Origin of the sequence: Psychrobacter sp. JCM 18903, from assembly GCF_000586475.1 — a bacterium.
GTDB lineage: Bacteria > Pseudomonadota > Gammaproteobacteria > Pseudomonadales > Moraxellaceae > Psychrobacter.
Window position 1 is genome coordinate 1 of sequence record NZ_BAWJ01000003.1, and the last position, 212,132, is coordinate 212,132.

Genomic DNA, 212,132 nt, shown 5'->3' on the forward strand with positions numbered 1-212,132 from the left:
CATGCTACTTATTAATCATGCTACTTATTAATCATGCTACTTATTAATCATGCTACTTATTAATCATGATTTAAAAGTTTGAAAGTAAGTCAACTCATAAAATTTAGACAAAAAATACCGCTGAAATTTAGCGGTATTTTTATGATAAAAACAAATAACTAAGACTGAATAACTAAAATATTGATAGGCAATAATGAGCAGGTTAGCATTTTCATTATTATTATCAGTTAAACCACCCAAGCGTCTATATCAGCTATCAGCGAAAAGAAGCCATTTAGAAACCAGCTGTATTTATATAAATGCTTTTATAACCATTTTAGTGTATAAGAAATTAGTTTTTGCCACGATAAGTAATACGACCTTTTGATAGGTCATAAGGTGTCATTTCGACCTTAACTTTATCACCTGTCAAGATACGGATATAATGCTTACGCATCTTACCTGAGATGTGAGCAATGATTTCGTGTCCGTTTTCTAAACGAACTCTAAACAGGGTATTCGGAAGGGTGTCAATGACTTCGCCTTCAAATTCAATAATATCGTCTTTTGCCATAGTTGGTATCAATCAATTAAAAATAAGCCCATATTATACGTAAGTTAGCGGATTAAAGCAATACAGCACTAGGTTTTTACTTGACAGCCTGTAACCGTTATGTATGCCAACTCCTATTTATTTAATCAGGTAAATTTAGCCAAATAGGGGTTAAAGGAGTATTTGGCAGTCGTTGTTGAAAATGCTCAGGATAGTAAGCACTGATAAAATATAAACCATCACCAGAGGCAGTAGGCGGTGCGATAGTACGATCTTTTTTGGCTAAAATATCTAAAAAGGCTTCTGGCTGCAACTCGTGTCGACCGATGGCATACAAAGTGCCCATTAAGTTACGAACCATATGATGCAAAAATCCATCTGCTTGAATGTCAAAAACGATAAACTGACCATGGGCAAAGAGTCTTGCGTGACTGACTGAGCGTACTGGTTGATTAGACTGGCAAGCAGCGGCGCGGTAGCTACTAAAATCGTGAGTACCGACGATCTCAGCCGCCGCCAGTTGCATCGCTGCTAAATCGAGCGGTTCATAGATGTGAGTGACTTGGTGATTCAAAATAGCAGGGCGCTGTGCTTGATTCAGCGTGATGTAGCGATAGCGACGGGCAATGGCACCAAAACGCGCATGAAAGTCGTCAGGCATTGGTTGAATCCAGCGCAGGGCGATATCATCAGGCAATAGACTGTTTACTCCGCGCAGCCAGTTATGAGTAGGACGATAGGCACGTGTCGTAAAGTGGGCAATCATATTGCTGGCATGAACGCTTGCATCGGTACGACCAGCCGCGACGACCTCTACCGTCTCATTTGCGACTTTACCGATAGCGGTTTCTAATGCTTCCTGTACGCCTAATACTTCTCGTTGCCGCTGCCAGCCATGATAGCGCGTGCCCAAAAACTCAATTGCAATGGCTAATGTATAGGTTGGGGGCGTTTCAGCGTTGATGCTGTTAATCTCGGACATGTTAATCTCGGACATGGTTGGTATTGGATATTTTCGTATTGGCGCCTATAAATATAAACATATTTAACGATAGTCTAACGTTTTTTGATAGTGGTGCCCGCCTGATTGACATTGTTCAACCAACGTTGTCTGCGCCGAGCGGGATTGTCATAACGCAGCGATAGCCATAGCAGCCGTGCATATATAGCGGGAATCGTTAAGCGTCCGCCAGCAATCACATGATACTCATATTGCCAACTACCAGCCGCATAGCTGTCACTGACACCGCCAAATGGAGATTGGCTAGCGCATATCACCATGTGGCCGTTTTTATAAGCAAGCTCTAGTGCCTCTGCTAGCGCTTGCGAATAAGGAACATTACCTGCGCCAAATCCTAACAGGATAATGCCACATGGCGGCTGTGATAATAACGCCTGTAGCTGACTAGTCATTACCTCAGTGTCGTTTGGCAAGCAATATAAAGCATGAATGCGTGCTTGCTCAGCCCGAGATTCGATATGGTCAATCATTGCTTGCTGATCATCGAGCCAATGCTGGCGGCGGGTATCCGGTAAGTTTTTGATATAACTATTGGCAGGATAGGCAGCTCTGGAGTGACCCGTAAATGCCATCAAATCATGGCTATGAATTTTTTGTACCGTTTGCGCAGGCCAAGACTCACCGCCAAAAGCAATCTTCACACCCGACTCACCAGCAGCAGCCAGTTTTAATGAATCGCTGAGGTTATCCCATGCGTCGCTATGGTCATCGATATCATAGGAATGTATCACCTCGCTGTCTAACAGTGGGCGCATACTACCAGTGACGACTATACAAATATCACTGCCAGCAAACGCTTCTGCTAAAAACGCACCCAAATAACTCAAAGTATCTGTACCAGTGATAAGCACAAAACGCCTGTCGCTTTGTGCATAGGCTGCTAGCAAAAGCTGATAAAAATGTACAAAGTCGTTAGGGGTAAGTTGGCTACTGTCTTTAATTAAGGCGTTATCCAGCCATGAGATTTGAGGCAAGTGGTTAGCGTTATCTTGGTCAGTCAATAGCTTTTGTAAAGTTGGTAAGAATATTTCTGCTGATAACGGTGCTAAGGGTCGTCCATAGCTACCAAAAGTACCGCCAGCATAAATAAGTTGGACAGGATTGGATAATGTATTTGTCATAGCAGAAAATGGCATAGTATGAGCCGTAATAAAGAAGTATGTGATAAAAAAGAGAGTTTAAGGTTGGATGCTAATAGCGCTCAGTAATAATAAATAGTATAAAGGTTAAATGCAAAAAAAATCAGCAAGTATTCTTAGTGTTATAGAATACTTGCTGACAAAAGAACGATGTGGCTTTTACGCAGTACGAGCTAGTAATACTTTTGCTTGGTTCTGTTGCTCACTAGTGCCCTGAATTAATACCTCATTCAATAAGCGTTTGGCACTGTCGTATTCACCCAATTGTAAATATTGGCCTGCCAAATCTAGCGTAACTTGAGTGCTATCTAATGATTTCACAAAGTCAAAGTCGGCCGCAAAGCGCGAGGAAAAGTCTTCTGCTGTTTCAGCGGCATCTTCGGCGGTAAGGGTAGACTCGTCCTCAATTGGAGCAACTGGGCTGAGTGCTGTTGAAGAGTGAGTATCGAATTCATTGTCTAATAAAGAGTTATCATCGAACAGCAACGGGGCTGTCGGTGTGATACTAGATTCTTCAGCAAGAGCATATTCTGAATCATTATTATCAAGCGATTGTGCTTCGAGATTAATATTTTCAAAGCTCTCAGTTTCAAAGCTCTCAGTTTCAAAACGATCTTCTTCAATAATGAAGTTATCAGTATCACTATTTTCTTCAAGTACAGGTGCTTCGCTTTCTGTTAATGTTTCTATATCGTTTGGCGCATCGAGACTGTCTAAAGACAAAGTGAAATCATTTTCTTCGTCATTTTGGACAGTGTTGATAGACAATGCTTCAGCAGTTTCGTCAACACCTTTATCGACATCAGTTGCTAGATCATCAAAGTCTAAAATGAACGCGTCATCTTCTAGTGTCATTTCATCGTTAATACTATCAGGGCGTTCTGGAATGACAGAATCCGTTGCCTGCGCATCAGTTTCTTCAGATGAATCAAAGCTAAAGTCAAAATCACTAAGATCATTGAGATCATTATCTTCTGCGGACACCGCGACATCATTATCAGTTATGTCGATATTGGCAGTGTTCAGGCTTTCATCATCTGTCATCTCTAATGATGACGTGACTGGCGTCGTATCAGTCGCCTCAGATGGGCTAATATTACTCTCTAAATCACTCAGCGTAAGATCAAAGTTATCTTCTACATCGTCGCTAGTAAGACTGGTCTCATAAGATGTGTTTATTACTGCCGAATTAGACAGGCTGTCGTCTAGCATCGTACTACGGTTATCTTCAGAGGTTGCTGGCTGATCAGATAGCGCGTTCTTACTACCGATTTGATTAATCGGTAAGTCAAAATCTATGCTTTCAAAATGGCTATTATCTTCTACGGGTGCCTCTTTTGCTGCGACTTGATTCTGCTCTTCCGAAAATAAAGCTTTTAACTCATCAGCTAGCGCAAGACTTTTTGAGTCGCTTTGCGCCTTGATGGCATCATAAACTTTATTAAAGTTCTCTGGCTGATTAATAGTCGCGTATATACTGAGTAATTTAACAGACAATTGGCCATCATTCGGTTTTTCGCTTAGGCCGCGACTGAGGGTTTCAATGGCTTTGTCATAACGCTGCTGATCCATGAAGCGCTGGGCAATCGTAATATGATCGAACTTATTGTCATCATCTTTGTGGCTTTGGGCAGGAGTTTTGTGATCCGTTTTTGGCATCGGAGCTGGCGTGGCGGTACTCATTCCCAGCTGCGCTGAGGGCTTTTGCGCTTTCTTTTTGTACAATAGTAAACCGGCTACTATTAGAATAAGTACCAATCCGGCGATGATATATAGCATATTGTCCATAGTTACTCCCACGCCTATGATCACAGCACACTGCGTTGATCAGTTAGGCAATTATTGATTGCGTAGTTTTTTGAGACGAGCTTGGAGCTCAGCCAGTTTTTGGTTTTGTAATTGAATTTTTCTTGTATAGCTATCAAGTGCACTGCTGGTTTTTGACAGCTGCTGAGCTTGAGCTGCCGTACTTTGTCTTGAGGCCTTGAGCGTGGCTAATATATCTGTGCTGAGACCATTACCTGTTGCCGCTGCTGATGTTGCTTGGGTGCCATCTGCGTTGCCATTACGACCAGGTGCGAGCACTGAAAATTGTGCTTTTGGCAGCGTTTGTGTTTTAGTAATCATGGGTTTTTTGCGCTGTTTAGCGACTTGATTTGTTTCAGACGGTTTTTTAGAGGGTGCTTTTGCGGCCTTTTTTACCACAGGTGTGTTTGCTCTGCGGCTATATTGTCTTTGCGCCTCAATCGCCGCTTCTAGTTTTTGTTGTGATGGTACAACATCGTAACTGGGCAAGCTAAGCTTGGCATCCGCTTTGAGTTGACCCGCGTCTTTATTAATAAAGGCGTCAGGGTTTTGCTTCTGAATCTGCTTCATTACTGTTTGAATGTCTAAGTTATTTTCTTGCGCAATTTGCTGTGCAATAATCCATAGACTGTCGTTGCGCTGTACTTGATATTGGGACGCAGTAGTAGTGCTGGCTGCCGTACTGATAGAGGCGTTGTTGGTGACACTAGATGGGACAGTGGCGATAGCTGTATTGCTGGTATCAAGACTGGCTTTTGGTGTACTCGCTTTGTTGTCACTCGGCGGTGGCATAATAGGAGAAGCGGCCATCATGCCAGCTTCTGATTTGCTACTCGGCTGTATCTGGCGAGTGACTTGGATATTCAGAATATCGAGCTGTTTATCAGTGACAGCTGTAGCTGATAGACTATTGTCTATTGGCATGGTGTTGTTATTGACTAGGGCTGTATCATTCGCTACATTCTTAGCAGAATTGAGGTCGATATTGCTGTTACCCATTGCACTCAAGCGACCATTGTCTAATCGACTGGTTGGATTACGATTATTGTCGTTAGCGTTAAGAGTGTTGTTAACGTTGTTTAAACGACCGTTATCTAGCCGGCTAGGCGCATAAGCAAGATTGTTGCCTTGCGAGGTAGGAGTCGTTGTAGGTGCTTGGATATTAGGTGCTGGCAATTTAGACGCCACCAACTCGCTCGTTGACGAGTGAGTAGTCGCTAGTATGGGCGATAATGTTAATGGCGGCGGTGCACCTTCTCTAACGGTCAACGGTTTAGCCGCATTAGAGGACACACTGTAGATTGGGTTTCTTTGCGCCAGTAACGATATTTTTAGGCGTGTCAATGGGCAGACGGCTATTGAGCGGCATCAACAATGTCTTGGGAATGACGTTGCGTTGACCCTTATCATTTATGTTTAAAACCACATCAGCAAAAGGTGTGGATACAGGTTTTGAGGTAGTAATAAATACTTGACCGCTGGTCGCTGAGGTAGGTTTAAAACGTACGGTCATCGAATCAGTTTGGGCTAAGCCCATTTGCTGATAAATAGTAGAGTTTGCCAAACTTGCTGAAAAGTCAGCGGCTCGAATATCACTGACCACAATGCTCGCAGCTAACGGCTCATGCTGGGCAGAGGTCACAACAGTCTTGCCAATCGTTGCAGCTTGTGCACTCGATACGAGAGCCGCATAGCCTACGGAACAAAGTAGTGCCATCGAGACCGCGCGATGTACCGTAGTCAACCGATGAGATAAATGACAAGACATGTGCAGACCTTTAAGATATAAGTTATCTGTGCTGTTATAACAAAATACCATTTAGTTACCAGTTTATTTCACAACTGTTGTGGACAATACAAAAAATGTTTGAGTATTGTCTAATCTCGCTTTCTATCCAGCAGCATTGCATCGCCATAACTAAAGAAGCGATAGTGTTCTTTAATCGCATGTTGATAAGCATGCTCAATGGCATCTTTACCCGAAAATGCCGACACCAGCATTAACAACGTTGATTTGGGTAAATGGAAATTGGTCAACAGTCGATCTATCACACCAAACTTAAACCCTGGGTAAATGAATATATCGGTATCACCTGACCAGCTGGAGAGAGGCTGCCCATTAACGGCTGTTTTTTGATAAGCCGTTTCGAGCACGCGAGTGACCGTGGTGCCAATAGCGATGACTTGTTTACCATTCGCATGGGTTTGGTTGATGAGTTCGGCTGTTGCTTGTGGTAAATGTGCATATTCACTATGCATGGTGTGATTGAGCAAGTTGTCCGTTTTTACTGGCGCAAATGTACCAGCGCCAACGTGTAAAGTTACAAAAGCCGTACGAATACCTTTTGCCGCAAGTTTGCTCAGTACCGATTCATCAAAGTGTAAGCTTGCAGTCGGTGCAGCCACACTCGCAAGCTTGGTTGGATCATGAAAAACCGTTTGATAACGAGTATTGTCTGTCTCATCCGCATGGCGTTCAAAGTAGGGGGGAATAGGTAGTTCGCCATAAAGCTCTAAATGCGGCAAGATCGGCGCATCAAACGCTAAAATGAATAAGTTGTCTTGACGACCAATCATCACCGCCTTCATATGACCGTCAGCAAGCTGCAAGTGTTGTCCAAGTTTGAGCGCTTTACTGGCTTTAACATGGCAAAGTGCAATATGTTCTTGATTCACGGCTTTGTCATTTGCAGCTTCTACAGATTTTTCAGCCTCTACATATAAAGTCGCTGTCTCTAAATCTGAGATATCAACCAAACGTTCAATCAATACTTCAAGCTTACCGCCAGTATCCTTTTGTCCAAAAAGACGCGCTTTCATCACCTTTGTATCATTAAATACAATCAAATCACCCTCATTTAATAACTCAGGTAACTCAGTGAATAAGCGATCTTCTACAAGCGTAGAGTCTTTTTGATTATTGGCAGGCAAATACAAAAGTTTTGAGGCAGAACGCTGTGAGAGAGGATAGCGTGCAATCAGGCTATCTGGCAGCTCATAATCATAGTCATCAACGCTCAAATAGTTCAAACCATTGTTGTTTTTTTCGGCATCAATTGAGGCGGCAGTAGTAGAGTCTATAGTGTGAAAATCGGTCATAATCAATCTTTAAATGAATGTAAATTTTGGCGTAATTGTAGCAGAAACGAGGTCATGAAAGGACAGTTTAGTAACGACTCATGCGCACAAAATGGTTTGTATATTGAATCGCCTAAGCATTAATTATTAGAATGAATAATCAACAGAAGCAATGAGCATCAGTATGTTAGTCAAACAAATTTAACTGCGGCAACAATTGGGCGGCAGGTGCTAATGAAGAGAAAGTAACACCGACTAAGCGGATAGGTAGCTCACGAGGAATGTCTAAAAACAGTTTGTCTAACCAATAATGGGCAGAATCAGCACTGTTAAAGGCAGTTGATAGCGTGTGTGAGCGGGTGATTTGAGTGAAGTCTGCGTATTTAACTTTTAGAGTAATGGTATAGGCGACCAGCTGTTTTTGTTGCAGTTGATGAAAGGCATCGGCATTTTGTTCATAAATTTGTATACGTAACTCATGGTTATTACTTAGATTGTCTTTGAATGTGGTCTCAGAACCCACAGATTTATGCGCGCGCTCAGATTTGACAGCACGCTCATCACGCCCATGGGCAATATCGTGATAAAACTGTCCACGCTTGCCGAACTCCTGCACCAATACAGCCGCTTGCATTCGCTTGAGATCCGCGCCAGTACTTACACCCATCGCATGTAAGCGCTTGGCAGTGGCTTTACCAATACCATGAAAGCGCTCGATAGGTAGCGTACTGATAAAGGCATCAGCGTCCGCTGGCGTGATAATGGCCGTACCATTGGGCTTATTGATATCAGAGGCAATTTTAGCCAACATCTTGTTAAACGACACACCTGCTGAGGCCGTTAATCCAGTATGCGCTAGTATTTGTGCCCTTAGCCAGTTCGCCATCAAGGTCGCTGAGCCTTTATGGACATGTAGCCCTGTAACATCGAGATACGCCTCATCTAGAGACAATGGTTCAACATGTGGCGTTAAGCGGTACATAATCTGGCGAATATCGCTACTAACTGCGCGATAAACCTCAAAACGTGGCCTAACAAAAATGACTTCTGGCAACGTTTACGCGCCTCATAACAAGACATGGCAGAGTGTACACCAAATTTACGTACTTCATAGCTGGCTGCTGCGACCACACCGCGACCACTTGGATCGCCACCAACCACCAGTGGCTTACCGCGCAGTTCAGGAAAGTCACGCTGCTCCACACTGGCATAAAAAGCATCCATGTCTATATGAATGATTTTACGGGGGCTAGCATTTATAGAAGTTGTCATACTCACTATTTTACCTGATTCAAGCGCTTTGATTGAGTGTCAAAATTTGGATTTATCGATAGACTCCTTTGTTAGGTTAGTAGAACGCTAGCAATGATATATGAATAATTTTATATGTCATAAATCTTATATATCATAGAGTTAGTTAATGATAAACAGTAGTATTAATTCAAAAATATCGTATTTAGCAAACATATTTTTGCTATTAAATTGTTTAGGTCTACTGTAAATCAAACTCATTTGTACTCTTGCACCACCTGTCGTATCAAGCTCACCGTTTGTCATAAATCTCACATTTAGATGTTACAGTTTTGATTCTGGTGTTTTACAATATAGTATCCGCGCTAATGGATGACTGTAAAACAATAAGTAATGCCTTGTGTGCCTCTATGACCATTTAAAAAAGACATTGCTTATCGCTTATGCCAAGATCGAAAATGGAGTTTTGGTAAAATTAACTCTTTAAGAGCTTGATGTTAGAGAGTTTAGAATGACTAAGGAGCTGATGATGAATAATGAACTAAAAGGGAGCGATTTAACAAGAGCGATGCTAGCACGCGGCGATAAAAAAGTATGGTGTGCGGTTTGTGATGATAGTGATGAACAAGCAATGATGGATCATTGTGGTAATGATTTTACGGCTTATATCGTGTCATTTCGTGACGGACATTTTTATTGCAATGCTGGCATGCCATGGGAATTTGCCGTGCCCATTAAGATAATTGCGGTGCTGCAATCTGAAATAGAGAAGTAAGTGAAGCAATAATATTACCGGCACAAAAAAACTCCTAATGAGGAGGCTGATTTGTTACTAATATTGGTACCAGTGGTCGGACTCGAACCGACACGCTTATTAGGCAACGGATTTTGAATCCGTCATGTCTACCAATTCCATCACACTGGCATGTTAGAAGATAAGGTCTATTAGATAGAGATTATCGAATTGGGCTACAGGGTTAACTCTGTATAGGCTGCGTATTATAGCAGCCTATTTTTATCCGTCAAGAATTATTTTATATAATTTTCAATTAAATCAAAAAAATGGTTTAACCTACAAAAGCACGTTCAACGGCATAATCTGCTTGGACACCCATGCGTGGTGAAACGGTCAAACCAAAATCGTCCAAAATCGCTGAAACTTCAGCATTAAATGGCATGCTACCGCAGATCATGACACGGTCGTCTTCTTTATTCATCGGTGGTAAGCCAATATCTTCAAAGAGCTTTCCTGAGGTCATTAAGTCAGTCACGCGACCTTGATTTTTGAAATCCTCACGAGTCACGGTTGGGTAGTAGATGAATTTTTCACGGTACCATTCACCAAAGATCTCGTCGTTAGGTAACTCATTTTCAAACATATCACGATACGCCAAATCATCGACATGGCGCACACCATGTACCAAGATGATTTTTTCAAAGCGTTCATAGACTTCAGGATCACGTGCCAACGATAAAAATGGTGCCAGTCCAGTGCCTGTAGAGAGCATATAAAGGTTTTTGCCAGGCAGTAAATCATCTAGTACCAAAGTGCCCGTTGGTTTTTTGCTGACCAACAGCTCGTCACCGACTTTAATATGCTGCAAGCGCGAGGTTAACGGACCATCTTGAACCTTGATAGAAAAGAATTCCAAGTGATCTTCGTAGTTCGGGCTAGCAATCGAATAAGCGCGCAATAGCGGTCTGCCATCGACAACGATTCCGATCATCGCAAATTCGCCATTACGAAAGCGCAGGCCATCGTCGCGAGTTGTCTTGATGCTAAATAGAGCGTCATTCCAGTGATGAACCTCTGTGACCGTTTCGGTGCGAAGTTTTGACATAAAGTCCTCGTTAATAAGTTGCTATCGGTTTTATTAAGTTTAAATGAGTGTTAAATTAAAATTTTCAATGAAAAAGTGTATAAAAGGGTAGTAAATTTTTAATCGCTATTGGAACAGCTAATCGTTTAAAACCTCTGTCATGCAAAGTAAGTAGCATAGCCGATGTTTTAACCAATGTTATGGGGCGATATTCTAACACCTTATTAAGCATTTAAAATCAGGAGATGGACTGATAAGGTCTAAGGATAGATACGACTGAATCTGTCACCTGTCAAACCACGACAATGGCTGTTGCTGTAGATGGCTTATAAGGGTTGAAAAATAAAGGCTCTCATCGAATTTATGGCTCATAATACCAAAATTTAAAATAAAAATCCGTCTAGCAGCGGCGATGCGGCATGATAAAATGGAATATCGTTAGTGAGTAATTTTGTATCACTGGATAATATGCGCTAAACGTTCTCATAAAAGCAGATGCTTACTATTGAACGGTTTTTTGGAGAAACATGATGTCCGATGATAATATCTCTTTGGCGGGTTACCACCATGCGCCAATGATTGGCTACCATCGTGCGCCGCTATCACAGAAATTTGGTGCGCCACGCCAGCCGAATTTGGTTGCGCTCACCAGTATCATTGAGATGATAGCGCCTTATGACTCGCCAGCAGCATTTGCCGGTTTAGACGCGTTCAGCCATATCTGGATCAGTTGGCAGTTTCATCATAACTATACCAATAAAGACACTCATATTGGCAAAGGCGGCACTGGCTTTCGTGCGCAAGTTCGACCACCAAGGCTCGGTGGCAATCAAAAAATAGGGGTGTTCGCCAGTCGCAGTATGTATCGACCCTCAGCACTTGGGTTATCTGTCGTTAAGCTTGAAAGTATCGAGGTTTGTGATGGGCGCGTGTTACTTATTATTAGCGGTGCAGATATGATAGATGGTACGCCGATTATCGATATTAAGCCTATGTCGCTTATAGCGATGCGCTCAGCGATGCAAAAAGCGGGTTTGCGCCAACTGCGCCAGACTTATTAGAGGTAATTATTACGGAGTCTGCTTACGAGCAATTTATGACGTTGGTTGACGCTGGACGATGCGATAAAAATGACAATGAGACTGAAAATAAAAATAATAAGAAAGCTATTCATGCAAAAAATAATAGTGTAGCGACGCTTATTCGACAAATGCAAGAGCAATTGCTTATTGCTGATATCGAGACTATTAAAGCATTAATTGCGCAAGACCCGCGTCCAGCTTATCGTCGCGCGGAGATCAATACGCCGTTTGTCATGCGTTATAAGTCTGTCGATGTGAGCTTCCAGTTGATAGAATCAGGGCAATTGCAGATAATGGCTGTTGTCAAAGTGAGCTTATAATGTCCAATGACGCCATTACTGCCGCATGAATTATCCATCAATTACTCCTCAATAAATAACGCATCAATAATAAAAGAAGAACAATATGTCTGCTCAGAAATATTCAATCGTGATTGATTTACGTTGGTGCTTAGATGAACTATTGGCAGATAAAGTGATTGATCAGCGTGGCTACAATTTAGTGATGACGAGCCGCCGTGATAAAGCGCAGCATCCACTCCTGACCATCAGTGAATTTGGTCTGCCAAACGGTCATGCACTGGATAAAAATGTTGAGCACAAATTGACTTTGGTATGGTTGAATCAATGGTTAGCTGCCAAAGCAGGCATGGCACTTGTCCGTATTGACCCGTTAAAAGTCGATGTCCCAGCCGTCACTCAGTTGATGTCCTTTGAATATGCCCGCTCACAGCATATTTTGCCCATTGAAGTGACGAATGATGAAGTCGTCATCGGTACAGACCAGCCGTTCTGTACTGAGTGGCAGACAAGTATCGAAAAATTAATCAAGTCTAAAAGTTATCGTACGGTTTATATCAATCCTGAGCAAATCAATCGCTACCGTCAAGAGTTTTACCAAGTCACCCAAGCGATTGCAGGAGCAAATAGTGTCCACAAACGGGCGGCGGCTGATGTCACCAATGTCGAGGCATTATTGCAACTTGGCGACAATACCAACCCTGATGCCAACGATCAACATATTGTCAGAGTCGTTGACTGGCTGTTGCAATATGCTTTTGAGCAGCGAGCCAGTGATATCCATTTAGAGCCTCGCCGTGAGACGGGTAAAGTCCGTTTTCGTATCGATGGCGTGTTGCATACCGTCTATGAGATGCCTTTGGCAATCATTGTCGCGGTCACGGCACGGATTAAAATATTAGGACGACTGAATGTGGCAGAAAAACGCAAACCACAAGATGGCAGGTTGAAAACCCGTACGCCAAAGGGTCTGGAAACTGAGCTGCGCTTATCGACGATGCCGACAGCCTTTGGCGAAAAGCTGGTGATGCGGGTATTTGATCCTGAAGTGCTGGTGCGCTCGTTTGCTCAGCTTGGTTTGTCAGGTAAGCAGCTCGATACTTGGCATGAGCTGACCGCGCATCCAAATGGCATTATCTTGGTTACGGGTCCGACTGGTTCAGGTAAGACTACGACGTTGTACAGTACGCTTAAGCAGCTCGCCACCGAGCAAGTTAACGTCTGTACGATTGAAGATCCTATCGAGATGATTGAGCCTGCTTTTAACCAAATGCAGGTCAATCCAGGCGTTGATTTACACTTCGCAGATGGTATTCGCTCTTTGATGCGTCAAGACCCAGATATCATTATGGTCGGTGAGATTCGCGATGCCGAAACCGCCAATATGGCCGTGCAAGCATCACTCACTGGACATTTGGTACTCTCGACGTTGCATACCAATGATGCACCAAGCTCGCTTACTCGCTTGCATGATTTGGGCATTCAGCCGTTTTTGACCTCAGCGACGATATTAGGCGTCATGGCGCAGCGTTTGCTACGCACGTTATGTCCGCATTGCAAAAAAGCCCTAGACGTGATCCCAGACAGTGAAATTGCTGTTCAGTGGCAGGAACTGGTTCAGCCTTGGCGTGCGCCCGCTCCAGCGCAAATTTATACGGCGCAAGGCTGCGAGCATTGTCGCCATACGGGCTATCAAGGTCGCGTTGGTCTGTACGAGATCATGCCGTTGTCAAATGAGCTAAAAAAACTGGTCGCCGCCGATGCCAATTTAGATGTGCTTAAGCAGCAAGCGTACCGCGAAGGTGTGCAGCCGCTGCGATTATCGGGCGCAAAGCGTATTAGTGAAGGGGTGACGACCATAGAAGAAGTAATGCGAGTGGTGCCGCTTCATTAATTTTAGGCATTTATGACCCAGCCTTCAAGATGGTCACATTTGCGCTACTTGAAAACAGCTGCCTTTGGAGCAATCAATACTCTAAGGTTTTAAACCTAATATTTTTTATTCATTCATTTATGTTTATTAACGAGATTACTTATGTTTACTGATAGCCATTGTCATCTTAATCGCTTAGATTTAACCAAGTATGATGGTAAGTTGTCTGGCGCGATTGCCGCGATGAAAGAAGCCAATGTCACCCGTGCCATGGCGATTATGTGTGATTTTGCTGAATATGATGAGATTGCCAATATCGTCAAAACGTATAGCGATGACACTTTAAATCTTGGCATGAGCGTCGGTATTCATCCTTGTGAAGATATTAGTGTCTTGCAATCAGCGACAGTTGAGCGTTTGATCGAAACGGCTGATGCCGACCATGTATGGGCGATTGGGGAGACAGGATTAGATTATTACTGGTCAACGGAAAACAAAAAAGAGCAGCAAGCCAGTCTTGCTCGTCATATTCATGCCAGTCAAAGCCTGAAGAAACCACTCGTCATTCATATGCGTGATGCCAAAAAAGATACGATTGACATCCTAAAATCAGAAGGCGCTGAACATGGCATTATTCATTGCTTTACCGAAGATTGGGAGACGGCCAAGTGTGCACTTGACTTAGGGTTTTATATCTCATTTTCGGGCATTGTTAGCTTTAAAAGTGCTCAAATGATTCAAGATGCAGCAAAAAACATGCCTAGAGATAGACTGCTTATCGAAACTGACAGTCCTTATCTAGCACCAGTGCCCAAGCGTGGTAGACCGAATGAGCCTGCCTACGTACCGTATGTCGCCAGTTGTCTGGCAGAGATGTATGGCTGTAGTAGCGATGACGTTGGGGCATTAACTGCAAAAAACTTTGAGAATTTACTGGCACAGTATCACTAAAATGGTTATGCTATGACCACTCAGTCATTTATGATACAGTCCTGTTGCTTTACGTTATTTGTACTTATGATGTGGAGCATAAGCCTATGATTATCAATGACTATTTAGCAAACATAAGTATATATCCTTTGGTGGTTTTCGAGCAGACTTTGTATGACGTTATACGCTTGTCGCCGATGCATTCATCCACAGGATGGTCATATGCTTAATCTTGTCAGGTTTTAGGAGAGATTATGAGTCGTCAGCATCAGTTCAAGGCACGAGAAGAGAATATCTTAGCGATGGCAGAGCAATTGCTACTTGAGTCGGGCGATGGTGATATTACTTTAGACAGTTTGGCAGACCAGCTGGATCTGGCTAAAGGTACACTGTATAAGCATTTCTCCAGTAAAGATGAACTCTATTTGCGTATTATTATCCGCTACGAAGAACAGCTGTTTGAGATTAATCGTATTGATGATTGTCCATCAGCAGGCGTTGCTCGTATGATCTTTCAGCAGTTATTTAACCCACAAAAAGCTATGTTGCTCAATCAAATCGAAGAGCGTTTGGCGGCATCAGTGACGGGTCTTAATCGATTGTTTGGTGAGCTATATGATATTCGCCGTCAGCGTATGAAACGCTTGATTGACATTATCAGTGCGTATTTACAAGAGCAGCATAGTAGTTTGAGCACGCGCGACTATTTGTCCTCGATTTGGGCGATGGGTCAGGGCGGTGCTGGACTATTAAATTCAAGCTTTTACCAGCGGTATTTGGGTCGCCGTGATACCCTACGTTATGCTTTCGTTCAGCAAATGCTTGAGTTGCCGAGCCATTATCCTGCGGCCGACGATGAGGTGATGGATGAAGATATGCAGGAGTTGGTCGAGCAAATCGATACTGAGTCAGAAGAGCACCGTAATACCAGTTATTAATATCTTTATTCAACTTATGGTCTTTTAACCCAATTTTTTAAATTCGTGTTGCTATATTCGTTATCGCAGCACGGTGCATCCATGCTAAAAATGGATATATGGTTATCAGCTTTAGCGCCCAATTATAGTTTTATTCTTTATACCACAACCTACTTATAGGTTTATAGGTGCAATATGCCGGTCACTGCCAAGACTCCGTCCAGCTCAGCGGTCACTTGCTATTCACACTTAAGTCATCAATATTTGCAATATAAAAACACGGATAAATATCCATTACCTCTGGTTTATCAGCATAAATCCTTTTCAGTAAAAAATGCTCACATTTCCCCTTATAAATCCTCAAGCCTTGCTCAGGCACAGCAGGCTTTACCCTTGTCGAAATTGTAGTGGTGGTCGTTATTCTGTCTATCTTTGCTGGCATGATGAGCTTGTCGGTGGGTAGTAGTGAATCGCGTAAAAACCGTGCTTTTTATGAGCATCTAACGGATTCACTGAGCTATGTACGGTTGTTGTCTGCTGAGCGTATGCAGCCGATGGGTTTGAGCTTGCAAGCGGATAAACAAGGTCAAGTAGCTCCTGTGATTGTTACTTTATCCAATCCTTATATTGCCTATCAGACCGATGATATCCCGTCAAATAGCATGGACAGTACGCCTAAAAATTCGATGGAATTGTCTGCTGATCTGACAAGTATGTCGGGGGCGATAGGAAAGCAACAGCCAGTGCCTAGCTGGGAGATTGAGCCAGAAGTCAGTTTGCCTGAGTTACCTGCTGGGGTCAGTTTAAGGGTGCAAAGCTTGGAGGCTGGCAACCTATCAATGCCTGAACAGGGGCAAACATTGCAGCCTTGGTTTGCTAATCAAGCAGTCCCACAAATATTATGGTTTGGTACAGGGCAAGCAACGCCTGTCACCATTGAGGTGCTGCACAATTCGCGTCTGGTGGGCGAGGTCATTACCATTATGCCTGATGGTAGTATGACGATCGGACAAGGGATGTAGCTGATGATAGATAAGGATGACATTATATCTGCTGACATAAACAAAAAGCCAATGCTATCAAAGCATGAAAGCGGCTTTACTCTGATTGAGGTAATGGTAGCGTTAGCGATTTTAGCGGTTGTTGCTGTGGCTGCTAGCCGTGCCAGTAGTGCTTATCTCAGCTCAGTGGATGTCTTACGCACACGTACACTGGCACATTTTGTTGCACAGAATGCAGCCGCTGATTTGCGTATTCAAGAGACATGGCTGACGGCCAATCGTACGCAAACGATCAATGCTCAAGGGCGTGATTGGCAAGTCGTGTTGACGGTCAATGATGCCATTACACCTGCTTTAAAAGAGGTGAATATCGCTGTCGCACCTATTATAGATGGACAGACGCGCAGCGCCGTGACTGATATCAATGTAATATTGAGCAATGCGGAGCAAGACATTGGTAGTTTGGACTTAAGCAGTTTGGGCGCTGATATTGCAGGGCAGTCTGGAGGCAATCCGTGAAGTCGCAGCGTGGATTTACGCTACTTGAATTGATGGTCGCCATGGCAATATTTGCGATGCTGGCGGTGGCTGGCTGGCAAGTGTTTGATAGCGTCAACCGCGCCCGAGAACGTGCACAATTTCATGCTGATAACTTAGCTGTTTTGCAATATGCTTATTTGCAGCTACAGCAAGACATGGGTCAAATTATCCCTTATCAAATACCAAATACTCAAAATATCAGTGTGACAAATAACAGTACAAATGCCAGTGATAGCACAAACAATAGCGCCCAAGCCAATGAAACAGTGCCTGAGCCTTTTATGAGCTTGGATGGTGAGCATGTCAGCTTTGTTCGTTTTGCCGACCCCGATCCACGTTATCAAAGTAGCATGAGTGTCCAGCATATCGAATACATTTTTGCAGATGAGCGTTTAATTCGCCGCCAATATACCAGCATCGATGGTGGGCGCGATAGCATCAGCCTAGACAGTGTATTGCTAGAAGGCGTCACCGCAGGGCGTTGGCAAGCATATTTACCTGAACTGAGCACCACATTCCCAGATGCAGACAGCAGTAATAACGGCAATAGCAGTACAAAGACAACCTCTGGGCAGACGGCCAATGCCATAAACGTCAAGCCGGCAGTGGTTTTATTGCCCAAAGGTATTGCTGTCAATTTTACTTATCAGGATATGCCTATCACTTGGCAGTGGGCGCTTGCTCCCCAACCAATACCAATTAACAATACCAACAAAAGCAATAACAATGCTGCTAATAATGGCAATGGTAGCAATAACGATAGTAGTGATAACACTAATAATGACAATCCAAATAGCAATGTAAATAACAATTTAAATAACAATGCAGGAAGTAATATTTAAAATGTACCATTGGGTCAATTATAAAGGCGGCTTAAGTCAATGACAGCGCACTCTCAGCGCGGAGTAGCGCTGCTAACTATCTTACTATTGGTGGTCAGTATCACCGTAGTGGCAGGGGCGATGCTTGCCAGCCAAAAGATTGCTATTAGGCGTAGCGGTTTATTGTTTGATCAAAATCAGCTGTCACAAGATATCAATGCTGGTCAGCAATTGGCCATCACGATGATTCGTGCTGACGATAAGCTGAATGACACAGATAGCGAGCAAGATATTTGGGCGCAGCCATTACCGCCTTATCTTTTAGCCAATCATAGCATCAGTATCGAATTGCGTGATGAAGCCAGTCGTTTTAATATTAACAATTTATATCAGAATGGCGCGGTTGATAGTGCCGCTGTAGCCATATTTCAAAGACTGTTGACACAATTAAATCTGGAACCTGATATTGCCATTGCTGTTCTTGATTATCAAGATACGGATAGCGACGTTTACCAAGACGGTGGTGATGAGAGTGTGGTTTATTCTCAGCAATCAAGTGGCTCAGCGAGTAAGACTTTGCCCAATCAAGCATTGGTGAGTGTCGATCAATTGCAAGAGATTCGAGGGGTAAATGCTGAAGTACTAGCGGCACTACGTCCTTATATTACGGCGGTTCCTTATTATGTGCCTATTAATGTCAATACTGCCAGTCCAGTTTTGCTGGCTGCGCTGATAGATGGCGCAACCAGCCAACAGATGCAGGGATTGGTCGATATGCGGGCAAAGCAGGCGTTAGCCTCTATCGATGATGTGTGGCAATTACCGATGTTGAGCAGCTTAAATGATGATCAGCGAAAGGCGTTAAAACCACTGCTTGCAGTCGATAGCCAAGCCTTTATGGCGCTTATTACCGCAACAGATAGTGCAAGTCTTGGTCAACAAAGACAACGGTTTGCAACCGTATTGATTAGCAAAATTGCGACTGATACTGGCGCGGCAGTAGGGAGTAATGCGAATAACAGCACGCCTAACAATAATAATGGAAATAATGAGAATGGCAATAATAAAAAAGCCAAAGAAATTAAAGTGGTGACACAGCGTTTATGGGCATTTAGACCCAGTTTCTAACGTTGAGCCACCTAAAAAGAGTCTCAATCAGTGCCGAGGTAGAATAGCTGACGTCACCTAATCTCCTAAGTGCGTCTCTTCCGTAGATTTCCAGTTATAAGCACCATAAAACAGCATCTGTGCTTGGCGAGTACAATTATGGAGCATCAGCTGTTTATTTTCTTCAATCTCGTTCAGATCGATTTCATCATCATGGTCTTCAGTATAAGTCAGCTCCAACCAATCGATAATCCAAGAAAAGAACATATTTACCCCAGCTTCAGCCAGTAGGCGACGGTCATAGGCATTGATATGAGTAAAAGCAGGCTGTAGCGCTAAATCATCAGCCAAGCTTTGAGCATGTTTTTTGACAAGTTCATTAATGGCTTTGCGTACAGCTTCTGAGCCACCGTAGCGCTCACTGACTAAAAATTGCCAGTAATAAGGCTGATCACTGACCATATACAAGAACAGCTGAATGCTCTTAGCAATTTGGCGATCAAAGCTACGTTTACGCCCAATTTGCAAGCTATCGCTTAGGATCGCCAGCGTACCGCCTAGCTCTTCTACGACCAATGCTCGACCAAGCGATTCCATGTCGTCGAAATGCCGATAAAATGCGGTCGGCACCACGCCAACCTCACGCGTTACTTGCCGGAGGCTGATTGAGCTAAAAGACTGCCCTGTCATACATAAATCAAGCACGGCATTAAAAAAGGCGTGCCGAGTTTGAAGTTTCTTCTGTTCGCGACTGCTCATAATATTTCAAAATTGTCCAATAAGGGTTTATCATACTCATTTCAGCGTAAAAATACGACTGAAATACGCAACTTGTGTTAATTTACTAGACCTGCACGGGTCTTTTAAACCATCGTACCCCAATGGCCTTGTAACTCTTGTGCCAATCGATACGCCTCATGATCATTCATCCCAGTGATAAAGTCCAATATATTTAAGATATTGTGATAGACATTATCTGATAATACCCGCCGATGCTCATCGAGATGTGGCTGTAACAACATTAGTAGGCGCTGCTGCTCAAAGGACATGGATTGAGGATTAGATGTTGCTCTACTACCTGTCCAAGCCAATGGCATAAAAGCATCTAATAAACGATGCAAGCATTGATTGGCCATCAATTCCATACGTACTTTGCTTGGGTGATTGAATATTTTTTCGCGTGCCAATTGCTTGGCTTGATTAATGCCATTTTGTACATTTGCATCACAATGGGTAAATAAACTGCCTTGTAGTTTTCCGGCCAGCAGGGCATCACTATTGGCAACAAAGGCATCGGTCACCGTGTTTACCAAACGCATCATGGCACGGGCTCGCAATGAGGCTAAGCTCTGCCTCACAGACATGTGTACGGGCAGATTGATACTGCTAGGGCGCTCACCAATCAGCTCATAAAATATGGCGGCAACCTCACTATAGGTCAGCATATTGAGATTGATACCATCTTCTAAATCGATCAAGGCATAGCAAATATCGTCTGCTGCTTCTAGTAAATAAGCCAGCGGATGACGCGCAAAACCGTCGTGCTGTGTTGAACGTGGTAAATGCAAACAGGCTGCCAACTCTTCTAATTGTGCTGACTCACTATAAAAGCAGCCAAATTTTTGTACATTTTGATGGTGGTGTTTATCATTGACATCGTTGCTGTGAGAGGCAAGCCACGGATACTTCATAAAAGCGCCTAGCGTTGCACAAGTGAGACGCATACCACCTTTATCAGGATGGTGCTCATTACGCGCCAACAGTCGAAACCCTTGTGCATTACCTTCGTAGGCCAGCAAGTCCAAGCGCTCGTTGCTACTTAAATTTTGTAATATCGCTTGAGGGTCAGGTTGCCTAAACCAATCTCGAATGGCATACTCTCCCGCATGACCAAAAGGCGGGTTGCCAATATCGTGAGCGAGGCACGCTGCTTGTACAATGACACCGACATCGGCTGGCGATACGCCTGCTGGTAGACCGCTGGCCAATTTATCATGGAGCTTTTCTGCTGCCATCATTGCTAAAGAGCGTCCAATAGAGGAGACCTCAAGCGAATGAGTCAGACGCGTATGGATACCGAGCTGATTGGTTAATGGATGGACTTGGGTTTTTTGATTCAACTGCCGAAAGGAGTGCGAAAATACCAGTCTGTCGTAGTCTTTGTGAAACTGAGAGCGAGTACTTGTATTGGCGTTAAACTTTTTGGCAGCACCAAGACGTTGTGAGTTGAGGAGATGAGACCATTGTGTGGTAGGGGACGGCAAAGAGGTTGGTGTACTTAGCATATTGAAACATCCGAAACCAAGGGAGCCTCTAGCATAGCAAAATAGCGCCCTTGGTACAGATATATAGTCAACCCTCTATAAATTGGATACGGTGTCAGTCTTGCTTAGCTTACTACTTGTATTGCTTTCACTCGCCTTCCTTGTATCTAAATTATAGTGAATCGAGCTTAAGATTTCTGGCAGTTAAAAAGCACTTCTTCCTCTTCGATAGCTACATTGCTGCCCAATGTTTTATTTCTCAACGTTGCCTTGTCACCATTTACCTGCCATATAATGCCATGGGTGTTATCTAATCCGATATCACTGGTATAGATGGTTTTTTCAGTACTGGCGTCGCTATCAGAGGTAGCGGTCAAATCGTATTCGATACCATCGATGAGTAGGTGCACTGTCTGCAATGGAGCATCATCATGGTAAGACACGCCTATAGTAGCCGTAGGCTCACAAGAGAATGGTGTGCTGTTGCTGGCATGTTCTGCATGATCGTGTCCTGCATGCGCGCTTTCTTCGTGGCTATGACTTTCATGATTGTGTCCTTCATGACCTTGTTCCATAGCATCGTGCCCTTCGTGCCCTTCGTGCCCTTCATGAGCATGTTCAGCGTGATCATCTACGGGTGTTATTTCTTCGGATACTACCGTATCACTTTCTGCATTCGGCTGACAGCCCAATAGAGAGCCTGTCATGATACTTCCTACAAGCGCAACACTGGCAAATCTAGAAAAAGAGAAATAGTCAGTCATAGTATAAGTCCTCAAATAGCAAAATAAAGATATGTTATAATATAACAACAAACAGACAAAATAAAGCCGATGAGGGAGAATTTCCAACATCGGCTTATTAACTATCAGTCAGGATGTACCGCTTAACGTTACACGTTAAATCTAAAGTGCATGATATCGCCATCTTGTACGATATAGGTTTTGCCTTCTAAGCGTGATTTGCCAGCGGCAGCTGCGCCTTTTTCACCGCCATACTCGATAAAATCATCATACGCAATGACTTCGGCACGAATGAAGCCGCGCTCAAAATCAGTATGAATCACGCCAGCGGCTTGCGGAGCCGTTGCGCCAACTGCAACCGTCCAAGCGCGCACTTCTTTAACACCAGCAGTAAAGTAAGTCTGCATATCTAGCAAATCATAACCACCGCGAATGACTTGATCAAGACCGGCCTCGAGCATATCCATCTCAGCTAGGAAGTCTTTTTTGTCGTCTTCATCAAGCTGAGCGATTTCAGATTCGATTTGGTTGCATAGAGCGATAACGATAGAATCTTCGCCAGTCGCATAGTTGCGTACCGCATCAAGGTATGGATTGTTTTCAAAGCCATCTTCACTGACGTTAGCGATATACATGGTTGGTTTTAGGGTGATTAAACCATAACTTCTGATGAGCTTTTTCTCATCAGCATCTAGGTTCGCTGCGCGTGCCGCTTTACCTTCTGCTAATAAAGGCTCAACTTTTTTAAAGATATCAAGCAATGCTTGCGCGTCTTTGTCGCCACCTTTAGCCTTCTTGGTTTGGTTGTGAATGGCACGCTCAACGGCCTCTAAATCTGCCAATGCCAATTCAGTGTTAATGGTTTCGATATCATCAATAGGGCTGACGCGACCATCAACGTGGACGACGTTGTCATCATCAAAACAGCGTACGACGTGCGCAATCGCATCAGTCTCACGGATATTGGCTAGGAACTGGTTGCCCATGCCTTCGCCTTTTGAAGCACCAGCGACTAGACCTGCGATATCCACAAACTCCATCGTCGTTGGTAATACGCGTTCAGGCTTAACGATATCAGCCAGTTTCTTTAGGCGTGGGTCAGGTACTGGTACGATACCTGTGTTGGGATCTTTGGTACAAAATGGAAAGTTTTCAGCGGCAATTCCCGCTTTGGTCAACGCATTAAACAAGGTGGATTTACCCACGTTTGGTAGGCCGACGATGCCGCAATTAAAACCCATAACATTCTCTCAATATATTAATAAAATCAGTTGGTATAAAGATTGGTTAAATGATAAATCAAAATTGGGCATATTGTAGCAAATTTACCTGAATAGGGGTGAGGTTGTTGTATTGTATACTGAGATTTTGCGTTTGGTCATGACTGGCAATTTTGCTGTTTTATCGATTATGGTAAGCTGTGCTATAAAACGATAGTTTGGCTTGTAGGCGTATGACAGGTAAGCGCCTACGACTCGCTAAACTTGACGAGTAATCTTCATTATGAACACCAAGCGCTCTCAGTCAAATCTGCAAACCACTATGTATAAATGCGCCGTATCGATAAAGGCCGCTAAAATAAAACGAAAGGCAAATTCCTATAATGACACCCACGATTTTTGACACGCGCCACTACAATTATCCGCAAAACTTCATCGAGATTAAGCCCAAGCTGGCACGACTTGAGCAGGCAATTAAAATGCTAGAGGCAAATTTAATCGATGCTAATGATGATGCAAATATTGAGCTACTGAATCAAAGGCTTAATAGTGAATTAGGATTGAAAGTAAACTATGCCCGTGAGTTAAATCCTGACCAACTATTAGCAGCCACCACTATCGAAGGCAAAGTGTTGGTCATTGCAGGTGCAGGCTCTGGCAAGACCAAAACGCTCACGTACCGTACCAGTTATTTGTTAGAGAATGGGGTCACGCCCAAAAGCATCTTGCTACTGACCTTTACCCGTAAAGCCGCCAATGAAATAAAAAGCCGTGCCAAAACCTTACTTGCGAATACCTTATTTAATAAACAGTCTGATGAAGACTTGGTAAAGGATAAGCTGCCAACTGATAAGCGGCTCAACGATATCACCAGTGGTACTTTTCACTCATTCTGCAATATGCTGCTGCGTCAATATTCAGGGCTGCTCGGTATTAATCCGCGATTTACGATTTTAGACACGGGCGATAGCGAAGATGCCATCGACTTAATTCACAAAGAAAAAAAGTATACCGCGCAAAATAAGAGCCAAGCATTCCCGCGCAAAAAGACACTGCAAAATATCATTTCTAGCTCTCGGAATAGACGTATTCATATCCGTGATTTAATCGAAAGTAGTTATCCTGATATCGCCGTACATATTCCTATTATCGAGCAATTGGCAGTCGATTTTCATGAGTATAAACGTGCCAATCATCTCTACGACTTTGACGATATTATCAGTCAGGTCGTGCGTCATTTGAAGACTAATGATACCTTTCGCCAAATGCTACAAAACCAATATCGCTACATCATGGTTGATGAATATCAAGACACCAATATTCCGCAAAAGCAGCTGATAGATTTGATTTGTGCATCTGAGTCGGTATCGCTGATGGTGGTCGGTGATGACAATCAAAGTATTTATGCTTTTCGCGGTGCCAATTACGAAAATATTCTGTTATTCGGTGAGACCTATCCCGATGCCAAGCTGATTAAGCTCGAGCAAAACTATCGCAGTACGCCTGCTGTTTTGGATTATATCAATGCTTTGTCCGTGCAAATCACGCTAGGCTATCAAAAACAATTGTACTCTGGCGCATCGATAAGTGGGGATAAGCCAGTGTTTAGCCGCCTAAGCAATGAGACAAAAGAAGCCAAGTATATCGCCGATAAAATCATCGAGCTAAAGTCAGATCATGATTATGATGATTTTGCGGTACTGTGTCGCACATCCTTTCAATCTAACTATGTCCAATTAGAGTTTATGGAGCGTCATATTCCATTCATTGTGGTGGGCGGGATCAAGTTCATTGAAAGGCGACATATCAAAGACGTTTTGGCCTTTGTCAAAGTCCTCTATAACCCGAATGATACGATTGCTTGGCATCGTATTTTGACCTTATTCCAAGGCGTGGGAATAGTCACCGCGACGCGTTTGACCCAAGCGATTAATGCCGATAACAACTCCTTTGAGCCATTACTTACGGCGAAGTTTGCTAAAAAAAGTATACAGCTTGAACCTTTATACAATACGCTCACTAAAGCAAATCAAGCTGAATCCGTCGAGACGGTCATTGAGCTGATTTTAGAGTTCTATATTCCTGTCCTAAAAACGATTGAGGAAAATTGGCGAGAGCGCAAGGAGGACTTTCGTGTGCTCAAAAATTTGGCAATAGAACACAGTAGCTTGATAACTTCTTAGAAAATTTGGCACTCGATCCGCCTAATGATTCGGTCGCAGCCATGGAGAAACCAGAAGATAATGACACAGATAAAGTGACGATTTCGACCATTCACAGTGCGAAGGGGCTGGAGTGGCCAGTGGTGTTTGTTAACTCATTGGTCGATGGTATCACGCCGCACTATCGCTCTTTGGATGACTTTGAAGAGCTAGAAGAAGAACGAAAATTATTCTATGTTGCTTGTAGTCGAGCCAAGACCAGACTGTATCTAACGGCACCTGATTACTTCGCCAGTTATTCAGGGTATTTTGACAAGCCGTCGCGGTTTATCGCTGAGCTGTCTGCGAATGAGGTCACTGTCGAAGCTTCTAAACAGGTGAGAGAGGAGAGTGATGATCCAGTGTGGTGGTGATATTGTGAGTATATTACCACCGCACTGGCATTGACTGACTCTTATATATTTAAGCGTCAGTCTCCGTTTCGCTATCTATGTTGGTATCAATGTCAGTTTCAATATCGAGTATGGGTTCTTCAACAGTATTGACGATTCTAGATTCAACATACGAGCTGCTATGTGCCGTGTCGGTAGTGATTGGATAAATCTCTAAGCGTTCCAATTCCGCCAATAAATCTTGGATGACTTCTTTTTTACGAGTGACAAAAGTAGAGGCAAAGCAGCGCCAAAATTTCCAGCCCGCACGCTCTAAAATACGCTGACGTTGCATATCGCTGTCCCATTTGTCAGGCCCATGATATCTATCGCCATCACATTCAATGGCTAGACTGTTATCGTTTTCACCTTCGACAACCATATCGATTCGGTAGGCACCAGCCTTAACCTGCGGAACCACTCGATAGCCTCTCTCAACCAGAAGGTTAAAAACTTCTGTTTCAAAGGGAGACTCACATTTATCACGCAAGTCAGCTACTTGCTCTTCATTTTGCATAAATGGCGCTTGAAAATGTTTGATGAGTTCAGCGCGATAATGGTCAGCTTGGCTAAGCTCGTCTAGCTCAATACTGCGTACCAAATACATTCTATCGCGCGCTCTTGAGGCCGCAACATTCATACGCTGAGCGAAAGTGTCTCTCGTTTGTGCATGGGCGCTCCGGGTACCACTACCAATGACAAAAACATGATATCGCGCTCTTTGCCTTGAAAGGTTCTGGCATCACCGCAAGCAATGTCAAAAGCAGTCATTACCGTTTCATCTAGTTCTTTGTTGAGTATCTCCATAATATTATGCGCTTGCTTATTGCCTAGCAACGAGACAACACCGATGGTTTTACCTTTGTAAGCTGGATCAGCAACGATGAACTTGATTTCATCGACGATAAATCTGACTTCTGAAGGATTAATATCAGAGCCTTTAAGACGATAGCCGTCAGTGACATAAACATCAATCAATGGTGGGTCTAAGCGTTCTGAGGGCTTGGCTTTACGTAAAGGTATCAGCTCATGATTGTAAAACTCACGTTTTGAGAACTCAATAATAGGTGCAATACTGCGAAAATGTTCTTTTAGCATCACACTGCTATCTGCAAAAACGACTTTGAATAAATCATAGATTGAACGATCAGGCGACATTTGTGAGCGATAGACAGGGACTTGATTGCTCAGATACTGTGCCATCAGATTGCGAATTTTTTCGATATCGAGACCGACGCTTCTGGCGATACTTGCTTGTCATCACCAACGATTAACACTTTCTTAGCTCTCATAATGGCTGGGAGTGCAGTTAAGTCAGACTGAGAGGCTTCATCAATGATAACCAAGTCAAAACTGCCGAACTCTGCGGGCAAGGACTCAGAAATACGATAATGCGGCATAATCCAACACGGAATAGCAGCACTTGCTCCCGCAGAAGCTTCGCGCGCTTCACGGCGATAATAATGCGCGCCTTTGCCTGTTCCCTTACCGATACGCATAATGGCAGAGCGGTATTTTTCTAGAGACGCTCTCACGTTTGGTGTCGCATTTTCTGCAACTTTTAGCCATGCTCTTTTGGTGATGGCTTCTTGATAGAGTCTGGCTAAGCTTACTTCTAAATTGCCACGAGTTTTGGCCAGTTGAACCAATTCCTTGCGACCATCGATGCTGTCTATAAAGCTGGTCAATCTAGCAATTCGCCAAATCTGCTGCCAGTTATCTGATGCCAAGGTGTCTTGAGAATTATTATGAGGTTCATAACGCAATTTCTTCGCCCAAAGTGGTGCGCCGTTATCTTCAATGAGTTGAGTAACATCAGCGACTGTCTGTAAGTCTGTTGCAAGATTATTTACTCGTTTCAGCTCATTAAGCAGTTCTTGATAGTCTGCTTGTAATTCATCATCAGATAAACTCGGGTCACCAATATTTTGAGTGACAAAGGCCGTCATTTTTTCACTAATATTGCCTTTATAGTCAGCAAGCTTATTAAGCAACGTCTCTTTTAACGTGAGACTTTCAGCCAGATTATGTCTCTTTAAGTGTTGTTTAAGAACATTTTCAATCTCAGCCAAGATATCCGTGTCATAAGGTGCTGCAGAAATAATATCCCAATCTATGAATATAGTACTTAACGCTTGCCTGATACTGTGCTGCAAGTGGTTACTAGCAATGATTTCATCATATAGATGAACGGCTGAATGTAACGCAGATAAATTATCAGGCGCTACCTCAAATATTGGTAAGGACAGCTCATTTGATAAGGCGTTCCAGCGAAGGATAAGCGCTTGAGATTTTTTTCTAAACGTTATAAAGCTGGATATATACTGCCAGTCTGCCTCACTTGATGGTGCTGATGAGACTATTGTTATAGACTCAAGGCTTTTTTTCTCAGCAGATTTACCAAAAATCCCAGCGAGACCAAATGGCTTTTTGCCTTCAGATAAATTTTTCACCGCGTCAACGAGCTCTAGATTCTTATCAAAATCATCTGTCATCGTAATAGGTTTGGTTAAATAAATGGTTCTCTCATCAAAAGCGCTTTGATTTCATCATTCAGTATAGTGAGATGAGCGATGATGTCTTGCTTAGTCTCATTAGCTAAATCCTGCTGAATGTCAGTCGTCCAGCTCTGCCCAGCTGCTATAATTTTCTGTAGCAGATCAGTTAAACGAGAAGTATTAGAAGTGACTTCGTGAGCAATATTTATTGTGCTAGCACTGTCATTTATTAAGCTTGGTAGTTCTCCTTGCTGCTCAGCTACATGTGACTCGTTGAGATAACTCAAATCTTTATGAAGTTGTTTTATAGCATTGCTAGGTGGCATTTCTGCAACTGCAGGAATTTTTTTATTAACATAAGCCAAATCACTGCCGAGGTTTACTCTTGCATTTTTTAGCGCCGTGATATCAGCATGAGTAAATCGAGGCTTAAATGTCTCTTCTATACCAATTTATCGGGAAAGCTGTCTATCAACTGTCTGTTTTGAGCAACCTCAGTCGCCGCATCTATAGGCTTGATAGTCTCTTTATCGATAGTGATATCATCAAGATTCAACCGTGCCCAAGCCGTGATTTTATTGTCAGTGTTGGCTAACTGTGCATGAATAGTATCAATTTGATTGTCAAACATGAGGATGTCTTTTTTGTAGGCATCACGATTGATACTAGACACTTCACTCGATATTTTTTTGATGGCATGTTCAAACTGCTTTAAACCCTCGTTCTCGCTGGTCAGTAGACTAACGGCGAGGGGGCGAATAGATTCAGGTAGTTGTCCTTGCAGCACCTTTAATGCAGGGTCTTTCATTGACGTGACCAGTACCCGCTTGCCAAGTGCTAAGTAGTGACAAATGACATTGGCAATAGTATGGGTTTTTCCTGTACCGGGTGGGCCTTGAACGACCACCCCATCGTAGACATTCAGTTGCTGTATGATTTGTACTTGCTCATCATTGAATGCTTTGGGGAAATATAGTTCGGCTGGCGCGCGATATAGCTATCACTGCCGCTCACCGTTGATAAACCACGATAAGCAGGAAGTATGGCTTCTTTGTTTTCTGTGGCGGGTTCTGTCAATATTGCTTTAAGTGCGCTCGGTAAATTGATGTCAGTGACCGTTTCTAGCTGCATTGATAGGTTGTTCAAATCTTGTAAAAATATGTTATTGCTTCTGGGACGCGCCATAATGACCCATGTGTCAGTAACCATTAAGCTATTCTGCACTTTAGGTATTTTTCGATCATCTGCATTAGTATGATCTGGCTGATAAATGCCAGAGGAGTCAAGCAAAGTAACGGCTGACTTCAAGATAGCTCATAGCTACTTGGCAAAAAAGGATTTAATGAAACATCTTCTGAACCATAAAACTCTTTACTGTTTTTTAATAACTTAGCCAAACCTTGATTTTCTTCTATAGAAAAAGGTTCGGTTTCAAGCGTAGGAGTGGATAGGGTAGGCTTGATGAGTAACGCCATCGTTTTTTGATCTAAGGTGATTTCAACAGATTGCGTCAATAGGGGATACTTTATCTGCTTGCTACTTTGCTCATTGTCATTGCTTTTTCTTAGAGCAATACCCATACCCCATACTAACTCTAGCTGTGCATCAGCTAGATTGCCTTGAAGCTGTTGATTAAGCATGAATAGGCTAGAATATAAATCAACACTTTGGCGGACGAGTTTCTCTTGTGCTAGCCAAGGTTTCCAAATTTCTTTGAGATAATCGTTAAATTCCTTTTGTACAAGCCCTCTTTCCGAGAAATCTTTTAAATAAACCTCTTTTTCTGATGATGCTTCTATGTCTAATAATTCATTGTGATAGGTGTCATCAACTTCAAATGGTGTAAATGCTTCTTCATAAGCGATAACACCATCATCTATTAGATTTTTTATATTGATTTTTTCTTGCAATAAAGGTTGATCGCTGAATTTTGCTGGAAACTTTAACCAGTTTGCTAATAGTGAGCTGTTGGGTTTAGGTGCTGAATTTTCACGTAATCGCTCTACACGAAGCCAAACGTCCTCGGAGGCATCATCAGTGATGTTCAGGCTGATACCTGGCAAGTCTATTACTTGTTCCTCAGTACAAGTGAAATCACTATGTTTAGTAAAATCTTGAGTAGGCGTTTTTTTCATCAAAGCACACTGCTTAATGAACTCAATCTGAGAGGCCAGTCTTCGTGCGTAAATACTCATTTGTTAAACCTTCTAAATCATCAAAATTTAAGCCCTGACCTCTCTGTCATATTACACATACTGTTTATCAGTCTTTATAATAAAACTGCTCAGGCGGTTGATAAGTTTTAAATCAGAAAATACTAAACTATAGCACAGAAATTCATAGGGCTAAGTCGTATCTAATATTTTAAAAAATGATGACCAATCATTACTATTTCATCAAACAAACTTCAACTATTCCTATCAAAAATACCTTCTCAAAAACCCCATAACCAAAAGTATGTGACGTGAAAATATTTCTCAGATAAGGGTTTCAAATTTATCCTAATGCGTTACTATTACCACCTAATTCTGTTAGACCCTTATATTTGATACTCTGTATTAACACCCTAAGAAAAGGATAGGTTATGCGCTACGAAGTTATCGTTATCGGTGCAGGTATGGTTGGCACGTCAATCGCGTGGCATCTACAAAAAAATAACTCAAATGTATTATTGTTAGACAAAAAATTGCCAGGGTCAGAGACCTCATACGGCAATGCAGGATTGATTCAGCGCGAAGCCATTCATACACATCCTTTTCCTCGTCAGCTGACAGAAATGATCAGAGTATTGCCAAACCAAGGGACCGATATTCGCTATCGTATCCCGGCCATTTTGCGTTATCACCAAGCGCTGCTTCAGTATTGGAAATACTCTACGCCGGCTTCAGTCAAAAAAATTGAATCAGAGTGGCAGACGCTGATTGAGCATTGTACTAGTGAGCACCAAACCATGATTAGCGCTTCTGGTGCTGACGAGCTCATTACTCGTGATGGTTGGTTGCAATTGCATCGCTCAGAAGAGACGTTCAAAGAAGCGCAAGTATCAGCTATCGACGCACGTAACCAAGGTGTTGAGCATAACGTACTAAACCTTGAAGCGCTAAAAGCAATGGAGCCTAGCGCCAATTTTGAAGGTTTTGTTGGCGCGATTCATTGGAAAAATTCTTGGCAAGTATCGAACCCAAGCTCACTCGTGAAAGCTTATGCAAAAAACTTCCAAGATATGCAGGGTACGATCAAAGAAAGCGATGTGAAAGAAATCGTTCAAGATGGCGAAGGCTGGAAAATTATCACTGATAACGATACCTACTATAGTGATAAATTGGTTATCGCAGCAGGCCCATGGTCTAATGATTTGATCAGACCACTTGGCTATAATCTGCCGTTGTTCCCAATGCGCGGTTATCATCAGCATTTCAAAGTGACAGAAAAGAACACCATTAATCACAGTATGTTTGATATGGACAAAGGCTTTGTGATGGGGCCAATGCAGCAGGGTATCCGTATCACCACTGGTGCTGAGATGACCACGATGAATGCGCCAAAGAACTTTGGTCAGTTAAAAACGGTATTGAAACTGGCTAAAAAGATCTTGCCATTAGAAGATGCAGTTGAGAGTGAAGCATGGGCAGGCTCACGTCCTTGTATGCCTGATATGAAGCCAGTAATCGGTCCTGCTGACAAGCATGACAAACTATGGTTCGCATTTGGTCACAGTCATCAAGGCTTCACTTTAGGCCAATGACAGGGCGTCTGGTTGAAGAAATGATTCACGATAAGCCTGCACTGGTCGATCTTGCACCATTTAGTGCCCAGCGTTTTTCTAACTAAGCGCGTATCTGATATATAGTTGATCCAATTTAAGAGCGGTACAAGGCAACCGAGTGCAGATGTATATGTCATACTTCAAGCGAGGTTAACGCTGTAACGCTTGTATAGTGGATTGACTATAGTTAGCACAGAATTAAATTAATAAATAAAAGGTATAGACATGATTAAGAAGCTACATAGCAATCAACGTATGAGCAAAACCGTAATCCATAACCAGACGATCTATTTGTGTGGTCAGGTCGGTAATGCAGAAGACGATATCAAAGCGCAAACATTGACTTGCTTGGAAAAAATCCAAACGTTATTAGAAGAAGTGGGTAGTGATAAATCAAAACTACTATCAGTAACGGTTTGGATCAAAGATATGGCAGACTTTGCTGCTATGAATGAAGTCTATGACAATTTTTTTGAAGGCATTCAGCCACCAGCACGTGCTTGTGGCGAGTCAGCCCTAGCACGCCCTGAGCTATTGGTTGAGATGATAGCTATCGCTGCTGAGTAATAGATTGCCCGTAGTATCCGTATTAAATAAAAAAGGCCATGATAGCGATATCATGGCCTTTTTTATCGTCTTATGATTTGGTTGTGAATCTATTTTTATAAATTACCAAAGCGAACTAGACTATATTTATTCAACTTATGTCTTATAAAATTATGAATTTTTTGTGTTACCTGTTATTATACGCCAGCAATAATTCTGAGATAATTCACATATATTGAGAAGTTGTAGAGTGCTTTAGCACTGATAGCAGCAATATTATGACTCTCTTTTTTAGCTAATTATAAGTTTGCCTTTTATTAAACATTTTGAGGAAATTCACGTGGAATTTATAGGTGTTATTTTACTTGTCATCGCAAGTATCATGTGCATTATTTATAGCATTAAATTAATTATTATAGCCTTCCAAGAGTCGGTACTCTGGGGGCTGTTATATCTATTTCTTCCATTTGCCAATTTATACTTTATTATCACTCGCTGGGCAGAGTGCAGTTCACCATTTTTGAGATCACTCATAGCCGTTGCATTTATGATTGTGGGCGCTTTGATGGCTTCATAATAATAGCAACGTCATCTTTCTTTAGTCAGAGTATTTTCGTCAAACAGTTAGCATCCTTTCCATACCGCTTGGCGCTTTTCAACAAAGGCGTCAATACCTTCACTCACATCGCCTGCCATCATATTACAAGTCATCACTTCACTGGCATAGCCATAAGCATCTTCGACGCTCATATTCAATTGCTTATAAAACATATCTTTGCCAGTTCTTACCGCTACCGGAGATTTGGCGGTGATAGCTGTGATTAAAGACTGCAAGACTTGTTCTAATTGCTCTGCTGGGGCTACTCGATTGATCAATCCATATTGCAAGGCAGTATGTGCATCGATAAACTCACCAGTAATCAGCATCTCAAACGCTTGCTTACGAGGTAGATTACGACTGACAGCAACGGCAGGCGTGGAGCAAAAAAGCCCAACGTTTATCCCTGAAGTGGCAAATTTGGCTTCATCAGCGGCAACGGCCAAATCACAAGCTGCGACTAGCTGGCATCCTGCTGCTGTCGCAATGCCTTGCACCTTTGCAATGACGACTTGCGGCATACGATTAATAGTGAGCATCATGTGACTGCATTGTTGGAATAGGGCGCGCTGAAAGGCTTCATCTGAATGTGCGCGCATCTCTTTTAGATTGTGACCGGCACAAAACGCTTTACCATTTGCTGCAATGACGACTACACGGATATTGGCATCTTGAGCGATACTGTCCAGTTCCGCTTGTAGCGCAGAGAGTAGCTCAACGGATAAGGCATTGAATTGCTTTGGTCGGTTTAAGGTGAGAGTGACCACGCCACTTTTTCTATCGTCTTTTCTAATAACGAGAAAGTCGTCCATGGCTAAGGCAACGTCAGAGTTTGTCATTTATCATCCTTGATAATGGGTTGTTTCGTTTGGCAGATGCTATGTATAGCTACCTAAATAGTAGCATGGCTTACCTCTTATATAATAGGTTGCTCATGTAGAAAGCAGACAAATAAAAATAGCGATCTCATATTCTGAGGTCGCTATTTGTTTATCAGTCAGATACAAGTTAAGGCTGTATTAAGCTGTATGTACACTGAGTTTAGTATGCGCCTTCGCTATAAATAAGCTCGTAGCTGTGGCTGTATATCTCGACGATATTGCCAAACGGGTCTTCCATGTAGATCATGCGGTAAGGTTTTTCACCAGGGTAATAATAGCGTGGTTTTTCCATACGCTTTTTACCGCCTGCTGCAACGATGCGCTCAGCCAACTCTTCAACATTTGGATCTTGAACGCAGAAGTGAAAGATACCTGTTTTCCAGTATTCAAAGTTGTTTTCAGGGTTTTCTTGATTTTGAATTCAAAAATCTCAACACCGATACGGTCACCAGTAGATAAGTGAGCGATGCGGAAGCTGCCCCAACCAGAACCAAATACTTCAGTACACATCTCACCAATCGGGCTGTCATCTTCAACAATCTCAGTCGGTTCCATGATGGTGTACCAACCCATCACTTCAGTATAAAATTTTACGGCGGCATCTAAGTCAGGGACTGACAGACCGATGTGCGAAAAGCTTCTTGGATAAACGTTGTTCATAGTTTGTGCTCCTGTTTGCTGTATTCTTGTTTAACGTGAGGCCAGTATACAAACGCATATTCATTATGTAAAATTATCAAATATTATATAAATAAGTATGAAACGTAATGATAAATATCACATGGCTACGCACCTTTTGTACGCTTGCAGAAGTGGGGCACTTTACTCGTACCGCTGAACGTCTATATATGACGCAGTCTGGTGTGAGCCAACACATAAGTAAGTTAGAGGAGCAACTAGATACGGACTTGTTGATTCGACAAGGAAAGCGGTTTTCATTGACCAATGCAGGTGAGCAGCTTTATAAAGAAGCAGGTGAGATATTGCAGCGCTTATCAAATTTAGAACAGCACATCGGTGAAGATCCGCCTTATGAAGGATTGGTACGGTTGATGTCACCGGGTAGTGTGGGACTTAAGCTGTATCCGCAGCTTTTGTCTTTACAGCAGCAGCATCCAAAACTAGTGATTGATTACCGTTTTGCTCCAAATTCTGATATTGAGCGGGCGCTGGCAAATCACGAGATTGATATCGGCTTTATGACAGATATCTCAGATGATGAAACGGTTAGCTGCAAGCCTATGGCGCAAGAAGCATTGATACTAGTAACCCCTGCGGCTACAGCAGAGCCTAGCTGGGAGCAGCTTATGGCACTTGGATTTATTGATCATCCGGATGGCGCCCATCATGCAGGCATGCTACTGACTGCCAATTATGAGCAATTTCAGCATATCAATGACTTTGAGAAAAAGGGCTTTTCGAATCAGATTGGCCTGATACTAGAGCCCGTCAGCAGGGGAATAGGTTTTACTGTCTTGCCAGCACATGCAGTGGCTGCCTATCCAAAGCCTGAACTGATTAGCAGTCATCATTTACCAGTTGCCGTTAGTGAGACGCTATATCTGGCAGTCAGACGACAGCAGGTACTCTCTAATAGAATACATACGGTCATTGATGAAGTAAAAAAATGGCTATAGACATGTTGAGAGTGATACATGCACAGCTAGCAAAGGGTTAATCGAAAGTTCAATAGCTGTGCATTTAGTGGAGGAGGTTCACTGATAGATTGCGACTATAAAAGATTGCGTCTATTTTAAAGTCTGCCCAAGTTTGATACTTGCAGCGATATTAGCAGCAGTAGTCTCAATATTGTTATAAGCAGAACCCAACACGTTATCAATCGTGTCTATTTTTTGGATACTCGGCATAACCACATCGAACTGACTGGTCTGGGCAGGTTTTAGTCCATCGACGCTGCCGCAGATAGCGATAACAGGTGTACGGCTAGCGTTAGCGATTTGGCTGATACCGCCTGCCACTTTACCCATAGCTGTTTGCGCATCGAGCTTGCCTTCGCCAGTGATGACTAGATCAGCCTCTGCGATATGCTGTGATAGGTGAGCCACTTCGGCAACTGTATCAAAGCCTGACTTTAGCTGAGCTTGAAAGAATGTCATCATCGCATAGCCAAGACCGCCAGCAGCGCCAGCGCCTTCGACGTATTGACAGTCTTCATAGCCGTGCTCTCCACATATAGTCGCAAAGTGACTGAGTGCCTTGTCCAAGGTATTGACTTGCTCTGGACAAGCGCCTTTTTGTGGGCCAAACACTGCGCTTGCACCCAGCAGACCGCATAACGGATTGGTCACATCACAAGCAACTTCAAATACCGTGTCTGATATCTTTGCATGAAGGCTAGTATTATCGAGCTTATGTAGGCTGGCAAGTGCGCCACCACCATGAGTGAGCAGGCTATCATTCATGTCATGAAATGTTATGCCTAGCGCCATTAGCATGCCAAGACCTGCATCATTGGTTGCGCTACCACCTAGACCAATGACGATACGCTTAGCACCTTCTTCTAACGCATCTTCGATCAGCTCCCCAACACCATAACTACTCGCAATAACGGGATTACGCTCATCAGCTGTCAGTAGGTGCAGTCCGCAGGCTTGAGCCACTTCGATAACAGCAGTCGCATCAGGCAATAACAGATACTTTGCCGTAATCGGCCTCATCAACGGGTCATGTACTCTGACTTCTTTCCAGCGCCCGCCCAATACATAAGACAATACCGCTGAGGTACCTTCACCGCCATCGGCCATTGGCAACAGCTTATAGTCAGCATCTGGAAACACTTGGCTAAAGCCAGATTGAATGGCATGGCAAACGTCCAGTGCTTCTAAACTTTCTTTAAACGAGTCAGGGGCGATCAAAATTTTCATACGGCTCTCTTTGAATATCTTAATGACACGATCATTGCGATAGTGTCATGTTTTAAAACGTTTACTTAGCAATCATCAAATAAACGTATGTATAAATACCCAATTTTATGAACTAGATAAACACTAGGGTCAATAACCAGATAAATACGATGCTAGTCACACCTTGGATACCAGTGGCCATTGAATGAGCTTTGTACGCTTGTGCCACGCTCATGCGACTAAACTGGCTAACAATCCAAAAGAAGCTGTCATTGGCATGCGAGATGGTCATGGCACCAGCACCAATTGCCATCACGCAGAATACACGGCCAAGCTCACTGTCCAAGCCAATTTGGTTCAACAGTGGGGCAACCATTGCAGAGGTTGTGACCAATGCGACCGTGGTTGAGCCTTGTGCTGTTTTTAGCGCAGCAGAGACGATAAATGGCATAAGAATACCTAAACCTAAGGCCGATAACGTTGAACCTAGATAATCGCCAATTGGTGTGACTTTTAGCATGGCACCAAATGCGCCACCAGCACCAGTGATCAGTAGGATAGGGGCTGCTACTACCAAACCTTGCGAGATACTATCGCTGATTTGCTGCGTTTTTTGCTCTGAATCAATCAATAAAAACGATAAAAACAAACCGATAAGTAGTGCAGTAAGCGGATTACCAATGAATATCAAAATCTCCGCTACCATGCTACTGCCAAATGGTGCGCTTGGGAAATTAGCCACCGACGACAGGCAGATTAATATGATAGGCACAATAATCGGTAAAAACGCCATTGTTGCTGAAGGCAAATGGCTGTAATCATCACGAGTTTTCATTCCTTCAGGCATTGCTGCTGGAGCGTCTGCCGCATTGATATTGTCAGGAGTGGCGTTAAGGAAGCGATTAGACCACCACCAGCCAGCCAGTACCGCAACGGCTGTCACGACCACACCGACCATGATGACCAAACCCAAGTTTGACTCTAGACCTAAGTTACCTGCCGCTGCGATTGGGCCTGGCGTGGGCGGTACAAAGGTATGGGTAGCGTATAGTCCAGTTGCCAAGGCAATGCTCATTGCGACACTTGATACATGTAGACGCTCAGCCAAAGACTCTTTTAGAGAGTTCAAGATAATATAGCCAGAGTCACAAAATACAGGTATAGAAACGACTGCACCGACGATAGACATGGTCAAAGTAGGGAAGCGTGGCCCCAATACTTTGATGACTGACTCTGCCATTACGATAGCAGCCCCCGTTTTTTCAAGAATTAAGCCAATAATCGTACCAAATACAATCACAAGACCGATATAGCCTAAGATACCACCGAAACCATCAGAGATCGTTTTTGCGACCGTGTTAAGTGGTACTTGATAAAATAGCGCGACCAAGAAAGCAGAGAGAATCAATACTAAAAAGGGATGCCACTTTAATTTTGCGGTAGCGAAAATAATAAAAAGAATGGTCAGCACAAGCCAAAATACAATCATCACTGTCTCTACATGTAGGTTGATGGCGATAATTGTGGATGCTGCTACTGAGCTATTATTTCATTAATAGCAGCATCAATAGGTATATGGATTTTTAAAGGGGCATATTCTATAGTAAATCCAAGCTGCTAGGGAATCTATTCGGCTCATATTTGATTTTATTCATGGTAAAGCTTAGATACTCTGCTAGTATGTGCTTTTTGCTTCACACGTACCATTATCAGGATGCCTACCTTGACCATATTTACCGCGCCTACTATAGCCAATATAGAAAATGATGAATTACGTCTGCAGCTACAGCAGATTATAGACCTAAAAACAAGCCGCTGGGCGCGCTTGGGCGAATAGAGGCACTCGCTGTGCAGTTGGGCATGATTCAAGGAACGATCACACCGCATATTGAGCAAGCGCAAATACGAGTGTTTGCGGCAGACCATGGTTTAACTAAGCATGGTACATCAGCGTTTCCTAGTGCTGTCACTGCGCAAATGGTTCATAACTTTTTGCAAGGCGGTGCCGCCATCAACGTACTGGCACGCCAGCATAATATTGAGTTAAAGGTTGTTGACGCTGGGGTGGATGCCGACTTTGCTCCTCATCCAAAATTGCTAGATTACAAGGTTCGTCATGGTAGTCGTGATGCGTTAACAGAGCCTGCAATGACAGAAACAGAGTGTTTAGTAGCGCTAGAAAACGGCATGAAAGTCGTCAAGAATCTAGCGGGTAATCTGTTGATTGTTGGGGAGATGGGTATTGGTAATACTTCGGCGGCGAGTCTCTTGCTGGCGAGATTGGGTGATGTACCACTTGCTGATTGTATTGGACGTGGTACCGGTCTTGACGATGCAGGATTAGAGCATAAGACGGATATTTTGACGCAAGTATTAGAGCGTCATCAACAGGCACAAGCACCGTTTGATGTACTCGCTGCATTGGGCGGGCTTGAAATTGCATGATGGCGGGTGCGCTGATTCAGGCTGCTAGTGAACGGCGTATTCTCCTGATTGACGGTTTTATTGCCAGTAGCGCATTATTGGTGCTGAACGCCTAGCGCCCGGTGTTGCTCAATACGCGGTCTTTGCTCATCATTCTGTTGAGCCGGGGCACGCGCATTTATTGAAATCACTAAATGCTGAGCCTTTACTTAATATGGGCATGCGCTTAGGCGAGGGTAGCGGGGCTGCGCTCGCGTATCCATTGTTGCAATCCGCTTGCGCCATTATCAATGAGATGGCAAGCTTTAGTGACGCCGGTATCAGTGAGCAAACCAACTGATGTTGCAGCCATCAGATAAGCCAAAGCCACCAAAAAACGCTGAGTCTAGATTAACTTTCATACAGTCGATAAAGTGTGAATGGCGTCTAATACTGGTCGCTGTTCAATTTTTAACCCGTCTGCCAGTACCGCCGTTTAAAAACTACAATCCGCAATGGTTGCACGAAAGTAGCCGACATTTCCCCGCAGTCGGTTTACTGGTTGGCTTACTCTGTGCTGGCGTGTTTTGGCTGGGCAGTCTGTTATTTACGCCCCTAGTTGCTGCAGTGCTGAGCACAGCTTTTGGAATTAAGCTCACTGGCGCTTTTCATGAAGATGGTCTTGCGGATAGCTGTGACGGTCTCGGCGGTGGTCTGACTCGCGAGCGCACACTGACTATTATGAAAGACTCGCGCCTAGGTACTTATGGTGTATTAGGTTTGGTGTCGGCGCTATTACTCAAAATTAGCTTACTTGCCTCGATGCCCATACCGATAGCTGTCATCGCGCTTATCATAGGACATACCGCGTCGCGTCTACTTTGCATTAGCCTGCTGTCTTTACTACCTTATGGTGGAGAGATAGAACACGCAAAAGCCAAACCGATGGCGCAGCAATTGACGCCAATACAAGGGCTATATAGCAGTGGCTGGCTAATATTGGCTATTATTTTAGTCGCCCTTATATTCCCCAATACGATGCAGCAGATTGGAATTGGTCGATGGTTATTAGCCATCATACTGGCGCTGATAGCCACTGACTACATGCGACGTTTATTGCGCAGGCGCTTGGATGGTTACACGGGCGATGGGCTCGGCGCGACGCAGCAGCTTAGTGAAATTGCTATTTATATCGGACTGGCTGCTTCTATACCCTTTATTTAAATCAAATCGTCAACAAGGACCATACTCATTCATGATTCTCTATATTTGGCGTCATCCCAAACCGATGAATACTGAAGGAATTTGTATTGGACAAACTGATATCGGCGTCGATAAACGTAAGTTGAAACGTCTTGCCAATAAAATCGAGCGCTTTGTGCGTTTGCATCATTCACCAAAAACAATTTGGGTCAGCCCCTTACAACGTTCACTAAAAGTCGGGCAAATATTAGCGCAACGTAGTTTGAGTGTCGAGTCGCACCTGAATTGGCTGAGATTCATTTCGGTGAGTGGATGGTAAGAATTGGCAGCAAATCACCAAGCAAGAGATTGATGAGTGGTGTAATAATTTTACCCATTTTGCACCCAGTCATGGAGAGAGCTTACAGCAGCTATTCGAGCGTGTTGAAGGTTGGTTGGTTAAGGTTTCAGCTGAACAAAAAGATAGCCCAGTATTAGTCATCGGTCATGCAGGCTGGATAAATGCAGCCAAGATAATAGCTGCTGACCAAGAAATGCCGAAAACAGCCGCTGAGTGGCCGCGCTCTGTCGCATATCTGTCCTGTAATCGTATTGATATTTAATTAAAAAAACGGCCATTATGTTGACCGTTCTTAAATTTTGAATGCTTTTGGGTACTTTTGAATAGTTCAGGAGGCTGCTAGCTTTCAGCTTGTAGCTCATCGATCTTTTCAAAGTAAGCTCTCTCGTTTTCTGCTAAGCCTAGGTTCGAATCAAGCTCACATAAATGCCTCTATCATCCAGTGTTGCATACCAGTGGTCTGCATCATTATCGGTTAGGATTTGAAAGTATTTATTATTAACGATTCTACCCACCTTATAAATTTCACCTTCGCTATAAAAGTGATTGCCTTGGGTGCAGCGTAATTTGTCGTCAGTATTTATCATGTCATTGCAGCCTATCGTTATCTAAATAAAATCTATCAATTAAATACAATGAGCATATCAACTCAGGTGACAATAATAAAGATGACTTTATAGGTAGTATCTTATTGTTAAGTATAGGCTTTCCAAGCTATTTATTACAAATAGTTGCTAGAATATATCACTGCACAAGATACCTGATAAAATCATCAATTGAGCGCGATAGCAAAACGCAAAAAAGCCAGCAACATGACGTTACTGGCTTTTTCAGACTAGATCTAGATATTCAAAAAATTACTCTTCTGAATAATCTTCGTTCTCGTCTTCAACTTCTGTTGCTGACTCTTCGCTGTCGCCATCTTCAGAAAGAATGGTAACTAGAATAGTAGCGGTAACGTCATGATGTAGTTGAATATCAACATTGTATTCGCCAACTTGACGTAAAGTGCCTTCAGGAAGCTTGATTTCAGCACGGTCTACTTCTAGACCTGAGTTAGTCAATGCTTCAGCAATATCGCGAGTACCGATAGAGCCGAATAGCTTGCCTTCGTCGCCTGATTTAGCACGCATGATGACATTAACGTCAGTTAGCGCATCAGCACGTTCTTGAGCAACAGCTACTTCTTTCGCTTCTTCAGCTTCAAGCTCGGCACGACGTGCTTCGAACTTTTCAATGTTAGCTGCAGTAGCAGGTAGTGCTTTACCCAAAGGGATAAGAAAGTTACGTCCGTAACCTGGTTTCACATCGACAGTTTCACCGAGTTTACCAAGGTTGACGATACGCTGTAACAAAATAATTTGCATGAGTCATTCCTAGTTAAAATTAACGGTTAACCCTGATGGTTATCAGTGTATGGAAGTAGCGATAAATAACGAGCTTGCTTGATAGCAGTAGCTAGTTGACGCTGATATTTAGTAGATGTACCGGTAATGCGGCTTGGTACGATTTTACCATTATCACTGATGTACTGTTTTAGCAATTCAACATCTTTATAATCGATGTGAGTGATGCCTTCAGCAGTGAAACGGCAGAATTTGCGACGGCGATAGAAACGTGCCATGAGTATTCTCCTTTAATTAGTCTTCACTGTTGTCGTTGTCGTCATTATCGTTTTCACGACTGTCTGGACGACGAGTAGTTGCTTTGCGTGCGCGTTTTTCATCGGCATTCTTGGCTAACTGCGACTCTTCAGTGACAGCGTCGTCACGGCGCATAACTAGACTACGAATGATCGCGTCGTTATAACGGAATAATTCTTCAAGTTCAGCTAAAGTTTCACCGTCAGTTTCAATGTTGAAAAGAACGTAGTGAGCTTTGTGAATCTTGTTGATTGGATATGCCAATTGACGGCGGCCCCAATCTTCTAAACGATGGATAACACCGTTGTTATCTTGAACTAACTTGATGTAGCGCTCAACCATGCCGACCACTTGGTCGCTTTGGTCTGGGTGTACAAGTAACACCAGTTCGTAATGTCGCATTATGACTCCTTACGGATTAGTAGCTATTAACCCTATGTTAATAGCAAGGAGATTTATAAGGTAAGCCCGATTTCTAGCTATTATTATGAAAAATAATAAGAAATAAGCTTAGTTTATAAAGCGCCGTATTATAACAGTAGTTAGCAACTAACACAAAGGTTAATCACTGAGCCACCGTTAATAAATTATAACAATAATTAGAAATGCTCGGTTCATAAAAAAGCAGCGATATCACGCTGCTTTTTTATCAAAATAATAAGATGGATTGTTAATAAACAAGCTATTTTATCTTTGGTTCTTTCACTAACTGACTGCTATCTGCTTTTACCACTAAGGTTTTGGCCAATTTGTCATGCCAGCCGATATTTTCAGGCTTTTCGATGCCATGTAATAGTGAATAGCAATAATCACGAACCCTAAGAAGCTAGTAAACGAAAACAATAAGTTATAAATAATAAATAATAACAAAGTACGCACACCAATAAGCTTGGTAAAAGAGGGCAACCGATGGGTGGTTTGATCCACCACGCGAATACCCGTAATCAGCTTACCGAGTGACTGACCACGCAGTGTGATAAATACCAATTGCAGCGCAAATAAGCCAAATACCATCACTTGCGACATCATCAATGTGCTACTAGGAAGACTCTCCATCAGTGTCATTGAATACTGATAAGCCGCATCCATGTCTTGGATATTTTGGAATTTGGTATAATCCACATCCATTTTGGTCAATGCCATCACTAGCGGAAAAATAGCCAGTAGATAGAGTAGTCCATTGATGGCTGTTGCTAATACTCGCGACATAATCGGTGCAAGTACCACATTGCCGACGACTTTGTCTTTGCTAGACGCAGCCTTATTGCTATTAGACTTGTTTAGTGACACATTATTGTGCGGTGTTTGCTGACGATTGGTGGTCATGTCAGCTTTCATATTTTTATCCGTGTCTTTTGGACGTTCAGGCTTGCCATACAATCTATCTAATGAAACTGATTTGCTATCCGAGCTATTGCTAGCGTTGTCTTCAGGAAAAACAGTTACATTATTGATAATAGAGTCATTAACTTGAGGCTTGCCAAGGTTGGTAGGTCGATAAACCGTTTGATTATTGGTCAAGTTACCGACACGCTGCCATTGGTCTAAGCCTTCATGCCACATCAAATCATCCAGCAGTACTTCACCAGATGCCAACATGATATTTAGCTGCTCCAAATTGTAGGGACCAGCTTGTACGTTATTTCGAGCAAGGAAAATCTGCATAATTGCCTGCATAGTTAGTCATATCTTAAGTCACTATATATGATACATAGTATTAGGGCCTATTTAACATTTTTCAAATAGACCCTAATAATTGTTTCTTTAATGACTGTGTGAATTACTGCTGTGACTGAACGTTACGGCTTACTTCGCTTCTTCACCAGCTAAGAAGAACCAAGTATCTAGTACAGAATCAGGGTTCAATGACACTGAGCTGATACCTTGCTCCATGAGCCAGAACGCGAGATCTGGATGGTCTGATGGACCCTGACCACAGATGCCGACATATTTGTTTGCTTTACGGCACGCATCAATCGCCATGGTCAATAGTTTCTTAACCGCAGGATCACGCTCATCAAATAGATGTGAGACGATACCTGAGTCACGGTCAAGACCAAGTGTCAACTGAGTCAAGTCGTTAGAGCCGATTGAGAAACCATCGAAATGCTCTAGGAATTCATCTGCCAATAGGGCGTTGGTTGGTAGCTCACACATCATGATAACGCGTAAACCGTTTTCGCCACGTTTTAGACCGTTTTTCTCAAGTAATTCGATGACTTCTTTGGCTTCACCAACGGTACGAACGAATGGAATCATAATCTCGACATTGGTCAAGCCCATCTCATCACGTACGCGTTTTAATGCTTTACACTCAAGCTCAAAGCAGTCACGGAAATTATCAGACACATAACGACTGGCACCGCGGAAACCAAGCATTGGGTTTTCTTCTGATGGCTCGTATAATTTACCACCAAGCAAGTTAGCATATTCGTTCGATTTAAAATCTGACATACGAACAATAACTGGCTGATCCATAAAGGCAACGGCTAGCGTTGAGATACCTTCGACCAACTTATCTACATAGAAGTCAACCGGTGAGGCATAACCAGCGATACGTTCTTGGATGGCTTGTGCAATTTCGCGTGGCAAGCTGTTCATGTTCAGTAGTGCTTTTGGATGCACACCAATCATACGGTTGATGATGAACTCTAAACGCGCAAGACCAATACCTTCGTTTGGCATTTGCGTGAATGAGAAGGCGCGATCAGGATTACCAACGTTCATCATTACTTTGAAGGCAAGCTCTGGCATAGACTCAACAGAGTTGGTCTGTACTTCAAAATCAATTTGGCTTTCATAAATGAAGCCAGTATCACCTTCGGCACAAGAAGCAGTGACGTCTTGACCATCAACCAATAGCTCAGTGGCATTACCACAACCAACGATGGCTGGAACACCTAGCTCACGAGCGATAATCGCTGCGTGACAAGTACGACCACCACGGTTAGTAATGATAGCAGAAGCACGCTTCATGACAGGTTCCCAATCCGGATCCGTCATGTCTGATACTAGTACATCACCTTCTTGTACTTTATCCATCTCATTTAAGTTGCTAACGATACGGACTTTACCTGAACCGATACGCTGACCGATTGAACGACCTTCACACAATACTTTAGCGTTAGTCGTGTCGATGATATAACGTTCCATAACATTGCTGTCTTGGCGGCTCTTAACCGTTTCAGGGCGCGCTTGAACGATGAAGATTTCGTTAGTGTCGCCGTCTTTTGCCCATTCGATATCCATCGCTTGACCATAATGCTTTTCGATCGTCACGGCTTGTTTAGCAAGAGAGGTTAGCTCTTCAGTTGATAATGAGAACTGCATACGATCTTGTTTTTCAACATCGACAGTTTTCACTGATTTAGTGGTGCTACCTTCATCACCGTAAATCATTTTCTTATGCTTGCTGCCTAGGTTACGGCGAATCACCGATGGTTTGCCATTGGCTAGCAATTGCTTAGAAATATAGAATTCATCTGGGTTAACCGCGCCCTGTACAACCATTTCACCTAGACCATAGCTTGACGTGATGAATACCACTTGATCAAAACCGCTTTCGGTATCTAGCGTGAACATCACACCCGCCGCGCCAGTTTCTGAGCGAACCATACGCTGTACAGCAGCAGATAAGGCAACGCCTTCATGCTCAAAACCTTTATGGACACGATAAGAGATGGCACGGTCATTATATAGTGATGCAAATACTTCTTTAATTGCAATTAGGACGTTATCAATGCCGCGAATGTTCAAGAAAGTCTCTTGCTGACCCGCAAATGATGCATCTGGCAAATCTTCGGCAGTCGCAGAAGAACGTACAGCAACCGCGATGTCTTCGCCGCCGCTCATCGTTTCAAACGATTGACGTACTTCTTGCTCAAGATCACTTGGCAGCTCTTGCTCAATAATCCAAGTACGAATCTTTTTACCCGTTTCTGCAAGTTTTTTGACATCATCAACATCTAGCGTTTTTAGTTCGCTGTTGATTTTGTCAAGCAGGCCAGTTTCATTCAAAAAGCGGTTAAATGCATTTGATGTGGTGGCAAAGCCGCCTGGTACACTAACACCCAAATCAGACAAATGGCTGATCATTTCACCTAATGAGGCGTTCTTGCCGCCGACCATTTCAATGTCGTCTTTTCCTAGCTGATCAAGATTGATTACAAGTGCTGTAGATTGCGCTGCCATGATAACTCCAGAAAATAAGGTTATTTAGTAAAGATTATAACGGTGAATTATACCGCTATATTTGGAGAATTTCGAGGGGTTGAACCAATATTTTTGTCAAAAAGATACAAATTGTGGGGTTTGCTACATAATTAATAGAAGGTTATTCATTTTTTTATTTTTGAGATGACGTAAAAATGCGAGTAAAGACCACTCTAATTATCAAGATATGTTTATAAATCGGCTGATAAATAGAGGGTTTAAAATAAATAACAGAAGAGCTTTAGGATATTCTTATAATATTTGCCTTTATATATAGCAGATAATGCTGCGCTAGTATGAGTAACCAGTCAGCACAATAATGGTTATTAATCGGCATGATAAGATTAAAGGCACTGTGGCTTTCTAAGTGTACGCCTGTAACATTGATTTCTATTAGGTCGCTATTATGCGTATAATGTAGAGCATAAATAGTAGCGGTTTATCCTGATATAAATGTGCAATATTAGCGCTTATACAAAACGAAAATTACGTCTGAAAATCAAGTCTAAAGCCGATCAAAAATAAAAGCCAAATGAAGATTACCATTGTGTTTTCAATCGAGGTGCCAACGTTATGTACTCAAGTAATCCAGCTGAACAACTGAATCCCACTATTCAAAATCGCAACGCGTTAAACTTAGACAGCTCTCAAGCCGTTCGAACCGCTTTTTTTATCTCAGATGGCACAGCGATTACGGCGGAGACGCTTGGCCGCGCTATCTTGAGTCAGTTTGCTTCAGTACCTTTTGAAACACGAGTGTTGCCATATGTCGATAGCTTAGAGCGTGCAGAAGACGCTGTTGAGCAAATCAACATGGCGTATCAACGAGATGGTTTGTTGCCATTAGTCTTTGATACGATTGTTAACCCTGATATTCGTGAAAAGATCAATTCTGCCCAAAGCTGTAACTTGGATATGTATGAGGGTTTGATAGGTCGCGTCGCTGAAGAAACGGGTGTGGAGCCTGACGGACATTCGGGTCATGCACACGACGATGTGGATTCTGAGACTTATAAAGAACGTATCGACGCGGTGCATTTCGCTTTAGACAATGATGATGGTGCGCGTACGCGTCATTACGATGCGGCCGATATTATTTTGGTGGGCGTATCACGTTCAGGTAAAACACCGACTTCTTTATACTTAGCCTTACAGTTCGGTATTCGAGCAGCAAATTATCCTTTGACCGAAGATGACTTGTACGATAATCAATTGCCAAAAGCATTGCGCGAGCACAAAGACAAGCTGTTTGGTCTATTGATCGATACCGATCGCTTGGTGAAAATCCGTCAAGAGCGCCGTGCGGGCAGTCGTTATTCGAGCTATCAGCAATGTCAGCAGGAGCAGCGGGCGATACAGGGGATTTATATCACGCATGGTATTCCAAGCCTTGATGTCTCTGAGATGTCCGTTGAAGAAATCGCTACGCGCATCTTGCAGATGACGGGTCTCAAACGCCGTATCGGCTAATAAAATATAAGCTATCAATGAATGGCTTGAATCAATTAATTGTTTAGTAATAACGATTTAGCAATAACGATTGCTCAAAAAAGAACCATTATTTAAAGCATCACTATTAATAACTATCATTTAATACCATCTCATTATCACATAGAGAATATTATGAGTTCATCTTATAAATCTAGCAAGACCCCTTTATTATTGGCCAGCTTGCTGAGTGCGGTCAGTTTACTGAGTGCTTGCCAAACGTCACCTTTTTCACGTGAGCCAGTGCCTGAGCCACGTTATATCCCAACCATTGTATTGGGTGAAGCGCAAACGCTAACAATCATGCCCAATCGTGTGGCCTGCGCCTCGGCATTACCGATGCAGTGTTTACTGGCCAAATCAAGCAAAGATGGCAGCGTGTTTCAGGTACCTTATGATTGGATTGATGACTTTAAACCAAGCCTTGGCACAGAATATGTGATTAGTGCGCGTCCGCAGATTGACGAGGGACAAAAAAGCGCGACTGGGCATTGGACACTGCAAAATATTGTGTCACAACGTATGGTGGGCACGCCTTAGTCGTGTGGTTTTGACTCAAGCAATTATTGATTCATACACAGTCTAAAAATCAAATAAATAAGTAAATGTAAAGAGGACACGATGGGAACTAAAAAACCAAGCGACGCGACCAATGATATTGGTAAGGACATTCATACCGAAGTATCGAATAAAGAAAGCGGTCGCGTGCCGAATCCTGAGCATACTGAAGGCAAAAATAAAAAACAAAATATTGAACAAACCCATGAGCAGGTCACTGATGATGTCATGCACCATCCTGATCTTATTAATCCGCTCGATGATACGCGAATCGATATCAAGTCTGGTTATACGAAAGATTCACGTCGCTTAAAAGGCGATAACCACGAGTATGAGTATGATGCGGTCGTTTTAGGAGCAGGTCCTGCTGGCGAAGCGGCAGCTATGAAACTGACTAAATCTGGCAAAAAAGTGGTGGTTATTGATCCACGTGATCAGGTAGGTGGTAACTCTACCCATGTGGGTACGATTCCAAGTAAAGCACTGCGCCAATCGGTATTTAACCTCATTAACTTTCGCCGTGATCCTATGTTTACCAAGGCGATGGAGTACAAGCAAGTTCCTCTAAATAGAGTGCTTGCCAATGCTCGAAAAGTCATTCGCAATCAGGTTAGTACGCACACAAGATTCTATGAACGCAATCGCATTGAAGTGATTCAAGGTTGGGCAAGTTTCATTGATGCTCATACTTTGCGTGTTGAAACCGATGACAATGTCTTTGAAACCATTACCTTTAATAAAGCCATCGTAACGGTTGGTAGTCGTCCTTATCGCCCTGAAATTTTAGACTTTAACCATCCGCGCGTTTTTGATTCTGATAAAATTTTGCAAATGGATTATGTGGTCAAAAAAATTATCATCTATGGCGCGGGCGTGATTGGTTGTGAGTATGCCTCTATCTTTACGGGTCTTGGTTATAAGGTTGATTTGATTAATAACCAAAATCAATTGCTCAGTTATCTCGATAGCGAGATTAGCGATGCTATCGCGCATGACTTTAGACAATTCGGCGTATTGATTCGTAGTAACGAAGAGATTGATCATCTTGAAACGCATGACGATTATGTCGTCTTGCATCTAAAGAGTGGTAAGCGCATCAAATCTGATGCCATTCTTTGGTCAAATGGTCGCTCAGGTAATACGGAAGGTTTAAACTTAGAAGCGATTGGTCTAAAAGCAAACAGTCGTGGTCAATTAAAAGTTGATGATACCTATTGTACTGAAATCGAAAATATCTATGCCGCAGGCGATGTGATTGGTTGGCCATCTTTGGCTTCTGCCGCTTATGACCAAGGACGCTGTGCGGCGGCCTTTATGGTTGGTGATAGCGATGCGGAACCAGTGTCAAGCGTGCCAACTGGTATCTATACGATTCCTGAGATTTCTTGTATCGGTAAAACTGAGCAAGAGCTAACCGACGAAAAAGTCCCATACGAAGTGGGTCAAGCATTCTTCAAGCATTTGGCACGAGCACAAATCATTGGTGAACGCTCAGGTGTTCTAAAGATTTTGTTCCATCGTGATACGTTGGAGATTTTAGGAATCCATTGCTACGGTAACCATGCATCAGAGATTATTCATATTGGACAAGCCGTGATGAAGTGTAAGAGTAATAATACACTTGAGTACTTTGTGAATACTACTTTTAATTATCCAACGATGGCAGAAGCCTATCGCGTGGCGGCACTAAATGGTCTTAATCGTGTTTTTTAAGTGATAGAATCTTAAAACGTTATAAATAAAAAAGCGTCTGCTATGTTAGCAGGCGCTTTTTTGATTCAGGATTATTGATTTGGCTTTTATTGATGGCAGGTGCTAATGACATGCAATAGTCTTTTGCTTTAGGACACTGTTTTAAGTGCTTTATTTGCATCATGCCAGCGCATCCACATAAGTAGCGCAAAGTAAAACACCCATAAGGCGGCTAGTGCATAAAATCCAGTAGAAACTTGGGAAATACTAGCCCCCATTTGATTAAGCTGAACGGAGGTGTTGATACCCGGTGTCGTGGGTACGAACCAACGTATGATTTGTAAAACTGTGGGCAGCTGATCTGCTGGCCACGGATAACCACTGACAAAAAACATCGGTAGTGAGCTAAAAATTAGGATTTGCATACTACGTTCGCGCTGGCGAAACCAGAGTCCAAACACACAGCCAAGTGTCGCCACGGTTGGGCAAAATAACAGAAGGAACAGTAAACTGCCAAGCATGTTTTGCCCACGCGGATAGTGGTGTAGCTCAAATGTCCAGCCATAATAAAAGCAGCCAATAATGAAGCTAAACATACTGAGCGCAGCAATTCGCCCAAGCCAACCACGGATACTCGTCGCATGTCGCCGCTGCTCATACCACGTACCAATCAGCATCGCTGTGGCGATTAATAAGGTTTGTTGCAAAATTAGAATAGAGACCGCTGGCACTACGTAAGCGCCATAACCTTCTGTTTGATTGTATAGAGGGACAATCACTAATGGTACTGCTTGAGTATTAGCAGCCGCTGTTGCTGAATAAGCACCTTGTGCCACATTTTTTTTGACTTCAATCCCTGCTGATACCGTACTGACTGCTTTTAAAAACCCCATCTGCACGTTTTTATTTAACAGAAAGTAGCCGCCATTACCCAATACGCTGACGCTCGCAGCTTTTCCCGATAGTACTTGCTGCTCAAGCCCACTTGGAATGACCATGTATCCAGCGATTTCATCTGACCACATAGCCTCTTTAGCCTGCTGCTCGTTGAGAAAAAGCTGTGTGTCTAACTGCGGACTGGCACTCGCATAGCGAACGATGGTTCGTGATAGATTACTATTGTCGTTATCAATGATACCAACAGGTACATGGTTGACCACCTCTGTCGAATAAGGCCAAGGATAAAAGAAGCCATAAATAATGGGGGCAATCAGTAAGAGTAATAGCACACCTTTATCAGAAAAGATGTCCTTAATGGTCTGTAAAAAACTACCTAAGAAACTTGGTGTTGAAGACTGCTTGGTTGAATCTGACGTTGTCGAAGATAAATCGTCTTTTGGTGGTAATGACATTAGCGCGCCCCCCAACGTTCAGGATGCGCCAGCGCGCGTTTGGTTAATAAAGTAGTCAGGGTCATCGCAATCGTCGTGGCAATAGCCAGACCATAGACGATCGGCAATGACACAGCAACAGGGGCTTGCATCTGTAATTGTGCAATGTGCAGTTTTAGATAGTGAGTGAGTGGCAGTGCATCTGACCAATGCCGAGCACTGTCACTGATAGCAATATAAGGGAAGGTCACACCAGCAAAGGCATAAGAAGGTGCTGAAATAAAACCAGTAGCAGACAAGCCCATGCGTAATGAAAATGAGCCTAAGGTAAAGATAGCACCCAGCCAAAACGATAGCATTATTAATAATATCAAACCAGCATAAGTTGCAAGCACTGAGCTCATGGCAACGGATTCTTGCGGCGTGGCAAGCCATAGAGCCAACATCGCCCAAATGCTAAAGGCCAATGTCGGCCAAAAGTATTTGCCCAACAGACCAAACAATAAGACTAAAACGTTTGCACTTTCCGTCATATCTTCATTCGCATGACTAGAGACAGAGATTTGATCATTTTTGCTCATGTTATGGTTGTTTTCTACGGCATTTAATATTTGCTGATGTTGACTCGTTTTTTGTGATTCGTGTCAAATTAGGATGACCTGTACTGATAAAGCGATACCAGTGCCGAGTCGTTTATCCCGCAGCTCATGACCAATCGTCGTTGCACCGATCACCATCGCTAAAATATGCAGCAGCGCGGGTATGACCGTTGAAGCCAAAAACTGCTGATAATCGGTGGCTGCATTAAACAGGCTGATACGCTGTATGCCAATCGGTGAGTAAGCAATCGCAGCTTGCGACGGTGCCATGCCTTGTTTGACCAAGCGTTGTATCTCAACGCCTGCCGATAACGTCCCAGCGACCGCTTGAACGCTGGTTTGGATAATGCCGAATGTGTACCGTACTGAGCATTTACTTGTAAAATTAATGGAGCAGGCTCAGCAGATAAAATATGCCGAGAAAAATCTTCAGGGATAATGACAATAGCGTAAATATCACGCTGCAAAATAGCCGCTTTTGCCTCAGCCTCTGAGTAATAAAGTTGTCTAACCGTTAGAGTAGGGCTGGCTTCCAAATAGCGTACCGCGGTATTGGCAATCGGGCTATTGTCTTGGTCTATCACCCCAATGGGCAAATCCGTAATCTGTGTTTGTGAAAATATCCACCAAATCAGTAGGACGGTTGCCAGTGGTATCCAGACCACCATACTAAAGTCCCACGGATTTTTGGTCAAAAACCGTCGCTCATAGGCAGCACTACGTAAAAAAGCCTTACTTAACTTCATCGGGTGCATGGCTTACTCTTGGCTTGCATTAGTAAGTGCTGGATTGACGCGTACAATAACGCTCATACCTGAGCGAATACGTGCATCGGGAGTCGTCGGACGTGCTTTTACTTCAAAGGTACGTACATCGAATCCATCATCATTATTGGTCGGCCGCCAAGTGGCAAAGTCAGACAATGTTGACGTAGCATAAACGGTAAACTGTTTGGTATAAGGCTTATTTGCTGATGACAGCGCAGGAATCGTACCAGTAAATTGCTGACCAATCGCAAACTGGTTTAAGTAGGATTCGGTGACATTAAGTACGACCCACTGCTCATCGGTATTGACCAACGTCAAGATAGGCACGCCTTGTCCGATGACTTCACCCGCGCTGACAATGACATTGTCCACAATGCCTGCAATAGGGCTTTTTAAATTGGCTTCTTCTTTTGCCACCAGTGCTTCTTCTAGTTGCGCATCGACTTGCGCTACTTGCGCTGTCGCCGCTGATTTATCTTCACTGCGTGCGCCTTCTTTTGCCAAATCGTATTGCAAGCGCGCCGCTTCAGTTTGATCTTGAGTGGCCAGATATTGCGCATACGCCTCATCGCGTTTTTGCCGTGCCATAAGGCCTTCTTCATAAAGGCGGTTGACACGCTGGTAAGTGTTCTCTGCCAAATCAGAAGCAGCTTTGTTGCTTGCCAAGCCGCTTTTGCTTGAGCGATCTCTTGTGGACGGGCGCCATTTTCGGCTTTATCTAACTGACTTTGTGCCATTTGCTTGCCAGCCAGCGCCTGATTGATCTTTGCGTTAATCTCAGGCGAGTCCATTTCAATCAGCTGTTGCCCGACCGTCACCGCATCACCTTCTGTGACCAGAATTTTGGCAATACGTCCCGGTACTTTTGCAGCGATGGAGGTTTGCTGCATCTGCATCTGCCCTTGCAAAGTCACGACTTCAGGTTCGCTATGCTGATTGCTTTTATATAGACCATAGGCAATAACGCCTAATACAATCAGAACCAATAGCGCCAGAAGTGCCTTTTTTATCATGGCAGATTTATCCGCTTTTTCTGCATGGCGCTTATAAGTAGGCACTGCTTGCTCATTTTCAGCATCAGTTGCTTGATCGTTATGGTTATTGACTGAGTCGGTAGATTGCTCTGAGTCGTTTAACTTGCGCGAGTCGTCTGATTCGTTGGTAGATTCAGTCATGACAGTGAGATTCCTAAAGCAGCAAAATTGAGGATAAAGGGTATGTTATTAGTACATTCGTACAGCATAAGGTTTGGCGCTTTCTAAGGCTTCAGAATTAAAAATCGCACCAAAGGCGACGATAAATGCTGAATAATAAAGCCAAAGCATAATGACCACGGCAGCTGAAAGCGCGCCAAACTCAGCGCTATAGTTATTAAAGTTTTGCACATAAATCGAAAATAGCACAGACAATACAATCCAAAGAATGGTCGACAGAGCTGCTCCTGGCACCAGTTTTTTTAGCGCGACGGTGTCACGGTTTGGGGCTAGGCGATAGAGGCTTAAAAAGCTCAAAAATATGATACCAGCCAATATAGGCCACCTGCTCCAAAGCGCAATCGTTTTAGCTATTTGCGGGAAGGGGAAATAGGCTGCCCCTACAGGAATAATAGCAATAGAAGAGACCGCTATAATCAAGATTACTACCGCGCCAAAGGTTAAGCTGACTGCTAAAATGTTACTTTGTATGAAGTTACGCTCTTGAGTGATATGAAAGGCGAGATTGATCAGAATAATTAAAGATTTAACACCTTTAGAGCCAGCATAAAGGGCGAGTAAGGTCGATAAGACAAGACTGAACGTGAGCGCGGATGTGGTATTAGAGACCAATGCGCTTAGGCGTGAATTGAGGACTTCATACACCGTATCAGGTATAAACGGACGCAAAATCGAGATTTGCTCTTGCATCTCAGCTGGTGAAAACGCGAGACCATAAAGCAGTACAAACACCGCCATTACTGGAAAAATTGATAAAAAACCAAAAAATCCCACGCTCGCGCAGTGCGCCCAAACATTAGAGTTGTTCGCAATACGCCACGTCTTTAATGAAGGCTGCAGCCAGTTACTTATTAATTTAGAAGTCGGGTTTTTCATAAAACAGTATTCACAATAGAGTTAGCAATAGTATGGTTATTGATAGCTTTATGATAATTAGTATGGTCAGGCTACTGTAATAGTATTGCGGCGCTAACCTCGCTTGAGGTATCAAATATACCTCTTCGCTCAGCTGCCTTGTCATACTTTAAAATCGAATCAACTATATAAACGCTTATCCACACTATCTATCATTTTCAAATTAAATCATTACTCAGTATACAAAGTCGGTAATCGAATATCAGCAGCATTAAGATAGGCATTAAAGGCAAGAGGCGTACCACAGCTTTGCATGAGTGCGGCCAGCGATTGTACATAGCTGTTCGCCGCTTGCGCTTGTTCAGTACGTGCTTTAAGCGACTGCGTTTGTGCTTGGACTACCTCAATCGGTGTATTTACACCTTCTTGTAGCCCCAACTGGCGCAAACGTAAGACTTCTGCGGCCAGATCTACGTTACTTTGTAATGCCTGATAACGAGATTGGGCATTATTAACATCGTGCCAGTTTTTTTCGACCAGTAATAATAAATTGTCACTGACTTCGATTTCAGACAGATCCGCTTGGCGTATTTTGGCATTGCTCGATGCGAGTGATGCATTTTTATCAAGACCACCCCACAGCTTCCAGCTGGCTGATATACCGGCTACCCAACTGGGGTCTTTTTCAATTTGTCCGTAGCCATAGAGCATGACGGTAGGCTTGTGACCAGTATCTGATAGCGCATGTAGCTGCTCAGCTTGCGCGCGTTTGGCGGCGACTTTTTGTAGACCTGGGTGATTGGTGAGTGATAAATTCTGAAAATAGTTTACATCGGGTAAAGGACGGCTAGAGACGAATAACGGTGTCGTAGGTTTGATGCGATAGTCGGTACGCAATAACCGCTGTAAAGCCATCATCGCAAGACGAGCATCGTTATTGGCATTGACGGACTCACTTTTTGCATCGGCAAGCGCAGATTGTGCTTCTAGGCGATCAACACGTGAGATAAAACCTTCTTCAAAAAGCCGCTGCGCCATATGATCAGTCTGCTGCAAGGTATCATAAGCATCTTCGCGTAAATAAGCGGCAATGATGGCCAGCTGTGCCTTAAAATAACGCTCAATCAGGGTATTATAAAGCTCGTTTTTATCCAATAGGCTGTCTGCGACGGCTTCTTGGGTACGGGCATTGGAAGCACCTGTCAAAGCGTTGGTACGTCCAGCAGTATAGATGGGCCAAACCACGCCCAGACCTGCACCAGCCGTTGAGCCTGAGCGCTTTAACTCATAAGAATCTGGGATACGCTCACCGACCAATTCACCAAAATTCGGCAAATCTGGTAATGGTGGAATAGGCGGAATCACATTATCGACACCATTGTTAACGTCATTAACAATACCGTTTTTCAATGATGATAAGTCAAGATCCGCGTCTAAGTTGTAAGCATTGGCTGATAATTGGGCAAACACCAATGGATTGTCTAAGGTTTTGAGCGCATCCGTTTGGTATTCACTAGCAGCAATCGCCGCTTGATTGGCGGCCAGTTTCGGTGACACTTGCAATAAAATATTTTGAGCTTGCTCAAGGCTTAACAGGCTAGATACTTCTAATGGATAACTATTATCAATACTTTTATGGGTAATGGGATCGATAAGCGTTGTTAAGCCAGTTTTTTGCTCGGCTTGACCCATGTCTGTATCTGTCGTTGACCTTCTATTTTGAATCTCGTTTTTTTGAGTACTGTTTTGAGCGCTGTCTTGAATACTGCTTTGAGTACTGTATTGAGTGTCAGCGTCGATAATTTGCGTCACTGCAACGGCTGTGACCTCATTCGGTGACTCGATATTATGATCCGTAGCGCTTGCAAAAACAGGCGCCGCTAAACCCATGAACGTAATCGTCATCACCGCAGTAGACAGAGTCGATAAAGCAAATTTCATAAGTCACATAAGCCATTAATTAGAATGCAAAGTATTTTAGAGTCAGGCAAAAAAGTATCAAAAATATCAACTGTTACGGTCAAACCCTGTCCAAACAGTTCAATATGGGCAACCATTAACAGAAGCCAATATTTTGTTATGGATAACAAGCGCTACACTGTAGTGGCACAATAGTGACGGGTCAATGCTCAGTATTTGCTTACTGTGCGTTGAATAAGCCATGATTTTATGTTAGAGGTCGGGTGTTAAGACAAATAATAACATCATTTGTTAATTAATAATAAAAGGTTTATCAAGTCATTAGCACTTAAATCGATTTTAGATCACTTTTAAAAGTTTTCAGCGAAAATGATGGTTAGTTATGATTGTTGTACTACAAAGCAGCTTATAAACTATACATAACAGTGGTGTGTGCTATATTTCAGCACCTTATAGCATTGAGCAAGATTAAAATGAATGGCATTTATTTTAACTGTCAGCAATTGCTCATTGGCGCAGTGCTAATGTAAATAAAACTGGCTATTGTGATAAGCGTTACTCACAAAAAGTATGTGCTATCAATCAAAACTCGGCTATAAAATATAATTGTAAAAAATGAATGCGACAAAATAGGATGTGAGTAATGGCAGGGTATATTTTGGCTTTGGATCAAGGGACGACATCGAGTCGAGCGATATTGTACGATGATCGTGCGCGTCCGATAAAAATGGCACAGCAGCCTACCACTTTACAAACCCCAAAAGCGGGCTTTGTCGAACAAGATGCACAACAAATTTGGCAAACGCAGATTAGCTGTGCCCATGATGTGATTAATCAAGCAGGGCTGCTTGCTACCGACGTCACCAGTATCGCGATCACCAATCAGCGTGAATCTATTGTCATGTGGGATAAGCAAACGGGTAAACCTTTAGCCCCTGCCATCATTTGGCAAGATCGCCGTACGGCGAACTACTGTAAAACACTCGCAGCTGAGAGTGCCAGTAGCATGATGAATGGCAGCCATGATGATGTGACAAGCGAAGTGCAACGCATTACAGGCCTACGTTTAGATCCTTATTTCAGCGCCAGCAAAATCGCTTGGTTACTAGAGCACAATCCGAAATTGAGCGTACGAGCCAGTAGAGGAGAAATAGCGGTTGGTACTATAGACAGTTGGCTCATATATAAGCTCACCGGTGGCGAGCATGTCATTGATGTGACCAATGCTTCCCGTACTTTATTATATGATATCCACAAGCTTGAGTGGTCAGAAGAGCTGTGCGCCCGTTTTGCGATACCCATGAATATTTTGCCTAAAGTCCTACCATCTGATGGTGACTTTGGTAAAACCAAAAAAGGGCTGTTTGCCAAACAAATTCCTATTCAAGCGGTATTGGGCGATCAGCAAGCGGCACTTTTTGGACAAGGGTGCCTCGATGCTGGCATGGCTAAAAACACTTATGGTACTGGGTGTTTTATGCTGATGAATATTGGTCAAAATCCCAAACTTAGCGAGCATAAATTACTAACGACAATCGCTTGGCAACGAAAATCCACACCGACTCGTCCAGACAATTTATCGTTCGATCAAATTGTACAGTCAGGCAAACGCATGTTGCAGCCACCCAGAAAAGAAGTCACTTATGCCTTGGAGGGTAGTGTGTTTATGGCAGGTGCTATTGTCCAATGGTTACGGGATAATCTGGGTATGATTCAACAAAGCAGTGAAGTCGAAGATTTAGCCCGCCAAGTTGATAGTAGTGAAGAGGTGGTGTTACTGCCTGCATTCACAGGACTAGGAGCACCCTATTGGCGCTCCGATATCAGCGCGAGTATTACTGGTATGAGCCGCGGCACGACTAAAGCCCATATTGCTCGTGCTGCGTTAGAGGCGGTTGCTTATCAAACTTATGATGTGCTCATTGCTATGCAAAAAGACAGTCCTCATCCATTAACTGAGCTAAGAGTAGATGGTGGCGCGGCTAACAATGACTTATTGATGCAGTTTCAAGCTGATTTACTCGATGTGCCTGTCCTGCGTCCGAGAGATACAGAAATTACTGCCAAAGGTGCAGCATTGCTCGCGGGGTTAAAAACAGGGTTATATGATGAAGGGACGATGCAATCATCATGGCAAGTCGATCGTATTTTTGAACCCCAGATGTCCAGTGATATCCGTGAACAACATCTTAATAAGTGGCAACGAGCCATCGATAGAGCATTGACATCCTTATAAGTATTCAACAGACACATTAAAATATTGTAACAACTCAATGAAAAATTACTTAAAACGCTTCACTGTCCTACAAAATCATTATAAAGATACAGGCTGTAACGCAAGGCAATCGCAATCTGGACACAATTTACACAACCTATCTATCTGTTGTTATCCATAAATTTCTATACTTTAGGCGACTCAAGTAACACATGATTCGAGTAAGACCGCTAATTTTTAGCACTTAATAAATCTAAAATATAACAAATTAATTTAAGGATAAAATTATGAGTAACTATGACGGTATTGATCGCAGTGAAGTAAAGCATATGTCAAAAGAAGCTAAGCAGGATCTGAATGCTGATATCATCACAGGTGAGCCAGGTTCGCATCCAGTAGGCACAGCTATTGGTGGTCTTGGCGGCGCAGCAGCGGGTGCAGCAATCGGTACAATGGCAGGACCACTTGGTACACTCATTGGTGGTGCGATTGGTGCTATCGTTGGTGGCGGTGCAGGACATGCAGCAGCAGAAGCGATTGATCCAACACGTGAAGAAGCTTACTGGCGTGCAGAATATGCAAATGTTGATTATTACAAAGAAGGTTATGACTTCGACCGTGATCTACATCCAGCTTATGCAGTAGGGTACGCCAACCGTGCTCGTTATCCTGCGGATGCACGTTTTGAAGACCATGAAGCTGAATTAGAGCGCTCATGGCATGAAGTAAAAGGTGAATCACGCATGGAGTGGGAAGAAGCACGCAAAGCATCGTATGACGCATGGAATCGTGTATCGTAATAAGCGAAACTAACAGCACATTTGATTTAAGTAAGTAGACAGTATATAAGCTTACTACCTTATCACTGGGCTTAGTCTGATTGTAGACTTGGGTCTGCTGATAGACTAAATACTTTCAATTTATGTTATTTTAAAGTCTTCAAAGATTTCTTTGGAGGCTTTTTTGCTGTATATTACTAAGTATGAATATATTAAACAGCCAATCATCTTTGGAAGCAATATTCTAGAATAAAAATAATAGGTAATCTATGAACAATAATGCGGAAGCTAGAAGCGCCAGACAGTTTTATATCGCCACTGCTAACTTGCTCAATTTTGCCAACCCTAACCGAATTTATTATGACAATGCGCCAGCTTACAGTAACTATGAATACGAGCACAAGCTAAGCGGCATCACCGATTTATTAGCAAAAGCTCATGCTGATATTATTGCGGTGCAAGAAGTCTGGGATAGTAATGCGCTTGAAGCGTTGGCGGTGTCGTTGGGATTTAACCCCGAGCATGTTGTTGTTCCGTTGGCAAGCAACGACCGTTCAAGCCTTATACCCATGGCAAAGGGGCACAAAACACTCCTGCTGTTGGTATTATTAGCCGTTTTGAGCAATTAGAAAGCCGCTTGCTTGAAGACATTGCACCAAAAGCGGTGATTGATATCCCTGATATTGGTCTTTACCAGCGCTTTAATCGTCCACCATTGGTAGTACGGGTCGATGCCTTTGGGCAACCGATAACGATTATTACGGCGCATCTAAAAAGTAAACGGGCATTTTTCTTGCGTGATGAAAGTGGCAATTTGTTAGAAGACATGGACGATCCAAATATTCGAGTTCGTGCCAAGCTCCGTAGCTTATGTATGCGTGCCGCAGAAGCAGCTTCTATTCGGATGTCTATTATAGAGCGCTTACGTCATACTCGTGAGCCATTGATTTTGTTAGGTGATATGAACGATGTCACTGGTAGCGTCACCACCCAATTGATGGCTGAGACTGGTGAAGTTAATTACGATAAAGGCATGCGCGATGTTGCATTATTCGATGCTGCGCGTATCCAAGCACGCTATGGTTGGATGAAAGATGTGGCATATACCCATATATATCAAGGTATGCCAGAAGTGATTGATCAATTATTTGTTTCAGAAGAGTTTCTTCCTGATAGCAAGTTTTCACTGGGTCAGGTTGAAAGAGTAGACTATTTCAATGACCATTTAAAGTGGGACTATGCAGATAGAGTCATCGATCATGGTATTATAAGAGCGAAAATTAAACTCAATGATTAAATTTTTTACATTACGTGGTTAACGCTATTAAATGGTTGACCTATACATTATTTTTTAACCCATTTATCTCCCTTGCTTGATAGTGTACAAGCGTTTATGATGCCTCTCCATTAGACATAGTAGCGCTAATATCAGTGCTACATTATTAGCTAATAGGATGTAATTCTTCAATTTAGGGCGAATACTATCTACTGAAGATTATATTTATAAAATAGGGTGTAACATTAAGAGACTTATGATGAGCGAAAATAAAGACGAAAAGATTGAAGATGTGTTGGTAGATTCGGAACTGGCAAAAAAACTGGTACCGAATAAGTTTAAGTTTACCAGCCAACAAGGCCGTGCGCGCCGTCAAAAACTTTTGGCTGGTGCCAAGAAGTTAAGTGAAACCCAACCTATCAATGACATTACTTTGGCGGCTGTATGTGAAGAAGCAGGCATTCCAAGAGCTTCTGCTTATCACTTTTTTCCTAACATCGAAGCGATATTTTTAGCATTGCGTTTTTTGAATGCTATCGAAATATTAGAAATAGTAGAAACAGTAGATATTGGTAATTATGACAGATGGCAGGGCTATTTGACGGCGCTTATTGATAATTGTGTGACGATATTCCATAACGACGAAACCAAAGCCAAGCTCATTTATGACACGAACACGCCTGATTTTGAAGGTGATAGTTTGGTGAAGATATCGATCATCAAATCGTCGATTTGGTTTATAAGCGTTTATCAGAGCGCTACGAGATGCCGAGTTTCCACGATATTCAAGACACGCTATTGATTGCTTATAGCATTATTAATGCGATATTCACATTGTCTTATCGTCGTCATCAAAGCATTACCAATGAATATATCCAAGAAGCAAACACTGCGTTTATCGCTTATTTGCGTTGCTATCTACCAGAAAAGCTACCGCGTAAGAATCGCTAGTTTTTTCGCTATTCAGATGATGTATAGACATTAGGGCATGGTTAACATGCTCTAATATCTGTTAAGTCAATACAAAAAAGCCGACATTATATGTCGCTTTTTGTATTTACTGCCTTGATGAGCAGTGGTAATAATGGAATTAACGGATAGGCGTTAATACTTGCCCACGGCAACTATCAGCACTCGTATCTAATGTCTCATATTGCTTATAATAGCTGACGATCAGCTCTTCTAAAGCGACGTTGGTCTGTGAATCATGGGTATTGACGTATGCTTCGCGGGCTTGTTCAAGCCAACGATCTGCCATGCGGAAATGGATGCCTGACTCCCGCCAGCCGCGCTCGCATTGGTTCGTAGCGGCCCAAATTAAAGCGACCTCGCTGAAGGCTATCTCTCGTGGTGCTGACTCGATACCACCACTATCTTTTAGCGCGCTTAAGGTTGCCCATAGATCGGGGCGCATGAGAGCAGAGTTTGATGGTATGTCTTGAATAAGGTTGAGATCTTGTTCCTTGCCATTTCTTAATGTGGTCAAAATCGTCTCTGCTGCCTGTGCGGCTTGCTGCCCAGCAGGTGAACGACTATTCATGCTGTCTTGATGGAGGGCATAGTTAAGCCAAGCCTGAGCTTTATAGGCAAAGTATTGTTGACGCGCGCTCATGTTTTTTTGTTGATACGCTTGTAACTCTGTCAACATACAATTCATAGCACGTTGGCGCGTACTTTGGTATTTTGGGTGGTGAGACTGAGTTTGAACCTCATTGGCACAGTGAGTAGCGTCACGGGTTACTGCCACTTCAGGAGTATGATGACTCGCCGATGCAACCGAGGTCATTGTCAGGAAAAAAACGGTTGATAATAAAGCCTTTATGGGTTGTTTATAATGGGCTGCTTTGTTGGCAGGATTAGGCATGATGCAAAACCTCATATTAAGCGGATCAGTATCAATATTGGTATTGGTACTTGCGGTTTTCGGCGCTGATCTCATCGCTTATTAAAATATATCTGTCATATAATATGATGAACAGCGCGTTAACGCCCGCATTGTCGTCAGATGATAACACGACAATGGGGATAAATTACAATGTAGAGTGAGTCGTCAAACGCTGGTTCTTACGTGGATCATCACGTTTGAATAGGTCTTCGTCAAACTTGAAACGTAATCTAAAGTAAGCGCCTTCCATAGTGCTATCGTCATAAGCGATGTCTTCATCCTCAAAGCCCATGAAGTTATAACCTAGTGACAACCAAAGATTGGTCATCGGGCTATAGCCTACTTCCGCACCCAGCATATAAGACATATCATCTGCTTGTTTGTTCCAATAAGTGCCTGCTTGCAAGCCCACATCCCAGCGCTCACTGATGTCATATAGACCACGAGCATAAAGCGCATGGGCTGTATTGTCGCTACTGATATTATCAGCATCAAACTGAGTATATTTACCCGCGTAACGACCTGACAACGTCAACGGACGCGTTGATGATAGTTACCACTCAATGACCAGATAACGGCATCTTTTTGATAGGCGTCATCGCCAGTACTGTTATCATCTAAGCGATACTCAAGCTTGGCTAACATGTCTAACTGATTGCTATCATAATCACGATAGGCAGCTCCTAGCTGGAAGCGATTAATCGTGCGATTGCCATCGTCATAATCGACGCGCGAGTAGATGTCTTTGGCCAACAGAGTCACATCATCAGTATAGCGATAAGCAATACCAGCGCTACCTAGCAATGTGTCACTGGTCTCACCCCAACGCTTCTCAAAACGCGCTGAGGCTTTGTAATCTTCTTTCGCAAGATACTCTACACCAATGCCAGCTGCCGTTGCGGTGTTTTCGGTATCGCCCTCTAATGATTCAACACGCTCAAATAAAGTATTGATGGTTAAACCCTGCTGGACATACCATTTGTTCTTAAGACCAATGGCCGCTTCCGCTTCGCGAGCACTGATAGCATCGCGCATGCGGTATTCGCTATAGACTTTGCCGTCTTTCATATAAGCGGCATCAAAACCGAAAACTGTACGCTGACGTTCATCAGTATCATCAAGGCCATAGCTACCAGATAGACTGTTGATCAAGTCATGACGGGCGTATAGGCGGCCTAAACCACCTAGCGGCGTCTCGCCTCCGATGGAGGTGGCATTACGATTACTGTTATCAATATCTTGCTCATATTCTGCAAATACTAAAGAGTCATTGAGCTTGGGTAACCGTGCCGTGATACGAGCGCGGGCGGTAGTACCTTCAATATCTTTTTCAGAATCACTGACATTATTCAGCGCCGATTGATTGATAATATCGTCATTAAAGATGGTGTTGTCAGTCACATCTACGACGTCTGTTACCGCTTGGATATTGCGTGAAGCCGCTGTCGCATCTTGCTTATAATAACGTAAGCCAATCTCGCCAACGATGTTGGTGCTCAAACGCTGTTCAATACTGGCTAAGACACCTTGGCGGTTAGCATCAGTGGTATGATCTTTAGTGCGCACGCCTTCTAGTTTTAGCGCGGTCTTCTTGTCATTAATTAAATGAGTGACTTCGACGCCCGATTCAGCGCGCCCAGCAGTCTGCGGCGAAGCACCAGTCACGAAACCTTCGTCAGTATCGTTATAATAAGCTTTGGCACGAGTGTTTTTCTTGTTATCAAAGTCAAGCTCGATACGCAAGGCATTACCTTCTGCGTCCTGACCGTCTAATTCTGTCGCATTGATTTGATTGCTTGGCTGAAAATTTGGATTCTCAGCTTTATTCATCGCGTATTCAGCGACCAGTTTTAGCTTATCGTTAAACTTGATAACGCTGTTGACGCTAGCCAGCTCTTCTTTGTTAAGAGGGTCATCACTGTTGACATAGCTACCACCGATGGCGACTTTATCAGTCAACTGCTGCTTGGCAGCAATGCCACCGACCAAGTATTTTTCGCCGCCTTCGTCTACTTCTACAGTGACTCGTAGATAAATAGGGTTGCCATCGATGTCTTGGCTAGCGATAGGGGCTTTTAAAAATAAGCTGCGGCTGATAGGGTCAATTTCATAATCGGCAAAGCGGGTAAGGGTCTCACGGCTAATGATCAAGCTGGATTGTTGGCGTCACGAGTGATCACTTCGACAGTTTCTGAGTTTTCTAATACGGCATCAAAGTTTTCAGCCAATGGATAAGGGCCTGAGATACCAAGACCACGAGTCTCATTGACGCGCTGGCTGGTACTCGTCTCCGCGACAAAGGCGGTAATGCGAGTATTGCTATCTTCATACTGGCTTTTAGGCCAGTCAACGTACGGTTATATTGACCTAATTTAATACCTTCATCGTTATCGATTTGAGTTTTTAAGTCGCCATACATAGCAAATGAGCGGCCCTTGTCCAAGCGCACATAGAGTTTGCTGGTAGATTGCGCATCAAAGCCCTTGGCTGATGAATCACCATAGACAGGATAGTATTCGCCAGGCTCGATATCACGGAACAGACGCTCGCCTTTTTTATCGCTATCATAAGCCAAAGTGAGCAAATAATCGCCACGTACTTTGCCTTTAAGGAACATCGCGGCGCGACCAGAAGCGGTATAGTCATCGTTACCAGCGAAATCATTGAGCTCTTGCTCAAAAGCGCCTTGGGCGTCAGTAATGCTGCTGCCATCAAAGTCTTTAAGTGAGATCGCGCCTTCGACGATGCCGACGGCAATGAGAGGACGTAATTGCGCGGTAAACTGTAACGGGATAATCTGTTTACTGCTACCAGTGTCGATGACCAACTCACCTTTACCCGGTACACTTGGTGCAGTCACGGGTATGAGTAGCTCGCCACCTGAGACAATAACTTGCGTACCAGCTTGATCTTTACTGCTGTCATTAAGATTGATACGGCCGATATTGGTATCGATAGTGATAGGTGTTGAGGCAATATAAGGACGGCCATCACGGTCTTTTAGACTAATAACGACTTGATAATCGCTAACGCCATCTGCTGGTACTAGCTGCGCTTGAGTGCGATAGTCAATGGCTTGTAAATTGTCTGGCGTTGATACTTTAATGGTTTGCTCAGAGATAATTTTGCCATTCACGTCAGTAGCGACACCGCGCAAGATATTGTTGCCGCGTTTTAAGTCGACGGCATAGTAATCAAAGGCAGTCACATTCTGTTTTTCCTGCTCAGCAGTTTTGCCGATTTGTTGTTCTGATACTGCTTTTCCATTGGCATATAGTGTAAATATTGAACCCAGTGGCGCTTGTACCTGTACCATTTGTTTATAAGTGCTGAGCTGTTGACCTTCGTTTAAATTGATAAAAGCCACGTCATTGTTAGCCACTTCTTTGAGATATTCTTCCAGCTCTTTTTCTACTGGCGGTGCTACCGTAGTTACGGTCATATCAACACGATTGGCGGCTGGATTGATCATCTCATTGACGATAGCAGAGTCACAGTTGCTGCCCAGATCTAAGTCACCATTGATGTTGCAGCCACTGGCGTCTACATTATCATCGTAGTCACGATTGTAATCAGGGTCTAGGGTTAGCTCGGTTTTTACTGCTTGCTCAAGGCTATCATTCTTAGCGCTCACTGATTTGCTACGAGCGACAAGCTCCGTATTCAAACGCTCAGTGCTATCGCCCATACCGACCACGATACCGAAATCGGCACGATGTAATTCGCCATATTTCAAGTCAACGAAACGGCTGCCAGCATCGCCCGCATTGCGATTACTTTGGGTGACCATCTCGGTTGAGTGAGGGATGGTGGTGCGGTCAACTTTTAAGACGTGAGTTTTGGCACTGACACCATAAAAGTTATATTTACCTTCAGGATCAGTCACGACAAAGTTACCGTTTTCCATGTAGATACGCACGCCTGCAACGCCAAGTTCGCCATCTTCTTTTTGTTGAATGCCGTCACGGTTTATATCGTGGTAGACCTTACCGATGATGATGCCATCAGTATTCATGACGCCGCGCTCTACTTCAATCTTCCACTGTGCTTCTCTTGAAACTAAGCTTTTACCTTGTTCATTGCTAGCAACGGCAGTCGCGCGGTTGATGCCGTCACCGCCTAATGATGAGGCACCGATTAAGACACGGTAAGTAATTTTTTTACTTTCGCCATTTGCCATATTACCTAAACTTAGCACCTGATATTTACCATCAGCTTTAAACTCAGTGGTTTGCGCTTGGTCGATACTGATATCAGCAGTTTGGTTGATACGTACACTACCATCTACATAAGCAAAACCACGGGGTAGGGCATCTTTTAGTTGCACATCATAAGCGGTAGAGTTGCCACTATTGGTGATATTGATGGTGTAGCTAACATAATCACCAAATTCAGCGCTTTTAACATCGCCTTCTTTGGTGACGACTAAGCTTGGGCTATCATCGACGATATTGATTTGTGTATCTAAGTCATCGATACGTACGGTGAAGTCACCTTCGCTTGGTAGCTGCTCAGCGCCAGTGCCGACAGAAGGCGCGATACAGGCGTCTAGACTTGCAGTCAACGTATCATTTGCTAGAGTCTGAATAAATTTGTCATTGACAGCGTTGGCATTGTTTTGTGTTGGTGCTGATAGCTGATATTTACCAGTACTATTGCCCGTCTCAATCGCTTTCAATGCGTATTTGTCACCCGTCAACAAAGAGGTAATCGTGACCCATACTTGATCTGGCTTATCTAGCTGAACGTTACACTGCGCATAGCTGGCATCGATATAGACGTTTTCCTCGATTTGCGAGGTGGTTTTGTTTGCGTCAAACTTAGGCGTTGTAAATTTGATTTCAGGCTCAACGATGATCAGTCTATCAGTCACGTTGACACTCGATACTGATGGGTCTTCTAAAACGACAGCGCCAATTTTAATATCTGCAGTATCGCCACTTTTGCCGTTAGCATCTGATAAAGCTTGCACGATAAACTGGATACTTTCACTGTGTCCAAGTTTGATTTGTGCGCTTAAATTATCGAAAACAACTTCAGTATCACCACTATCAACGACGCCGTTTTTATTTAAATCTTGATAGACTTTTAAGTTTGTGAGCGTTGGCGATACAGCCAATGTTAGCTCAACAGTCTGGTTGCTATAGCTGGTATTGCTTAGGACGTTTACCCAGTTGACCAAGGCGTTAGGCATAACGGTGAGTAACGGCTGTTGAGTGAGTTTAATACCGTATTCAGGAAGGTCTGAGGCTTTGACTTGTACTTGGTTTGAGGTGCTAGATATTGTGACGTCAGTCTGGTTATTGACGTTATAATTAGCATTTGCAGTATTGTTAATGATTTGCAGATTAGGGTTTGCTGCATCAGCTGCAATCGCGATATTTGATTGCATAAGCAACATTGCCAATGACAGCGCAGAGATCTTTGCTGAACACAATGCAGTACGATTAGACGGTGTCATGGTAGATAGAGTCATATGTCGCTTATCCAATAAAATATCAGTGAGGGTAAGGGTAGAGATTCTCTAGCTTGAATAATGAAAAGTAATTAATTCAAGCTAGAGGGCATCTATAAGTATTTGACTCTTATAGAAATTGACACGAGATATATCATGTAAATATTGAGGTTATTTAGCCGCACCAGTTTCAAGAACTTTAGTTGAGAAATAAACTGTTCCTGTTTCTGAAGGCTTTAGACTACTAAATGTACCAGTGAGCGTTGGTGATGCATAATTGCCATTAGCAACAGCTGAGCCATTATCTGTTACAGACGAAAAGCTAGTGGTGTTGTACGCGACTTTTTTGGTGTCAAAGATATCGGTCACAACAACAGTATTTAGCGTTTTGTTGGTCTCAGTAAAAGTATTTTTAGCAGTGATTTTGTAGTAGATACATTGTCCAGGCTTACCACTAAGCTCAGTGCTTACATAGGTAAGTGAATTTGCCGTAACGCCTGTACAAGCAGCAATAACTTGAGACTTAAGTAGGTTTAGGCCTCTTAATGTCGTAGTAGAGGTAGTGTTTTTATTAGAAGGGGCTGCTGTTCCGTCTACAATGGTTTGTGGTAATACAGTGATAGTCATCACTTCAGAAGTATCAATGTTAGTAGTCGCGCCATTAACATTACTACTTACACCGTTACTGCTAACTTCTACACTAATGATAACTTCTGCATTAGGTGCTAGCCCAACAATCACTGCCTTGTTCAGATCATATTGATTTCCGTTAGATACTGTAGGATCTAATAAAATATCATCGTCTACGTTGTATACGCCGTCTTTGGTGCCGCTCTTGCCACCATCTACGAATACTCGAACGATATCGACGGCAGCAATAGGGGTGGTTGGGTTAACTGAAAATAGTACTTCACCAAGGCATCTGCTTCTATAACATCAGTACCTTCGTTTTTGATGGTGTATTGATATATATTGCCAGTACTAACTAATGCTACTTCTTTTTTAAGATCATCAGAAATGGTGATATTACGTACTTGGTTACGGGTAGAAACAGTAGCGTCAGTGTTATCATCCTTACCATCTTTATCTACAGGTAACTTTGTATCTTCGTAATTATTTTCAGTACCTTTGTCATCTGATCTATCTACTAAGTCAGCATTAGTTATCCCAGTATCGTTAAGAGTGTCGTCATTTACTTGAGCGTAATTGACTAAATCTGCACCACTAGCTGTTGTAACACTAGAATCTTTGATAGCACGGAAAGTAATTGTGATCGTCTCACCTTGCTTCAAGTTTTGACCGATAACATTAACTATCTTGTTGTTATTGCTGCCGGTGAAAGTAGGCGTAACAGCAGTAGAGGCAGTACCAGAAGTAGAGCCAGTGACAACGGAAGTAGGTGCAGTTGTAGTAAGGACTATCAATCCAGTAGGTAACGCGTCTACGATATTAAAGGCTTTGGCATCAGCATTACCTTCGTTTTTGACAATAATGGTATAGTCGATATAAGCGCTTGTATTGGCAGTATCGAAGATATTATTGTCGAGATTAGTATTTGCAGACTTAGTAATGGCGTAGATAGGTGTCTTGGTAATGGCGTTGTCAGTATTTATAGCCGTATAAGTCGCTTCAGTACCAGTACCTGGATTCTTAGTTTTCAAATAAGCACTAGATGCAGTAACTGTTAGGATGCCATCATCACCAACTTTACGTTTGCTGTTAGAAGTTGCAACTATGTTGATAGTAGCAATTTCATTAGGCGCTAAAGTGATTTTACCGCCATTAGCAATTGTCTTAGAGGTAGCGTTTAAATTTGTAGTATAGGTTATAACGTAACCGCTATAATCAAAATCGTCTTGTCCTGTACCAGCCCCGTTAGTCACGTTAGCGATATCAATGGTGTATTCATCAGTGACATTACCTTTGTTCTGTAGCGTATGATTGAACTTTACATTTTGGTTAGCTTGTGGATTGATAATCTTATCTGTGTTATCAGTTAATAGTTCAAATGAACTTAGCTCATTTACTTTAACAGTAACGGTATTCGATGTGGCACTCTGTTTATCAGCCGTATTAGTACCAACAAAATAAGTAGCTGTTGCTTGGTTGGTAACATCAACTGTAATATCACTGCCAGTACCAGTCGGTGTAGCAGCGTTAGTAGCAGTAGTCACGCCCATAGCAGCTATAATTCCAACGGTTAATACTGAGTAATTAAATAAATTTGGTTTCATACGGTCATTCTCCTAAAAGGGTGATTATTCTACGATTGTATTAAGTGCCACGGCGGCAGACTTCTGTGCTGGTAATAACTTGATATTCCAGCGCAGGGTACGGTATTCAGAAAACGGAATTTTGACCATTTTGCCATCGACTTTACGCATCAGTGGCATATCAGCATAGTTCTTGCCATCGATACTGGCTTGAGCACTGGTAGGATTAGCTTCACCAGTGAAAGCCATATTGGCAGGGATAGGCAATACGACCGCCAGATCTTGGATATCTTTGTTAATAATATTGCTGTATGTTGCCTTGTACTGAATGACCGTACCCGCTGGAGCATTACGAACTGGTAGATAAGAGATCTTACCTTCAGCGTTTTTGGTGACTTGATTGGCTGTTAGATCCATTTTTAAGGCATCATTGGCGTGAGCAGCACTTAGTGCTATTACCGACGCTAAGCTTGCCAATATGGCACTGCGTAAAAAATTAAAACCTTTCATATTCGTATTCCTTGCTTAAACCATTATTATCAAGTCAATCTTGACTTCGTCCCATGCAATCTAAAAACTGCAATCAACTATGAATAAGAGATGCTGATAAAGTTAGAATTGTTCCTTAATATGATTGTCACGCAAACAATACAAATATTCACTACAAAAACGACAAATGGTATTTTGGAGTACACAAACGGTAAAAGCCCTATCTATAGAGATAGGGCTTTTGTCAGTAAAAAATATTCTTTAGAGTTGATAATATAGCAAGGGGGAATAGTTACTAAGGATTCACAGTAGTGCTGTATTTGGTGTTGAAGCGAATAGCTCGACGACGATCGGAGCTAGTAATTCCTAGCGGGAAGCCATTAGTTAGCACTTGACCATTATTACCAATCGATACTGAGCTATTAGAAAAAGAAGGCACACCGCTGTTTTCTCCAATAGGTGTAGGCGTGGCTAAAGTAGACGTTACAAGAGCACCATTTTCTCCTTTTTTCTGTAAGGGGTCTCTAATAATGATATCTGTCAAAGGCATATTACCACGGTTAACAGCTTCAATCCTATAAGCGATACACTGGCCTGGTATGATGTTAGATATTGGGTTTGTACTATAAAAAGTACTGGCGCTACCCGTATAATTAACACTAATGGTCGTCAGGTCAGTCAAGCTGCAATCATGGACATATTGGCTCTTGAACAGTACTAGAGCTGCATTATCTTGAATAACATCACCGAAGTTGTTATCAGGATAATTAAATGTATTATTTTTAATGTTTATTTGTCGCACATTGCTCGTAGTGTCCACAGAGTATGTGTAATTATTAGGTTCATTCTGAGTAGCACAGAGCCTCGTATTGCTTCCAAGCTGTGCAGGTGTCAGAGTGAAACTATAGGTTCCATCAGGATTGATGTTCATAGTTTGAGATGTAAACGTGCCCGTATCACCTGCGCATTTATTTAGGGTGATAGTATGACCTGTAGTAAAAGGAATGCCAGATTCAGTTGGTGAATCGTATTTACCGTTGAAGTAAAGATTGTTATTTAGATATTTATCGGATACATCGTCTTTAGTGGGGTTTGTGATTTTACCATTGTCGTTAAACACAATGCCTGAGAATACGTAATTAGGCCTGCCGTTCGTGATTGTGCAAGTCCAGTTATCTCCGTAAGTCATTTTTATGTTCTTTGGGTCTAAAATGGTTACGACTTCATTATTACCTGAATTTTTACATACATATGAAGCAGCATAGTCTGCTAAGTTAGTCGTTCCGGCTATCGCTTCTGTTAATGTGTAGGTTTTAGTAGGGTTAACTTTAAAAGTCCCTGTAGTGCCAGTACCAGTAGTGACAGTATTGCCTGAACCCTGTGTAGTGGTCGAAGTAATGCCATTAGTGACGACTGAGCTGTCTGCATTATCTTTTATTTGGACAGTGAACTGATCCGTATTTGCTTTACGAGGCCCTGAAAGTTCTTTTTTATAAGTCAATCGTGGCTGTGGTTTATAGCAGTAGCCATCAAATCTAATATCAATTAGTTGATCGCCAGGGTCATTGAGTTGTATACCATCCCCATTATCATCGCTTTGATCATAATAATTTAAGTTTACATTGTTGCCATATGTGATATCTACTTTGACAATAGGCTGATTAAATGCAACTGAAACTTTGCAGTTGTCATCTAAACCGCCACAACTAACACTATTGGTCGTGTTAGTTTGGCGATAAGGCGCTGAGCTAGATATGCCTGAACCTTTAGACTGAATGATAGGAGTAATAGGTGTTGTTGGATTAGCACTGGTAAAGCCTGTTATTATAACTTGATCAAAAAACTCGAAGTAATCAGTACGTGAGGTACCTGAAGAAGTATATCCAGCATAATTAGTGTCTATATCAAATACACTTAAGCCCAATTTATTGAGAGCTTGAGGCTGATTTGTAAATTTATTTTTGAAGGTATATGAAACGGTTCTAGTTGTTGTTTTATTAGCAAAATCTTGATAGAAACGGAATACCTGAGCTGCTTCAGTAGTGACTGGAATATTCGTTGATTGGTATATGTTTACTCCTCCAGCACTTAGGATTCCGTTAGTGGTAAGGACATTGGATGCAATCAGGTAGCTCTCATTGCTGATACCAGCTATATTTTGATCGATTTTAGGGTTGGGTGGTGAAGTGACTGGTGAAGTGACTGGTGCCAAACTAGTATAATCTGCAATGTCAAAATTATCAGATATGAACCCTGCATCACAAGTTACTGCAGCTAAGGCCGAATTATTGATTAGAAGCATAGCAATCGTGGCTATCAATGCCAGCACCCGATATATATGCTCACTGAATAGTTGTGAAATTATTGAATTTAGAACGTATGGCATTTTATGCATATGGTTATTCCTATAAGAAGCTAAAACTTGCTATAAGCGTTTAACTAGTTCTCAATTATTTCACTAACTAAACTAATGTATATATTACGTAACTTAACATATTAAGCAATAATTTCGTAAAAGTCCTACGAAGTGGATGAATGGCAGATATTTCATGACCAGCTACAGTATCTAGCTATAGATGTTGGCTCGTTAGCAAACAATCCTTATATTTCTTTGAAACATTTCTAAAAAAACTAATGATTATTTATTTCAAAAATACTTGTCATATCACCATTTCTTTACAGCTATAAACAACTGCAGCATAAGAGCCTATAATAAAGAGTTATTATCATTTGATAATTGACTATAAAAGTTGGGTTAGCATTTTATTATCTAACCACTTTTAAATACTCAGTTCATATGCGATAGATAGTAGCGCTGTTTTTATTTTGGCTATGTGAGGCTGCTCCAGATTATGAGTCGGTCAAATACTGCTGCATAACCGCACCCTACTATAAATCTCACTTCTTAAAATTAACAAGGAAGTCATTGAGAAAATTATTCCCGCACGACAATATTGAAGTAACACTTTGATTTAATAATATCCTGTCTTCGGGCAGGACTGACTGATAAAAAAGGAAAATAGTGATGAATTATTATAAGGATGCTGATAGCACCGAAACCCAAGAGTGGCTGGAAGCGTTTGAATCTGTTATCAAACATGCAGACAAAGATCGTGCTCAGTTTCTGCTAAAAGCTTTATACAATATGGCAGTTCAAGAAGATCTGCCGTTCAATCGTCTTGATACCGCTTATATCAATACCATCGCCGTTGAAGATGAACCGATGTACCCTGGCGACCTAACCATTGAGCGCAAAATTCGTGCTTTGATTCGCTATAACGCATTGGCCATGGTCATGCGCGCGAATAAAAATGATGACGATTTGGGTGGTCACTTAGCGACGTTCGCTTCTAGTGCCACGCTATACGAGACAGGTTTTAACCATTTTTTCCGTGCTGCCAGCGATCATTTCGGTGGTGACATGATTTATTATCAAGGTCACTCCGCACCCGGTATTTATGCGCGTTCTTATTTAGAAGGTCGATTGACCGAAGATCAGCTGGATAATTTCCGTCGTGAAGTCGGCGGCAAAGGCTTATCAAGCTATCCGCATCCGTACCTCATGCCAGATTATTGGCAGTTCCCAACCGTATCGATGGGACTTGGTCCGATCATGTCGATTTATCATGCCCATGTACATCGCTATATGGAAAACCGCGGTCTGCTAGAGAAAGAAGGTCGTAAGATTTGGACGTTCTTGGGTGATGGTGAAACGGATGAGCCAGAAAGCTTAGGGGCTATTTCTCTCGCTGGTCGTGAAAAGCTAGATAACCTAATCTGGGTCGTCAACTGTAATTTACAGCGTCTTGATGGTCCAGTCCGTGGTAACGGTAAAATTATCCAAGAGCTAGAGTCTGTGTTCCGCGGGGCTGGCTGGCGAGTGATTAAAGTTATCTGGGGTGGTAAATGGGACAGCTTACTTGCCAATGATAAAACGGGCGTGCTCAAACATCGTATGGAAGAAGTGGTCGATGGTGAGTATCAGCTATACGAAGCCCGTACAGCTGAGTTCACTCGTAAAGAGTTCTTTGGTAAATATCCTGAGTTAGAAGAGATGGCTGATGCGCTATCTGATGAGGATATCTCGCGATTGAATCGTGGTGGTCATGATCCAATGAAAGTTTATGCTGCATTCAGTGAAGCGATGAAAACCAAAGGTCAGCCAACCGTTATTTTAGTCAAAACCGTTAAAGGCTATGGTTTATCAGCTCAAACACAAGCGGTTAATAAATCACATCAGATTAAGAAACTCGATCAAGAAGCGTTGATGTATTTCCGTGATCGCTTTGATTTACCATTTACTGACGAGCAGCTAGAGACGCTACCATTCTATCGCCCTGAAGAAGGGTCGGCAGAGATGAAGTATCTTAAAGGTCGCCGCGAAGCGCTAGGTGGTCATTTGCCAAATCGCCGCAGTGGGCATATCCCATTGAATATTCCTGAACTGTCAATGTTTGATCGGGTATTAAAAGGCAGCAATGGTAAAGAGCAATCAACGACCATGGTATTTGTGCGCTTATTGTCAGCCATGCTAAAAAACAAAGACATCCAAGACCGTGTCGTGCCAATCGTACCTGATGAAGCACGTACTTTCGGTCTAGAAGGTATGTTCCGTCAGTTGGGTATCTACTCTGCGGTTGGTCAAAAATATACACCAGAAGACAGTGAAGCATTGATGGGCTATAAAGAAGCCATCGACGGTCACATGCTAGAAGAAGGTATCAACGAAGCGGGCGCAATGAGTACGTGGATTGCGTTGGCAACCAGTTATTCTGTGAACGCGCTACCGATGATTCCGATGTATATCTATTACTCGATGTTTGGTTTCCAACGTGTGGGTGATTTGGCTTGGGCGGCAGGCGATTGTCAAGCACAAGGTTTCTTACTGGGTGCAACAGCTGGTCGTACCACCTTGAACGGCGAAGGCTTGCAGCATCAAGATGGTCATTCACAGATTCTATTTAACGTTGTGCCTAACTGTGTGACTTATGATCCTTGCTTCGGTTACGAGCTAGCGGTTGTGATGCATGATGGTCTACGCCGTATGTATGGCGAAGGCGAGCGCGTTTATTATTACTTAACGCTAATGAACGAAAATTACGAGCAACCTGAGATGCCAGAAGGCGCGGAAGAGGGTATCAAGCGTGGTATGTACTTGCTCGAAGACAATGGTTCAACACAAGTTCAGCTATTGGGTTCTGGCGTTATTTTACGTGAAGTACAAAAAGCGGCGCAGATTCTAAAAGATGAGTTCAATATCACCTCCAACGTTTGGAGCGTGACCAGCTTTAACGAGTTGACTCGTGACGGTATGGTCTGTGATGACTACAATCGCTTGCATCCAATGGATGAAGAGCGGGTGCCATGGGTCACTGAGCAGTTAGCGCCGCATGAAGGTATCGTCGTCGCTGCGACGGATTATATGCGCAATTATTCGGAGCAAATCCGTGCTTGGTTGCCAGACAATCGTCCTTATACGACTTTAGGCACAGATGGCTACGGTCGTTCTGATACCCGTGAAAATTTGCGTAGTTTCTTCAACGTTGATGCCGCACATATCGTGGTTGCGACGCTCAAACGCCTAGCGGATGAGGGTGAAGTCGAGATGCGTTTGGTGAAAGATGCTATTTCAAGCTTAGGCATCGATGTGGATCAGCACCTGCATGGCAACAACAGCCTTATTATGATCATTCTCCTGATGCACCAGCACCTGGTAATGTCAATCCCAATCCTGTCCCTGAATTTGTCGCTGAAGATGATGATGAAATCAGCAATGAGGGTCGAGCTGAAGATCAAGCGGATGCGACTTTACTTAATAACGGTGATGTCAAAGAATAATAATCATAAGACTAGGAGATAAATCATGGATATTAAAGCCCCCGATTTGGGTGTTGATAGCGCCGAAGTCAGCGAAATTATGGTAGAAGTGGGTGATGTCATCGCAAAAGATGACAACATCATTCTATTAGAATCTGACAAAGCCTCGGTTGAAGTACCAAGTTCCGCTGCTGGGAAAGTCACCAAAATCAGCGTTGCTGTTGGTGATCAAGTCAGCGAAGGTATGGTACTGATTGAGCTTGAGAGTGCAGAAGACAGTGCGGAAAGTGATGACGATAGCGCTGCTGATGACAAGCAACAAGCAAGTGATACAGAAGCAGATGCTAAGCCAGAAACAAAGGCTGAGCCTGCTGCAACTGAGTCAAAGTCTAGTGTAAAACCTGCGTCTAACGCTGGTAAGGCAACGACCTATGCACTGCCTGATCTAGGTGTTGATGAAGCGCAAGTTTCTGAGATTATGGTCAGTGTTGGTGACATCGTGACTGCGGATCAATCAATCCTATTGATTGAATCTGATAAAGCATCGGTAGAAGTGCCCGCACCAGTTGCGGGCAAGATTGAAAAAATCTTAGTTCAGACTGGTGATATGGTTGCCAATGGTCAAGACTTTATCGTTATCATAAGTAGTGGTGCAGATGCTGCTGCTGCTGAAAGTGAGTCTACATCAGATAGCGCTGAGCCAAAGCATTCAGCACCAGCCAAAGCAGAAGAGAAAGCTGCTGCTAAAACAACGGGTGAGCCAAAACAGGCAGAAAAATCGTCAGCGCCTAATGCGGTCGCTAGTAAGCAAGCTGATAAATTGACTGAAGCACAGGTCAATGAAAAGTTGGTTGACGTATATGCAGGTCCAGCCGTACGTAAGCTGCGCGTCAGTTAGGTGTCGATATCACCCAAGTGAATGGTTCGGCGCTAAATGATCGTATTCTAAAAGAAGACTTGTTTGCGCATGTTAAAGAAAGCTTAAGCACTCAAAAAGCGGCACCTGCCAGTGGCAATGTAGCCAGCGCTAGCCTGCCAAGCTTACCTGACATGAGCAACGTTGAGATTTGGGGTGAAACAGCAACCCAAGACCTTAGCCGTCTACAAAAAGTCTCGATACCGCAGCTCAACTACAATACCTTGTTGCCACAAGTGACCCAGTTTGATTTGTCTGATATCACTGAGACAGAAAAACTGCGCGGCGAGTTAAAAGTTAGCATGAAAGCAGAAGGTATCGGCTTCACGATTTTAGCGTTCGTGGTCAAAGCGACGGCCTATGCCTTAACACAGCATCCACGTTTTAACAGTCATTTAAGCGACGATAATACGCAAGTTATCTTGCGTAAAAGTGTCAATATGGGCATCGCGGTGGCAACGGATGATGGTCTCATCGTACCTGTTATCAAGAATGTGCAGGATAAAGGCTTGAAGCAAATCGCCATTGAAATTGGTGAGCTTGCGGTAAAAGCGCGTGACAAAAAACTCACTACTAAAGATTTGCAAGGCGCAAGCTTTACCATATCAAGCCAAGGTAACTTGGGTGGCACTGCCTTTACGCCATTAGTAAATTGGCCTCAAGTGGGTATTTTAGGTGTGTCTGAGGCAAGCATGCAGCCACGTTGGGATGCTAAGAAGCAAAGCTTTGAGCCGCGTCTCATGTTGCCATTGTCACTGTCTTACGATCACCGTGTGATTAATGGCGCAGATGCTGCCGTATTTACCCGCTATATCGCAACATTGCTGGCTGATCCGCGCCGTATTTTGCTGTAAGAATCGTTTGTACTAAAAGGATCTGAAAAAAGAAGACTGTCTTAGGATGGTCTTTTTTTATGATTAAAATTTGACACTAATGGTCGCCAGATTTTTAGCAGTTAATGACTTTAGCACAATCGTTTTTATCTATAATCTTTTTATCTATAATCTTTTTATCTATAATCATTGCCGCTTAAACTTCAAGCACAAAAAAGCCGGCGATTAAGCCAGCTTTTTTTATTCACATTGCTTTATGTTATATTAGAACGTCTTAACAAAAGCAATGCCATATACCAAGGGCTGATGTCAACTTCACCAAGTTCAATGGTCTCACCATTAGCTTTTACGCTGGCGTCTGTTTTGATGTCCATATAGCGAGCATCAATACGGAAGTATTCAGTTGGGGCAAAAGGTATGTCAAGACCGATGTGACCAGCAACGCCGACGCTATCATCAAGTTCTAATTTTTCGAAAGCATCGCTATAGATTTTTTCTTTAAAGAAAGTTGTATAGTTCACACCAACACCAACAAATGGTTTCACATTCATAGGCATGTTGTAGCCATCGAAGTGATACTGTACCGATAGAGTCGGTGGTAAATGCTGAGTTTTAGCATCGATAGTAGCATCGCCAGCAGTTAAGGTAATGTCATGATGGAATGGTGTAGCCGCTAGTAATTCAATACCAATGTTATTGGCAACGAAATATTCGCCGCTAATGGTTGGTTGGACATCACTGTCTACGTCTACAGAATAAGCACCATCTGCCAGAGTACCGTTATCGCTCTTTGGGTCAACCATGTGAGCACCAGCAGCGACAGACCAAGTACCAGCTGGTACAGCAAATGCTGTGGTCATAGTAAGTGCAGCAGCAGTGGCTAAAACTAGGGATTGTAGTTTCATCATTTGATTCCTTAACGTGATAGAAGATTATCGGTGGCTATCTAACGAGGGATGACATTAGGTACCGATACACAATGTTATGATTGTTGACTAACCTGTAACATTACAACGCCATTATAATACAAAACCATATTTACTGTAAGGTTTTAAACGCATATTAATGGCTTTTATGGCATAAATTTACCGTAAAAGGTATATTTGTCGAGGTAATTAAAAATTACTTAGGACAGTTAGCATTTTTGAAGCAAGACTTAGATTCCTTCATGCTGATGTTATACAGAGGTATGGCGTTAGAATTTGGTCGATAGTCAATGATGCTAAACTCTCCTTGATATTTTTAGAATATTAAAATGTCAAAAGCTTAGAGTCGGTAATGATAGTCTCATTACTTTTCGAATGAATAACGAGAGTGGGAAAAGAGGGGTAATATATTATGCTTGGCTATTGTAGTAATTCTCCTCTACGCTGCACAAACGCACGTTCTGTAACGATATTGGATCGGATGGACTCTTGCTGTCCTGAATGCAACTTATTTTTGCTGCCTGCGCAAGATATCAGTCAGCAATTACGCGCTGATGAACGATTCTTACGCTTCGCTATCATCGCCATTGTGCTGGTACTAATTTTGTTTGCCTACATGTATTATTAAAATTTAGTATGAATCATCGATCATGATTCATACTAAATAAGCCAGTCCTATCACTAGTAATGCTTTAAGAGCACTACATCGCTAAGTAGTGATGAGTATGAAATACTGATGGTGACCGAGCATTAATGTCATATTCTGTGATGATTGCTTTATTATACTAATATAAGACCGGTGTTTCACCGCATAGGGACGGCATGCTATTCCAATCTATACGGCGCTTGCGTCTTTTCGTTTACGATATTTTGCAAAATGATGAGCACGATACGCTGTTTAGCCGTTGCGTTGACTACTTTTTAATATTTTTAATCATGACCAATGTAGCAGCGGTCATTGCTGAGTCGGTTGACAGTTGGTATTACCCTTATCAGGAGTATTTTACTTGGTTTGAAAATTTCTCTATCGTAGTGTTTTCTATTGAGTATTTGCTGCGTTTGTGGAGTGTGGCCGAGGAAAAACCAGATGACACCACTTGGCGTCAGCGTTGGGAGTGGTTGAAAAGTCCTTCTGCGTTGATTGATTTAGTCGCCATTGCGCCAGCTTTCTTGAATTTCTTTGTTACGATTGATTTACGCTTCTTACGTATTTTACGTTTATTCCGAATTCTCAAACTGACACGCTATTTTGCTTCGTTACGCATCTTATTGGTGGTCATTAGCAAAGAAAAAGGCTCGTTCCAAGCGGTTATTTTTATTTTAATAATTATGATTGTGACGGCATCTAGCGGCATTTACTTGGTTGAAAACCACGCCCAGCCAGAAGAATTTGAGTCGATACCTAAAGCGATGTGGTGGGCGGTGGTGACGCTAACGACGGTGGGCTATGGCGATGTCACGCCGATTACCAATGCGGGTAAAATATTGGGTGCGGTTATTACCATATTAGGTGTGGGTCTGGCGGCATTACCTGCAGGTATTTTAGCGACTGGTTTGGCAAATGAGCTGGCTCAGCGCGTGAAGAGCTTGAACAAGACTTTCGAGCGCAGCTGATTGATAGCGATTTTGATTTGGTGAAAAATCAGATGATGATCGATAAAATTCGCCGTGAGCTGGGACTGGATAAAGAGCAGGCGCAAAATATCGTATTGCAGGTATTACGCGAACAAGAGCTTGAGCGCCGCGAAAGAGAAGTGGAAGAACGACAAAAGAACTTTTGCCCACATTGCGGTGAGCCACTGTAAGTCTTTTATAGTAATTATTTTAGGTTTCAAAAAATGGGTGTTTAACAAAAGGGTGCAACGTTATCAGAACGTTGCACCCTTTTTATTAGCAATAAACGGATATTTTATGGTATTTAGATAGCTTGTGGAATGGGTAGCGCACGTGCCAATTCATGGGCGACTTGCTGCGCCGCCGTTGCTAAATCTTCGGCAGGAAGGGGTAAGTTTTGCAGTGTGAGATGCCAATCATCCACTTCTCGGCGTAAATGTGCCACCCACAGCGTCGTGCAATCACGTGGCAGTTGCTTTAGATTGACTTCAAAACAACGATTGCCCTCATCATCGCTTAGATGAATCTCGCCTTTTTTGACTCTTGAAAACGGATGACCGTGGTAAGAGTTGGCTATCATAGCAATGTGGGTGATATGTGCTGGAATTTTATCTAAGTAAAGCCTGATTTGCTCTTGGTCAAGAGGTGCCAAATACATCGCTTGTTCGCCGCGATCTTTGCCATTGAGACTGTCGCCTTGATGTTTCACTGATTCCGCTTTATCGCGCAATTGTTTGAACCAAACGATATCACTGATGGTGCAATTGTCGTCATATAGTACGCAAGCCAAATCAATATCAATAGCACTCTGGTTTTTTTTAAAGCGCTTAAACATGCCTTTTGGCTCAATCTTGGTAAATTCATAGTTTAGCGCAAAAAATAAGGTTCCCGCGTCTAAGCCCAGTCCTCTTAAACTGTCTGACAGTAATGGCAATGAGGCAGTGGTCGGCATAACATTCCTTATCTATTTTCGTTCTTTATTTTTAAATAGTGGTAATCGTCTGAATACGGTTAAATTTGAGCGTCATTACCCGCAGTTATTATTTATGATCAAAAAACTTATCCAATACGGCTTGATGTAACAATTCTGGTTTGGCATTCAATAAACCATTGCCAAAACCACGTAACCACCAAACCAGTTGTGAAGTTAGGTTGACAGTGGCTTGAATGGTCAGCGTGTCATCATCCAACGTAACAGTTTGATCGTCACTGAGCTTGCTTTCAGTCAGGCTTTTGCCCGCTTGTTTGGTGAATTGTAGCTCAATAGCAGTGTTTTTGCCATGATTAGGCAGATCACCGAATAAGGGGTGGCTAAAGCCCATACCACCCGCATCCAAATAAGTATCGAGTTGGAAACTCTCAGGTGTTTGTGCGGCGCTTTCGAGAATGTCAACGCTAGCAAATCGATGTAGGGCAAAGGTACGAATGGTAAAGTTTGGATCATCAGTACGAGTTGCCAGCAGATAAATAATCACACCGCGCTGGATAATAGCGATGGGATTCAAAAGATATTCACTGGCCTGTGATTTATCGCTGCGGGTATAGCAGGCTTTGATTTGTAATTGATAAAACAGCGCATGGTAAATATTGTCTTTGCTATCCAAGTCAATATGCGGCGCGATTAGTGGCTGAGTGGCAGGCTCAATACGCACTCTGTCGATCCATGAATGGGTGACTTTACTGTTTTTTAGCTGCCGCCTTGCCAAGTCAAACCATGGAAATAATTCATCTAAATAACAGGTGGTAGTAGCTGAGTTAGATTGGCTTCAACCATATTAAAGGCGACTGCTTGCGATAGATTCATGTGCGGTAAGCTTTGGAGTGGTGCATCATCACGCCAGCGCCAGCCTTGTGGGTTGGCGTTATTTTTTTCTATCGGAAAGCGTTTTGCCAGCGCATTTAAGTCGCGTTGAACAGTGCGCAAGCTGATGTCAAAGCCTGCCATCATCAGCTGCTCGTAGATATGGGTTGTGCCCACCCAGCGGTTGCGCTGTAGTTGCGATAGCACTTGCCACTGGCGCGCCGTCGTCGCCGCGCCATGGCGATTATCGTTATTATCTCCTGAGACGTGGCTATCTCCTGAGACATGACTGTCCGCTGCCGCTACAGTATTATCTTGCTCAACAGAGTTCGTTTGAGCATGAGAGTGGTCGGCGTCAGTAGAATGTACAGTCATTAAGCGATAACCTTTATGAAATTACGAGTTGGCTTTTGTATAGCTTAGCGGAGTATTAACCATTCATCATCGCAGAAAAGCATCATAGCGTCTAGGGCATGTCTTCAATTAGCACACTGATTTATTGATTGGTTTTGACACGGCTAAATTTCACTATAAATCAGCTTATATGGCGTCAATGGGTGTTTTAGTGTCATTGTTATCGATACCTTGATTGATGCTTTTGTCGATGCCTTGATCCTCATTGATAATGACTTCTTTGTGCTCCGCCTTGTCTTTACATTTTTCTTTTTTTCTCTTGTCCCGTTTTTTTTGACGTTTTGCTTTTTGCTTTTTTTTATCTTTCTTTTTGGACTTTTTATCATCAATACCATCGTCATTGTTATCTTGATTTTCATCCCATAACATCAGACGACTTAAAACTTTGCCAAACAACGTGTCTTTACGATAGCGACCTTTCTTGTTCATGGTATCGATAGGCAAACCAGTCATCAGCGTCAATGCTTCGCTCAGTGTATAGACACCATAAATATGAAATTCGTTCGCTTTGACGGCAGCAATGATGTCGTCACGCAGCATGAGCTGTTTGACATTGGCCATTGGAATGACCACGCCTTGCTGCCCAGTCAATTCTTGCTCGCGGCATGCATCAAAGAATCCGGCGATTTTAGAGTTGATACCGCCAACCGCTTGCACTTCGCCCAATTGGTTCATAGACCAGTAATGGCAAATGATTGATCAATCGGGACGTTTGCTAAGGCAGATAGCAGCGCACAGCCTTCGCTGACGGTAGCACTATCGCCATCGATATGGGCGTAGCTTTGTTCAAAAGCGAGCGAGGCGCTAAAGTTGAGCGCATGATGTTGGCTGAATAATGCGCGCAAATAGCTGGTCATAATCAGCATGCCTTTGGCGTGTAAACTACCGCCCAAATCCACGTCACGCTCGATATCGAGAATTTCACCCGTACCAATATTTGGTTGAATGACGGCAGTCAGGCGGGCGGGCATACCAAACTCGCTATCGGCATAACTGACCACTGTCAGCGCATTGACTTGTCCGACAGCGCTGCCTTGAGTTTGAATAAGCTGCTGACCGTTTTTTAGCTCATCCCAATAGAGGTCACGCAGGTATCCTGAACGCTCGTCCATATCATCGATGGCTTGTGTGACATGATAGGCATTGACAATGTTTTTTCCGCTTAAATGCGCGTGGCGGTTAGACTCATGCAATAGCTTGATTAATAAATCACTGTGCAAGCTTAAGCGGTCTTGGTCTTCTGCTTGTAAGCTTAAATGCTCAAGTAGGGCAGCTTGCGCGCTACGATCAAACGGATAGAGATTGGCATAGTCAATGATATCAGCCATTTTTGCGACTAACGCCAATTCGTGCTCACTGCTGCGAGGCACATCATCGTGAAAATCCGCACGTACTTTAAAGACCGCATCAAACTCAGGCTCAAGCTCTAACAGCTCATAATATAAGTCTGCTTCACCAAGCAAAATCACTTTAACATCAAGGTCAATGGGGGCAGGTGCTAACGATAAGCTGCCTGTTAAGGTCAGCATTTGTTCAAGGCTTGAGAGTTTGATTTTGCGTGATTGTAACGCCCGCTTGAGACCCTGCCAAGCATAGGGATGCTCAAGTAAGTGACTCGCTTCTAATAGTAAATACCCACCATTGGCACGGTGTAGAGCACCTGCTCGAATCATACTGACATCAGTGGTGACCGTGCCCAATTGAGTGATTTGCTCGACATGACCCAACAAGTTCAAGTGCGTCGGTAAGTCCTCAAAGATGACAGGTGCACCGTCGTCCGGCGTGTGACTGACAATGACGTTGACCGCATAGCGACTTGGGGTTGTGGCCAAAACTGCTGTCACAAATTCTTCGTCATCGCCATTGACGATGCGCTCGACATGCGTAACCATGTCGGCAAATACGGTCTTGAGATAATCAATGACAAGCGGGTGACTGGCAAATTGCTCATAAACAGGGGCAAATAAAGGTTGTAGTGCACGACGTGCAATATTGCGATGCAGGGCTTCTATCGCATCATTGGCTTCGTCTTCTAACTGCTCTAACGCGATGGTCAACTGACTTAAGCGTTTTTGCATATGGTTTTTTTGGACAAAGTTATTTAGCTCAGCTTCGTATTCACTATTGCCGTATTCAGTATTGTTTTCATTCTGCTCTGCATTCGTAGGATCGTTATACTCGGTGTTAGAAATGCTCGCTTTGCTACTATTATCGCTCACGGATTTATTTTTATGGCTAGCAGATAATTTATCCTCACCACCACTAGTTTCTGTCGCGAGTTGACTGGGATGTACAAACACCGCTTTATTATCAAAGGAGCGAAACGTCAACGCCAAATCATATTGTTTGCCTTCCGCATTGAGCACATCATAAGCCTGACTTTCTTTTTGATGTGTGTCATTTTTGATGGCTTCGATTTTGCTTTGATATTGGTCACTACGAAAGCGTTGGCTCAATCGTTTTTTGGCTTGTTGCCATAATTGATTGACTTGCTGCTGCAATAAGGAGGCTTGCCCCGCAGGTAGTCGCAGCGCTAAAGGGGTACGTGGATCGGTGAAATTATGCACATATACCCAGTCGTCAGGTGTGGGGGCATCGGCGGCAATGCGCGTTAGCAAGCGGCTGATGACGGTGCGTTTGCCCAAGCCATTTTCACCAGCAGCAAACACATGATAGCCACTGGCTTTGATATCCAAAGCTGTTTGTAAGGCTTTTAGGGCACGCTGCTGACCAAAGCCAACATCTAGATCTGGTGCCGTACGGGTATCCGAGGGCAATTCATCAGGGTCGCTATAGCGTTTTAGTTGCTCAGCGGTGACAAGGCAGCGCTGCTTGATATCAATAAAGCATGGATGCGGTGTATTCGGTGTTGCTGATTTGGTACTTTTTAATTCAATGATGGGTGTTGCCATATTATTAGCGTCTTTTTTATTAGCGTCTCTTGATAATTGAGAGGTAGGGATGTGTGGCTGTTTGGTCATAGGTATAAATTATATCGTTTGTAGAAAGTGGCGTAGGTATTAAGTGCTATTAAGTGTTATTAAGTTTACTAATGAGTGCTAATACTTGGTTTTTTCTAGTTAATTTGCATCGTTCATAAAAACATCTTACAAGATAAAACGGTATTTTAAATAAATCATTAAAAGCAGTTTTGTATCATTAGCAGGCTCTGTTAAAAACGCTATATAAGCAATCATTCATCATCCATTTAACGCGATTAAAGAACAATAACGCCTCAATATAGGCTCAGATAGTATAAGATGTCTCACATTGGCGCAATCTGCAACTATTCAATGGGCAGACTGCATGATAAAATAGACGGTTCACATGTCAAAACTGGATAACTCGTTGTATGTCAGACTTTACTAAAACATCTTCATCCTCTGCTAACACGGGCAATATCCGTATTGATCCGACTGGCTTTGTAAAGCTTGGCGCACAGCTGCCAGCGCTGGCGAATACCTTGGCACAAGCGGTCAATGAGCTCAAGTTATCCTTGAGTGAGACACAGCAGCGCACATTATTATTGTACTTAGACCAGCTTTTGTTGTGGAATAAAGCGTATAATCTGACCGCCATCACTGATCCAGAAGAGGCATTGATCAAACATATAATCGATTGTTTGGCTATTATAACGCATTTACCGTCAGGGTCACTGTTAGATATTGGCACAGGAGCAGGGATGCCAGCGGTTATCATTGCGATTTGTCAGCCAGAGCGTCAATGCACCGCACTTGATAGTAATCAGAAAAAAATTCGTTTTATTAAGCAAATCAGCAGTGAGCTTGGCTTGAATAATATGCAGCCAATTGCTTCTCGTATCGAGCGCATGAAGCCAGCTATGACGTTGTGACTTCTAGAGCCTTTGCCAGTTTGATCGATTTTGTCGAAGTGGCTCAGCCGCGCTTAGCAGATAACGGTTACCTATGCGCGATGAAAGGCAAAGCGCCAAGCGATAAAGAACTACAAGTACTAGACAATGACTGGCATATTAAGACGATTAAGCTTAAAGTGCCTCGTTTACATGATAGTCGTCATTTAATTGAATTGTCCTATAAAAATGTCTAAGCTATGAACACCTTTTAAGTGATACGTGTCAGTGACACATGATTTTGTTGATATCTGAATGGCAAGATATTCAAAATATGGTGATACAGATAGTGCTAATTGTATAGAGATACTCGTACTGTTTACACTTATGAGTATGATGCTATGCAAAGTTTAGCGAAAAATTGATTGTGTAAGCCAAAAGTAAAATAACAGTAATAGACCCTAATTAAATTGAGTGAGTGTATGGAAATCATAGCAATTGCGAATCAAAAAGGCGGCGTGGGCAAAACCACGACGGCAGTAAATTTGACCGCCAGCTTGGCTGCGAAGCGCAAGCATGTACTGCTGATTGACTTAGACCCACAGGGTAATGCGACCAGTGGTACGGGTGTCGATAAGAATGAATTAGCACTGACGATAGCGGACGTATTATTGGATGGCGTGTCGCTGTCTGATGCTATTGTTACCAGTCCAGCAGGGTTTGATGTGATCGGTGCCAATCGTGATTTGGCTGGCATGGATATCACCCTAATGAATAAGACCAATAGTCATGAGCTGTTTAAAACAGCAATGGTGGCTTTGGTTAATGATCAGATAGCTGCTAAAAAACCGGCTTATGACTATGTGGTTATAGACTGCGCACCCAGTTTGAATTTGCTGACGATTAATGCGTTAGTTGCTACAGATAGCGTCATTATTCCGATGCAGTGTGAATACTATGCATTAGAAGGATTGGCTGATTTGTCGCAGACAATAGAGCGTTTAACGGAGCTGAATCCAAAGCTATATATCCGCGGTGTGGTGAGAACATTATTTGATGCACGCAATACACTGGCTCGCGACGTGTCTGCCGAGCTGGAAGCGCACTTTGGCGATATTATGTATAAGACCCATATTCCAAGAAATATTCGCTTGGCAGAAGCGCCAGCGCACGGTTTGCCAGTTATCGCTTATGAGAGATGGTCAAAAGGTGCGCGCGCTTATCAAAAATTGGCGGCTGAAGTCATGAAACAAAGTGACTAATATGCATGTATGCATGTTTTTTAGCACCAATGATAGATTGTAAGCACAAGCGTGCAAACAGATATCGAGCATTGAATATTGTATTTATAAGTAATGAGTAAGCTGTATTAATAATTATTTGGCTTTTATTTTAGCGTTAGAGGATAGGTAATCATGGCGAAGAAAAGAGGGTTGGCTGCCAATCGAGCTTAGATGCCTTATTGGGGTCAATCAAAAAAGAAAAGCAAATCACCGCCTCTGCCTTGCAAGACGATATGGTAGCGCGTGAGAATACTTTGCCAGCTGAAACGCTAAACGCTGATAGATTAAATATTAGCACGCCTGCTCAATCTGATAGTAATGAGACCAGTGAAAAACTAACGACCAAACCTATTGCCTCTGACACCACTACCAGCAGTCGAACTACACGGTCGCCGCGCACGATAAACAAAGGTACGGCTAATAAGAATCGTGTTAATGGAACAGATACTAGTGCCTCTGAAGACCAGATAAGCTTGGTGCAAATAGATGTCACGCGTTTGCAAGCGGGTAAGTATCAGCCACGCCGTGATATGAGTGAAACGGCGCTTGCAGAGCTGGCGTCTTCGATTGAGCAGCATGGCGTTATGCAACCGATCGTTATCCGTCCGTTATTGGCCAATGAAGACAAGAGTGAAGCATTCGTTACCCATGAGATCATTGCTGGTGAGCGTCGCTGGCGTGCAGCAAAAATGGCAGGTAAAGCCGTTATTCCAGCGATTGAACGTGCTTTATCTGATGAGCTTGCCATCGCACTGGCCTTGATTGAAAATATCCAGCGTGAGGACTTGTCCGTGATTGAACAGGCCGCTGCATTACAACGTTTTCATACTGAATTTGGTATGAGTCATGCGATGATTGCCGAAGTCGTTGGCAAGGCACGCACCACCGTATCAAACCTGCTGCGTCTCAATCAACTGCATGATACAGTCAAAGATCATTTAGCAAATAGTGCCCTAGATATGGGCCATGCGCGCACGCTCTTGGCATTATCCTCTGAGCAGCAGCCGATTATCGCGCAAAAAATTATCGACGGCGGTATGACGGTACGCGACGCTGAAAAGTTGGTTAAATCGATCTTGCAGCCTGCACCGAAAGCCAATCGTGCTGAGCAAACGCAATCTCGTGAGGTTGAGCGCTTGACGCAAAGACTGACAGATATGTTAGGGGCTGAAGTCAAACTCAAACACAAAAAAGATGGTCAAGGTAGTGTTGAGATATTTTTCCATAACCAAGATCAGTTAGCAGCTTTGATTAAGCACATAGAAGCACAGGCTTGATATCGCTAACGAGTTTGTCATGATGCTGTAAATTTAAGATATTTTGATAGCCGCTATTTTTATAAAAATATAAAAGAGAGTCAATATGTGGGAGTTGGTAAAAGCGGGTGGTTGGTTGATGACACCTATCGTGGTGTGCTCAATATTGGCATTGGTTATCATCATCGAGCGTAGTCATACTTTACAGTTTAATAAAGTTGCTCCGAGTAGATTGCGCGAGCAGCTAATCACGCGCTTACGTGAGAATGGGGATATTGGTCGTACACAGTTGATGAATGTCAAAGAAAAAACACCTTTGGGAGATATTTTAGCGACAGGGCTGCTGTATCGTCAATATGGCTTAGACTCGATGACGATGCATATGCAAAACCGCGCTAGCGTACAAGTGCATCAGTTAGAAAAAAACATCAATATGCTTGGGACCATAGGGGCGATTGCGCACTACTGGGGTTGTTAGGCACGGTGTTAGGCATTATTTCGTCGTTTTTGGCGATTACCGATGGCGCGATGCAAGACCCAACGATGCTTGCTGCTGGTGTGTCACAAGCGTTGATTACGACTGCTGCTGGTATGATCGTGGCTATTCCAGCACTGGTTGCCTATCGTTATTTTCAGCGCCGTATTATCGATATTAATGCCCAGTTTGAGACGCAAGCGGGACTCATGATTCAAGAGTTGTATGATTATCATTTGCTGGAAAATACGTCTACTGCTGGTTTGAATGTGCCTGCACATCGTGCGCCATCGGCTGACGTTGTAGATCACGAGTATGCAGTGGATGGATTAAGCTCAAATAATGGTGTTGCCGTCACTTCTTAGTATTTATTTCTTAGTATTTGTGACTGTTCAGCACGCCCTAATAATCCATCAAGCACATGAGTATTCAGTAAATTAAAGAGAGTGATATGCGCTTTAGAAAACCGACTGTTGAGCCGCTCGAAATTAACTTGACCCCGATGATTGACTGCTTGTTGTTTTTGATTGTGTTTTTACTGTTAGCAACGTCGTTTAATCATTTTAGTCGTTTAAATATTATTCTTCCTGAAGCTGAAGGTGTTGCGCTGACAGAAGAGAAAAACAGTATCGAAGTGGCAGTACAAGAAGATGGCAGTTATCTGGTGAACGGTATTACGCTTGCCAGTAGCAATGAGGCAGAGTTGACCAGTATGCTACAACAAGAAGCTGGTAGTAATCGTGACATGCTATTTGTTATTGCTGCGGATGCCAATGCCACCCATCAATCGGTTGTGCGAGTGATGGACATTGCAGGTAAACTGGGATTTTTGAATCTTAATATCAGTACGGTCGTGCCACTTGGTCAGCCGTTACCGCAGTAGCCTATAGTTACTTTAATGCCATTGATAGATGCTCTTATAAAACTGTGATTTTAACGCAGTCCATTCATGTTATGACCCCCAAATTGAGGCTTTTATGAGCCAAGCATATCAACCTGACTCTGCAAAAACTGCTGCTAAAAAACTATCAGCAGAGCCGTCAAACATACCTAAGCATAAAACCTTGCTGCGTTTGCTGAGTTATCTAAAACCATACTGGTGGGCATTAATGCTTACTGTGTTGGGCTTTGCGATTAATGCGGCGACAGAGATTTGGATTGCCAAATTACTTCAATATATCACCGATGCCATTAATCAGAACGATCAAAGCAAACAGGATTTATTTCCATTATTAATCATTGGTCTGTTTTTTGTTCGCGGTGTTGGTAGCTTTTTGGGTAATTATTATTCTGCTCTGGTCTCACGTAATTTGGTATATGAGCTGCGAGTGGAAGTCTTTAATAAATTGCTTCGTCTGCCAAGCTCTTTTTACTTAGCCAATCCTGCTGGTACCATTTCATCCAAGCTGATATTTGATGTTGAGCAAGTCACCGCCGCTAGTACAGACTCTATGAAGACGCTACTGCGTGATGGTCTGACAGTCGTCGCCTTGATAGGTTTCTTGCTTTATAGCAATTGGCGTTTGACGTTGATTTTATTCGTTGTGCTACCGCCAATATTGTGGCTTATTCGCATCGCCTCAAAGCGTTATCTAAAGTTGTCTAAGGGTATTCAAGAGACGATGGGTGATGTCAGCCATATTACCAATGAAGTGATTGGTGGCTATCAGGTTGTCAAAAACTATGGCGGTCAAGCATACGAAGCCGCACGATTCGATAAAACATCAAAAAAGAACTTACGCCAAGGCATGAAGGTCGTGGTGACCAACAGTATCAATACGCCAGCAGTACAGCTGCTAATGGCTATAGCCATGTCAGTTGTGGTGTGGCTCGCACTACGCCCATCGGTGATAGACAATATCTCAGCGGGTGAGTTTATCTCATATATCGCCGCTGCAGGTTTGCTCAGCAAGCCGGTACGCTCATTGACTGATATCAATCAAAAACTGCAAAAAGGTATCGCGGCAGGTGAGTCTATTTTTGCCTTGTTAGATGAGCCAGAAGAAACAGACACTGGTGTGCTTAGCCCTGCTTTGACGGGCGAAATCAAGCTGGATAATGTCAGTCTGATTTATCCTGACTCAACGGTCGCTTTGCGTGACTTTACGTTAGATGTAAGAGCGGGTGAGACGGTTGCATTGGTAGGGCGAAGTGGTGCTGGTAAGTCATCTTTAGTAAACTTACTGACGCGCACCTTATCGACCTCTTCTGGGCAAATTACCTTGGATGGTATACCGATTGAAGACATTAAGCTTGAGAGCTTACGGGCGCAGATTGCGATGGTCAATCAACAAGTAGTTCTGTTCAATACCACGGTATTTAACAATATTGCTTATGGTGCTTAGCCAATAAAACCCAGGCTGAGGTTGAGCGCGCCGCAAAAGATGCCTTTGCTCATGATTTTATTATGAAAATGCCAAACGGCTATCAAAGTGAAATTGGTGCTGAAGGTTTGCAGCTGTCTGGCGGGCAGCGTCAGCGCTTATCGATTGCTCGTGCGCTATTAAAAGATGCGCCGATTTTAATTTTAGATGAAGCAACCAGTGCGTTAGACAATGAATCAGAGTATTACATTCAGCAAGCGCTTGATAATGTGATGAAAGATCGTACCACGTTAGTCATTGCACATCGACTGACCACTATTGAATCAGCCGATCGTATCGCCGTGTTAGACAGCGGTCAAATCGTCGAGTTAGGCACGCACGATGAGCTTATGCAATTGCAAGGTCATTATGCGCAAATGTATGAACGCGACTTTGAATAAAATTATTGGACTATTCTTTGAGCAGCTTTGACGTTCAAATCGTGCTAAGTTAAAGTTTAACTGAATAGGTAAGTGGTCAATTATCATGAGTATTGAAACGACAGTGACGCGTGCCTGGCAACGTCAAGCCGCTTGGCTATGGCTATTGCTACCTATTAGTTGGTTGTACGGACTTATCACCACGCTGCGTCGTCAAGCTTATAAAGCTGGGCTGTTAGCAAGTTATCGTGCGCCTGTTCCCGTTATGGTGATCGGCAATATTAGCGTGGGCGGTAGTGGCAAAACACCATTGATTATTGCCTTGGTTGATTATCTACAAGAACGCGGAGTAAAGGTAGGGGTTGTTAGCCGTGGTTACGGTGGCGACACCAGTCAAATGCCCGCTTTGGTCGATGCCGCCAGTTTGCCCAACGTGGTAGGGGATGAGCCTTGTTTGATTGTCAATATGACAAATGCACCCATGGCAGTATGTCCTGATCGTAAGCAAGCGATTATAACCTTGTTAGCTGCCCATCCTGACTTGCAATTCATTATTGCCGACGATGGCTTGCAGCATTATGCACTGCAACGTGACATTGAATGGATTGTGGTCGATTCAGCACGGGGCTTTGGTAATCAACAGCTCTTGCCAACAGGGTTTTTACGTGAACCCATGTCGCGGTTGCAGGGTGCAACTGTCATCTACCATGAACCACTAACAACAGATTCAGTGGACAAGAATAAAAATAATAGCAATCTGTACCGAGCCCATCGTTTGACAATGCACTTAGAAGCGGATGCTCTGCAACTCTTATGGCAACCTACTTTATCTTATTCTCAAATTGATGCGCCTACAAAGGGTTGTAGAGTGCATGCGGTGAGCGGTATTGGTTATCCGCAGCGGTTTTTTGATACTTTAAGTTCGCTAGGCTTCGATGTCGTTGGACATGCTTATCCTGATCATTATGATTTTGAGTTGGCGGAATTGTTGCAGTATACCGAATATCCAATCGTAGTCACCAGTAAAGATGCGGTAAAAATAAGAGCGTTGCTATCGAAAGCCACTACTGATAAAGCGTTAAATGATGAGTATCAAGAGCTGATAAACAGACTATGGGTACTGCCAGTAACCGCCGAACTCTCTGACAGCTGTTATGATAATCTGCAGCAGCAGCTAAAAAAGCTAGGTATTGATATCGCAAACGATAACAGTACCAATAATAATACTAAAGCAAATAATAGATGATGCTTTAAACCGTATAAAAATTGCTATAGGAAACCCCATGTCGTCAGTGATTATGCCCGCCAAAACTCATATTGTTATCCCTGCTCGTTTTAAGAGCACAAGGCTGCCTGGCAAGCCATTACTAGAGATACATGGTAAGCCGATGATTCTTTGGGTTGCTGAAAAGGCGCAAACAGCGCACTTCGCTGATGATATGTGTATTGCCACGGATGATGACGATATTGCCAAGATATGCATGGATGCAGGGTTTGATGTGGTGATGACCAGTAGCGAGCATGCTTCAGGCACTGACCGTTTGGCAGAAGTTGCCGCCATCAAAGGGTGGGCTGACCATGATATCGTGGTCAACATGCAAGGCGATGAACCGTTAGTGCCACCGTTATTATTGGAGCAGGTAAAGGCGCTTTTGGTCGCAGACAGTGATAGCGTGATGGCGACTTTGTGCGAGCCTATCGACGACTATGAGACCTTTATGCGCCCATCAGTGGTCAAGGTTGTCAGTCAACACGCTAATGACTTGCAACGTGCGATTTATTTTAGCCGAGCACCCATTCCTTGCGACCGTGATGTCGTATTGTCCGATGATGGTCATAGAAATCCACCAAAAAATGCTTATCGTCATTTAGGGTTATATGCTTATCGCGTCCGTTTATTACAGAAGTTTGTGCATTGGCCGCAAACGCCACTTGAGACACTTGAAAGCCTAGAGCAGTTACGCGTTTTAGAAAATGGAGCGCAGATTGCTATTGCAGTTGCCGCTTGTCATCTACCTGCAGGGGTCGATACCCAAGAAGATTTAGACCGCTTAAATGCCATGAGTTTGACTGAGTTTCAGAACCCCATTGGATAAATAGCCTAAGCAAAAATATTTCATCTAAAGCGTCATGAACACGCTATATCCTGAATAATCAAGCGAAGTTATAGGACGTTAGCTATGAGTGATAAGACGCAAAATACAGGCACAATGGATACTACAGACCACATTTATTTCGCCGCGTTATTGCCATGGCAGCAAAATCTGTGGTCGCAATTGACCAAGCGAGTTTTGACATCACAGCAATCTTTGCCACATGCGCTATTAGCTGCTGGTATGCAAGGTATGGGCAAGCGAGCTTTTGTATGGCGTTTGGTCGCTTGGCTATTATGCCGTGAGCGTGATAGTCATCCCACAGAGGCTTGCGGCGCGTGCGAAAGTTGCCAATGGCTAAGGTCTGGCACGCATCCAAGCTTACAGGTATTGCCACTGATCAGTATGCCAATCAGTGCAGACAATGCTGATAATAAAGAGAAATTAAGTAACGCTGCAAAGGATAAAAAATCATCCAAAACAGCCAATAACAGTGCTCTTAAGATTAAAGTGGATGATATCCGCAACTTGCAGCCTTTTATCTACCAAGGTGGTCAAGGGATGCGTATCTGTGTGTTAGACCATGCAGAGCAAATGACAATTGCCGCGGCCAATGCGCTACTCAAAACCTTAGAAGAACCACAAGCTAAAGTCCATTTATTTTTGATCAGCGATACTCCCGCACAATTACTGCCCACCATTAAAAGTCGGGTGCAGCAGTTGCCATTACAGACCATTCAGCCTGTGATCGCCATTGACTATGTGACACAGGCACTTGGCTCTACGGTCAATCGTGAAGCGGTCGGAACGGCTGCGATTGAGCAGCTTATTCAATTGGCAAATGGCGCACCTTTGGCAGCGATAGCCATGGCACAAGCGCCATGGTATAGCAAACGTGCGCTATGGTTGACGACGTGGCAGGCATTGCGTAGTGGTAAACGTAGTAGTGTGGCAGCCAGTGACTATTGGCAAAACCAACTGAGTATCACGGAATTTATTCAGCTGTCTGAGCTAATGCTACTTGATATGCGCCGTATTTGCTTAGGGCTTAATGAGCTTCAAAAAGACGTCAATCTATCCGCTGCCTTAGAAAAATATCCACCTGATAATAATGGTCTAGCACTTTTTTCTAATAGCTTACAGCAGACAAAAATCGCTCTGCAACAAAATGTGCAAGAAAAATTTGCCTATGATAAGCTAATGCAAGAATTGGCTTGTTTATAAGAAAATCTGCCTCAATAGCAAATAAAAATACCAAACTTAATGAAGGAAGCTGACTATGGCCATGCCAGGACGCGGCGGGATATTAACCTGCCACATTGAAAATATCGAAATGTTATATGCCAGCTATTTGTCCTTTGTCAGTAATGGCGCATTATTTGTGCCATCCAATGACGCTCAGCAGCTAGGTAACGAGGTATTTATCGCCATCACTTTACCCAATTCTAGCGAGCGTTTACCTATGAATGGCAAAGTGGTTTGGATTAACGCCAAAACGCAAGGTGGCCGACCGGCAGGTTTTGCGGTACAGATTGGAACTGATATTGCAGGTCAAAGAATTAAAAACGAAGTTGAGCGATTATTGGCGGGTAAAATAGATGGTTTGCAGTCCACGTATACTATGTAATTATTCATTGTACTTGTAATGGTTTTGATAAGTATTAGACGACTATTATTAAATAAACAGTATAAAAAAGCCACCTTATATATCGATAAGGCGGCTTTTTATGAGCATAAGACTAGGGCGTGTCTTCATTTTAAAAATGGTAATAAAAATTGCCGTCAAACAATAAAGGCAATGCAAATAATATCGAGATATCAATAAGCTGTTTGACGATGTTTGGCAAAATGCAGCCATTTTTAGCCAATTTAGAGGACAATCGATTGAACTGAGGACACAGCCTAATTAAAGCCACCATATCTTTTAATAGCGCGGTGGCACATACATATCATCTGGAATAGGCTCACGGTAGTATTCGTCATCACGTTTACGATCGGGTAATTCTACCTCATCACGTGGCACTTCCTTATAAGGAATTTGTTCGAGTAGATGAGCAATACAGTTTAGCCTTGCGCGTTTTTTATTGTTACCTTCAACCACCCACCAAGGTGCCTCAGGAATATGCGTTCGCTCAAACATGGTTTCTTTAGCCTTGGTATAGTCTTCCCAACGGCGGCGTGACTGTAAGTCCATGGCTGAGAGCTTCCATTGCTTGAGCGGGTCATGAATACGGCTCATAAAGCGTGAATGCTGCTCATCATCAGTGATCGAAAACCAATACTTCACCAAGCGAATACCTGAGCGTACTAGCATACGTTCAAACTCAGGCACCGACTGAAAAAATTCTTCATACTGTGCATCGGTACAAAAACCCATCACACGCTCAACCCCCACACGGTTATACCAACTGCGGTCAAACAGAACAATTTCACCAGCAGCAGGCAAGTGGGCGACATAACGCTGAAAATACCATTGTGATTGCTCACGTTCTGTCGGTGCAGGTAGGGCAGCCACTCGACACACACGAGGGTTTAAGCGCTGCGTGATACGCTTGATAGCGCCACCTTTACCCGCTGAGTCACGACCCTCAAATATGACGACGATACGCTCACCGCGATCAACGACCCAGTCTTGCAACTTAATAAGCTCGCGCTGTAGCCTTACCAACTCTTGAAAGTACATACGCCGATCAAGTCTTTCTTGCTCACTCATTTCGCGCCCATCAAAACGAAAATCACGCACATAATCATCTATCTCGTTTTCTAGCTCTTCATCATAAGTATCGATGAGGTCTTCGTGCATTTTACGCCGCAACTGATCATTAAAAACCTCCTTATCCATACGCTCGATAAAACTGTGTTGCTCAGGTGAGCTAAGTTCCTGACGCTCTTGTGGCGTGAGGGATTTGGGATTGATGGACGAAGGTATCTTACCCATAAAAAACTCCTAATCAGTGTTGTTATGATTTTTATTGGTTATCCTCTTACTTTAGCATAACTACCGATAGAGCTATGCGTTGGCTACGTTTCATTATTGTGTTGTTAGCAAGACCTTGACTATCATCCAGTTTTGAGTAGTGAATGGGCATAAAAAAGCACCCTCTAATCCATCGATTAAAGAGTGCTTTAAAGTATTCATGCTAACTATTGACTGATAATACCAATCAAATAATAGCAGTCAAAGAGTTATTTCTCTAAGATACAAGTCACGCCCTGACCACCAGCTGCACAGATAGAGATTAGTGCACGACCTGAGCCTTTTTGATCCAATAGCTTCGCTGCAGTGGCTAGGATACGACCACCCGTTGCGGCAAATGGATGACCCGCAGCTAACGACGAGCCATTAACGTTTAGCTTGCTACGATCGATAGAGCCTAGTGGTGCATCTAGTCCTAGACGCTCTTCACAGAATTTTTCATCTTCCCAAGCAGCTAGTGTTGATAACACTTGTGATGCAAAGGCTTCATGGATTTCATAAAAATCGAAATCTTGTAGTGTTAGACCTGCACGCTCAAGCATACGCGGTACGGCATAAGCAGGTGCCATTAATAGGCCTTCTGTGGTGCCAGATTTACCAATGAAATCAACGGCGGCCGTTTCTTGATGAACGATATAAGCCAATGGCTTAAGACCACGCTCTTTTGCCCACTCATCGGTTCCCAATAGGACACAAGAGGCACCATCCGTTAATGGGGTAGAGTTGGCTGCTGTCATCGTTGGGTTGGCGTTCTTCTTACCAAACACAGGCTTTAATTTAGCCAGTTTTTCCAAAGTAGTATCAGGGCGCAAGTTGTTATCGCGCGTCAGACCTTTGTATGGAGTGATTAGGTCATCAAAGAATCCTTCATCATAAGCGCGCGCTAGGTTTTGATGACTGTTAAAAGCAAGCTCATCTTGTGCTTCGCGGCTGATGTTCCACTCAAGTGTGGTGATGGCTTGATGGTCGCCCATTGATAGACCAGTGCGTGGTTCACCGTTTTGTGGCGAATCGATTAAGTCTTTTGGATTTAGACCCATTAGTGCTTTTAGACGTTGTTTGTTGTCTTTAGCCACGCCCAGTTTGATCAGTACTTTACGTAGACCATCACCAATCGCGATCGGTGCATCAGAGGTCGTATCTACGCCGCCAGTAATCGCTGAATCGATAAGACCCAGTGCGATTTTATTGGCAGAAGCAAAAGTCGCTTGCAAGCCAGTACCGCAAGCTTGTGAGATATCGTAAGTTGGCGTATGTGGGTTGAGCGCTGTGTTAAGCGTGGCCTCGCGAGTTAGGTTGATGTCACGGCTTAGTTTCATGACGGCACCAGACACCACTTCACCCAACACTTCGTCTTGTAGATTATAGCGTTCAATCAAGCCATCTAATGCAGCTGTCAACATGTCGGTGTTGCTAACGTCAGCGTATGAACGTTCGAGCGTGCAAACGGAATACGGTTGCCACCTAGGATAGCCACTCGATTTTGACCAGCAACGGCTTTGGTTTTGCTGGTTTTTTTGGCAGCAGATGCTGGCTTTTTCGTAGTAGAAGCTGGTGATTTATCATTCGCTTCTGTGGTGCTAGAAGACTCTTTATTACTAGAAGACTCTTTATTACTAGAAGACTCTTTATTAGACGTGTCTGTAGCTGTCGTGCTTTTAGCTTTTTTAACAGCCGTTTCTGTTTTGGCGCTGTCTGATTTATTATCAGTAGATTTTGACGCACTGGCTTTTACCACTGTGCTTTCAACAACAGGGCTATCAGGGTGATTGTTTTTATTACTCATAATATTATCCTTAAAAAATATGGGCAGAAGAAAAGAGGGTAACAATAGTAAAACTAATGATAATAAAAATGATTACATTAAAAAATTCAATAATCGAAAATAAACAAGAAGCAAATATTATCACTTATTACGCAGCATAACTGTTTATGATAAGACGTTTTTACGACCTTACTGTATATCTTTGGCAAACTATGTGACGCTTATCTAAGGTCGGTATCAGCTTTGAAAGACATCAATATGACTTTCGTAGACTGGCTAGTATCGATTATTGGCATTGCATAACGATAGATTTGATAATATATTGTTATCGATAATTGCATTTGCTATAACTTATAGGTCTGATTTTAGCACAATGTGGTGATTTTTAAATCCAGAAAAAGTGACCGTCTTGTATACTGAGTTGTTTACAGATTGTTGTAGACATTATCGGTTTTTGGACTTGTTTAAGATGGCAGTGTATAGTTAGGCCAGCTTTAGACTCATTTACTAAATATCAATAATTATGAGGTTATTGAGTCTATATAATAGGCACATTACATTTATTACTATTATTCTAACCGTTCGTTATAGGGATTATATTATGTCAGACCGTTATGGTGATTTTGTTCAGTCTTCTATTGGCAAAAAAGTGGCCAAAAATTTGGGTTTACCGTTACCTGTTACTCTTGATCGCTTCGAAAGCGGTGAGCCTTTAGTACGTGGTAGCGTATTGGTTGGTCGTGCTAATGGCGATGATAAAAGCGTCAGTGAGTCTGTTGCGCGAATTTTGTCAGACGTACATGCTGATGTTTATGTAAACAGCAGTGATGATATCAAAGATGCCCTTGCTGATGCAGGCGTTGAAGCAAAAGCCAATACGGGCGGCGATGATAAATTTAAAGTTTTATTGTTTGATGCCAGCAATATTAGCAATGCCGATCAATTAAAAGAAGTGTATGAGTTCTTCCATACTGTGGCTCGTCGTGTAGAAAAGTCTGGTCGCGTCATTATTATTGGTCGCCCACCAGAGAATATCACTGACATTGATACAGCTTTGGCTCAGCGTGCGCTTGAAGGCTTTGTAAAGTCTGTCGGTAAAGAGTTCAAACGCGGTATTACTGCACAGCTTATTTATGTGGAAGACGGCGCAGAGCAAAATCTAGATTCGACTTTACGCTTTTTCACCTCAGCTCGTTCAGCTTATGTCTCAGGACAAGTCGTACGCGTTAGTAAGGGTAGCAATGTTGATGTCGATTGGACACAGCCTCTTGGCGGTAAAACCATGCTGGTAACTGGCGCAAGCCGCGGTATTGGTGAAGCAATTGCTCGCGTTTTGGCTCGTGAAGGCGCTCACGTTATCTGCTCGATGTACCGCAGCAGCAAGCAGACCTACAAAAAGTCGCTAGCGAAATTAGTGGCTCAGTATTGACCGTCGATATCACCAGTGATGACGCTGGCAAACAAATCACCGAAGCCGCACAAAAGCGTGGCGGATTAGATTCAATCATCCATAATGCTGGCGTCACTCGTGATAAGACTTTGGCAAACATGGACGAGAAAAAGTGGGACATGGTTATCGATATTAACCTAGGTAGTATTGCTAGGCTGAACCGCTATTTGCTAGACAACGATGTATTAAAAGATAATGCACGTATCGTTTGTGTGTCATCGATTTCAGGTATCGCTGGCAACTTGGGTCAAACCAACTATGCCACCTCTAAAGCAGGGGTGATTGGTTTGGTTAATGCCACTGCCAAGCAGTTAGAAGACAACGCCAAAGGCATGACGATCAACGCTGTTGCTCCAGGTTTATTGAAACGCAAATGACCGAAGCCATTCCATTTGCTATTCGTGAAGCGGGTCGCCGTATGAACTCTATGAGCCAAGGCGGCTTGCCAGTAGACGTGGCTGAGACCATCGCATGGTTTGCATCACCTGCTTCTGGTGGCTTAAATGGCAACATCGTTCGCGTTTGTGGTCAAAGCTTATTGGGTGCTTAATATCACTTTATAAGTAAGTGTCAATTATAAGTAAGTATAAATGATGATTTATATAATGGTAAATACCTGATATTAATCATTATTTTTAATTTTCCTCACATATGCTTACGAAAAAATTGCTCATAAATCGTAATAAAGCTGCCCAAGGGTGGCTTTTTTATGATAAAAACACAGAGAACCAGTAGCCAAATTGTTTTTTGCTGTGAGAGTTGCTTACATTGTCTAAAACCACGCCTATGAATTGTGCCTAATTTAGGCATAATACTGGTGGCATTGCTCAATGATAGGCTGTAACCAATAATGTCATAGCATCTTTAGATACACCAAGAAAATTTGCTCAAGCCCCACTTAGGATTTATTATGTCAGACAAACATTATGATGCGTTGCCGAAAGCGCATACGACCTATGCCAATATCGTTAAAAGTTTATTGCCTATTGGTAATAACGGCAAAATCAGTAAAGACCAATTGCCGCAAGCGACTTACTATGTGGACGATTTGCACATTGACCAAAGTAACTTAAACGATTATCGTAAAATTTGTGGTTTTACAGATAATGGCAAAGTACCCATTACTTACTTCTCAGTGCTGTCTCAGACGCTGCAAATGAATATGATGGTCAAAGAGCCATTTCCATTTGCTATGTTAGGTCTAGTGCACGTCGATAATAGTGTGACTCAGTATCGTCCTATCGGTGAGCGTGAAACGGTTGCTATGTCAGTCACCTTTGATAATTTGCGTGACCATGCTCAGGGTCAGCAGTTTGATTTTGTGACGACGGTCAAGTCAGAAGATAAGGTGATTTGGGAAGGTACTTCGACGTATCTATCACGTAGCAAAAAACCAATCAGCAGCAAAGACAAAAAAAGCACTCCACGTCCAATAACGGTCAAGCCATCAGTCAATCCAGAAGGCGTGCATAGTATCTTTGAAGTGCCAGAAGATATCGGTCGTCGTTATGCTTTTGTTTCAGGTGACTTTAACCTCATTCATCTCCATCCATTATCTGCGCGTGCGTTTGGCTTTCCTAAAGCGATTGCTCACGGCATGTGGTCAAAGGCCAAATGCCTTGCTATGATGGACGAGTTGCCGGATGCTTGTACGGTTGATGTGTCATTTAAACTGCCTATCTTTTTGCCAGCCGAAGTAGAGCTTATCGCTGATCCAGTGGCTGCACTTGAAGACACAGACGCTACCTGTGAGTTTGGCTTATTTAGTTCTAAAAATGACAAGCCCCATTTGGCAGGTACGGTTAAATTACAGAGTGGCCATGAGTAAAAGCCAGTAGAACGACTGTCATTCAACTAAAAAATATCCCAATATGGTCGATTCTTGATAGAAAAGTGATAGCGTTAACCTCGCTTGAAGTATTGCTTATACATCGACACGCGGTTGCTTTGTACTTATTTTAACTGGAATTGATCATAGTAAATATAACGAACAAATTTATAATTATGACTTCACATACCGCCGTACCAAACTCAGATCAACTGAATCATTCAGTAGCTATTGACACAGTATCGAGTGCTGGCAATAACGTTTTAGACAATGGTGTTGATCTTAGTACTATTCTTGAGCCTTATTTTCGTCCTGATGACACTACCATTGTATGCGGTGCACTCGATGACGAAAAAGTGGTTGCCTTAGCGAAAGCTGGGGTTGAGTTAGTGATTAACTTACAGCCAGATGATGAATTGAGCTTTGATGAAGCTGCAGCGGTCGAGCGAGCTGGCATGCACTATGAGCATCTGCCTATTAATGGTGCCGCAGACTTAAAGCAACTTAATATATTGGCATTTGATAATATATTGCGCCAACATCATGGCAAAAAAACGGCAGTGCATTGTGGCTCAGGCAATAGAGTGGGTGCCGCAATGGCGCTACGCGCAGGATGGTTACGTGGACGTAAAATGGACACCGCTATGGAACGTGGGCGCAGTCATGGCTTAACGAAGCTTGAGCAAGAAGTTCATAATCGTCTGTTGGTACCGCGCTAAGACATAAGGATGACAACGTATTATTGAGAAGTGTTGAATGACAGAGAGGCGACCACTAGGTTGCCTTTTTTATTAAGGCGCGTTGTTATTTTAAAAATGAGGACACGCCCTAAGTAAACGAAAAAATAACGGGTTAATATTGAGATACTGAACAGTTACGCCTTAGCAAATAATGTATTTTTTATCATATGAACACTTAATATCAGGGGCTAAATGGTTTTTTACCGTTTAGCTGTTTTATAGAAATGGAGTAGGGTAGCCATGATCGACAATAATAATAAAACCACACAGATGTTTGATTGTCAGATAAATATAACGTTGCAGCAACGTTTGCAGCAAATACTCACCGACTTACAGCTTGATGATGCACCAGCTGGTGGTGCTGTGGTTGTTTATCTGGCAGGAGAAGACATTGCACAGGCGAGTGTGGGATGGCACGTCCAGAGATGTCGTGGCAGCCTGATACTTTGGCGATTAACTTTTCGACGGGTAAAGGTGTATTGGCGACGCTTGTACATATATTGGTTTCGCAGCAGATGCTTGATTATGACCAACCTATTGCCCATTATTGGCCTGCATTTTCTGCACAGAATAAAGGGAATATTACGCTACGTAGCGTGATGTCACATCAAGCCAACTTATTCTCAATTCAGAGTATCGATGTGGATAGCGAAACTTTGCTTGATTGGGATCAAATGCTCAATAAAGTTGCTGCCATGCCGATAACAGCACCAGACCATGGCGAGCTATATGACAGCGCTTATAGTGCTCTGGTCTATGGTTGGGTGTTGGGCGGTCTGATAGAAGTCGTTACTGAAATGTCTTTAGCTGAGGCATTGCGCCATTATCTCACTGAGCCTTTAGGTATTGCTGATTGTTGCTATTTTGGTGTACCAGAGAATAAAGTCAACCAAGTAGCAAGACTGACCAAAGACTTCGAAGCATCAAATGAGGCTGGCTCACAACTGCGTAATAAACGTCATAAACCAACGCTAAAAGCCGACTCACAAAGTACTTTACGTACTTATGCTAGTCTGCCTAGTTATGCTTGCTGGCAGCAGCAAGCTTTAATTGATGGCAAAGCGGCAGACCTAAGGTCAGATGATGAGCAAAACACTTTACCGATACTAGACACGGCTCATATTAATCGTTTGTACTTCAATACCAGTCAGCTTAATCTAAAAAATTATAAGGCAGCACTCATAACTGCTGGCAAACAAGCAATCGATTATCACAGTCGTGAGACACTACAGGCCATTATTCCAGCAGCAAATGGTGTCGCTTCAGCTCAGGCATTGGCCACCATCTATGCGATGTTAGCCAATGGCGGAACATGGCAAGGACACACGTTTATTAATAGCGCCACTTTTGAGCAACTATCCAAACTGCAAGTCACAGGGCTAGATGCTGTTATGCCAGCAAACATGGATTGGCGCTTGGGTTATCATCGGTTATTTAGTCTTTGTCAGCATACAGACAATGAAAAAGTTGATGCAAACAAGCAAGGATTTGGGCATATGGGCTATAACGGTTCGGTTGCTTGGTGTGACCCAGAGCGTCAATTGTCATTTGCCTTTATCCATAATTTTGACACCACGATGCTGAATGATGTCCGTCAGTTTGCACTAACGGAAGCGGTACTTAACTTAGTCGATTCAGAGCTTTAAAAGCGCTAAATAGCTCTATCGATAAGGTTAATGTGATTTATTCGGCGTCATTTTAAGCAATTTTGTGGCGCTAAGACCATGAATAAAGATTGACGCCAAAATGACAATTGAACAGACGACCCACAGTTTAAGCGCATCTTCATCACCGAAAAAACCTTGGTTGAGCGCATAAGATAAATAATATAGCGTGCCAATACCACGGATGCCCAAAGCAGAGATGGCATATTTTTCAGTGTGTGCCATGTTTAGTCCTGATAAAGCAATAAACCCGCCAATGGGACGTATCAACAAGAGGAAGGTGAAGCTGACGATGTAAACACGCCATGTCAGCTCAACGCCCGATTGCAGTCCTTGACCAAGAAACATGCCGAAAGTGACCAGCACTAAAGACATGAGTAAGCCTTCTGATTGTTCTGCAAAATCATGGAGCTTGTGGTGATAGCTGTGCTCATGCTCTGAGCGGCGAAAGGCAAATGCTGCGATAAATACGGCGATAAAGCCATAACTATGTACAAATTCGGCAAGTCCATAAGCCACTAACGTTAGCGCAATGACCACATAGCCTTGAGAAATAGTGGTGTTTTGGCTGTATTTTGAAAATACCAGCTTGGCCATAATTTTACCAACGACAATCCCCACCACCAGCCAGCACCAATTTCCATAAGACATCATGAGTGAACCATGACCAGAGCATCTCGAGGGTAAAGGAATTGCCTTGGCTAAAGGCTTCCGCTATTTTTATGGCCAAATAAACAAATGGGAAAGCCAGTCCGTCATTCAATCCTGCTTCTGACGTTAATGTAAAGCGAGGTGTGTCTTCGCGACCTGTGTTGGGTGGCCCTACTTGAATACTAGAAGCCAATACAGGATCGGTTGGAGCCAGTACTGCGCCCAGCAATATAGCAGCTCCCAGACTGAGACCAAATGCATAGTAGCCTAGCACCGCCATCGCAAAGATGCCAATCGGCATGGTAATAAGCAACAGACGCACGGTCGGTCGCCACAATTGCCAAGACAGCTTCGTATCAATTTTGATACCAGCACCAACCAAGGATACGAGCACCACAATTTCGGTTAATTTTTCGATAATTAAGCCGTTATTCATAGGGTCTAAAAATGATAAGGTCGTCCACCAGTACCCCATCAGCAGCCCAAAGCTGACCTGCAACATAGGCAAAGAGATAGGCGTGCGCTTAAATATAATGGGGAACAACGCCCCCAGTAAAAAAGCGATACCGCAGACCAATAAAAATAAATTGTAGTTTTCAATCATAAGGTAGGTGCACGCTGTTATGTTTATCTTAAAAAGTTAGAGTGAGGTCATATTTACTAGGGCGTGTCCTCATTTTAAAAATGGTGATAAAAATGAGGTAAATTGCAGTCAAACAAGGAAAATAGTGCAGATAATATCGAGATATTACCTAGCTATTTGACGATGTTTGGCAAGATTTAACCATTTTTAGCTCATTTAGATTGCTATCGGTTGAATTTAGGATACGCCCTAGTCCATTATAATGACGCTAAAAAATAATGATTACCGCAAAAAATCGTTATCAAAACGACATATGCGTTGTTTTTTGGTGAAAAAAAAGCCTGCATAGCGCAGGCTTAATAGATTTTTACCAATATACTTTAACGATTAATAATTGAAGGCTTAGCGCTCAACTTGGCTCACGTCACGTACCGCACCGGTATCGGCACTGGTAGTCATGGCAGCATAGGCACGTAGCGCAGGGGTCACATGACGGTCACGGCTTACAGGCTTCCACGCATCGCGGCCACGAGCTTCCATCGCTTCGCGGCGAGTGGCTAAATCGGCATCACTGACTTGCATGTTAATCGTACGATTAGGGATGTCGATATGGATGGTATCGCCTTCTTCAACCAAACCAATGGCGCCGCCTTCCGCTGCTTCTGGGCTGGCATGACCAATGGATAAACCTGATGTTCCACCAGAGAAACGACCATCGGTGAGTAGGGCGCATTCTTTGCCCAAGCCTTTTGACTTGAGGTAAGTCGTTGGGTAGAGCATCTCTTGCATACCAGGGCCGCCTTTAGGCCTTCGTAGCGGATGATAACCACATCACCTGCGACGATATTGTCAGCTAATACCGCAGCGACAGCATCATCTTGTGACTCAAATAGACGAGCACGACCAGTAAATACTAGGATGCTGTCATCCACACCTGCGGTTTTGACTACACAGCCACGCTCAGCGATATTGCCGTACAATACTGCCAAACCACCATCTGTAGAATAGGCATGTTGGCACTACGGATACAACCTGACTCACGGTTGACGTCGAGGTTTGACCATTCTTTTGATTGCGAAAATGCCTCAGTGGTACGTATGCCACCCGGTGCTGCAAGGAAGCGCGCGCGTGCCTCTTGATTATCAGGATTCATGATGTCCCATTTATCAATTGCGGCTTTCATCGTTGGACTATGGATTGTCGGTACGTCAGTCTTCAGTAATCCAGCACGATCAAGCTCGGCCAATAACGCAAAGACCCCGCCAGCACGATGCACATCTTCCATATGGTATTTTTGCGAGGCAGGGGCGACTTTTGCAAGGCAAGGTACACCGCGGCTTAGACGATCGATATCTGACATTTTGAAATCGACTTCTGCTTCGTTGGCAGCCGCTAACAGATGCAAAATAGTGTTGGTTGAGCCACCCATCGCGATATCTAAGGTCATCGCGTTTTCAAAAGCTGCTTTGCTAGCGATGGAGCGTGGCAATACTGAATCATCATCTTGCTCATAGCGACGTTTGGCAAGCGAGACAATGGTGCGTCCTGCTTCTAAAAACAACTCGCGACGCAGCGAATGGGTGGCGAGTAACGAGCCATTACCCGGTAATGCCAAGCCCAACGCTTCGGTTAAGCAGTTCATTGAGTTAGCCGTAAACATACCAGAGCATGAACCACAAGTCGGGCAGGCAGAGGATTCAATAGCGGCTACATCTGCATCACTAATGCTGTCGTCAGCGGCATCCATCATCGCATCGACAAGGTCAAGCTTACGAATCGCACTACTGTCACTACCATCGGTATTATGGCTCTTACCAACTGTGCTGGCTAAAATCTTGCCCGCTTCCATTGGGCCACCTGAAATAAACACTACTGGAATATTGAGGCGCATGGCAGCCATCAACATACCCGGCGTGATTTTATCGCAGTTAGAGATACACACTAGTGCATCCGCACAGTGAGCATTGACCATGTATTCTACAGAGTCGGCAATCAAATCGCGGCTGGGTAGCGAGTACAACATGCCGCTATGACCCATGGCAATACCATCATCGACCGCAATGGTATTGAACTCTTTAGCCACGCCGCCTGCTTGTTCAATTTCACGTGCGACCAGTTGCCCCAAGTCTTTTAAATGCACATGGCCGGGTACGAACTGGGTAAATGAGTTGGCAATCGCAATGATTGGTTTACCAAAGTCGCCATCAGTCATGCCAGTCGCACGCCATAATGCGCGCGCGCCTGCCATATTACGGCCGCCAGTAGAGGTTTTTGAGCGATAATCCATGTGATGTTCCTTACAAATAGGCGAGGTTTGTGAAAATGTGCACCCTCAATTTTAATATTGATAGTGTGCTTTTTATAAAATGCGAGGACTAGTGAATAATACTAGGTCGTTACCATACCATTAGATATGAGTCACTGAAAACTATTCATTGATAATGCCAAGTCAATAGTAGTCATAACATCGTAAGTATTTGGAAGATAAGGTGTTATTCGACGCGCTCTACTATCGCCGCCTCAAACCAAGGTAGCTCTGTTTTGTCCGCTTCCAATTTAGCGATAACCACTAACGCATGAGTCGCTGGCAAGCATTGATAATCAGCGTTTGCTTCAATAGGAAATAGTTGCTCATTGCCTTCAGCTTGTTCATCTATACTGATTAAGGTTTGCTTATTATTTTTGTAGAGTACATCGATACGACCAAAAAACTGCCAATCTTTAAAAGCGGCTGTAATAGCATCTGCTTCATTCTGAGTATAAAGTTGTTGGGTGTCTTTGCCCGTATTGGTCCAATGCAAGCGTACGGCTAACTGCAACGCTTCGCTAAACACCACCAATGACCCGATGATTTTGACATGCCAAGGGCTGCTTATTAGTGCTTCGCTAATACCAATCAGCTTGGCTGCTTCATGAGCGCTCATGGGCGTATTGAACTGTGACAGTAGGGCAGGTGTGAGAGGATTTGCTTGCTTAATCGCATCATTTAAACTGTCGTAATGATATAAGAACGGTAATGGTAAATCCTGTGTGACCGTCTTTTTAGTGATTTTGCAATTGTGTATCTTCCAACCAATCGTCTTATCGCTCAGTGCTTCGGCCAGAATGAGCGCGTTAGGCTCAATGCTTTGAGTAGGGGCTTGAGTCTCATTTTCAGTCTCAGCGCTGCTTGGTTGTTTTTCATTATTGAATACAGAGCCAGCTGTGACAGACGTTTGCGCTGCTTGAGCAGGTTCTGTGTAAATGTTACTCATATTTGATTGAGTCGGCAAAATAGACGAATCCATAAACGTAGTGTTGTTAAAGTAGAGGGTTAATATAACATTTAAAGCGCCTGACTCGCCAACCAAATTGGTGAGCTACCGCGATTAGCTTATGTATTGCTAATTTTCAATAACGAGTGCTATCGCAACTTGTGCTTAAACGACATTTCGTCCACTATATTACAGGCTATTCCATCCCTTCTAAAAGCTGTCGAGCAACCAATAATCAAACAAGTAAAGGAAAAAATAATGACCCAAGCCAATGAGCAAGCCGCGTATGACGATAACAATATCTTTGCCAAAATGCTAAACGGTGACATCCCATATCACAAAGTCTATGAAGATGATAAAACCCTTGCCTTTATGGATATCATGCCACAAGCAGAGGGGCATGTGCTGGTGATTCCTAAGCAAAAAGCCGTTGATTTGGCGGACCTTGAACCAGAGTATGCCGCCGCGGTGTTAATGACCGCTAAAAAAGTCATGCAAGCACAGCGTCAAGTATTTGCGCGTGAAGGCATTATTCAGATGCAATTAAATGGTAGCGAGGCGGGTCAAACCGTTTTTCATTATCACGTGCATCTCATTCCATCGAGTATTCATGAGCTCGGTCGACATGCAGTGACCCAAGCTGATCACACAGAACTGGCTGAAACGGCTAAGCAACTTGCTGCTACCATTACTGTTTAGTAATAAAAAAACGAGATGGCTGTCGAATTAACAAGCAAAACGTAAATTGTTCCAGAATAAAATAAAAAGGTCGCTAACAAGCGGCCTTTTTTATTACTTGGTAATAGTCATGTAACAATCGTTAAAGTCATGTTACAAGTTGGGCGCTTGTCTGGGGTTTTTGAGCATAGTGTGATAAAAATTGTATTTGTCTAGGACGTGTCCTCAATTCAATTGATCATATCTAAATGGGCTAAAAATGGCTAAATTTTGCCAAACATCGTTAAATAGCTGGTTAATATCCTGATATTATCTGCGCTATTTTTCTCGTTTGACGGCAATTTATCTCATTTTCATCACCATTTTTGAAATGAGGACACGCCCTAATAATAACTGATGCATTTTCGCCTTTGTGAGTCACTTTTTATAAAAAAGGCACTGCTCCTTCTGATTATTAATCTTGATATCGAAGATTATTTTTCATTGCTACTTTTTGGGGATATCACTTTCTATGAGTAAATTACCTCGCTCCACTATTTTGTTGCCGGTTTTTGTGCCGGCAGCAGCGATTATGCTGTTATTGGTGATCGGCACAGCCATCAACCCTGACGCTGCTGGCGAGCTGTTCAGCAAAGTGCTGGCATTTACCACCGACACTTTCGGCTGGTTTTATATGTTGGCAGTCGCCATATTTTTGATGTTTATTATCGCCTTGGCATTTTCGCCTTATGGCAGTATTAAATTGGGCCCTGACCATGCGGAGGCTGAGTATAAGTTTCTGGAATGGTTTGCCATGCTTTTTTCCGCAGGCTACGGTATCGCGCTATTGTTTTATGGCGTAGCAGAGCCCGTATTGCATTTTGCCAGTCCGCCACTTTCCACGCCACAGACGATTGAAGCTGCCAAAGAAGCCATGCAAATTGCCTATTTCCATTGGGGTTTCCATATTTGGGCGATTTATGGCGTAGTAGGTTTGTCGCTGGCGTATTTCTCTTTTCGTCATGGCTTGCCATTGTCGGTACGCTCAACGCTATATCCATTAATCGGTGACAAAATCTATGGCCCTATTGGACATACCGTTGATGTGTTTGCGATCGTGGGCACGATGTTTGGTATCGCCACCAGTTTGGGTCTGTCGGTGGCGCAAATTAACGCGGGTCTAAATTATTTGCTACCAGAGATGGTGCCAGTTAATACGACGGTGCAGGTTATCATCATCGCACTAGTGACTGCAGCTGCCTTGGTATCTGTGTTGGCAGGTATGGACAAAGGCGTCAAGCGCTTGTCTATTTTAAATATGGTATTGGCAACGGCACTCATGTTATTTGTCTTTATCGTTGGTCCGTCGATCTTTATTCTAAATGCTTTCATGGAAAATACGGGTAGCTATCTGGGCAATATCGTTGAGCGCACCTTTAGCTTGCAAGCCTATCAATCAAGTGATTGGATCGGTAGTTGGACACTATTTATTTTTGCATGGACGATTGCTTGGGCGCCTTTTGTGGGTCTGTTCATTGCCAAAATCAGTCGCGGTCGCACCATTCGTGAGTTTGTATTGGGCGTCATGTTAGTGCCAACGCTATTTACCTTCTTTTGGTTTTCGGTGTTTGGCGATACGGCACTGCATATGATTATGGTTGATGGTTACGACGCGCTGATTAGCGAAGTGCAAAACAACCAAGCGATTGCGTTATTTAAATTGCTAGAGAATTTACCATTTACGCAGATTGTCTCATCATTGACAGTACTGTTAATTATTACCTTTTTTGTGACGTCATCGGATTCAGGGTCATTAGTGATTGACTCGCTCGCCGCAGGTGGACGTAGTGATACGCCTTGGTGGCAGCGCTCGTTTTGGGTGGTAACCGAGGGAGCGGTCGCGGCAGTTCTACTTATCGCGGGCGGTCTGAGTGCACTACAAACAGCGGCTATCGTTAGTGCTTTGCCGTTTGCAATCATTATATTGATTTCGACATTTGGTATGTGGCGCGCACTACGTATTGAAGGACATCGCAATCAAAGCCTAGCCAATGACAATCATTTGCCGCCGCATCTACTTAAGCTCGACGCATGGCGTGATCGTATTGACTATATCACCAATCAACCAACGCGCGATAAAGTGCTGGGTTATATCAAAGGTACGGTTTTATCATCGATGCATGAGGTGGCAGAGAAATTTGCCGAAACGGGTTGGTTGCCTGATGTAAATTATGATGAGGTCAATAACCGTGCTGTATTGGAATTAAGACGCGGTGATAACGTTGAGTTCTGGTATGAAGTTCGTTTGTCAGAGCATGAAATTCCTGATTATTATACGGAAGATATGGCCAATGAATTACCACAAGAGCATCATCATCGTGCTGAGGTATATTTGCGCCGTGGTGGTCAAACCTATGATTTATATGGCTATCAATCAGAGTCGGTGATTAACGATATTATTGATCAGTTCGAAAAATACCTACACTTCTTAAATGTGTCGCCAGATAGTTTGCCATGGCGTATGCAGGAGCATGATGAGGACATCACGCTAGAGCAGGGCAGTGTGTTTGATAAGTAAGGGTGTACTGTTGAAAAAGTCGTGTTTCTTAATGCAAGTTATTCACGTTAATAGCTTGCAATATGCGTACGATTCCTTAGAATAACGGCTTGTTTTTATTATCTTATTTTAATTAATGGCAAGCCGTTTTTTATGTCTACTGATTCTCCTAATTTACCGTCGTCTTTGCCAGTATCTGACCATCCATTATTGCAACCATTGAATATTGGTGGCTTGACGATTGAAAACCGCCTCATGGTTGCTCCTATGGCGGGCGTGACGGACAATCCTTTTCGACGATTGTGTAAATCATTTGGTGCCGGTCATGCAGTGAGTGAAATGATTATCGCTGACACGGCGCTTTACGCGCGCAAAAAGTCCTTGTATCGTGCCAATTTTGACAATGAGATCGCGCCTATATCAGCGCAAATTGCAGGGGCTGAGCCTGATAAATTGGCAGAAGCGGCACGTTATCAGATTGATAATGGCGCGCAAATTATTGATATAAATATGGGCTGCCCTGCCAAAAAAGTCTGCCGTAGGCTGGCAGGTTCGGCACTGTTGCAAGACGAAGATTTGGTTGCCCGTTTACTAGATGCGGCGGTAAATAGCGTAAATGCCCCCGTGACCTTAAAAACGCGATTGGGCTATGAAAATGGTCGTGAGAATATCTTGCGTGTGGCGAAGCGCGCTGAGCAAGCAGGTATTGCAGCGATTGCCATTCACGGACGCACGCGCGAGGATATGTATACGGGCGAGGCGCGTTATGAGCTGATACGCGAAGTTAAAGAAAGCATCAACATTCCCGTCATTGCCAATGGCGATATCGATAGCGCGCAAAAAGCCCAGCGTGTCTATGAGTTGACAGGTTGTGACGCGGTGATGATTGGGCGTGCTGCCCAAGGACAACCGTGGATATTCCGTGATATCGAGCACTTCTTACGCACTGGTGAGAGTCTTGATGCACCGAGCGTCAGTGAGATAAAAGAGATCGTACTGGCGCATTTGCAAGAGCTATATGACTTTTATGGTGAGTACTCTGGCTGCCGTATCGCTCGCAAGCACATTGCTTGGTATACCACAGGCATTCCTAATTCTAATGCTTTTCGCCAAGCGATGTATGGTGAAGAAAGCACCGCTGGACAGTTTCGCGTGGTCGAAGATTTTTTGCAGGCGCACGAATAGTAAGTGAGAGAACGGCTCATGCTAAGCGTCTGTTAAATGATAAAAAATCTTTAAGGCTCGTCCACTTTAGCGGTATGTGGTTCTTTTTTGAGTACTGTATTTTCTTTTTGCCAAGGAAATTTGCCTTCTAATTCTACTTGTAGTGACAAGCTCAAAAAAGTCCGAATGAGTACGATAAAACCTAGTACTAAAACGCTGCGTAACGTCGGTTCTGTGACGACAGTCGCCATAATATCAGCGGCGATGAGGACTTCTAATCCTAACAAAATAGATTTACCGACGGTTTGTCTGATTTCGATATAGGTCTCATGGTTAAACCCACTGGTTAGGCGAATCCCTCGATAAAAAGCAAGAAACAGTCCAAAAAACATAATAAGTACGCCAATGATCTCGACTATCTTAGCAATTAAATCAATGTAATGAGCTAGAGTTGCAATCAAAACAGATACTCCTTATCGATGCTCGGTGAAAAGCGTAAGTCTGAAAAATACTGCGATTATACGTTTATCGATCCTTATGATCGGCAAATTATCTGGCTGAGACGGCGGTTTTGTTCACTTTAAGCCATAATTTTTTGCTATGCTGTAATCGAACATTCATAGGCATAGAAACAACAAAAAGGATTTTTTATGGCCAATCCCTCAAAAAAAGCAATCAACAAAGCGGTCAAAGATAAGCATATCATTATCACAGGGGCATCAAGCGGCATTGGTGAGCGTACAGCGTATTTACTCAGTGAATGCGGTGCGCATGTTATCTTATTAGCACGTACCGAAGACAAACTAAAAGCCGTTAAAGAAAGTATCGAGGAGCTTGGTGGCAATGCCAGTTATTACCCTTGTGATTTGACCAATATGGATGATATCGAAAAAGTTAGCACGCAAATCTTGGCAGATTTCGGACATGTTGATGTCTTGGTCAATAACGCTGGTCGTTCAATTCGGCGTTCGGTTCACGAGTCTATTGATCGTTTCCATGATTTTGAGCGTACTATGGATATCAATTACTTTGGCGCGGTTAAAATAGTTCTTGGGTTTTTGCCGACGATGATTGAACGTCAGACTGGTCAAATTGTGAATATCTCCTCTATTGGCGTATTGGCAAACAGTCCGCGTTTTGCCGCTTATGTCGCCTCAAAATCGGCATTGGATGCTTTTAGCCGCTGCTTAGCTGCTGAAGTGAAGGGCGATAATGTGACGATTACCAATATTTTTATGCCATTGGTACGCACGCCTATGATTGAGCCTACTAAGTTGTACCGCTACATGCCTGCGCTTATGCCTGATGAAGCAGCGATGATGGTTGCCAAAGCGATTGTCCATAAACCAAACAGTATTGCCAGCAACATGGGTAAATTTGCGTCAGCTACTTACTCATTGGCACCAGCAATCAACGTTGGTATTCAGTCGATGGGTTATCGTATTTTTCCAAGCACCCGTGCTGGACTGACTACCGATAAGAAGCCAAACCTTGCTCAGCGTGCCTTTGCCAGAATACTTCCTGGCGAGCATCATTAGAATAGGCTTTGTATGAGCCTTGATTTAGAATAAAAAAGGACGCTGCGGTGTCCTTTTTTAATGCCTTAAAAATTATTATTGTTGATATAAAAGAGGAGAGAGGGCAGTAGCAGCCTTTTGTTCTTAACGCTTTATTATGATCAAAACCTATTTATAACTGTCTACCATCATCACTCTTATGAGAACTAAAGTTGAGTCAACTCAAATTTAGATTTAGATATGGCACGGACATTAGATCATAAGTCGTTTCGGGTCATAAATGAGTCAATCATGCAGCTCAAATCGTGATTGCCATGATGTTAGATCCTGTATGAGTCAGGATAATGTTTAAGGCATATGTTAGTCGGCTTATAATTAAAGCTCCGCCCCCAATGCTTATGTCCTGTAGAGCACTTTGACCACATGCCAGCCAAATTTGGTTTTTACTAAATGTGGGGTGAAAAGTTTGCCGCTGAAGCAGATTTTATCAAATGGCGGTACCATGTCGCCTTGTTGAAACTCACCTAAGCTGCCGCCTTTTTTACCTGATGGGCAGGTTGAATGTCGTTTCGCCAGCACATCGAACTTAGCGCCTTTTTGAAGCTTGGCAATAATGTCTTCAGCCTGTTCTTTGTGTTTTACTAAAATGTGTAATGCGCTAGCTGTACGAGCCATAATGTAAACCTTTCATAAAATATCAATTATCGGGGCATTATATCACGGCTTATCTTGGTTGCTAACCGCACTTGTATGCGCTACTTCTTCAAAAGCCATTATCTACACAGGGGCTACTATTTGGATGAGAATCGGTGTCTTTTGAGTGTCGCTGTCATTACATCGGTGCAATGCATTTGGGTAGATGTGCATGAGCAGATCAATCGCACCTTGATCTGAGCTAAGAATCAAGGGTAGCTTACGAGCCCAATCAAGCCTAATGGTTAGGCATTAAGCGCTTTGCTAACTTTTTAATATCGTTATTCCCAACAGGATCTAGTGACTTGGCATACGATAGTGATCTGCGATTAGCTCAACAGTGCGTGATTGGCGCGGCGCGAATAGCCTGAACCACCATCATGACCTCATCCACCCCTGTCTGCTCCTGAAGATCCTCTAAACCTTTTGCGACCTCATCAGCAGTACCATGAAGGGTTTGATCGGTATACTGCTCAATAATCTGGCGCTCTTGCATATTGCTTGAAAAGCCGCCACTTCATCAGGAGGCAGCAAAGCAAAAGGTTTGCGCTGGAACATTCTTAACATTGCCATGGCAGACGATGTTGATTGGCGACGTGCCTCTACAGGATCTTCATCTGCAATCGCACCAATACTGACCAAACTATATGGCTTGGCTAGAATTTTTGAAGGACGGAAGTTTTCTCTGTAAATGCGCATCGCATTTAAAACATCAGCACTACCAAACTGTAGAGCGAACGCATATGGTCTGCCAAGCTGTGCTGCCATGTGGCTGAATAAGTCGATGACCCCAGGATCCAAACATCAGTGGCGGTCTTTGATGGTGGCACTCGGTTTTGCTCAGCTTGCCACGGACCTGGCACCGCATGAACCTCACTATAAGGATGGTCTTTTGGAAAGCTGTTTTCTAAAAAGCCCAACAACTCTGCGACTTGCTGAGGAAATTCATCGTTTGCTGCCTGATGCCGACGCAAAGCGGAAGCCGTTGCACCATCCGTACCCGGCGCCCGTCCCAAACCAAGATCAATTCGTCCTGGCGCCATCGCATCGAGCATATCAAATTGTTCAGCAATGACCAAAGGCACATGATTCGGTAGCATGATGCCGCCTGCACCAAGTCTAATTCGCTCAGTTTCCCCAGTCAGCCGAGCCACCATCATCTGCGGCGAAGGCACCGAAGCACCAGGCATGGCGTGATGTTCAGACATCCAAAACCGCTGAAAGCCTCTACTATCTGCCAGTTTTGCAAGAGCAATCATCTCTTGAAAGGTGTCCTCTGCCGTGTGACCAACGCCGGTGAAGGCATTGTCGAGCACCGAAAGAGCGAAAGGGGCGTTGCCTGAATGATTTGGAATATTCATAAACGATCTCAGTTATACCGTATTGATGATGTATGGCAACACACTTTTGGTATTGCCACACAAGAAAGATTTAAAGACTCAGCCATCAAGCACTAGAATTTATAGGTTTGACCATCATTAGGGACAAGCGCACGCTGCTTGTCTAAGTGCTTTTCTTCGATAAAGCGGCGCAGCTCTGCTTTTGTGAGAGTGGCATGATTTACCGTATCCATATGCACGCTCACAATCTGAGCATTAGGAGAGAATTTATACGCACGATATACATCGTCTTTACCCATGATGATAGAGTCATCAACAAAGGTAGTTAACTTCGCATAGCCTGTATTAAGGATGACCGCATCAGGCTTATAGCGAGTGAGTGCATCTTCCACTTCCTTATTCCAAATGGTATCCCCTGCGACATAGACAGTCTTGTAGTTTGGTTTTTGAAACACAAGTCCCATCGTTTTGCCCAGCAGTTCAGCTAATGGCGCAACCTTATACATCTCATCAGTGCCATGCTGCCCGATGGTTTTATTGATTCTAGTGCCTTTAAACACAACCCCTTGCTCAGTTAATACTCTGACATCGGTAAAACCATCTTTACGTACGATTACCGCATCGGCTTCATCTTGGGTAAAAATTGGCATGTCACGAGGCACGAGGTTGCGTGCGGCATCATCCCAATGGTCAGCATGAAGATGCGTCAAGATAATGGCATCCGCCTTAAGCACTTCGGCAACAGTCATCGGCAAATCCACCATTGGATAGCGTATTTGGCTATTTACTGTGCATCAAACCCTGGATAAGCGTTTTTAGCTGCTAGCATCGGATCCACTAAAACGTGGTGCCAGCATAATCAAGCTTGATCGTGGCATTACGGATTTGCTGAAATTGAACGGTATTGGTCACTGTCTGTTTTACCGCGTTAGAATTTGCTGTTGGACTGGCAAAGGTGGTACATGCCGTTAACAACATGACGCCACTTAACAGTGTGGTGCCGGTCAGTGATTTTACGATATTCATAATAGTTACCTTATTGAGAAAATTCTTCTTAATGGCAATAGGGTTTAAGAGTCTATTTCATTACTAAATCATGATTTGATTAACAACTTTGGATTAACGCGCAATCCACGTTTGAGTATCAATCACTTCGCCATATAGAAACTCAATCGCTGCCATGATGGTGGCGTGAGCCTGAGCAGCGGGTACTTTTGTGCCATTAAACTCAAGATCAAGCGTGGCACAGGCATCATGGACGGAAGTCGTGGTATAGCCAAAGTCTACTGCCGCACGAACGGTGGCATCGATACACATGTGGCTCATGGCGCCAATCACAGTCACTTCTTTGATACCTTGTTGATCTAATAACTCTTTCAGATCGGTCTCACGGAACGAATTGGGATAATGCTTAGTGATGACGGCTTCATTCTCTATTGGTTTTACCTTTTCATTGATCTCTACACCATCAGTACCAGGCGTGAAGATCGGGGCATCAGCAGGTATTTCATGACGGATATGAATGACGGTATGACCTTTTTCTCTCGCAGACGCAATCACCAAAGCGGCATTATCAGCGGCTTCGTTAATACCTACGAGTGATAAGTTACCTTGTGGAAAATACTCATTTTGAATGTCGACAACGATCAGTGCTTGTGTGTTCATGATAATTCCTTTTTGTTTATGGAAGTGACTGTATAGACGTATATTTTACAAGTACTATGCTACACTAACGAGTGGCTACATCGACACATAAGAGGTTAATAACGACATATGAATCAAAAACATGCTATTGAAATTGGCTTGATCGTCTATGAGAAAGCACAAATGGCCGCTGTCCTTGGCCTGACTGATTTACTGACGGTTGCCAGTAAACTCGCCGTCAAACGTCAAGATACAACAGATCTGCCTCTACAAGTGAGTCACTGGGAGATTAAGGGTGCTGAGCAGCAGCTACTTGCACTTTTTCGAGCAATCCTGATAGCGTAGGAAAATTAACAGCCGTCATCATTCCACCCACGTTAGAAGCACCGATTGCAAAGCAAGCATCAGAACCTTGGCTAGAATGGCTAAAAGAGCAGCATTCGACAGGGTGATACTGTCGTCCGTCTGCGCCGGTGCTTTTTTATTGGGCGAAACAGGACTACTATCTAAGCGCAAGGCAACCACACATTGGGGCTATGTAGAGGATTTTAAGCAGCGTTTCCCTGATGTGGAGCTCGATGTCGATCGCATTATTATCGAAGACGGTGATATTGTGACCGCTGGTGGTGCGATGGCCTGGACAGATTTGGGACTTAGGATGGTGGATCGCTTTCTTGGTTCTCAGGTGATGAATGAGACCGCTCGTATGTTGTTAATTGACCCCTCAAGGCGTGAACAATGTTATTACAGTGCTTTCTCACCTAACCTCACCCATGGAGACACAGCCATATTAAAAGTGCAGCATTGGCTACAAAGAACCAATGCACAAGATATTGATTTATCTACCTTAGCCAATTGCGCGCAGTTAGAAGAGCGTACTTTTCTGCGGCGCTTTCATAAGGCGACGGGCATGACATCCACAGAATATTGTCAGCGATTACGCATCGGAGAGGCAAAAGACTTTTTACAGTTCTCATCATCTCCTGTTGAGCAAATAGCGTGGAAGGTGGGTTATAGTGATGCCAGTGCATTTCGTAAAATATTTAAGCGCCTTGTTGGTTTGACGCCAAGTGAGTATCGGCGCAGATTTAATACGAATAAGGCGTGATAGGTTTAGGTAATGATTTTTTTAAAGGTAGGCACATTGACTGCTTATAAGTAAGAGTTAGATGTAATAAAACGGCCACTGATGTAGCCATAACCGTTTTATTCTTTAACTATCATTAACGGGAAGACACTCCTTTAAAACGCAGTAAACGCAATGCATTCAGCGTGACCAGTACCGTAGCACCAGTATCTGCTAGCACAGCAATCCAAAGTCCTGTCACGCCGAGCACAGTGGTTATCAGAAATATGCCTTTTAACCCAAGTGCAAATATGACATTTTGATGGATATTTCTCATGGTGGCGCGGGATAAGGCAATAAGGTTAGCAACGTCCATTACGCGGCTTTTTAATAGGGCAATATCAGCCGTTTCGATAGCCACATCCGTGCCACTTCCCATCGCAATGCCAATATCTGCCGCTGCCAAAGCGGGTGCATCATTGATACCATCACCAATCATCGCTATTTTACTATTGCTTTGCATCTCTCTGAGTAGACGTAGCTTGTCTTCAGGTAACAGCTCAGCTTGCCACTCTATATCTAACTGACTGGCTAGCGCTTTTGCCGTACGGCTATTGTCACCTGTGAGCATGACAGAGCGCACGTTCATCTTATTGAGCTGTGCAATAGCTTGCTGTGCATCTTCTCGTAACTCATCACGTAGAGCGACCAATCCGAGCGCCTCCCTCGTTTGCTCATCAAACAAAATAGAAACCGTCTTACCGTCGTTTTGTAGCGTCTCAATCTGAATCTGCTGCTCAGCTGGCAACATCACTTTCTCAGCGACGTAGACTGGTGAGCCGATGGCCAAAGAGCGTCCAGCGACAGTGGCATGAACGGCTTTGCCTGCCGTAGCAAAAGCATTAGAGGCATCCGGTATCACTACCTTAGCGGCTTTGGCATGATCCACAATAGCCTAGCAAGTGGATGACTAGAAGCAGCATCGACGCTTGCAAATAGTGACAGTAGTTTATCGTGACCCTCAGCAGCGGTATGCGCTGTTTTAAAACCAATAACATCGGTTACCCGTGGTTTTCCTTCAGTCAAAGTACCCGTTTTATCAAAAGCGACAGTACTGACCTGACCCACCAACTCCATGACATTACCGCCTTTGATAAGCAGTCCATGGCGCGTGCCGACAGCCAAACCTGAGGCAATAGCGGCAGGTGTTGACAGCACAAGGGCACAAGGACAAGCTATCAGTAATAGCGCCAAACCGCGATATAGCCATATTCCCCATTCTGCTCCCATCAGTAGAGGTGGGATAATAATGACCAGCGCTGCAATCGCCATAACGATAGGCGTATAGTAGTGGCTAAAGGTTTCAATAAAGCGTGCAGTCGGTGCTTTGGACGCTTGCGCCTGCTCCACAAGTTCAATAATACGCGCAATCGTATTATCTGCCGCTGTTTTTTCTACGCGTATTTGTAGTACTCCATCAACGTTGATAGATCCAGCAAAGACCTCAGCGCCTATGGTTTTGGCAACAGGAACAGATTCTCCTGTCACAGGTGACTCATCAAGCTAGATATCCCTTGAATAATCACCCCATCAGCAGAAACTCTATCACCGGGACGCACAAGCACCTTATCGTTAATCTGTAATGCAGTCGCTGCCACCTGACATTGTTGTCCTTGCGCGTCCAATAAAATAGCCGTCTTTGGCACTAGTGATGATAACGCTCTGATGCCAGCGCGCGCACGATCAGCTGCGACGCTTTCTAATAGCTCACCAACCGAAAATAGAAACACCACGGCAGCAGCTTCTTCTGCCTCTCCAATGATAAGGCGCCGATAGCCGCAACAGACATGAGCATTTCAATTGAAAAAGGCGAACCTACTAACGCCAGTGCAAAAGCTTTACGGGCAAATGGTAGGACACCGATAGCCACAGCGGCAATAAAAACCCATGCGCCATATTCAGGTAAAATTAAAGACAACATATATGCGGCACTCATCAAAAGCCCAGTACCAATAACCTGTTTGCCTTTTACGGTTTGCCACCAGCGCTGATTATTTACCGCTGCTTGACCACCATCAATTCCCATCTCATTTTGTTGACTCGTTAACGCTGATACACCAAATCCTAAGCGCTTAATAGTCTTTTCGATTTCTTTAACGTCAGTACTCGTATCAGGTTCTAGGGTTAATTCTAGCTTTTGAGTCGAAAAGTTTAACTGAATCCCAGAGACGCCTGGCATACGTATGAGCGCCCGCTCAATTTTGCCAACACAACTGGCACAGTCCATACCTTCAATATGATATTGCATAGTTATTTATCCTCTTATTAAAAACATTATGAACCCTATAGTAGCTTCAGGGTCAAGGCTTTTAACGACAAAGAGATTTGATTTTTTATCAGCAAACCTTATAGTTACTTTATTGTTTTAGATAATAGAAAATACTATTTAAGGAGATACACATGCTAATCAAAATTGGCGAGCTTGCCACGCGCACCGGTGCGACGGTCGAAACCATTCGTTATTATGAGAAAGAGATGTTATTACCAGAGCCTGCGCGTAGCCAAGGCAACTATCGTTTGTACAATGAGGCGCATTTTGAGCGTCTACAATTTATCCTGCACTGCCGTACGCTCGATATGACTTTGGATGAAGTACGAACCCTGCTTCAGTATAGAGATAAACCTGAGGAAAACTGCGGTGAGGTCAATGTGCTATTGGATGAGCATATCGATGCGGTAGAAACACGTATGGAAGAGCTGGTACAATTAAAGCAACATCTACTAGCGTTGCGGCAAAAATGCGCAAGTGAAGCGCTAGCTGAATCCTGCGGAATATTGCATGCGCTTGCCGATAACTCCTGTCATAAATAAAGTATTCATTTTGGTAACATTATCCACTTTTCATACGTAAAAGTAGACATATCACCAAACGCGCATGGTCAATAAATTCAAAATGATTCAGCCCATAATCCTTTCTGTTAATCGTATAGACTGCGCGTCTATCAGACTGATTCATTGCACTTGTGCAGGGAAGCCAGCCTTTGCTAAAGCAGTCGTCATCTGCTCAACACTTGCGATGGTTTCGATACTGATCACTTTGGCTGCTAAATCAATGTCAATCTTGGCGTTTGAGTCGATATCGTGAATGGTTGCTGTCACACCACGAGCACAACCGCCACATTTCATATTTACAATTAATAGTTTCATAGCCTTTCTCCAAATAAGTTTTATTTCATCACTAAGCTTAAGCCTTGTCATGATGGTAAGGCCAAACACATTTTTAAAAAACACGCTTGACCTTACCATTATGTCAACCTCTATGCTGTTGATAACAGATTGAACATGATAGAGGGTGTTATGAACTCAGAAAATAGTAAGTCTTATCTTTACAATGAAACATTGCCCATTGAAGGTATGACCTGTGCTTCATGTGTGGGGCGGGTGGAAAAAGCATTAAAAAAAGTTGAAGGTGTTGAAAATGCTGAGGTGAATCTTGCGACTGAAAAAGCCATGATTTCCTCGTCTCAACCTTTAGACCTTATCGCAGTAACCAAAGCCGTAGAACGAACCGGTTATAAGGTCTTGGCCTCTCAGCCGATTGAGCTGTCGATAGAAGGTATGACTTGTGCTTCCTGTGTTGGACGGGTAGAAAAAGCATTAAAAAAAGTCGAGGGCGTACAACAAGCAAACGTCAACCTTGCTACCGAACGCGCATGGGTACAAGGCAACGCTCAAGTACAGAGTAGCGATTTGATTCAAGCCGTTAAAAAAGCGGGATACACGGCTAAGCAGATTGAGCAGAGTGTGAGTGTTCAACAGGATAAAAAAGCCACGGAACAGCAGCAGCTGAAACGAGATTTAGCGATCTCTTTAATTCTAGCCGTGCCTGTTTTTATTCTAGAAATGGGATCACATATGATTCCAGCTTTTCATATGTGGGTCATGGATAATATCGGCACGCAACAAAGCTGGCTGATTCAATTTGTTTTGACCACGCTGGTACTTATCTTTCCAGGGCGACGTTTTTTATCAAAAAGGTATTCCAGCATTATGGCGCTTTGCTCCAGATATGAATTCATTGGTGGCTGTTGGAACACTAGCGGCTTATAGTTTTTCGCTAGTCGCAACATTTATTCCACAAGTTCTACCTGAAGGCACTGTGAATGTTTATTACGAAGCGGCAGCTGTGATTGTAAGCTTAATTTTATTAGGGCGTTATTTTGAGGCAAAAGCCAAAGGGCGTACCTCTCAAGCCATTCAACATCTAGTGGGTATGCAAGCAAAAACAGCGCGTATTCACCACAATGGGCAAGTGATTGAAGTACCGATTGCAGAGGTGACCACAGAAACGATCGTTGAGATTCGACCCGGTGAGCGTGTTCCAGTCGATGGTGAAGTCGTTGAAGGTCAAAGTTATATTGATGAATCCATGATTACAGGTGAACCCGTGCCTGTCAAAAAACAAGTCGGTGATCAAGTGGTAGGCGGCACGGTCAATCAGAATGGAAACTTAAATTTTCGGGCAACTGCCATTGGAGAATCGTCGGTATTGGCGCAAATCATTCGCATGGTTGAACAGGCTCAAGGGTCTAAATTACCGATTCAGGCATTGGTCGATAAAGTCACTATGTGGTTTGTTCCCATGGTCATGCTCTTAGCGGCCCTGACTTTTGCTGTATGGTTTATTTTTGGTCCTGACCCTGCGTTGACGTTTAGTCTCGTCAACGCCGTTGCCGTCCTAATCATTGCTTGTCCCTGTGCAATGGGATTGGCAACCCCCACCTCCATTATGGTGGGTACAGGTCGCGGCGCAGAAATGGGCGTCTTATTCCGCAAAGGTGAAGCATTACAAGCGTTACAGGAAGTTCAAGTCATTGCGGTCGATAAAACTGGTACATTGACTGAAGGCAAACCAACCTTGACAGACTTTTATGTCCAACAAGGGTTCGAACGTGAGCAAGTCTTGCGCATTGTGGCATCGGTCGAAGCAAAATCTGAACATCCCATTGCCCTAGCCATTGTTCAGGCCGCAGAGCAACAAAATATTAGCTTATTACCGATTACCACTTTTCACTCTGTGACAGGATTTGGCATCAAAGCAGAAGTTGAAGGTCAAGCCGTTCATATTGGTGCTGATCGTTATATGCAGCAATTAGGACTTGATGTTACTCCCTTTAAAGACGAAGCCACGCACTTAGGACAAGAAGCTAAAACCCCTATATATGTCGCGATTGACCAGAAGCTAGCAGCCATTATTGCCGTTGCAGATCCTATTAAAGACAGCACTTATGCCGCTATTGCAGGTTTACATCAACTGGGATTAAAAGTAGCAATGATTACAGGCGACAATCGCCATACTGCGCAAGCGATTGCCGCAAAATTACATATTGATCAAGTGATCGCAGAAGTGTTGCCTGATGGAAAAGTAGATGCGATATGTCAACTGCAACAACAATATGGGCGAGTGGCTTTTGTTGGTGATGGTATCAATGATGCGCCCGCTCTTGCTCAAGCTGATGTCGGACTGGCAATTGGGACAGGGACAGATGTGGCAATTGAAGCCGCAGATGTAGTGTTGATGTCGGGTAGTTTACAAGGGGTTCCTAATGCGATTGCTTTAAGTAAAGCGACCATCAAAAATATTCGACAAAATCTATTTTGGGCATTTTTCTATAATATTGCTCTGATTCCAATTGCTGCAGGGGTCTTGTATCCAGCGTTTGGAATTTTGTTGTCACCAATTTTTGCAGCAGGAGCAATGGCGCTATCCTCTGTTTTTGTGCTAGGTAATGCCTTACGCTTAAAGTATTTTCAGGTGCCAACGATTAAAGCATAGATTGTATTAAGATAGGGTTAAAGTAGCCGTTTGGCTTTAACCCTTTTTATATCAGGAGGAAAGTTATGAATATCGGTCAAGCGTCAGAGCAATCAGGAATCTCTCCCAAAATGATCCGCTATTATGAACAGATTGGGTTACTTGATGCCGCAAAACGCTCAAATTCAGGATATCGAATCTATTCTAAACAAGATATAAAAGACTTATGCTTTTTGAGACAGGCTCGTGATTTAGGTTTTTCCTCCAAACAGATGAAAGAGTTACTTGATTTGCGGAAAAATACAGATCGGCAGAGTGCTGATGTTAAACAATTGACACTGCAACATATCGCAACTTTGAACCAAAAAATAGCTCAATTGCAAGATATGGTGAGCTTATTACAGGTTTCTGCTGATCATTGCTCAGGTGATGCAAACGCCGATTGTGCCATACTAAAAGATCTTGAACAGAATAAATAAAGTAAATTAGATATAATCTTACCTGTTTTTTATGCATATCTCAGTCTGAAAAAAATGTGTCTAAAAAAATAGTTTCAGAAAAAATTAAGGCTATGGTTCCCTAGTGAGGACTTGAATCTTTGGCTGTAGGCTAATGGTATCAACGTTTTAACTCGCTGAAATAGTCACAGTGTACTTCATAGTGTACTTACCATACATATTCTATTCGTGATCGGTGCGCTATAGATGCACCGATCAAACGTTATCTTAAATGAAATTGAGCATAAGAAAGACAATTTATAAAGGGTTCATTGAGGTATATATTAATATCAATGATCCAAACTCAGGAATTAAGTCATGTTATTTTTTCATTTAAAATCATCATTTCCTATATTCAAAACGGCAATGGCTTCTGCTTTATTAATGGGTACTGTACAACTGATGACAGGCTGTGACTCACAGCCCTCATCTTCAAATAATGACGGCACTGCGCAAACGAATAATATAGATAAAGACATGGCTAAGAATGATGAGATATCTGTCAATTCGGGGCCTACAAATACGAGGGCTATGGATAAAGCACAAGCTAACGAAGCAGATATAGCTAATGAGCAAGTCGTCAGCCCATCAGGGTATCAAAAACTAAGCTTCGGTCAGATGATTACTCCTGAATTGCTAAGTAGCCTAGGAATGACCAAAGCCAAGAGCGATAACGAACAATGCTATTACGTCAGTAATTCAGAACTGAGCTATGTCGATAAAGAGTACGGTGAACGCGCTTCTGTGTTATATCAAATCATAGATGGTAAAGTTGCTCTGATCAGTATTCAGGATCCAAGCATCCCGTTTTATAAAGACATCAACGTTGGTAATTTAGCCTCAGACGTTATGAAAGCACATAATGACGAGCTTAGCTACGAGGTCGATAAATATGCAGTTGATGGTGACTACTATAGCCTGATTGCTAACGTCAATTTTAAGGTGATAAAAGAAAGCCCACTTGGAGAATTCTTAAAAGACGACAATATTAAGCTTAATAATAAACAGGATAATCTGCCGCTACAAATTGAATATCATATCAAGGGTGGTCAAAAGCTGAGTGATTCTATGATTAAGGCGACTGAGTGGACAGCAGACAATAAAAACCTATTAAAAGGGGAGGTAGAAAGCATCGATATTGGTATACCAGAAGCGATTTATTTGGTGGAAGGCTGCTCTTAAAAGTTGAATATAATAACCCAGTATCTAGCTGGGTTATTAGTGAAGGGTCGCTTTGTGACTCATGCTCAATCAATGAGTTATCGCACTCTCTAAAATCGTATACGCTGCTTTGACCCTATCTGCATTGGGATAGTTTTTATTTGCCAGAATGACAATGCCTGATTTTTCGGCAGGAATATAAGCGATATAGCCACCAAACCCATTAGTAGCACCTGTTTTGTTGACCCAGACGTTGTTTAAAATAGGCGTTGGATGATTATCTGTTGTAATGGCTTGAGGCTTTAGAACCACGTCCATTGAGTTGCCTTCGAGTAAGGTATTTAGCTTAGTCGGATAAGGGTACATCTCCCATCCTAACCCTTGGGTAAAAGTGCTCGCCTGATAGTAACCCTTTCTATTATTATCTAACGCTTGCTGAATATCTTTATCCAGCGGCACCAACCCCATATTAGCCGCCATAAACTGCGTCATATCTTTAATGGTAGATTTAATGCCATAGGCTTCAGCGTCTAACATACCAGGATTGACTCGGATAGCATCGCCAGCAGTATTATAACCAAATGCATAGTCTGCCATTTTGTCATTAGGCACATTGATAAAGGTGTTGGGCATATTGAGCGACGGCAGTATTTTTTCTTCCATAAGCTGTGTGTAGTCAGTGTCCATGCTCAATGCCGATATATAACCAAACAATCCTATGCTGGCATTGGAATACAAACGCTTTGAGTTGACAGGAAAGACGGGCTGCCAAGATTTATAATAACGGAGTAACTGTTTATTATTTTTAACGTCATCAGGTACTTGTAGCGGCAGACCACCAGCTGAATAGGTGGCTAGGTTTATAAGCTTAGTATTGCCAATGGTGCTGTTTTTTAGGTAGGGAATATATTTGTCAGCGGTATCTTCTAATGTAAGTGTGCCCTTTAATTCTGAATAACTGGCTAAGGTAGCCGCAAACGTCTTACTGATTGAGCCTAGCTCAAAAATAGTGTCCTCTGACACAGGTTTGCCAGCTTTTTTATCAGCCAAACCATAATGATAGAAGTGTGATTTACCATCAATAATAATACCAAAAGCCATCCCTGAAATATCATGTTCGTTCATTAACGATCTGGCTTGCTGATCAACGGCATTTTTCAGAAGATCATCACTGTCAGCTGCATGTACGGTTCCAGACAGTAATGCTGCTGTTAATAAAGCGGTAAGTCCTACTTGATTTAAAAGGATTTGAACGGATTTTTTCATTATAGGGCTTCTTGTTTATTCTGATAGATGGGCTAAGAATTTAATGCGTATGCAAATAGCTTTTCGCTTTCAATTCGGGTATGACTTTTTACATTATCTCAGAATGCTGAATCCCCGACAATCTCAGCGACTTGTTATCATGGGTTGGATGCTTTAGGGCATACCCCAAGGGAACCAGTTATTTCACCCTTCAAACCTATTAACAGAGCACTTAAAACAGACTGCTATAATGGAACCACTTATAACAGACTATAAAAAATTTAACACGACAACATCCTGTCCTATTTAACCAAATACCCGCCATAATATCCAAAATAATCCAGCCATAATGATGGCAATCACCAATAGCCTTTTCAGCCAATAGGGTATCAGCGGTTTTTTATAGCCTAAATCATTAAGCTGGCTGTCCACACCATTTTGTAGGCTCTTGAATCCTCGACTTTGCTTAGTCGTTTTGACGCGATTTTTGATCAGCTGTCCAGTTTCATCCTCAGCACCTTGCTCTCTATCAAAGCTAATAGCATGATTAGGAATGCCTTGCTTGCTGGCGATAGTGTTGAGTTTTTGCTGCTGCTTCACCTTTAGTTGTGTCTCATAGGCATCAATCCTATTCTTGGCATCATCCATACTAATGTCTTCGTCTGCCGCCAAAGTCTTGATCGCCATCACTAAATTGTTTTTTTCGATCATCATGATGACGTCTCTTGGCAGCTTTGGATTGACTGGTTTTGAGCTAGGGTCGGGGTTAAACATGACTGTCCTTATGGCGATATGAAAAATAGGCATCGATAGTGTTGATTATTATAACCATTTTACAACAGTAATATTCAATCAAAAAAATACCGCAATCACGATAATGACTGCGGCATTTTAATAGTTATCCTTTATTAGCATTTCTGCCAATTTTTGATAGCCTATAGGTCTTTCCAGCGTTGGATAGACTCTTTGATGACTTCTTTTGCTTCTGCAACATCGCCCCAAGATTCAACGACCGTAGTGCCTGGTTTTTTCAGATCTTTATAGTGGCTGAAATGGAACTCTAACTGGTTGATTAGCTGCTTTGGTAGATCCGCTAGGCTGTTATAAGCGTTGCCTGTATCACGGTCGTCAGCAGGTACGACGACGATCTTGTCATCGACTTCGCCATCATCAACGAACTTCATCACACCAATGACTTTGGCTTTTAAGAAAATACCAGTTGGTAGCGGCTGCTCAGTCAGCAATAACACGTCAAGCTCATCACCATCTTCGTCAAGCGTTTGCGGTATAAAACCATAGTTACAAGGCTTGGCAAAAATCTGTGGATCAATACGATCAAGCTCAAATACCGCCAGTTCACGATTCCACTCAATTTTATGGCTGCTACCAGCTGGGATTTCTACTACTACGTTGATAATGCCGCCGTCTACATCGCCTGCGTCCAAAATTTTGTTAAAATCTGCCATAAAGTACTCCAATTTGCTTTTGTTTTAAGTGCTTGAATAATAAGTGATGATAAAAGAATAACGTTGCGGCACTGCGATATTATCACTGTGCCAATATGTGCCGCCTGCGATTATAACAAGTTTGACTCAAATTTTCTCACAATGCTTAAGTCTAAGCGTGCACGATATTATGCAAAAAAAGATTATGCAGAAACGGACTCAAAGAACTCATTTGGGTGCGAGTGCGCGTAGCTCAATGAGTCCGGCATGACGCTTAGCAATGTTATCAATAAGTTTTTGGGTCACTTGTTCATAGCTTAAGGCTTCACCAGTTTGTTCATCTGACTCTTTTTGCATAGCCACAAAGTCGGATAGCCGTAACATTTGCATCCCCGCATAGCCGCACGGATTAATCGCATTAAATGCGGACAAGTCACAATTTAAATTAAGCGCAATACCGTGATAGCTAAATCCATGTTTAATTTTGAAGCCTAGTGACGCCATTTCCCCAGCATGATTTTATCATCGAGGAAGGTGCTGTTGGCTGGTGCATTGGCATCATCACTGTCATCTGCTACAGAAGTATCAGCATATAGATAAACGCCGGGTGCGTCACGGCGCGCATGGGCGCTAATGGTTGTAGGGTCTGATGAAAAAGGATTTTGCAAACAGTCATTAATGACATCTTCGATTGCTTGCTCGGCATGCGAGACCAAGTTGCGCACACTCCAGCCCAAGCTATTCAAATCGAACAACCAATAAATAACCAGCTGTCCGTGACCATGCCATGTCACTTGACCGCCGCGATCCGTTTTTATAATAGGCGTATTGGTACGTTGCAAGATGTGCTCTTCTTTACCTGCTTGCCCTAAAGTATAGACATCATTGTGATCGACAATCCATAATTCGTCAGGTGTGCGCAGTCCTTGCTGTTTTTTTAAGTCAATACGCGCAAGTGTACGTGCTAGCATCGCATCGAGAGTGGGAACGTAATCGGCTGTTGTTAGATATTTGCTGATCAGTGTGTCATTAAGCTGTTGCGTGGTGTTTTGCATGAGAGTCGCAGTCTTATTGTGGTCTGGTTCGAAGAGGTGTATCACTGATATTCAGTCGTGATATCGATAGTGAGTGTAGCAGTTTTTGCGATTGGTACCCAAGATTATCTCTGGTCACGCTGTAAAACTCAACAATCAAAACACTGATAAATGCCCTAACGGAGTAGCCATAATAAGCAAAAGTTCTCAGTGCTTAATATGAAATTTCTAGCATTGTGATGCGTGTTTCTAGACACTTATTTCATACAGACGCAGGAGTCAACTTAATGTGCTGTTCATTGATTCGTTGATGCGCTACATTAAAGTGCAATGAATGGAATCGCATTACTTATGTTCAGGGGTTGCCATCAATGTAACCCCTGACTAGAAATACAGAGTCTCTAACCCAATATAGTATATTGACTCCAACGCAGATGACAAGGAAGATAAATGACAGATAATAATCAAAACATGAATGAGCAGACCTCAATCGACACGGATATGTTGCAGCAACCAGTACCAAAAACGCCTAGTATTGCTAATACGGTTGATGAGATGCGAGCGCAATTTTCACGCTTACAAACACTCAGTCGCACGCAGCCAATCAATGACTGGGCCACCCGTGAAACCCAACTAGACAGTCTAGAGGTTATGCTTAGCGATAACCAAGCCAGTTTCGCCAAAGCGATCAGTGCCGACTTTGGTTATCGTAGCGAATCAGAGACCCAGTTTGCCGAGTTGTTTCCTAGCTTTACTGGTATCAGTCATGCCAAAAAGCACGGTAAAAAATGGATGAAAGTTCAGCGGGCTTCTATTTCAGCGCTGTATATGCCAGCTCATAATGAAATTCAGCCTCAGCCATTGGGTGTGGTTGGTATCATGGTGCCTTGGAACTATCCGTTATTTTTAGCAGTAGGACCGATGATTGATGCGCTCACTGCTGGCAACAGAGTTATGATCAAGATGAGTGAAGCGGCACCGCAGTTCGCCCAAGCATTTGCCAGTGCGATTGCTCGTTATTTTTCACCAGACATGATTTGTGTCGTACTGGGTGAGGTAGACATTGCGGTTGCTTTTAGTGAGCTGCCTTTTGATCATCTGCTTTATACGGGCTCTACGGCTGTGGGCAAAAAAGTCATGGCGGCGGCAGCTCCTAACTTAACACCCGTCACGCTCGAGCTGGGCGGTAAATCACCGGTTGTCGTGTTAGAGGGCGCAAACTTAGAAAACGCCGTCAATCGTGTGATGATGGGCAAAACCCTAAATGCGGGTCAGACCTGTATTGCCCCTGATTATGTACTGATTCAGCGCCAATATCATGAAGAGTTTATCCGTTTAGCAAAAGAGTGGATGGAAAAGCACTATCCAAATATTGAGAGCAATCCAGATTACTCACGTATTATCAATGGCGAGCAATTTAAGCGTGTCAAAGGCTATCTAGATGCATTATCGAGCGATGGGATCCATAAGCTCACTGATGCTGAGTCTAATATCGAAACGCGTCTAATGCCGCCTGTCATCGTGAGTGAGCCTGCCCCTGATAGTGATGTGATGCAGGACGAGATTTTTGCGCCGATTTTGCCATTGATGCATTACGATACGCTTGATGATGCCATTCATTTTGTCAACGAGCGACCACGCCCACTGGCGTTATACGTTTTTGGTGATAACTATAACGCCCTAGAGAAAGTACGTAACAATACGGTCTCTGGTGGCCTATGTATTAATGAAGTGCTGATACATGTTGCCCAGCATGACTTACCGTTTGGCGGGGTTGGCGACTCAGGAACCGGTGCTTACCATGGTAAAGCGGGATTCGAGCGTCTTAGTCATATGAAACCAGTATTTGTACAATCCAAGTTGAATGGGTTGAATTTGTTGTTGCCACCTTATGGCGGGTTGTTTAAAAAAGCATGGCAATGTTTTTAAAATAACAAATGCTAAAGCGAGCAAAGTTGACATAGCTTTCTTTCGAGCGAAAAAAACACTTAATCATTGTGAGCAATCATACAAGCAACATTAAAAAACAGCATCTATCTCAATAGGTGCTATTTTTTTGTATAAAAGTAAGCGATAAAAAATTAATGAGCATTTGTCATCTTGTCTATAAATCGCTACACTTTGTAGTAAGCCTAAACGAGAGTAGTATTAGTTTTAGATGAAGACGTTGCCTAGTCTTCAACGACTGAATGAGCTATCAATGACTGAATGAGTCATAAGTAGTACACGCTTGGCGTAAAGCAATAATGTTATTGACTTGGGCGTTTATTTCCATAATAAAAATTATAAATAGGACATCTTATGCGCCAATGGATTGCGTTAAGTTTACTATGCATGAGTGCGTTGTTACTGCCAGTATCGGCATCAGCAGCCTGCGAATCACCAATCAAATTTGGCGCTCTGACATGGGAGAGCGGTCAGTTTATCTCTGGGGTGCTCAAGTACATTGCTGAAGATGGCTATGATTGTACAATTGAAGAGGTACCGGGTGCTGGTCCTGCACTCGAAACGGCATTGTCACAAAACGACATTCAAGTGATTGGGGAGCAGTGGGTTGGACGCTCGCCAATTATGGAACAAGCCATCGAGCAGAATAAAGTGGCAGTCATCGGTGATACGCTCAAAGGCGGTGCAACTCAAGGCTGGTACGTACCCAAATATGTATTAGAAGAAAACCCAGGTCTACGCCGCTATCAAGATTTGCCTAAATATGCTGAGCTGTTTAAAGATCCCGAAGACCCTAGCAAATCACGCTTTATGAATTGTCCGTCTGGTTGGACGTGTGAGATTTTCAATACTCGCTTGCTGAAGAATACAGGTTTGGACAGTATCTTTAATAATGCCCATCCCGGCACTGGGGCGGCGCTCGACGCTGAGATTGCCTCTGCTTTTGAGCAACATAAGCCACTACTATTTTATTACTGGCAGCCTACGGGCTTGATGGCAAAATATGACTTTGCGCCATTAGAGTTCCCTGCCCATGATGACGCTTGTTGGCAAGATTTGTTACGAGCGGATGGCACCGCCGATTGTGTGTCTGGTTTCCCTGTATCACCTTTAGGTATCGCAGTATCTACCCCCTTTATTGAATCCAATCCAGAGCTTGCTGATGTTTTTAAAAAAGTTCAGTTTAGCTCCGATGAGCTCAATGGCGCTATCTTGGAGATGAGTGAAAATAAACGCAGTGGCGATGAGCAAGCACTAGCATTTTTGCGTAAATATCCGAGCGTTTGGCAAGCATGGTTGTCTGATGAAGCAGCCAGTAACCTTGCGGCTAAGCTAGGCATCAGCTTAACGGGCGAGGCTATCATTGCAGATGCAACCGCCTCTAGCACTAATCGATCGACCTCATTATCGAGCTTTCCTTCATGGTCGCTTGAAACCCCGCTTAATAACACATTGGCAAGCGTTGTCCAAAATTATGGCGATGTGTTTCGTGCCGTCAGTACCATGGCGTTAACCTATCTATTGCTACCGATTGAGCGTCTATTAACCACTATGCCGCCTTGGCTTATCATTGCGCTTGTGACCGTATTGGCATGGTTTGGCGTCCGTAAAATCTGGTTTGCACTGGCATGCGGCGCAGGACTGTTTCTCATTGGTGCATTTGGACTATGGGGCGCATTGATTGATACCTTGGCACTGCTCATCGTATCAGTGTTGGTGACCGTCGTGATTGGTATTCCTATTGGCATTGCTATGTCGGGCAGTAAAATTCTTCGCAAGGTTGTGACGCCGATACTGGATGTGATGCAGACCATGCCAAGTTTTGTCTATTTGATACCCGTATTGATGTTATTTGGGATTGGCAAAGTGCCTGCGCTATTCGCCACTATTATTTATGCCTTGCCGCCACTGATTCGGCTGACGACATTGGGGATTACCCAAGTCAATCACGAGATGGTCGAAGCAGGGCGCTCGTTCGGTAGCACACACTTGCAGCTGCTCATTTGGATTAAATTGCCGCAAGCATTACCTAGTATTATGGCGGGCGTGAATCAAGCGGTGATGATGTCGCTCTCTATGGTGGTGCTCGCTTCTATGATTGGCGCACCGGGGCTTGGCGAAGATGTGTTGCAATCGATTCAAACGCTTAATATCGGTCAAGGCTTACAAGCAGGCACGGCGATTGTCATCGTTGCCATTATCATTGACCGTATCACCCAAGCATTTGGTCAAGGCAAGCGTGCTCGGCAAAAAACCATCGATGCTGGCAGGCATCCCATTGGTTAATTATCAGTGCCATGGTCGAATGTTCAACACGCCCTAATCATAATGATAACTAGAAAAATAAAAATGAGAGCCATCATGAATCATATTCAATTGGAAAATATCAGCAAGATTTATAATGCCAATAGCTCGCAAGCAAAGTCTGCATTGGCATTACTAGCAGAAGGTATGGATAGCATTCAGGTAAAGGAACAAACAGGCTATTCGGTCGGGCTTTATGACATCAATTTAAGCGTTAAAGCAGGTGAGCTGCATTGTATTATGGGCTTGTCAGGTTCAGGAAAATCAACCTTGATACGCCATATCAATCGTTTGATTGACCCAACCAGCGGTAAAATATGGGTTGATACTTCTATTAATGCTAAGCCGTCTATTAGTACTAAGCCCTCCACTAATGCCAAACCCTCTGCTGATTTATTAGAAAATGGAAGATCATCGTCTGCTATTAATATTTTAGAGCTAAATGATAAAGCGCTACAGCATTATCGCCAGCAGACAATCAGTATGGTTTTTCAGCATTTTGGTTTGGTGCCACATATGACGGTGCTGCAAAACGTCGCTTACGGCTTGCGAGTGCGAAAAATGAGTATCAAAGAACGCCACGAGGTTGCTCGGCATTGGCTCAATGAAGTTGGGTTAGCAAATTTGGAGAAAAGTTACCCTGATGAGCTGTCAGGAGGGATGCAGCAGCGTGTCGGCTGGCGCGTGCTTGGCAACCGATAATCCGATATTGCTGATGGACGAGGCTTTCTCTGCCCTTGATCCGCTCATTCGTGCCCAATTACAAGACCAACTACTTGAGCTACAAGCACGGTTAAACAAAACCATCGTCTTTATCACTCATGATATCGATGAAGCGATTAAGGTCGGTCAGCGGATTAGTATTTTAAATGGCGGGCGTTTGGTACAAACGGATACACCCAGTGAATTACGCCACAACCCAGCTGATGAGTATGTGGCTCAATTTATGGGTGCTAAAATTTAATTTAAAAATAACACGACGTTTTATAAAATGCTGTTTTATAAATTACACCTGCAAAATGATAGATTTCTGTCTATATCATGATTCTTACACTGTTGTTAAAAAAGTGTAGCAACCCATTAGTTACTATTAAAGTAAACTCCATCATCGATGTATACTATTAAGATACTCTAATAGTGTATTAGCTTTGCTAAAATTTCGATTTATCCACTCTCATTGACCACGTAAGAAGACCATGAGCGATCATAAAAACTCAGTTTATAATCGTAAGACTTCGTAAAAAGGACCTCGCATGCCGCATAAGAAAATTTGCCATAATGATCGTAGTCATACTGATAAATTAGCGACAGACTCACCACGTGATTCATCACGTTGGCTAAAGAATGTCAGTGCTGTTAGTGTCACGACAGTACTGAGTGCTGGCATATTGGTCGCTTGTGGACAAATGAGTAGTGCGGAGAGCAATGCAAGTAGCACGACTAAATCAGCAAGCAAAACAGTGGAGTAACTAGCTCACGTGATATGTTGCCCTCCGATATGCTTGGGCAAATGCGAGCGCTGCCGCAATTGACAAAAGGCTTAGGTGACACGGGGACAGCAGTCATTGATCCTAATAAACCAACCTTGATTAAATTTTGGGCAAGCTGGTGCCCATTATGCTTGGGCACGTTGGCAGAAACCGAAGAATGGCGTACCGATCCCACGTTCGCTGATTTAAATGTCGTGACTGTTGTCAGTCCCGGTCATCTAAACGAAAAAGCCGATGGCGACTTTAGCACTTGGTATGCAGGCGTCCAAGCTGACTATCCAAAGCTACCAGTATTGTCTGACGCTTCAGGCGAGCTGATTAATAAGCTTGGTGTACAAGTTTATCCAAGCTGGGCGATACTCGATAAAAGCGGCAACTTGGTACATTTGGTGAAAGGTAATATATCGGCAGAGCAAGCCTATGCTCTCGCTGAAAATGCCAATAATGATTTTGCTGAGCTTAAAGCAGGGAGCGCTAAACCAGCAAATGCGCAAACCTTAGACAACAACAGCAAGATTGAAACCATCAAACAAAAAGATGGCGTTTATTATAACGATAAAGGCAAAGCGATTAATACGCGCTCAATCTATTTGGCAGGCGGCTGCTTTTGGGGCGTAGAAGCTATATGGAGCGCGTCGAGGGTGTGGTCGACGCTGTATCAGGCTATGCCAATGGCGAGACGGCCAATCCAAGCTACGAGCAAGTGATTCGTGGCTCAGGTCATGCCGAAGCTGTCAAAGTCACTTATGATGCGGACAAAACAGACCTTGATACTATCTTAAAATACTACTTCCGCGTGATTGATCCAACCAGCCTCAACAAGCAAGGCAATGATCGTGGTGTGCAGTACCGCTCAGGCGTTTATTACACCGATAAAGAAGATAAAGCAGTGATTGATGCTGCCCTCAAACGTGTGCAAAGCCAGTATAAACAAAAAATTGTGGTAGAAAATGAGCCGCTAGACAATTTCTACTTAGCTGAAATGTACCATCAGGATTATCTGGCAAAAAATCCAAACGGTTATTGTCATGTTGATTTAAGCCTTGCCGATGATAAACCAGAAGGTACTGCGCGTACCAAGCTTGCACCTGTAAGTACCGTTGCTGAGACCTTAGATCCTAAGCGTTACGCAGGATTTGATAAAGGCGCATTGAAAAATACGTTGACCAAAGCACAATACAATATCACGCAAGATGCCGGTACTGAGCGCGCCTTTAGTCATGAATACGATAATTTATTTGCGCCGGGTATCTATGTCGATGTCGTAAGCGGTGAGCCGCTATTTTTATCCACTGACAAATATCAATCTGGCTGCGGTTGGCCAAGCTTTACCAAGCCGATTGATATGCAAGTCATTACTCAGCATGAAGACACCGCTTTTAATATGGTACGCACTGAAGTTCGCTCGCGAGTAGCAGACTCACATCTGGGTCATGTATTCCCTGATGGGCCAAAAGATCGTGGCGGGCTGCGCTATTGTATCAATGGCGGGGCGCTACAGTTTATTCCAGTCGATGTGATGCCGCAGTCAGGCTATGCGCCATTAGTGAAGTTGGTTAAGCCTGCAAAACCTTAACTATTAATACTGATAATCGACTTTATAAAAAGACGTTAAGGTAATTCTTAGCGTCTTTTTTATGATTGATGCCTTGAGCATAATTACTATCACAGCATGATGGTTCGTTTTATTATCGTTGTATTTTTGCTGTTATAGCCGTTGAATTATGAAAAACCAACCAAACTTCGTTATACTCAAAAGCTGAGCGTTTTCTATTATTACTACTTTTATCATCTAGCGCCGTAAGACCACGTCCTTCTAGGGCGTGGATATCAGGCGTCAACCGTTGTCACCTAAGATTGAACATACCTTGATAACCAAATACATTGAGATCATAATTACCCCATGAAAACGCTCAAACTACGCATCAAAGACAAACATGCCACTCAGCTAAATATCTTAGCGGGGTCGGTTAACTTTGTCTGGAATTACGTCAATGAGCTAAGTTTTAAACACCTCAAGCGTACTGGTCAATTCTTTTCGGCTTATGATTTGGCTACTTACACCAAAGGTGCGGGTGAATATCTAAACCTACACAGCCAAACCTTACAAGCAGTGACCGAAACCCATGCCAAGCTCGTAAACAGTTTAAAAAAGCCAAACTCAACTGGCGCACCAATAATACTAAAGCCAAACGTAGTTCTCTTGGTTGGATTCCGTTTAAAAAGACCGCTATTAAGCATATCAGCACCCGCCAAAGTGGTAAAAAGTGTCTAAAAAGCACCCTGCAATTCAGCTTAGCTAAAGGTAAAAAACTCACTATTGACCTATGGGACAGCTATAACTTAGCGCTCTACACCATCAATACTTGCGAATTGGTACAGGACAATCGCGGTAACTGGTACGTCTGTGTGACGGTTAAAGAATTTCCAAAAACAGCGTGTGGCACTGGTCAGGTCGGTATTGATTTAGGCTGCAAAGATTCAGCAGTCAATAGTGATGGCGACAAACTACAAACCAAAATCACTCATCAATACGCTGAAAAACTGGCCATTGCTCAAAGAGCTAAGAATAAAAAGCGGGTCAAGGCCATTCATGCCAAGATTAAAAATACTCGTCAAGACCTCATTCATAAATTCACATCAAAGCTTGTCAAAGCCAACAGCCTAATTGTTGTTGGTAAAATAAAATCAACATCATTCACTAAGGCAAACTTGCCAAATCCGTCTATGACGCAGGTTGGTTTGAAATTAAGCGGCAACTGGATTATAAATGCGCGAACGCAGGTTGCCACTATATCGAAGTGAATGAAGCGTACACCACCCAAACCTGCTCGTGTTGCGGCTCTCGTCAAGACAGTCCGAAAGGTAGATCAGCGCTTGGTATAAGAGTATGGTTTTGTCGTTCTTGTAAAACGACCCATAACAGAGACGTTAATGGAGCAAAAAACATTCTTGCGGTCGGGCTTGGCCGTCTTTAGTAGGAATCCCCTTCCTTTGAGGGCGGGGAGGAAGTCAAAGTTATGTATACCTATTTCGTCGCTGGATTTATTTGGCGGCTTTTCATTTTTGTATTTAAGGCTGTAACATGACCGTTACTCATACCTCTAAACCTTTTGAACCTATTATTACTTCTTTACTCGATAATGATTTATATAAATTTACGATGCTGCAAGCCATGTTGCATCAGTTTCCACAGACACATGGTGTTTATCGCTTTCGCTGCCGTAATAACAAAGACACGCTGTATCCATTGGCTGATATTAAAGAGGCGCTAGAGCAGCAGTTAGACAATTTATGTGAATTACGATTTTTAGAGGATGAACTAGAGTACTTACGTGGTTTGCGCTTTATGCGCTCAGACTTCGTTGACTATCTAGAATTGTTTAAGTTGAAACGTCGTTTTATTACCGTCAGTACGGATGATAAAGGTCGCTTATTTATCGATATCGAAGGGCCGATGATTCAAGCGATGTTCTTTGAAGTATTTGTACTCGCCATCGTTAATGAGCTGTATTTTGATGCGCTATCGAATGCCAGTGTGATTGAAGAAGGGCAGCGCAGATTGGATGAAAAAGTCACATTGTTGCATCAATATGCGATAGAGCAGGAAAAGTGTGATGCTAATACGCCGCCATTAATCATCGCTGATTTTGGTACTCGTAGACGTTTTAGCAAAGCTTGGCAAGCCCATGTGTTGAGACTTTGCATAAAGCGGAACCAAAAATAGTGAGCGGTACTTCTAACGTGTATTTAGCGAAAAAGCTGGGAATGACACCAATCGGTACGATGGCACATGAGTTTATGCAGGCATTTCAGGCTTTGGATGTGCGTTTACGTGATTCACAAAAAGCGGCGCTTGAAGCATGGGTACATGAGTATCGCGGCGATTTGGGTATTGCGCTGACCGATGTCGTTGGCATGGATGCGTTTTTACGTGATTTTGACTTGTACTTTGCCAAGCTATTTGATGGTCTGCGTCATGATAGCGGCGACCCGTATATCTGGGGTGATAAGGCGATTGCTCATTATAAAAATCTTAAAATAGACCCAAGAACGAAGATTTTAACCTTTAGTGATGGCTTAGATTTAAATAAAGCTTGGGATTTACATCAGTATTTTAAAGGTCAAATAAAGACCAGCTTTGGTATTGGTACCAACCTCACCAATGATATGGGTATTACTCCGATAAATATTGTCTTAAAATTGGTTGAATGCAATGGGCAGCCGGTCGCTAAACTGTCAGACAGTCCAGGCAAGACCATGATTAATAACGACACGTATCTTGCCTATTTGCGCCAAGTATTTGAAGTCGATGAGCCAGAGTAATATTTTTTAAATATCGCTCTTTTCAGTGTTATCTTCTTCAGCGAAGGCGGCATCTAGTGCTTGCTGTACGGCATTGATACGGGTTTCGCAAACGCGATAAGCAGCAATTGACTCTTCCACTGTGGTCATCAGATTATCAATATCTGGCTCATCTTGTTGCTGTAATTCAGCGGCATTGGTTTTTAGAATATCATAAGCCGCCTTAAAGGTTTTTGGGGCGGCCTTTTTGCGTTTGCGAGTAGGGGTTGTCATAAGGTTTCCTAATTTTAAAATAAAGTCTTTGATTAAGTTGAATCGACGGTAGGTTGTACTTCTTATTTATTAATATTTACGTCAATAATCTGTGCTTTTGCTTTACCGTCCTTTAAGAGGATGTGCACCGTTTGTTCTGGATGGAGCTGCGTACCGCTGGTCAGTATTTGCTTGTCTTTTGCATCAGTAAGCATGGTATAGCCTTGCTTGAGCACCCGAGAAGGACGGTGCAGGAGCACAATATCACGCAGATGCTCGCTATCACGCTGTGCTTGTATTAACTGCTGCTGTGCCGAATGCATAATCGTTTTTTGGTTATTTTGACTGGCGCTAGTAGCCACTGTTAACTGCTGATAGGCCGCCGCTTGAATCTGTGTGCGTAGCTCACTGGTGAGTCTGGCGGCTTGCTTGACCTGTCGCTGGGCGCTTTGCTGAATACTACGCCACGCATAATCACTGTCTTTTTGCAGAGCGGTTAATTGACCAATCGTTTGTGATTGTATTTGGCTCAACTGGCGTGTCGTTTGTTGTTCAGCGGTGTTTAATTGACGCTGAGCAGCTTGTTTGATTTGCGCTTGGTATTGCAGCGTTTGAGTGACGAGCTGGGCTAAATGCGTCATGATAGCGGCAATCACCTTTGATGGGGTATCAAAGCTAGTATGCGCGACTTCATCTAAGATAACTTTATCACGCTCGTGACCAATGCCAACCCAGACAGGGATGGGCTGCTCGGCAACCAATGCTGCCAATTCATAATCATTTAGATAGGCTAAATCACCGACCGCACCGCCGCCACGAATAATGACTAATAAGTCTGGCAGGTGCTCATAAGTGCCGTAAACTGCTGTTGGGCGTTAACGATTGCTTGGCGGATTTCGCTTGGCGCATGATTACCCTGAAAGGTCGCGTTATGATAATGGAAATGACAGGCACCTGTGCGCGCTAAGCGATCAGCGTCGGCTTGAAAATCACCTAATCCGGCGGCTTTTTCAGGGGCAATGACCAGCACATGCTCAATATCAAACGGAACAGGCAGCTGTTGATTCAGGTTTAATAAACCTTCTCCTGTCAAGCGATCGACCATCTCTGCATATTGCCGCGCCAAGTCGCCTAACGTGTAGCTAGGGTCAATATCTTCAATAGTGAGAGAGAAGCCATATTGCGCATGGAAGCCTGCGGATACTTTGAGCAATACCGTCAAATCACGATCAAGCGGCATACCTGTTGCGCGCTCAAATTTTGCTAAGACGCGTGCTGCTTTAAAGCGCCAAAGATTGCCGCGGCAGCTAGCAATGACCTTACCGTCCTCATCTTTTTCTGCCAATTCAAAGTAATAATGCCCGCCTTTGCTAGATAGATTGCGAATCTCTGCTTTTACCCATACACGGTGGTTAAAGGTCTGTTTGATAACCATATCAACGGCTGATAAATAGTCACTCAACCGCAGAACGGTATCTTCTAAATTGACTTCAATATTATTTTCTTGCTCAGCTAACTCGGCTTCCAAGGTCGCTAAATCTTTAGCAGGCGCTAATACCTTAGCTGGTTTCATATTTGACAGGTTGGGTTTGCGCATAATAATAGACCAAAAGTGAGGGAGCTTAAAAACGGGCTGTTTATAGAGTAAGAGTCATAAAAAATCAGAAAGGGTAGTTTACCCCAAAAGCGAGCACACAAAAAGAGAAGCCAACCCGTCAGCGACTAATATATTCCTATCGCTGATTGGTTGGCTACATACTTTATTAAATAACAAGATGCTTTATTAAATAACGAGCCGCCAAATAAGTGCTTTATGAAATAATAATTGTTTTATTGGCAACGAAAGTTGATTTTATACTCGTAATCGTCATCACGTGATAAGTTCGGCGAGCCCGTACCAAGGATCGTACCGAGGACGGCACTGGCTTGCCCAATCATCCGACCTGTATTTTCATCTAAAATACCGTTATAAGTGACTTTGTCATCGACGATAATAACTTGCTTACCTCTGCAAGTCTTTTGTGCGCTGTCTATCGCATTTTGCTGTGCTTTTACTTTGCTATCGGCGATGCCAGTCGTCTCATAAATAGAGTTGGCACGCTGGATAACTGGTGATGAAGGCGTAGTTTGGCAAGCACTTAGGGCGAGTGCTGCCGCCAAAGTAGCAGTCAGTGCAGCGGTTTTATTAATAGTATTCATAAACGATTCCTAATGTCTGTCAGTCATACATAAAGTTGAATATCACAGCAAAGTTGAGGATACGCCATGCACGTATCAGTCCATAGGTGGCTCAACAACTATGATGAATCTACTATTCGGCTCTGGGGTGTCTAGTCGGTTATTGTGTGCGGTATTGCAGAGACCGCACATATTCATCATATATTCATAGGCGACGTTTACTTATGATGAGCGAAAATGAAAATAAGCGGTACTATGACACAGCAAATCACTTGAAATATAAACCATATCTAGGATAATTGACCTATTCATTTTTAATCAATAAGTAATTTTATGCCATTAATTCCTGCTCCTGCTGGCGTGCTCGAAGTCGACGCGCTTTGGCAACAAGACAATCCTAACAATCCAAATACCGATACAGTGGCGTTACTGTGTCATCCCAATCCGTTATTTGACGGCACGATGAATAATAAAGTGGTAACGACGATGTATCGCTTTGCTCGTGATAATGGTATGCACGTGATACGCTTTAACTTTCGCGGTGTCGGGCAGTCGACTGGCGAGCACGATTATGCGGATGGTGAAGTCGTAGATGCAATGACCGTGCTACAATGGATTGCAGAGCAAACCAATGCGCGCAAGTTATGGTTGGGTGGTTTCTCTTTTGGCGGTTATGTGACAGCACGGGTGGCTGAGCAGGTGCTTGAAGCCCCTCATATTTGGGGGCTAGGCGATTTTGAGATTACTAAAATCGCCCTTATTGCTCCATCCGTTGAAAAAAATGACAGCAGTGATATAGCTTGCCAGCCGATAAAACGTTTGAGATTTATGGCAATGCTGATGAAGTGATTGACCTGATAATATGCAAGCATTTGCGGAGCGATTGGGGATTGCTGTCAGCATCGTAGATGGCGCAGGGCACTTTTTTCATGGACGTCTGTCAGAATTGAAAGGCTTATTAGAAAAGCATACCTTTGGTAGCGACGCTTAGTTGTTACCTAGGGCGTGTCATCAATTAGCACATGAATACATTTAGTGGTCTTAAAATGGCTAAATTTTGCTAAACATCGTCAGAAATTTTGTCAATATGTTCATATTAACGGCAATTGCTTCCTTGTTTATCTACAATTTTTCTCATTTTAAGCCTCACAATCTAATTGATGACACACCCTAGTAATATTAGGATAGAGAACCGCTATTAAGTCATGAGCTCTGATCGCTTTACTTTGACGAGTTCATGCAGAGTCAACCATTACCTTACTATTTATTTTGTCTAATGATGAGTCGTATTATGAGTTTATCTCCATTGCAACGTTACGAGCAAGCCGTCAGTACAGATGAGTTTACTCGAGATGAGCAGCAATTTAAGGCCATGAGCTATCTTGATGAGATACATCATCAGCTCATCAATAGTGCGCCACAGAAGAAAGGCTTTTTTAGCTTTTTAAAGTCCAAGCCGACAGCACCAACGGGTTTGTATATGTGGGGCGGGGTAGGTCGTGGTAAAACATGGATGATGGACATGTTTTATGATTCATTGACCATTGATCGCAAGATGCGTCTGCATTTTCATCATTTCATGCAGCGTGTTCATCAAGAGCTAAATAAGCTGCAAGGTGAGAGTGACCCATTAGAAAAAGTCGCCGACATCATTTATGCAGAAGCGGTTATTATCTGTTTCGATGAGTTCTTTGTTTCTAACGTTTCTGATGCCATGATTTTGGGTGATTTATTTACCATGCTATTCAATCGTGGTATTACATTGGTCGCCACCTCAAATATTGAGCCATCAGGGTTGTATAAAGACGGCTTACATCGTGACCGTTTTATGCCCGCTATCGCTGAAGTGGAGCGTCATACTACGGTGATGAATATCGATTCTGGTATCGACTATCGTTTGCGCGTATTGCAGCAGGCAGAGCTATATGAATCGCCTATGACGAAAGCGAATCATCATTGGTTAGCCAACCGTTTTGCCAGTTTATCCAATAACCAAAAAATCAGTAATGAGCCGATTACGATTAATGGTCGCGAAATTAGAATTAACGCTCGCACTGAGGATATTTTATTCTGTGATTTCCGTCATTTATGTATGGAGCCACGATCAGCGTCTGATTTCATCGAAATTGCCAAGCAGTTCAGTACAGTATTGGTCAATGCCGTGCCTGCCTTAGACGATGACTTACGTGATCCGACCCGTCGGTTTATTTATCTGGTTGATGAGTTTTATGATCGCCGTGTTAAGTTGCTGGTTAGAGCACAGCAGTCGATTTTGGACCTATATCAAGGAGAGAAGTTGGCGTTTGAGATTGAACGGACACGCTCGCGCTTGCTTGAGATGCAGTCAGAGGATTATCTGCGCATGGAGCATCGGTCGATGATGCGGCATAATCAAAGCCTCTTCATAGCCGATGATAATCTACAAGTTGTCGATTAAAGCACTCATGGTTTTTCATTCAAGTCACTCATACTCAATATTGGCATATATTCGTTTGACATAACATGTTTTTTGACAGTATCGAGAGCAAACCAAAGCATTGGTTTTTTGCATAAAAGATAATAATAAATAAGGAGCGGTAATGACTACATCCGACGAAAATGATAAAAAACTGTCGACCAAAGACATCACCACAGACAGTATGCCGATTAGCAGTGAAGAAATGATTGGTTGGATCAACTCAAGGCGCAGTATGGGCAATTTAGATTTGCCCGCACCGACACATGCCCAAATCGAAATAGCGATTGAGTGTGCAACGACAGCGCCAGATCATAAAAAACTGCGTCCATGGCGTTTTATAGTGACACAGGGGGATGCCCGTCATGAATTGGGCAATGCTTTGGTCGCAGCGGCTCAAGCCAAAGCAGTGCAAGAGGGCGAAACGCTGTCCGAAAAGGACATCGCAAAAACTCAGGCCATGCCATTAAGAGCGCCCGTCATCATCACGGTTGTCACAAAAATACAAGCGCACAAAAAAGTTCCCCCTTTTGAACAAATGCTAAGTGCGGGTGCAGCTGTACAAAACCTGATTTTGGCGCTAAAAGCCCAAGGTTTTAGTACAGTGTGGCGTACGGGACTGCTATGTAATGAACCTGCTGTTAAATCATATTTTAACGTTGGTCCAGATGATTATGTGACGGCTTTTGTTTATACTGGCACCAGTCCCAAAAATGAACCCGCCCGTAAACCGATTGATATCGAGTCTTTAGTGCGATTTGAGTCATAATATATCTAAGCGCTGTTTAGTGGCGCTTTTCTCTTGACGAATACCGCTCTCTAAAAAGACAGTCGGTCGTATAGCAAAAAGATAGATAGCCTCAATACTCTAAAGCGTCATAAGTCATGATAAATAAACCATGATAAATTCTATTAATAATAAATCAGCCAATACGGATAACAGCAAATGACCAGCCTAATGATAGCAATAAAGACATCAGTAGCGATAATGCTGAGGTGAATACGAATGCCCCTGAAAAGCAAAACAGTCTGCTGGCAGGTATCATCGAACGTGCTACCAAATCGGGTATTGGTCGTAAAAAACTCAATCCTAGCGCGGTAGAATCAGCAGTGGCAAAAAACATGGCGGATATTCACAGTAATCCTACCAAGCTACGTTTGGCGTTTTTAGGCGGTGGTAGTTTTGGTACAGCAATGGCAAACTTGGCTGCACGCAATGGCTGTGATACCACGCTGTGGGTACGTAACAAGCGTACGGTAAAGGCGATGATAAAAACGCAGACCAATAAAAAATATTTACCAGGTTATAAGCTTGATGACAGCCTTAAATATAGCCATGACTTGGCAGCAGCCGTCAAAGATAAAGACATTATCTTTATTGCGGTGCCTGGTTTGGCTTTTCGTGAGACCCTAAAGAATATTGCACCATTTATCAGTGGTCAGTCTATTGTGTCATTGACCAAAGGTATGGAGAAAGATACTTTTGCCATGATGAGCGACATTATTAAAGATGAGCTACCTGAAGTGAATTTTGGTGTCATGTCGGGGCCAAATCTTGCGATAGAGATCATGAAAAACATGCCATCGGCGACCGTTATCGCCAGTGAGTCTGAGCCATTGCGCCATGCCGTACAAGCCGCATTACATAGTGCGTTTTTTCGAGTGTTTGCCAGTGATGATGTCAAAGGTGTGGAGCTTGGCGGCGCGCTAAAAAATATCTATGCGATTGCCATGGGAATGGCGGCAGCTTATGATGTTGGCGAAAATACCAAGGCAATGATATTGACTCGTGCTTTGGCAGAGATGAGCCGCTTTGGGGTTGAGGCGGGCGCTAACCCACTGACGTTTTTAGGGTTGTCTGGTGTGGGTGATTTATACGCCACTTGTAGCTCAGAGCTCAGTCGTAACTATCGTATCGGCAACATGCTCGGTCGCGGTATGAGTATTGAGGCTGCGGTGAAAAAACTCGGTCAAACGGCTGAAGGGGTCAATACCATTCAGCAAGTGCATGAGAAAGCCACCAAGCAAGGCATCTACATGCCTATTACCCATGCATTGTATGCGGTCATTTATGAAGATAAAGCAGCATTAGGTGTGGCATTACATCTCATGGAAGCGGGCTTCCGTAGTGACGTTGAATTTGTAATGGCGCATGATCATAGTAATGCGGCGCTAACTGCGCAGATGAAGACGTCAAGCGATAGCACTGATGATGAAAGTGGCGATACTGACAGTAAGTAAAAACCCCAATGTTAAATGATGACGTTGTTTTAAGAATGATTATTCTGCAAACAACGTCATCATGACAATGCATAAAGGAAGGTTATGAAAATTATACTAGTACGTCATGGTCAAGCAGAAGATGAGTCGCGCCCAGACAGCGCGCGCCAGTTAACTGACTTTGGTCAACAGCAAGCAATGCAGACGGCAGAGTATGTGATGACTCACTATTATCCTGATTATTTTGTCGTCAGTCCCTATGATAGAGCGCAGCAGACGCTAGCAGCATTTCAAACGCGAGCGCCCAAGGTTCCAGTAATCGTACAGGAAAATATCACGCCTTCTGATGATGCGCGTCAAGCTTTAATAGATATTGCGAATATTGACGCTGAGTGTCTGGTAGTGGTGTGTCATATGTCTATCGTTGCTTATATCGCTGGTCTATTAACCGGCGATTATCCCGAATCATTTTCTCTTGCAGAAGCAAGGGTGTTTGAGATGGACTTTGTAATGGCAGGTATGGCAAGAGAGATTGATCGTTTTGTGCCTGAGCAGCCGTATTGAGATTAGGTCGAATCGTCAGTGATACTGTTGACGCTTAGTCTATTGACGCTTAGTGGTGTTAAACTGGTTAAAGAATGAAATTGTCTGAATCCTACCTTTAAAACAGCTTTAATAATTAAGGACACGCTTAGTGTTACATGTTTGGTTACGAGCGCAGCATAGCCCGCTAGCTGTCTGGCATGAAGATATTCAGCAATGGCAAACGGTTGATGGTTGGCAACAGCTGCAAACAATCTATGGTAATTATAAAACCAATGCGCAGAAGACTTTGTGTCTATATTTTCCATCAAGCCATATATTGCAGGTAGATACTGAGCTGAATGCGACTCAGCTTAAACAGCTGGGCAATAGCGGCAAGCAATACTTGTTTGAAGAGACATCCTTGACCCCTGTTGAGCAATTGGCGATTCGGCAAATCAGTGAAGCCGATAATCACCAACTGTATGCACTGGCGCAAAGCGATATCGAGTCATGGCAGCAGAGTGCTAAGCTCGCTGGCATGAGCATAACGGCGTTACTGCCTGATTTTTTATTGCTGCCAACGCCGGATGAAGGGGCAGGCCAGCAAGTAACACTGTATCAAGATGAGCACACCATGCTACTGCGTCAGTCATTGCGACAAGGTATGGCTGTCAGTTATTTGCCCTTAATTTTTGAACGTTTCCCGCATTTAAGCGAAGTGAATATATTGCCGCCCATAACGGCTTTAGATGATTTTTCAAAGCCAACAAATTCGTCAATGTCCACAAGCTTTATGGCACAAACGGCCGCGCTTGTTGCAGATCATCAGTTATTATTAACCACATTGACCACGCCGCCCAAGCCTGTTGACAGCCCTGAGCGTCACGCGCTTAACTTCTTTATTAAATCAACGGACTCAAAGCTCTCACCGTATTTGCGTGTGGCAGCGATGGTCGCGTTATCGGCACTGGTATTACAGATGGCGACCGATGGCCTGCAGTGGTATCAGTATAATAAGGCGGCGGTAGCGACCAAAGCTGAGATTGCGGCGCAGTATCAAGCTTGGTTTCCAAATGAGCCATTAAGCTCGCGCACCAAACTGCAAGTGCAATTACAACCAAAGCTGCGCAGTGATAGCCAAGCACCAGCCTCTCATATGGCAGCATTGACTCGCATATCCCCGTTAATCAAACAGTCTTCACTGCGGCACAAGCGTTAGTGATGCAGCATCAGCACTCAGCTTTACCTTGATTGCCCCTGACCGTAATAGTCTTGATAAATTTACGAGCACACTTATTGCACAAGGTTTAAATGCTAAGCTTGCACAGGTAAACAGTAATGAGCAAGGGCAGTTTAGTGGTCAGGTTACGGTGAATGTCGTAGAAAATAATGACACGACGCAAACCAATGTAGCGGCATCATAATTTATTTGCCAACTAGGCAACGGTAATAAATAGGCAGTGGTAATAAAAGTTAAAAAGGTTGGAAAATGAAACGATTGCAGCGCCGCACCAAACGTAACAACATCACGTCAGAGACCAGTAACAGTATTGGAACCAATGTGCTGTCAACGCGTGTAAATAATTTTCAACAGATGCTATCGTTACGCTGGCAGGCACTTTCGCCGCGTGATCAGTTGGCATTGGCCGTACTGTCTATTTTCTTATTATTGTTCATTGGTGGCTATGGTGGTTATAGTATTCATCAAGCGGCAAATGACAGTAAGCGCGACTATCAAGAGCAAGTGGCTGATTACTTTTGGTTGCGTGCCCAAGCTGGCAATATCGATAGTAATGCGATCAATGCGGCAAACACGGCGGATGGTGAAGCCGCCATGCCACCTGCCAATAGTATCAGTGCATTGTTAAACAATTCAGGTATTGCCAACGCTCAAGTCGTTGCGACGGGTGATGCTGTACAACTGAGCTTCAATCATGCCAGTCAAGCGGTGGTCAGCACCGCACTTGGCAAACTCGAACAACAAGGTTGGCAGTTCAGTCAGCTATCGATACAGCAAGACTTGGTTACCAAAGCCATTCAAGTACAAGCGACTGTCACCTCATAAATCGATATGCTGTGGAAACTGGAAGTATTTTACTCCTTATCTACTATTGCCCCAAATTAACTGATCATCAATTTCTAAAATAGCCATTTGTCATTAGTGTCATTGAAAAATTGCACGTTTGACACAATTAATTAACTATCACACAGCCAGAGATGGATATTTAAGATGAATCAATCTTCTGATCGCAAACCTGACACGCGTAGCCATCAGCAGACCAGAACTGCTGAACACCAGAGTAATGCGTCAGTTGAAGCTGCATTTGATCATGAAATGACTCAGCAAACGCAGAGCTATGGGGCGAGTGACAATATGAGCAATGGTAAGCGCCGTTCTTTAATCACTTATAATCACATTACTTATGTTTTATACGTAATCAGCTATTTTACCGCTGGATTACTGTGGGTTGTACCAATTGTGATGAACTATGCGAAGCGCCATGACGCAGAGGGTTCGTGGTTGTCCACGCATTTCGATTGGCAGATTAAGACCTTTTGGTATAGCATCGTATTTTTCTTCTTAGGCATTGTTATCATTACCTTTGCATTAGGGGGTTTTGGCATCAGTATGCTGGCTGATAGCAATAATATTGCCATTGGTTCAGTATTATTAGCGGTATTTGGCTTGCTAATCATGATTTTTACCTTCATATGGCATCTTTATCGTATCGTCCGTGGTTGGATAGCCCTGACGGATGGTCGTCCTGTACCTTAGGGGTAGTAGAATACATCTGTCAGCTCCTTAGCCAATATGTAGGTATAGCTATTAGCACTCTAATACAGAAATTTAGCGCATGAAACTTTGCTCTTATTTCTGTTAAGCTGATATAATCGCAGCGCTTGATTTTATTCGCACTATTCACTCACTATTTCTTTCGAGCAGGGTCTGCCATTACTATGTCTTATGCCTTACTTCGCCCTTTTTTGTTTAAGATGGATCCAGAGCACGCCCACGAGATGACCTTATCTTTATTAGATAAAGCTCATAAAGCACGTGTTTTAGGTTTGGTATACGGTCAGTCAATGCAGCCCACAGACTGCATGGGCTTGCAATTCACCAATCCGGTCGGCCTAGCGGCAGGACTGGATAAAAATGGTGATTATATCGATGCGTTGGCTGAGCTTGGCTTTGGTTTTATAGAAGTGGGCACGGTCACGCCAAGACCGCAAATAGGCAATGATAAGCAAGGTTGTTTAGAATCAAGCAAGCGGATGCTATCATCAATCGAATGGGTTTCAATAACCAAGGTATCGATTATCTGATTGAAAACGTCAAGCGCTGTCAATACAAAGGCAATATTGGGATTAATATTGGTAAAAATGCCGATACGCCAGTAGAGCAAGCCGCCGATGATTATGTCTATTGTTTAGAGCGTGCTTATCCGCATGCCTCCTATATCACCGTTAATATCTCCTCACCAAATACTAAGAATCTGCGTGATTTACAAAGTGGCGAGGCATTGACTCAGCTTTTGGATACGATTAAAAATCGTCACAGCCAATTAGCCACTGAATATGGTTTTTATGTGCCACTGGTATTGAAAGTTGCGCCTGATCTAGAGCCGCTACAAGTGGATTATATCTCGCAGCAATTGCTCGATTTTGAGATAGATGGGTTGATTGCGACCAATACAACGTTGAGCCGTGTTGGTGTTGAAGACCTACCTGATGGTGAGCAAGCAGGTGGTCTATCCGGTCGCCCAGTCAGCCACATTAGTACCCAAATTTTACAACAGTTCTCCGATCAGCTAGATGGTAAAGTCGCTTTAATAGGCGTCGGCGGTATTGACAGTGGTGCAAAAGCCGTCAAAAAAATCGAAGCGGGTGCAGATATGGTGCAGCTCTATACTGGGCTCATTTATCGTGGTCCTGGGCTGGTACAGTCTTGTATTCAAGCAATCGGTGGCTATTACGACGCGATGGAGCTATAGCGGATTAATATCCCTAGCTCATTATCTATCAGATGCACAAGACGACTGTATTTTGAGCTGAGTCATCAAAGATTAATGTGTCACAAAAACGAAAGTAAACATCCGATAAAAATCGATAAGGTATGAGGCGTAGAACATGAGTGGTCTGGATATCGTGATTGCTATTGTTGTTTTGATCGGCTTATGGCGCGGCTTTCAAGTCGGATTGATTAAAACAGCCGTTGGTCTAGTCGGTTGGTTTATTGCCCTGATCGCTGCCACACGTTTGGCAGGAGTGGTTTCGCCGCAACTATCAGGCATGGTACAAAACCCTGTTTTACAAATGGCAATGGCATTTTTATTGGTAGTGATAATCATATTGGCCATCATGCACTTAGTGGCATTTGTATTCTCAGGCGTGCTTAAAACCTTACGCTTGGGTGTCGTTGATAAAATGGCAGGTGGTGTACTGGGCGCTGCTAAAAATGTACTGATGGTCTTAGTTGTGCTTAGCGTCAGTGCGCCGTTACTGGTGCAAATGCCACAATGGCAAACGTCAGTGCTCGCGCCTGAGCTATTGCCTTATGCCCCGATGGGTAAAGCGTTGGTCTCAGATGTGTTAGGTATGGCTTGGGATCAAGTCAATCAGTCGTAAGTATTTTTACGGTTAGCCTTTAATGTCTCAATGATTCGATGCTGATAGCTTGGGTTTGTGGTGCTAGAGGTTATCGCCTCTATCATATCCTCTTTGTAAGTTATCCTTGATAAAAAATTATTTGATCGCATTTAGAGACCACAAATGCCAATAAATAGTGCATTTTGTTAATAGTCAAAAGATAAATATTCGTTAAATTCTGAACAACAATCATCAGGTCGTCGGTGAGTAACAGTACGCATTTTTGATAATCTACTGTTAGCAGTCTTGCCACTATTGTAGTACTAATTAATGAGTCAAAATAGGATATAGCTATTATGTGTGGAGTCATTGGAGTTGCAGCTCACGAACCAGTCAATCAGATTCTTTATGACGGTTTGACGATGCTACAGCATCGTGGGCAAGATGCAGCGGGTATTGTCACTTTGCAAGATGGACGACTTTATCTACGTAAAGAAAATGGCATGGTACGTGACGTTTTTATGAATCGTCATATGATGAAACTGGTTGGTAAGTTCGGTATCGGTCACGTTCGTTACCCAACAGCAGGCACGTCGAGCAGTGCCGAAGCTCAACCATTTTATGTCAACTCACCTTATGGTATTACCCTTGCACACAATGGTAACTTGACCAATGCTGAGAGTTTAGCCAAGTCTTTATACATCGAAGATCGCCGCCATCTTAATACCGATTCAGATTCAGAAGTATTGCTAAACGTACTTGCCCATGAAATGCAAAACTTGGTAAAACCAAAGCAACGCCTGCTGATATTTTTGAAGCAGTCACGGCTGTATATGGTCGCGTCGAAGGCGCTTATGGTGTGGTCGCTTTGATTACTGGTCATGGTTTGCTCGCATTTCGTGATCCAAACGGTATTCGTCCGCTTATTTTTGGTAAGCGCATGGCACCGAATGGCGGCACCGAGTATATGGTTGCCTCAGAGTCAGTTGCACTGACAGGATCAGGATTTAGTATTATCCGTGATGTAAAACCTGGCGAAGCATATTCATTGATTTAGATCATAAATTACATACCCATCAGTGTGTTGAGCAGCAAGAATACACGCCTTGTATCTTCGAATATGTGTATTTTGCCCGTCCAGATTCTATCATGGACAACATCTCAGTTTACAAAGCACGCTTACGTATGGGTGAAAAGCTGGCTGATAAAATCCTTGCTGAATGGGGCGAAGATCACGATATCGATGTGGTGATTCCTATTCCAGATACCTCGCGTACGTCAGCGATGGAGCTGGCACTAAAAATGAATATTAAGTACCGTGAAGGTTTATGAAAAACCGCTATATCGGTCGTACCTTTATCATGCCAGGTCAACAACAACGTAAAAAATCAGTTCGTCAAAAACTCAGCGCCGTACCACTTGAGTTCAAAGGTAAAAACGTTCTGTTGGTTGATGATTCTATCGTTCGTGGTACCACTTGCCATGAAATCATCCAAATGGCACGCGATGCTGGCGCGAATAAAGTATTTTTTGCTAGCGCCGCGCCACCAGTTAAATATCCAAACGTCTATGGTATCGATATGCCAGTACGCAGTGAGCTTATTGCCTCAGGTCATACGGTAGAAGAAGTGCGCGATATCATCGGTGCGGATAGATTGATTTTCCAAGATTTGGACGACTTGATTGATGCGGTAAAAGATACCAAGTACAGCAAAGTTGAAGGTTTTGATTGTGCCGTATTTAATGGTTGCTACATCACTGGGCAGATCAATGAAGCGTATCTTGAGCATCTACAAGAGCAGCGTAATGACACTGCCAAGACGGGCAAAAAAGGCGTACAGATAGTGGCTGATACCCCAGTTGATATGATGGGCGTCGAAGAGCTTTAAGTTATCAATTTCTTAAAAGTATCAGTTTTTTGCAGCACTTTGAGAAAGTAAAAGGCTGGATTCTCATAAGAATCCAGCCTTTTTTTATTTTAAATATAGTTCAATTACAGGGTTTAAAATTCTTCATATGAACTATAAGCTGTTATCCATTCACGTATTTATCAATTTTCTAGTATCCACTTAAAAAATTAGTAAATACCCATAGCAAGCCATTAATGGCGGCGATGCCAACGACCATACTGACCAATAATTGACGGCTGATATGATAAACGAACAACACCAAAATAAGGGCACCAATTTGCGCCATCAATAAATGGAGTTCAGCATTATTTAGCCCAGTCGTTGCCGATAAATTTTGATAAGAAAGGCTGGTCAAAATAAGCAATACCATGACTGATAGTGGCAAGCTCTCATTGAGCCGATGCAGCCAAGGTGTGTCTAACAGCTTTCTGGGTATTAAGGCAGGTAGCGCGCGGGTAATAAAGGTCACGGCGGCCATCGCAAAGGTTGCGAAAATAAGGTAACTACTGGTCATTGTTGGCTCCTGTCATATTACGCTGCGTCCAAAACCCACGAGCTAAAATCAATAGCATACAGATGGTGATTGCCACCAATAACAACCAATTGCTAGTAAATAAGGAGGCCACTGCTAAAGAAATGACAGCAATAGCAATGGGGAAATAACGTTTGATACTTTGGAACTGCTCATAAGCTAAGATTGCAAACAGACAGACTAAGGCAAAATCCAAATGTGTACTAAATCGCTCAGAGTACTGCCGATTATGACACCAATAGTGCTCGCTAGTACCCACCAGCTTTGATTAAATAAGCTCAATGGTAGTATCAACGCTTGTCTTGACTCATTAGGTAAACTGGTCATAACAGAGAAAGTTTCATCAGTCAGGGCAAATAGGCAATAGGTTTTGGCAAGCTTATGTTCTGGTAGGTATTGCAATAATGGCATACCATAAAATACATGACGTAAATTAATAGCGGCAATATTGGTTGCGATGCTACCAATCGGTAAACCAGCGCTCAGCATCGGCAAACAAGCATATTGAGCGGCGCCCGCATACAGTACAATACTCAACATAATCGTTGCCCACACAGGGATACCGGCAACTTGTGCCAGCACACCAAAGGCGATACCTGCAGGTAAATAGCCCATCGCCACAGGTAGGCTGTTTTTGAACCCCGCCGCCCAGTCGTAGCTGGTCTCATGCTGTTGATGTAATTCTTTTGAATGAGTAGTCACATGATATCCTAATTTTTGCTGTTTTTTGGTTATTATTAATATTTTGCGGAAAGATTAATGTTATAAAACTGGTTTTAAAATGAAGACAAGCCCGAGCAATGGCAAAAACACCCTAGAAAAAATGCACTTAATCGAAGAACATTACACAGTTGGTTGGAGTTTTTCATAGCTGGCTGTTTGATGAGCTCGGTACAAGAAGCCACCCAAAATAATCAGCCGAAGTAATAACAAACACCACACGCTTAGCCAAATACCAGTCATATCCCACTGTTGGTAGAGCACCCAGCTAAGTGGAAAAAAGATAGCGGCGAGTATCAAAGCTGCGTTACGAATCACATTGCCGGCAGTTAAGCCAAAAAATATACCATCTAGCCAATAGGCACCAACGCCAACGAGAGGTAGTAATACCGCATAAAGGTGGTACTCATATGCCAACGTAAAAACGGACTCAATATTGGTCATAAATTGCAAATATGTTGGCATTGCAAGCCACCATATCGCACTTAAGGTAATCGCTAGACCATAACTGACGATACCAGTGCGCTTGACGATAATACGAAAACGTGGCCAATCCCGTCGTCCTGCTGCTTGACCGCTTAACGTCTCAGCTGATACTGCCACGCCATCAAGAGCAAAGGCTGAGATACTTAATACTTGAAGCAAAATAGCATTGGCGGCTAGGATGACGTCACCACTTTGAGCCGACAAGCGGGTAATCCAAGCGAAACTCAACGTCAAGATCAGAGTACGGATAAAAATATCTTTATTTAATGAAAATAGCCTAAGTATTTTTTCTTTAGAAAAATGTTGCTTGTCGGCAGTGAATAAGGCTTGCCAAGATATTTGCAAATGCTGACGGCTGAGCCACAACGCTAGTATCACGCCTAGCCAAAAGGCAATAGTGGTTCCTAACGCCACCCCAACCAATCCCATCTGCATACCGTAGACAAAAAACAAAGTCAGAATGATATTCAGCATGGCGATAAAGCTTGCTGGTAAAGCATGTAGCGAGTCTTACCCTGACCAGCAAACCAACCAATAAAGGCAAAATTCATTAGCTCAGCGATGACGCCCCAAAAGCGTACATCCAAATAAGTCTTTGCCGCTTGCCCACTTTCGGGGTTGGCCGATAGGGCTTGCAAGCCAAAATCTATCAACCAAGGCTTTGCCAGTAACAGAATGCTCCCGATAGCAAACGCTAATAACAAGGCACGTTGCAAGATTGATAGTAGGGGTGATTGAGTTTGGCTTGACGATTTTGTGGTATGAGTAGAATTATCAGCATGATTGACCGATTGTCCTAGCGCTTGAGCCGATAGCCCAGACGAGGCATATTGTAAAAAGTTAAAACTCACGAGTAATAAAGATAATAACTGTATCGCCAAGCCCATACCAGCAAGTTTAGCCGTGTCATTCATGTTACCCACGATCGCGGTATCGATAACGCTTTGTAGTGGCATGGCTAGGTTGGCCAATAACACGGGCAACGCAATAGCAATGATACGTGTATAGCGAGTATCAATCGGTGGCATAGCACTAGGTGGCGAGGTGGTCATTGGCATTTTTGGCTCGTTTATCGCTGAAAAACAAGAAGGGCAGAGTTAATGTCATTAACGCTATGACATTACCGTATAGTCAATTCACTATAAAGGCGTTACGGCGTTAACTTTACTTGAAGTATGGCTTATATATTTGTACTTTGTTGCCTTGACTCTGTTTTAAATGGAGTTAGCTTTAGTAGGTATGATATTCAAGGCAAAAATAGCTACAAAGACAAAAGCACCTAGACTCATTATTCACGAGTCAGGTGCTTTTTTTGATGCTTGCTTAAATACTATCTTAGCTAGGGTATGTCCTAAATCTGAGCATGAAACTTTAAATGGGCTAAAAATGGCTAAATCTTTGCCAAACTGCGTCAAATAGCTGGTTCATATCTCGATATTAACTGTACTATTTTCCTTGTTTAGCTGCGATTTATCTCATTTTTATCACCATTTTCAAAATGAGGACACACCCTAGCGATTAGCTTGAGAAAGTATAAAATTTATTAAGCATTGTCTTGTTCAAACATTTTTGGATCATTGAACGTAACAATTTCTTCTTCAAACTCAGGTTTTACTTTCACAATAAAGTCATCGCGTGACAGACCCATACGTAATGGAATCGAGCTTGCAATATACGTTGATGAATATGTACCAGCAAGCAGACCAATGAAGAGCGCTACTGAGAACCAATATAGTCCATCACCGCCTAAGAATAGCATAGCAAGTACGACCAGTAAAACAGTGGAAATGGTCATAATGGTACGGCGCAGCGTCTCTGTCAAAGACAAATCAATTGTCTGGCGAGGTGTGATACCACGAACGCGTCGGAAGTTTTCACGGATACGGTCATACACAACAATTGTATCATTAATAGAATAACCAACCAGTGCCAAGACGGCCGCCAAGACGGTTAAGTCAAATGGGAAACCAAATAACGCAAAAACACCAATGGTCACGATAGCATCATGAAACAGCGATAATACCGCACCAAGAGCGAGTTTAAATTGGAAACGTAAGGCAACATAGCCCAACATACAGACCAATGCTAATACCAGTGACATGACTGAGTTTAGATAAATTTCATTACCAACTTGGCTGCCAATAATATTAACGTTACTGATTTCAACATTATTATTAGGCAGGGTTAATGCTTTAGTCAGGCTACTGTTAAGGCCATCTACGTTATCAGACTGTGGTGGCAAGCGTACGAGGAGTTCTTCTCGCGTACCAAGATATTGTACCACGCATCATCAAAGCCATTATCGGCCAATGCTTGTACGACTTCAACTTGCTCAACAGGCTGCTCGTAACGCACATCTGCGGACACACCACCCGTAAAATCAAGTCCTAAGTTTAGACCGTTTACTGCAATTGCAATGATACTACCAATAACCATCAATAGAGATAAAAGTGCCATTGGCTTTTCTATCTTCATAAACGGAATAATACGCTGGTTGCCAACGGCTTTGATACCGCCTTCAGCGATTGCAGCCGCATCATCAGCGGCATCACCTGATTCTACATCAGGATTGGCTGACAGTGCTTGACTTTCTTTACCCGCATCCTTACTACCGCTCAGAGCTTTGTCTTTTTTTGATTTAGCGGTAGTTGGGTTATTGGCTTTGGTATTACTACCTTTCCCATCACGGCGTGGTTTTTTACGGCGGTGTGTGCTTGCCTCAACATTTGAGCCACTTGAACCATCTCGATCTGGATTATTCTGCTGTTCTAAAGGATTGTTCTTATCAATCGTCATAATGTTCTCCTAACCGATGCTCAAACGTTTGATAGATTTACGCTTACCATAAGCAATCTGTACCAGCGCACGTGTCACCATAATAGCGGTAAATAGTGAGCTGACAATACCAATAGCCAATGTAACCGCAAAGCCTTTAATCGGACCCGTGCCAATTGCAAATAGAATAAAAGCAATCAATAGGGTGGTGATGTTGGCATCGAAAATACTACTAAAGGCTCGATCAAAACCTGCCACGATGGCGGATTTGGGTCGTACCCCGTTTGCTAGCTCTTCACGTATTCGCTCAAAGATCAGTACATTGGCATCGACGGCCATACCGATGGTCAAAACGATACCAGCAATACCAGGCAAGGTAAGTGAAGAGCCTAAGATTGACATAATAGCAATGATGATAATAACGTTCACGGCCAGCGCCACGTTGGCAATCACGCCAAATAGACGATAGAAGATAATCATAAACGCAAACACTAATAGATAACCGACTTGCGTAGAGAATAGACCTTTATCAATATTGTCTTGACCTAATGATGGGCCAATAGTGCGTTCTTCTACAAAGTACATCGGTGCGGCAAGTGCGCCTGAGCGTAGCAGTAGTGCAAGCTCGGCAGCTTCCGCGCTACTATCTAGCCCAGTAATACGGAAAGAGGAGCCAAGGACCGCTTGAATATTGGCACGGTTAATGACTTTGGTCTCAGCATAAGGCGTTCTAACTTCAACAGTTTCGCCAGTTTTTGGATCTTCTTCGTAAGTGATTCTTTGCTTGTTTTCGATGAACAACACGGCCATCTGTTTGCCAACGGCGGTACGAGTGGCATTTTGCATGAGCTTACCACCAGCACTATCTAAAGTAATGCTCACTTCAGGAGAGCCGCTTTCATCCACACCAGTTTGAGCATTGGTGACTTTATCACCAGTGACAATCGCTTGACGTTCAAGCAGTACCGGCGGACCATCAAGCGTCTCAAACGGGAAAGCTTCGGTACCCGCTGGAGGGATGCCGCCTGTATAGTTTTCGCTGTCTTCAGCAACCATACGGAACTCAAGGTTTGCAGTGCGCCCTAAGACACGTTTTGCCTCAGCAGTATCTTGTACGCCAGGAAGCTCGACGACGATACGGCTAGCACCTTGAGACTGTACTAAAGCTTCAGTCACACCAAGCTCAGCAATACGATTGCGAAGGGTGGTCAAGTTCTGATTGACCGCATAGCTGTTGATTTCATCAAGCGTTGCATCGTTGTACGCTAAAATCAGTGCAGGACCTTGCTCATCAATAGAAGATTGCAAGCTAAACGTATTGCCCATTGAGCCTTGCAAAACATTCTGTGCACGGTTACGAGCATCTGTATCAGCGAAATGTAATACCACACTTCGATCTTCGGTCTTAATGCCTTTGATCGCAATCCGCTCGGCACGTAGCTCGCGACGCATGTCACGACTGGCACTGGTCAAACGCTGTTCAAGCGCCTTGTCCATATCGACTTCTAGTACAAAACGCACACCGCCACGTAAATCAAGGCCGAGCTTCATCGGTTTTGCCCCGATATCACGTAGCCACTGCGGCGTCGTTTGCGCCAAGTTAAGCGCGACGACATAGTCTTCGCCCAAGTTTTGACGCAGTACTTCCTGAGCTTTGAGCTGATCGACTGGATTGTCAAGACGTACCAGTGCACTGTTGCCCTCAAAGGTTCCATCGTGGTTATTGATGCCAGCCTCTTCAAGCAAGCTTTGAGACTCAGTCAAGATACCTTCAGACAGCTGTGTACCTGCAGCGGCGCTTGTAATCTGCACGGCAGGTTCATCAGGATAGAGGTTAGGAGCAGCATATAGACCGGCAATGATTAGCACGACGGCAATAAGTAAGTATTTCCAAGCGGGATATTGCATAATCACTTCTTTAGGTTGATAAACGACTGGCGACGTAGGCCACAAGTTAGCAGATGGGAAGTTAGCGATAGCAATGGTTGAATGCTGTATATAGCAGTCGTCATCATGCACCATTGCGATCATCCGCGATGATAGTAAAACAGTAGAGCAAATAATACAGAGGTATCTTTATATAGTCATCAAAAATATATAGTCAGCAAAATATCACTGATAAAATTAATAAAGACAGCATGGTCAAAAGCATAAACATAAATTGTCTATACTCTATGAGACTGTTTTTACATCATTGCTCTATAGCGAAAAATGACCGTAAATAAGGTACGGTCATTCTTAGGCACTGTATTAATCACTATATTTATTAATGACAGATTAGTAATCATCAATAAAACGCGACTAATATTTCAATCAATCATTAAACGCTTTCGATTGTGCCAGCAGGTAACACTGAAATAACAGAAGCACGTTGTACTTTAACATCAGTATTATTGTTTAGGCTGACCACCGCATAGTCACCTTCAATGGCTTTGATACGGCCCATCAAACCACCAGCAAAAATGATTTCGCTACCGACAGTCAATGCATTAACCATGGCACGATGTTCTTTGGTACGCTTAGACTGTGGACGAATGACTAAGAAGTAAAAAATCGCAAAAAAAGCAACAGGCAATAGTATTTGACTAAATAGTGACATCGCACCAGCAGCTTCTGGTGCAGCATGGGCAGCTTGAATAAATAACAACATAATTTCTCTCAGTAAGTCATAGATAATAATAAAATTAAACGCATAGTAACAAAAAATCCCAGACTTGGTAACTGTTAATCATAGGCTGAGTATGTTTTTCTTAAGGTAATGGCATGCTAGCGGTCATTACTTTTTGCGGCAATATTTTTGCCACCTCATATAAGTGACGCCAAAGCGCTGAGAGTATAACAAAATTCAAGCAGCGAATGGATGCTAGGTAGTAGTAGCGTAGCAAAAGGTATGATCAAGGATACCAAAAAACAAAGACTTAACAATAGCGTCTTATTGTGAAATGACATCATCAATGCTACTATCAAATGGCAATAATTCCCTGCATTTAGCATACGGTTTATTAGTATATAATAGATCCTATTATCTGCTGCTAAATCAGTTTTGAGCAGCGAGTTACCATCGTTTTAGCAGATAACTAATAGCTAATTAATCATGTTTGTTTTTAATGATTTAGTATCGTTTGCTCATTATATTATTATCCCTTTTACTTTTTTCTGTTTAGGTTACCTAACTTGTTTACCACTTTTATGTTTGTACCTCGTTTGTGTCGTCCGCGCGCTTGTAAAGAAGCGTCTGCTAAACCTCCTCCGACATCACGCTATTCAAAGCGTCTTCGTCGTACCAATTCAATTGCTGGGTTATCAGCGCTGACGGCGATGCTACTATTGCCTTATCCAGCTTTTGCCGCTGATGCTTTAGCAGAGCCGACCGCGATCAGTGTGTTATTACTCATACTTTTTGTGGTTGTCGCCATCGGTATCTCGTTTGTCTGTTCATTGGCTGAGTCTGCATTACTGAGCATGACGCCGTCTTATATCGCTGATGTTCAAGAAAGCAATCCGAAAAAAGCAAATATGCTAAGACGCTTAAAGGTTGATAACATCGATCAGTCATTAGCGGCTATTTTGACTTTGAATACAGTGGCTCATACATTAGGTTCTATCGGTGCTGGTGCCCAAGCTACGATTGTGTTTGGTAGTGCATGGTTTGGACTGTTTTCTGCCATTATGACCTTGGCGATTTTGTTTTTATCTGAAATTATTCCAAAAACGCTTGGGACACTGTACTGGCGTCAACTAAGCGGTATGGTCGCTTATTTCGTTCGAGGCATTATTCTGCTGTTGTATCCACTTATTTGGATATCAGAAAAGTTAACCAAACTGCTAGTACGTGGCAAAGAACCCCAAGCATTCAGTCGTCGTGAATTTGCGGCACTTGCCAGCATCGGTGAAGAGTCAGGACAGATTGACCCATTAGAATCGCGCATTATTCGCAATTTACTGGCATTTGGTGCGATTAAAGTCGAAGATATCATGACCCCGCGTTCGGTGATGTTAGCGTTTGAAGAAAACAAAACAGTCGCTGAATTATTGGTTGATCGCCCAAAACTGACGTTTTCACGACTGCCAATTTATGATGGTGACTTGGATAACATCACAGGTTTTGTATTAAAAACAGACATGTTATTAGCCAAAGTAAATCATGCGATGCACAAGCCGTTGACTCAGTTTAAACGTGACATTACTTTTGTTTTTTCAAAAATGAAACTGTTTGATTTGTTAGAGCTGATGCTAAAAAACCGTATTCATATCGCTATTACAGTCGGTGAGTATGGTGAAGTTAAAGGTTTGGTTACTTTAGAAGATGTGTTTGAGACTTTATTGGGACTTGAGATTGTGGATGAAATAGACCGCGTCGAAGACATGCAAGCACTGGCTCGACAAATGATGGACAGACGAGTAGAGCGATTGGGTATGAAGCTTAGTGATGATGAACAACAATACGAAGATAATAGTACGGACGCTAAGTAAGCTTCAGTTTGGCTTATTAAATTAGAATTAAATTGACAGAAAGCGATCTAAAATTAGGGCGAAAACAGAGTCGTGTACTGCGTAAGTGGCTCAGTTAATATATTTTGTATTTATGATAACGATGGGCAGTGATTTGTATTTCCAGAAATAATTGTGCCATATGGTTGGTATTTTAGTATTCGCAATAATTACACAGGGTGTCACATAGCTGTGAGAATTGAATGATAGTCTCACTCTATGGTAAAAGTACGCTGTCATCATTAATAAGTAGGTGATGATTAAACAGATATTTTTCACAAGTAGAATGAAGAGGGCACACGCTAGCCAGTGCTCGCTTCATTTATCATGATGTTAATGAGTAATAAACGACTACTATATTTAATCAATAAAAAACGTTAGTCATCAAAAGATGGCAACAACGATAACAGCATTGCTAAGGATTATGATGAAACGATTATGGGGAAAAGGGCTTTTGGCATTATTGCTAAAAAGTGCCAGCGTGGCGGCGGTAGTGACCGTTGTAAGTACTGTGAGTATCAGTGCACAAGCGGCAGCCATGACCGAAGCTTTGGTGCAGAACTATATAGCAGCAATGAAGTCATCAGCGAATAGCCAAAATGTCAATCAGGTCGCGCGTCTTGTCTCTGACGATGCACTGATTTCATTATCTAGAAAAGGTAAATCTACCAGTTAGATAAAGATGCTTATTTAAAGTTGTTGCAAAATAGTTGGAATAACACCTCTAATTACCGTTATGATATTTCTGTGGATAACATCGTTATTACGGGCGATCAGGCCAAAGCCAATGTAACGACCAATGAGAGCTGGGTGAAAGATGGTAAAAATGTCTCATTTGTCACTACCTCAAGAGTGACGCTGACGTTATCGACTGGTAATGCGGTGCTGCTACGTGCCGTATCACAAGTAACGATTAATTAATCGTTACTCGACCAATAACCCAGTACTAGCTAGTCAGCAATTAGGCATTATCAGTAATTAGGTATTAATTGATTATCCATTGATTAAGAAACGTCTTGATCAGTGGATAATCAAAGAAAATAGTGCATTAATCAGGCTCTTCGAAAGCTAAGCATTCCATCATAAATAACCATACAGATTCACAATGTTGAATAATTAAATGATTGATTGCATTTCGTGAGAGGTCTAAAAATTAACTCAACTTATGATGATTATCTTTTTATATTAGACTGGTCTTTGCTTCACATTGCATACTATACTAGCAAGCAACTTTATCTTATCACTTTCTGTCGTTAGGAAACTTCCAATATCATGTCTACTGTGCTATCAAAATCTCGCTCATTTATTGCGTTGCCATTGACGCTTGCGGTATCAACTCTACTTATCAGTGCTTGTAGCAATACGTCAGCGGTAAAAAAGGGTGCGACCAATAGCTCATCTGTTATTACTAAACGCCCAGCTACTAAAGCGCCTGCAGCAAGCAGCAGTACGGACTATTCAACGGCATATTTAGATGCAGATAGCTTGGATGAGTTAGCCGATTTACTCGAAGCCACTGACATGACTATGGTGGAAGGCAACAAACTTGCTATTCAGCAGTATGGTGATTTATGGAGTCGCTTACGTGCTGGCTATCGTATGAATGGCGGTCAGCCGACTTATAATCAGCGTATTGAAGGGCAAAAAAGCTGGTTTACCAGTCGACAAGACTATTTAAATCGTTTAACTGCACGTGCCAGTCGCTATATCTATCACACCGTACGAGAAGCTGAGCGTCGTAATATCCCGACAGAGCTGGCTTTGTTACCTGTCATTGAGAGCTCTTACGATCCAAGTGGTACCAGTAGTGCGGCAGCAGCAGGCTTATGGCAGTTCATTCCAAGTACGGGTCGTATTTATGGTTTGAATCAAAGCAGTACCTATGATGGTCGCCGTGATGTCATCGAATCAACTCGCGCCGCTTATGACTTCTTGACCGCACTACATAACCAGTTTGGCAGTTGGGAGTTAGCATTGGCCGCTTATAATGCGGGTCCTGGTCGCGTGCAAAAGGCCATTGATGCTAATAGAGCTCAGGGTTTACCGACAGATTATTGGTCTCTGAGATTGCTACTGAAACGATGAACTACGTACCGCGTTTCTTGGCGGTAGCGGAAATTGTTGCTAAGCCTGAGCAATATGGTGTCTACTTGCCTGCTATTGCCAACCGTCAGCATTTCCGTAGTGTGCCAGTGAATTATGGCGTGAGTTTGGCTGAAGTTGCGCAAATGACAGGCGTGAGCTACGACGAATTAGAAAGGTTAAATACGGCCTTAACGTCAGGGCGTGTTGATTCTTCTGGTCCCCAGCGTATTATTATTCCTAATGATGTGAGTCTTAATACCGATGTTAAATTGAGCTCATTGAGAGGCAATGGTACGGGCAATATACTGGCATCGAGTAATACAAGCACACCGAGTAGCACGACCACGACGCCAAGCTATAATAACAAACCCTATACTGGCTCTTCACTACCATCGACAGGTAGTGCCTTGGCTGATTATGCTGCAAGTGCTAGTGTGCCGCAGCAAACGACCAGTTATATATCACCGTCAGCCACACCTACTAGCAGCTCTGTCTACAGTAATAATGCCTCGGTGCGTACTGAGCCACCATTGAGTACGGCAGAAACCAACAAGATCAATGCTGAGCTAAAAAGCAGCAACAGTCTACCGACCACCTCTGCTCAAATTACACAGAATAATACGATTGTCCAAGAACCACCACTGAGCAAAGAAGAGCGTGATTTTATTGCCAATCAAATTCGCAGTAACACGCCTGAAACCAATGTGATCAATGCTGATGGTAATATTAATTTATCCGCAGTACAGACGCAGCAGTCTATTCTAGAAGCCAGTGGCGAAGAGAAAAAGCTTAGCTTTGCAAAAACATCAGTAAGCAAGCCAAAACCGCAAGGTGCACGTACCACTTATACCGTCAAGCGTGGTGATACCTTGTCTAATATTGCCAGTCGTGCGGGTGTCAGTTGGCGCGATATCGCTGAATGGAATCAAATAGATGCCAGCTCTAAGCTGCTATCAGGCAGTACCTTATACTTATACAATGCAAAAACTATCGAACCGTTAAGCACAGCTAACAATACCGCGGCAAGCCAACCAGAGAGCTATGTAGTACAAAGCGGCGATACGCTGATTGGTACTGCTAACCGCTTTGGTCTATCGGTGACTCAGTTGGCAACCTACAATAATTTGAGTAGTAGAGCGGATTTACTACGTGGTCAAAAGCTATGGCTGATATCAGGTAAGGTGACTGCGCCAGTGACCACACCTGCCGCTCCCTCGACCAAGCCAAGTAAAGCAAGCACCGCTACTAAGAACTATAAAGTAAAAGCGGGCGATGGCTTGATTGCTCTCGCACGTCAGTTCAATGTTTCAACTGATACACTTGCCAGCCTCAATAATATGAGCACTACAAGCTCACTATATGTTGGTCAAACTCTAAAAGTACCTGCAAGTGTCGATTTCGATGCAGCAAACACCTCAAGTTCTAGTAGCCGTAACAGCAGCTCAAGTTCGGTGGCAACCACCAATTATAAAGTAAAATCTGGCGATACTTTGATTGGCATTGCCAATAGCGTAGGTATCAGTCCAGCTGAGCTTGCGGCGGTGAATAGCAACTTTGATGCAAAAGCACGCTTACAACGTGGTCAAACCATCAAAGTACCCGTGTCTAAAGGATTGGTTGATCGTCAGCTAAATGATAAAGCTGTCAGTTATAAAGTAAAATCAGGCGATACTTTAATAGGCGTGGCTCAACGTTATAATATCGGTCTTAGTGACTTGGCAACAGCGAACAACCTGAAAACCAACTCTAATTTGATACTCGGTCGTACGATTACGATTCCTGCCAGTGGCAGCGTTGTAACGACCTCTAGTAGCAATAACCAAAGCAGTAGTTCGGCTAGTAGCACTGCCGCGACTAGCACAGCGAGCAGTGGCAAAAAATTGGGCAACACCGAGAGCTATAAAGTTAAATCCGGTGATGGCTTGATTGCTTTGGCACGTCAATTTGGTGTTTCGATAGACGACTTGGCTGCGACCAACGATCTCGCGACCAATGCCCAATTACAGCGTGGACAAACGCTTAAAGTGCCAAAGCTCACAGTGAGCTACACCGTTGGGTCAGGAGACAGTTTGATTGGCTTAGCACGTAAATATGGCGTCTCTACGCAAGAATTGGCTGAGATGAATAATATCGCGGCGGATACGATGCTACAGCGTGGTCAGCGCCTGACTGTACCTAATCGTTAAGAATAAGCGGCTTAGTGGAATAATAGCTAAGTAAATACGATTAAGACAGATCATTCTGCACAAAAAAGCTGCTCTTTATAAGAGCAGCTTTTTTTATCTATAAAATTCAATTCTCAAAATATCTAATAATATTTATCAACTAGACAGTTTGAGTTTTGATAGTTTCAAGATAACTTCTAATGTTGCTAACATAATGCATCGCTTGACCATAACGACTATTGGCAGCTTTATTGTCACCTAAGTACGCATAAACGTTCGCCCAGCTTTTATCATCAATACCTTGATCTCGCAGTTTACGCTGAATACTCTTTACTGCATTTGGTCCCATGTTGTAGCCAGCCAGCGCAAACCAAATACGATCTGTCTTTGGCACATCAGCAAAGTCATCTTTCATTTGCTCTAAATAACGCGCGCCGCCGCCGATACTTTGGTAGGGATCGACGCGATCTGAGACGCCATTGCTTTGGCTGTATTATTGGTCAACATCATGAGACCACGCACACCCGTTGGCGATACAGCATTGGCATCAAGGTGTGATTCTTGATAACCCATGGCCACCAATAATTCCCAATCATGATTATAATTGCGTGCTTGCTCTTCAAAAGACGATTGATAATCAGGCAGTTTTTCGGTCAACGTTTTTTGGAAATGATCTTGGCTATAGGCGTCTTTCAGCAAGTTTTGATTGTAAAAGGCAGCAAGTTTTTGTGTGTTTTTCAGCTTAATACTGTCACATAAAAAGTAACTGGCTTTTTGTGATAATGGGTCATTGGATGAATTGAACGTCCAACTGACTTTTGGATGTAAACCATTCTTTGTTAAGCTGGCGTCATAGCCGCAACTGATGTTGATAGAGGATAAGTTAAACTTGCTCTTTAACTGTGTACTGGCCGTTGTTAATGCCATGTCTACCTCTCCCGATCTCAGCGCCTTTAGAGCAGTTTCTTCATTGGCATACGCTTTTAGATCGATATCAACGCCAAGCTCGTCAGCATAAGTACGTACCAAATCAAAACCAAAGCCATGTTGAAAACCGTCAGTCGCAAAATAAGTGCTGTCACCGGGGACGGCAGCGATGGTTAACGTGCTTTCTAGCATGACGTTATCATAGGCTGGCACTGGCGCACGCATCGTCGTCAGACTCTCAGCAGGTAAAGAGAGAAGGGCAATACTAGAAACTTGCGCCAGCTTTTTGGTTCTAGAAAAACGACTCGATGTCGTCGGGGTAATGGATGAAACGATGTTACTTTTAGTGTTCGGTTGGCGTTTAGATGGACGCAGTAAATAAGAAATACGGCGTCTAGCCCCTTGCGCAGATACTTTCACACGATAAGTAATACGCTGCATGGATGTCTCCTGATTTTAGCCATCCTGCTTACCGTAAAACGCTTATGAATGTAGGCTTATAAAGTAGTCATACATCGATGTCGCATTTTAGACAACCACACACTTCTTAATAAGATAAGTGCGTCGTCATCTTGCTTAATAATAGTGCCGCTAATGAATTTTTATCAGATGTAGCGGTGCAGTTTTTAATTAGCTGGTTATCTACTGGCGTATTCGGTGTATCACATAAGAGGGCTAAAAAATCTCTCAAAATATCAATATAAAACATCGATATAAAGTATCAATACAAAATGATGAACGCACAACACCGCGAAGGATATAAATCGGATGATTCCTTCATCGATGCATAGATGGGGCTAAGAATGAAACAACTATATATTAAACATAGGTAAGGTCATGAACTAAGTTATTGAGACAAAAACATAAAATGAGCGGGGTGCTTATACACTCAGCTTTTCTATGCTGATATTAATGACCATAGCCTCTTCAAATCATTTGTAATAGAGTCAACAGTGATTAATTTTTTGTCCAGCAATAAGGGTAAGCAAGTCGCTATTTTCATTACTAATAAAAAAATGACAGAAAATTTACTCAAACATTCTATCAATCAGCGGTTGCTAACCCAGTATCGCGACACTTAAATCAAGATAGACCATGCTGCTGAAAATATATCACGCACAGTGTATCTATTAGTAAACCGTCCAAAACCTCGCTATCTATATGACCTCAATAGCTATACAACATAGTGAGATTTTAGGCGGTTATACTCATTTAAGTACCATAACCGGAAGCTGTAATAAATGGGAAGCCTCATGACAAGACATTCTTTCTTCGGATATTAATATGCGGATATTCCTTGGATTATTCAAGTGTGGTTAAGAAATTAGCGATAAAACTTAACAATTGGGCTATAGACGGTTAAAAATGCCCTTGTTATTGGTACACTATTGAAAATTGAAGCCGCAAAAATTATGCATACTGGACAACAATACTGATTATTATTAGTATTGTTTTCCGAAAATTATTCTAAATTTAGATAGCTATGAGTAGAGTTGAGGACACAGTTTAAGCAGGATTATCAATATCTACAAAGGTCACGGGTATGCCAAATGCTTGAGAAACTATGTGACCGAGTGCTTGAATACCGCCGCGTTCTGTCGCGTGATGTCCACAAGCGAAATAATCAATGCCCAGCTCACGGGCAATATGGGTGGTACGTTCTGATATTTCGCCAGAGATAAAGGCGTCACAGCCCATCAATGCAGCTTGTTCGATCATATCTTGTGCGCCGCCCGTACAAATGCCCACGTGTTCGATAATTCTGTTATTATCGATATGAGCGCTTGTACTATTCGGTGCGCTATAATTGGCAGAGATATGCAATGGCAATCGTCCTAGCGTCTGGGTAATGTGAGTAATGAGGCTTTGAGCATTCTGCGGGGTACAAGTGGCGATATTACCCACTGGATGCGACTCACTAGGGTATAAAGCGCCGATAACGGTCATGTTTAATGCGTCAGCCAGCTTGGCATTATTACCAATGACAGGATGGGCATCGAGCGGCAGATGATAACCAATCAAAGAGATACCATGCTGCATAAGTTTACGGATACGCTGACCTTTCATGCCAGTGATGGGGGCAGGTTCGCCTTTCCAAAAATAACCATGATGCACCATAATGGCGTCTGCATTGTCAGCAATCGCCGCATCAATCAACGCCTCACAAGCCGTTACACCAGTGATGATGCGCTTGATAGGTCGACCCCCATCTACTTGTAAACCATTAGGGGCATAATCTTTAAAAGCATCTGCTGATAAATAGTCATCACAGAATGTGGTCAGCGCTTGAACGGTAATGGCGGTATCTGAGGGCTCGGTTGAGATATTGTGTGTGGTCATGGTATTCCCTTATAATTGATTCAGTGGGGCAAGCATTTATGGCTAAGATATGGCTTTTGATAATGAGTATTTTAACATGTGGCTATAGTAGGATAGATAATCCTACTCACTGAAATGGTACACGATACGTTACAACTGGGTAGTATTGGCGGTTATAATTTATACATGTAAGCGTGCCGTATAGATAGTGCATAAAAAAACAACCATCTAGTGGGCTGTGAACGTTTGATAAATGCTGCTCAATGCATCCTAATATACACCATGCTTCTCACCTTATTCATCTTCGTCTGTTTGTATCAAATTTATAGAGGTTTTATATGTCGTCATCTCGGAACACCAGCAGCAAGGCGTCTGTATTAAAATGGTTACCTTGGGTTTTATTGCTAGTCGTGATTGCCGCATTTATTTGGTTGTTTGCGAGTATGAAGACGGCATCAGAGCAGGCATGGGAGCCGCCCAGAACCACACCTGCTGAGCAGCAAGCGTCAGCACCTGTTTCTGATACACCCGCAGCGATTTCTTCTTATCATAATGCGGTTGCTCGCGCCTCACGATCAGTCGTGAATATCTACACCACGCAAACGATGGCAGAGCATCCTTATATGAATGATCCTGTGTTGCGCCGCTTTTTTGAGTTCCATGGTGCACCGTCAGAAGAGCAGGGCAATACCAATTTAGGCTCTGGGGTGATTGTCTCAGAAGATGGCTATATCGTGACCAATGCCCATGTGATCGAAAAAGCCGATGAAATTACGGTCGCCTTTAATGATGGTCGTAAGAGCCGCGCTAGAATCGTTGGTACAGATCCAGACAGTGATTTGGCAGTGATTAAAGTAGATATGACCGGCTTGGCACCACTTGGTTTCCGTAAAGAACCTATCCGAGTTGGCGATGTCGCATTAGCGATTGGTAATCCGTTCGGTGTCGGTCAAACGGTAACGCAAGGGATTATCTCGGCGACAGGACGTACTGGGCTTGGGGTCAACAAGTTTGAAGACTTTATCCAGACCGATGCAGCGATTAACCCAGGTAATTCGGGCGGCGCACTCGTTGATGCTTTTGGTGAATTAATTGGTATTAATACGGCCATTTACTCACGCTCTGGCGGCTCTATGGGTATCGGTTTTGCTATTCCTACCGCTATCGTTGAGCAAGTGATGAATGCCATTATCAAAGATGGTAAGGTGAGCCGTGGTTGGTTGGGGATTGAGATACAGTCACAGTTACGTGACCCAACGCAGCTTGAAACCTCGACTGGGGTAGAAGTGCTTAATGTCGTTCCTAAGAGTCCTGCTGCGAAGAGTGGTCTGCGTATCGGCGATATTATTTTGACGATTGACGGCGTCGAGATGACGGATGCCAATACCTTGATTCAGTATGTCGCTCGTAAAGCACCGAATACCACGCTGAATGCGCAAATATTACGCCGTGGCAAAAATGCGCAAGTCAAAATACTGTTAGAAGAGCGTCCAGCACAAGAGCCTATGGAACGTCCGGTTGTGATTCTTGATGAAAATGTTGGTGGTATAGAAGATCCAAATCTACAAGGTGAGAGACAAGACGTGCCGATGATGTCAGAAGCCGAGCGTGACCGTATGCGTGAAGAGCTGTTGCAGTTATTTGAAAGAGATGGTGCGCCTTTATAATGCCACTCTTCATCACATAAAGCTCAATCAAAATAAGCTTAGTCAAAATGGCTTGAACGGTTTATAGACAGTAAAAAAGCGCGTTATCTTGAAGATAACGCGCTTTTTGTTTCGACTTTTGTTAGCACTACTTTTGTTGGTATTACTCTATAGTAGGCTCGTGATTGATGTAAATCACACCCTGTACACGGCAACAGCAGGGCAGAATCTCGTCTTCATCAATCATAGCAAGGGGCGCAAACGGATAGTCAATGACGTGTGAGCTGGCGATACGCTTTATTCGGCAACTGCCACAATAGCCTTCCTTACATTGATAATTGATATCATGTCCAGTGCGTAGCAATCCATCAAGCAAGCTTTCATCATCATGCAAGTAAAATTGCTTCTTACTCGTCATTACCCAAGTCATAGTCTGATCCTGTTTGTTTCCCTATCATTCTGTACTTTCTAAACAATACTCTTTCAAAAACTATTTTTTAAATGAACACATAAGTTCTAAAGCTCAAAATCATCAAAATCGCTGTCTGATAAATCTGAGTCAATTTGACCCACCAAGTATGAGCTGATTTCCGTCTCTTGCGGAGCGACTTGCACGTTGTCAGATGACAACCATGTGTTAATCCACGGGATTGGGTTTGATTTAGAATTCGGGAATGCGACTGGCAAGCCAACCGCTTCCATACGTAAATTGGTGATGTATTCGATATATTGGCACAGAATGTCTTTATTGAGACCAATCATTGAGCCGTCTTTAAATAGATAACCTGCCCATTCTTTTTCTTGCTCAGCTGCTTTACGGAATATCTCGATGCTTTCTTCGTAGCACTCTTTGGCAATGTCGACCATCTCAGGATCATCACGACCGATGCGCATGAGGTTAAGAATATGCTGCGTGCCCGTTAAATGTAGCGCTTCATCACGAGCAATCAATTTAATAATCTTGGCATTACCTTCCATTAGCTTACGCTCAGCAAAGGCAAAAGAGCAAGCGAATGACACATAAAAGCGAATGGCTTCTAAGACGTTCACTGCCATCAAGCATAAGTAAAGCTGCTTTTTCAGCGATTTTAAATCGACGGTAATTTGCTTGCCATTGATCATGTGCGTGCCTGCACCGTATAGGTTGTATAGCGATGAGTTATAATATAAGTCATCGTAGTACTTGGCGATGTCTGCGGCGCGCTCTAGGATATGATCGTTTTGCATGATGTCATCAAAGACGATAGCAGGGTCATTGATAATATTACGAATGATATGGGTATAGCTGCGCGAGTGAATGGTCTCAGAAAACGTCCACGTCTCAATCCATGTCTCAAGCTCAGGAATCGATACCAATGGCAATAGCACCACGTTTGGGCTACGACCTTGGATAGAGTCGAGTAGCGTTTGATACTTTAGGTTACTGATAAAGATATGCTGTTCGTGTGAGGACAGATTGCCATAATCCATACGATCACGTGATACATCGACTTCTTCTGGACGCCAAAAGAACGACAACTGCTTTTCAATCAATTGCTCAAAGATAGGGTGCTTTTGTTGGTCGTAACGCGCCACGTTGACCGGATTACCAAAAACATCGGCTCTGTTAGCGCATTGTTTGGCGTTTGGGAAAAAATCGAATAAGTCATGAGACTGCCTTTATCATTGATATGGTTATTAAGTTATAGGGTTTTGACTAGATTTGGTCTGACTGAATTATATTACAAGTGCTCTAAAGATATCTGTTCTGACGTCTGTCCATCATTCATATACGCTTTAAATATCTCACTCAGCTCGCTATCGTCCAAACCTTCCAATTCATCGATCGCACTTTTACGCAGCGCACTCAAGCCATCATCATCTGATAGTTGCTGCATTTCTTTCTGTACGTCTTTTTTAGTCACTCTCTTTACTGGTTTTTTCAATACTTTTGTGGTGACTTTCTTTAATGCTTCTGGTCTTGCTGCTGTACCTTCGCCTAATTGCTCACGGACGTCTGCGATGTCGACTTCTACTTGCACGATATGCGAGTTACCATCATTTAGGTCGGAAAATACGTTAGGGATAAATAAACCACCGTCTTTGATGATTGCGGTATATTGCACGTCTATGACCTCCGTCATTTTTATTCTTTCTGTGTTCGATTATGGTTGGCGCGATACAAGGCTTTCATATACCTTATTGTTTTCTCTTTTGCCAACTGCCAATACATAAACCACCACCACATCATCTTTTACGGTATATACCAGACGATAGCCTACGGTGCGTAGCTTAATTTTATAAGTATCTGTATGTCCCGATAGTTTTGACGCAGGTACATGAGGGTTTGACAATCGCTGCTGTAATTTTTTCTTAAACTGCTGCTGAATATTTGGCGCTATCTTTTTCCACTCTTTTAATGCCAAAGGATGAAACTCAAGATTATAAGTCATCCAACGTTACCTTTATCGGTATCTGCCCATCATTCAATCGTGCGCTAACGGTTTGGCTCAATGCCATGTCGTCCATCGCTTCCATCATGCGCTCGAATACATCTGTCGAGACTAAGTAAGCCACGGGTTTATTGTGGTTTAAAATAGCAATGGACTCACCATCTGACTGTTTAATCAGTGCCGATGGGTTAGCCTTTAATTCTGAGATACTGGCTGTCTGTGTGGCAAATATTGGTTGCATAACTCATTCTCCACTAATATTACGCTCTAAATATAGGGCTAATTTTAGCACGAAAATTAGGTCTTATTTGTTATAGTACTAAACTTAAATATTTTTAGTAGCCAATCCCGCCTAGCGCTTGTATCTGCTTAGCCGCTGGCGTGCAGCAGTCTATCGTGTCTGACCGCATTCCTGTTGTCTCGATACTGCGCTCAGCCACAGACTGCATCGTCATCGTCGTCGTCGTCAGCAGGATACCGCTATAGTCGGGGCTAAACGACCGTGTTAGGGTATCTTTCTTTATCCTTGATGACTCTTCCGTTTATGCTTAATTTGTAGGGTGCGCTAGGGGTATCCTACAACTTTGGCCAATCTGAGCTATGTTATTTATTTAATGCCTTTTGCCTTATTAATTTTTTTAGCTTTTGCTAGAATAGTTTTAGATTTATTTTCGAATAATTCAGATAGAACATGTTCTAAAATTTCATACAAGTCAATGACATCATTTTTGGTTAAGCTCTTTTCCGGGTGACTACCTTCATTGCCAATCCATTTAATTGCCAAAAGTAATTCTTTAAGTTCAGAATGTTGCTTAGCTAGTTTATCAATTCTATTGTGTAAGTTTATTTTAACTCTCTTCTTTTTATTATTTATAGTAGTCTTTGGCACTTTGAGATGATTCAATATTAGCTCCAAGGCGGAGCGTGCATGATTTACTGCAGCAGAAGGAGAGCTAAAAAATAATTCAAAAGACTTATTAAGTTGATTAGTAATATCATCTGGAACATTTTTAGGTATGTCGATGATTTTTAATGATGGATAAAAATAATAAGGCTCGAAACATGGTGAATAAACTTGCTGTGGGATACCGTGGTCATCTTCCTCTATATCCCAATCCAAACAACCATGACCTGAGCTTGCAAACTGTTCATTACAATTGTTATTTGAACATCTAAAAATGCAACTATATACGAAACTAACCCATTCAGGCTCCCATTCATAGTGAGAGTGTCCTTTTAGAGAAACAGAAGTTTCTTTACTAAAAAACGTATCCTCATTAATCACTAAATAACCATTAGAACAAGTTGAACAAGGCCAAGAAATATTTTGGCTTTTTGTGAAACAGGAAGTTAAGAGTTCTTTATCAATCATGAAATATGGTCTCATGTAGTAAGTCTATAATTATTTATATAGTCATAAATTACCATTCTATTTTTTAAGCCAATGATACAATAATCTTACTTGGCACAGAGGTTTCACCGCTAGTCTCAATATTGAAACATAGCGAGCTTAACCCAAAAGCCAAACCCGCCATCCATCAGAAGTTCTATTTAAAGAATTTCTCTTGCGAACCTAAAATTGCAGTGCAGTTTTTTTAACGGTTCTCAAATCTTACATGCCCCGCCAGCACAATCATCTTCCATATCCGCTTGGGCATCGTTCGCACCATCACGAGTGTTATGGTAGTACAACGTCTTCACACCCATCTTATAAGCGTTTAGCAAGTCTTTTAGCAATATCTTCATCGGTACACGGCCACCAGCATAACGAACGGGATCGTAGTTGGTATTGGCAGAGATACTTTGATCGACGAACTTCTGCATGACAGCGACCAGCTTAGGTAACCGTCATTGTTTGGCATTTGCCATAGTAGCTCGTACTGATCTTTTAGGGTCGTAATCTCAGGCACGACTTGCTTTAGGATACCGTCTTTTGATGCTTTGATAGAGACCAGACCACGTGGTGGCTCGATACCGTTGGTCGCGTTGGCAATCTGACTAGAGGTCTCAGACGGCATCAAGGCAGTTAGAGTAGAGTTGCGCAGACCGTGAGTGGTGATCTCGCCGCGCAGCGTTTCCCAATCGAGATGTAGCGGCTCTTGGCAGATTTTATCCAAGTCGGCTTTGTACGTATCAATCGGCAAGATACCTTGTGAGTAGGTCGTCTCATTAAAAGCAGGGCATGCGCCTTGTTCTTTTGCCAATTTGTTTGATGCTTTCAAGAGATAGAATTGCAATGCTTCAAACGTTTGATGCGTTAGACCAAGCGCGCTGTCATCTGAATAGCGCACGCCATTTTTAGCTAAGTAATAAGCATAGTTAATCACGCCCACACCGAGCGTACGACGACGCATGCTGCCGTTTTGAGCTGCTTTGACTGGATAGTCTTGATAGTCGAGCAGGGCATCAAGCGCACGGACGATTAGCTCGGCTGGCTCTTCGATATCGCTGACGTTTTCAACTTTACCTAAGTTGACCGCTGATAGCGTACAAAGCGCGATTTCGCCTTCTTCGTCATTGATATTATCAAGTGGCTTGGTCGGTAGGGCAATTTCCATACATAGGTTTGACTGACGAATCGGCGCAATGGCCGCGTCAAATGGGCTATGGGTGTTGCAATGATCGACGTTTTGGATGTAGATACGACCCGTGCTCGCACGTTCTTGCATCATTAGGCTGAACAAATCAGCGGCTGGGATTTGACGGCTACGAATGCTTGGGTCATTTTCGTACTTGGTGTATAGCGCTTCGAATTTGTCTTGATCTTCAAAGAACGCATCATACAAGCCCGGCGTGTCACCTGGTGAGAATAGCGAGATGTCTTGACCTTTGATGAGGCGCGTGTACATCGTTTTATTTAGCTGTACGCCGTAATCCATATGACGCACACGGTTGTCTTCCACGCCGCGGTTGTTTTTAAGTACCAATAATGACTCAACTTCTAAATGCCACAATGGGTAAAACAACGTCGCTGCACCGCCACGGACGCCGCCTTGTGAGCAGCATTTAACAGCTGTCTGAAACAGTTTGTAGAATGGGATACAACCCGTATGCTGCGCTTCGCCGCCACGGATAGGGCTACCAAGGGCACGGATGCGACCTGCGTTGATGCCGATACCAGCACGCTGTGACACATAGCGTACGATGGCGCTGGTGGTCGCGTTGATAGAGTCTAGGCTATCACCGCATTCAATCAATACGCATGAGCTAAACTGACGCGATGGGGTACGCACGCCTGCCATGATTGGTGTTGGTAGCGAGATTTTGAATTGCGACGTCGCATCGTAAAAGCGCTTTACGTAGTCCAAACGATCTGACTTGTCATAACGGCTAAACAAACACATACCAACCAGCATGTACAAGAACTGCGGGCTTTCAAAGACGGTCTTGTTGACGCGGTCTTGGACGAGGTATTTACCTGCCATTTGCTCAACAGCGGCATAAGCAAGGTTCATATCGCGCCAGTGATCAAGATATGCTTCTAATTCATCAAACTCAGCACGGCTATAATCAGCTAGGATATGCTGATCGTATTTACCAGCGTCGGTCAGTTTTTTGACATGATCATAAAGGTGCGGCGGGGTGAATTTATTGTAAGCAATTTTACGCAGATGGAAAATCGCCAAACGCGCAGCCAAATACTGATAATCAGGCGTATCTTCAGAGATAAGATCTGCTGCTGACTTGATGATGGTCTCGTGAATATCGCGAGTCTTGATACCTTCATAAAACTGAATGTGCGACTTTAGCTCAACTTGCGACACAGACACATTATCCAAATTGTGAGCTGCCCACTCGATTACCTTATGAATTTTATCCAAATCAATAAGCTCTAATCGTCCGTCACGTTTGGTCACTTTGATTTTGTCGATGTGTGTCATGTTGCCCTCTTAAGTTGATAACTTGGTAATTATTTATAATGTTGCTTATAGTGATGCTGCACAGTCAGTAAACGGCAGGCATTCTTTATAATGCTACGATGCTTGCGCCGCGATAGGTGTTTTTTTAGGCAAAAATCTACCGCTACTCATAGTGACACTTAAATTCACTGAGTACTACATATAGCGTGTTTGTTAGTAGGTAGGCACAATATAGCGGGAAAATTTTGAAAATACTATATTGATTTTAGCATCAAACTATGTTGCTGTGAGGTTGTGCTGTGTCCGAATTTTAGCAAAGGACGATGGGGTAAGGGTTAGACGCGATTGACTCAAATAATAATTTTTTTGTAAAAACGGGCTGACAGTTTGCTTTTTATTCGCGAGTAAATGACCACCAATAAGGGGACACAGAACAATAATAATGAGGGCGCAGATTGTACAGCAAACCACAAAAAATCGCCACCCGTATGAATGACGATTTCGACGGAAAAGCGGCTGGCTTTTTTTAAACGACAATTATCTATTTATACGACCAAACGAACTGTTTTGGCAGCGTCGAGTGAAGCATACAGCACATTGACCTGATCGGCTGCTGTAAGATATAGATTGACCCTTGCTGAATGGAAGCGACCCGTTTTAGACGGTTTCACTTCTATCGAGGCCAAATCAAAATCAGGGAACTGACTGCCCAAAATAAGCTTCACTTCATTGAGTAAGTTCTCACGCTCGCCTTCATGACCAATGATGCTAAGTGGATAGTTCATTGGAAAGTCCCAAAGCTCAGGATTTTGAATATCCGTCCTTTTGCCTGTGATCACACCTTGATTGGGCGTTAGGTTGGTCATTTTTACTGATTTTTCATTTGCTGGTGCTTGGTTGTTGTTTTGATTGGTGCTGTCTTTTGGATCGTCAGTCATGATGTGTGCCTCGCTTTATTAAATGTTAGCTATTAGCATAAGAGCTTTATCCACCATTTATAGTGGCACTAAACTTATAATTCAAGTGCTAAAATGGCAATGACAGTATGCTATGGATCACTGTGATCTGTCATAAATTTTGCTCAGTCATCCATGATAATCAAATGTTAATACACATATCAGCTCATTTTTTATAAGCACAAACAGCGACGTAATCCCCACGGTCATAGCCTTCGATGACTTCTTGCACCTTATCATTGGCATACATAGGATGGGTCAGTAAGGTTTGTGCATACTCAAAATCGACAAAACCATTGGCTTGCATCAGCGCGATTTTTTCATCAGAGGTGCGCCAATTTGCTGATTTAACCAGCTCAATAGGATAGGGATCAGCAGGAGAGATATGAGCAAGCAGCGGATGCTCCCAAGTATTTAATGAGCTGGCCAAATTATATAAGCTGGCAAAACCGCTTTCTTTTGGCACATCGATAACAATCAATTTACCGCCCGTTTTTAAGGCATCAAATGCCTTTTTAATACAGATATCCAAATCGTTGATGTAGCTGACACTGCCGTTAAACATGATGATATCAAACTTACTTGGCTCAATATCGCAAGTTTCGGCAGGACTAATATCCACTTGTAAGCCGCGCTTTTTAGCGATTTCAGCCATGTCTTTTGAAGGCTCAATGCCGTGCCTGATATGGATATTATAATCCTGCGCCAATAGTGACTCAAACAGCCCGCTACCGCAGCCGATAGACAATATCTCACTATCCTTATCTAAGAAATGAGCGACCAGTTTTAGCTCACTGGTCAGTAAGTTTTGGTTGTCAAAAAACCAGCTGTCATACGCGCTTGCGTGTTCATCGAATGCTGCCATGATGTTTCTCCTTGAGTATTTTTTGTTGTATCGTTAATCCACTATAAAAGAGTGACAGCATTAACCTCGCTTAAAGTATTACTCATACATCTGCACTCGATTGCCTTGTCACTCTTTTAAATTGAATCAATTATATTGAATAGTGCGTGCCGCTAAATTTGCTATAAAGCTAGCACCTTGCATAGGGGCTAGGACAGATCAAGCGCTTGTTGCCAAAAATTCACTTCCATACGTGAAGCAGTATTAAATAACTGTTGGAACTTGTTTGCCTGAGCGGGGTTAGCCTGTGCTAGTAGCGTATTAATCTGCGCTTCATTCTGCGCGGTAATCGCTTGAAATTCGTCACTGGCAAAGACATCAATCCATGGCTGGTAAGGATTGTCCGCGACAAAACCTTGTTCTTTAATGCGTTTGCCAATTTCGCCATAACCCATCAAACAAGGGGCAATCGCCGCATAAAGCTCAGCCAGTGAGCCTGACATCGCAGCGTCCAATAGGTAGCGGCTATAGGCTATAGTCACGGTAGATTCAGGGGTGCTTTCTACTTCTTTAAGTGGGATGTCCCACTCATGACATAAATCGAGATACATGCCAATTTCCATATCGAGCATGGCGTTGATGCCTGCTTGACCGACACGCATTTGTGCCAGCGTATCACTCTTATACACGCTCAACGCCATCACACGGGTATAGTGAATAAGATATAAATAGTCTTGCACAAGGTAGTGACGAAAGCTGTCAGGGGCGAGCGTACCTGCCGTTAGCTGTTTGACAAAATCATGCTGAATGTAGCCATCCCATGTTGGGCAATGGTGGCGTAACGTTTGGTAGTTCATAGTATTCACTTACTGTTATAAAATGCGAGTAAGCAAAGAGTAGGAGGTGATAAGCAAGCAGGCACAAAAAAACCTTACCAGATTATGTGAATAAACTGGCAAGGCTTGCTTAGCAATAGATGCTTAAGAGGTGTGCTATAAAATGTCACGCTTGTTTCCTACGTCAGTGCTAACTGCATCAGGTTCGCGGGTAACTCTCAGCCATGATTTTGAATTGTAATTAAAGCATCAAAAATCAAAGCACCCCGACAAGGTTTATTTTTCAGAAATAGATATAAAGTTTACATAAGTTTAAACTGCTCGTACTTAAGCAATCGGCTCTATGGTAGACGAATTCAGTCATCATTAGCAAGTGATGCGCAAAAAACCATGAATAAAGGTTGTCTTACAAGCGTAAATAGACAGGATTTTACCTTTTATTAAGCTGGTCAAGTACCACGAGAATGGTGAGAGAAATCACTATTTTCAAATACATTTTGTATTCATAAAAGCTCTACTATTGCCTATATTATTTAGCTACTTGAAGTTAGGATATATAAAAAATATCTCATAAATTAAGGCAACACGTTTATGGGGCACTGTCTCATTTAGCATTGATTGCTTTATGCTTTATAATCATTCAGCTAAGAGGCTATGGTAAATAGCCATTGATAGGAGTGATCTCAGGCAGAATATCTGCCTCTTCTAGTGCTTCTCGCAGATTGATCTCGATAGTACGCGACAATGCAGTCAGGGGTAGTTTGTTGGCGGCTAAGCCGAAAGGCTCTTCTAGCTCTTCACTGAGGGCATCCAAACCAAAAAAGGTATAAGCGATCACGGCACAAATCAGTGGGGTCACCCAACCGAGCGAGGCCACCAAGCCAAAAGGCAACATGATGCAATACAGATAGGTCGTGCGATGGACCAGCAGCATATAAGCAAACGGCAGCGGTGTATTATGAATGCGCTCGCAGGCTGCCAATACAATGGTCATAGACGTCAGGCGCTCATCCATATTTTGTATGACTTGCTCTGATACCAGTCCTTGACGCCGAATGTCGCCGAGTTGCTTGCCCATGAGGCGCATGATGTAATCAGGTAGGTTGCGCGCTTGGCGCATACTATCATGGTGTTTTGATGCGACAAAAGGCTCGACATCATGCCAAGGTGAGGAGCCGCGAAGGCGATGGCGCACAGCATGCGCAAAAGCAATGGTCAGGTAAATCATCGTTCGCCCAGTCTCGTGCCCATTCTCGGTATCAGTATCTATAAAAGAAAGCACTTGACGGGTTAAGCTACGCGCATCATATACCAACTGACCCCAAAGCCCTCGAGCTTCCCACCAGCGTTGATAACTGGCATTGTTACGAAAACCAAGAAATAGCGACAACGCGATTCCTAGCAAGGTAAAAGGAGCCATACCATAATAAGGAAAAGAGTCAGGAAGCCAGTGCTGAATAATTGTTATAAGTGTGCTGAGAAGCGCGATCAGCAAAATTTGCGGATAAATTTTTGGAATGACAGAGCCGTGCAGGGTAAAAAGTATCTTGAGGGCGTTTGGGGTTTGCCGGACAATCATGTCGGTTTCCTATCGATGGCATGTATAAAAAAGCGATGGCAGAGGTATCAATCAGCGTATACTCAAATCATCGCGACCTATCATATCAGTAGTTACCAATATGGCAATAATAAGATGACACTTAAATACTTAAATCACTTTTGTATTGCGCAGCAGCAAGGAAAACTGTAAGCACGCTCTAAAGGGTCTCTTCTTCACGCAGCGTCAGCACCTCATAACCATCGGCAGTCACCGCGATGGTATGCTCCATTGGGCAGAAAGCTTTTTGTCTGCAGTCACCACCGTCCAGCCGTCTTTTTTCATTTTTACTTTGGCTTTGCCTTGATTAATCATTGGCTCAATAGTAAAGGTCATGCCTTGTTCTAGAACCAAGCCTGCACCTGCGCGACCATAATGTAAAACTTCAGGCTGCTCGTGCATTTCGCGACCGATACCATGCCCGCAGTATTCTCTAACGACAGAGTAACCGTGCTGTTCGGCATGGCTTTGAATGGCATGCCCGACATCACCGAGCGTTGCGCCCGGTTTGACCACACGGATACCTGCCCACATGGCCTCATAAGTGTTATCGACGAGGCGTTTTGTTAAGGGCATCACATCATCAATCATATACATTTTGCTAGAGTCGGCAATAAAGCCGCCTTTTTCTAAAGTAATGTCCACATTGATGATGTCGCCTGATTTTAGGACTTGGTTGCTTGAGGGTACACCATGACAAACCACTTGATTGACAGAAGTGTTGAGCACGTATTGGTAGCCGTATTGACCTTTGCTGGCAGGTCGTGAGTGTAAAACATCCACAATATAGCGCTCAACTAAATCATTGACAGTCATTGTGGAGATGCCAGCGACCATGTGCGTATCTAGGTAAGCAAAAACCGATGCCAATAAGCGTCCAGACTCGCGCATGATGGCCAATTCTTCAGGTGTTTTTAGCGCGATTTTAGCCATCGATAAGATTTCCTATATTAACATCTGCTCGTTTTAACTGCTCGCTGATGATATCGGTATAAGGTGCGTGAGGATTGGCCTCGGCCAACATACCTATCTTTATCCAATACTCTGCCTGCGCGTTAATCGAACGTACCATTACCGCACTGGCTTTACGAAGCTCTTCGTGTAGCGCATCATCAATTTTAACAATACCCATTGTTTTACCTAGTATATGAAATGTATACGAATCATATATATTGTATAGTGACATTGCAAGCTCGTTCTTGTATTCCTTGATGAAGACATGTGGTTATAGTATTCGAGCCATCAAATCGATGACACAAAAAAGCGAGATAAACTCGGCTTTTTTATTGGTGCTTAGTTTGCTTTATTATTAGTCATTTTCAAGGAAAGAGCGCAAGTGCTCAGAGCGTGACGGATGACGCAATTTACGCAGTGCTTTTGCCTCAATCTGGCGAATACGCTCACGTGTTACGTCAAACTGCTTGCCGACTTCTTCTAACGTATGGTCAGTTGGCATGTCGATACCGAAGCGCATTTTTAGCACGCGTGCTTCACGCTCAGTCAGATTGCCCAATACATCACGAGTCGCTTCACGCAGACCAGCTGCGGTCGCATCATCAACAGGGCTTGAGATAGTACCATCTTCGATGAAATCACCTAGATGCGAGTCTTCATCATCACCGATTGGTGTCTCCATAGAGATAGGCTCTTTGGCGATTTTCAGTACTTTACGGACTTTAACTTCGTCCATCTCTAAGCGTTCACCTAACTCTTCAGGCGTTGGCTCGCGTCCCATTTCTTGTAGCAATTGACGTGAGACACGGTTTATTTTATTAATCGTCTCGATCATATGTACAGGAATACGAATGGTACGCGCTTGGTCAGCGATAGAGCGGGTAATCGCCTGACGAATCCACCATGTGGCATAGGTCGAGAACTTATAACCACGGCGGTATTCAAATTTATCGACTGCTTTCATCAGACCGATGTTACCTTCTTGGATTAGATCCAAGAATTGTAGACCACGGTTGGTATATTTTTTCGCGATAGAAATAACCAAACGCAAGTTAGCTTCGACCATTTCTTTTTTGGCGCGGCGAGCTTTTGCTTCACCGACTGCCATACGGCGCGCGACATCTTTCATGTCGTGGATTTTCATGTCGAGCTGTTGCTCGTAGTCACGAATGCGACGTTGCAATAAAATAACGTCATCAGTGACTTTTTCTAGCGTACCAGCAAATGCAGGTTTGCCCTTGATGCGCTCAATCAGCCAATCGACGTTGGTTTCGTTGCTAGGGAAAGTCTTACGGAACTCTTCACGTGGCATACGTCCACGGCGAATCACCAAACGCATGATTTGACGCTCTTGCTTACGCACATCATCATAGACATCATGCATGATAGCCATGACTTGATCTGACAAGCGATTGTTCAACTTTAGCATCATAAAGCGTTCGGCAAGTAGGGCATAAGCAGTATCTGCTTCTGTGCTACCACGGCCATAATCTAGCAAGGCTTGCTTGGCTTTGATAAATAAGTGTTCGATTTCTTCTAGACGCAGACGTACTTCTTCAGGATCGATACCGCTGGTTTCTTCTTCAGCTTCCTCTTCAACGTCGTCTTCATCCTCGTCCTCATCATCAAGCGCCGCTGCTTTGGCTTTTGCTTTGATCACAGGCGGATTTTCTTTCTCTTCTTTGATGCGTTCACGTTCTTCTTTTGCTGCCTCTTTCGCTTCTTGGGCAGCGATTTTGTCTGCTTCGGTCTCAGGATCTAAAAAGCCAGTAATGACGTCAGAAAGCTTTTTTTCGCCATCTTGTACTTTTTGATACTCATCAAGGACGAACTGTACGGTACCCGGCCAGTAAGACATCGCATGCTGTACGTCACGAATGCCTTCTTCGATACGCTTGGCAATAGCAATCTCACCTTCACGGGTCAATAGATCAACCGTACCCATTTCACGCATATACATACGCACAGGGTCAGTGGTGCGACCCGGCTCAGTCTCAACAGAGGCCAATACCGCCGCTGCCTCATCCGCTGCCATGTCATCATCACTTGAATCATCGTTCATCAAGATATCATCGGCATCAGGCGCAGATTCAAAGATTTTGATACCAACGTCGGTCAGCATTTGCACAATATCTTCGATCTGATCGCTTTCGGTAATAGAGTCGGGCAGTTGGTCATTCACCTCAGCATAGGTTAGATAGCCTTGCTCTTTACCCATTTGGATTAAGGTGGCCAGTTGAGATGTGGACTTAGAAACTGACTTATCGTTCATAAATACTCGCTTACTTGCATCGGACATTTTTATATTGTGACGCGCTATCGCTCGCTCAGTGCGTTGATATAATCAATCGATTCATCAAAATATGGCGTAGAGGTTGTCAGTAATATCAAAAATGAGTTGATATGAATAAAGGCTCAAAATACTACAATTACAATGCTAAAAAACTGCTAGAAATTAGTAATGCTAAAAAGTCTTCAAGATAACATTATCTAAAAAATAATATATAAAAATAACGGTACCTAAAAACGGATACTTCAAAATAATATCTAAAATTTGTGCTTAATGAGGCGGATTTATCGCCATCTATTAAATCGGGCTATAAATAGTTAGCGACACAGTTTAACACACACCAGCGTAATCAAGCACGAGGTAGTGATATCTACCGACCGTTTTTTGCTGATTATTTTATATCAGCCAAATGATTAAATGGCAATACATGCTATTGGGCATAATCATTAGTAGTGGGGGCAGCGCTATACTTTTAAAGGGTTGGAGATTTTTTAGCAAAAATAATGGCAAACGTTAAGATTTCACCGTCGCCATCTGCGCTGACTGCTCAGCTTGCTGTGCGCGTAGCCAATCATTTAATAATTGCGACTGCTTACGGACAATCGCCAGCTTGATATGATCAGGATTTTTGATGAGCTCTTGCATCTTTTTTTGCAGATATAACTTGAGCAACTGCATCACTAAGTTTTCGATCAACTCATCCAAGCTCAAAATATTTCTGCCAATCAATGTCTTATAAAATCCACCCCAGCTACGGCTAAGTGTTTCTTGGGTGATTGGTTTGACATTAGGCAATATAAAGTGTGCGGCGGCGTTGGCATCTTTGGGTAAATGATTCAGGCAGCGTTTGATGGTGCTAACGATATCCAGCAAGGCGATATCTTGCAAATCTTCCCAAGCAAGCGGACGCAAGATGTCAGGCGCGGCTTTTTGCTTGATGTGTGCTGGCAGCTGTAAATCATTAATACCTGCCTGCTGCCAAATGGCTTCGATAGGGTCTTCAATTAAGGCGCGTGGCTGAAACAAAAAACAAAGTTGCAATTGCTGACTGATGGTCATGTCACCATCAAAATCTAACAGTGCGTCTTTTGCCTCGACATTCTGACTGCGTTTACCGCCGAGCTTTTGATAGACATCATTGTTCAGCAAATAGCGAAAGCTACTGCCTTTAGGTAATGCAGTGGTCAAGGCACGTACTTGTGACATGAGCTTGGCTTTGCCTTCTGCCAAGGTTAAATCGTAACGCTCGCTTAAATAGGCAAAAATATACTGTGACAATGGCATGGCATTCGCGATTTGCTCACGCATGGCATCGCCGCCCTGACTCTTAATAAATGTATCAGGATCATGATTATTTGGTAGGGTCAAAAACCGCAACTCTTTGTCATCGGCCAGTACTGGCAAAGCCACTTCAAGGGTACGCCAAGCCGCTTTTTGTCCCGCGCTATCGCCATCAAAGCTCAAGGTTAGGGTAGGGTTTAATGTTAAAAGTCGTGAGATTTGGCTCTCATTGATCGCCGTACCCATCGAAGCGATAGCGCCATAAATACCCGCTTGGTAAAGGGCAATCACATCCATATAGCCTTCGACCACCAGCCAGCTGTTGGCACGTTGTTGGCGTGATTCGTAATAGCCATACAGCACATGCTGTTTATGAAAAACGGGTGAGTCAGAGGAGTTGATATATTTAGGTTTCACTTCATCATCGAGCGCTCGACCACCGAAGCCAATCGTACGGCCTTGATTGTCTCGAATCGGGAAAATGACCCGATCACGGAGTAGATCATAATCGCGCCCTGACTCGGACTGGCGCACCAAGCCAAGCGCTTTTAAGCCTTCAATATCCTGTGGAAATTGATGCTCAAGATGCTGCCACCCAAAGCGCATAGCCTAAGCCAAAGGTCTCAAAGATGTCTTCTGTGATACCACGCGATAAAAAGTAATGCTTAGCATGCGGATGAAGGGTAAGATTGTGCTGATAAAACTGCTGGATTTGCTCTAACAGCTCATACAGGTTACCGTCTTTATCAGAAACGCTATGATCATCATACAATGCCGCAGCGTCAGTATCGCCACCTGTCAACCATGCTGGCGGATAGCTATTATCATCTTGGTAGTCTGTGCCATAAGAATCTTCTGGATAAGACGCTGAGTCGTAAGCATCTAGCGGTGGATACTCATCGTAGCCGTTGCTACTATCGTGATAAACGGGTTGATCGGTATCGCCGTACTGGTTTTGTTGCTTAATAGCCGAAGTAGCGTTAATAGAAGGCGCATTAATTGTTTGAGCAGGACTTTTAGCGTCGATAGTCGGATTAGGTATTGACGGTGGTGCAATCGGTTTTGGTGCACGGCGCTGGTAGCTGACGTTTTGTTGCTCTTCTTTTGGGACTTCGATGCCCGTCTGCTTTGATAGCTCATTAACCGCTTCAATAAAAGTTAAGTTTCATAATCGCGTAAAAAACTGATGGCATTACCGCCGACGCTACAGCCAAAGCAATGATAGATGTTTTTTTGTGGATTGACATAAAAAGAGGGCGACTTTTCGCCATGAAATGGACAGCAGCCTTTAAACTCACTACCAGCACGTTTAAGCGTCGTATGACGCCCAATGATACTGATTAAGTCAGCTTGGCTATTTAATTGGTCGAGAATGTGATTTGGAATACTCATGCAAAAAACAGTTTACCATAGGTGTATTATCTTAAGCATAGGCAATATTGGGCGCAAACAATATTGGGCATAGATAATGAAACAGAAACAGAAAAAATAAGGCCAACTCTGTCGTTGACCTTATTTTTTCATGATGTGCGTTGATGTACTAAAAAGAAGAAACGTTCTCTTAGTTAAAGAAGAGACGTTGCCTCAAATCTAGCGCATTTATTCATCATTCATATCGACATCTGCTGGCAGGATATCAATCCCTTGAACAGGCAACGTCGTACGGCGTACAGGATTGGTGTTTTGCGGATCGACATTGGCTTCTCTTGCCGTAGAGCCAGTGCTCGATTGGCTAGTAATACGCTCAGCGGATGCTTCAGGCAGACCCAAGCCAACATTGATGCCACTATTGGCGCGCACAGGTGAAGTACCTTGCGCTGCACTGGCTGCTACTGCATTATCGCTTGGCAGTCTTAATTGACTGGCGTTACGAATAACCTGAGTTTTGGTCGCGCCGTTATAGTCGCCTGTCGCAACTGATGAAGTATCTTTGTTAAAACGACTTAACTGCCCAAAAGTCAATTTGTTGATAAAAGAACGCTCACGTTTGGTGTCGAGTTTAACGCGTCCATCAGCACTTAACATGTTGGGATAATTGATTTGTAATAGAGTTTTGTGTTCTGCTGCCAAATCAGACATACCCAATTTGTCATAGCTATAAGCTAAGACTGCGATTGCGTCTGGGATGGATTCACTAAGTGGATAGTATTGAAACACCCATTTGGCACGGTTAACAGCAGCGACATAAGCTTCGCGCTCGATATACCAGTTGGCGGCACTCATCTCACTTTCAGCAAACTGATTGTAAATGAAAGTCATGCGCTGAGCGGCATCTGGCGCGTAAGCTGTTAGGGTACTTATTAATAAGCTCTTGAAAGTTAGCGAAGGCAATACGTAAATAGGCGGTATCACGCTCAGCTTGATTGAGCTTAAACAGTTTTAGACCTTCTGATGAGCCTTGCATATTGGCGACGCCGCGCACATAGTAAGCGTAGCTGACTTGTGGATTAGAAGGATATAGATTAATAAATTGCTCAGCGCTGGCAGCTGCCATTTCATACTTACCACTGGCATATTGTGCGTACATCATGTCGAGTAATGCTTGCTCAGCGTACTGTCCAGTAGGATAAAAAGTGCGCAGATTGGTCAAATCTTCGATGGCTTGTGTATAGCGGCCTTTATCAATCTGGGTAATGGCGTCGTTATAATAGTTCTGCTCTGATTTTTCGGCAGTTTCTACCGCATCGACGTCTTTACCGCCAGTCAGGTTTTTGAAAGTCTGACAGCCCACTAAGTTTACGCTTAGCGCAAGTAGGGTTATTGAGGACAGTTTGATAAACGTATTGCCAACAGCTTGCATACTTCTTCTCCGACACAAGACGTATAATAGCAGCGACGCTATCATACTAGATATTAGGTTAATGATAAAAAACGATGCGTAGGCATCAATAGTGGTCTGTCATCTACTATGTCAATCATCGGACATACCAGTTATCGTTATTAAAAAACGCTTGATGGCATAGGGTTTATATCAAACCAAATGCTTTTAATAAAAATTCGATAAGCATACAGTGGCATAGCATACAGCAAAATATGGCTATACTTTATAGAATAACGTTTGCTTCGTCTATTTTTTCGCCATCTATATTGTACTTAATCCAATCGTGCTCATCGGATTTGAGTCAGTATCGTACAGTTATTAGTCTACTGCAACGCATATACGATATGCTGATGCTCGCAATGAGCTGTACACCAGCGGATGTCAGTTTGGCATTTTAACATGAGCTGCTGTCACGAGCGATATCGAATGTCGCTGACACTGACAAATATACAGTAAATTACAGCAATGTCATATTTTAGAGAGTTAAGTACGGCGCTGACGCTCGCTGAGGTATAATCAAAAAATGACAGATAACACACAGCTTCTATAGGCTTAGGCGCTTGGCGTGATACACTAGCACAGTATTGCCTCCGCTTTTTTCGACGACGATCGCTTTTATGATAAGCGATTGATAGCGAATGGCCTTTTGTTTTTTATAGCGTTACGCTTAACACTTTATTAGAAATTTTCTCAAAAGCTACCTTTCAAAACCATGTCAGGCGCTTTGCCATATATAAATCTGCTATGAATAATAATGCTATGACTACCCATTTACCACCGAATCAATCGCGACAGACTGATTCATCAGCACAAGAGTCACCGATGCCAAATGACGTTTTAAATAATAGTGAATTACCTGACAATAATCAGTCGATGCTTGATGAGCAAAGCCATAGCGATCATGTTTTAGAAGACGCTGTGTCAGAAGAAGCTACGTTAAAAGATAGTGATGTGCTTGACGACGATATGATAGATAGCAGCGATGAAGATGCTGACGACATTGATGATAGCGACGATGATGAAGCGTCAGCCGCCGGTCAAGTGGTGCCAGTAATTATTAATATGACGCATACGGTTATAGAAGACGAAGCTGGTTTACGTATTGATAAATTGGCTTCAAAAATATTTACCGATTTCTCACGTGTTCAATTACAAGGTTGGATCAGTGATGGTAGCCTGCTGTATAACGGAAGCGTGCAAAAACCAAAAATTCGTGTCAGAGCGGGTGATGTGCTGCAGTTAACGACCACATTAGAGCAGCATAGTGAAGATCAACCAGAAAATATAGACATCGATGTGGTCTATGAAGATGATGACGTATTGGTCATCAATAAACCTGTTGGCATGGTAGTGCATCCTGGTGCGGGCAACCAAACCGGCACCTTGGTCAATGCACTACTATATCACTATCCGCAGCAGCACCATCTGCCGCGTGCAGGTCTGGTGCACCGTATCGATAAAGATACCTCAGGGCTATTGTTGATTGGCAAAACCAAGCCAGCACAGCTTGCGCTGATGGAGCAACTAAAGGACAAGTCGGTCTATCGTCATTATCAGTGTGTGGTAGCAGGGGATGCAGCGAGTCTATCGCGCCATCGCCGTATTGACGCACCAATCGGTCGTCACCGCAACCAGCGTACTAAAATGACGGTAATGACGGCAGGACGTGAAGCTGTGACTCATTTACTGAATGTGACCGCGCTTAATGGCAATTATTGCCTGTTGGATGTGGGTCTTGAAACGGGACGCACTCACCAAATTCGTGTGCATTTAAGTCATGTGACTTATCCGATAGTGGGTGATCGTGTCTATGGTGGTCGTCGTCAATTGCGGGCAGGACTGACAGAAGCACAACGTCAAGCGATTAATAATTTTCCACGTCAAGCCTTGCATGCCTACACACTGGGTTTCGTACATCCAACGACTGGTGAAGATATTGAAGTCACCACACCACTGCCTGAAGATATGCAGCAGTTGATGGCTGTGCTAAGTGATGGCTATGATGACGAGTAGACCTCTCCTTGTAGGCGAGAGCGTAAAGTCGCTTGTAAAAAACAGAGCCTAGTAGTAAATAGCGATCCGTGACATAAAAATGACTCATTAAGACGGTAAATCAGCCATGACTCATCAGTTTCCTATGACATTGCTTGCACAGATTGATGATGTGGCTGTTTTTCAAACAGCTGCCTTTTCAAGCGATGATGTTGACTCACAAGACCAGCCCACAGAACAGCTAGTACGACAGCAACGTCAAGCGAATTACGGTGAGCTAAATTTAGGTTTGCATGTCAATGACGATGCTGCAAAAGTACTGAGCAATCGCATGCGTTTATTATCTGCCATCAATGAGCAGCTTGCACCCTTATCGTCGACATGCCAACAGGTACCCATCAAACGCTTACACTGGGTTAACCAAGTTCACGGTAAGCAAATTCATGATATTGATGGCACAGCGCTAGGTATGACGCCAATGTCTGCTGACGCGATGGTCAGTCGGCAACAAGGGCTTGGGCTTGCGATAATGACGGCTGACTGCGTGCCGATAGTCTTATATCAGCCAGCCAGTGGTCAAATGGCAGCGATTCACGCGGGTTGGCAAGGTCTGGCTTGCGGGGTTATTCAAGCGACTGTGCACTGTTTTACGCAATCGGGACAAATCGAAGCTTGGATTGGTGTTTGTATCAGTCAAGACAGCTATGAAGTTGGCGCTCAAGTTCGCAATCAATTATTGAAAGGTTGCACAGAAAATAAGTTATTGAACACAGCAAGTATTGAACATTTTGATTCGTTATATGTCATAGATTCTGTGGCTACTATTAAAGGCGGTAGCGAGACTCAACATGTACAGGATACGGTTGATAAGCTGTCAAGCTGTGACACAGTTGACGCGAGAAAAATCAAGCTAAACTTACCAAAGTTGGCAGCGGATCAGCTTAGTGCGGCGGGCGTTATAGTAGATGACACATTATCTAGCAGGTGTAGTTATGCTGATGACCACTATTACTCTTATCGGCGTCAAACGCATTTGCAGCAGCCTGCTACAGGTCGAATGGCGCTGGTCATTGTACGTGGCGCTGCGTAGGATTACGCTATTTGCTGTTGCGCGCAATTAACTGTTGAACTTATATTGTTTTTATTTAACCATTTATAGCCATTATTAGAGTTTGTATGAATACACCTGCCAGATCGTCCATTACTGATAGCATACCGACTGTATCTATTGCTGTTATTTATCATAGCAACTACGGTCATACCAAGCGCGTCGCTGAAGCGATCGTCGAAGGGGCGCATCAGAAATTGCCAGCAGCACAGGCCAAAGCCGTTGATGTCCACAAGGTTGACTGGGATTATTTGGATCAGGCGGATTTGCTGGTTTTCGGTAGTGCCGTATATATGGGTAGTGTCACTGCTGAATTTAAGACTTTTATGGATGAAACCTCAAAGCGCTGGTATCATCGTAAATGGGAAGGCAAGTGGGCAGCCGCTTTTGCCAACTCTGGTGGCTGAGCGGTGATAAGCTGGCGGTATTGCAGCAGATTTCTTTGTATGCGATGCAGCATGGCATGAACTGGATTGGATTACCGCTGATGCCGACAGGTCATGAGGCTCATGATTTAAACCGTTTATCTAGCTTTTTGGGCTTGATGACCCAGTCGCTTGATGGTCCCCCTGAAGAAACGCCAGGACGGGGAGATATTGATACGGCTATTTGGTTCGGCGATCATTTGGCCAAGACAATTATCAAGCATCAGCCAGCGGCGCGCCCTTGAAATGAATGGCTATTGAATCATTCAAGGTAATTTATTAAACATTGAAGGCAGATATCAAACTGATATCTGCCTTTTTTTTGCTTATTTTATGAGTGTGATGGCACTATTTTTGATTTTTTGTACTGGTATTATTTTGAACCTGCACAGTGGTGGCAGGCATATTTTTGACCAAGATGCTATTAGTAGGGGTGGTATTCACAGGGATAGGGCTGTCGACAAATTGAAATGATTGGCAGCCTGTGATTAACAGGGCTGATGTCAGTATATAAGCAAGAATCGGTAACTTCATAGTGGTGTCTCAGGCGGCGATCGGCAATGTGAAAATAGCGCCTATCATAAACAAAATATGGTGCGTTGCAATAGCTTGTTTCGTAGCATTATAAAAATCTGACTGATAAAAAAAGCGAGTGCTAACTTAAGTCTATGTATCTATTATGTACAACTAAAATTGATGATGACAAAAAATGAAGCAAATTTGTGACAATTATCTACAATGATAGGTTTTTCATAGAAGATACCCGACCAAAAAATAGGTTTTTAGTTGCTGATTTTAAAGGTATTATTCAAATAACTTATTATTATAATATAAAAAAATATATTACGTTATCAAAAACTGATAATGACAATGCGGTTCTTTACGTTTTGTAAAAATTTGAGACCAATACGTTACTCATTAAGTAATAGTAGCGAAATAGTCTTACATTAGTAGAGTGAGTAGACATCATTTAGTAACTATGCTTAGTAACTATGTTTATGAAATTACTTTTATCACGCTATTTTATTAAGCATTTACTGGATGATTTGCTACCTCATTTAATGGACTGTCAATTGAGTATAACAAGTCGTCACTCATTAAGGCTTGCTCAATACTAAATGTTTCATCTAAATCGTTCATACTAATAATAATTACAACACCCTAGGTGCCAGCTATATGAGGATATTATGAAGCCACTTTCTGTGATGTTATCGATGCTCGTCATCGGTATGACCTCCAGCGCTGCGATGGCTGAAGGTGCAAGCGTCGTCAATACTAGCCTAGCGAATGCTAGCCTGCCTAATGCCAGTTTACCTAATATTAGTCCAGCCAATAGCGAGCTTGTCAATCGCGGTGCTTACATTGCCCGTGCGGCTGATTGCATGGCATGTCATGGCGAAGATTATACTGGCGGTACAGCGATCGAAACGCCGATGGGAGATATCTATTCAACCAATATTACCCCGTCTAAACGTTATGGTATCGGTGATTATACCGAAACGGACCTAAAGAACGCGTTGCAAAAAGGTCGTACGCCAAGCCATATGCTTTACCCTGCCATGCCATATCCTTCTTATAGCGGCATGAAAGAAGAAGATATCAGTGCGTTGTTTGCTTATCTGCAAACCGTACCTGCTATCGATGAAGCACCGAAATATAAAACTGACCTGCCATTTCCATTTAACATTCGCAGCTTAATGATTGGCTGGAATTTTCTCAATGTCCCGTCTACTGAAAATCGTGATGGTCTCACTGAGACGCAGCAACGTGGTGAATATATTGTCAATAACTTAGAGCACTGCGGTACTTGCCATACCCCGCGTAATAGCACTATGGGTTTCGATAAAAAAATGTATCTATCAGGTGCTCAGCTTGGTCATTGGCATGCACCAAATATCACGCCTGACGAGTCGAGCGGTATCGGTAGTTGGAGTGAACAAGATATTGTCACTTATCTGCGTACTGGTGAGCTTGACCAGCGTGCCTATGCGGGTGGTCCTATGGGCGAGGCGGTTGCACATAGTACGCGCTACTTAAAAAATGAAGATTTGAATGCCATTGCTTCTTATCTAAAAGCGGTGCCTGCTATCCAAACAGATGATAAGGTCGCAGCCGTTGATGTCTCGCGTTTACCAACACCCATTAGCGAATCTATCACTCATGATTTACTGGCGCAAAAAGATTATTTAGCCCAAGCCAAAGCGCAGGTGAGTAATGGCAGCAATTCACCAGAATCGCTATATTTGGCAGCCTGTGGTAGCTGTCACGGCGTTGACGGTTATGGTCAGCCTGATGCGCGTTACGCTCCTATCGTTGGACTCAGCAGTATTCGCCGTGAGAAACCTGATGCGCTAGTCAATATGATCCTTCATGGGGTAGAAGGCGCGACTAACACGTCACCTATCATGCCAGGGTTCTCAGATGAGCTAAATAGCGAGCAAATCGCTGGTATTACCAATTATGTGCGTGTGAATTTTGGTGGTCTCAACAGTAGTGAGGTGAGTGCTAATGATGTTGATCGTATCGCAACGACAGGTACTGACAAGCCATTCTTAATCAAATATGCGGGCCTGCTGGCAGTAATCGGCATCATCGTGGCTATTATTATCATTGTGTTTATTATACGAGCCATCTTGCGGTCTAGGCGCCGTCGTTAATTCATTGATTCTATAAAGACGATTTACATATTTATTATAGGACAAGATCTACAGGCAACATGGTAAGGCACAACAGCTCGAAAAACAGACGTAGAACTCAGCCGAGCTGATTAATAATATATATGCCTACCATCTTGCAGGAACGTCTACTTTAAGGACACTATTATGAAAGACATGCTTCAATCACCAACGCGGCGCCAACTGCTCTCGATGATTGGTAAAACAGCGGGCGCGACTGCGATGTATCAGGCGATGACGACATTAGGATTTGCGTCAGAGTCGAGTTTTAAAGAGACCATGGATCTTAAAGGTGCACCTCCGGGCGCTAGTATTGTCATTCTTGGTGCGGGGCTTGGCGGACTGACAGCGGCTTATGAGTTACGTAAAGCGGGCTACGATGTCAAAGTACTCGAATATCAAAATCGTGGCGGCGGTCGTAGCTGGACATTGAACAGCGGTGATAAATATACCGAGCTTGGCGGCGAAGAAGTCACCTGTGATTTTGAAGAGGGCAATTACTTTAATGGTGGACCGTGGCGTCTGCCAAGCCATCATTATGCCGTCTTCCATTATTGCAAACAGTTTGGCGTTGAAATGCAGCCCTTTATTCAAACCAATGATCGTGCTTATCTGCATCGAAGTACTCATTTCGACGGCGTGCCGCAGCGTTTGGGTGATGTGAAAAACGATATCCAAGGTCATGTCGCCGAGCTGCTATCGAAATCAGTTAACGTCGGTGGTCTTGATCGCTCAGTCAATACTGAGGACAAAGAAAAGCTATTAGAAGGTTTAAAAGGCTGGGGGGTGCTGGATAAAGATTATCGTTACCGCGCCAGTAATGAGACCAGTAAACATCGAGGCTTTAGTGTGTTTCCGGGTGGTGGCTTGATGCCTGATGCGACGCCATCAAAGCCTTTGCCGATTAGTGAGATACTAGATTCAGGTATGTGGGCAGATATTTATGGCAACCATATGACTTATGGTCATCAACCGACGATGTTTCAGCCAGTAGGTGGTATGGGGAAAATTGGTGATGCTTTCACCCGTGAATGCCGCGATATGATTGAGTTTAATGCAAAGGTCACTAAAATTCATCAAGATGACAGTGGCGTCACTGTCGATTATGTAGACAGCAACAGCCCAGATGGTGCTACCAAGACCATTCGTGCAGACTGGTGCGTGTGCAATATTCCATTAACTGTATTGACGCAGATGGATATCAATGTCTCAAAGCCAATGAAGCAGGCGATGGCCGCCGTGCCTTATGAAACCTCTTATAAAGTTGGTCTAGAGTTCAACCGCCGCTTTTGGGAAGAAGATGAATGGATATTTGGTGGTCTGACTTATACCGACATGCCCATTGCTCAGATTGCCTACCCGTCACAAAATATGTTTAAAGATGGTACGGGCGTGCTACTCGGTGCATATGGTTATGGTCCGACGTCTTATAAGTTTAATACCTTAACGCCGCAAGAACGTATTAATGTTGCGCTTGCTTATGGTAAATACATCCATCCTCAGTATCCAAAAGAATTCCGCGCAGGGACATCAGTTGTCTGGCACCGCATCCCATGGACGCTCGGCTGTTACGGTATTTGGAATGAGTCGACTCGTCGTCAGCATTACGATACCTTGTGCAGTATTGATAATCGTATTGTGCTGGCGGGCGAGCATTGTTCACATATTCCAGCATGGCAAGAAGGCGCTATTTTATCTGGTATGGATGCCGCAAAGCGCCTACATAAAAAAGCAAAAATGCTGGTTTAATAACGCTTGGGTTATATAAATAACTATAAGATTCAGAGGCTATCATGGACAATGCAATCATGAAGAAGGCAATCGTGAAGAAAAGAGTCATGAAAAACATGACACTCAAACTGCTGACGGTGATGCTGCTGAGTGGGATCAGCAGTGCAGCACTGTTGGGCTGTAGTCAACGGTCAGATGATGAAGTGACGGTTTCCAGTGTACAAGATCAGGATTCCTTAACAACCAATGACTATCAAGCAAGCCGAAATACGGGTGCGTGGGGCGGCGTTTATATGAGCCGTGAGGAGCTTACTGCACCTGCTATCAATATTGTCGACGACAGCTCATTGCCCAATATGGAAGACGACCCAAGTATTACTGAATGGGACGCAAAGTTTGAAGGCACAAATGGCTTTGTAACGACAGATGGCAAAAAGCTGTATCACGACTCTTGTGCGGCTTGTCACATGCACAAAGGCGAGGGTGCTTACGGTGCAGGCTATTATCCGCCACTGGCGAATAACAGTAAGATGCAATCAAAGTATTACATCATCGATATCTTGATTAATGGCTTTCGTGGCATGCCCTCATTCCATGGAATGATGAACGATGCGCAGATGGCGGCGGTTACTCAATATGTGGTCAGTGACCTAAATGGTTTTACCGATACCGTGACTGCTGACGATGTGGCAAAACTGCGGCATCCCAATCCATCAGCGGGTGATCCGAGTGATGATTAATCGTGTTTACTACTTTAGTCAATAATTGTCCAATACATGCTAGTGGCAAAATGATTTAACCGTGCTTCGCAATATAAAAAAGCGCCTAATTATTTATTAGGCGCTTTTTTATGAGCAAGACTTTATGAATTAAGAAAGATAATGATAAATATGGTTTATTTAGGGCTAGATGACCAAATTGGTGAGCGAGCAATGCCTTGTACAGGTATGTCAAACGATTGACCACTACTCAAAGATTTAATTGTTAATTTACCTTTGCCGCCTTGTTTTGAAGCATAAATTACATTTCTGCCACTGGGTGAAAAGCTTGGTGCTTCATCGATACCGGTATTGCCCAAGTTAGTAGTAACAGCGCCGCCGCTATTCATGATCGCCGCTGAGCGACCACTTAAAAAGGCAATTTGTGAGCCATCGTTACTAAATTGCGGGCTAGTGGCATAACCGCTACTTGATACCTTAGTCGTACGTCCTGAACCAAACTCATAACGATAAATCTGTGGTTTGTTAAATCCAGTTTTGTCTGATACAAAAACAAGGGATTTGCCATCAGGCGCATAACTTGGTTGCACTTCGCTGCTTGGCCAATTGATAAGCCTTCTAGGTTGACCACCACTGGCACTCATCTCATAAATATCTGCGCTACCTTCAAAGCTGCTAGAAAATAATATCTTACTGCCATCAGGAGAGAATGATGGACTGAGATTGCTGCCAGGGAAGGGCGTTAACGGGGTTGCACCGCCACCGCTCACACTTTGTACATAAATAACGGGATAAGATTTATCGCGTTGTACAGAATAAGCAATGCGATTGCCATCTGGCGACCATGTTGGTGAAAAGATAGAACCGGTTACTTCAGTAATGGTTTTGGCATTTTCGCCATCGGCATCCATCACTTTTAAACGTGAGACTTTTTCTTTACCAGCACCAGTCTCTTCAATATAAGCAATACGTCCTGAAAAGTCACCTGGCGTACCAGTAATCAATGCGTAGATTTTATTGGCAATGACGTGTCCAGCACGACGCATACTGTCAGGATCTTTATTTGTTGTCGAGGTTTGCTTACCCTCAAGAATTCGCCCCGATTTGACATCAATCACTTCATAATCTGTGATAATTTTACCTCGGTTGGTACGCGTGCTACCGATTACTAAGTACGGAATACCTAAATTTTGCCATACTGGCAAAGTACCCGCCAGCTCGCTACTACTGCGTGGCTGCTGCGGTAGGTTTTGGCTAGTAATTTTTAGACCTTCTTTGCTTAAGTCGTTGACGATAATCGGCGATAATACAGAATCACCAGCAAATGGCACAAAGGCGACTTGGTTTTGTTGAACGGGAATTTCGAAACTATCCTGTAGTACGACTATTTCTTTGGCAGACAAACTAGTAGAAGCAAGTAAACATGATGCGCTAATACACAGAGTTGTCAGCTTTTTTTTGTAAATATACTTGTACAATTTATTCTCCTAAAATCAATAAAGAATCTTGATACTTTTAAAATTTAAGAAATGAGATTTTTATATACTGAGTTTTATTTAGTTGTTCCAATATATTCTATGCTAAAAGTAGGGTATTTAGGATCGTCAGGACCAATGGGTAATTTTCTGGTAACCCTAGCTGCATCTTCTAGTGCTTTGTTATATTTTGGGTTACTTCCTGATGCATTGTAACCAGTTATAATACCACTGCTATCAACAGTAATAGTCAGAGTTGCTAGGACAGTTTGCCCCTTAGCTCCTTCTGGTGATATAAGATTCTTTTTGATTAGTGCTTTTATATCACTATCGCTAGCACCAGTAGAACGAGAGGTACTGCCACTACCACCATTAGATGTTGTTGAGTTGCCGTCTGCTTCTAGATCATATCTCTGACCTGCGCTACCAGAATCACCTGTATTAATCTTTAAATTTTTATCAGTCGCAGTCGGGCGTGGAATATGAGGCGGATTATTTTGTTTATTACGGAAATCGCCCAGCTGTTTTTGTTCTTCTATTAGCTGTTCTTTTTTGTTTTGCTCTACCTGACCATGCTCTTCTGTCACCGACTCATCTAATTGTGCTGCCCACTCTGCCATTCGACGTTCGTAGTCTTGGTTTTGCTCAAGTAAGCGTTGATGCTGCTCTTCACTCATCAGCATTGGTTGACTGGCAGAATCGTTAGAGCGCGTAAAGACAGGTACACGCTGCGAGTTTGGCTGACTGGCGCTATCGCTAAAACTTTCTGATGATGAGGTGCTCGATGCACTACTTGCATTAGTTTCAGCTTGCATCGCCCTAGCTGCCGTTGCACGATTGGCAAGGATTTGACCTTGCATCTCAGCCAATTGCTCGGGGGAGACCATTACCGTCTCAATACTTTCCACAGTGTCGGTTTTAGTATGTTGATAAGTATAAACGAGTATCCCAATCACGAGACCATGTGCCAGTACGCTAAGTAGCGTAGGCAACGTTAGCCCATTGCCTTCAGGTTGGGTCGGTACATAAACGACAGGAGCATTATGCATGGTAAAGATACTCAAGGACGAGGTTCATCAAATTATCTACTTTATTATAGCAAGCTGAGCGAGGAATAGGATTTATTACAATGATGGTGTGGGCAAGGGTGCGCCTGTTAATAATCCCACCTTTTGAATGCCTGCTTGTTGTAAGGTGGCCATGAGTGTCATGATAGCGCCATATTGATTGTTTTGATCGGCATTAATCATGACTTGTAAAGGCTGTGCCCCAGCATCGCTACTTTGATTTTGTAAGTTAGATAGAGTATCAATCAGCTCTGGTTCACTAATCGGCAGGTCGACATTGTCTTCATAACTGATAAAAATATCGCCACTATCGGTCAAGGACACAATGACGGGTAGTTGGCTTTGGCTCATGGTATTGGTTTGCTCTTTTGGCAAGTCAACATCGACGCCCGTAATCAGCATGGGTGCTGTGACCATAAATATGACGAGCAGCACCAACATCACATCGATATAAGGAACGACATTCATCTCCGCATTTAGCGCTTTTTTTTCACGGCGATAGGGACTCTGTTTCATGATTTCATAGTCCTTGTGCCTGATTGGCAGTAGATTGCGTTTCTCTCGTAGCGATATTGTCTCTACCAACAGTGCTTTCTGCACTGGTCTCGCGCTGGAGCATGCCTGTCATTTCATCGCAAAATAAAGCACGTGAATCGTACAAGCGACTAGATTTGGCGGTAAAGTGGTTATACGCCAGTACGGCAGGAATCGCTGCAAACAAGCCCATAGCGGTTGCGATTAGTGCTTCGGCAATACCAGGTGCGACAGAGGCTAGGGTCGCTTGCTCCGTTTGTGACAACCCTAAAAAGGCGTTCATGATGCCCCAAACCGTACCGAACAATCCAACATAAGGCGCGACTGAGCCAATGCTCGCTAGCGTGGTCAGTCCTGATTCTAATAGTTGCTGCTGACGCCCTAAACCGACTCGTAGCTTGCGCTCAACACCATCGATGATGTCATCTTTGGGTTGGCGCTTTTTATGCATTCTTAAGTATTCAGAAAATCCCACATAAAATATTTGCTCAAGTCCTTGGCGTTCAGGTGAGCCTTGTACGCCTTGGTAAAGCTTGGCTAAGTCTTCACCTGACCAAAACCAAGTTTCAAACTGTTGATCGAAATTTTTGGCCGTACCAAGCCGCGCGCTCATACGAAAGATAATTACCCAGCTGACTAAAGACGCCAATAACAATAATGCCATCACAATCTGCACCAAGAGACTGGCTTGGGTAATAAGGTCGATAATATTTAATGATTCAGGCATGTATGGGACTCATGGGTAATTAATAATAGCTGGTATGGCGCGACACGCAGACAGATAGGATCTTTAATAACTAAGATATGACAGTACAGTAATGTGGCATATTGCTATCAGCCGCCTAGTGTACTGTTAAATGTCAAAAAGGTCATTTGTTAAAATGTTAAATGCCAAATAATTAACAGCTGTTTGTACAATTCATAGTATAAGGTTAATTTATATGTGGATGTCTGAAATATTGTCTGGCTGTTATGTCTTAATTGACTGAAAAGGTGGGTTTGTACCCATAAGGCACTGGTAATGATTGAATTTGTACCGCAACTTCTCTAAAATGTTGCACCTTGTTACCGCTGTCTTTTGATAATGACGTCGCCATCCATTGGCTGACGTCATATTTATTTTAGGCATCAATAAATTTGTTCTTTCACTAGCAAGCTGGGCGCGACACTTATGAATGCAATTGAACGCTATTTTGGGATTAATGGTGAAAACACCACAGTCAAAACGGAAATCCTTGCCGGTATAACTACCTTTTTGACCATGGCTTATATCATCTTTGTCAACCCCAACGTATTGGCGGAAGCTGGTATGGATAAAGGGGCGGTATTTGTTGCCACCTGTTTAGCAGCGGCAATAGGCTGCTTTATTATGGGTATCTATGCCAGACTGCCGGTGGCACTCGCACCAGGTATGGGTTTGAACGCCTTTTTTACTTACGGCGTTGTATTGGGCATGGGCTACGCTTGGCAAACTGCGCTAGGTGCTGTTTTCTTATCGGGTTGCTTGTTTATTATTTTGAGTTTGTTTAAGATTCGCGAATGGGTTATCAATGCCATTCCAAACAGTCTTAAGCAAGGTATTGTGGCAGGTATTGGTGCTTTCTTAGCATTTATTGCACTACAGAGCTCAGGTATTATTGTCGGTCGTGATGCGACATTGGTAATGCTAGGTGACATGACCTCATTTGCACCTATGATGGCTGCTTTGGGTTTCTTTATTATTATTGGTTTGGTCTATAAAAAAGTCCCAGGTGCCGTGACGATTGGTATCTTGGTTATCACCGTGATTAGCTTGTTGACAGGCCATACACAGTTTGCTGGCATCATGTCTGCGCCGCCATCTATCACACCAACATTGATGGAGCTTGATATTGCCGGTGCGTTTGACGTTGGTATGATCAGCGTTATTTTTGCCTTCTTATTCGTCGATTTATTTGATACGACAGGTAGTTTGGTTGGTATTGCCAATAAAGCGGGTTTAATTGATAAAGACGGCAATATTCCTAATATGGACAAGGCGCTACTAGCGGATTCTACTGCTACGGTCGCTGGTGCAATGTTGGGTACGTCATCGACCACCAGTTATATTGAGAGTGCTTCTGGAGTAGCATCAGGTGGTCGTACAGGTCTGATGGCAGTGACGGTTGGCGTATTGTTTGTGCTGAGTATTTTCTTTGCACCATTGGCTGGTATGATTCCTGCTTACGCCACAGCTGGCGCGATTTTCTATGTGTCGGTACTGATGTTATTTACCCTAAAAGAAATCAACTGGGAAGATTTGACAGAAGCGGCTCCTGTGGCGGTTGTTCTGTTATTGACCCCGCTGACGTATTCTATCGCTGATGGTATTGCGCTTGGTTTTATCACCTTTACCGCGGTAAACTGATGACCGGTAAATTCTCTGAAATTACGATCAGTTTGGGTATTGACGGTTATTTTGCTGACCAAGTTGGTGGTTTTATAAGTTTTACTAGAATGCGCTGAGCGTTCGATACTACTTTACTGCTTTCGATATTACTTTACTGCTTTTAAGTTTTGTTACGTTAAATTCCTCTTTATTCGGAAACGATAAAGGGGTCTTTTTTGATTTAAAATGGCTCAAATTTCCCTAAATTTATTCAAGTGTTTGATTTAATAAAACAATTAATCGCCAATAGTAAATAGAAAAGTATAACCAGTGCGTCATAAGGGATAAAGTGCTGTTAACTGATTGTTTTTTAGAAATATATTAATTTGTGAAAATAAGCAATATCGTTAGTTTGAAAATTTTTTTCATGATATTATAGCCGAGTTAAGCGCATCACCTCAATCAACGCCGTAGAGGTTTTTCTTACAGTGAATTAGCAGCACCCCAGATGGCAGGTTTTTTTGCTAAAGCGATTTTTTCGTTTTAATAGCGATATCTGATCATCACACTCCTTTCACTACAAACAAGAAGAAGGCACTAATGCCGCTTAGCTGTTCGTTGTTGCCTTTGTATTGTTAACGTAGCCCGTTTAACAGTCGAACGACCTACTTAACCGCTTCCAGCCTACGCTGGATTTTCTCGTTTTGTGATGGCGCCGTTTGGACTTTTGATTATTGTTATAAGTATCTATCGATAGCCATCATCTAAATGAATGATGGTGATGGCTAGTTATACCAGACGATCAGACTTCCTAAAGCACTATTTATGATGGTTTTTAAACGATAGTTATGGAGTTGTTATGAACCCAGTAGACCAGTTTACCCCGCAAGAGCCGATTTTGTTTAATCCTGTCGATTTGCTATCGCCAGATTATATTGACCAGTCGGCAGAAACTCTGCACGCCCGTATTTCGCCGTTGTATAGCGTTGATGAAGAGCGTTGGTTGTCCAAATTATTGCCACTTGCTAAACCCAGCACAGAAGAACGTGACGCCGCTGCTGAGCAAACGCGCCAGCTGGTTGAACATGTACGTAATGATGGCAAAGCGGTCAAGATGGTCGACTCGTTACTGCTTGAGTATAGTCTTGATACCCAAGAAGGTATCTTGCTGATGAGCTTGGCAGAAGCCTTGATTCGAGTGCCAGACAATTATACTGCTGATGCCTTGATTCATGACAAAATGAGTGTGGCTGATTGGAAAAAGCACATCAAAAATGACAACGGTTTTATGGTCAATGCCTCAACATGGGGCATGATGATGACAGGCCGTGTCGTCAGTATCGATAGTAGCACTACAGCATCAGGCTTTTTGGATCGCATGACTAAAAAGATGGGCGAGCCTGTTATTCGTAGTGCCATGCAAAAAGCTATGCGTATCATGGGTCATCAGTTTGTATTGGGCGAGACCATCGAAGACGCCAATAAAAACAGCCAGCCTTATCGTAATAAAGGCTATACCTATTCGTTTGATATGCTCGGTGAAGCGGCTATTGCGCATAAAGACGCTGAAAAATACTTCAATGACTACCTGCATGCGATCAGAGCCACTGCCAGTATTAAAGTCAAAGAAGGCATGCCTAAGCCATCAGTATCTATCAAGCTGTCAGCATTGCACCCTCGCTATGAAGCCACGCAAGAAGCCCAAGTCATGGGTTTATTACGTCAACGCTGCTTGCTGCTCATCGAAGCGGCACGTGAAGTCAATGTGGATCTTAGTATCGATGCCGAAGAAGCCGACCGCCTTGAAATTTCTTTAAAACTGTTTGAGTCTTTGTACCGTGACAATTTGACGGCTGACTGGGATGGTCTTGGCTTGGTCGTGCAAGGTTACTCTAAGCGTGCCATCGCTATTTTGGTGTGGTTGGCACGGCTATCGACTGAGGTGGGAGATCGTATTCCAGTACGTCTGGTAAAGGGCGCCTATTGGGATACTGAGATCAAGCTTGCCCAGCAAAAAGGTCTGTCAGGCTATCCTGTCTGGACACGCAAAGAAGGCACGGATACTGCTTACCTTGCCTGTGCGCGTTTCTTGTTATCAGATCATCTGCGCGGCTTGATTTGGCCACAGTTTGCGACACACAATGCGCACACCCTAGCGTCAATTATGACCATGAGTAAGCATAGAGACTTTGAGTTTCAGCGTCTGCACGGCATGGGCGATGCGCTTTATGATCATATTTTACAAGCCTATCAAATTCCGGTACGTATCTATGCCCCAGTTGGCGCGCATAAAGATTTGCTGCCGTACTTGGTACGTCGCTTGCTCGAAAACGGTGCCAACAGCTCGTTTGTCCATCAGCTGCTAGACAAGTCTTATCCGATTGAGAAGCTGACAGTACATCCTTATGACAAGCTACTGGCCAATGCGACGTTGCACAATCCAGAGATTCCGTTGCCGTTAGAGATTTATGGTGCGCGCCGTGCCAGTTTTGGCCCTAATATATTCGTAGAATCACAATGGCTGCCCTTTAAATCTGCTATCGATAGCCATTTGCATAAAACTTGGTCAGCGACGTCCATCGTCAATGGCAAAGCAGTTGATGAATATGAAGTAGAGGGCGTAACGCATAAGCTTGCGGCTCAAACCGTACGTGCACCTTGGAACCACGAAGTAAGTGCTGGTGAAGTCACTTATGCCAATGCTGAAATAGCTGGTCAAGCGATCGATGCGGCAGTGGCAGGGCAAAGTGTCTGGCAAGCAGTATCAGCTGCTAAGCGTGCTGAAGTATTGCGTAAGATAGCGGATCTCTATGAAGAAAACTACGCTGAGCTAATGGCGCTATGCCAAATCGAAGCGGGAAAAACCCTTCAAGACGGTATTGATGAAATCAAAGAAGCGGTTGATTTCTGCCGTTTTTATGCCGATGAAGCAGAGCGTTTAGACGACGTCGTGCATGAATTTACTGATTTGGCTGGCAAGCAATCTCGTCAAGTTTATAAAGCACGTGGCACCTTTGTCTGTATTAGCCCATGGAACTTCCCATTGGCTATCTATACGGGTCAAATCGTAGCGGCACTAGCAGCAGGTAATACGGTGGTAGCGAAACCTGCCGAACAAACCAGCTTGATTGCCCATTTTGGTGCTCAGCTAATGTACCAAGCAGGCGTACCAACACAAGCCTTACAGTTAGTGATCGGTGCTGGCGATGTTGGTGGTGCATTGACAGCGGCTGACAATATAGCAGGTGTGATATTTACGGGTTCAACCCAAACGGCTCAACGTATTAACAAAAGCTTAAATGACCATGCACAAGCCAGTGGTGAGTTACCTGTTTTTATCGCCGAAACTGGTGGTCAGAATGCTATGATTGTCGATTCAACGGCATTGCCAGAACAAGTGGTTAGAGACGCTGTTTTATCTGCATTTGGTTCAGCAGGTCAGCGTTGCTCAGCTTGCCGTATATTGTGCGTGCAAGAAGAAATGGCTGATAATTTAATTGAGCTATTACAAGGTAATATGGCTGAGCTATCGGTCGGCAATCCTTTATATGCTGCTACAGATGTGGGTCCAGTGATTGATGCGGATGCCAAACGTAGTCTTGAAGCGCATATCGAGCGTATGGACGCTGAGCCAACGGCGACTATCTTGGCACGGACACCAATGAGCTCAAGCTCAGTTGTCAGTCAAGAACAGTCTACCTTTGTATTGCCAACAGCGATCGAAGTGAAAAGTATCGACGTGATCGGTGGCGAGCATTTTGGTCCAATTTTGCACGTACTGCGTTATCAAGCACGTGATCTGAATAAGTTGATTGATGCCATCAACGCGACAGGCTTTGGCTTGACCTTGGGTATTCATAGTCGTATCGAAAATACCGTTGAGCACATCGAGCGCCGTGCATTTGTAGGTAATACTTATATCAACCGCAACCAAATCGGTGCGGTCGTAAACGTACAACCATTCGGGGGTTGTGGTCTGTCTGGTACGGGTCCTAAAGCTGGTGGCCCGCATTATGTCGCACGTTTGATGCAGCTTAGCTCAGAGTCAAATAGCGGAAACCAGACAACTGCTAATACTACTACCCAAACCACCACTCAAACAGAACTCGCATAAGGAGTAGCAACATGGCGACTGAATTCAAAAAAAATCATGCCCAGGTTTGTGAATCTTGGCGATTACTTGGCGCAGTGAATCGCGCAACATATCTGCAAGCGGCTATTCCAAAGTTGGCATTGCTGACTGGTGATGCCAATAAAGCAAAGCGTTTGTTCAATCATCTATTGAGCGCCGCGCCTAGCTTGGATGAGGTGCATCGCATGACTGGTGCAACTGGTGAGTCCAACGATCTATATGTCACTGGTCGTGGTAAGACCATGGTTATTGGTGGTGAATCTGCTAGAGCCATGGCAGTATTAGGACAGCTGGTAGCCGCACTATTGACAGGTAATGAAGTCATCCTGCATTGCCCAAGCCAAGATGAGATGTGCAATGAAGCTGCCAAGATGCTATATGATACAGGTATCAGCGAAGATGTATTGAGTGTGGCGAATGACTCGCAAACCGTTACGCTTTTATATATCGATCGTCTGGCACAGGTTGCAGTCTCTGGTAATCGAAGCGAAGTGCAGGCTATCAGCCAAGAGCTTGCCAATACCGATGGTATCTTAACGCAAGTCATTAGTGTCACCGATATGGAAGGCTTGTCAGAGATGCTAACGCCTGATTATTTGCATCGTTTTGTCACTGAGCGCGTCAAAACAATCAATACCACAGCGATCGGTGGTAATGCTAGCTTGCTTGAACTTGGTACAGAATAACCGTATTAATTACAAACCCGCTTGGCTCTTATATCCGTTTTGATAAGTGCTAAGCAGTGATTGGTATAGCTATAAATACCAAATACGATTTATAAGAAAAAACCGCTATCTGAATAATTGTCAGATAGCGGTTTTTTATTTGCGTTCTTTGATTAGGGCGTGTTGAACATTCATAATTTCAGCCAGATATAGGCACAAGCGAGAGCCACTGTGTTCTCATAACTTTGTTTGAGCTTATCAAATCTAGTTGCAACCGCCCTGTAGTTTTTTAACTTAGCAAAAGCATTTTCTACTAAGTGTCGAGCCTTGTACAAGTGCCAGTCCATATGGTTATTGGTGGACTTAGCATTCTGTTTTCGAGGAATATTATTAAAGCAACCTGCTTGTTCAATATGGTCTCGCAGCGGATCAGAATCATAGCCCTTATCGGCACATAGCATGTCTGTACCACTTAAATTAATCTTATCAACTAAGTCTGGAGCCACCTTTACATCGTGAGTCGTACCATCTGATAAGATAAAAGTAATAGGGTTACCGTGAGCATCAACCGCTAAATGAATCTTGGTGGCGCGTCCTGCCACACTTTTACTAATGG

General features: G+C 43.3%; 151 protein-coding genes, 1 tRNA gene and 40 pseudogenes. 85 read left to right on the forward strand and 107 right to left on the reverse strand.

Translation table 11 applies throughout. The features are described from left to right. Nucleotides 1–331: 331 nt before the first annotated feature. The 9 genes and pseudogenes from infA to TT12_RS15200 all read right to left on the reverse strand — a co-directional run bounded on the left by infA (nucleotide 332) and on the right by TT12_RS15200 (nucleotide 9,133). Nucleotides 332–553, reverse strand: coding sequence for a translation initiation factor IF-1 (gene infA, locus TT12_RS02790; RefSeq protein WP_045446828.1), 222 nt, complete (start codon nucleotides 551–553; stop codon nucleotides 332–334). Between the two features lie 121 nt (nucleotides 554–674). After that, entirely contained in the window at nucleotides 675–1,514 is an 840-nt protein-coding gene (truA, locus tag TT12_RS02795) for a tRNA pseudouridine(38-40) synthase TruA (RefSeq protein WP_045452264.1), read from the reverse strand. Nucleotides 1,515–1,588: 74 nt separating this feature from the next. Continuing rightward, on the reverse strand, nucleotides 1,589–2,674 hold the full coding sequence (locus TT12_RS02800; RefSeq protein WP_045452267.1) for an asparaginase: 1,086 nt from the start codon (nucleotides 2,672–2,674) through the stop codon (nucleotides 1,589–1,591). Between the two features lie 177 nt (nucleotides 2,675–2,851). Then, nucleotides 2,852–4,480 carry a FimV/HubP family polar landmark protein gene (locus TT12_RS02805; RefSeq protein ID WP_045452044.1) on the reverse strand — a complete coding sequence of 543 codons (1,629 nt, stop codon included), beginning with the start codon at nucleotides 4,478–4,480 and terminating at the stop codon, nucleotides 2,852–2,854. A 51-nt stretch (nucleotides 4,481–4,531) separates the two neighbouring features. Beyond that, nucleotides 4,532–5,767, reverse strand: a complete 1,236-nt coding sequence (locus TT12_RS02810) for a type IV pilus assembly protein FimV (RefSeq protein ID WP_243443292.1) — start codon at nucleotides 5,765–5,767, stop codon at nucleotides 4,532–4,534. A gap of 13 nt (nucleotides 5,768–5,780) precedes the next feature. Further along, a complete protein-coding gene (locus tag TT12_RS16310) occupies nucleotides 5,781–6,266 on the reverse strand; it encodes a type IV pilus assembly protein FimV (protein WP_243443293.1) in 486 nt (161 codons plus the stop codon). Between the two features lie 110 nt (nucleotides 6,267–6,376). Beyond that, complete coding sequence (gene queA / locus TT12_RS02815; RefSeq protein ID WP_045452047.1) at nucleotides 6,377–7,597, reverse strand: tRNA preQ1(34) S-adenosylmethionine ribosyltransferase-isomerase QueA; 1,221 nt, start codon at nucleotides 7,595–7,597, stop codon at nucleotides 6,377–6,379. A gap of 166 nt (nucleotides 7,598–7,763) precedes the next feature. Then, nucleotides 7,764–8,848 (reverse strand): annotated as a pseudogene (dinB, locus tag TT12_RS02820) (DNA polymerase IV). Nucleotides 8,849–8,989: 141 nt separating this feature from the next. After that, on the reverse strand, nucleotides 8,990–9,133 hold the full coding sequence (locus TT12_RS15200; protein ID WP_201605675.1) for a hypothetical protein: 144 nt from the start codon (nucleotides 9,131–9,133) through the stop codon (nucleotides 8,990–8,992). Nucleotides 9,134–9,353: 220 nt separating this feature from the next. On the opposite strand from TT12_RS15200, the gene TT12_RS02825 reads away from it, so the two are divergent. Next, on the forward strand, nucleotides 9,354–9,602 hold the full coding sequence (locus tag TT12_RS02825) for a hypothetical protein (protein WP_227694072.1): 249 nt from the start codon (nucleotides 9,354–9,356) through the stop codon (nucleotides 9,600–9,602). 64 nt (nucleotides 9,603–9,666) lie between these two features. On the opposite strand, the gene TT12_RS02830 is transcribed toward TT12_RS02825, so the two are convergent. Both TT12_RS02830 and TT12_RS02835 read right to left on the reverse strand, forming a co-directional pair. After that, nucleotides 9,667–9,752, reverse strand: a tRNA-Leu gene (locus TT12_RS02830). A gap of 142 nt (nucleotides 9,753–9,894) precedes the next feature. After that, entirely contained in the window at nucleotides 9,895–10,668 is a 774-nt protein-coding gene (locus tag TT12_RS02835) for a ferredoxin--NADP reductase (protein ID WP_045452050.1), read from the reverse strand. Between the two features lie 509 nt (nucleotides 10,669–11,177). Here TT12_RS02835 and tsaA point away from each other — a divergent pair. The 8 genes and pseudogenes from tsaA to gspK all read left to right on the forward strand — a co-directional run bounded on the left by tsaA (nucleotide 11,178) and on the right by gspK (nucleotide 19,238). Continuing rightward, nucleotides 11,178–12,049 (forward strand): annotated as a pseudogene (gene tsaA, locus TT12_RS02840) (tRNA (N6-threonylcarbamoyladenosine(37)-N6)-methyltransferase TrmO). An 85-nt stretch (nucleotides 12,050–12,134) separates the two neighbouring features. After that, the gene (gene tfpB, locus TT12_RS02845; protein WP_045452052.1) at nucleotides 12,135–13,922 is read left to right on the forward strand and encodes a type IV pilus assembly ATPase TfpB; all 1,788 of its coding nucleotides are present in this window, start codon (nucleotides 12,135–12,137) and stop codon (nucleotides 13,920–13,922) included. Between the two features lie 141 nt (nucleotides 13,923–14,063). After that, nucleotides 14,064–14,852 carry a TatD family hydrolase gene (locus tag TT12_RS02850; protein ID WP_045452056.1) on the forward strand — a complete coding sequence of 263 codons (789 nt, stop codon included), beginning with the start codon at nucleotides 14,064–14,066 and terminating at the stop codon, nucleotides 14,850–14,852. A gap of 233 nt (nucleotides 14,853–15,085) precedes the next feature. Continuing rightward, complete coding sequence (locus tag TT12_RS02855; RefSeq protein WP_045446854.1) at nucleotides 15,086–15,769, forward strand: TetR/AcrR family transcriptional regulator; 684 nt, start codon at nucleotides 15,086–15,088, stop codon at nucleotides 15,767–15,769. A 386-nt stretch (nucleotides 15,770–16,155) separates the two neighbouring features. Further along, nucleotides 16,156–16,770, forward strand: a complete 615-nt coding sequence (locus TT12_RS02860) for a prepilin-type cleavage/methylation domain-containing protein (protein ID WP_243443296.1) — start codon at nucleotides 16,156–16,158, stop codon at nucleotides 16,768–16,770. A gap of 3 nt (nucleotides 16,771–16,773) precedes the next feature. Then, the gene (gspI, locus tag TT12_RS02865) at nucleotides 16,774–17,268 is read left to right on the forward strand and encodes a type II secretion system minor pseudopilin GspI (RefSeq protein WP_045452065.1); all 495 of its coding nucleotides are present in this window, start codon (nucleotides 16,774–16,776) and stop codon (nucleotides 17,266–17,268) included. Beyond that, on the forward strand, nucleotides 17,265–18,131 hold the full coding sequence (gene gspJ, locus TT12_RS02870; protein WP_045452068.1) for a type II secretion system minor pseudopilin GspJ: 867 nt from the start codon (nucleotides 17,265–17,267) through the stop codon (nucleotides 18,129–18,131). Before gspI ends, gspJ begins: the two co-directional genes overlap by 4 nt. A gap of 39 nt (nucleotides 18,132–18,170) precedes the next feature. Next, a complete protein-coding gene (gene gspK, locus TT12_RS02875; RefSeq protein WP_045452072.1) occupies nucleotides 18,171–19,238 on the forward strand; it encodes a type II secretion system minor pseudopilin GspK in 1,068 nt (355 codons plus the stop codon). Nucleotides 19,239–19,295: 57 nt separating this feature from the next. Here the strand turns inward: gspK and TT12_RS02880 are convergent, their stop codons facing one another. The 4 genes from TT12_RS02880 to ychF form a co-directional block, all read right to left on the reverse strand. Beyond that, complete coding sequence (locus tag TT12_RS02880) at nucleotides 19,296–19,976, reverse strand: TetR/AcrR family transcriptional regulator (RefSeq protein WP_045446867.1); 681 nt, start codon at nucleotides 19,974–19,976, stop codon at nucleotides 19,296–19,298. A 104-nt stretch (nucleotides 19,977–20,080) separates the two neighbouring features. Continuing rightward, nucleotides 20,081–21,502, reverse strand: a complete 1,422-nt coding sequence (locus TT12_RS02885) for a deoxyguanosinetriphosphate triphosphohydrolase (RefSeq protein ID WP_045452076.1) — start codon at nucleotides 21,500–21,502, stop codon at nucleotides 20,081–20,083. Nucleotides 21,503–21,669: 167 nt separating this feature from the next. Then, a complete protein-coding gene (locus TT12_RS02890) occupies nucleotides 21,670–22,245 on the reverse strand; it encodes a hypothetical protein (protein WP_045452080.1) in 576 nt (191 codons plus the stop codon). Between the two features lie 128 nt (nucleotides 22,246–22,373). Further along, nucleotides 22,374–23,465, reverse strand: a complete 1,092-nt coding sequence (gene ychF / locus TT12_RS02895; RefSeq protein ID WP_045446876.1) for a redox-regulated ATPase YchF — start codon at nucleotides 23,463–23,465, stop codon at nucleotides 22,374–22,376. A gap of 362 nt (nucleotides 23,466–23,827) precedes the next feature. Between ychF and TT12_RS02900 the strand changes: the two genes are divergently transcribed. Continuing rightward, nucleotides 23,828–25,627 carry an ATP-dependent helicase gene (locus tag TT12_RS02900; protein ID WP_243443297.1) on the forward strand — a complete coding sequence of 600 codons (1,800 nt, stop codon included), beginning with the start codon at nucleotides 23,828–23,830 and terminating at the stop codon, nucleotides 25,625–25,627. 5 nt (nucleotides 25,628–25,632) lie between these two features. Further along, entirely contained in the window at nucleotides 25,633–26,019 is a 387-nt protein-coding gene (locus TT12_RS16320; RefSeq protein ID WP_243443298.1) for a 3'-5' exonuclease, read from the forward strand. A gap of 49 nt (nucleotides 26,020–26,068) precedes the next feature. On the opposite strand, the gene TT12_RS15205 is transcribed toward TT12_RS16320, so the two are convergent. From TT12_RS15205 to TT12_RS15235, 7 genes are all read right to left on the reverse strand, one after another. After that, nucleotides 26,069–26,677, reverse strand: a complete 609-nt coding sequence (locus TT12_RS15205) for a PDDEXK-like endonuclease domain-containing protein (RefSeq protein ID WP_207803976.1) — start codon at nucleotides 26,675–26,677, stop codon at nucleotides 26,069–26,071. After that, nucleotides 26,674–27,240, reverse strand: coding sequence for an AAA domain-containing protein (locus TT12_RS15210; RefSeq protein WP_207803977.1), 567 nt, complete (start codon nucleotides 27,238–27,240; stop codon nucleotides 26,674–26,676). The genes TT12_RS15205 and TT12_RS15210 overlap by 4 nt, the downstream gene beginning before the upstream one ends. Continuing rightward, a complete protein-coding gene (locus TT12_RS15215; RefSeq protein WP_207803978.1) occupies nucleotides 27,240–28,532 on the reverse strand; it encodes an AAA domain-containing protein in 1,293 nt (430 codons plus the stop codon). The genes TT12_RS15210 and TT12_RS15215 overlap by 1 nt, the downstream gene beginning before the upstream one ends. Before the next feature lie 14 nt (nucleotides 28,533–28,546). Further along, the gene (locus TT12_RS15220) at nucleotides 28,547–28,900 is read right to left on the reverse strand and encodes a hypothetical protein (protein WP_207803979.1); all 354 of its coding nucleotides are present in this window, start codon (nucleotides 28,898–28,900) and stop codon (nucleotides 28,547–28,549) included. Between the two features lie 77 nt (nucleotides 28,901–28,977). Further along, nucleotides 28,978–29,442: an AAA domain-containing protein gene (locus TT12_RS15225; protein ID WP_207803980.1), complete on the reverse strand. Its 465-nt coding sequence runs from the start codon at nucleotides 29,440–29,442 to the stop codon at nucleotides 28,978–28,980. Nucleotides 29,443–29,456: 14 nt separating this feature from the next. Further along, nucleotides 29,457–29,843 (reverse strand): hypothetical protein, encoded by a 387-nt coding sequence (locus tag TT12_RS15230; protein WP_207803981.1) that lies wholly within the window; start codon nucleotides 29,841–29,843, stop codon nucleotides 29,457–29,459. Then, nucleotides 29,840–30,730 carry a hypothetical protein gene (locus TT12_RS15235; protein WP_207803982.1) on the reverse strand — a complete coding sequence of 297 codons (891 nt, stop codon included), beginning with the start codon at nucleotides 30,728–30,730 and terminating at the stop codon, nucleotides 29,840–29,842. Before TT12_RS15235 ends, TT12_RS15230 begins: the two co-directional genes overlap by 4 nt. A 389-nt stretch (nucleotides 30,731–31,119) precedes the next feature. Here TT12_RS15235 and TT12_RS02910 point away from each other — a divergent pair. Beyond that, nucleotides 31,120–32,366, forward strand: a pseudogene (locus TT12_RS02910) (NAD(P)/FAD-dependent oxidoreductase). Nucleotides 32,367–32,529: 163 nt separating this feature from the next. After that, a complete protein-coding gene (locus TT12_RS02915) occupies nucleotides 32,530–32,868 on the forward strand; it encodes a RidA family protein (RefSeq protein ID WP_045452271.1) in 339 nt (112 codons plus the stop codon). Nucleotides 32,869–33,471: 603 nt separating this feature from the next. Here TT12_RS02915 and TT12_RS02925 read toward each other — a convergent pair. From TT12_RS02925 to TT12_RS19020, 3 genes and pseudogenes are all read right to left on the reverse strand, one after another. Then, a complete protein-coding gene (locus tag TT12_RS02925; RefSeq protein ID WP_045452086.1) occupies nucleotides 33,472–34,284 on the reverse strand; it encodes an enoyl-CoA hydratase in 813 nt (270 codons plus the stop codon). Between the two features lie 202 nt (nucleotides 34,285–34,486). Beyond that, the gene (locus TT12_RS19015) at nucleotides 34,487–34,657 is read right to left on the reverse strand and encodes a VOC family protein (RefSeq protein ID WP_353511611.1); all 171 of its coding nucleotides are present in this window, start codon (nucleotides 34,655–34,657) and stop codon (nucleotides 34,487–34,489) included. Nucleotides 34,658–34,896: 239 nt separating this feature from the next. Further along, nucleotides 34,897–34,986 (reverse strand): annotated as a pseudogene (locus tag TT12_RS19020) (VOC family protein); the annotation flags it as partial. A gap of 107 nt (nucleotides 34,987–35,093) precedes the next feature. On the opposite strand from TT12_RS19020, the gene TT12_RS02935 reads away from it, so the two are divergent. After that, nucleotides 35,094–35,963, forward strand: coding sequence for a LysR family transcriptional regulator (locus tag TT12_RS02935; RefSeq protein ID WP_045452089.1), 870 nt, complete (start codon nucleotides 35,094–35,096; stop codon nucleotides 35,961–35,963). Between the two features lie 111 nt (nucleotides 35,964–36,074). Here TT12_RS02935 and TT12_RS02940 read toward each other — a convergent pair whose 3' ends face one another. Both TT12_RS02940 and TT12_RS02945 read right to left on the reverse strand, forming a co-directional pair. Further along, complete coding sequence (locus TT12_RS02940; protein WP_045452092.1) at nucleotides 36,075–37,211, reverse strand: glycerate kinase; 1,137 nt, start codon at nucleotides 37,209–37,211, stop codon at nucleotides 36,075–36,077. A gap of 112 nt (nucleotides 37,212–37,323) precedes the next feature. After that, nucleotides 37,324–38,679: a GntP family permease gene (locus tag TT12_RS02945; RefSeq protein WP_201605667.1), complete on the reverse strand. Its 1,356-nt coding sequence runs from the start codon at nucleotides 38,677–38,679 to the stop codon at nucleotides 37,324–37,326. Nucleotides 38,680–39,023: 344 nt separating this feature from the next. Here TT12_RS02945 and cobT point away from each other — a divergent pair. The 4 genes and pseudogenes from cobT to TT12_RS16330 all read left to right on the forward strand — a co-directional run bounded on the left by cobT (nucleotide 39,024) and on the right by TT12_RS16330 (nucleotide 41,398). Beyond that, nucleotides 39,024–39,954: pseudogene (gene cobT, locus TT12_RS02950) on the forward strand (nicotinate-nucleotide--dimethylbenzimidazole phosphoribosyltransferase). Next, nucleotides 39,954–40,817 (forward strand): adenosylcobinamide-GDP ribazoletransferase, encoded by an 864-nt coding sequence (cobS, locus tag TT12_RS02955; RefSeq protein ID WP_045452098.1) that lies wholly within the window; start codon nucleotides 39,954–39,956, stop codon nucleotides 40,815–40,817. Before cobT ends, cobS begins: the two are co-directional and overlap by 1 nt. 31 nt (nucleotides 40,818–40,848) lie before the next feature. Then, a complete protein-coding gene (locus tag TT12_RS16325) occupies nucleotides 40,849–41,115 on the forward strand; it encodes a histidine phosphatase family protein (protein ID WP_243443300.1) in 267 nt (88 codons plus the stop codon). Further along, nucleotides 41,105–41,398, forward strand: coding sequence for a histidine phosphatase family protein (locus TT12_RS16330; protein WP_243443301.1), 294 nt, complete (start codon nucleotides 41,105–41,107; stop codon nucleotides 41,396–41,398). The genes TT12_RS16325 and TT12_RS16330 overlap by 11 nt, the downstream gene beginning before the upstream one ends. Nucleotides 41,399–41,537: 139 nt before the next feature. Here TT12_RS16330 and TT12_RS02965 read toward each other — a convergent pair whose 3' ends face one another. The 6 genes from TT12_RS02965 to ppsA form a co-directional block, all read right to left on the reverse strand. Beyond that, entirely contained in the window at nucleotides 41,538–41,723 is a 186-nt protein-coding gene (locus TT12_RS02965) for a hypothetical protein (protein WP_243443302.1), read from the reverse strand. A gap of 270 nt (nucleotides 41,724–41,993) precedes the next feature. After that, nucleotides 41,994–42,503 (reverse strand): 50S ribosomal protein L9, encoded by a 510-nt coding sequence (rplI, locus tag TT12_RS02970; RefSeq protein WP_045452101.1) that lies wholly within the window; start codon nucleotides 42,501–42,503, stop codon nucleotides 41,994–41,996. A gap of 26 nt (nucleotides 42,504–42,529) precedes the next feature. Further along, on the reverse strand, nucleotides 42,530–42,760 hold the full coding sequence (rpsR, locus tag TT12_RS02975; protein WP_010198808.1) for a 30S ribosomal protein S18: 231 nt from the start codon (nucleotides 42,758–42,760) through the stop codon (nucleotides 42,530–42,532). Nucleotides 42,761–42,776: 16 nt separating this feature from the next. Then, nucleotides 42,777–43,181, reverse strand: coding sequence for a 30S ribosomal protein S6 (rpsF, locus tag TT12_RS02980; RefSeq protein WP_045446907.1), 405 nt, complete (start codon nucleotides 43,179–43,181; stop codon nucleotides 42,777–42,779). A gap of 330 nt (nucleotides 43,182–43,511) precedes the next feature. Then, nucleotides 43,512–44,456 (reverse strand): RDD family protein, encoded by a 945-nt coding sequence (locus TT12_RS02985; protein ID WP_243443303.1) that lies wholly within the window; start codon nucleotides 44,454–44,456, stop codon nucleotides 43,512–43,514. Between the two features lie 129 nt (nucleotides 44,457–44,585). Continuing rightward, a complete protein-coding gene (ppsA, locus tag TT12_RS02990; RefSeq protein WP_045452104.1) occupies nucleotides 44,586–46,970 on the reverse strand; it encodes a phosphoenolpyruvate synthase in 2,385 nt (794 codons plus the stop codon). A 594-nt stretch (nucleotides 46,971–47,564) separates the two neighbouring features. Between ppsA and ppsR the strand changes: the two genes are divergently transcribed. The 3 genes from ppsR (at nucleotide 47,565) to sthA (ending at nucleotide 50,750) form a co-directional block, all read left to right on the forward strand. After that, nucleotides 47,565–48,461 (forward strand): posphoenolpyruvate synthetase regulatory kinase/phosphorylase PpsR, encoded by an 897-nt coding sequence (gene ppsR, locus TT12_RS02995; protein WP_045446910.1) that lies wholly within the window; start codon nucleotides 47,565–47,567, stop codon nucleotides 48,459–48,461. 153 nt (nucleotides 48,462–48,614) lie between these two features. Further along, a complete protein-coding gene (locus TT12_RS03000; protein WP_045446913.1) occupies nucleotides 48,615–49,019 on the forward strand; it encodes a DUF4377 domain-containing protein in 405 nt (134 codons plus the stop codon). An 81-nt stretch (nucleotides 49,020–49,100) separates the two neighbouring features. After that, on the forward strand, nucleotides 49,101–50,750 hold the full coding sequence (sthA, locus tag TT12_RS03005; RefSeq protein WP_045452107.1) for a Si-specific NAD(P)(+) transhydrogenase: 1,650 nt from the start codon (nucleotides 49,101–49,103) through the stop codon (nucleotides 50,748–50,750). Between the two features lie 128 nt (nucleotides 50,751–50,878). Here sthA and TT12_RS03010 read toward each other — a convergent pair whose 3' ends face one another. The 7 genes from TT12_RS03010 to TT12_RS03030 form a co-directional block, all read right to left on the reverse strand. Then, nucleotides 50,879–52,081 carry an ABC transporter permease gene (locus tag TT12_RS03010; RefSeq protein WP_201605663.1) on the reverse strand — a complete coding sequence of 401 codons (1,203 nt, stop codon included), beginning with the start codon at nucleotides 52,079–52,081 and terminating at the stop codon, nucleotides 50,879–50,881. After that, nucleotides 52,081–52,641, reverse strand: a complete 561-nt coding sequence (locus tag TT12_RS16335; protein WP_243443304.1) for a hypothetical protein — start codon at nucleotides 52,639–52,641, stop codon at nucleotides 52,081–52,083. Before TT12_RS16335 ends, TT12_RS03010 begins: the two co-directional genes overlap by 1 nt. Nucleotides 52,642–52,799: 158 nt before the next feature. Beyond that, a complete protein-coding gene (locus TT12_RS16340; RefSeq protein ID WP_243443305.1) occupies nucleotides 52,800–53,405 on the reverse strand; it encodes an ABC transporter permease in 606 nt (201 codons plus the stop codon). A gap of 12 nt (nucleotides 53,406–53,417) precedes the next feature. After that, nucleotides 53,418–53,942 carry an HlyD family secretion protein gene (locus TT12_RS16345; protein ID WP_243443306.1) on the reverse strand — a complete coding sequence of 175 codons (525 nt, stop codon included), beginning with the start codon at nucleotides 53,940–53,942 and terminating at the stop codon, nucleotides 53,418–53,420. Continuing rightward, nucleotides 53,876–54,601, reverse strand: coding sequence for an HlyD family secretion protein (locus tag TT12_RS16350; protein WP_243443307.1), 726 nt, complete (start codon nucleotides 54,599–54,601; stop codon nucleotides 53,876–53,878). The genes TT12_RS16345 and TT12_RS16350 overlap by 67 nt, the downstream gene beginning before the upstream one ends. A gap of 48 nt (nucleotides 54,602–54,649) precedes the next feature. Continuing rightward, on the reverse strand, nucleotides 54,650–55,516 hold the full coding sequence (locus TT12_RS03025) for a YihY/virulence factor BrkB family protein (protein ID WP_045452110.1): 867 nt from the start codon (nucleotides 55,514–55,516) through the stop codon (nucleotides 54,650–54,652). A 210-nt stretch (nucleotides 55,517–55,726) separates the two neighbouring features. Next, on the reverse strand, nucleotides 55,727–57,436 hold the full coding sequence (locus tag TT12_RS03030) for a TolC family protein (protein WP_045452114.1): 1,710 nt from the start codon (nucleotides 57,434–57,436) through the stop codon (nucleotides 55,727–55,729). A gap of 622 nt (nucleotides 57,437–58,058) precedes the next feature. On the opposite strand from TT12_RS03030, the gene glpK reads away from it, so the two are divergent. The 5 genes and pseudogenes from glpK to TT12_RS03050 all read left to right on the forward strand — a co-directional run bounded on the left by glpK (nucleotide 58,059) and on the right by TT12_RS03050 (nucleotide 62,636). Beyond that, a complete protein-coding gene (gene glpK, locus TT12_RS03035) occupies nucleotides 58,059–59,651 on the forward strand; it encodes a glycerol kinase GlpK (RefSeq protein WP_045452117.1) in 1,593 nt (530 codons plus the stop codon). Between the two features lie 266 nt (nucleotides 59,652–59,917). Next, nucleotides 59,918–60,430 carry a hypothetical protein gene (locus tag TT12_RS03040; protein WP_045446919.1) on the forward strand — a complete coding sequence of 171 codons (513 nt, stop codon included), beginning with the start codon at nucleotides 59,918–59,920 and terminating at the stop codon, nucleotides 60,428–60,430. A gap of 248 nt (nucleotides 60,431–60,678) precedes the next feature. Further along, nucleotides 60,679–61,038 carry an exonuclease/endonuclease/phosphatase family protein gene (locus TT12_RS16355; RefSeq protein WP_243443308.1) on the forward strand — a complete coding sequence of 120 codons (360 nt, stop codon included), beginning with the start codon at nucleotides 60,679–60,681 and terminating at the stop codon, nucleotides 61,036–61,038. A gap of 8 nt (nucleotides 61,039–61,046) precedes the next feature. Then, nucleotides 61,047–61,706: an endonuclease/exonuclease/phosphatase family protein gene (locus TT12_RS16360; protein ID WP_243443309.1), complete on the forward strand. Its 660-nt coding sequence runs from the start codon at nucleotides 61,047–61,049 to the stop codon at nucleotides 61,704–61,706. A gap of 238 nt (nucleotides 61,707–61,944) precedes the next feature. Beyond that, nucleotides 61,945–62,636, forward strand: a pseudogene (locus TT12_RS03050) (TetR/AcrR family transcriptional regulator). Nucleotides 62,637–62,775: 139 nt separating this feature from the next. Here TT12_RS03050 and TT12_RS03055 read toward each other — a convergent pair. The 8 genes from TT12_RS03055 to TT12_RS15240 form a co-directional block, all read right to left on the reverse strand. Beyond that, nucleotides 62,776–63,549, reverse strand: coding sequence for a hypothetical protein (locus TT12_RS03055; protein WP_045452277.1), 774 nt, complete (start codon nucleotides 63,547–63,549; stop codon nucleotides 62,776–62,778). A 166-nt stretch (nucleotides 63,550–63,715) separates the two neighbouring features. Further along, complete coding sequence (locus TT12_RS16365) at nucleotides 63,716–64,105, reverse strand: outer membrane protein (protein ID WP_243443310.1); 390 nt, start codon at nucleotides 64,103–64,105, stop codon at nucleotides 63,716–63,718. Then, on the reverse strand, nucleotides 64,102–65,721 hold the full coding sequence (locus TT12_RS16370) for a hypothetical protein (protein WP_243443311.1): 1,620 nt from the start codon (nucleotides 65,719–65,721) through the stop codon (nucleotides 64,102–64,104). The genes TT12_RS16365 and TT12_RS16370 overlap by 4 nt, the downstream gene beginning before the upstream one ends. A 49-nt stretch (nucleotides 65,722–65,770) precedes the next feature. Then, the gene (locus TT12_RS16375; protein ID WP_243443312.1) at nucleotides 65,771–69,046 is read right to left on the reverse strand and encodes an SdrD B-like domain-containing protein; all 3,276 of its coding nucleotides are present in this window, start codon (nucleotides 69,044–69,046) and stop codon (nucleotides 65,771–65,773) included. 150 nt (nucleotides 69,047–69,196) lie between these two features. Then, nucleotides 69,197–69,766 (reverse strand): hypothetical protein, encoded by a 570-nt coding sequence (locus TT12_RS03065; protein ID WP_045452120.1) that lies wholly within the window; start codon nucleotides 69,764–69,766, stop codon nucleotides 69,197–69,199. A 104-nt stretch (nucleotides 69,767–69,870) separates the two neighbouring features. Then, complete coding sequence (locus tag TT12_RS03070) at nucleotides 69,871–71,259, reverse strand: DUF11 domain-containing protein (protein WP_045452123.1); 1,389 nt, start codon at nucleotides 71,257–71,259, stop codon at nucleotides 69,871–69,873. Nucleotides 71,260–71,283: 24 nt separating this feature from the next. Beyond that, nucleotides 71,284–71,748 (reverse strand): hypothetical protein, encoded by a 465-nt coding sequence (locus TT12_RS03075; RefSeq protein WP_045452125.1) that lies wholly within the window; start codon nucleotides 71,746–71,748, stop codon nucleotides 71,284–71,286. 274 nt (nucleotides 71,749–72,022) lie between these two features. Further along, nucleotides 72,023–74,122: a hypothetical protein gene (locus TT12_RS15240; RefSeq protein WP_201605657.1), complete on the reverse strand. Its 2,100-nt coding sequence runs from the start codon at nucleotides 74,120–74,122 to the stop codon at nucleotides 72,023–72,025. Nucleotides 74,123–74,752: 630 nt separating this feature from the next. Between TT12_RS15240 and aceE the strand changes: the two are divergent. Both aceE and TT12_RS03090 read left to right on the forward strand, forming a co-directional pair. Further along, a pseudogene (aceE, locus tag TT12_RS03085) lies at nucleotides 74,753–77,565 on the forward strand (pyruvate dehydrogenase (acetyl-transferring), homodimeric type). A 25-nt stretch (nucleotides 77,566–77,590) separates the two neighbouring features. Further along, nucleotides 77,591–79,314, forward strand: a pseudogene (locus tag TT12_RS03090) (2-oxo acid dehydrogenase subunit E2). A gap of 233 nt (nucleotides 79,315–79,547) precedes the next feature. Here TT12_RS03090 and TT12_RS03095 read toward each other — a convergent pair. Beyond that, nucleotides 79,548–80,201, reverse strand: a complete 654-nt coding sequence (locus tag TT12_RS03095; protein WP_207803983.1) for an OmpW/AlkL family protein — start codon at nucleotides 80,199–80,201, stop codon at nucleotides 79,548–79,550. Nucleotides 80,202–81,041: 840 nt separating this feature from the next. Here TT12_RS03095 and TT12_RS03100 point away from each other — a divergent pair. After that, nucleotides 81,042–82,024 (forward strand): annotated as a pseudogene (locus TT12_RS03100) (ion transporter). A 113-nt stretch (nucleotides 82,025–82,137) separates the two neighbouring features. Here the strand turns inward: TT12_RS03100 and TT12_RS03105 are convergent. The 3 genes and pseudogenes from TT12_RS03105 to TT12_RS03115 form a co-directional block, all read right to left on the reverse strand. Beyond that, entirely contained in the window at nucleotides 82,138–82,785 is a 648-nt protein-coding gene (locus tag TT12_RS03105) for a TerD family protein (protein ID WP_045452128.1), read from the reverse strand. A gap of 88 nt (nucleotides 82,786–82,873) precedes the next feature. After that, nucleotides 82,874–84,009, reverse strand: a pseudogene (locus tag TT12_RS03110) (helix-turn-helix transcriptional regulator). Between the two features lie 165 nt (nucleotides 84,010–84,174). Further along, nucleotides 84,175–87,029 (reverse strand): annotated as a pseudogene (locus TT12_RS03115) (AAA family ATPase). A 371-nt stretch (nucleotides 87,030–87,400) separates the two neighbouring features. Here TT12_RS03115 and rsmG point away from each other — a divergent pair. The 10 genes and pseudogenes from rsmG to TT12_RS03165 all read left to right on the forward strand — a co-directional run bounded on the left by rsmG (nucleotide 87,401) and on the right by TT12_RS03165 (nucleotide 97,336). Next, nucleotides 87,401–88,116, forward strand: a pseudogene (gene rsmG / locus TT12_RS03120) (16S rRNA (guanine(527)-N(7))-methyltransferase RsmG). A 225-nt stretch (nucleotides 88,117–88,341) separates the two neighbouring features. Further along, nucleotides 88,342–89,121, forward strand: a complete 780-nt coding sequence (locus TT12_RS03125) for a ParA family protein (RefSeq protein WP_045452132.1) — start codon at nucleotides 88,342–88,344, stop codon at nucleotides 89,119–89,121. A gap of 200 nt (nucleotides 89,122–89,321) precedes the next feature. Continuing rightward, entirely contained in the window at nucleotides 89,322–90,419 is a 1,098-nt protein-coding gene (locus tag TT12_RS03130) for a ParB/RepB/Spo0J family partition protein (RefSeq protein WP_502685162.1), read from the forward strand. Nucleotides 90,420–90,504: 85 nt separating this feature from the next. After that, nucleotides 90,505–91,238, forward strand: a pseudogene (locus TT12_RS03135) (MotA/TolQ/ExbB proton channel family protein). An 86-nt stretch (nucleotides 91,239–91,324) separates the two neighbouring features. After that, a complete protein-coding gene (locus TT12_RS03140) occupies nucleotides 91,325–91,756 on the forward strand; it encodes an ExbD/TolR family protein (protein ID WP_025651795.1) in 432 nt (143 codons plus the stop codon). Between the two features lie 94 nt (nucleotides 91,757–91,850). Continuing rightward, nucleotides 91,851–93,637 (forward strand): annotated as a pseudogene (gene msbA / locus TT12_RS03145) (lipid A export permease/ATP-binding protein MsbA). Nucleotides 93,638–93,722: 85 nt separating this feature from the next. Continuing rightward, nucleotides 93,723–94,862, forward strand: coding sequence for a tetraacyldisaccharide 4'-kinase (gene lpxK, locus TT12_RS03150; protein WP_045452135.1), 1,140 nt, complete (start codon nucleotides 93,723–93,725; stop codon nucleotides 94,860–94,862). Between the two features lie 37 nt (nucleotides 94,863–94,899). Further along, complete coding sequence (kdsB, locus tag TT12_RS03155; RefSeq protein WP_045452138.1) at nucleotides 94,900–95,712, forward strand: 3-deoxy-manno-octulosonate cytidylyltransferase; 813 nt, start codon at nucleotides 94,900–94,902, stop codon at nucleotides 95,710–95,712. Between the two features lie 84 nt (nucleotides 95,713–95,796). Next, nucleotides 95,797–96,933, forward strand: coding sequence for a DNA polymerase III subunit delta' (locus TT12_RS03160; protein ID WP_045452141.1), 1,137 nt, complete (start codon nucleotides 95,797–95,799; stop codon nucleotides 96,931–96,933). Between the two features lie 55 nt (nucleotides 96,934–96,988). Further along, complete coding sequence (locus tag TT12_RS03165; protein ID WP_045446052.1) at nucleotides 96,989–97,336, forward strand: PilZ domain-containing protein; 348 nt, start codon at nucleotides 96,989–96,991, stop codon at nucleotides 97,334–97,336. A 297-nt stretch (nucleotides 97,337–97,633) separates the two neighbouring features. Here the strand turns inward: TT12_RS03165 and ppk2 are convergent, their stop codons facing one another. Continuing rightward, nucleotides 97,634–98,647: a polyphosphate kinase 2 gene (ppk2, locus tag TT12_RS03170; protein WP_228139068.1), complete on the reverse strand. Its 1,014-nt coding sequence runs from the start codon at nucleotides 98,645–98,647 to the stop codon at nucleotides 97,634–97,636. Between the two features lie 248 nt (nucleotides 98,648–98,895). Next, nucleotides 98,896–100,472, reverse strand: a pseudogene (locus TT12_RS03175) (acetyl-CoA C-acetyltransferase). Between the two features lie 580 nt (nucleotides 100,473–101,052). Here TT12_RS03175 and TT12_RS03180 point away from each other — a divergent pair. The 4 genes and pseudogenes from TT12_RS03180 to TT12_RS03195 all read left to right on the forward strand — a co-directional run bounded on the left by TT12_RS03180 (nucleotide 101,053) and on the right by TT12_RS03195 (nucleotide 106,115). Further along, nucleotides 101,053–102,451 (forward strand): annotated as a pseudogene (locus tag TT12_RS03180) (3-oxoacyl-ACP reductase). A 360-nt stretch (nucleotides 102,452–102,811) separates the two neighbouring features. Then, the gene (locus TT12_RS03185; RefSeq protein WP_045452145.1) at nucleotides 102,812–103,729 is read left to right on the forward strand and encodes a MaoC family dehydratase; all 918 of its coding nucleotides are present in this window, start codon (nucleotides 102,812–102,814) and stop codon (nucleotides 103,727–103,729) included. 176 nt (nucleotides 103,730–103,905) lie between these two features. Then, nucleotides 103,906–104,448 carry a protein tyrosine phosphatase family protein gene (locus TT12_RS03190; protein ID WP_045452148.1) on the forward strand — a complete coding sequence of 181 codons (543 nt, stop codon included), beginning with the start codon at nucleotides 103,906–103,908 and terminating at the stop codon, nucleotides 104,446–104,448. Between the two features lie 261 nt (nucleotides 104,449–104,709). Then, a pseudogene (locus TT12_RS03195) lies at nucleotides 104,710–106,115 on the forward strand (serine hydrolase domain-containing protein). A 27-nt stretch (nucleotides 106,116–106,142) separates the two neighbouring features. Here the strand turns inward: TT12_RS03195 and TT12_RS16380 are convergent. The 4 genes and pseudogenes from TT12_RS16380 to TT12_RS03210 form a co-directional block, all read right to left on the reverse strand. After that, nucleotides 106,143–106,787: a cation:proton antiporter domain-containing protein gene (locus TT12_RS16380; protein WP_243443313.1), complete on the reverse strand. Its 645-nt coding sequence runs from the start codon at nucleotides 106,785–106,787 to the stop codon at nucleotides 106,143–106,145. Continuing rightward, entirely contained in the window at nucleotides 106,735–107,388 is a 654-nt protein-coding gene (locus tag TT12_RS16385) for a cation:proton antiporter domain-containing protein (protein WP_243443314.1), read from the reverse strand. The genes TT12_RS16380 and TT12_RS16385 overlap by 53 nt, the downstream gene beginning before the upstream one ends. Nucleotides 107,389–107,769: 381 nt before the next feature. Continuing rightward, nucleotides 107,770–109,654 (reverse strand): annotated as a pseudogene (gene ilvD / locus TT12_RS03205) (dihydroxy-acid dehydratase). Between the two features lie 205 nt (nucleotides 109,655–109,859). Continuing rightward, the gene (locus TT12_RS03210; protein ID WP_227678936.1) at nucleotides 109,860–110,621 is read right to left on the reverse strand and encodes a hypothetical protein; all 762 of its coding nucleotides are present in this window, start codon (nucleotides 110,619–110,621) and stop codon (nucleotides 109,860–109,862) included. Nucleotides 110,622–110,879: 258 nt separating this feature from the next. On the opposite strand from TT12_RS03210, the gene TT12_RS03215 reads away from it, so the two are divergent. The 3 genes from TT12_RS03215 (at nucleotide 110,880) to dusB (ending at nucleotide 115,020) form a co-directional block, all read left to right on the forward strand. Continuing rightward, on the forward strand, nucleotides 110,880–111,320 hold the full coding sequence (locus tag TT12_RS03215; protein WP_045452152.1) for an HIT family protein: 441 nt from the start codon (nucleotides 110,880–110,882) through the stop codon (nucleotides 111,318–111,320). A 490-nt stretch (nucleotides 111,321–111,810) separates the two neighbouring features. Then, nucleotides 111,811–113,856 carry a BCCT family transporter gene (locus TT12_RS03220; protein ID WP_045452155.1) on the forward strand — a complete coding sequence of 682 codons (2,046 nt, stop codon included), beginning with the start codon at nucleotides 111,811–111,813 and terminating at the stop codon, nucleotides 113,854–113,856. A gap of 132 nt (nucleotides 113,857–113,988) precedes the next feature. Beyond that, nucleotides 113,989–115,020: a tRNA dihydrouridine synthase DusB gene (dusB, locus tag TT12_RS03225; RefSeq protein ID WP_201605642.1), complete on the forward strand. Its 1,032-nt coding sequence runs from the start codon at nucleotides 113,989–113,991 to the stop codon at nucleotides 115,018–115,020. A 50-nt stretch (nucleotides 115,021–115,070) separates the two neighbouring features. Here dusB and TT12_RS03230 read toward each other — a convergent pair whose 3' ends face one another. Beyond that, a complete protein-coding gene (locus TT12_RS03230; protein WP_045452159.1) occupies nucleotides 115,071–115,460 on the reverse strand; it encodes a DUF1622 domain-containing protein in 390 nt (129 codons plus the stop codon). A gap of 189 nt (nucleotides 115,461–115,649) precedes the next feature. Between TT12_RS03230 and TT12_RS03235 the strand changes: the two genes are divergently transcribed. Next, nucleotides 115,650–116,537, forward strand: a complete 888-nt coding sequence (locus TT12_RS03235; RefSeq protein ID WP_045452162.1) for an SDR family NAD(P)-dependent oxidoreductase — start codon at nucleotides 115,650–115,652, stop codon at nucleotides 116,535–116,537. A gap of 375 nt (nucleotides 116,538–116,912) precedes the next feature. Here the strand turns inward: TT12_RS03235 and TT12_RS03240 are convergent, their stop codons facing one another. From TT12_RS03240 to TT12_RS03255, 6 genes are all read right to left on the reverse strand, one after another. Then, complete coding sequence (locus tag TT12_RS03240) at nucleotides 116,913–117,191, reverse strand: peptidylprolyl isomerase (RefSeq protein WP_045446094.1); 279 nt, start codon at nucleotides 117,189–117,191, stop codon at nucleotides 116,913–116,915. A 435-nt stretch (nucleotides 117,192–117,626) separates the two neighbouring features. Further along, on the reverse strand, nucleotides 117,627–117,908 hold the full coding sequence (locus TT12_RS16390; RefSeq protein ID WP_243443315.1) for an LLM class oxidoreductase: 282 nt from the start codon (nucleotides 117,906–117,908) through the stop codon (nucleotides 117,627–117,629). 5 nt (nucleotides 117,909–117,913) lie between these two features. Further along, a complete protein-coding gene (locus TT12_RS16395; RefSeq protein WP_243443316.1) occupies nucleotides 117,914–118,570 on the reverse strand; it encodes an MsnO8 family LLM class oxidoreductase in 657 nt (218 codons plus the stop codon). Between the two features lie 92 nt (nucleotides 118,571–118,662). Next, nucleotides 118,663–119,298 carry an MBL fold metallo-hydrolase gene (locus TT12_RS03250; RefSeq protein WP_243443317.1) on the reverse strand — a complete coding sequence of 212 codons (636 nt, stop codon included), beginning with the start codon at nucleotides 119,296–119,298 and terminating at the stop codon, nucleotides 118,663–118,665. Nucleotides 119,299–119,386: 88 nt separating this feature from the next. Continuing rightward, on the reverse strand, nucleotides 119,387–119,575 hold the full coding sequence (locus TT12_RS16400; protein WP_243443318.1) for a hypothetical protein: 189 nt from the start codon (nucleotides 119,573–119,575) through the stop codon (nucleotides 119,387–119,389). Between the two features lie 93 nt (nucleotides 119,576–119,668). After that, nucleotides 119,669–120,214 (reverse strand): cysteine hydrolase family protein, encoded by a 546-nt coding sequence (locus tag TT12_RS03255; protein ID WP_045452165.1) that lies wholly within the window; start codon nucleotides 120,212–120,214, stop codon nucleotides 119,669–119,671. 108 nt (nucleotides 120,215–120,322) lie between these two features. Here TT12_RS03255 and TT12_RS16405 point away from each other — a divergent pair, with 108 nt between their 5' ends. Next, nucleotides 120,323–120,538 (forward strand): hypothetical protein, encoded by a 216-nt coding sequence (locus tag TT12_RS16405; protein ID WP_243443319.1) that lies wholly within the window; start codon nucleotides 120,323–120,325, stop codon nucleotides 120,536–120,538. 76 nt (nucleotides 120,539–120,614) lie between these two features. Then, complete coding sequence (locus TT12_RS03260) at nucleotides 120,615–121,301, forward strand: GlxA family transcriptional regulator (protein ID WP_243443336.1); 687 nt, start codon at nucleotides 120,615–120,617, stop codon at nucleotides 121,299–121,301. Nucleotides 121,302–121,416: 115 nt separating this feature from the next. Here the strand turns inward: TT12_RS03260 and TT12_RS18170 are convergent, their stop codons facing one another. The 3 genes and pseudogenes from TT12_RS18170 to TT12_RS16415 form a co-directional block, all read right to left on the reverse strand. After that, complete coding sequence (locus TT12_RS18170) at nucleotides 121,417–122,208, reverse strand: HAD-IC family P-type ATPase (RefSeq protein ID WP_279378793.1); 792 nt, start codon at nucleotides 122,206–122,208, stop codon at nucleotides 121,417–121,419. Next, a pseudogene (locus tag TT12_RS18750) lies at nucleotides 122,181–123,052 on the reverse strand (HAD-IC family P-type ATPase). The gene TT12_RS18170 and the pseudogene TT12_RS18750 overlap by 28 nt, the downstream one beginning before the upstream one ends. Beyond that, on the reverse strand, nucleotides 123,019–123,567 hold the full coding sequence (locus TT12_RS16415) for a cation transporter (protein WP_243443320.1): 549 nt from the start codon (nucleotides 123,565–123,567) through the stop codon (nucleotides 123,019–123,021). The pseudogene TT12_RS18750 and the gene TT12_RS16415 overlap by 34 nt, the downstream one beginning before the upstream one ends. A gap of 152 nt (nucleotides 123,568–123,719) precedes the next feature. On the opposite strand from TT12_RS16415, the gene cadR reads away from it, so the two are divergent. Continuing rightward, nucleotides 123,720–124,130 carry a Cd(II)/Pb(II)-responsive transcriptional regulator gene (cadR, locus tag TT12_RS03270; RefSeq protein ID WP_045452168.1) on the forward strand — a complete coding sequence of 137 codons (411 nt, stop codon included), beginning with the start codon at nucleotides 123,720–123,722 and terminating at the stop codon, nucleotides 124,128–124,130. A 141-nt stretch (nucleotides 124,131–124,271) separates the two neighbouring features. Here cadR and TT12_RS03275 read toward each other — a convergent pair whose 3' ends face one another. Then, a complete protein-coding gene (locus TT12_RS03275; protein ID WP_045452171.1) occupies nucleotides 124,272–124,466 on the reverse strand; it encodes a heavy-metal-associated domain-containing protein in 195 nt (64 codons plus the stop codon). Between the two features lie 150 nt (nucleotides 124,467–124,616). On the opposite strand from TT12_RS03275, the pseudogene TT12_RS03280 reads away from it, so the two are divergent. The 3 genes and pseudogenes from TT12_RS03280 to TT12_RS03290 all read left to right on the forward strand — a co-directional run bounded on the left by TT12_RS03280 (nucleotide 124,617) and on the right by TT12_RS03290 (nucleotide 128,753). Next, nucleotides 124,617–127,095, forward strand: a pseudogene (locus tag TT12_RS03280) (heavy metal translocating P-type ATPase). A 65-nt stretch (nucleotides 127,096–127,160) separates the two neighbouring features. Further along, the gene (gene cueR, locus TT12_RS03285; RefSeq protein WP_045452174.1) at nucleotides 127,161–127,553 is read left to right on the forward strand and encodes a Cu(I)-responsive transcriptional regulator; all 393 of its coding nucleotides are present in this window, start codon (nucleotides 127,161–127,163) and stop codon (nucleotides 127,551–127,553) included. 336 nt (nucleotides 127,554–127,889) lie between these two features. Then, complete coding sequence (locus tag TT12_RS03290) at nucleotides 127,890–128,753, forward strand: hypothetical protein (RefSeq protein WP_045452177.1); 864 nt, start codon at nucleotides 127,890–127,892, stop codon at nucleotides 128,751–128,753. A gap of 69 nt (nucleotides 128,754–128,822) precedes the next feature. On the opposite strand, the gene ampC is transcribed toward TT12_RS03290, so the two are convergent. The 4 genes and pseudogenes from ampC to lipB all read right to left on the reverse strand — a co-directional run bounded on the left by ampC (nucleotide 128,823) and on the right by lipB (nucleotide 132,477). Beyond that, on the reverse strand, nucleotides 128,823–129,998 hold the full coding sequence (ampC, locus tag TT12_RS03295) for a class C beta-lactamase (protein WP_045452180.1): 1,176 nt from the start codon (nucleotides 129,996–129,998) through the stop codon (nucleotides 128,823–128,825). 285 nt (nucleotides 129,999–130,283) lie between these two features. Further along, nucleotides 130,284–130,751: a hypothetical protein gene (locus TT12_RS03300; RefSeq protein ID WP_045452183.1), complete on the reverse strand. Its 468-nt coding sequence runs from the start codon at nucleotides 130,749–130,751 to the stop codon at nucleotides 130,284–130,286. A 161-nt stretch (nucleotides 130,752–130,912) separates the two neighbouring features. Continuing rightward, a complete protein-coding gene (locus tag TT12_RS03305) occupies nucleotides 130,913–131,443 on the reverse strand; it encodes an inorganic diphosphatase (protein ID WP_010198287.1) in 531 nt (176 codons plus the stop codon). Between the two features lie 207 nt (nucleotides 131,444–131,650). After that, nucleotides 131,651–132,477, reverse strand: a pseudogene (gene lipB, locus TT12_RS03310) (lipoyl(octanoyl) transferase LipB). A gap of 429 nt (nucleotides 132,478–132,906) precedes the next feature. Here lipB and TT12_RS03315 point away from each other — a divergent pair. From TT12_RS03315 to pncB, 6 genes and pseudogenes are all read left to right on the forward strand, one after another. Further along, nucleotides 132,907–134,385 carry a coniferyl aldehyde dehydrogenase gene (locus TT12_RS03315; RefSeq protein ID WP_045452186.1) on the forward strand — a complete coding sequence of 493 codons (1,479 nt, stop codon included), beginning with the start codon at nucleotides 132,907–132,909 and terminating at the stop codon, nucleotides 134,383–134,385. A 372-nt stretch (nucleotides 134,386–134,757) separates the two neighbouring features. Further along, nucleotides 134,758–136,689 carry a glycine betaine ABC transporter substrate-binding protein gene (locus TT12_RS03320; RefSeq protein WP_201605633.1) on the forward strand — a complete coding sequence of 644 codons (1,932 nt, stop codon included), beginning with the start codon at nucleotides 134,758–134,760 and terminating at the stop codon, nucleotides 136,687–136,689. Between the two features lie 75 nt (nucleotides 136,690–136,764). Further along, nucleotides 136,765–137,671 (forward strand): annotated as a pseudogene (locus TT12_RS03325) (ATP-binding cassette domain-containing protein). A 442-nt stretch (nucleotides 137,672–138,113) separates the two neighbouring features. Continuing rightward, nucleotides 138,114–139,773: pseudogene (gene msrAB, locus TT12_RS19260) on the forward strand (bifunctional peptide-methionine (S)-S-oxide reductase MsrA/peptide-methionine (R)-S-oxide reductase MsrB). Nucleotides 139,774–140,100: 327 nt separating this feature from the next. Then, nucleotides 140,101–141,195: pseudogene (locus TT12_RS03335) on the forward strand (RNA-guided endonuclease InsQ/TnpB family protein). Between the two features lie 87 nt (nucleotides 141,196–141,282). Then, nucleotides 141,283–142,523: pseudogene (gene pncB, locus TT12_RS03340) on the forward strand (nicotinate phosphoribosyltransferase). A gap of 6 nt (nucleotides 142,524–142,529) precedes the next feature. Here the strand turns inward: pncB and xseB are convergent. From xseB to TT12_RS03355, 3 genes and pseudogenes are all read right to left on the reverse strand, one after another. Further along, on the reverse strand, nucleotides 142,530–142,775 hold the full coding sequence (gene xseB, locus TT12_RS03345) for an exodeoxyribonuclease VII small subunit (RefSeq protein ID WP_045452190.1): 246 nt from the start codon (nucleotides 142,773–142,775) through the stop codon (nucleotides 142,530–142,532). 62 nt (nucleotides 142,776–142,837) lie between these two features. Continuing rightward, nucleotides 142,838–144,351: pseudogene (xseA, locus tag TT12_RS19265) on the reverse strand (exodeoxyribonuclease VII large subunit). Between the two features lie 233 nt (nucleotides 144,352–144,584). Next, the gene (locus tag TT12_RS03355; protein ID WP_045446124.1) at nucleotides 144,585–144,953 is read right to left on the reverse strand and encodes a hypothetical protein; all 369 of its coding nucleotides are present in this window, start codon (nucleotides 144,951–144,953) and stop codon (nucleotides 144,585–144,587) included. A gap of 312 nt (nucleotides 144,954–145,265) precedes the next feature. Here TT12_RS03355 and TT12_RS03360 point away from each other — a divergent pair. From TT12_RS03360 to purF, 12 genes and pseudogenes are all read left to right on the forward strand, one after another. Continuing rightward, nucleotides 145,266–145,923: pseudogene (locus TT12_RS03360) on the forward strand (alpha/beta hydrolase). 300 nt (nucleotides 145,924–146,223) lie between these two features. Beyond that, the gene (gene zapE, locus TT12_RS03365) at nucleotides 146,224–147,369 is read left to right on the forward strand and encodes a cell division protein ZapE (RefSeq protein ID WP_045452290.1); all 1,146 of its coding nucleotides are present in this window, start codon (nucleotides 146,224–146,226) and stop codon (nucleotides 147,367–147,369) included. Between the two features lie 202 nt (nucleotides 147,370–147,571). After that, nucleotides 147,572–148,156, forward strand: a complete 585-nt coding sequence (locus tag TT12_RS03370; RefSeq protein ID WP_413786968.1) for a nitroreductase family protein — start codon at nucleotides 147,572–147,574, stop codon at nucleotides 148,154–148,156. A 260-nt stretch (nucleotides 148,157–148,416) separates the two neighbouring features. Further along, the gene (locus tag TT12_RS03375) at nucleotides 148,417–149,628 is read left to right on the forward strand and encodes an NAD(P)H-dependent glycerol-3-phosphate dehydrogenase (RefSeq protein ID WP_243443338.1); all 1,212 of its coding nucleotides are present in this window, start codon (nucleotides 148,417–148,419) and stop codon (nucleotides 149,626–149,628) included. Nucleotides 149,629–149,712: 84 nt separating this feature from the next. After that, a complete protein-coding gene (locus tag TT12_RS03380; RefSeq protein ID WP_045452200.1) occupies nucleotides 149,713–150,171 on the forward strand; it encodes a SixA phosphatase family protein in 459 nt (152 codons plus the stop codon). Nucleotides 150,172–150,301: 130 nt separating this feature from the next. Continuing rightward, the gene (gene gspL, locus TT12_RS03385) at nucleotides 150,302–151,351 is read left to right on the forward strand and encodes a type II secretion system protein GspL (protein WP_243443324.1); all 1,050 of its coding nucleotides are present in this window, start codon (nucleotides 150,302–150,304) and stop codon (nucleotides 151,349–151,351) included. A gap of 28 nt (nucleotides 151,352–151,379) precedes the next feature. Further along, on the forward strand, nucleotides 151,380–151,556 hold the full coding sequence (locus TT12_RS16435; RefSeq protein ID WP_243443325.1) for a hypothetical protein: 177 nt from the start codon (nucleotides 151,380–151,382) through the stop codon (nucleotides 151,554–151,556). Between the two features lie 65 nt (nucleotides 151,557–151,621). Further along, complete coding sequence (locus tag TT12_RS03390) at nucleotides 151,622–152,197, forward strand: type II secretion system protein M (protein WP_045452203.1); 576 nt, start codon at nucleotides 151,622–151,624, stop codon at nucleotides 152,195–152,197. A 165-nt stretch (nucleotides 152,198–152,362) separates the two neighbouring features. Then, nucleotides 152,363–152,908, forward strand: coding sequence for a DUF4870 family protein (locus TT12_RS03395; protein WP_227678935.1), 546 nt, complete (start codon nucleotides 152,363–152,365; stop codon nucleotides 152,906–152,908). Between the two features lie 182 nt (nucleotides 152,909–153,090). After that, nucleotides 153,091–154,124, forward strand: a pseudogene (locus TT12_RS03400) (quinone-dependent dihydroorotate dehydrogenase). Nucleotides 154,125–154,260: 136 nt separating this feature from the next. After that, nucleotides 154,261–154,758, forward strand: a complete 498-nt coding sequence (locus TT12_RS03405) for a CvpA family protein (protein WP_045446136.1) — start codon at nucleotides 154,261–154,263, stop codon at nucleotides 154,756–154,758. Between the two features lie 317 nt (nucleotides 154,759–155,075). Continuing rightward, a pseudogene (gene purF, locus TT12_RS03410) lies at nucleotides 155,076–156,608 on the forward strand (amidophosphoribosyltransferase). Nucleotides 156,609–156,777: 169 nt separating this feature from the next. On the opposite strand, the gene TT12_RS03415 reads toward purF, so the two are convergent. The 7 genes and pseudogenes from TT12_RS03415 to yajC form a co-directional block, all read right to left on the reverse strand. Further along, a complete protein-coding gene (locus TT12_RS03415) occupies nucleotides 156,778–157,143 on the reverse strand; it encodes an AzlD domain-containing protein (RefSeq protein ID WP_045452206.1) in 366 nt (121 codons plus the stop codon). Then, nucleotides 157,133–157,863, reverse strand: a pseudogene (locus TT12_RS03420) (AzlC family ABC transporter permease). The gene TT12_RS03415 and the pseudogene TT12_RS03420 overlap by 11 nt, the downstream one beginning before the upstream one ends. Before the next feature lie 141 nt (nucleotides 157,864–158,004). Then, entirely contained in the window at nucleotides 158,005–158,841 is an 837-nt protein-coding gene (locus tag TT12_RS16440) for an MATE family efflux transporter (RefSeq protein ID WP_243443326.1), read from the reverse strand. Then, nucleotides 158,835–159,425: an MATE family efflux transporter gene (locus tag TT12_RS16445; protein WP_243443327.1), complete on the reverse strand. Its 591-nt coding sequence runs from the start codon at nucleotides 159,423–159,425 to the stop codon at nucleotides 158,835–158,837. The genes TT12_RS16440 and TT12_RS16445 overlap by 7 nt, the downstream gene beginning before the upstream one ends. A 485-nt stretch (nucleotides 159,426–159,910) precedes the next feature. Beyond that, nucleotides 159,911–161,163: pseudogene (secF, locus tag TT12_RS03430) on the reverse strand (protein translocase subunit SecF). Nucleotides 161,164–161,172: 9 nt separating this feature from the next. Further along, nucleotides 161,173–163,050 (reverse strand): protein translocase subunit SecD, encoded by a 1,878-nt coding sequence (gene secD / locus TT12_RS03435; RefSeq protein ID WP_045452295.1) that lies wholly within the window; start codon nucleotides 163,048–163,050, stop codon nucleotides 161,173–161,175. Between the two features lie 412 nt (nucleotides 163,051–163,462). Next, nucleotides 163,463–163,792: a preprotein translocase subunit YajC gene (yajC, locus tag TT12_RS03440; protein WP_045446152.1), complete on the reverse strand. Its 330-nt coding sequence runs from the start codon at nucleotides 163,790–163,792 to the stop codon at nucleotides 163,463–163,465. A 539-nt stretch (nucleotides 163,793–164,331) separates the two neighbouring features. Between yajC and TT12_RS03445 the strand changes: the two genes are divergently transcribed. From TT12_RS03445 to TT12_RS03455, 4 genes and pseudogenes are all read left to right on the forward strand, one after another. Then, nucleotides 164,332–165,615: a CNNM domain-containing protein gene (locus TT12_RS03445; RefSeq protein WP_087945572.1), complete on the forward strand. Its 1,284-nt coding sequence runs from the start codon at nucleotides 164,332–164,334 to the stop codon at nucleotides 165,613–165,615. A gap of 472 nt (nucleotides 165,616–166,087) precedes the next feature. Further along, complete coding sequence (locus TT12_RS16450; RefSeq protein ID WP_243443328.1) at nucleotides 166,088–166,309, forward strand: hypothetical protein; 222 nt, start codon at nucleotides 166,088–166,090, stop codon at nucleotides 166,307–166,309. 71 nt (nucleotides 166,310–166,380) lie between these two features. Continuing rightward, on the forward strand, nucleotides 166,381–166,554 hold the full coding sequence (locus TT12_RS16455; protein WP_243443329.1) for a hypothetical protein: 174 nt from the start codon (nucleotides 166,381–166,383) through the stop codon (nucleotides 166,552–166,554). 351 nt (nucleotides 166,555–166,905) lie between these two features. Continuing rightward, a pseudogene (locus TT12_RS03455) lies at nucleotides 166,906–169,904 on the forward strand (LysM peptidoglycan-binding domain-containing protein). 139 nt (nucleotides 169,905–170,043) lie between these two features. On the opposite strand, the pseudogene TT12_RS18825 reads toward TT12_RS03455, so the two are convergent. Together TT12_RS18825 and TT12_RS03465 are read right to left on the reverse strand one after the other, a co-directional pair. Beyond that, nucleotides 170,044–171,251: pseudogene (locus TT12_RS18825) on the reverse strand (transglycosylase SLT domain-containing protein). Between the two features lie 1,065 nt (nucleotides 171,252–172,316). Next, a complete protein-coding gene (locus tag TT12_RS03465) occupies nucleotides 172,317–173,150 on the reverse strand; it encodes a Nif3-like dinuclear metal center hexameric protein (RefSeq protein ID WP_045452210.1) in 834 nt (277 codons plus the stop codon). Nucleotides 173,151–173,467: 317 nt separating this feature from the next. Here TT12_RS03465 and TT12_RS03470 point away from each other — a divergent pair, with 317 nt between their 5' ends. Continuing rightward, a complete protein-coding gene (locus TT12_RS03470; RefSeq protein ID WP_045452213.1) occupies nucleotides 173,468–174,796 on the forward strand; it encodes a S1C family serine protease in 1,329 nt (442 codons plus the stop codon). A gap of 142 nt (nucleotides 174,797–174,938) precedes the next feature. Here TT12_RS03470 and yfaE read toward each other — a convergent pair whose 3' ends face one another. The 16 genes and pseudogenes from yfaE to TT12_RS03550 all read right to left on the reverse strand — a co-directional run bounded on the left by yfaE (nucleotide 174,939) and on the right by TT12_RS03550 (nucleotide 192,670). Continuing rightward, nucleotides 174,939–175,205, reverse strand: coding sequence for a class I ribonucleotide reductase maintenance protein YfaE (gene yfaE / locus TT12_RS03475; protein WP_045446158.1), 267 nt, complete (start codon nucleotides 175,203–175,205; stop codon nucleotides 174,939–174,941). 86 nt (nucleotides 175,206–175,291) lie between these two features. Beyond that, nucleotides 175,292–176,424, reverse strand: a pseudogene (nrdB, locus tag TT12_RS03480) (class Ia ribonucleoside-diphosphate reductase subunit beta). Nucleotides 176,425–176,496: 72 nt separating this feature from the next. Then, a complete protein-coding gene (locus TT12_RS03485; protein ID WP_227678932.1) occupies nucleotides 176,497–176,898 on the reverse strand; it encodes a hypothetical protein in 402 nt (133 codons plus the stop codon). A 21-nt stretch (nucleotides 176,899–176,919) separates the two neighbouring features. Further along, entirely contained in the window at nucleotides 176,920–177,207 is a 288-nt protein-coding gene (locus TT12_RS03490; RefSeq protein WP_045452216.1) for a type II toxin-antitoxin system RelE family toxin, read from the reverse strand. Further along, nucleotides 177,197–177,448, reverse strand: a complete 252-nt coding sequence (locus tag TT12_RS03495; RefSeq protein WP_020443322.1) for a type II toxin-antitoxin system Phd/YefM family antitoxin — start codon at nucleotides 177,446–177,448, stop codon at nucleotides 177,197–177,199. Before TT12_RS03495 ends, TT12_RS03490 begins: the two co-directional genes overlap by 11 nt. 366 nt (nucleotides 177,449–177,814) lie before the next feature. Next, nucleotides 177,815–178,579: a DUF4145 domain-containing protein gene (locus TT12_RS03500; protein ID WP_201605616.1), complete on the reverse strand. Its 765-nt coding sequence runs from the start codon at nucleotides 178,577–178,579 to the stop codon at nucleotides 177,815–177,817. Between the two features lie 233 nt (nucleotides 178,580–178,812). Then, nucleotides 178,813–181,088: pseudogene (gene nrdA, locus TT12_RS03505) on the reverse strand (class 1a ribonucleoside-diphosphate reductase subunit alpha). 524 nt (nucleotides 181,089–181,612) lie between these two features. Further along, complete coding sequence (locus TT12_RS03510; RefSeq protein WP_045446256.1) at nucleotides 181,613–181,933, reverse strand: YbeD family protein; 321 nt, start codon at nucleotides 181,931–181,933, stop codon at nucleotides 181,613–181,615. 256 nt (nucleotides 181,934–182,189) lie between these two features. Further along, nucleotides 182,190–182,888, reverse strand: a complete 699-nt coding sequence (locus tag TT12_RS03515) for a class I SAM-dependent DNA methyltransferase (protein WP_045452222.1) — start codon at nucleotides 182,886–182,888, stop codon at nucleotides 182,190–182,192. Nucleotides 182,889–183,076: 188 nt separating this feature from the next. After that, nucleotides 183,077–183,724 carry a thiaminase II gene (gene tenA / locus TT12_RS03520; protein WP_045452226.1) on the reverse strand — a complete coding sequence of 216 codons (648 nt, stop codon included), beginning with the start codon at nucleotides 183,722–183,724 and terminating at the stop codon, nucleotides 183,077–183,079. A gap of 631 nt (nucleotides 183,725–184,355) precedes the next feature. Then, nucleotides 184,356–185,282: a bestrophin family protein gene (locus TT12_RS03525; protein ID WP_045452229.1), complete on the reverse strand. Its 927-nt coding sequence runs from the start codon at nucleotides 185,280–185,282 to the stop codon at nucleotides 184,356–184,358. Nucleotides 185,283–185,460: 178 nt separating this feature from the next. Beyond that, a pseudogene (map, locus tag TT12_RS03530) lies at nucleotides 185,461–186,233 on the reverse strand (type I methionyl aminopeptidase). Next, a complete protein-coding gene (locus tag TT12_RS03535; RefSeq protein WP_045452232.1) occupies nucleotides 186,226–186,432 on the reverse strand; it encodes a ParD-like family protein in 207 nt (68 codons plus the stop codon). The pseudogene map and the gene TT12_RS03535 overlap by 8 nt, the downstream one beginning before the upstream one ends. Nucleotides 186,433–186,609: 177 nt before the next feature. After that, entirely contained in the window at nucleotides 186,610–188,526 is a 1,917-nt protein-coding gene (gene rpoD / locus TT12_RS03540; RefSeq protein ID WP_045452235.1) for an RNA polymerase sigma factor RpoD, read from the reverse strand. A gap of 531 nt (nucleotides 188,527–189,057) precedes the next feature. Further along, nucleotides 189,058–191,217 (reverse strand): annotated as a pseudogene (locus TT12_RS19270) (DNA primase). A 207-nt stretch (nucleotides 191,218–191,424) separates the two neighbouring features. After that, nucleotides 191,425–192,670 (reverse strand): annotated as a pseudogene (locus TT12_RS03550) (outer membrane protein assembly factor BamD). A 735-nt stretch (nucleotides 192,671–193,405) separates the two neighbouring features. Between TT12_RS03550 and TT12_RS03555 the strand changes: the two are divergent. The 3 genes and pseudogenes from TT12_RS03555 to TT12_RS03565 all read left to right on the forward strand — a co-directional run bounded on the left by TT12_RS03555 (nucleotide 193,406) and on the right by TT12_RS03565 (nucleotide 196,416). Beyond that, a complete protein-coding gene (locus TT12_RS03555; protein ID WP_201605610.1) occupies nucleotides 193,406–194,659 on the forward strand; it encodes an RluA family pseudouridine synthase in 1,254 nt (417 codons plus the stop codon). Nucleotides 194,660–194,765: 106 nt separating this feature from the next. Next, on the forward strand, nucleotides 194,766–195,728 hold the full coding sequence (locus tag TT12_RS03560) for a purine nucleoside phosphorylase YfiH/LACC1 family protein (RefSeq protein ID WP_045452238.1): 963 nt from the start codon (nucleotides 194,766–194,768) through the stop codon (nucleotides 195,726–195,728). An 86-nt stretch (nucleotides 195,729–195,814) separates the two neighbouring features. After that, nucleotides 195,815–196,416 (forward strand): annotated as a pseudogene (locus TT12_RS03565) (flavodoxin family protein). A gap of 103 nt (nucleotides 196,417–196,519) precedes the next feature. Here TT12_RS03565 and TT12_RS03570 read toward each other — a convergent pair. After that, nucleotides 196,520–196,705, reverse strand: a complete 186-nt coding sequence (locus TT12_RS03570) for a hypothetical protein (protein ID WP_045452241.1) — start codon at nucleotides 196,703–196,705, stop codon at nucleotides 196,520–196,522. A 653-nt stretch (nucleotides 196,706–197,358) separates the two neighbouring features. Between TT12_RS03570 and TT12_RS03575 the strand changes: the two genes are divergently transcribed. The 3 genes from TT12_RS03575 (at nucleotide 197,359) to TT12_RS03585 (ending at nucleotide 201,317) form a co-directional block, all read left to right on the forward strand. Then, on the forward strand, nucleotides 197,359–198,828 hold the full coding sequence (locus tag TT12_RS03575) for a cytochrome c (RefSeq protein ID WP_045452244.1): 1,470 nt from the start codon (nucleotides 197,359–197,361) through the stop codon (nucleotides 198,826–198,828). Nucleotides 198,829–198,993: 165 nt separating this feature from the next. After that, nucleotides 198,994–200,595, forward strand: a complete 1,602-nt coding sequence (locus tag TT12_RS03580) for a flavin monoamine oxidase family protein (protein ID WP_045452247.1) — start codon at nucleotides 198,994–198,996, stop codon at nucleotides 200,593–200,595. 59 nt (nucleotides 200,596–200,654) lie between these two features. Next, on the forward strand, nucleotides 200,655–201,317 hold the full coding sequence (locus tag TT12_RS03585) for a c-type cytochrome (protein WP_045452303.1): 663 nt from the start codon (nucleotides 200,655–200,657) through the stop codon (nucleotides 201,315–201,317). A 155-nt stretch (nucleotides 201,318–201,472) separates the two neighbouring features. Here TT12_RS03585 and TT12_RS03590 read toward each other — a convergent pair whose 3' ends face one another. The 4 genes from TT12_RS03590 to tolQ all read right to left on the reverse strand — a co-directional run bounded on the left by TT12_RS03590 (nucleotide 201,473) and on the right by tolQ (nucleotide 205,099). Then, nucleotides 201,473–202,774 carry a beta-propeller domain-containing protein gene (locus TT12_RS03590; protein WP_227678931.1) on the reverse strand — a complete coding sequence of 434 codons (1,302 nt, stop codon included), beginning with the start codon at nucleotides 202,772–202,774 and terminating at the stop codon, nucleotides 201,473–201,475. A 74-nt stretch (nucleotides 202,775–202,848) separates the two neighbouring features. Then, entirely contained in the window at nucleotides 202,849–203,835 is a 987-nt protein-coding gene (locus tag TT12_RS03595) for a cell envelope integrity TolA family protein (protein WP_243443334.1), read from the reverse strand. A 60-nt stretch (nucleotides 203,836–203,895) separates the two neighbouring features. Further along, complete coding sequence (gene tolR / locus TT12_RS03600; protein WP_045452251.1) at nucleotides 203,896–204,354, reverse strand: protein TolR; 459 nt, start codon at nucleotides 204,352–204,354, stop codon at nucleotides 203,896–203,898. Nucleotides 204,355–204,358: 4 nt separating this feature from the next. Then, a complete protein-coding gene (gene tolQ, locus TT12_RS03605) occupies nucleotides 204,359–205,099 on the reverse strand; it encodes a protein TolQ (protein ID WP_045452254.1) in 741 nt (246 codons plus the stop codon). Between the two features lie 444 nt (nucleotides 205,100–205,543). Between tolQ and TT12_RS03610 the strand changes: the two are divergent. The 3 genes and pseudogenes from TT12_RS03610 to TT12_RS03620 all read left to right on the forward strand — a co-directional run bounded on the left by TT12_RS03610 (nucleotide 205,544) and on the right by TT12_RS03620 (nucleotide 211,537). After that, nucleotides 205,544–206,836: pseudogene (locus TT12_RS03610) on the forward strand (NCS2 family permease). A 742-nt stretch (nucleotides 206,837–207,578) separates the two neighbouring features. Beyond that, nucleotides 207,579–210,833, forward strand: coding sequence for a bifunctional proline dehydrogenase/L-glutamate gamma-semialdehyde dehydrogenase PutA (putA, locus tag TT12_RS03615; protein WP_045452257.1), 3,255 nt, complete (start codon nucleotides 207,579–207,581; stop codon nucleotides 210,831–210,833). A gap of 11 nt (nucleotides 210,834–210,844) precedes the next feature. Beyond that, nucleotides 210,845–211,537: a 1-pyrroline-5-carboxylate dehydrogenase gene (locus tag TT12_RS03620; protein ID WP_045452261.1), complete on the forward strand. Its 693-nt coding sequence runs from the start codon at nucleotides 210,845–210,847 to the stop codon at nucleotides 211,535–211,537. Between the two features lie 170 nt (nucleotides 211,538–211,707). On the opposite strand, the gene TT12_RS03625 is transcribed toward TT12_RS03620, so the two are convergent. After that, nucleotides 211,708–212,132 (reverse strand): IS5 family transposase (locus tag TT12_RS03625; protein WP_045452313.1); only part of this gene is annotated, 425 nt, incomplete at its 5' end.

Bases quoted from the DNA above. Each gene is read 5' to 3' on its own strand.
- TT12_RS03555 (WP_201605610.1), top strand. From the start codon at position 193,406: ATGACTACCCATTTACCACCGAATCAATCGCGACAGACTGATTCATCA.
- TT12_RS03535 (WP_045452232.1), bottom strand. From the start codon at position 186,432: ATGGGTATTGTTAAAATTGATGATGCGCTACACGAAGAGCTTCGTAAA.
- TT12_RS03095 (WP_207803983.1), bottom strand. From the start codon at position 80,201: ATGATGAAACTACAATCCCTAGTTTTAGCCACTGCTGCTGCACTTACT.
- TT12_RS02880 (WP_045446867.1), bottom strand. From the start codon at position 19,976: ATGAGCAGTCGCGAACAGAAGAAACTTCAAACTCGGCACGCCTTTTTT.
- TT12_RS03320 (WP_201605633.1), top strand. From the start codon at position 134,758: ATGCGCCAATGGATTGCGTTAAGTTTACTATGCATGAGTGCGTTGTTA.
- TT12_RS03165 (WP_045446052.1), top strand. From the start codon at position 96,989: ATGGCCATGCCAGGACGCGGCGGGATATTAACCTGCCACATTGAAAAT.
- TT12_RS02800 (WP_045452267.1), bottom strand. From the start codon at position 2,674: ATGACAAATACATTATCCAATCCTGTCCAACTTATTTATGCTGGCGGT.
- TT12_RS02925 (WP_045452086.1), bottom strand. From the start codon at position 34,284: ATGACAAACTCTGACGTTGCCTTAGCCATGGACGACTTTCTCGTTATT.
- TT12_RS03275 (WP_045452171.1), bottom strand. From the start codon at position 124,466: ATGAAACTATTAATTGTAAATATGAAATGTGGCGGTTGTGCTCGTGGT.
- TT12_RS03000 (WP_045446913.1), top strand. From the start codon at position 48,615: ATGAGTTCATCTTATAAATCTAGCAAGACCCCTTTATTATTGGCCAGC.
- ampC (WP_045452180.1), bottom strand. From the start codon at position 129,998: ATGAAAAAATCCGTTCAAATCCTTTTAAATCAAGTAGGACTTACCGCT.
- truA (WP_045452264.1), bottom strand. From the start codon at position 1,514: ATGTCCGAGATTAACAGCATCAACGCTGAAACGCCCCCAACCTATACA.
- cadR (WP_045452168.1), top strand. From the start codon at position 123,720: ATGCTAATCAAAATTGGCGAGCTTGCCACGCGCACCGGTGCGACGGTC.
- TT12_RS15235 (WP_207803982.1), bottom strand. From the start codon at position 30,730: ATGAGTATTTACGCACGAAGACTGGCCTCTCAGATTGAGTTCATTAAG.
- TT12_RS03575 (WP_045452244.1), top strand. From the start codon at position 197,359: ATGAAGCCACTTTCTGTGATGTTATCGATGCTCGTCATCGGTATGACC.
- TT12_RS03395 (WP_227678935.1), top strand. From the start codon at position 152,363: ATGAATCAATCTTCTGATCGCAAACCTGACACGCGTAGCCATCAGCAG.
- TT12_RS03465 (WP_045452210.1), bottom strand. From the start codon at position 173,150: ATGACCACACACAATATCTCAACCGAGCCCTCAGATACCGCCATTACC.
- TT12_RS03255 (WP_045452165.1), bottom strand. From the start codon at position 120,214: ATGAACACACAAGCACTGATCGTTGTCGACATTCAAAATGAGTATTTT.
- TT12_RS02835 (WP_045452050.1), bottom strand. From the start codon at position 10,668: ATGTCAAAACTTCGCACCGAAACGGTCACAGAGGTTCATCACTGGAAT.
- TT12_RS03585 (WP_045452303.1), top strand. From the start codon at position 200,655: ATGAAGAAGGCAATCGTGAAGAAAAGAGTCATGAAAAACATGACACTC.
- TT12_RS03515 (WP_045452222.1), bottom strand. From the start codon at position 182,888: ATGGCAGCATTCGATGAACACGCAAGCGCGTATGACAGCTGGTTTTTT.
- TT12_RS03030 (WP_045452114.1), bottom strand. From the start codon at position 57,436: ATGAAATTTGCTTTATCGACTCTGTCTACTGCGGTGATGACGATTACG.
- TT12_RS16335 (WP_243443304.1), bottom strand. From the start codon at position 52,641: ATGAGCAAAAATGATCAAATCTCTGTCTCTAGTCATGCGAATGAAGAT.
- TT12_RS03010 (WP_201605663.1), bottom strand. From the start codon at position 52,081: ATGTCATTACCACCAAAAGACGATTTATCTTCGACAACGTCAGATTCA.
- TT12_RS03260 (WP_243443336.1), top strand. From the start codon at position 120,615: ATGGCTAAAAGAGCAGCATTCGACAGGGTGATACTGTCGTCCGTCTGC.
- TT12_RS03560 (WP_045452238.1), top strand. From the start codon at position 194,766: ATGACTCATCAGTTTCCTATGACATTGCTTGCACAGATTGATGATGTG.
- TT12_RS16390 (WP_243443315.1), bottom strand. From the start codon at position 117,908: ATGCGCATTTACAGAGAAAACTTCCGTCCTTCAAAAATTCTAGCCAAG.
- TT12_RS03500 (WP_201605616.1), bottom strand. From the start codon at position 178,579: ATGATTGATAAAGAACTCTTAACTTCCTGTTTCACAAAAAGCCAAAAT.
- sthA (WP_045452107.1), top strand. From the start codon at position 49,101: ATGGGAACTAAAAAACCAAGCGACGCGACCAATGATATTGGTAAGGAC.
- TT12_RS03290 (WP_045452177.1), top strand. From the start codon at position 127,890: ATGTTATTTTTTCATTTAAAATCATCATTTCCTATATTCAAAACGGCA.
- TT12_RS03405 (WP_045446136.1), top strand. From the start codon at position 154,261: ATGAGTGGTCTGGATATCGTGATTGCTATTGTTGTTTTGATCGGCTTA.
- TT12_RS16440 (WP_243443326.1), bottom strand. From the start codon at position 158,841: ATGCTGAATATCATTCTGACTTTGTTTTTTGTCTACGGTATGCAGATG.
- TT12_RS03415 (WP_045452206.1), bottom strand. From the start codon at position 157,143: ATGACCAGTAGTTACCTTATTTTCGCAACCTTTGCGATGGCCGCCGTG.
- ppsR (WP_045446910.1), top strand. From the start codon at position 47,565: ATGTACTCAAGTAATCCAGCTGAACAACTGAATCCCACTATTCAAAAT.
- TT12_RS03070 (WP_045452123.1), bottom strand. From the start codon at position 71,259: ATGAAACCAAATTTATTTAATTACTCAGTATTAACCGTTGGAATTATA.
- TT12_RS03525 (WP_045452229.1), bottom strand. From the start codon at position 185,282: ATGATTGTCCGGCAAACCCCAAACGCCCTCAAGATACTTTTTACCCTG.
- TT12_RS02945 (WP_201605667.1), bottom strand. From the start codon at position 38,679: ATGATTGTATTTTGGCTTGTGCTGACCATTCTTTTTATTATTTTCGCT.
- TT12_RS03470 (WP_045452213.1), top strand. From the start codon at position 173,468: ATGTCGTCATCTCGGAACACCAGCAGCAAGGCGTCTGTATTAAAATGG.
- TT12_RS03190 (WP_045452148.1), top strand. From the start codon at position 103,906: ATGACTTCACATACCGCCGTACCAAACTCAGATCAACTGAATCATTCA.
- infA (WP_045446828.1), bottom strand. From the start codon at position 553: ATGGCAAAAGACGATATTATTGAATTTGAAGGCGAAGTCATTGACACC.
- zapE (WP_045452290.1), top strand. From the start codon at position 146,224: ATGAGTTTATCTCCATTGCAACGTTACGAGCAAGCCGTCAGTACAGAT.
- TT12_RS03215 (WP_045452152.1), top strand. From the start codon at position 110,880: ATGACCCAAGCCAATGAGCAAGCCGCGTATGACGATAACAATATCTTT.
- TT12_RS03445 (WP_087945572.1), top strand. From the start codon at position 164,332: ATGTTTGTACCTCGTTTGTGTCGTCCGCGCGCTTGTAAAGAAGCGTCT.
- TT12_RS03305 (WP_010198287.1), bottom strand. From the start codon at position 131,443: ATGGCAGATTTTAACAAAATTTTGGACGCAGGCGATGTAGACGGCGGC.
- yfaE (WP_045446158.1), bottom strand. From the start codon at position 175,205: ATGACTTGGGTAATGACGAGTAAGAAGCAATTTTACTTGCATGATGAT.
- TT12_RS16415 (WP_243443320.1), bottom strand. From the start codon at position 123,567: ATGCAATATCATATTGAAGGTATGGACTGTGCCAGTTGTGTTGGCAAA.
- ppk2 (WP_228139068.1), bottom strand. From the start codon at position 98,647: ATGGGTAAGATACCTTCGTCCATCAATCCCAAATCCCTCACGCCACAA.
- TT12_RS03355 (WP_045446124.1), bottom strand. From the start codon at position 144,953: ATGAATACTATTAATAAAACCGCTGCACTGACTGCTACTTTGGCGGCA.
- TT12_RS02900 (WP_243443297.1), top strand. From the start codon at position 23,828: ATGACACCCACGATTTTTGACACGCGCCACTACAATTATCCGCAAAAC.
- TT12_RS02965 (WP_243443302.1), bottom strand. From the start codon at position 41,723: ATGATAAATACTGACGACAAATTACGCTGCACCCAAGGCAATCACTTT.
- queA (WP_045452047.1), bottom strand. From the start codon at position 7,597: ATGACCGATTTTCACACTATAGACTCTACTACTGCCGCCTCAATTGAT.
- ppsA (WP_045452104.1), bottom strand. From the start codon at position 46,970: ATGGCAGCGCAATCTACAGCACTTGTAATCAATCTTGATCAGCTAGGA.
- tenA (WP_045452226.1), bottom strand. From the start codon at position 183,724: ATGAACTACCAAACGTTACGCCACCATTGCCCAACATGGGATGGCTAC.
- glpK (WP_045452117.1), top strand. From the start codon at position 58,059: ATGGCAGGGTATATTTTGGCTTTGGATCAAGGGACGACATCGAGTCGA.
- TT12_RS02935 (WP_045452089.1), top strand. From the start codon at position 35,094: ATGATAAATATCACATGGCTACGCACCTTTTGTACGCTTGCAGAAGTG.
- TT12_RS03075 (WP_045452125.1), bottom strand. From the start codon at position 71,748: ATGAAAGGTTTTAATTTTTTACGCAGTGCCATATTGGCAAGCTTAGCG.
- TT12_RS16400 (WP_243443318.1), bottom strand. From the start codon at position 119,575: ATGAATATCGTAAAATCACTGACCGGCACCACACTGTTAAGTGGCGTC.
- TT12_RS03495 (WP_020443322.1), bottom strand. From the start codon at position 177,448: ATGCAACCAATATTTGCCACACAGACAGCCAGTATCTCAGAATTAAAG.
- dusB (WP_201605642.1), top strand. From the start codon at position 113,989: ATGTCTACTGATTCTCCTAATTTACCGTCGTCTTTGCCAGTATCTGAC.
- TT12_RS03510 (WP_045446256.1), bottom strand. From the start codon at position 181,933: ATGACCAACCTAACGCCCAATCAAGGTGTGATCACAGGCAAAAGGACG.
- gspK (WP_045452072.1), top strand. From the start codon at position 18,171: ATGACAGCGCACTCTCAGCGCGGAGTAGCGCTGCTAACTATCTTACTA.
- yajC (WP_045446152.1), bottom strand. From the start codon at position 163,792: ATGTTGTTATTTATTCAAGCTGCCCATGCTGCACCAGAAGCTGCTGGT.
- TT12_RS16325 (WP_243443300.1), top strand. From the start codon at position 40,849: ATGATTCTCTATATTTGGCGTCATCCCAAACCGATGAATACTGAAGGA.
- TT12_RS03210 (WP_227678936.1), bottom strand. From the start codon at position 110,621: ATGAGTAACATTTACACAGAACCTGCTCAAGCAGCGCAAACGTCTGTC.
- TT12_RS03250 (WP_243443317.1), bottom strand. From the start codon at position 119,298: ATGACTGTTGCCGAAGTGCTTAAGGCGGATGCCATTATCTTGACGCAT.
- TT12_RS16310 (WP_243443293.1), bottom strand. From the start codon at position 6,266: ATGTCTTGTCATTTATCTCATCGGTTGACTACGGTACATCGCGCGGTC.
- TT12_RS02940 (WP_045452092.1), bottom strand. From the start codon at position 37,211: ATGAAAATTTTGATCGCCCCTGACTCGTTTAAAGAAAGTTTAGAAGCA.
- TT12_RS02805 (WP_045452044.1), bottom strand. From the start codon at position 4,480: ATGGACAATATGCTATATATCATCGCCGGATTGGTACTTATTCTAATA.
- putA (WP_045452257.1), top strand. From the start codon at position 207,579: ATGAACCCAGTAGACCAGTTTACCCCGCAAGAGCCGATTTTGTTTAAT.
- tolR (WP_045452251.1), bottom strand. From the start codon at position 204,354: ATGAAACAGAGTCCCTATCGCCGTGAAAAAAAAGCGCTAAATGCGGAG.
- TT12_RS02890 (WP_045452080.1), bottom strand. From the start codon at position 22,245: ATGACTGACTATTTCTCTTTTTCTAGATTTGCCAGTGTTGCGCTTGTA.
- TT12_RS15200 (WP_201605675.1), bottom strand. From the start codon at position 9,133: ATGACAAACGGTGAGCTTGATACGACAGGTGGTGCAAGAGTACAAATG.
- rpsF (WP_045446907.1), bottom strand. From the start codon at position 43,181: ATGCGACATTACGAACTGGTGTTACTTGTACACCCAGACCAAAGCGAC.
- rplI (WP_045452101.1), bottom strand. From the start codon at position 42,503: ATGCAAATTATTTTGTTACAGCGTATCGTCAACCTTGGTAAACTCGGT.
- TT12_RS16355 (WP_243443308.1), top strand. From the start codon at position 60,679: ATGAACAATAATGCGGAAGCTAGAAGCGCCAGACAGTTTTATATCGCC.
- TT12_RS03485 (WP_227678932.1), bottom strand. From the start codon at position 176,898: ATGACGGAGGTCATAGACGTGCAATATACCGCAATCATCAAAGACGGT.
- TT12_RS03185 (WP_045452145.1), top strand. From the start codon at position 102,812: ATGTCAGACAAACATTATGATGCGTTGCCGAAAGCGCATACGACCTAT.
- TT12_RS03220 (WP_045452155.1), top strand. From the start codon at position 111,811: ATGAGTAAATTACCTCGCTCCACTATTTTGTTGCCGGTTTTTGTGCCG.
- TT12_RS03240 (WP_045446094.1), bottom strand. From the start codon at position 117,191: ATGGCTCGTACAGCTAGCGCATTACACATTTTAGTAAAACACAAAGAA.
- TT12_RS16340 (WP_243443305.1), bottom strand. From the start codon at position 53,405: ATGAAGTTAAGTAAGGCTTTTTTACGTAGTGCTGCCTATGAGCGACGG.
- TT12_RS02850 (WP_045452056.1), top strand. From the start codon at position 14,064: ATGTTTACTGATAGCCATTGTCATCTTAATCGCTTAGATTTAACCAAG.
- TT12_RS15215 (WP_207803978.1), bottom strand. From the start codon at position 28,532: ATGACAGATGATTTTGATAAGAATCTAGAGCTCGTTGACGCGGTGAAA.
- TT12_RS02985 (WP_243443303.1), bottom strand. From the start codon at position 44,456: ATGCAGGCAATTATGCAGATTTTCCTTGCTCGAAATAACGTACAAGCT.
- TT12_RS03490 (WP_045452216.1), bottom strand. From the start codon at position 177,207: ATGACTTATAATCTTGAGTTTCATCCTTTGGCATTAAAAGAGTGGAAA.
- ychF (WP_045446876.1), bottom strand. From the start codon at position 23,465: ATGGGTTTTAATTGCGGCATCGTCGGCCTACCAAACGTGGGTAAATCC.
- lpxK (WP_045452135.1), top strand. From the start codon at position 93,723: ATGAGTATTGAAACGACAGTGACGCGTGCCTGGCAACGTCAAGCCGCT.
- TT12_RS16395 (WP_243443316.1), bottom strand. From the start codon at position 118,570: ATGAATATTCCAAATCATTCAGGCAACGCCCCTTTCGCTCTTTCGGTG.
- TT12_RS02855 (WP_045446854.1), top strand. From the start codon at position 15,086: ATGAGTCGTCAGCATCAGTTCAAGGCACGAGAAGAGAATATCTTAGCG.
- cueR (WP_045452174.1), top strand. From the start codon at position 127,161: ATGAATATCGGTCAAGCGTCAGAGCAATCAGGAATCTCTCCCAAAATG.
- cobS (WP_045452098.1), top strand. From the start codon at position 39,954: ATGTTGCAGCCATCAGATAAGCCAAAGCCACCAAAAAACGCTGAGTCT.
- TT12_RS02885 (WP_045452076.1), bottom strand. From the start codon at position 21,502: ATGCTAAGTACACCAACCTCTTTGCCGTCCCCTACCACACAATGGTCT.
- TT12_RS16445 (WP_243443327.1), bottom strand. From the start codon at position 159,425: ATGCCAATGACCACCTCGCCACCTAGTGCTATGCCACCGATTGATACT.
- TT12_RS15240 (WP_201605657.1), bottom strand. From the start codon at position 74,122: ATGCATAAAATGCCATACGTTCTAAATTCAATAATTTCACAACTATTC.
- TT12_RS03370 (WP_413786968.1), top strand. From the start codon at position 147,572: ATGCCGATTAGCAGTGAAGAAATGATTGGTTGGATCAACTCAAGGCGC.
- gspI (WP_045452065.1), top strand. From the start codon at position 16,774: ATGATAGATAAGGATGACATTATATCTGCTGACATAAACAAAAAGCCA.
- TT12_RS03580 (WP_045452247.1), top strand. From the start codon at position 198,994: ATGAAAGACATGCTTCAATCACCAACGCGGCGCCAACTGCTCTCGATG.
- TT12_RS03570 (WP_045452241.1), bottom strand. From the start codon at position 196,705: ATGAAGTTACCGATTCTTGCTTATATACTGACATCAGCCCTGTTAATC.
- TT12_RS16375 (WP_243443312.1), bottom strand. From the start codon at position 69,046: ATGACTCTATCTACCATGACACCGTCTAATCGTACTGCATTGTGTTCA.
- TT12_RS03105 (WP_045452128.1), bottom strand. From the start codon at position 82,785: ATGCCGACCACTGCCTCATTGCCATTACTGTCAGACAGTTTAAGAGGA.
- TT12_RS16385 (WP_243443314.1), bottom strand. From the start codon at position 107,388: ATGATTGAAAACTACAATTTATTTTTATTGGTCTGCGGTATCGCTTTT.
- TT12_RS03380 (WP_045452200.1), top strand. From the start codon at position 149,713: ATGAAAATTATACTAGTACGTCATGGTCAAGCAGAAGATGAGTCGCGC.
- TT12_RS03055 (WP_045452277.1), bottom strand. From the start codon at position 63,549: ATGCCTAATCCTGCCAACAAAGCAGCCCATTATAAACAACCCATAAAG.
- tolQ (WP_045452254.1), bottom strand. From the start codon at position 205,099: ATGCCTGAATCATTAAATATTATCGACCTTATTACCCAAGCCAGTCTC.
- TT12_RS03300 (WP_045452183.1), bottom strand. From the start codon at position 130,751: ATGTTTAACCCCGACCCTAGCTCAAAACCAGTCAATCCAAAGCTGCCA.
- tfpB (WP_045452052.1), top strand. From the start codon at position 12,135: ATGTCTGCTCAGAAATATTCAATCGTGATTGATTTACGTTGGTGCTTA.
- rpoD (WP_045452235.1), bottom strand. From the start codon at position 188,526: ATGAACGATAAGTCAGTTTCTAAGTCCACATCTCAACTGGCCACCTTA.
- TT12_RS16350 (WP_243443307.1), bottom strand. From the start codon at position 54,601: ATGACTGAATCTACCAACGAATCAGACGACTCGCGCAAGTTAAACGAC.
- TT12_RS03040 (WP_045446919.1), top strand. From the start codon at position 59,918: ATGAGTAACTATGACGGTATTGATCGCAGTGAAGTAAAGCATATGTCA.
- secD (WP_045452295.1), bottom strand. From the start codon at position 163,050: ATGCAATATCCCGCTTGGAAATACTTACTTATTGCCGTCGTGCTAATC.
- TT12_RS03235 (WP_045452162.1), top strand. From the start codon at position 115,650: ATGGCCAATCCCTCAAAAAAAGCAATCAACAAAGCGGTCAAAGATAAG.
- rpsR (WP_010198808.1), bottom strand. From the start codon at position 42,760: ATGGCACGTTTCTATCGCCGTCGCAAATTCTGCCGTTTCACTGCTGAA.
- TT12_RS03025 (WP_045452110.1), bottom strand. From the start codon at position 55,516: ATGAAAAACCCGACTTCTAAATTAATAAGTAACTGGCTGCAGCCTTCA.
- TT12_RS03140 (WP_025651795.1), top strand. From the start codon at position 91,325: ATGCGCTTTAGAAAACCGACTGTTGAGCCGCTCGAAATTAACTTGACC.
- TT12_RS16380 (WP_243443313.1), bottom strand. From the start codon at position 106,787: ATGATGTCTTATGGAAATTGGTGCTGGCTGGTGGTGGGGATTGTCGTT.
- TT12_RS03620 (WP_045452261.1), top strand. From the start codon at position 210,845: ATGGCGACTGAATTCAAAAAAAATCATGCCCAGGTTTGTGAATCTTGG.
- TT12_RS02825 (WP_227694072.1), top strand. From the start codon at position 9,354: ATGATGAATAATGAACTAAAAGGGAGCGATTTAACAAGAGCGATGCTA.
- TT12_RS03160 (WP_045452141.1), top strand. From the start codon at position 95,797: ATGAGTGATAAGACGCAAAATACAGGCACAATGGATACTACAGACCAC.
- TT12_RS15205 (WP_207803976.1), bottom strand. From the start codon at position 26,677: ATGAATGTTGCGGCCTCAAGAGCGCGCGATAGAATGTATTTGGTACGC.
- TT12_RS16405 (WP_243443319.1), top strand. From the start codon at position 120,323: ATGAATCAAAAACATGCTATTGAAATTGGCTTGATCGTCTATGAGAAA.
- TT12_RS03315 (WP_045452186.1), top strand. From the start codon at position 132,907: ATGACAGATAATAATCAAAACATGAATGAGCAGACCTCAATCGACACG.
- xseB (WP_045452190.1), bottom strand. From the start codon at position 142,775: ATGACAACCCCTACTCGCAAACGCAAAAAGGCCGCCCCAAAAACCTTT.
- TT12_RS15210 (WP_207803977.1), bottom strand. From the start codon at position 27,240: ATGGCACAGTATCTGAGCAATCAAGTCCCTGTCTATCGCTCACAAATG.
- kdsB (WP_045452138.1), top strand. From the start codon at position 94,900: ATGTCGTCAGTGATTATGCCCGCCAAAACTCATATTGTTATCCCTGCT.
- TT12_RS03125 (WP_045452132.1), top strand. From the start codon at position 88,342: ATGGAAATCATAGCAATTGCGAATCAAAAAGGCGGCGTGGGCAAAACC.
- TT12_RS03390 (WP_045452203.1), top strand. From the start codon at position 151,622: ATGAAACGATTGCAGCGCCGCACCAAACGTAACAACATCACGTCAGAG.